Origin of the sequence: Acaryochloris marina MBIC11017 (genome assembly GCF_000018105.1) — a bacterium.
Classification (GTDB): domain Bacteria; phylum Cyanobacteriota; class Cyanobacteriia; order Thermosynechococcales; family Thermosynechococcaceae; genus Acaryochloris; species Acaryochloris marina.
The window spans coordinates 1,499,033-1,729,718 of the sequence record NC_009925.1; the positions used below are offsets into that span (position 1 = coordinate 1,499,033).

Genomic DNA, 230,686 nt, shown 5'->3' on the forward strand with positions numbered 1-230,686 from the left:
TCACAACACTCGTACCGTAGGTCTGCTCAATATAGGAATGGTATGGATTCTTGGGATCAGACCGATAAAAATGCTGATGATCTGACAGGGCCAGGGTACTGCCTGGAATCAGGGTGTAGTCTCCCAGGGTTCGCACATATTCGCGAAGCTGGAGACGAGGTTTGAGCAGATCACAAAGCAGAGGATCATAATGATGGGCTGGGGCAGTCGTATATTCGACATTACGACTGTCAGGTTCTCGAACAAACCCATCTAAATCGGCAACAATTCGGTCGGACAGGCCAACAATCTCACCTGAGGGTTTCCCAGTATACAGTTCTACCTCGAACCCTTTAGAAAGCACCATGCATATCCCTCGCTCTTGTCAAACAGATTATAGACAGCAGATCTGAATAGACCCTTAGAAAGAGTTAGTAAATTTTATGAGGGCAAACCAAGGTTGAGTGCACACCTAAAAATCGAACACGATCAATCAATAGGTGTACTGCTAGCAATGATGTCGCTCACTCGGCAGATCGTTGTTCACATTCTGACATATTTCGGTGCAGGTGTTGGGTAGAGTCCCTACTCCCGCAGGCCTCCAGCCAAGCCAAAACAAGCATGAGGACCACAAATGCCAATCATTGGTCGTGCATCAAAGAAGTGTGGGTTTGTTAAACCGATAGGGAGTCGAGTTGTTTTATTTCCTCATGCAATGTCCTCTATGTGGTCATCCTAAAACCCACAAACATGGCAAGACCAGCAAAGGCAGTCAACGTTACCGTTGCCCCCACTGTCAACAGACCTTTAGTGAGACCTTTGACACCCTGTGTTATCGCCGTCAGATCTCTCCTGAAACGATCCAGACCATCCTTCAAGCTCATGTTGAAGGGAGTAGTCTACGAGGACTCTCTCGCATCACGGGTGTAGCGTATAACACTTGTGTGAGTGTGGTTCGTTCAGCGAGTCATAAATCCCAAATGATTCACAATGGGGAAGTTCAGGCCGTTGCGACCGACGTCATTAATGCAGATGAGTTGTGGTCCTTTGTCAAAAAAAGCAAAAGCACTGTGAGCCGAAGGAGTTGAGGGTAGGCGACTGCTGGATAGCATTGAGTCTTGCGAAAGAGAGTGGTCTCGTGCTCAGTGGCCGTATTGGCAAACATACCGACGAGCTAGCTCAAGAATTGATTGAAAATACTGAGGGCAAAACCGCCTGTCATCATTGGCAAACGGATGGTTGGGAAGGGTACGCACGACAATTACCCGATGAGGTCGTCCATGAAGTGAGTAAAGCCCTGACCCAACGCTTAGAGCGGACCAATGGCATCGTGCGTCAGCAGACCGGGCGTTGGCATCGACGACAGAATAAATTTGGCAAAGTCTGGCAACAGAGTGCGATGACTTTAAGATTGGTGCTGAGCTATTTCAACTGGATTTGGTGCCACTCTCGATTCAAGAACACGGCTGCCCAACGAGCTGGATTGACGGAGCGTCCTTGGAGATGGCAAGACTTAGCTTCCTATCCCACACTTTGTTGATGCACAATCCAATCATTACCGTTTAGAAAAACTAATTATGGAGTGCTTTCCTATAGTCGGTTCTATTCCATGAAAGAGCGAATGGTATCTGAGAGAATATCGAGGATTCCAGATTGCTGAATATAGGGTTGAGCTTGTCTTAAGATCGGACCCGCTTCTTTTAAGAGGGGACCTGCATCTTCTAAGAGAGGAGCGGCTTCTTTTAGCAAGGGGCTAGCGGCTCCGATGGCCGGGGCAAATTGCTTGCCCTTGGCAATGATAGGGCCATATTTTTGATAGGCTTCCAACAACCGCTCACCATCTACTTCCACGGTGCTGGTGGGATAGCTTTCAAGGGTATCTAGGATGGTAATTTTGCCATCTCGGCTAGCGTCTAAAACCAGGGCAGAGCGAATGGCCTGACGACTAGCTCGTTTAGAAGGGGGGGACATGATTTCCCCGGCTTCATCGAGCATGGCATCGCCGAAGGGGGTATTAAGTAACTGATCGAGCTGAGTAGAACTGACGGCAAAGGGGCGAGTGAGAATGTCGCTCACTTTTTCTGGCTCTTGTTCCGCTAACTCTAAATACACTTTTAGATCAGCAGGGGCACGACCTGTATCCGCCAATTGACGTAGAGAACTAACCGGAACCGAGCGAGCGATGGGACCATATTTGAAGACCACCTGTTCTGCAGCCCCAGAAGGTAATGCGCTCAACAGCACAACCGCACAACTTCCTAATACATAATTCCACCAATTGCTGGTCTGTGATGTTGTTGAACTCATAACGCTAGGCTCTATACCTTTCCAATCTTAAGAATACCCAATTACCATGACCAAAATGTGATCCTGGAGTTCCTGAAGTCTAAGAGATCTATAGTTTTAGGTCGAACCCATCGGGAATGGAATAGGATTTTGGCTGGGCGTTGATCTTGTATGGAGTAGGCGAAAACGCTCTCAAACCTGCTTCAATAGAAAGGAACGAAATCGGTTCATCGGCTTTGTAGCACTATATCCGAGGCCCAGCTGAAGCCAGCCGTTCAGGATTTGAAATGGCATGGGGCCTGGACCGATACAGAGTGATTCACGAAAATTTGGCAACTGAAAGGTAAACGGTTTATGGATGTTATCCCTGCTATTGACTTGTTAGAGGGACGATGCGTTCGTCTATATCAAGGGGACTATGACCAATCCCAGGTTTTTTCTGAAAACCCTGTTGAAGTTGCCAAGGCATGGGAGGCTCAGGGTGCCCAATGGCTGCATTTGGTGGATTTAGATGGTGCTAAAACAGGCCAGCCCGTGAATTTAGACACCATTGCTGCGGTGGTGGAGGCTTTAGAGATTCCGGTGCAAGTGGGGGGTGGCTTGCGAGATCGCAACCGCGTTACCCAACTTCTAAATTTAGGTGTAAGAAGAGGTATTTTAGGTACGGTAGCCATCGAAAACCCCGATCTGGTGCAGGAACTATGCCAGGAATTTCCCGATCAGATTGTGGTGGGGATTGATGCAAGGGAAGGCAGAGTAGCCACCCGAGGCTGGTTAGAAACCTCTGAGATTCTGGCGGTAGACTTAGCCAAACGCATGGTGACGGCGGGTGCAGCGGCGATTATTTACACGGATATTCAGCGGGATGGTACATTGCAAGGTCCTAATATTCCGATGCTACGAGAAATGGCTGAGGCGATTACGATTCCGGTGATTGCTTCCGGTGGCGTCAGCTCAATTACAGATCTACTAAACTTGCTGGCATTGGAAGCTATCGGGGTGACGGGCGCCATTGTAGGCAAGGCTTTATATACAGAAGATATCGCGTTGTCTGAAGCGCTCCGGGCCGTTGGTCCTGGTCGCTGGCAGGATGTGCCCCCCGATTTAGGCTCTTCTGCGCTGGCCTGAAAGTGACAACACCATTCTGTAAACTATTTGATCTGAGATATTGAGAAGCTCAATGGCTATTCAAGCTCAAATTCAACATTAAGAAGAGGATGGGAGTGCTGCAGTACCTCGGCAAGGGCTTCAGCGCTCTGTTGGTTCCCTTGCCACAGCAGAAAAGTGCCTGAGGTCACGGCAGTATGTGAGAAGCCATATTGTTTAAGGATAGGGATAGCAGACTTGAGCTGAATCCAAACATCCTGAGTCCAGTTTGGAGCAGACTCGTGTGGCCAAGAAACGATTATATTGCCATCCATATTTGCCATGTACCTATATATCTTGGATGTCTAATGTCAAAGTAGGCGGTGCTGCAAAGTCTCTACAATCAATCGCCTTCTCTGATAAAGCAATATCAGGATGGACCGAGCATTTAAGATGATAATCGTTTGTGAAATATTGGCAGTTACTACAAGGGATTTGATGCATCCGATTTGAGACTCGGATACTGTATGCGATCGCAGATCCAATATTCCAAAGTATTAGCCCTATAATCCCCCAAGCTAAACAAAAGCCAATTCCCACAAATAGAGGATGCAAGAGAGGGGAATAACTAACCCACAGTTGATAAACCATAATGTCTCACTGACTAAGCCATATGCTGATGGGCAATTAAACTACCCATCCTTAAGGTAAAACCTCAAAAACATCGGCTAAGCAAGGGTCATAGCTTCGTCATAAATATTTCAATCTCTTTACCCTTGGTAATTGAGCAACACAATTGAGCCTGACTCATGGCCGACGATTTGGCAGGCAATAGTCAAGAGAATTGAGGCCATTTTTAGCCTGGATTATTCATGCCCCTATGGGATGCGAGTCTAAAGTGAGTGGCATTGGGTCACATAAACGTTGAGCAATTAAGCGAATCTCTTTTTCAAAGGGACAAAATGTTGCAAGCTCTACAAGGACCCGTCGAACAGACACTCTGACCCGAGCAGCCCCTTTAATCAGGGCACATCGTAGGCGTTCCACTTGAGCCGTCGCTAACTCCGTTCCCTGGGCAGCCTATCGTAACGTAATCATTAGCAAATACGCTGCCTGCGCTAACAGCAGACGAAATTGATTCGCCGTAAACCGGTGACAACTGAGTCGGTCTGCTTGAATGCCTCGTTTGAGTTCTTTAATGGGATGCTCACTATCCCCACCACGCTGAACATAAAACGTATCGTAGAGCTGCTGTGGACTGAGCATCATATCGGTCAGGACAAACCGAGGATTGGCCCCTTTGGGAAGATATTCAGCCTTCATCACCAGACGTCGAGGATAGTCCCAGGTGGCAGCTGCGTAGTAGACATCATCAAACAATCGAGCCTTTTGTTGGGTTCGACAATACTGGAGTCGGGCCTGCTCTAGTACATTAGAGATTTTCCGCTTCAGCACAGCATTCGAGCTAAAGCCAATGGCATAGTGAATGCCAGAACGCTCACAGACCCTCAGAATTTCAGGCAGTGAGAATCCAGCATCAGCCCGTAGAACAATGGTCACACCAGGCCAGGCTCGTTTGAGACGCCAAAACAGCCAACGCAGAATCCCGGCCACTGCTTTACCAGGATGAGAGTTGCCTCGACGCAGTTGGCATACCAAGGGAAACCCACTCTGAGCTTCATTGATTAACACGGGGAAATACATATGCTGACCATAGTAGCCATGAAACGCACTCCCTTCCTGGTCACCATGAGTCGGGTCATCCCAACCATCAATGTCTAAAACGATAGTCGATGGCGGGTGAGGATAGCTGGCAATGAACCGGTCAATAAATTGACGACGCATTGCTGCAGTCTGGTCAGTTGTGACCTGATTCTCTAGACGACTGATAGTCAGTTGACTCGCCAATACGTTGGACTCTGGAATAGGCAAGTACTCGCAGGCGATTTTGAAGATGGGGTCATGCCGTAAACTATCGCTATCATTGGCATCCTCGTAGCCTCCGATGAGTTGGTATACCCGTTGAGCCACTAACTGAGGTAGGGAATGGGTGAGTTTGTCAGGATCTCGCCATTCTTCAATACAGTCTGCGATATCTTGGCAAATGTGGATTCGTGACTCGGCTTGAGCAGCGAGTAGAATGCCAACATCTGAACTCAAGTCAAGGTCTGAAAATTGAACACATAACGGATGGTCTTGATAAAAGTCGAGGGTTACATCACTGTCACACGGTGTCATGGCACAATAAAGCTACAAATTTCTTGGAGAGCTTGAGTCTACTATGGTTCAAGCTCTTTTCTCTATGGCACTCAAATACCTCGTGAATAATCCAGGTTAGGCATCATTGCCAAATTGTTTCACCATTGGAATGGAGCTGTCTGGATTGGGATTTCCTAAAACTACGTACCCCAACCTGGAATAGAAGGACACGGCATTCGGACTAGCGTCGAGATGTGCTGAAGATCTTCCCGTTCTTTGAATCTCGGTCTCTGCAAACGCCATGAGAGACGAGCCTATACCTGAGCCAAAAACCGAGGAGTCCACGTAGAGACCCATAATCTTGTCTTCTTTTACCTCGACCCAACCCATAACACTCGACGCTACCTCTACCACCCAAACACTATTTTGGGTAATCGCTCGTGTGGCGCGATCAGGTTTCGCAGATTTTGCCCATCGATGCGTTGCGGCATACCCAAAATCATCGGCAAGACTCATGATGGCATTCCAACGTATTGCCAGTAATTGCTCGGCATCGTGGAGAATTGCGGATCGAATGTGCACAGGTTTAATCATAGAATTCGTCTAACGTCCCGACTCACTGAACCACGATGAACAACAACCACAAGTCTTACAGCCATGGACTGTAGCGTAATTTTTTAGACATCTCCCTCTAGCATGGGAAGGTACTTATCGATTTCATCGTCGGATGCCTTCCAATTGTCACCTCTAACCTCATGAAGTTTGACAAGGCCAAGTAGTGAAAGCGGATCCTCTGCAACATAGTCGTTACCTCTGCCAGAGGCTGTCCAGACCATCTCTTGATTGGCGTTCACGATTTGCGAAGCAAGGGTGAATCCCATAGACTCTAATGCAAGAATTGCCGGAACTTCAACATTGGCCATAGATGCAATTTTCATAGAAAAAATTTTTTTCTTGGTTGTTTTGATGCCTTCTTTCCAAGTGAACGGAACTCGGCGAATAAGGTAAATTTCAAAACCTTCACGTTCCATAGTTTCGGTTTAAGGGGTTGTTAGTCAGAATTTTTGATTCGGGCATCGTCCTTCATAGAGGTCCTGTAGAACTGAGGATCACTTAAAAGATCTTGAACAACACGATCGTCAAGCAAGTCTCGATGCCACCAATGATTACAACTTTCTTCTCGTTCGTCGCTGAAGATGCGACCTTCCGCAGTTCCAAAGAGCGACACAAAGAATCGTAAATGCTGGTGCAACTCTGTTTCCGAAATGGACTCAATCCATTGATAGATTCGAAAGGCTGTCATTCCGTCATCCCGTCGCATTGATTGGATGTGTTTGACCGTTGGATCATCGTCCGACAATTCGGCATGGGTAACGGCGGTCATGAATACGTCATCATCGATACCAGCTTGGTGAGCGAGTTCTGAAAGTGTGTGGATGAGGGTGCGTTGTTCGCTAGCTGAAACTTCTTTAAACCAACGTTCAAAACCGACAAAGTCGATCGTCCCGCGAACGAGTTGATTGAGGCGAATTAGATCGGGAAGTTCCATCTTGTGATGATGCTTGACCTTGCTGTCTAATGTTTCAATATCAACTACCGTCGCATGTTCGTACCATTAGGAAAAACGAGTTGGCAGTCGAGTGTAACGTCTGGTAATCCAACTGTTTTGAGATCAGGATTGGGATAATTCCCACGCATCACGCTTCCGTTTTCCTTTGATTGAGCCCACTGGCACACACACAAGACAACCGCAGTACCATTGCTTGTGAGAATCTGGCTGATACCGCCAACCCACAACTTGCGGCAGTGACTTTACCCGATGAATCTCGTTCTTTTCAATTTTGCGAGGGATATAAACCTGATATCCTTCCGAATTCTCTGCGTGCATGATGATGTCGATTGCTGAATCAGCAGCCACTTCAATATGGCGCTGATTGTAGTGACCAACGAGCACTAATTCATCATCAGGAATCCGAAAGTAAACACCTGAAATTGTGCGCTGCCCGCACCGTTTTAGCTCACGTAGCCATTGATGGGAAATGTAAAACTCTGGTGTCATGGGCATAGCAAAGACACCGCCGGGATACTCATCCGTATTTCGACACGGTTTGATGCCGGTCCGCTTAATCGATGCGATGTCCTTCTCAGGGGCAAGGTGTACGAACATTGCCATGTCACAACTCCTTACACATAAAGGTTACTCATCGGTACGAGAGGGATAAAAAGGATATTCTGGCGTATTTATCAATTTTCAGGTCAATGGCTAAACCATGAATTCCTAAGCGCAGCAATCATAAAGCTAGCTAGGCCATGAATCATTAGAGCCATCTATCCATATTTAAATAGGATTCCCACTCCCCATACGCATCAATATCCCATCTTGGATTATTCCAACCATCATCAATAGCGTAATTTACACTAAGCACATCTAATTTATTCTCATATGAGAAAATTCTCCTTTGGTGAACAAATGGCAGAAAAAATGCATCTATGTAGACAGCCTCGTCATAATTAATCAACAAACAGATAACTCCTCCATATTGCAAATTAGTAGAATTATTCACTTGAGCAATGACATCTAGGGAAACTTCATAAGATGCGCAATCTAGATGTTGATTTTCTATGAAGCTACTTGTGGTAACTAGTGGGCATTCCAGAAATTCAGAAAGCTCTTGTCTCAATGTTGCCAAAGTAGCTCGCCATTGCTCAGGATTTTTTAGATTTCTAGAGCAATCAAACAGTAACTCACGATCCATGATGTATTTATCAATTTCGATGCTGACTGATCTAAGACTGTAGATCATCGCATCGTTATCTGCCGATAGCTAAAAGTCATGAAAGGGGTACGCTGCCCAAGGCACCCGGTTGGCAATACCAAGGGCCATTTGCGATGCTCGCCAGATATCTAGAGTATCTTCACTCAGAGAATTATAAATCTCGTGTGCCTGGTCGAGTTTTCCATGGCGAAAGAGTTCAATTGCAACTACAAAGTTCACATTGGCTTGGCTTTGAGTATTAGAAAGACGTGAAATAGATTGAAGTGCAAGGTGTGTGTCACCGCAAATCGCTTGCATAAGAATGATTTCTTCAATTTGTAGTTGATTTGTAGCGTGAGAAAACGCTGTTGGGTAGTTCCCAGAAAGGCAGGGCAACAGATGTTTCTCCGATGCGTTGATAACCGAGATTATGTAATCATCTGAGAAAATGGGATGTTTCTGGTCAATCTTTTTCAGATCATCAAGCTGTTTAGCGGCAACTGGAACATAACCAATACGTGGAATCTTCGTATTTGCGTGGTGTTCTACTCCAATCTGTAAGAATCGCTCAGCTAAATCATCCATTTGGAGGATTCGAGATGCGTTGCCTGCATAACGTGCTGCCATGTGATTGAAGGTGCCACGCTCACTTTGCATCGTTTCAAGCAGATCAGCAGTCCGCGTTAAGAGCATCCGAGAAAGCCCATTGTTCCTGTTCATAGAAAACTGATCGCAAGTTATCGTCGGATACCCACAGTTACAAAGTTGATTCTCAACACGAAATAGTTTGGTAGCTCGTTTTGCCTTCAGAAATTATTGCGAGAGATCCTGGCATAGTTGCCGAAAATGATCGCCTCGTCTCTCAAAGTTTTGATATTGGTCAAAGCTAGCACAGGCAGGTGATAAGAGCACACTTTTAGCTTGCAGAGAAGGGGCCAATTCAGCGGCTCTAGTCACCGCTTTGTTCATTGTGTCCACGATTTCGTAATCGTCATACCCAATCGCCTTAAGGCGCTGGCTAAAGGCACCGGCAGCACTACCAATCAACAGCACCTTGGCTGCTTGAGCCTGAATGGTTTGCAGCCATGCCTGATCGTCACCCACTTTGGCTTCCCCACCTGCAATCAGAATGGCAGGACTATTGACTGCAGCTAATCCCGTTTGGGCTGCTTCATAGTTCGTGGCCTTGCTGTCATTAATAAAATCTACGCCCTGCCAGGTGCAGATATGTTCCAGGCGATGGGCCACACCGGGGAACGTGGATACGGCAGTTGCGATCGCATCCTTCCCAATCCCCGCCAAATGAGCCACAGCCACTGCCAGTAAAAGATTCTGCTGGTTATGAACCCCCAACATCCGCATGGAGGATACCTGCACAATGGGTTCTCCTTCCACCTTCACCCATCCCTCTTCAATAAAAATATTGGGCACTGGACAGCGTTGACCATTACAGGCATCCGGCAAGCTGGGGCCATGGCTACTCGTCCAATAGGCATCAGCCCATCGCCAAGGCAATCCTTTGATCAAGCCCTGATCATCACCATTGAGAATCTTCTGTTTGGACTGATTGAGAAGTAGGGCCTTAATTTCGCGATAGCACTCAACAGTGCCATGACGCTCCAAGTGGTCGGGAGAGAAGGTCGTCCAGACGCCAATGGTAGGGGCTAGGGTGGGGGAGGATTCAATTTGGTAGCTGCTCACCTCCGCAATCACCCAATCCAGAGGATCTCCTGCTAAGGCCAATTCACAGGCGCTATAGCCAATATTGCCGCAGGCGGGTGCCCGTAACCCTGCCGCCTTAAAGATGGCTTCGACAATGGCAGTCGTGGTGGTTTTGCCGTTAGTGCCCGTAATCCCGACCCAAGGATATTGCTTGAGGGATCGCCAGGCCAGTTCAAGTTCACCAAAGGTCTCAATGCCTTGAGATCGTGCCTCTTCTAATGCAGGCAACTGCCACGGCACTCCAGGACTGACCACAATCCGATCAGGACGGTCCAGACTGAGTTCAGCCAAGGCTGAGAGGGAAAATTTCAGATTTAAATGGACGGGGATGCCTTCTGCCGCCAAGGTTTTCTGCGTCGCCACTAACCCTTCTGAATGACCTGCATCACCCACCGAAACTTGCCACCCCTCACGGCGCAGCAGACGAGCAGCCGCGATACCGGAGCGACCAAGACCAATAATATGAACAGCAGGCATAGAAGGGAGCAACGTGATTCAGCAATCCTGATCGTATCGCTTGGTGGTCCCTTTGCTCCAATTAAATGCTTCTTAGGGATAAATTAAAATCTTGTAGGTCTCAGGTCCGGGAGAAACCGCCTGCTCGACCGCATTCGCTAAGTCTTGAAGCGGATAGCGATCGCTGACTAAGGCATCGACATCAATTCGCTTGTTGAAAATAATGTCCGCCGACTGTTTCTGTAATCGAAAAGAAGAGCTATAGCTGCCAATCAAATCGATTTCGCGACGATACAAGACATTGGGATTAATAGGAATTTCGACTTCATCGGGGAACTCAGCAAAGAACAGAATCTTACCGCCTTTGCGGGTACAGTCGAGGGCTTGGAAAAAGGCTTTATCGCTGGGCACGGCTAGTAAGCTGACATCCACCCCCATACCATTGGTCAAATCTTGAATTTTGGAGGCTAGATCGGGATCGCGAGCGTCAAAGGCCGCCGTCGCTCCCACCTGCTTCGCTTTTTCAATTCGCGTGGGTAAGAGATCCGTGGCGATGGCACGACCGCCCACATAGTTGACGAGCATCACGAACATCAGGCCAATGGGGCCAGCCCCCGTGATCAGGACCGTTTGTCCCGGTTTGATATCGGCTTTGGTGACGGCCTTCAAACAGCAGTTGGTGGGTTCAACAAAGCTCGCTTGCTCAAAAGAAATATCTTCGGGAATAGCAATTAATCCGCCTCGGGTAACGATATGGCCCGGAACCTTTACATATTCGGCAAAGCCGCCGCCGCTCGGGCTAAATCCTGCCGTGGTGGTGATGTTTTTATACACCTCACACATGGAGAAGTTATCATTCAGACAGTAGTCGCAGTGCATACAGGGAATATGGTGCAGCACAACCACCCGTTGCCCCACCTGCCAGCCTTTAACCTCAGAACCCACAGCGGCAATCTCGCCTGCCGTTTCGTGGCCAAATATCCGGGGTGGCTCGTAGAGGGGATAGCGGATTTTTTTAATGTCGGATTGACAAAGACCGACTACTTTGACTTGGACGAGCACCTCATCTGCACCCACTTCAGGCTTTGGTATCTCTTCGTAGCTGAGTTGATTAACCCCGCGAAAGACTTGAGCTTTCATGCTTCCCGACCCCTAACAAACGTCTGTTTTCAGCTTATCGTGTTGCTTCCTGTCCCTCAAGCCATGAAACCCCACCAGCAGGCAGGGTTTCATTAAAAAAATTATGGGAGGTGATGGGGGCTAGGTACCATCATTGGATGCTAGCTGTTGAGCATTCGGCAGGCGGACTTTATCTGCTAAGCCCAGAGATTGGAGTAACTGCACCATCATCCAAGTGGTGTCAATTTCCCACCATTGCAAGCCATGGCGAGCCGATTGAGGAAAAGCATGGTGATTATTATGCCAGCCTTCACCATAGGTGAGTAGGGCAACCCACCAGCAGTTGGTGGATTGATCATCAGACTCATAGGTTTTATAGCCAAACTTATGGGTGGCGCTATTTACAAACCAAGTGCAGTGATACACCAACACCAAGCGGACAAAAATACCCCAAACCACTAGAGGCCAGCCGCCAATGAAGTACAGCAATACCCCAAACACAATTTGCATGGGGAAGAAGTAGTCATCCAAAAACCGATAAAAGGGATCGGTATTGATATCTTTCGTCAGTTTGTCAATGTCTGCTTCCGCTGGGATTTCATGAATCATCCAGCCCATATGACTCCACCAGAAGCCATTACGGGAATTATGCTGATCCAGATCCGTATCAGAATGCATATGGTGATTGCGATGCAAGCCAACCCACCAAATCACGCCGCCCTCACAGGCTAAGGATCCGCAAAAGACGAGAAAATACTCCAACCACTTGGGGGTTTTGAAACTGCGGTGGGTGAGCATCCGATGCCAACCCAGGGTGATACCAAGTCCACCGGTAACCCAGTGAAAAAAGACGGCAAAGCCCACGGCTGCCCAGCTAAAGTTGCTGGGTACGAAGGCAAACAATGCTCCAATATGGATAGCAATTAGGACCACAATAAAGGTCCAATCACGCTTAAGCTGTGATGGCGGTGTTGCGATAGTCATTTAGTCTCTTTATAAATGAATGTTTCGACAAGAAAACAAGGGTAAACCTTATCCAGGATTCTTATACTTGCCTAATCTCCGCCTAAGCTCTGTACGTCCACAACGATAAAAAATCAAACCTTTAGTGGCTGTACGTTGTAAAGAAAAAGTTGCTCTATGAAACCCCTTACACAGCTAGAGGCAGCCGAACAGGCAATGTCTCTCATCTTTTCTAAGATTGACACTCAAGTCAAGAAAAACTTAACACAAATATTAAAATCTTTTCATAATTACCGCTTAGGTCCCCATCATTTTGCTAGTGTATCGGGTTACGGTCATGACGATTTAGGGCGGCAAGTCCTAGATCAGGTGTTTGCCGACGTTATGGGCGCAGAAGCGGCTCTGGTGCGGGTCCAATTTGTATCCGGCACCCATGCGATCGCAGCGGCTCTATTTGGCGTATTGCGTCCCGGAGACCAAATGCTATCCGTAGCCGGGGCACCCTACGACACCTTAGAAGAAGTGATTGGCATTCGAGGCAAAGGCCAAGGATCCCTTAAAGATTTTGGGGTAGCGTATCGGCAACTGGAGTTAACCCCTGCCGGAACCATCGATTGGCAGGCTCTAGAAACTAGCATTCAACCCCAAACCCGTCTCGTCTTGATTCAGCGATCTTGTGGCTATAGCTGGCGGCCCAGCCTGAGTATTGAAGAAATTGGCAAAATTGTGGACCGGATAAAAGCCCAAAACCCCAATACCATTTGCTTTGTCGATAATTGCTACGGGGAATTTATTGAAGACCGCGAACCTCCATCTGTTGGGGCCGATTTGATTGCCGGTTCCCTAATCAAAAACCCTGGCGGTACCATTGTTACCGCCGGAGGGTACATTGCTGGACGTCGTGATCTAGTGGAAGCCGCAGCCTGTCGACTCACCTCACCGGGAATTGGTTCAGCAGGAGGAGCGACTTTGGATCAAACCCGGTTGATGTTTCAAGGCTTATTTTTAGCCCCCCAAATGGTGGGGGAAGCCATGAAGGGCAATCATCTAGTAGCTCATGTGTTTCAGAAGCTAGGCTATCCCGTCAATCCCTTGCCTGAAGCACCGCGTCGGGATGTGATTCAGGCGGTCAAGCTCGGATCTGAAGAAAAGTTGGTGGCCTTTTGTCGGGCCTTTCAACAATATTCACCTGTGGGGTCTTATCTGGATCCGATGCCTGCCCCGATGCCGGGCTATGAAAGTAATTTAGTCATGGCAGGAGGGACTTTTATAGATGGCAGTACCTCAGAACTCTCTGCTGATGGGCCGTTGCGAGAGCCTTATATTGTCTTCTGTCAGGGAGGAACCCACTGGACTCATGTTGCGATCGCACTAGAAGCTGCCATTGAAGCCGTTGGCCCAGCCTCTTAATCATCAAAAAGGGCCTGTTAATGTAACAGGCCCCGGGTCGTTTCAAATTTGCGGTGATTTAAAAGACTTGCTCAACCTCAGCAATTTCAGGAATGGTGTCTCTTAATTTACGCTCAATCCCCATCTTTAACGTCATGGCAGAACTGGGGCAAGATCCACAGGCTCCTTGCAGACGTAGCTTCACTACAGGACCTTCGACTTCAACCAACTCAACATTGCCACCGTCTGCCATTAGGTAGGGGCGCAACTCATCTAATACTGTTTCGACGTTTTCGGGATTAAGTTCTAACGTTTGTGACATGACTAAACCTTGGTGTGCTGATCTATATTGTAGCGATTGCAGTAGAGACATTTACGCCTGAACGATATCCATCTCTAACTGCCTGCAGAGAGTCCCTGCATTAATGAGGGTCTCAAATAGTCAAAAATAAAGGGTGAAGGCTAACCTTCACCCTTATTAAAAATTAGGAGCTTGAACTATCACCTTGCAAGAGACAATTCTTCCGTTTCTACCCTTAAGCTAGGGAATAGAAAATGATTCTCTTCGACATATTGAGCACCGAACAAACCTTTTTCGGCCCAAAAATACCGATCAGTCGTGTGTTCGTTGCGTTTGACGAGAAGTAAAGCGGGTGGAATAACCCCTTCCGTTTTAATATACTTCCGGGCTGCCGTTACTGGCTTATCCTCACCACTCTCGATACTGAACTGAGGAACATTTTCCAAAATTCGACGTCCTTCCTGTCGACGACGACTTTTGCGTTTCCGTCTTCTTGCCAAACCCAAGACCTCCTTAAGCTATACCGCAGTGTAGTCAAAGTTACAAAAGCTTAATGAGTATAACTGGAGACAAATTAGAATTCAACTTTATCTTAAGTTTTGATAAGCGAAAATAGCTTGACAAACGATTTGTTGAACCTTATAAGCTTTTTTGGATGTAAAAAATTGTAAAGTTTTCTCAGGGATTTATGAGATAATTCGGGGTTAGCCTTCGACCTTAGCCTGGTAGTCTGACGCCGACATGGCCTTGTCTAAAGCGGCAGGCCCACTCACCTTAATCTTGAGTAGCCAGCCGTTATTGTAGGGATCTTCTGCGAGTTGTTCAGGGGCATCGGCAATGGCGGTATTGCACTCCAATACTGTTCCATTAATCGGAGCATAAATATCTTCTACGGCTTTGACGGATTCGATATTTCCCATCGTCTCCCCTTGGGATAATTCATCACCCACTTCTGGCAATTCAATAAAGACAATATCCCCTAACTGATCGATGGCAAATGCGGTGATACCAACCGTGGCAACATCTCCCTCCAAACGAACATATTCATGGGAGTCCATATATTTCAAATTGTCGGGATATTCAAAACTCATAATGGGGTGCCTCAGTCAATAAGGAAGTTGAGTAGGATTTCAGGAGAATCATCCAAACCATATTTTGCCTTAAATCTCACGCTTTAGGTCGTCGATAAAAGGGCTTTTTAACAACCGTTGCCAGTTGGGGCTTCTTGCGGATTAATACCGCTACTTCCGTACCGGATTTGGCATAAGCCGTTGGGACATAGGCGAGGGCAATCGATTTACCCAAAGTGGGTGAAAAACTGCCGCTGGTGACAATGCCCACTTCTTGGTCATTGACCCAAACGGGATAATCATGACGAGCAATATGACGCCCCTGCATTTCCAAAGCCACTAACTTACGGGGCGGTCCCTCTGCTTGCTGCTTCTTGAGGGTGTCTTGGCCAATAAACTCACCTTGATCTAGATTAACCAACCATCCCAACCCAGCTTCGTAGGGGGTTGTAGTGTCATTTATATCTTGACCATACAGAGCCATGGCGGCTTCTAGTCTTAAGGTATCGCGGGCTCCCAAACCGCAGGGAGCAACACCAGCCTCCAAAAGGGTCTGCCAGAGTTTCTTACCCGTCTCTGGATCGACCATGACTTCAAACCCGTCTTCGCCAGTGTACCCAGTGCGGGCAAACCAGGCGGGTTGCTCCAGGATGGTGCCAGACTGATGGCGATAGTTGCGAATGGCCGAGAGATCGGTGGGGGTAAAGCGCTGCAGAGTTGAGATCGCATCGGGTCCTTGCACGGCAATTAGCACATGGGAGTCGGAAACATCCTCAAACCCAATCGCTTCAGCGGAAACATTCTCTAATAACCAGGCTTTGTCCTTAGCCGTAGTCGAGGCATTGACAATCAGCTTGCCAATTTCTGCTCCTGAGTCTGAGATCCCCTCAAAGTAAAAGATTAGATCATCAATAATCCCAGCTTGCTCATTCAAAAAGACAGAGTACTTTGCTTGCCCCGGTTCAAGCTGACTGAGATCAGAGGGGACTAAGGGCTGCAGTTTCTGCCGTAAGTTATCTCCCTTGAGCAAGAACTTACCCATATGAGAGATATCAAACATGCCCACTTTTTGACGGACGCTTTGATGCTCAACGGTGATGCCTTCATATTGAACAGGCATATTCCAACCCCCAAAGCCCATCATCCGAGCATTGAGCTGCTGATGTTGCTCTAGTAAAGGAGTCGGTTTCAAGGAGTCTGCCATGGTAATCCACGTTTGCACTAAGCTTCTGGCTGGGCTCGATGTAACACACCATCTGCGAACCAGCCCTCGCATTTATATCATGAACCTAGTGTTCAGATCAGTGTTGTTGCGATATGACCACTGATCTGTTGGGAATATCATTAACAAATGAATGCGTTGATATATCTGGTGCTGGGGCCATTGGATTGAACTCGATGTCTAATTCCTATCGCGAGACTTTTCCCACACGGATACGTGATAGCGACTGGTGTTCGTAAAAGGCTCATTGTTCCAACCGCCCCATCTTGCTTTTAACTTTAAGTGGGCCAGCCTCGCCATCAGATCCAGCTCTGATGGCCAAACATAGCGAAAAGGCGTTGAGGACAGTTCTGTATCTCGATCTCGAACTCGCATGTGGTGCGACTTGAGGGATTGAGATACGACATCATAGTCATCTACGCCCCAATGATCCGCTCCAAACTCAAAAACATGTTTGGTTTCACCAAAGGGGATGCACTGAAGCGCAGGCACCATAACCTCAATCACAAAACTGCCGCCAGGTTCGAGATGTATGGCTGCGTTTTGGAAACATCTAACTTGTTCATCCTGGGTTGTCAGGTTCATGATGGTATTGAAAACCAGATAGACCAGGGAGAACGTTCCATTGCAAGATGTAGTCGCAAAGTCACCTTGAGTCACAGGAATGCGATCTGTTTTTTCAGTAAGTTTAGTGAGCATTGCTTCAGAGAGATCGATGCCATGAACTTCAACACCTGACTGTTCCAGTGGTATAGCAATTCGACCTGTGCCAACGCCAAATTCGAGTGCCCTACCAGATCCAGCAAGTTTTGCCAGAAAATCAACGACAGGTTTCACTAATTCAGCGTTGGAAGCCTCGACGTCTTCATCATAATTTTTAGCGACTTTTTGAGGGAAATAGTCGTTAGTATTCATGATTCAAAGGGAAACAGATGGGTAGATCAATCTCAATCGTTGATACACCTGAGTGAGCTACTTTTGCCAGAGATGAAGACTTGAGATCATCAAAAGACCACCCACCAAGATTAGCAAAGCAAAACTATCACCACACATGTAAAAAGCTCTTTATGCAGATATTGATCGGCCGAGGAAGCCAGTGGTTTTTATAGAGTCTGCCATAACGTCTACTCTAGCGTTGAACTAGTGGCTAGCCTTGATGTAATGGGCATTTGGATCTCTAAACCAAGCACCTATGGCTCAATCGTCTGGTAGTAAATGGTAGCGATAAATTCGTTCGTTCAAGGTGAGGTTCACTTCCGGTAAGGAGCCAGAAGAAATTTCCAGCTTCGTTCACGACGCTGATAGTCTATGGGACATAAGTCAGCCCGCTCCTGAGGGAGATCGCCGCTAGTGACAAAATTCGCAAACTTCTCAGGATTACTGCCATAAATAATGCAAGAAACGGTATAAAAACGCTGTGCCCCTAAACCATGGGATGTCCAAAACGGCAGCTCTTGAAGCTGCTCTTCTTCTTCCGCATCCACATCAAACTGATCGATGCCAGCGATGACTGCATCATCGTCTTGCAGCTCTAACAACATCATCGCAGCAAACTCATCCACTACATTCTCTTCTAGCCCGGTAATGGGAAGTTGGTATTGGTCCACAAAGGCATGACCCAGTTCGTGAAAAAACGTGAACAGAGCGGAGTAGATCACCTCATCTGCATAGGCTTCAGAAGACTGATTATCTTCACCCAAAATGTCGGTATATTGCTTGAGCAGCTCGTAACACATTTCGATTTTGACTTGCTCAGGATCATAAAACGCATTCGCTTCACCACATTCTTGAAAGCTAACTGTGATGTCTCTGGGTAAGGCAAACTTGGTATTGAGCTGGGCAATCAATCCATCTGATTCCTGGGGCACAGAAAATTCCAGGGAATCTTGGAGAGCTGCATAGATAACATTGAAGTTCGCATCCCTCGGCTGTACATAAACGATCCGAATGTCACCTTTGTCGGTAATTTGTTGGCGAGACAGTTGGGCAACTTTGATCGGTTTATTTTGAGGTGAGGCATTGATTAAAGGACTCGTGCATCCCGAAGTGGCCCATAGCAAACTGCCTATTGCAACGCCCCATTGCCAAAATTTAGGTTTCTTGAACTGAATCATAAAGTGGCACTCCTTCACTTCAATCAAACACATGAATGCTTTGCACAATATCTATTTCTAGACACATTCATCGTTCTTGAAATCACTCTAATTCACGGCCAGCCTTCGCCATTATTTTTGTCCCAAAACTTACGATTTTTGATATTTCGGAACAATAGAAAAAGGCTGTTACCAAATTTGCAACCCCTGTCAAACCTAAGGGCAGTTGGGCTAGAGTCGGAATGAACAGCTCTACTTGGAACTCATCCACTATTCGGGAGATCCATCTAAGCCATCCTTGTTGTCGAGATTTTCATATGTTTAAACGATTGCCCGTCATTCAAACCCTCTTCAGTACCCTAGCGGTATCTATGGTGCTGACGTCTTCAGCCCTAGCGACAAAGCCAACCTTGATTGCCGAGGAAGAATCGTTTAATCCCATTGCCCCCAAATCAGAATCTGCGCCGGTGGAGAACAGCGATGTCGTTGAACCCCGCCGCCGCCCATTCTTCGATAATGGCTATCAACGGGTGATTGACCAAACGGTGCAAATGGTCACCAATCCCAAAGCTCAACGGTTGGCCAAACGGTTTGGCTTAAATATCCTCAACGTTACTTGGGAAGATACGGGACGCTACAAAAACTCCTCCTTTGGTCCCAACATTAGCGATATGACGATTCAAGTCCAACATCGCGATCCAAAGACTCGGTCCAATCGCCTGCATCTCATGCCTGTGATTAGACATCCCAACTTTTCGGATAAAACCGCTGATGTTCGCCTCGATCGGTTTTTCCTGAAGGTTGGCAATGAGAAAGGGGCTAAACTACGAAAAGTGGCCCTCAAAGATATTCTGAAAGATCCAAGACGGTATCTGCATCAGCCCAATTCTTGGACAGGCCGCCAAAAGTCACTCTTAGCTCCTCGCGATACCCATGCACTGGTCAGTGCTCAAGCCAGCTTCCTACCCATACCCAAGGGCGGTAAGGCTGAATTCAACCCGGTGCTATTCAATTACCAGTCCTATGCAGATAACCCTGCGGTCCTCACGATTCTGGCGACCCGAGAAGGGACCAGCATGACGGTGATTGATAATAAGCGCGATGCCTTTTCTGCAGGTCAGACTTGGGGACAACGGTTATTCTTTAATCAAAATGGTGAGCGGGCCAGTTTGACAGGGCAGCGGGCCAGCGATTTTGTCAGTAGTGGTCAGTCTTCTTCTTCATCGGCCAGTAGCTCTAAGGAGGTGGAGGACCGAGGCTTAAATATGGTGCTGCTCATTCAAGTCCCTCTCAAACAGAAACGGCCACCCATGCCATTGTTTACACCTGAAGCGATGGAGGATAGCGCAGTCGGTGCGAGTGCCCCCACGGCAAAAGCCCAACGCAGTAATGTTGAGGCTGCAGTGATTGGTCATGGTGAAGTGGAAGGTCCCTTTACCGAAATTGACAACTTGGCGATTGAGCGTGATCCGCGTTTCCCGGTTCGGGTGACGGTCCAATTCTATAAAGCCACCAGCAATGGGGCCGTCTCTCAGGCAGACATGAAGCACATTAACCAACAAATCGCTCGGGTTTATGATGATGCTGACTATGTGGGCAGTTTAGTGGTCGAGGGCGATACGGGACGGCCTACAGAGTATGACGGTTCTAAGCAGGAACCCCCCACTTGGTGGCAGGAATTCTGGAAGCGCCATCGTTCTAATACAGGACAATCGAAGGAAGATGCCTGGGAAATGCTCAATCGTCTGATCGCCCAAGCATGGTCTGAGAATTCTGATTCCTAGGTCATCGACTATTCCAAGCTTTGAAGGGTATCGCTAAATAAATTGAAAAAGCGATACTCTTCCAGCTGTTGTTGATCATTCCAGGTAGCAGAGACACAGTAATTATTGCCCAAGTCATCTTTGAGGGCTGTGGTTAGATTCAAGACGCCCGGTTCTGCGCCTCCTTTAAAGGCCACCTGTTGCCAGTTATCAGCATTGATAATGCCAGTATTGATGTGCATCAGCGGTAAGTCGGCAACCTGGGCAATCAGTTGGCAGAGTTCTTGGGTGGTGAAAAACCATTCAATGTCTGGGGCCAGGGGTTCACTATCCACTAGCTCAACAGGTGGAAGTGGGGCCTTATGGATGCTTGGGAGTAGATCTTTGGGAGCAGTACTTTGTCGATAGGTCTCTAGCAAGTCTTGATTCTCAGGGCTTTTGAGAGTGAAGACTTCTTGGGTTGTCAAGAAGGGCTGGTTCCGGGGAGAGGCTGTGGCTAGGGTGTCTCGCCCCACAACCTGGATTAGAATATCCGCCGCTGTATTGTCACTGACGGAAATCATCAGGCTGGCCAAGGTTTGTAGAGTTAGCGGTGCCTGATCGGGCCAGTCTTGGAGGATACCGCTAGGAATACTTTTCCATTCGGGTTTTAGTTGAATCACCTCATCCCAGGAATGTTGTCCTGCGTTAATTTGCTGCTGGAGTTTGGCTAAGACTTGGAGCTTGAACGCAGATGCGATCGCAAGGGGTTTCTCAGCATTTAGGGAGGCGACTGCTTCATTATCCCTAAGCACCAAAACACTCGTTTCCCCAGGTAAGGCATCAAATTCATCCATAAGTTTGCTAGGAACTGCGACTGCTTCTGAATAAGGCAGTCCCAGGCAAATTAGGAGAAATATCGTTCCCAGGACCGTAATCACCCCTCGCTTCAAAAAGTTTTTATACTCAAAATGGTGATAAAAATCCATAATTAATCAACCCAAAAATTCCCAAAACCTAGAATTATTGATCTGCGTCAGAGAAAAAATGCGTAATTATACGGAAGACTAAAAATATTTGATTTCAAAGTTCCGTATTTCTGACCTGAACACTCCCAATTAATTTGGGGATCATAGAAATATATAAAAATCGATATTCGGGGGATATGATTAAATGCTAATTCCTATTGCTGGATTTGCTGCTTTATCAATGTTATCCATCATCACAAATACTTTAATCCTGATGGATAGCAAGGATGCTCCCATCGAGAACTAAAACGCTAACCCTTTGACTGCAAGCGATACAATCAGAATTAGACATCAACAACAGTATTGTAAAAAAGTGTTTTGAACTGCGTAAATGCAGTCTTGCGATCTGATAACTACAATATAGATTGCCAAACCAAACCTCTAAGCCCTTGTTTTTTGAAACGGGGGTTTTTTATTGCCATCCCCCCTAACAATGGCGACTGGCTATTCTCTTTACCCCAGAAAATTGCACTTACGCCAATACTATCTCTCAAAAAAATATGCCAAGGCCGACTCAACTTGAACAACCTTGACATATTTTCCTTAAATCAACGGATTGAGGTTAAGCACCAACCGCTTCTTTGGCTGCATACAGAACTTCAGCAGTTATCTCAGTAATATTCCGTTCACGAGCAAATTTCTCGGTATTCCGCTTCACTTTGCCGCGAACAAAACCAGGAATTTTGTTGAGTTCGGCTTGCCCATCAGCACTCCAACCCAAATCAGAATCAGCTGAGATTCCCTTCGTGATCACTTCTTTGGTGTCATGGCCACCGAAGATTTCTAACAAGTGGTCTTCCATGCCGAGGGTAAAGGAGTTGTAAACCAAATCAGCAACCTGATTGGTCCCTTCATAGCCCAGGAAAGGCTTGTAGCCGATGGGGAAATCTTGGATATGGATAGGAGCTGCAATCACCCCACAAGGAATATTGAGCCGCTTACCCACGTGACGCTCCATTTGTGTGCCGAAGATAGCAGAGGGTTCGACTCGGGCGATGGCATCGCCGATAGCACCATGATCTTCATTGATCAGTACTTCGTCACAATACTCGCTGACTTCTTTGCGGAACCATTCTTGATCATATTTGCAGTATGTACCGGCCCAAACCACATGAATGCCCATTTCCCGTGCCAAGATTTTGGTCATGGCTGCAGCATGGGTGTTATCGCCATAGACAACTGCTTTTTTACCGGTGAGGTTTTGGCAGTCGATGGAGCGAGAGAACCAAGCCGCCTGGGAAACATGTAATGTCTGGTTTTCGATGTACTCTTCGTAATTAACATCTGCTCCTTGCGCATTCAGTACTTCTTGAATTTTGCGAATGCAACGAGCTGTTTCCACCACACCCATGGGTGTGATATCGACGAAAGGCATGCCAAACTCTTTCTCCAGATAGTGAGCGGACATATGGCCAATCTCACGATAGGGAATCAGGTTAAACCAGGCTTGAGGGAGACGCTTGAGGTTATGGACTGAAGCCCCTTCAGGAATGACTTCGTTGACTTCAATGCCTAAGTCAGCCATGAGCCGCTTTAGTTCGGTGCAGTCATGCTGGTTATGGAACCCTAGGGTTGAAACCCCAATGATATTAACGGAAGGCTTAGCGGTTTTTTCTTCCAGTAAATCGCCATTCTTACGGGCTTTTTGGATATAAAACTGAACAATTTGGTCAAGGGTACGGTCTGCAGCCTGTAGCTCGTTGACCCGATAGTGATTCACATCAGCCAGTAGGACATCCCCTTGAGTGCTAAGGGAGGCCCGCTCTACAAAGTTCTCTAGGTCTTCTTGCAAAATACTGGAGGTACAGGTAGGGGTGAGGACAATCAAATCTGGATTTTCCTCTTCATCCTTGCGAGTAATGTTATCGACTACCTTCTCTTGGGATCCACGAGCCAATACATGACGATCGACAACGCTGGCCGTCACGGGAGTGAAATTCCGCTCTCGTTCTAGCATGGAGCGCATGACGTTGAAGTAGTCATCCCCCAAGGGAGCATGCATAATGCCGTGAACATTTTTGAAAGAACTGGCCACTCTCAACGTGCCAATATGCGCTGGACCAGCGTACATCCAGTAGGCTAATTTCATTCTCTAGAATCTCCCTTGAGTTTCAGCACCTGTAAGCATTATTGACTAGTTTGTAGTGCTTTAGGAAGAATAAATTGCCCTTAAATCTCAAAAAAAAGAATTAAATAAGCTCATAGGAAAAATAAATTATCTATAGTCTCCAAAATTGAATAAATAATAATTATATATATATTTACTGTATTAATTTATAAATATAAGAACAATAAACAATTAAGTCTTTAAGGAAATTCCAGCCTCTAAAGGCCCTACATGTGAGCACAGTTGATCTCAATGGCTAGGGATGAGGGACCAATGTTGTTGAACGATAGGATTGATATCCCTTAAGATCCTTCGGGTTGGCGTAAACCTATCAGCGTTATCCATAAGCAGCTTGTCAGGTATATCGTGCTCTGGCCCTTCATAACAGCATTGCTAATTTGAACAACGGGACATAGAAGGCTGTCCAGAGAAAACGGTTGGCCTTGAAAGAAAAAATGCTGGTGATTAACTGAGCTCCTTCCTTAGATAGATCTGATCACGAGTCATCCATAGGAGTGATCATTAAATTTAGTTACTTTTTTCTATTTGGTGTTTAGACGGGGCCTTAGAGGTTGAAGTAAGAGGCAAATCAACCCAATGGACAGATTTAAACTTGAGAGTTGAGGTTTGAGGCCAAGTCTAACTTTATCGGTGATTCCTTCAAAGGTTTCGATAAGATGGGACAAGTCCGTAAAATTAGCTCAAACATATAGATCCATAATGTCCGCTGAACAGCAACCTGAACAACAGCCTGAAAAGATTCACTTACCCAAGACCAGTGAATCCGAACAACTCAAGAAAATCCGCCACACCACCTCTCATGTGATGGCGATGGCTGTTCAGAAGCTGTTTCCCGATGCCCAAGTTACCATTGGTCCGTGGATTGAGTCCGGTTTTTATTATGACTTTGACAGCCCCACTCCTTTTACAGATAAAGATTTGAAAGCCATCAAAAAAGAGATGGTCAAAATCATTAAAAAGAAGCTGCCCGTAGAACGGGAAGAGGTGAGTCGGGAAGAGGCGAAGAAAAGAATAAAAGCGTTAGGAGAACCTTATAAGCTGGAGATTCTGGAGGATCTAGAGGATCCGATTACCCTCTATCACCTTGGCGATCAGTGGTGGGATTTGTGTGCCGGTCCCCATGTGGAGTCCACTGCCGATTTGAATCCTAAAGCGATTGCCCTAGAAAGCGTGGCGGGGGCCTATTGGCGAGGGGATGAAACCAAAGCCCAATTACAGCGTATCTATGGCACGGCTTGGGAAACCCCTGAACAGTTAGCAGAACATAAACGGCGGAAGGAAGAAGCCCTCCGTCGTGACCACCGAAAGCTCGGGAAAGAGCTGGGACTATTTCTCTTTTCCGATCTGGTGGGACCGGGATTGCCCTTATGGACACCTAAGGGAACCTTGCTGCGATCGCAACTCGAAGACTTCCTCAAACAGGAACAAATCCAGCGAGGATATTTGGGGGTGACCACGCCCCATATTGCTCGGGTTGATCTGTTTAAGACTTCAGGGCACTGGCAAAAATACCAAGAAGATATGTTCCCGCTGATGAGTGAGAACGATGCAGATCGCAGCTCTGAACAAGGCTTTGTGATGAAGCCGATGAACTGTCCGTTTCATATCCAGATCTATAAGAGTGAGTTGCGGTCTTATCGCGACCTACCCATGCGGCTGGCAGAATTTGGCACCGTTTATCGGTATGAGCAATCCGGCGAGCTAGGGGGCCTCACACGAGTCCGCGGCTTTACCGTCGATGACTCCCATTTATTTGTCACGCCTGATCAGCTCGATGATGAATTTCTCAAGGTGGTGGATTTAATTCTCTCCGTCTTTGAGAAGCTGCAGCTCAAGAATTTCAAAGCCCGTCTCAGCTTCCGTGATCCAGATTCAGACAAATATATTGGTTCTGATGAAGCTTGGGAAAAGTCTCAGAATGCCATTCGTCGAGCCGTGGAAACCTTGGGCATGGAGCATTTTGAAGGTATTGGCGAAGCTGCTTTCTATGGTCCGAAGCTGGACTTTATTTTCCAAGATGTCCTGGATCGGGAATGGCAGTTGGGAACGGTACAGGTGGACTACAATCTACCCGAGCGCTTTGACCTGGAATTTATGGGAGAAGACGGTAACCGTCAGCGCCCGATTATGATTCACCGGGCTCCCTTCGGATCTTTAGAACGACTGATTGGTATCTTAATCGAGGAATATGCAGGTGTCTTTCCCCTATGGCTAGCCCCCGAACAGGTGCGGCTGTTGACGGTGAATGATGACCATATGCCCTTTGCCCAAGCGGTAGCCACGGATTTGCAGGCTGCGGGGATTCGAGTCTCCGTGGATCAAAGTGGCGATCGCCTAGGCAAGAAAATTCGCAATGCGGAGAAAGCCAAAATCCCAGTGATGTCAGTGATTGGGGATAAGGAAGTCGAAGCCCATAGCCTCAATATTCGGACGCGGGCGTCAGGTGAGTTAGGGGCGATTCCGGTGGATGAGGTGAAGCAGAAGTTAGGCGATGCGATCTCAACTTTCTCTGCCTTCTAGCCAATACACCCAAAACGTTAAGATCGGAGAAATTACGCTCGAATTTCGTCAACTCTCATCTCATGAAGAGATGAAAAATTGTAATCAATAATTTTTGCAAGTAATACAAATCAGGCTTTTCTTACGAGAGATCAAGCGTGCTAAGGTCTCAAGTGCTTTTAGAATGAGGAATCAGAAAGTGTGACTCAAGAACTACTTCACAATATCGCCACAGAGGTTCGACTCTTCAGAACAGTTGAGCAAAAAGAAGAATTTCTTTTCGTGGGCACTGGTCTATTACCAGGATCTAGCTATAACGCTTCCGACGCACCCTGATGTAGATCAATGGATGTCCAAGCGAGAAGATCCTTAAGCGCGGCTTTGATAGCCTGCAAGATGGGACATTAGTCCAGCGATATCAGTGTAAGGATTGCAATCGTCGTTTCAACGAACGCACGGGTACCCCAATGGCTCGCTTACGCACCGCTAGTTCAGTAGTGAGCTATGCCATCAAAGCTCGCACCGAAGGAATGGGGGTCCGTGCAGCAGGTCGTACCTTTGGTAAATCTCATACCACCATTATGCGTTGGGAAAAACGCCTAGCAGACCAGGCACAGAACTGGTCACCCCCCGCTCCAGCAGGCTCTGATGTGACGGTAGAAGGGGATGAAGTTTACACTCGTGTAGGCCAAAATCTTCCCCCCCATTCAGTCCCAGGGCTGGACGATCCACTTCCTTGAACGCGAAAGCCTGATACATTGGAAATATCACACTACCCAGAGAATCTCAAACTATTGGCACAGCTCAGTCAGTGGATGTGGGAACGTCCCTTTATGTATAGTGTTGGTCTTCGAGGGATGGGGGCAGAATGCTTATGCCAAATTTATTGATCTGCTGCTTATAAGAAACTACGCGCTAATCCAACTATTCACGCGATAGAACAAAGTATAGGTATTGAAAACTAGGAATAATTATTTCTATTCTTTTCAACAAAGAAATTAGATATTTTACTGAAATTCGGATTGGTCTACCTGAGGATAGGACATTCCTAAGCTGTCGATCTTCTAGTGAGGGGAGTTGGGTGAATATATCTCCAAAAGCTATTCACAGGGCTTATTGGTATAAAACAAGCTGCCCTTTTATTTAGGGGTTAAAATTAGGCAAATAGTCATAATTTCCTCAATTATTGAGTTGACTATTTAACTGGCAGAATGTCGGGTGTAACATCGTAATTAAGCATGCCAACAATTTTTATATGTGCTTTTGGTGACTAGATCCATGACTAAGCAAAACACGATGCAAATTACCTTTGGTCAAAGTAATCCTGATTTAGAGGAACATGAGCGGCTACTCTTCTCGAAGAGAGTGCTGTCTGAACTACGCGATCTCGATCAAGTAGAGCATGCAGAACGCACTGAAAAGGAAGCATCTGAATTTGGAGAGAAAGGCTTTTCTACACTGGTGGGTTTTTTAACTGCAGAGGTTACTTTGCCAAACCTGAAAGCATTTATAAACTGGATGGGAGATCGCTTTTCGGATCAACCGATGAAAGTGAAGGTCAAGGTTGGTGAGCAGGAAGTCGAATTCGAAGCCCGGAGTCAACTAGAATTGGCTCAGCTTGAGGAGGTGGCCAACTCTCTATTGGCCAAAATGAGTGCGGGTGGAGCGTAAAATGTCGGAGTCTAAGAAATCCGCACTACTGATCGGGGTTAGTGAATATGGTGAGGGGTTAAACGCCCTCAGTGCTCCTCCAATGGATGTAGTAGCGATGAAGCAGGTGTTGGGAAATTCTGACCTTGGCGGTTTTAGCTCAGCCAATATTAAAGTCCTGATCAACCCTGATCTTGCTGAGATGCGCGAAAACATCGAGGATCTGTTTACACGATCGTCTAAGCAAGATTTAGTGCTGCTCTACTTCTCAGGTCATGGAATTACTGATGATAACAACCGCCTCTACCTCACATCACGGAACACATCTAAAATACGCTATCGTTCCCGGTCAGTACCTGCCAGCTTCATCCAAAATTTATCAGATGATACTCATGCAAAGCGACAGGTGATTATTCTTGACTGTTGTTATAGCGGGGCGTTTGCCGAAGGGTGGCAGAGAAAGGGCAATGCCAAGGTCGAGCTAGAGCGTGAACTAGGCAAAGAGGGGCGCGTGGTGCTGACTTCGTCATCATCCACTCAGGTATCCTTTCAACAAGAAGATGCAGAGCTATCACTTTATACACAATATCTTATAGAAGGTATTGAGGTAGGTGCTGCAGATGAAGACCAAGATGGCATCGTAACGGTGCGAGAATTGCACAACTATGCCAAGAAAAAGGTACAAGCAGTCAAGCCTAATATGAAACCCGACATCATCGTGGCAAATGACGAGGGCTATGACATTTTCTTAAGCAAGGTCAAAATTGACGCCGAATCAAAGTTTAGAACGCTAGTCGAAAACTATATCAACCATGAACTAGGCGAAATCCATAGCCATCGCTCACAAGAAATTTTAGATAAACACGCTAGAGTGCTGGGTCTTGCGGTTGGTCACAGTCAAGCGATTATTGCAAGCGTGTTAGAACCTACTCGTCGCCGCCTCAAAAATCTGGAGCGTTATCGCCAGGAGTATGAAGCTGAAGTTCAAAAGCATTATCCACTCAGCGAGGCAACGCTAACAGAAATGAAAGACTGGCAACAAGAAATCTTAGGCCTAGCAGATGGAGATGTTGCCAAGATTCAAAATGAAGTTAATTCTGCTAAAGAAAGTCAAATTGCAAAACCAAAGCAAGATTTAGAACTTCGGCGTGCTAAAGCAGAGCATCAGCATCAAGCAATTGAGCAACAAGAAGAACAACTGAAACGAGAAAGGCCGGAAACTGAAGCCCAGTTCCAGCAAAAAGAGCCTGAACTAGAACAACAAATGGCACTTGAGCAGCAAAAGCAAACCATGTCAGGCCTAGAAGAGAATGGCCAGGATGACCTAAGTTCAGAACGATTTAGGGGCAAATATCTCGCCAAGCTGCGCGACCTGTTAGTAGCTAAAGACTGGAAAGCTGCTGATCAGGAAACTGCCGAGCGTATGAAAGAAGTAATGGGTGAAACTCTAGACGAAAAAATTATTCGGCGATTTCCCTGTAGGGATTTACTCAACATTGATCGCCTGTGGATGAAATATAGTGGGGGAAAATTTGGTTTTACTGTCCAGCATGCAATTTGGGAGAGTTGTAATAAGGATTGGAACAAATTTGGTACTACAGTAAACTGGAGAGATCCGAATAGCTGGCCCAAAACCTTGAGTTGGTACATTGAAAGCAAATACACTTTTAGTAATAAAGCCGTTAAAGGTCATCTTCCAACGATGCGAGCTTTTTTTGTTTTTGGATTTGCGATTAAACTACAAAGTGTGGGCGAATGCGAGTTAGAATTCGCCGCCCTTATGTCAAGGGTTAAAGACTGTAGCAAATAAGCGCTTCAGTGCAAATAAGTTTCATCTTAAATACAGTTGAAGCCTCGTAGTGAGTTTGACATCACTGTGTAGGTATACTCTAATGCAACTCCTAAATGCATCACCAATTGATTTTTTGGCACACTCTATGTTAGAAGGTCCTGGAAACATTTGAGCTGAATCCTAGCGACGTCATGCTCACCACTAACGAAGATGGCTAGTATAATACAACGATTTTCTCCAGTAGACCTCTTGCAATATTCATTTCACGATGTGCTACCTACTCAATTTATGCCGCAATCTAACTTGATTATTTTGCAATCTACCACATCGATAGCCGAATTGTGCAAGAGGTCTAGTGTTCAGTCAAGAAAAGACTGACAGGTATATTTTCTAGAATGAAATGGACGCATTCTAGGAGAACGTCATGGGTAAACGGTACATCGTCACTCTGAGTGAGCCAGAGCAACAGTATCTCAAGAATTTCACGTTCACGGGAAAACGAGGTGCTCGGCAAATCAATCATGCCCGCATTCTTCTGAAAGCGGATACTAACCAAACTCATGGTGGTTGCTGTGATCGAGAAATTCATGAAGCGATAGGTGTCAGCATACGCACAATTGAGCGGGTGCGTATGCGATTTGTGGAAGAAGGCCTTGAAGCTGCTATCAATCAACGTTCTGGGGCAGGTCGAAAGCGAAAAATACAAGGAGAACAAGAAGCTCATCTGATTGCCTTACGCTGCAGTGAACCCCCCGTTGGTCATGCTCGCTGGACATTACGCTTACTCGCAGACCAGATGGTGGAATTAGGCTACATCGACCACCTCAGTCATGAGAGTGTCCGACAAACTCTAAAAAAAACGAGTTGCAGCCTTGGCGAAAGACCTGTTGGGTCATCCCCCCACAGCAGAATGCAGAATTTGTCTGGCGAATGGAGGAGCTCTTAACGGTTTATGAGCGTCCTTATGACTTGAGGAATCCTTTGATTTGTCTGGATGAAGCCACCAAGCAATTGGTTGAGGAAATCACTCTACCCATCGCGGCTCAACGTGGTCAACCCGAACGTGTTGACTATGAGTATGAACGTAAGGGCACAGCCAATCTCTTTATGTTGTGTGAGCCAATAGTAGGCACGCGATATGTGAAAGTAACTCAACGACGAACTGCCATTGACTATGCTCATCTACTCAAAGAATTAGTGGATGTGTTTTACCCTGAGGCCCACACCCTCACGCTGGTTCAAGACAATCTCAATATTCACTCCCCCTCCTCACTCTACAAAGCTTTTGAACCTGAAGAAGCCAGGAGACTTTTATCTCGGTTCGAATTTTTCTACACCCCCAAACATGGAAGCTGGCTCAATATGGCTGAGATTGAATTAAGTATCCTGTCTCGTCAATGTTTAGATCAACGCATTGCTGATTTTCCAACCTTACAAAAGCATGTGAGGGCTTGGAATGAGCACCGAAACCAAAAGGGAACATGGATTGACTGGCGGTTCACGACGCAAGATGCCAGGGTCAAATTACACAGACTTTACCCATCAATAAATCTTTGACGGAATACTAGTAGGTAATACGCAACTTTAGACTAACCCAACTGTGATGGCATGAGAATCAGTAACAATAAAATATGGGCCAAGGAAGCGATGGCAAACGTTGAAGCCGTGCAGGCGATCTTACGACGTTGGGACCCGATGGACCTGGCCCCCGGTGAATTTGCCCCGGCAGACGAGTACGATAGCTACGCCCCTCAGATTGTGTCGTTGGTTGCACAAGGATGTTCAGTCGAACAGATATTTGACCATCTGCAGAGATTGCGGTCCGGCATGGTTTGTATGAGAGAAAACCCCAAGCATGATAAAGAAATTGCCGGTGAGATAATTGCCACATTGCGGGGAGACCTAGGAATGGACTTCAATCCATCAGTTAGCCAATGACTAAATGGTATGGTGCTGCCCTTAGGTCTTATCCATTCAGCAAACTACGGGGCTCAGTCTCTTATTAATCCAGCACTATAAGAAACACCCTACAGGGGTTTTACATACCGAAGCATCTACCACTAGGTCTAACTGATCCAATAACGCTTGCGAACCTGCTGGTGCGTAGGGCGCTAGCAATCGCTCTAGGGTAAATCCCGTATAGGCCATCGTATTCAAACCTTCTGCTTTCAAACGCTTTGCCAGTAAAGCTAAAGCTGATGCTTGCCAAAAGGGTTCTCCTCCGGCAAAGGTCACCCCCTCATTCTTAGGATTGCGAACAATGGTTCGAAACATGCGATCAATCGATATCAACTCATTGAGTTCAAAGGACCAAGATTGTGGATTTGCACAGTCAGAACAATGACGATGACAGCCTTGTAACCACACTACCGCCCGACAGCCTGGACCATTCTCTTCCGATGCATCCCAATACCCCATAACGTTCAAATAACCGGGTGGCACTGCAATCAGGGATAGTAAAGGATCTATTTTCTGGGTGGTCTTCATGATGTTTACTACCGTTATGACGGGTATCTAGGGTTGCGATCGCACCTATCGTTCCTTGCCTCAATCTCCAAAAGAGGGAAGGGCGACCCATACCAGCCGCCCCAAGCTGTTCATTCAGAGGAGATTGCAGCAACAGGAGTCAAAGTTTTAAGATTCAGCAATCAGAGTGGAACTATGAGGGCTGAGGTTAGCCTGCGCTTCTAGAGACTGGCAGGCCACCATGGTTTTCACATGTTCCATTTCATCGTCCCGAATATTGACAAACACGTCGTATAGGTTATCCACGGCAGGACGACGTTCTTCGGGAACACGAGCGGACTGGAACTCATCAAACATGTAGAGATCGCCATCGCGATAATAGCTAACGGCTATCTGGGGCGCAGGTTGACCTTTGAGTTCCTCGGCATGGTCATGCAGAAAAGAATTGTAGGTCTGAAAGGCTTCCTGCTCGACGAGTTCCATGAAATGATAGGCGGAACGGGGTGACACCACATACAGCGCCACAACAATCCAGTAGTACAGCAACGCCACATGGCGAGCGAGAAACCGATCAATCCACTTTTTATCTCCACCCAACGCTTCCATAATCAGCAGGTGGTGAAGTTCATTCCAAGACTCCGCAAAATGCACCTTCAGCCAATCAGCCCGTCGCCAAAACCCCAGAGTTTCATAGAAATGCAGCACCGATAGATAGGAAAAATAGGGAATTCGAGCCACCGTTTCTAACACATAAAAACGCGGTATAGGACGATCTCGATAGACCGTTTTTAAAACAAAGACGAGCACACCAACCAGTAGTCGAATCATGTCTAAGGGTTCCCTCTAGCTACTGCTTGCATCCTGACTGATCCCTCCTAGAGCGGCAAGATAGTTACCTAAAGGTATACCTAGTTACCTAAAGTAAAAAGCTAGCGTCCGATCTATCCTTGACGGACTTCTGAACGAATTCTTAAATTTTGGATAATCTGTCCCCTATCCCTTGACGTCCCCTCTAGAACCGTCAGGATGGAAGTGTACTGCCCCTGGGGTGAATGATGGACGATACCCAAAACTGTCTCAGCTCCTGCTGTCCGATTGAATATACCTTGGATAGAATTGGCGGCAAGTGGTCTATTCCCATTTTGCGAGAACTGTTTAGCGGTCCCCAACGCACCCATCAACTCCAATCTGCATTACCTGGCATCAGTACCAAAACCCTGATGGTACGTCTACGGGATTTAGAGGATCATGGCCTAGTCGAGCGGCAAGTGTTTGCAGAGGTTCCCTTGCATGTGGAATATTCCATCACCAACAAGGGGCGACAGATTCAACCTGTTTTAGCCGCCCTCTATCAAGTTGGACAGCAATGGCTGCAGCAGGAAGAGTGCCATTGTCCCTTAAACGAAAAGGTAGGCTAGCTCTCTCAAGTCGATGACTGCGGGTAAAGCCTACAAATCGCTCTTGGGAATCTCTTCTTTAAAGTCAACGACTAACTGCATGGCTTCTAACACCAAGGCCCGTAAATCCTGGGTTAGGGGAACCTTTGCCTGGTCTCCAAACCAGCGATCAAACGTCTCCACATAGGATGCTTTACCTTGCAAATACCCTTGCATAAAGCGCACTAACGAATAATTAACTTGATCGGCAAACTTAGAGTTATTCTCAGGCATCATGCAGGCAATCCCTTCTTTGGAAAAATACCCGATAATATTGAATGCGCTAGGATTTTTAGCCGTTTGCAGCCAAGCATCCAATAGAATGCCATCGGCGGCAAAAGCATCCACTTTACCCTGCTGAAGGGCGTCATATCCTTCCCCATGATTTTTTACAATCACGATTTGGGCTTGCGGCTGAGCTCGACGGATGGCCGTTTCATTGGTGGTGGCTGCAAGGGCCGCAATTTTCTTATTTGCTAGGTCAGGGGTTTCCCACGCTGCATTTTCCTGCTTTACGAGCAGGCGAGTACCCGTCAGGCCATAGCTCACAGAGAAGTCAATTTGCTTATCCCGCTCCCAAGTATAGCTACTGGCATCACAAACGATATCCACCTTCCCTTGGACTAGTTTAGGAATCCGGTCTTCGGGATTGATGGCAACCAGCTGTAACTGAACCTCTCGCCCTAGCTCTTTGGTCAACTGATCTTTGATCAATTGCAGCATCTCAATCGAGTAGCCTTGTAATTGCCCTTGCTCATCTGCAAAGGCAAAAGGTTGCGCTTCTTGGCTAGTCCCAGCCGTTAACTGCCCCGTACGCTGCACTTTCTCCAACACTGATTCGGCAGCAGCAAACGGTGCTCCTAAGTAGGTGAACAGAATCGTCAGGATAGCGATTGTTTTTGGCCGCCTGAGCAGGCTCGGTCGGCACGGGGAAGAAGGAGAAGCGTCACTCTCGGAGGGGCTAAGATTGCCTAGTTTCATAGGGGAAGACGGTATTAGTATAGGATTTTCAAAGCTGAGTCAAATCAACAAAGCTAGTGCAGATGCGTTAAAGAGTGCATCCATAAGCGACACATCTGCCAGAGATTCCAATGAACCTTGAACGCTAAACTACCAGCAATACCTGAGCTTGAGAAGGCAAACGTCATGTTCTGTTACGAGGCTGTTGCTGCCTTAGCAATGACTGAGTCAAAAAAAAGCACACTTGAGTTAAGTGTGCTGAATGGAGTTCACGTAAGAGATGTGTTGGTTGGTGCAAGCTCCTTTATTATACATAGATTTATATATATCTTCAATCATGAATAGATTTATTTTAATCTATCAATAATCTAAACGTTTCTTGACTTTGACTGTTGTCGAGATAGACGGCAGTGGCTCCAAATGGCTTCTCTGTCTAGCTTTTGGCCACTCATGGACAAACAGAGCACCACTTCATCCCAGCAAGCAGCTTCGAACAGATGATCTGTCCCTAAAATTTGCTCAGCACCTTGCTGCTTGATACCAATTACGGTTTTGCCGATGCAAACCCCTAAATTGCCAACCCCCGGCAAGATTTCAATGGCGGTTCTAGGGGCTATCAGCTAAGTCGTTTGAGCATCATTTCGATAACCAAAAATCCACAGTTGTTGTGGCGGTCGAGTTTTGGCCAAGCTTTGGTAGAAACTAGCAGGAATGTGGGACTTTATGGTCACAAATAGAAGTATCAAACACAGAAATACAATATTATTTACTGCCAATACAAATTGCCAGCAGAATTCAAAGCAATATGCGGATGCAACAAATCAAGACTTCATTGCAGATCGCAGCAGTGTGCTACTACCCAATTGATAGCAATCCCTATCTAACTCACCTACAACAGGGTGAAATCCAAAAATCTTGACTCAGCTAATTAATAGTCGTTATCAATAATTAGTCTTTTAGGGTCTCCACTTTTTAGACTGTCTTAACGAACTCATGCCAATTCAAACCCCTGAAATACCCTCACCACAATTAATTCATAGGAAGCCTAAGTTGTAGAGGCCCTATGACAATGAATAATATTTTTGATTTAAATCAAAAAATTACTTATTCTATTTGCTTCTAATAGTTGCAGTAAGCCGTATTTATGACTGATGATTGATCTCAATAGCAGTTCTTAAAAAGCAGCCCCAGTAGCCCTATGACCCTCGATAATCGCCAAGATGTGCGCAATGTGCTCGTCACAGTCTTGTTTTTAAATGTGACGGTGATGTTAATTAAGGCCGGACTCGGATGGTGGACTGGGTCCCTTAGCTTATTTGCCGATGCCCTCCATAGCATTACGGATAGTGCCAATAATGTCCTGGGATTGACGATGAATCGGTTGGCATCCCCTGAACCGGATCGAGAACATCCCTATGGACATCAAAAATTTGATGCCATCGGCGCATTAGGTATTGCTGCATTTTTAGGAATTGCCTGCTTTGAAATTTTAGAAGGGGCGGTGGGACACCTCTTCAACCATGAGTCTCCCGTGGAGATGTCTCCCCAAGTCTTAGAGCTATTGCTGGTGGTGTTGGGCATCAATATTGTGGTGGCGGTGTACGAACGCCGCGTGGGTGAGCGGGTTGGCAGCAGTATTCTGCTATCGGATGCCCAACATACAATGAGCGATATTTGGGTGACGGCCATGGTCATGCTTGGCCTGGTTGGCGTGGGGTTGGGCTATCAGTGGGTTGATGTGTTGCTGGCCTTTCCCGTTTGTATTTTGGTGTTTGCCAGTGGCTGGTCAGTACTGCAGCGCAATCTGCCCTGGTTAGTAGATGAAATGGCCATTGCCCCAGAAGCCATCCATGACGCCGTTATTAATGTGCCTGGCGTACTCAACTGCCACGATATTGCTTCTCGGGGGTTGTTGGGACGTCAAGCTTTTATCGAAATGCACTTGGTGGTTGATTCAGATAGTGTTGAAGTGGCCCATAACATCACAGAAGAGGTGGAATCGATTCTGGATGAAAAGTATGCTCCTGTCCGGGCCACCATTCACATTGAGCCCCGGTCTTATTCCTCCGAACAAATTAGTTTTGGTGAAGTACCTGCCACAGAGCAAGGTGTCTAATTGGAAGAGTTTGGGGATTGACTTAAGGCGATCTCAATCCAGTATCGTCACATGGTGATCTGCGATCGCAATTTTCCTCAGCATGGTTGAACGATTTCAATCCCTGACAATTCACGCAATTTGATAATGGATACTATGGCTATGCCTTCCCTTTGAGAGACAAGGCGTTATCAACCAAGTCAGCAATTTGATCGAATTGAAACCCGCTAAATAGCTTCATTAGCTTCTTAGTCAACCTGGGATTGTCAGCAGTAATGTCCGCTATTTTTTGACTCACTAATTCCTCATCCAGTTCCACCGCTGCTTGTTGAAATTGAGTTAGCCATTCTTCAGTCCGTTGCGATAACTGCAATTCTGCTTCTCGATCTCTCATCAACGGTGAATCCCCATCACCAGATGCCGCAACGGTCTGCCCCTGATTACCATACAAGAACTTCAAATTCAGATGTTGGACCAGAAGCTCGTATAACATACTGGGTTGATAAGGTTTGCATAGAAAATCATCACAGCCCACGTCTTCGCATTCAGCTTGAGTATCTTCAAAGACACTAGCAGAGACCGCAATAATGATGGTTCTTTCAGGCAACCGATCCGTAATCTCAACAGCATTTTGTGAAGCAAGATCGCCAGCATCCTGATCTTGAGCTTCTAAGGAGCGAATAGCTTTCGTTGCTTCATATCCATTCAGGATCGGTAGTTGCCAATCCATCCAAATCATATGAGGACGCCAAGTTTGCCAGCACTCTACCGCGGCTTGGCCATTGTCGACGGTTTGCACCTCAAATCCCAACTCCGTCATCAGTCGCTTTAGGATCTGACGGTTTTCTGGATTATCTTCGACGATCAGCATTCGGATCGGTGCTTGGTCAGGAGCAAGACCAATAACATTCGCATAGGCAGAGTCTTCAACAGCCTTCACTTCTGGGATCAATACAGGAATCTGCACAGATACTGTTGTTCCTTGCCCCAGCTGACTCTGGATCTGAATATCGCCTTCCATCAGGTGGATAAAGTGATGACAAATCGCTAGGCCCAACCCCGTTCCTTCATGTGAGCGTCGCCCCGATGAGGTTTGGATAAAGGCTTCAAAAATATGATCGAGTTCATTGTTCGCTATGCCAATTCCCGTATCTTCGACGTCAAAGCATAAAGAGAGACTCGGTTGAAGTGTCTCCTGATTTAGCGAAAAGGGTGCAGGTAAGGGTTGGGTAAAAACTCTCAGAGTAACGGAGCCAACATCTGTAAACTTCAAGGCGTTGGTCAACAGATTAATCAATACTTGCCGAAGCCTGCTTTCATCAACACGGATATGAGACGGTAATTGGCTTGATTTTTGAATGTTCAGCACTAACCCTTTCGACTTGGCCTTTAAAGCAAACATTTCTTGCAAGGAATCTAGCAAGGGGAGCAGGTCACAGTTTTTGGGATTGAGGGCAATTTTTCCTGCTTCTATCTTGGACATGTCCAACACATCATTGATCAAACTCAGTAGATGGGAACCACTCCGATTAATAGTATTGAGAGTTTGTTTTTGTTCAAGAGTTAGGTTTTCATCCCGCGCTAACAGTTGGCTAAACCCCAAAATGGCATTCAGCGGCGTTCTCAACTCATGACTCATATTGGCTAAAAAAGCACTTTTAGCTTTATTTGCTGCTTCTGCTTTATCTCTGGACTCTCGGACCTGCTTTAATAACTCTGCCTGTTGCAATGCCACACCGAGCTGAGCCCCTGCCTGCTTTAAGAGGTAAAGTTCGACTTTATGCCATTGACGTGGGACGTTAAGCTGATAGGCTGCCAGCAATCCCCATAAGGTTTCTCCAATGAAAACAGGAACAACCATATAGGCACGAATCTTGTACCATTCCAAAATCTCTAAATGGCAGTCTCTATAAGATTCTTGGTAAATGTCAGCTACAACTGTAGTAGCATTATCTCGGTACTTTCCCCCTTGGTTTTCTTGCAAATAAGTATCCTGCCAAACCATTGGCACCTCTAATTCTGAGAGGGGCAGGATGTTAGGGGCAGTTGCTTCAACGAGAAATTCTCCAGACCAATCAGGAAAAAATTTGTAGACGACGACGCGATCGCATCCCAAAGACTCCCGCACATCATGGGTCGTCGCCCGAAAAATATCTTGAATATCTAAACTTTGCCGAATACGCAGAATAATCTCAGCAATATTACGCTCATACTTTGCTTTCCAAGCCTCCTGCTCCTTTTGGATCTCAACCTGCTGTAGAGCAAGTTGTAATTGCTGAGACTTTTCCAAGGCATGCTCATATAATTTTGCCTGCTTTAGCGCAATGCTGAGCTGAGTTGCCAGTTGCTGGACAAACTCAATCTCAGTCGGTAACCAGACACGAGGCCCTGAGCACTGATGAATACATAAAAATCCCCATAATGTATCCCCTTGAAGCATCGGAACCACCAATGTTGCCCGTACTTCAAACCGCGCATAAATTTGAATATGAAACTCACTCAATCCCGCTTTATAAACATCTTCAATGGCAAACACCTGTCCTAACTGATACCTAGAAACAGGATTCAGCCCCAAAGACTCTTCACGAACTTGAGCCGAAACGACAGAACAAAAGACGGGTAAAACCCTCTCTGCAACAAATACACCTTCTGTATAGTTAGATTCAGGATCAAGCCGAAATATCGCGACGCGATCTGCTTTTAATATGTTCTGAATTTTATCGACAGCAATCTGAAAGATAGTATTGGTATCAAGGTTCTGTTGAATTTCATTCGTTACCTCTCTCAACAAAGTAGAATGCTGTAGCAGCATTTCGAGCTTTGCATCGCGACTTGGAGTATGGTCTTCTTCTGTAAAACCATTTTGATGGCATGAGCAGGGCGGATGAAAAGGTTTCGGTTCAGTCACTTTAGGTAAAGCTCTAGCAAAGACTTTTACGACTTAAGATAGCTTAAACCCCTCAATCATGATTACACTAATCCTGACTAAAGGGTTCAAAAATCCAGAGTGAATAAACCTATATTGCCCATAATTTTAACCGACAGTTTTAGTTATCAAGTATGGTGTCTAACTCTAGAAAATAAAAAATCTATGATAAAGATTATTATTAAAATTACTACGGTCAATTAAAAAATCTATTTGTGATTTACTCATTAAAATCAGCGAACAATCTATGCATAGCATTAAAATCCAAAGGTTCGCCTGTTCATATAATGCCAGGTAGTTAAAGATTTTATCGAAAGTATTTTCGATGAAATCTTATTCTTATATCTTCAATAAACCAAGTTTCTTGTTCCAGGAATTGAGAACTATATGAGGCTTAGCTATCGGCTGCTTTTTGCTGATAGCTTTGTGCTTTATACAGTTTCTTTAGAGAAAGATAAAACTGAATCATTTCATGAACAAACGTTAGAATAAAAAATTACCAAGCATTACCTCTGTTTTTTTGAGGTTATTTACTATTCAAACATCTAATATCTAGAATATGAAGTGCTTGCAGTAGAAACAAAAAGCGTTTTAATCCCATTCAATTACATCAATAAAGTTCGAGTAAGTTGTAGTGCAGGCCCCATTAGTTCAGATTCTTCGGGTGATAAATGATCTTCCACGACTTTAGGCATTTCTTGCCAAGTGAGCGAGGAAGCTTCCTCGCTCTGAATAGCACGTACGATGGTTCCTTGCCATATTAATAACCCCTCACGCAGTCTATCTACATCATTGAACAACATCGCTGCGGCTGAGTGACGTAGCGTATTTTTCCGATCTCGACGGCATATCTCTGAACAATCTTCAGTTCCCTTCTGAAAGATCTGAGGATCAATCGATTTAAGGTTCTCCTCCACCTGATCCATGATCACCTCTTCAGCATCTCGAACTTTTTCATAGGTACTTATACGTTGACGCACAGAGCCAAGATAGGCTTTTAAGAATGCCAGTTCTTGTTCTGTCGCATAGCGGCCATCTGTTTCAATTCGCAAGTTTTTGAGTTGTGAAAACATGAGATATCTCCTTGATCAATATTGATTTAATTCAGCTGGGAAGTTGCAACTTGAGTGGCAACTTCACTTTGGGTTTCTTTCAGTTGAGTAATCATGGATCGAGTAATCAATTTTCCCGTCTCCACTAGGACTCGGCCATCAAGAGGATGCAAGATATTCTCCTCAGTGCGACGACCAATCAGATTTTCAATCTCACTCATCTCACTGAGATACATGCCAGATGGAAGCTCTACGACCACACCTTCGCCGACGACCTTACTTTGGCAAGCCAGGCGGGACTGATGCTGGCATGTTGCAATTACCCCCAATGTGCGGCGTTCCCGGCGACTCACTGGCGATAAATGCTCCATCCCCTCTTTGATGAAGATATGGCAAGTTGCACACATGCCCCTGCCCCCACATTCCTGTAAGACCTGCAATTCTTGCTTTAGTAACACCGACAGCAAATGATCGTTGGTACTCACAGTTGCTTCTTGGCCAATCGGGTCCAGTCTGACGACCTTTGACATTCAGATATTCTCCAGAATCGCTTTCTGATCAACCTCACCAGTGGCCGCTATCTAGTTAGCAGTGATGACAGATTGCCTAGTGAACTATCTCAATGGCCAGTTCAGTTGACATGTTCTATACGGGTAGGTGAACTTCAGTAAAAACAGTTCATAGCCACCTACATCAAGTGATGGGTTCACAAACCCAACCGGATAGGGTTGGACTTTTCACATTTTTAAAATAAGCAAGGATAGTAAAGAAAAGGCAGAAGAATTCGGGAAGAATTCAGGAAATCTTATTAATACACTTTTCCTATCAAAGCCATTGCTAAGTTAATAGTAGAAATAGCTATAAAACTCTGTCAGTATAGATAAGACTGATTGAAGTATTGTATTTCTGATTGAAAACCACATAATCCCAAAAAAAATATCTGAGCCCATCAGCATCTAGCCACTAGTCCGTATTCCTGCGGTTAGCACGTCAATCCTATGCTTTTAGTGTCTACTAGAAAACTCACTTTTAAAGCTATGAATAGCCATCCTGTAGTGATTCTTCTAGAGTACTGTGGCCCTATGTAGAAAGATATCGAGCAACCCACCCTTGAATGTCTGTCGCCATTAGTAGGCCGGAAACGCTGCACATCAATTTCAACAGAGCTATTTGTGAAGCACAACACTCTCTCCCCAACGGATTACTATAAAGATAGTCCTGCAGTATCCACCCAAAAGGGATGACCAAGTCTGATCCCAATCGAATATTACGTTTACTGCCCTTTGCAGTTGGGGGGCTAGGCGGAACCCTACTCATGCTGAACCGCCTACTGACCCCAAATTTAACGACATCCCAAGCTCGCTCCGATGCAGTTGGCGTCATTATCAGTGCTGTACTGATATTGACAGGGTTACTCTGGCAACGAGTTCAACCGCGATCACCTGAAGCGGTCGAACTGATTGGAGAACAGGGCTTTGAACTCGCACCTCACTTACCAGAATCCATGCAAACGGAGTTGGCTTGGGCCTCTCACATTTTGCTCACCAATACCGTTACCAAATCTGTGGTGATTTGGTATCGCGATCAGGTATTGCTCCGACGAGGAGTCTTAGGACCGACCTCAACGGTGAAACCTGGTGCCATTGTTGAGCGGGTTTTGAATACTGGAAAAGCGGTCTATTTAGTAGCCCTGAAGCTTTATCCAGGCAGGGTTGAGTTCAATTATCTCCCTGAAAATACTCAGGGTGTAATCTGCCAGCCCATTGGTCAGGAAGGCGTTCTTATTTTAGGTGCCAATGTCCCTCGCAGCTACACCAACCAGGATGAAGCATGGGTGAGTGCGATCGCAGATAAATTAGACAATACCCTCAGCCAACAAGAATCAACCCCCATTTCTGGATAATGTCTGTGGACTTTCTAAGCACTCTTCAAGACCAGCAAATCATTCTGTATTGGATCCTTATCGCCGTCATGATCATCGGCGTTATCGGCTCCGTTGTCCCCGCTTTACCAGGCTCTAGCCTTGTACTAATTGCCATCTTGCTCTGGGGCTTAGTGGTCGGCTTCGGCAAAATTGGCGTGGCCTTGGGGGTCGCCATAGCAGTACTCGTCATCAGCACAGCCGTAGATTTTCTAGCCACTTTTTGGGGAGCGAAAAAAGCCGGGGTCAGCCGTTGGGGGCAGATTGGCGCAATGGTCGGATTAGTTGCAGTTCTATTTGGCCTTTTACCCCCTGCACTAGTCGTTGGCGGTCCCATTATTGGTCTGCTGATTGGCCCATTTCTGGGTGCATTTATCGGAGAGTTTTTGTATCGGCGCAACCTCAAGCAGGCATTAAAAGCTGCGGTAGCAGTCGTTGCTAGCTCCTTGATCGGTAATTTAATTCAGGGTATATTGGCGTTGGGGGCCGTGATTGTCTTTCTCATCACAACTTGGTCGAGTGTAATGGGTTGACAAGGCGACTCGAGCAAGCCCAACTATTCCATCATTTTGCACAACAGGTGAATTACACGCCCCATATTGAGCGTAGATCCCCTACTGCAACTAGTAGACACGAATCGATGCAGATTCTAGGTCTGCACGAAATCTAGAGAGTTTTGCAAGCCCCACCCATAGAACCCGCGGTCTTATTAGGTCTCAGAATTTCGAGGTCTAACGAGATCTTGGAATTCTGAGACCATTTCAGCTCATGACTCTAAGGTAAACGCGTTTGACTCTCAAACTTGATCAGGATTTTCAATCACCATAAATACATGGTCTTTGAGTAAGTCTGCACCTACACCTGCAAAGAAAGCCAGATGATCGCCTGTACTTGCAACGCTTACCGCTGAGCTGTGTCCTACAGAGGTAACCCTAAGGTCGTTAAATGAGAGGTGCTCGGCCATCAAGATCACTTTATCAACAGCTACATCAAAATCAAGAATATAATCTCTCTCTTCACCCGGTTCAAGGACAAAAGTATCTGATCCTGCGCCACCAACCAGCAGATCTTTACCGTTTCCACCTCTCAATCGATCATGACCATCACCGCCAAACAGATAATCACGACCATGGCCTCCTAGCAACTCATCATCACCCGATCCTCCCTTGAGAGTATCCTTGCCAGCATTACCCTGAATATGATCATTACCACCCCGTCCAAATAGATGATCGTCACCGCCAAGGCCTCTAATGGTGTCATGTCCATCCATACCGACAAGTTTGTCATGGCCATGAGTCCCATGCAGCACTTTGCCCGAGCTAGTATTTTCTTCGCCATCTCCTGAATCATTCTCATTTCTCTCCTCTCCCTCATCATCCGAATCATTATCTTCATTCGAGAAATCATCGTTCAAGATAGTGGTGGTGGCAGAGTCGGTGCTAATAGTTGCGATGCCGGGGGCAGTTCCATTCGAAAGGGACACCACAATGGTTTCATCAGGCTCTATATGCGTGTCGCCTAATACATCAAGGGTGATGGTTTTGCTAGTTTCATCGACACCAAAATTGATAGTCCCAGTTAAACCAGATGCGCTACTGGTACCGCCAATATTGTTGAAATCTTCCGTATTGGTTGCAGTACCTCCAAACGTAAAGTCAACACTGCTAGCGGTTTGAGTAGAGCCAGTTCGAGTGACTGTGAAGGTGACTTGTTGGGCTCCACTATCTCCCTCAGTCAGCGTGACTGGACTTGTTGTTATAGCGTAGTCAATATCAGCTGGGGGTGGTGGCGGAGGTGGAGCAACATCATCATTCAAGATGGTTGTGGTTGCAGAGCTAGTACTGATAGTCACTGTACCAGGTGCAGTCCCATTGGCAAGGGACACCACAATAGTCTCATCTGGCTCAATATCAGTATCACCTAGAACATCAAGGGTAATCGTTTTGCTAGTTTCATCTGCTCCAAAATTGATAGTTCCGGTTAAACCAGCAGCACCACTAGTTCCGCCAATATTGTTAAAGTCTTCCGTATTAGTAGCTGTACCACCAAACGCAAAGTCAACACTGCTGGCATCTTGAGTGGCCCCTGTTCGAGTCACTGTAAATGTGACTTGCTGTGCTCCACTATCTCCCTCAGTGACATTTACTGCACTCGTCTCGATGACGTAATCAATATCAGCAGGTGGAGGTGGTGCAGCATCATCGTTCAAGATAGTTGTGGTCGCTGAATCGATACTAATAGTTGCGGTGCCAGGAGCAGTTCCATTAGCAAGGGACACAACGATGGTCTCATCTAGCTCAATATCAGTGTCACCCAAGACATCCAACGTGATGGTTTTACTGGTTTCATCTGCTGCAAAATTGATCGTTCCAGTTAAACCAGCAGCACCACTGGTGCCACCAATATTATTGAAATCTTCAGTATTAGTTGCCGTACCATCAAAACTGAAATCGATGCTGCTGGCAACTTGAGTAGCCCCTGTTCGAGTGACTGTGAAAGTGACTTGTTGGGTTCCGCTATCTCCCTCAGTCAACGTGACTGGATTTGTTGCTATGGCGTAGTCAATATCAGCTGGGGGTGGGGGCGGCGGTGGAGCAACATCATCGTTCAAGATAGTTGTGGTCGCAGAGTTAGTGCTGATAGTCGCTGTACCAGGAGCAGTCCCATTGGCAAGGGAAACAACGATAGTCTCATCTAGCTCAATATCAGTGTCACCCAAGACATCCAACGTGATGGTTTTACTGGTTTCATCTGCTCCAAAATTGATAGTTCCAGTTAAACCGGATGCACCACTGGTGCCGCCAATATTGTTGAAATCTTCCGTATTCGTTGCTGTGCCACCAAAACTGAAGTCAACACTGCTAGCGTTTTGAGTCGCTCCTGTTCGAGTAACCGTAAAGGTAACTTGTTGGGCTCCGCTATCTCCTTCTGTGAGTGTGACTGGATTTGTTGCTATAGCGTAGTCAATATCAGCTGGGGGTGGAGGCGGAGGTGGACCAACATCATCGTTCAAGATGGTTGTGGTTGCAGAGCCAGTGCTGATAGTCGCTGTGCCAGGAGAAGTAGGGTTGGCAAGAGACACAACGATGGTTTCATCGGGTTCAATATTGGTGTCGCCCAGAACATCAAGGGTAATCGTCTTACTGGTTTCACCAACACCAAAATTAATAGTGCCCGTTAATCCCGAAGCACCACTGGTGCCACCAATATTAGTGAAATCTTCAGTATTCGTTGCTGTGCCACCAATCGTAAAGTCAATGCTTGTAGCAGCTTGAGCAGCAGCCACTTGAGAGAACGCACTGCTAGTAGATTGAGTCGTACCTGTTCCTGTTTGAATAACTGCAGCGCTAGCAACCTGAGTGATCTCTGTCCGAGTGACGGTGAAGGTGACTTGCTGGGCGCCACTATCCCCCTCAGTGAGCGTTACGGCACTCGTCGCTATAGCGTAATCAATATCAGAAGGTGGGAGTATAGGGGTGATATTACTGCCAAGACTATATCTACCAGTTGTGTCACCAACTCCATCAAATAGAAGGGTATATGTACCACTATTGGCTAACGAGAAACTATCAATTTCAACGTCATCCAACGCAGCATTAGATACATCAGAAGCTAAAACAGTCATGCCATCAGTATCTAACAAGCGAACGCGTATTCTTTGTAAACCAGATGTGGTCAAATTATCTGCAAAAACTGAGAATTGAGTACCAGCCTGAGCATCAAAAGTATAGGCTTCACCATCGCCTGCAAATTCTAAGGTTTCAACTATGTTTGAATTATTACCAATAGTCAAAGCCCCTTGTGTGAAATTGGTTAAGCCAAGGGTGTAATCACTAACACTATCTCCTATTCCATCAACTAGGAGAGTATAGGTTCCACTTGTCTCTATCTTGAAAGGTAAAGGAGTATCTCCAAAATTGAGGGTGCCCTCTCCAATCGCAACATCCCGGTTGCCACCTCGAACACTGGCATCTGAGTCCAGTAATGTCATACCATCCACATCTAGCAGACGGATGCGAAGACCTGGGTTCCCATCTGTCAAATTATCAACAAAGGCTTCAATTAAGTCTCCAGACTGAGCATCAAAGGTGTAAGACTCTCCATCTCCAGCAAATGCAATATTTCCAGATAGGCTTTGATTATCATCAATAGTCAAAGCCCCTTGTGTGAAATTGGTTAAGCCAAGGGTGTAATCACTAACACTATCTCCTATTCCATCAACTAGGAGAGTATAGGTTCCACTTGTCTCTATCTTGAAAGGTAAAGGAGTATCTCCAAAATTGAGGGTGCCCTCTCCAATCGCAACATCCCGGTTGCCACCTCGAACACTGGCATCTGAGTCCAGTAATGTCATACCATCCACATCTAGCAGACGGATGCGAAGACCTGGGTTCCCATCTGTCAAATTATCAACAAAGGCTTCAATTAAGTCTCCAGACTGAGCATCAAAGGTGTAAGACTCTCCATCTCCAGCAAATGCAATATTTCCAGATAGGCTTTGATTATCATCAATAGTCAAAGCCCCTTGTGTGAAATTGGTTAAGCCAAGGGTGTAATCACTAACACTATCTCCTATTCCATCAACTAGGAGAGTATAGGTTCCACTTGTCTCTATCTTGAAAGGTAAAGGAGTATCTCCAAAATTGAGGGTGCCCTCTCCAATCGCAACATCCCGGTTGCCACCTCGAACACTGGCATCTGAGTCCAGTAATGTCATACCATCCACATCTAGCAGACGGATGCGAAGACCTGGGTTCCCATCTGTCAAATTATCAACAAAGGCTTCAATTAAGTCTCCAGACTGAGCATCAAAGGTGTAAGACTCTCCATCTCCAGCAAATGCAATATTTCCAGATAGGCTTTGATTATCATCAATAGTCAAAGCCCCTTGTGTGAAATTGGTTAAGCCAAGGGTGTAATCACTAACACTATCTCCTATTCCATCAACTAGGAGAGTATAGGTTCCACTTGTCTCTATCTTGAAAGGTAAAGGAGTATCTCCAAAATTGAGGGTGCCCTCTCCAATCGCAACATCCCGGTTGCCACCTCGAACACTGGCATCTGAGTCCAGTAATGTCATACCATCCACATCTAGCAGACGGATGCGAAGACCTGGGTTCCCATCTGTCAAATTATCAACAAAGGCTTCAATTAAGTCTCCAGACTGAGCTGTGAAGGTATAACTTTGAGTATCTCCTGGGAAAGCAATACTCGCAGCAAGAATTTGGTCATCATTTATAGGAGGCATTTTTCTACCTAAGATAAGTTTTTATTTATTGCAAAACCTCAAATACAAATGGAATTAGCTTCATCTGTATCCAGCATTCAAAGTACACATACCATTAGACTTATAAGGTCTAAAATCAGCATGTGATAATCGCTGCCCAATGATTATCTGAGATACTCAATTAAGTAGCAGCGCTAAGGTAAAACTTGGTCTTGAATAGCTATGAGATGAGACCAACCTAGGTTCAAGAAGCGCATCTTGAATTTAGATATAAGAACTATCTATCTTTCGACAGGTGGCTGACTACACTTCTAAGATAGAGCACTAAGAACGACATCTTAAGCTTATCTATTGGCCTAGACAGCTACTCTAGAAACATATTAGAAATGTTGAAAGACTATTTTCATAAAATACTTTATTTGAGGCATTAAATATTTAAATTTTCTAAAATATATTTTCTCATAAAACTTCTGAAAAAGAATTTAATAGCAACTTGATTACAATAAGAAATCTACATCTCAATCTCATTTATTTGTCAAAACTTTAATGAAACTTTTTTATATCAATCAACAAAAAATAGAAAAAAGCAAAGAGACAGGAAGTCAATAATAGACTTAAAAACATCTCGTCTTCCTAGATTTTTGGGGGAGTTTGTATTACATATGCAGAACAACAGAGGCTTCAGATATCTTGGAAGGAATAAGCTACCTATCAAAATCTATGGATATCTCTGCTGATTAGATAGGAAAGAGCTGCTTTGTCGTTTGCGATCGCAACTCATCCATCCAAACTTCCTAGCGCCACCTCACATTTTTCCGTTTTCCCCCTTGACTCTCACCCTACGTGAGGTTTCTATCATGGAACCATTCACACATGAGGATTGCTTCCCAATGCCGGAGAGAAACATCAGTCAACGGGTTTCTATGAAAGTGGGCGAATTAGCTCAACAAACTGGCGTCTCCGTGCGTACATTGCACCACTACGACAAGATCGGTTTACTCTCGCCCTCTCGACGCACCGAAGCAGGATATCGACTCTATGGCGATGATGACATTATTCGCTTGCAGCAAATTGTCTCATTACGTCAACTTGGTTTTTCCCTAGCGCAAATCCAAGACTGCTTGAATCAGAATGAATTTTCTCCCCATGACGTGGTGCAACTGCATCTATCCAAACTCAAAGAACACATTGAGCTACAGCAGCTATATGCACGGCTAGAAATCATCGCTTCTCAGCTGCAGTCTACAGAAGCAATCTCAATTCAAGACTTCCTTCAATTAATAGAGGTCACAAACATGATCGAGAAATACTACACCCCAGAACAGCAAGCGCAACTTCAGGCTAGACGGGAAGCTCTAGGTGAAGAGCACATCCATCAAGCCGAGGCAGAATGGCAAACGCTAATTGACCAAGCCCGGACTGAAATGGCAAAAGGCACGAATCCAGCCAGTGAAGCCATGCAAGTCATCGTTCAAAAATGGCAATCACTGATCCAACAGTTCACTGGGGGCGATTCAGGTATTGCCTCATCTTTACAGTCGATGTATCAACAAGAGGGGGCAGAGGTAGCGAGTAGAGGCATGGTGGATCCTGAGCTGATGGAATTTATGGGGAAAGCGATGGCAGCCACCAAAGGCTCGGATCATACTGGCCAGGTTTAATCGACGGGGTGAACAGTATTGCCATTGCCTGAATCGGCCATCGCTAAATGAGGGGGGTTCACCAAGCGATATCCATATCACAGAAATCTTAAGCCATCAGATTGGTATGCTTCTCAATGGCTGCCAGGAAGATTTGGGAGCTGCAATCGTTCATGCATCCCCATTTGTTTTCAACCTAGATCCTAGCTTTTCGACAGATCCTTAACAATGGAAGAGTTATCAGCATTCCACACAAACACCTCACATGATGTGTAACTAGAGTATATTGCACATCATGTGAGGTGGAACGGATAACAATTACGGTCCCCAGATTTAAGCAACCAAAGGTTATTTGCAGCCTCGAAGTGCTGCAAACTTCAACCCAAGAACAGCAACATTAAAACATCATTTGTCTCCACTGATAGGCGGTTCAATGGCCATGGATTTTGCCATCTCAATGACTTCTTCCTTTGAGGCTCCTAATTCAAGGGCACCAATCGAGTAAGTTTGACCATCCTGTTGCCAATACACATAGTTGGCTTTCCCACCCCGGCCTTGGCCAAGAGCGATGTGATACCCCTGAATCCCCTGGGCAAGCTCAACCTGTAAGCGATTCTTGCCGTTAGGTGGCCATGCCTGCTCTTGCGTAAGGATACCTGCTCCTCCGATGGTGCAGGAGGGGACTTGGCAACTCGGTTTGAAAGCCAGATATACCCCGAAACTCTGAGCATCAGTCTTCAAATAGGGATATAGCGTTACGTCTGAATCTGGTAAATAGGCGGGTAGTCGTAGCATTCCTCCTGGGGGAAGTTGCTTACGAATTTCACTGATGACGGGTTGAAAGACGGGGGCTGGCGCTGCGGTAGCGGTGCGGATACATTCAAAGGCTTCAATCCCCACCATCGATAGACTTGATATCAATAGGGTCTGTAGCGATAGTTTCATCACCATTCACTCCTACAAAGGTTTGCTGAGTTCAAAGTAACAACGCTGACATCTCGTGACTGGTCTCAATAGTCAAAAGAATTGATGACTTTGGTCATGTATTATCTTTGGCACAATATTGCAGGATAGAGACAGCCTAAGTGCAGTTTCTACCCTGCAATATGCCTACCAGTTCTGATCCACCGATTCTGTCTCGTCGGACGATACAACGTATTGATTGGCTACTCCTGCTGATGAGCTTACTGTTGGGGTGGATCGGGGGGAGCTACACGTTATCAGCACAAATATCTCAGCAGATATTGTTCTTTCATGGCGTCTTCTTCCTTTTGAGCTGGATAATTCCCCTCAAAGGTCCGTATTGGCACAAATGGACCTTTGTGTGCTTAAACAGCCTTGTATTTACCGTTTTGGCTGGCCTCAGCTTAACTTTACCGCTGCAAATGTATTGGTTTATTGCCAAAACCTGCTTTATATTGGGCTGTCAAAACGCCATTAAAACGGTGGTTGTCTTGGGTTCAACGTATTTAGTTGCTTCACATTGGAGTCGTCCCAGGCTGCTAGCAAGGGTTGCAGAGATTGGGATTGATCGGTGGCTTGATCCCAATTACATCTTTTTCAATCAATTGGCCTTTTACGTGGGGGCAAGCAGCTTTACACTCCTCTTTGCCTTACTGGTCATCGCTGAGCAAAAAAGCCGCCTTAAAGCAGAAGCCTTAACCAAACAGGTAGAAACCTTAGCCGCAACCCTAGAGCGGACCCGAATTGCCCGCAATATCCATGATTCCCTTGGGCACTCACTCACCACATTAGATGTGCATCTGGAGTTAGCTCAACGTCTGTATCATCAAGATTCCATTCAAACAGAACAGTCTTTACAAACCGCTAAGCAACTGGCTCAACAATGTCTAACTGAGGTCCGTCGCTCCGTACAAACAATACGGGAAGAAACTTTGAATCTTAATGAGCAGATTGCAACCCTTACGAACTCGATTGATCCCAACCACTCCTTAACCATTCAGCTTGACCTTGACTTACCGCCTCTGCCATCACAGATCGGCCATCAGCTTTACTGCATCCTTCAAGAAGGATTGACCAATGTACAGAAACACGCGGAAGCATCAAACGTAATTCTTACTGGCAAGTACGACACGGGCAAGATAAGGATTGAGTTACATGATGATGGGATAGGATTTAACCGCCATAACCATCAGTCTGGGTATGGTCATCGGGGTATGTACGAGCGCACTCAAATCCTAGGTGGAGTGTTTACCATTCAAAGTTATCCGGGTGAAGGAACCACCTTACAGATCGTCATTCCATATCCGTCAGAGTCATCATGATTCGGCTACTGCTTGCAGATGATCAGGCTCTATTTCGCCAAGGGCTGGCCTCACTTTTAGAGCTAGAGGAAGATTTATCCGTTGTGGGGCAGGCACAAGATGGACGAGATGCCATCCTATTGACCCAAACCCTACAGCCTGATGTGATTCTTATGGATGTACGGATGCCAATCTGTGATGGTGTGGAGGCTACCCGAGAGATCCATCAACGGTTTCCTTGGATTCGTATTTTGGTCTTGACCACCTTTGATGAAGACGAATATATCTGGACATCATTGCAGGCAGGGGCTTTGGGTTATTTACTGAAGAGTACACCCGCTAGTCAGCTTGCAGCAGCAATACGGATGCTGCACGATGGCCACTTTCAACTCGGACCGACTATTGCCCCAAAGGTGATTGCCCAATTGCGCCCCCCTCCTCTCAAAAATGAGCAAAACCACTTGGAACGGTTGAGTGACCGCGAACTGGATGTCCTTAACTTGATCGGCCAGGGCAAGAGTAATCGGGAAATCTCACAGATTTTGCATTTAACCGAAGGCACCGTTAAAAATTATGTGAGTCAGTTGTTAGGGAGTTTGGGGGTTCGTGATCGCACCCAAGCGGCCCTATGGGCACAGCAATATCTATCCCCACCTCAAACGTAAATGGCTGATGCCAAATAGAAGAAGTGACGAATGTCACCTTTATCTATGACTTTTAGGAGCGGTAGAACCTATCAGCCAACCCCTAAGGTAATCAGGAGATGATCCACCGTAGGTTTATATGATGCTTCAGTTCATTCGTTGTGTTGGTTTTGGCTTACTCGTTACAACACTCAGTTGGGGGCAAGCTGCACAGGCAAGCACCTGTAACTTTACCCAATGGTCAGGGGGGATTGAGTTTGGCCATTGTCCCAATCCTGGATTGCAGATAGGTCGTTCAGCATTTACTGGAATTTCAAAGAGGGAGGAAGAGATTTTTAGAATTAGTATGATTCGTCGGTTTGATGGGGTTGTAGCTAAGTACAATGCAGCATTTCCTGCTGTTTATGCCCATCGGGAAAGACAACAGAGAGTATTGGCTAAGATTTCAAGTAATGAAGGGCCAGGTTTAATGAAATTGTCAGGGGCGGTTAGCCAAGTTGATCAAAATCGCCATATTAACCCCTAAACATTGTTGATAGGCGACAATTGCATAAACCGAATACATGACCGCCTGACAATTACGTAGCCTCTTTAAAAATCAGAATCTAGTTGTTGAATGTCAATATATAAAGGTAGATCACTTAAATCCACTGTCCTGACCTAAACTCATGCGAGTACCTATCGTTTCAAAACCTTGCGATTGATAAAATTTTAAGGCTGATGAGTTGGAAGTGTACATATCAAACCAAATCCATTTCAGGTTTTCGACTTCTTGAGCAAACCGTTTCATGGTAGAAATCAGCTGACTACCGACTCCTTTTCTACGAAATTCCTTCACTACATAGATTTGGTGCAAATAGATATTTTTTCTGGCATGGGAAAAGATCGTTTCTGCCCGTTCACAAACCTCAAAGTGGATATACCCCACCAGTTGGTCATCAGTCACTGCAACATAGATAAATTCTTGCTCAACCCCTATTTTCTCTTCTAAATACTCCCTAGCATGATCCACCCGTAGGGGGCGATGGATATCTGGGTGTGATTGCACCGCTATTTGGCTGAGATCAATCATCAAATTGGCGACAGCACAAATATCAGGCTGCTCTATGGGTCGAATAATGGGGCCAACTACCGCTGTACTCTCCACGGTCCACTCACCTATTTATTTTTATGTTCTATGGTATTTCCAACTTGAGAGATGGCAACCCCTCTCGATTGCCAATTCTCAAAATCTATCCTTCATTCGTAGCTGTTTGCTCTGTAGGAAGTCGGCGAGATACAACGGCAAAAAAGGGATCGCTTCCCCCTAATCCCATCCAAGATAAGAGGGTCGATTGAGGCGTTTGATTCGATACCACCTGGGGTTCACTCAAGCCTTCGACAGATCCCATATAGGATCGCACCAGTTGGACCCGCTGAGCATCCGTTCCGTCTCGCCAAGCCTGGATCGCTTTTTGATAAAACATGCGGTTGGAGAAACTGACAATCACCACACCACCAGGCTTCAGCACTCGATGGATTTCGCTAAAAATGGCTTCAGGATATTGCAAATACTGGACAGAAACGGCGATCAATACCGCATCAAAGGTCTGATCGGCTTGAGGAAGCTGCAGCTCTTGATTGAGATTTTGGACGAAACACTCATCAAAGCGAGGATTCTTGGCCAGCTCTTCAGCATTTAGACCATGGCCCACCACCTGATCAAACTTGATATCCTCTGGCAAATGAGACACCCAGCTACTCATCAAATCTAAGATGGTAAATCCTGGCTGGAGATGCTGCCGATACAGATCCGTGAGTTGTTGAATAAACCCATCATCAACATGGGTGACAAAACGCGGATAATCATAGAAAAACTGATCATCGCCATTGTCTAGCTTGGTTCGTTGATGGGGTTGCAGCAACATAGTCAGGTCAAAATACACTCCAGAGATAGGCCCCAGTCTTCATCACAAAGACTCAGTCAAAGCCCAAGGCTTACCTCAAAGTGTAAAAGAATATGATTCACAGGTGTGTTGCCCTCTATTGGTTAGGCGAGAACACCCCGACAAAGATAAGGAATCAAGCTCTAGCAGCAATAAGCTAGAGACGCTTACAGAGCAGTAGTCGTTTGGGAGAAGCAAACAGAATATTGGGCCAAGACGGTGGGCTGTCTATGAGTTGATATCCCGCTTTCGCATAGAGCCGACGAGCCGGGGTATTGTCATCCATCACATGGAGATAAAGGCGGTGATGTCCCCACTGACGAACCATTTCTTCACAGGCAAATAAGAGCTGCTTGCCCACTCCCTGACAACGACATTGAGGTGCCACTGCCAGATTGGAGATATAGGGCACAGACGGAGCAAAGGGCATCCAAGGCGACAAGGATTTTAGAGACACCTCAACGGTACCCACCAGTTCCGACTCTACGGACGACTCCCGAGCAATTTGAGCACCAATCAAGCTCGTAAACGGCATCAGGCGGACGCTGTAGCGGGACTGCAGATCGTGAAAGATACCCATTTGCATAATGGGGTTAAACCAGGACTGCCAGCCTTCCTGAGGATAGAAACACCGACAGAGGAGGGCCGCCACCTCAGACAAATCTTTTGGTTTTAAAGTACGCAGTCGAAATGAGGCATCCACTCGACTGATATATCGAGCACCGTCAATGGCGGAGTCTTTGGAACGAAAAATACCTAAATCTGCCACGAATCTCTATAGAAACTGCACGAAACAATCTGAGTCTTAAAGCAGGAATGCCAGCCATTATAAGGTGATCTCCCTAGGGAAAGCCTTACAATTTCTTTACGGAGTGTCCAAGCCTTAGGGAGAGGTACTTGCAGACGTTCCGTCATCGGTTTCAACGTCTAGTTCACTCAAGGCAGCCTGAATTTCAGGGGTCGCAAACACCACTTTAGTATCCGCAATCAACTTTTCGCCCCAGAGGTTCTCTTCGAGGAAGGCTACCTTGCCATAGCGTCCATCCAATTTCAGGGCAGACATAGCTAAAGACAGCCCTTCTTCTTTATCGCCTTCGACATAAGTCGCGACAGCAAGGGCCAACTTTGGTTCACCGGATTTCTGATCAATCTCAATCGCCGCTTTCCACTGCTTAATAGCTCGGCTAACCTCACCCTTTTCGTATTGGACTAAGCCAATATTATTGATGGCGGGCCAGAATTTTTCGTTTTGATCTAAGGATTTCTCATACTGTTTGATGGCATCTTTCAATTTACCCATTTTGTAAAAGGTATTGCCTAAATCAAACAGGGCTTCTGGAACGTCCGGCTTAATTTTGAGGCCCATGGTCAACAGTTGGGCCGCTTGTTCATATTTCTCTTGGCCAAAGTAGGCAGCACCTAGACTGAAATGAACCCCTGCATTTTTGGCATTTAAGGTTCTGGATTTTTCTAGCGCAGAAATCCCTTTATCGACTTCTTTTTGGCTGAGGTATAACCCTCCCAACAAGGCCCAGGCATCTGCAGACTTAGGAGCGAGTTGGGTTGCCAATTTGACGCGAGCTAGAGCAGGTTCAACTTGCTGAAATTGGCTCAGGTAAACCGCTTCTTTGAATAAGACCAGCCCCGTTTTCTCGAGTTCTTTGGAATCGAGTTTAAGGGTCCGAGGCACAACTGCCTGTCCTAAGGCAGGTTGGGCAACAGCACCAAGACCTACGGCTAGGAAAAGCGAAAGTAGAGTTGAACGTTGAAGCACAGCAGATGCCCAAATATAACGTATTCATAAGTTAGCTTAGCTCAGATTTTCAGCTCTTGACTGAAACCGTTACAGACTATTGATTGTGAAAAGGGAATCAGCCATTGCATAGGTCCCTTCCTATTCCAGATTCTTCACCCCAACAATTGACGTTTACCGTTATGATTCGGTTGTTAGAATTATTAAGTCTTGTACACATTCAATTGGCAACGAGGGTACCTTGGTGGATAGTCAAACGATGCGCGATCGCATTGCCTTATTGGAATCAAAACGTGGGTTATTGGTGCAGCTACTCGAGCAACCCGATTTAGGCACCCTCCGCATTGACGTCAATCAGGCCCTGGAGGAAATGGATGACCTGATTGATGAATTCAGAAAAACCTTTCCTGCTAATGCCTAGAGACTGCTAGACCTGGATGCCCCTCACCCCCAACATCACAGCCGATATTTGCCCACAACTATATAGCGAAATTATCGATGTACGATCCCCCGCTGAATATGCGGAAGATCACCTCCCCGGTGCCATCAATTTGCCCGTACTCACGGATCAAGAACGAGCTGAGGTGGGGACGCTATATAAGCAAGTGTCGGCATTTGTGGCCCGCAAGAAGGGGGCGGCACTGGTCTCTCAAAATCTCTCTTATCACCTCAAGCACCACTTTGCAGATCACCCCAAGGGGTATCACCCGTTAATTTACTGCTGGCGTGGGGGACAGCGATCCCAAAGTATGGCCCTGGTACTCACCCAGGTGGGATGGCGTACAACCCTTTTGAAAGGGGGATATAAGACCTATCGCACCTATGTCCGAGAACAGCTAGAACAGGTGCCGTATCACTTTTCGTATCGTGTATTGTGCGGACTCACGGGCACTGCCAAAACGGAGATTTTGCAGCGTTTGGCTCAAGCTCAGGTGCAGGTCCTGGATTTAGAAGGATTGGCCAACCATCGGGGCTCGTTATTAGGAGCAGCAGAAACCTCTGCCCAACCCTCTCAAAAGCAATTTGAATCGGATTTACTGTCGGCCCTCCAAACCTTCGATACCGCCCACCCGGTTTGGATCGAGGCAGAAAGCAATAAAATCGGTGAGCGCTTTGTCCCCAAGGCTCTCTGGGACCAAATGCAAGCTGCTCCTTGTGTCGAAGTCCAAGCCCCCATGAGCAGTCGAGTGGACTGGTTGGTGACCCACTACGAGCATTTCACCCATAATTCCGCTTTACTCAAAGACAAGCTCAATTTACTCCGACGCAGTTACAGCAAAGCCCAACTGCAGCACTGGCATAACCTCATCGACGAGCAACAGTGGCCAGCATTCGTTCAGTCTCTGTTGGAAGAGCATTATGATCCGGCCTATCGCCGATCGATGAAGCGCCAATATACCAATATCCAGCAGCAACATCAGCTACCTGATTTATCAGCCACCAGTTTGCAACAGTTGGTGAACCAACTCGCTACAAACTGCAATCAGCCTGCTACGACCGTGTGAGCAAGATCATCTGCTCTTGATGATTGAGATCAACGGTCCCCAGTAATGCACATCCTAGGATTGGACTAACACATAACAAAACCAACGCCTCAACCTAGCGTGACCTAAAGAATAGAGGCATATGGGGGGTACCAATCAAAGCGAAACCCTTAGAGTTTCCCCTGATTTGGTTCAACGCTGATTTACGTAAGGGACTCAATCCAACTGAATCCATTGGGTCGATGACCGTCTCAATTCCGAGAATCATCTGCTGAGTCCCGGGTTTTTATCCAGATTATTTGAATCCATCATGAATTATTCTGCGACCTTTCTCAGTTTGCTGAAAGACCGTCAATCCTTCCTGCAAGAAATTCACGATCGCAAACGGTTACACAGTAAAATTTCGGCCTTATTGCTCTGTAGTTTTTGCTGCTTTGCCATCTACGGCGGCATTGTGGGTTCCTTTCATAGCCCCATGCAGGCCCTGTCATCGGCGGTTAAGTTGCCTGCTCTCTATCTGATTACCCTGGTGGTTTGTTTGCCCGCCCTCTATATTTTTAATGCCCTCTTCGGCTCCCAGAAAACCCTGGCCCAGCATTTTACCTATGTCCTGAGTGCCGCTTCTGTGATCTCTATTCTGCTCTGCGGGTTTGCTCCCGTTACGCTCTTCTTTGTCATTACCATTTCTCCCATCAAAGACTACGCTTTCTACCAGCTTCTAAATGTGGTGATTTTTGCCCTGACAGGAGTGTTTGGGGTGACCTTCCTCTATCAGGCTATGCGGCCAGCCGATGAAGATAGCGCCAACTATAAGCTCCGACTGACAATCTTGAGATTGTGGTTAGGACTCTATGGCATCGTTGGTAGCCAGTTGGGATGGATTCTGCGACCCTTCTTCGGTTCTCCTGGCCAGTTCGAATGGTTTCGAGCCAGAGAAGGCAATTTTCTGACTGGGGTTTGGAATGCCCTAGCGAATCTTCTGGGCAGTGCTGGATAGGGATGATGACCCCAGCATTAGAAGATTTACGCATCTCTACCCTTGAAATTGAACGGCTCAGCGGCCTGGAAGTCAGTGATCATTTTCTCAATGGCTTCCTAATTGGTACCTATCGGTTGCCCTTAAATGCTCCTGGACGTCTCTTGGTGGTCGCCACAACGGAACCCTTAGTTCTGGGACTCTTGCTGATGTTTGCGACCCCCATCGGCCTAGGACTGGCTCGTGGCTCAACGTCTGATCTGATGGTCTTGGGATGGATTGGTGCGATCGCACTGGGTCTCTGGATCGTTCGTCAATTCAGAATGTGGCTCAAAGCCCGGCATCTGCGTAGCTTGATGCGACTGCTCGATGAGGTGGACCATTATCATCAAGTTCTGCAAGCGGTCGATTTATTCGAGCAATTAGGCGGTGCCGAACAGACACAAACCACAATTTTAGAAGCCCTCAATAAAGCCCGCGAAAGTTTAATTGCGGGTCTCATGACGGAGAAAATTCTACGGCAGAATCGGGGCCTGCTGTCTCGTCGCCAAGCCCTGTTGGACAATATCGAGCAAAATCTGATCACCCTGCAGGCGATAGAACTCCAGCATCAGGCCCAAACCTATAGCGATATTTTGAATCAGGCCGTCGATATCAGTATCCGGGTGCAAGATGAGGTCACCCAGCTATCCCATCTCGAATCAAGCCGTTGACCCGCTAGGTGGTCAGAGTCTTAGTTCGCTGCCGATTGCAACCATTGATCTAAGCGGGGAAATTCATCCTCAATGGCCAGCTTGCTTCGTTTGCTCGTAGGGGATTCATCTGTGGAGAATAATCCATACTCAAGACCTGCCATCAGCAAATGTCGAAAGCTGCTTTTATCTGCTGGATTCATATCCTTGAGCAAGCTGAGCACTTGCTCTTCCCCCAGTTGATACGTCACTTTTGCCAAGACTTCGCCATGCCAATAACAGAAGGATGCTCCTCCACAGTCAAACTTGATCAGGGTCTGAAAGGCTTGGGAATCGCCATTGATAGATTGTTGAATCAAGTTTTTATAGGCGTTCTGTTCTTGGCCATCAAAAAAGTTAAACAGCTCTTGCCGAATAGGGATTTCTGAAACTTGTGGGGGACTGCTGGCGAGCCACATACTGGCTACTAACACTCCCAATGCATTCAGAACTTGTCCAAAAAACACAGTATAGACCTCTTGCTTCAAGGACCGTTATAGCAGTGGAATTCAAGATATACCACTGTAATTTCCTCAATAAATTTTGAGGAATTTCATGGCATTAGTCTCTTCATAATGTTGCGGAAGCCTTGCGACAACTTGCATCTACCACGCCGACAAGTGTATTCATCTACTTTCTGAATCACCACTTAGTTTGAGTCTATTAGCAACCATTGATTTAAGCGTGGGAATTCATGCTCAATTTCTAAATTACTAAGTTAGTTGGTTAATGTTCCATCTGTCGTAAATGATCCATATTCCAGGCCAGCTCTAAGCAAGTGGTGGAATCGGCTCTTATCTTTGGGGGTCATATTTTCAACCAGTTCTAGTATTTTCTCCTCACCCATGTGATAGACGATTTTCGCTAATACTTCGCCATGCCAATAGCAAAAGGACACTCCTCCACAGTCAAAGTGGATCAACCGGATAAATGCCCTTGAGTTGCCGTCAATGGATCGGCGCATTAGATCTTTATAGTGATTCTGGTCTAGAAGATGGGAAGAGTCATACAGTTCTTGCCGAATTGGAATTCCCACCATTTCAGGAGGACCACAAGCCGTCAGCAATAAAGCAGTAACCACCACCCACGCCAGTTTCGATGGCCCAATCAACATGATGTCTAACACTAGGCGCTTACTGTAGCTTTTTTAGTAAATCGCGGGTGATTCGATACCGTTTAGTATCGCCTTGTTGCTGAAATAAGTCCTCTGCAATTTTCAGATCCTCAACTGCACCGGCAATATCATTCAGCTTACTTTTGGCACTACCCCGGTTGTAGTAGCTATCGGCAGGGCTATCGCTATTGCCCCAACCCGAATTAATCGTTAAGGCCTGAGTATAGTCTTCGATAGCAGCTTTATACCGTTTGAGAGCATGATGAGCCTTGCCACGGGCGCTGTAGGCAAAGGAACTTTGAGGATCTAAGCGGATGGTTTCGGTGCAGTCTTTGATCGCCCCTTCTGCATCCTTTAACTTCAGCTTAGACTCCCCTCGGTTGCAATAGGCAAACGAATTCTTGGGATTAAGACGTATGGCTTCGGTGAAATCTTTAATGGCTTGACGGCTTTCGCCCAACTTGTAGCGGGCTACCCCCCGACTATTGAATGCATTATCATTGTCGGGGTTGAGGCGAATAGTTTCGGAATAGTCCTCGATGGCCCCCGCATAGTTGGTCAAAGCCGCTTTAGAAACCCCTCGCAGTAGATAGGCAGGCTCATATTGGGGATTGAGTCGAATAGCTTGGCTAAAGTCTTCAATGGCAGCTCGATGTTCCTTAAGGGCAGATTTGACATTGCCGCGATTGTAAAAGGCCAAGGCAAACTGAGGATCGGACTGAATCGCTTGATTATAGTCTTGGATAGCCCCCTCAAAGTCTTTGCGAGCAAATTTGACATTGCCCCGACCATTGAAAGCATAAACATAGTCCGGGTCGTGCTTTAAGGCTTCGTCATAGTCTATCAGGGCCTCTGGATATTCTTCTAAAGCGTACCTGGCATTCCCTCGCCCCAAATAGGCTTGGGCATTGTCTGGACTCAGACGAATCGCTTCGGAATAATCTGCGATCGCATCTTCGTAATTCCGCCGATTATACTTGGCATCTCCCCGACGAATAAAGGCTGTGGCGCTTTCTCCCGAGGTTTCAGAGGACGACATGCGCGTGGCAATCATATAGGTGATACCGGACAAACTGCCAAGGGTTAAGAATGCGATCGCTGTGCCGATCCAAATCTTCCGGGAGGCCCCTATCTGATTGAGCCAAGAAGACGGGCTTGGAGGATTATGGGTTAAGTCAGCCAAAACCTGCTGAGCGGACTGATACCGTTGTGCCGGATCAAGTGAAAGCAACTGGGTCAGGATTGCTTGTAGTTCAGGGGTAGTCCGATCCACATGAGACTGCCAATTCTCGATCCAGGACTGACCTTGGGTTTGTGCTAGCTCTGAAGGAGAAATACCGCTTAGGAGGTGAAAGCAAGTAGCCCCAAGTCCAAACAAATCACTGACAGGGCTAGCCTGTCCTTGTAGTTGCTCAGGAGGCCGATAGCCCAGGGAGCGGCTGCTAGTAGGCCGTTGCGAAGTTTGATTTTCATTAAGGAACTGAGCAATGCCAAAGTCAATCAGAATGTAGTGCCCCTGGGTATCTTGAAGAATATTTTCTGGCTTGAGATCTCGATGCACCACCCCTTGGTTATGCACCACCTGCAACACTGGCAATAAATCCGAGAGAAAATTGCGAACTTGAGGCTCAGTGAACGTCCCTTGCTGGAGCTGATCGAGTAGGGTTTTCCCTTCAATCAACTGGTGCACCAGATAGAGATACTCCCCTTCTTGGAAATAGGCTAATAAGTCCGGGAGTTGGGAATGATGGCCCAAGGCTTGGAGCTGTTTAGCTTCTTCTCGAAAAAGTTGAACGGCATTGGGACTAGCCCCAAATGTTTTCAGGGCTAACTGCTTAACAATGCATGGGGTATTGAGCTGATCAACATCCTCTGCCAGATAGGTCTTCCCCCAGCGTCCAGCTCCAAGGGGTTTGATGATGTTGTAGTGTTTGTGGAGAAATGGGGCGAGGGCCGTGCCACATTGCTGACAATACTTGTGAGTGTCAGGGTTTAGCGGTTTGGTACACTCAGGGTTCAGACAACATGTCATAAAGCTGCAATCTTTCGGGCTTCACAGGCCACAAGCTGTTGTCAAAGCATACTTAGTATCGGATAAAGACCTGGCTGAGAGCAAACTCAATTCTTCAAGAAGTGAAAAATCCCAGCTCTCTCATCGGGCTTGTTGAAAGAGCTCAGTCCAGGGAGCAGTCAAACACAGAATACGGAGATATATCTCCGACGATACATCCATCATTGCGGTAGCATCAGAAGACAACAGCTTCTCCAGGAACCAAAGGAGACAAACCATTCACACTATCCATCATTACCGCCACCCATAACCGAGCAAAGATCCTCCGGTATAACGTTTTAGCCAGTCTGCTCCAGCAATCTAGGCTGGACTTTGAATGGATTGTTATCAACGATGGCAGAGATAAAGCCACCCGACACCTGATTCAATCCACCTCATTACCCTTTCCTCATCAATACCTAGAAATCGATCATCCCGTAGAAGAGTTTGGTCTCTGTATCGCTCGCAACCTAGGGATTGAAGCTGCTTCTAGCAACTATGTCTGCTATCTCGACGATGACAATAGCTTTCGTCCGGCTTTTGTAGCAACCATCCTTAATTGGATTGAGCAGTATCCCCATAGTCGATTTATCTTGCCTCAGCAATGGCGTCGCAGAGATGTGATCAAGGAAGGGAAAATGATCAAACAGGGCAAACCCTTTATATCTCCCAGTGCTGACACAACCCTTGATGATCTGGTCTGTCAGCAAGCCCTCTTTGACAGCAACGGCTTTGTCCATCGTCGACTCAATTCACTGGGCTGGAATCCCCAGTACAGAGTTTTCTGCGATTATGAATTCTTTCTTCAATGTTTAAGTCAATGCAATCCTACTCCAGGAGAAGACTTCCTGTTTAAATCTGAAGTCCTCATCAACTACATCCAAACCACAGATGGCATCATCGGACAATCAGGCTACGGGGACTGGGCCAGGGAGTTGCAACAGCTCTATGAAAACCGATTAGCTTATCCAGAGTTAAGCCAAGAGTGGGCAGACTGGATGCCCCCAGCCATCAAAAAATATCAGCAGAAATTTCAGGTGCCTATTCCAGCTTTTGAACTGTAATCATCATGTTGAGCCAAAAGCAAATAGTAGCCCGCCTCAAGCTCCAAACTAGACCAAACAAATTGATTTCCCAAGGCATGTATGAGTTTTCTATCCATTTAATTTAGTCAACACTTAAGGATGGAACTCATCTTAGTTACTTGCCCAAATGCAGACTATTTCTAATGACATTACTTTAATGGAAACTTTTCTAGAGGCCATTGAGGCTGATGATGTAGGTATAGTCAGGCAATTTATTGTTGAGAATAAAGCAGAAGTCAATACCTTATTGGATGAAAGCTCGATTCTTGGCCACGCAGCGCTTCATGGAAGCCTCATGACTGTTAAATTCTTGGTGGCAGCAGGAGCAGCAGTCAACCTTCCTTTTGAGAAGTACTACGATATTGCTCCCCCCCTTCTGGATGCAATTGAAGATGGGAATCTAGAAATTATCCGATTTTTAGTGGAGTCTGGAGCTGACGTTAATGCTGTTCGAGGCGGGAGATGTGCGCTAGGCATTGCAGCGCATAGTGGATTGGAAGATATTTATGCATTTCTGCTACCGCTCACTCACCCTTCATTGTTGAAGCAAGCGGAAGAATTACTGCCTGAAGGACATGACTTTAAACAGAAAAGAAACACCTTATCAAAGCAAGAGCAAGAACTCTTTGAAAGCGTCAGAAGAACAGATCTTAAAAACCTTGAGCAGCTCATCTTTCAAAAAGTCAATGTCAATATCATTGATGAGCGGGGCTACACGCCCTTAATGTATGCTCTTGAAAAGAGGAAGTACTCCTCTACGGAAATCCTCCTTAATGCTGGTGCAGATCCTAATTTTGTAGCTAGAACAATCATCCTTGCTGTTGGCTCGAATGATCCAGACATCATCCAACTTTTGATTAAAGCTGGTGTAGATCTCAATATCCAATGTAATGGGATGAATGTCTTTACACCGATTGTGGACCTCCCTCACAAATATTGCAAAGAAATAATTGAGTTACTGTTGAAGGCAGGGGCAAATATCGACCAACGCGATGATTATGGCAATAGCCTCTTAATGCTTGCAACTTATAAAGGTAGAGAGGACATCATTCAAATTCTTATGAATAATGGAGCCTCAAAATACCATCTTAAGAATATTGAGTTATTGATGGCTGCAGAAAAGGGCAATCTCGATCAAGTGATTGATTTGCTCCATTCAGAATCCCAACTTGATATCAATGCTCAAGAATTCAGAGGTAGAAGTGTTTTAACCTGTGCTGTAATTGGCAAGCATACAGAAGTTGTAAAAACCCTGATTACGAATGGAGCAGATATCAATCAGATTGATAGCCAAGGCAGAACGCCATTAATGTGGGCTATCTCTACAGGGAATATGACGGTTATTGACTATATTATCCAAGCTGGAGCCGATATATCTATCGAATCAAAAGATGGAGAAACTACACTTGATGGTGTTAAATACAATTGTCCAGTTAAACCAAATGATAGGAAGAAGTTGATTCAAGTCCTATCATTCAGAAATAACTACAAATAAATATATTGACTAATTAGCTATTTATAATGCAACAAAATCGACTCTCTCTAAATAACCCTTTGGGTCGCTAAGAGTGATTTTATCTCCCGGCTTATGCATTGCATAACCAACCCAACGTCTAAAGTTAATGCTAGGTTCAAATATATCTTGTTGACGAAATAACTGATCTACCCACTCTTCTGCCTTTATATCAATTCTGTCATCATGAATGTTTGACTCCCATTCAAGAATTTCATATCCTTCATCTGTTTCAAATTTTTCTAGCAACTCTCCATTCTCATAGATGCGGTAACCCAAAGCTAAGATCGTATCGCTGACACCATAAAAGATAGTACGTGTTTTGAGGTCCATTGAGAGTAAATAAGCATCTTCTTCATTTAAACACAGACTATAAACTTTCTCCATTTCCTGCTTAAGTATTTCCTCATTAATTTGATTTGTCTCTTTGGTAGTCACAAAATCCAATCCACTGGGATCTCTAGCTATAACATTCGTCCAAGAATGTCCCTTAAAACGAAATACAAAAAAACATTGTTCAGTTAATTCAATTTCTTGGCAAATTACATTTTTCTGCCAACAGTTTGCATGCCGTTTATTGCTTAAAGAATGAGAAACAGCCTCAACATGTTCCTTGACAAAAATAGTACTTCCGTTATATTCAAATGACCCTACACCTCGTTTACCTGAAAGTAATGAAGTCATTTTTTTCTTCTTCACATTTTGCCATAATGACACATTAACTAGTCTAGCTCTAGAAATAATTTTAGGCTCACAAGATAGATATTTTTGTTAAAAAATAGTAGGCACTATCATAAAATTTACCGTACCATTCCCAATTGCCCTCAACAATTTTCTCACGAATAAATCCTGCTTTTTCCAAAACACGATAGGACGGTATATTACGCAGTGTTACCCCTGCCTCAATCCGCTCAACATCTGTGTCACGAAATAACCAGTCTCGTACCGCCAATAATACTTCCGTCGCATATCCCTGATTATGGTGCCTAAAGTCGAGAAAATATCCTATTCGACAAACCTTGTCCTCTAAATCAGAGTACTCGGCTTCAAAGCATACTTCAAACAGACCGATGGTTTGCCCTTGTTTTCGGATGACCCAGACGAGCTGGGTCGGTTCATGGTAGCTAGGCTCTAGCCATGCCTTAACATCATCAACACTTCTGGCAACGTATTGAAAGTCTTCGATGCTTTGTCTCTCTTTAGCAATAGTGTAAATGGCTTGCGTATCAGCTAATGTCAGAGGTTCAAGGGTGAGTCTTTGGGTGCAAAGGGTTGTTGGAATCACCATATATACACCTCCTATCTGTCACAACTACTGCACTTGACATGGGGTCACAGAACGTTACCCCACAACCCAAAATAGTCAATTTCGTTAGTTCCTATATCTATAATCTCGTGCACTCTCTAAAATTAATAAAGATGGATAGGCATAAAGATATAGACAAAACTAAAGTCAGCAACAGCAAGGAGCTAGGAACCTATGACTGCTAAGGAAAAGTTGGGTGTCTTTTTAAATGCTTCTAAGAACCAGCCAGAAGAAATACTGTCCTTTTTTGATGAACTAGAGCCTGTCAAATCTCAGTTCATGATATCAAGATGGAAAGGCGCTGAACTCCATACTAATCATCCTCTTAATGGCTTTTTAGAAGCATCCAATTGGTATGGGAAAGAGTTTGTTAATGAGGACCAAGTCCATCCACTCTTATTTCAAGACAGTCAAGATAATATCTTCAAGGTGAAGCCATACTCACTGGTAATGAAGTCTGGCATTCGTTTGCCAATACTTAAACATAAGGCTTTGAATTCGACCGTTAGATTTCTGACTTCTTTACTCAAAACAGAGGCGAGTCAGGCAAGATTACGCATGATGGAATATCGGCAAAAAATCAGTGCAACGATGATTTATGACTCATTACCCATTCACGATACCTTTAGAAAAGTAGATGATGATACGGTTTTGGGACTTATGGACTCCAAAGATATTCCAATCCCCTTCTTTTTTGTGCTTGAGAGAGAACATTAATTCATGCTCTTTTGAATATTTTGTTCGGAGTTTAATTCAGGCATTGAAATGCTAGCTGAGAAATTCCTATGTAGATTTACGCTCGCTGAATTCAGATATTATTCTCGATTGAGAAGCAAATTGGATCAAGGAAAATTTGCGCGTGATGTATTAATTCCCAACTTGTTTAGCTTCAGAGGTTTGGAGCCGTCTCAACTCTCGCAAAGCATCTTTCCGGCGCTGATTGCCCTGGTTTTGATAGAGATCCGCAGCTTTTTGGAAGTCTGCTTTTGCTCCTTCAACATCGTTCTGGACCTCTTTGACAAATCCGCGATTGAAATACGCAACTGCATAGTCCGGCTCTAAACGAATCGCTGTATTGTAGTCCTGAATCGCCTCTCGATAGTTTTTGCGATTATATTTAGCTAGGCCACGGCTGTTATAGGCATCCACAAGCTGGTCATCTAGCTCCAGAGCTTGATCAAAATCCGCTAACTCGCCTTTCCAATCTCCCAGTTTGCCTTTGGCATGGGCGCGGCCATTATAGGCCTTGGCATTCTTTCCATCCAGGCGAATTGCCTCATCAAAGTCTGTTAGAGCAGTGCGATACTGACCTAAGTCATAGTGAATGCGGCCTCGATTCCGTAAGGTATCTTCGCGCTTTGGATCAATGCGTAGGGCTTGATCGTAGTCGGAAAGCGCTCCCTGCAAATCTTTGAGGTTGTACTTGGAGACTCCCCGATTATGATAGACGTAGGCATATTGAGAATTGAGGCGAATCGCCTGATTGTAGTCTTCGACAGCGCCTTTATAGTCCTGCAGGGCATGTTTCGTGAGTCCCCGATTACCGAAAGCATTAGAATGTTGGTCGTCTAGTTTTAGAGCCTGGTCATAGTCAGCCAAGGCAGCCTGATAGTTCTGAAGACCGTATTGAGCTAGCCCTCGCTCGTTAAAGGCATCGGCATTCTGGTCATCTAGGTCAATGGACTCGTCATAATCTGCGATCGCACCCTGATAATCCCCCGCTCGATACTTCTCATACCCACTTCGGAGCAGAGCTTCTGATCGGCTCATGGGCGATACGGATACGGTATTGTTGGCCTGTATCGCGACGTATCCAATCCCGAATACACCTATTAAACCGAGAGATGCGATCGCAGCCCACATTTTCCCAGACAGTTGGGGAATTTTCCCAGGCAACGTAGAGCGAGTGGGTAAGGTAATTTTTGGCGGTGCCAACTCCGGTGTAACCCTCAAATCTTGCAGCACTTCATTGGCCGACTGATAGCGTTGAGCTGGTTCAATTTGCAACAGCTTATCGAGGATTTTTTGGAGTTCAGGACTAAGGGATTGAGCAATATATTGCTGCCAGTCTTCGCTCCAGAGGTAATTGAACTCTAAAGACAGGTGATAGGGAGAGACATGGCTAAGCAAGTGGAAACAGCTCGATCCTAAACCGTACAGATCACCCACAGGCGTCGCTCGTCCCCGCTGAATCTGCTCTGGAGAGGCATAGCCTGGAGAACCGACAATAGTGCCAGCCCCGGCATGGGCCATTGCCGTTTGCTTCAGCAGTTTTGCCACGCCAAAATCAATCAGCACATGCTTGCCATCTCGCCGTTGCATGATGTTGTCGGGCTTTAAGTCACGATGAATCACCCCTTCATCATGCAGACTTTGCAAGACAGGCAATACATCCAGTAGAACCTGGCGAATTTGTTGCTCACTAAAGGCTCCGTCCCGCTCTAGCAGTTCGATCAGATTGTGACCATCCACATACTGCTGAACGAGATATAAATTCTGACCTTCCTGAAAATAGGCCGTCAGTTTGGGAATCTGCGGATGATGCCCTAACTGCTTGAGCTGTCGGGCTTCGCTGGCAAACATCTCAATCGCTTTTTTCTGTTCCCAAGCTTCCGTTGCTTGGTAGGTCAGCTTCTTGACCACACAAGGCTCATTCAGCCGATCCAGATCTTCCGCGAGATAGGTATTACCAAAGCCGCCTCGACCGAGGGGCTTGATCACCTTAAAGCGGTCCCGCAACAAATGAACGATGGGCGTGCCACATTGCTGACAAAACTTGTGGGAATCAGGATTAATTGGCTTTTTGCAGTCAGGATTTAGGCAACAAACCATTTTTCTTCTCTGGGGCTAGAGTTTGCGAGTCTCAGGAGGAACACATTACTCTATCGTTAATTTAACGCTGCCCTATGCATTTTGCAGGATTCAGACTCAAAAAATTGCAGTCTGTATTAAGTCTGGGGAACGTAGTCATGGCTGACAAACCAATCGACGGCCTCTTGCAGCGCCTGACGGACTGGGGTTTGGGGCAGTCCCAATTCTTGAATCGCTTTGGCAGGGTTGTAAAACATCATTTGCTTGGCCATTTGTACCCCGGCTAAGGGCACAGAGGGAGTTTTGCCCATCGCCGCCAAAACCACTTCATCGATCCAGGCCGTGGTCAGGGGAATCCATGCAGGAATCTCGCCTTTGGGAGCGGACAACCCCGTTAATTCAGCCAGCACATCCAGCATTTCTTTTAGGGTCATATTCTGATTGCCCAGAATATAGCGCTCTCCTGTTTTTCCCTTTTCTAGGGCTAGCAAATGGCCAAGAACCACGTCTTGCACATGGATAAGGTTCAACCCCGTATTCAAATAAAAGGGCATCTGCCGCCGCAGAAATCGCAAAATCATATCGCCTGTGGGCGTGGGTTTAATATCCCAAGGGCCAATGGGAGTGCTGGGATTGACAATCACAATATCCTGGCCCATTTGGACGGCTTTGTGGGCTTCCTGCTCCGCCCAATATTTCGATTTTTTATAGTCACCAATCAGTTTCTCCACTGGACTCTGATAGGTTTCATCAGCACTATTCCCGGCTTTCACGCCAATAGCTGCTACTGAGCTGGTGTAAACGGTGCGTTCAATCCCTGCGTCTCGGGCTGCTTGCAAAAGATTGCGTGTGCCTTCTACATTACTCTGCCAAAGCTGTTCGCGGTCCGCCCGCCAGAGGCTGTAATGAGCCGCGACATGAAAGAGTACCTGACACCCTTGTAATTTTTGACTCAAGTCATCATCTGTGAGCTGTCCAGTCACTTGCTCCACGTCTAACCCAGCGAGGTTCGTCAGATCGCTCTGGGGCCTGACTAGGGCTCGGACTTGATGACCTTCCGACAACAGTAAACGAACTAGATTGGCTCCGACAAATCCGGTTGAACCAGTTACAAAAACATTTAATTTGGCCATAACTCAGGCTCTTTGCCACTTTGGGTGGTCTAGTAGGGGTAAACAAGGTTAATGTTTTACCTTACAGGCATCGGCAAAGAAAACAATATTTCTGCAGATTTAACTTTCAAGGCAGGCACTTTATCGCACAGAGCTTGGCAAGCTTAAGATTCACAACCTTAGTTTCCTAAATACGGTGAGCGACTGGAGAATATCCCTGAAGTCAGCTTTATCATGCTTTGTCCATATGATTAATAGCTAGGTAAATGGATGACAAAAGATTCGGATGAATACGGCTACATTATCAACGAGCTTCTAGGCTCAAGGTTTGAGCGAAGTTTGGCAGCGAACTCTTTGAAATTGCACTTTGGCACACATAAAGCTGGCCCCCAAGGAACACACTATATTTGGATTGATCCACCTTGGGAATTCTACGGCCCGAATGGGCTTATCGCCGATTCCAGCTACCCCGGTGATGATCGTTTTAAAGAATGGAGTGCACTGTTTGCTCCAATTAACGAAAGTGTTCTTGAGAGATGGACTGTTCCAGATGAAGGGGGAGCAGAATTTTACTTCTCCGATGGCTATCGATTAACCCTGGATGCAGGATACGAGGCCCGGGGCGATGATGACTGGTATGGCCATTGGTATGCTGCTGTAAGGAATACCTAACCCACTTTTGCTTAACAGATATTCTGTTAGTTCTCTATCCCTTCTAAACCCCAGACTTAGTGGCGAGTTGTAAGTATTCAGATTTTAGGTTGGGGAGAGCAATCTCGCGCAGGGCTTTGCAACCCTAAGATTCTCAACCTCGGTTTTCTTAATATGGTGAGCGTTTGCAAGCTGAGTAGCGCACTGATGCTGAAAAAAAAATAGCTATGAGCGCTATCTTGCACATCCATTCCAGTGCAGGGTTAGATAAAAGCATACCCGAAGGTCGCACTTTCAAAATAGCAGGGGCAAGATGCTCGGAGTTCATTACTCTCGCTCAGAGATTATAAGCTCTTCACCCACAATCTCAAGTCGGATACTAAGGGGTGGCTCGTGGCTGAAACTGATTATCTGCTCAACAAGCTCATCAGTCTCCTCTTTTGAAAGACCATATTCATTAAGGTAGTACATGTATCCTTCGAGGTCATCGTGAGTTAGTGGCTTGCCACCTATCAGACGCAAGTCATCATTACTAACAAGTGCTCTGGCATCAACAGGAGCATGGCCGATAAACGGAGACAACTCAACTAGTTCACTAAGGGTTGGAATGGTGGAGAATTTATCAGTGAACAAAGCTGCATGATAAGCATCACGGTTGAAATCAAGGAGACGGAACATTGAGATCTCACCGCTATCTTCTGGTATGGATGCATAGTAGCCGCCCCAGGCAATGTCTATATCTAGCAACGTGCTTATCATCCTCCACTTCACTAAGCGGCGCATTAATCATAACAGTGATGTGGGGCCTAACAGCTGGATAATACCCCTGAAGCCAAGATTATCCAATGTAGAATTAAATAACGCAATTATTTTGGATTCATCAGGTTTTTGGGAATAATTCCCCCAGAGCCAGAGTTATCATCTGCCATCCGTATCAATAATAGTTAGCCCATCATAGACACCACCACTGATGGCCACATTGCATGACATTATTCGACGTATACGGAATTGCCAGACTAACGAAACAGGTTGGCTCTACATCGCTGGCGCGTCAGTCGATCTCTCACTCACAACCGATGCTGAACTCGGCTGCCCCAACTTCGACGAAGAGATAGAATCGGCAGGTTTCGCGGAAGATAACCTACGCCCAACAATCGACATCAGCACTCTCACAGACTGTATCGAATGGGCTGATCGTCTTTCCGGCTCAAACGATGACAACGCAGTACTGGACATAATCCGTTACTACATCCGATTCGACGCGTGGCCCGAAACACTCAATGCCCCTGGCCCACCGCCACCAGAAGCATCAATTCGTGACCTTGATCGCCAATTCGCCGATCAGCTCGGACCAGAAGATCAATCCAAACCGTGTCGCCATGACGACTGTGATCGCGGCACAGTAACACTCAGTGTATTCTGTCGTCGTCACCATTTTGAAAGCATACAGAATCGTCCATACCCATTCGACGACTGACGCCGAAAAAATGGGTCTTTCATATTGGCTTCACCCAACGAAGACAAAAGCCATCACTTAAGGCTCATAGACAAAAGAAGGGTTGGTAGGTTTCGGTGTGATCAGTCCATCTTCTTCATAGACCACCCGATCGGCGATATCCATAATCCGGGGGTCATGGGTGACCATGAGGACCGTGCAGCCTTCTTCCTTGGCTAATTTTCGCAGCAGTTCCATTATGGTGTGACCCCGCTGAGAGTCCAGGGCAGCCGTGGGTTCGTCTGCCAGAATCAACTTGGGGCTTCCGGCTAACGCTCTTGCGCCTTTAATGCCAAACTCTCCAAGATAAAATGGAAATGGTAATCCCAAAGTGAGGTTAGACTCATGGCCGTTCGCCAACGACGCCACAGTAAAGAAGAGTTAGCCAGACGTGGGCAAGAACTCTACGAGGCTGGCATTCGGCAGCAAGTCGAAGCAGAAAATGAGGGCAAAATCGTGGCGATCGATATTGAAACTGGAGAGTTTGAAGTGGATGAAACGCTCATGGGGGCAACCGATCGGCTTTTTGAACGTCAACCCGATGCTCAGCCTTGGACCCTTCGGATTGGACATAGTGCGGTCTATCATTTTGGAGCGAGGAGTCTGAAAAAAGATTAATGATTCATGGAGTTGTCAATTTTCGCTATGAATTAACGCTTTCCCTCGCAGTTGGCAACTTGAATGGGCGACGAGAGTTCGTCAACACTGTCATTGATACCGGATTTGATGGATTCCTCTCTTTACCCTCTGAAATTATCATTCGTCTGGGATTACCTTGGAGAACCTCCAGCATAGCGACATTGGGTGATGGCAGCAAAACTCTGTTTGACTTTTACACTGGAACCGTCATCTGGGATGGTCAGTATCGCTCAATCGATATTGCTGAATCAGAGACGGAACCCCTGTTAGGATTGGCAATCCTTCGCGGATATCGATTGCAGGTCGATAATGTTGAGGGAGGTATCGTCACAATTGAAATGCTGTGATTGTGTGCAAATGCGATAAGAGGTTTAACCAGAGCTTACCGCTGGTGGCTTCAACACTCTGGTATTAGCTTGAAGACGCTTGCCACGGCTGAAGTCCCAACCGTTATTTGTATATTGGCTCACCCAACGAAGACCAGATCCATCACTAAGGTTCATGGACAAAAGAAGGATTGGCAGGTTTCGGTGTAATTAGTCCATCTTCTACATAGACCACCCGATCGGCGATATCGTCATGAGTCACCATTAGAACCGTGCAGCCTTCTTCCTTTGCTAATTTAGGCAGCGGTTCCATAATCGTAAGGTCCCGCTGAGAGTCCAGAGCGGCCGTGGGTTCATCTGCCAGAATCAGCTTGGGATTTCTGGCTAACGCTCTTGCGATCTCAACTCGCTGTTGCTGCCCACCCGATAGATTGCGGTGGGAACTCCAACATTTATTGGCGAGCCCAACTTGTTTCAGCAGTTTTAGGGAGTCTTGTCTCGCTACACGACTTTGGCTGCTCTTCAAATGGGTTGATTGATAAACCCATTTTTATCACTAAGGCTGAAAAGTCCTTCCCACATGGGCTAGTGAGCCAAGTATTGGTGCTTGCTATCAAAAGACCTAGCAAGCATGGAGCAAAAAAGTGATTCACACAGTTGACAATATATTAAGTTATTGTTACATTTATTTACATAAGGTTACATCACACATGATTTTACGGAGTCCAAGATTATGAATTCATCCAACAACTTTTTTGGTTTCAATCCCTTTGCAGAAGCTTGGAGTGGTCGCCTAGCTATGGTCGGCATTTACATTGCCTTGATCATTGAACTCGTCACCGGCAAGGGTGTCCTACACTTCTGGGGATTGATGTAAGTTCTGAAGTTGCAAAGCTTAGAACTCTCTTCCCGACTGCCGAAGGAAAACTTAAAGAGACGGAGATTTTTCCGTCCAAGCAGCCTCAACATTTCAGCCGTTCAAGCTTAATAAACTCTTCTTAAACCCAGCCAAAAAGGCTGGGTTTTTTATAGATGTTGCCGCTGCCAGTTGGAAGAGGGAAGAGCAGCAATTCACTGCCACCACCATAGAAAGTTTGCGCTTTAGTTGACAAAACTTTACATAAAGTTTACGTTAGTTCATATAAGTCATTTTCTATTACGGAGTCAAACACCATGAGCATCAAAAATCAGACTTGGGGTTTCAACAGCTTTGCAGAGACTTTCAGTGGCCGCTTAGCCATGTGGGGCTTTTTCGTTGCCTTGGTCACCGAGGCCTTAACCGGAAAAGGAATCCTTGGACAACTGACTGCATTTTTCTTCTTTGTTAACTAGTAACGACTTGCGCCTAACTCATCATCCTGAATTACCTCTATCATTTGACCCCAGTTGTGAACTGGGGTTATTTTTTTCTCCATCTCTCCCATCCTTGAATCCTCCCCATGATGAAATCAAGCAACAGCGGACGGAACAACTCGACCAAGAGCCTACAAAATGTCTGTTTCTCAGCTTCAGACAGACCTGAAGCTAGGTCAAACTGCCACCCGAAAAATGGTTGAGTCCAATTTACGATTGGTCGTCTCCGTCGCCAAGAAAGATAACAAAGCTCGAATTTCTCGTTCTGATTCAAGAAGGCACGATTGGCCTGCGACGAAGCGTAGAGAAATTCGACCCTACCAAAGGCTATCGATTTTCTACCTATGCCTATTAGTGGATTCGACAAACCGTAACTCACGCAATTGCCGATTAAGAGCGAACCATTCGTTTGCCAATCCATATTAATGAAAAGTTAAGCAAGTTAAACGCCAGCTCTCCCTCAAGCTCCATCGTGACCCGACTATTGCGGAGTTAGCAGCGGCAATGGACCTTTCCCCGGAGAAAGTTGAAGCCTTCTGGAGTTATGATCGCCATTCGATTTCTTTGGATATACAGATTGGCGATCAGCCATGGGAGAGCGACTTAATGTGAGCCGAGAATGGGTGCGTCGGGTTGAGCGAGAAGCATTCCAACTGCTTCTGTCCCAGAAGGGGATCCTGCAAGAGTATATGGCGTCCTAATCTAGAGCCCCTCAAACATCCTTCTATCTTTCCAGCTGCTCTTCTATGGAAGAGCAGCTTTTTTGTTTTACATACATTTACAAAAATAATCGCCCCAAAAATTTCGTGACTTCATCACACGAATACTTAATCTATAATTTTTTGACTAAATAGACCTTAAATCTCTATAAAATCATTTTTTTATATCTTCAAGTGCTTATAGCTCTTTTTTAACGTTCAATCAATTGATTTACGGTTTAAAGATCAAATATTTCTAAGTCAAATTTATATATCACAAAAAACTAAATATGTAAATCTATTTGACACATCGTTACAAACTAGTTAATATAGTTTACATAACGTTACACAAAGGAGTTCATCATGTTTGCCCCTCTCGTCATCCTAGTCCGCAACATTGTTGGTCAGCCCAAATTTGTAAAGCTAAGAGGTAAAGCCATCGCTATGCACTCTAAAGCAATTACTAATGTCTGCAACCAAATGGGTATTGATCGGAGTCGCCGTCAAGGTTGGATTCGACTAGCTCGTGACAATGGCAAACGCCTTGGACTCCTAGCCTAAAGAGTCAGCGCAGTAGTGGGTGAATGTTATCCCCACCTCAAGATCTGAGCCTTGCTTTTCTTTACTTACATTTAGCTGTTCTGCAATCAAGTAATGCCCTTTCAAAACAGCTCAGTATTTCTTCACTGCTCGACAATTTGGTGATTGGACCTAGGTAGATTAAGGGCGTTTTTCACCAAACGTTGAGCCACACACCACTTTTTAAACAAGGACCTTCTCATGCCTGTTAATGACAAACCACGACGTCCTAATCCCTTTAGAACGATTTTACTGTTACTGCCCTTGGGCCTATTAGTTTTAAATCTAGTTTTGACCTTCGGTAACGGCCCACGAGTTTCCAAAGTGCCCTATAGCTTCTTCCTTGAGCAAGTCCAAGATGGAGAGGTAGCTCGGGTCTCCGTTGGCCAAGATATCATCCGCTATCAACTCAAAGGTATGGAGGGAAATGCAGGTCAGGTGCAAGAAACGACCCCTATTTTTGACTTAGAGTTACCTAAGTTACTTGAAGCCAACGATGTCGAATTCGCCGCCACTCCTCCTGCTGGAAACCGCTGGTTCACCACTCTTTTGAGCTGGGTCATTCCCCCAGTGATCTTCGTGGCCATCTTCCAATTCTTTAGTCGCGGTGGCATCGGTGGTGGGGGTCCCCAAGGTGCCCTCTCCGTCACCAAAAACAAAGCCAAAGTCTATGTCGAAGGCGATGACAACAAAGTCACCTTTGATGATGTTGCAGGTGTGGAAGAATCCAAAACCGAACTCGAAGAAATCGTAGAATTCCTCAAGTCTCCCCAACGCTTTACCGAGATTGGTGCCAAGATTCCCAAAGGTGTTCTCTTAGTTGGACCTCCTGGAACCGGTAAAACCTTAATGGCCAAAGCCGTCGCGGGTGAAGCTGGTGTGCCCTTCTTCAGTATCTCTGGTTCAGAATTTGTCGAACTGTTTGTTGGTACCGGTGCAGCTCGGGTCCGTGACCTGTTTGAACAAGCTAAAAAGAAAGCCCCCTGCATCATCTTTATTGACGAACTTGATGCCATTGGTAAATCGAGAGCTGGTGGAAATGGCTTCGTCGGCGGTAACGACGAACGAGAGCAAACCCTCAACCAGCTCTTAACAGAAATGGATGGCTTTGGGGCTGGAGATGCCACCGTCATCGTCCTCGCTGCCACCAACCGTCCTGAAACTTTGGACCCTGCTCTATTACGTCCTGGTCGATTTGACCGCCAAGTCCTGGTAGACCGTCCTGACCTTACCGGTCGTCTGGCTATCTTGGAAATCTATGCCAAGAAAGTCAAATTGGGTGAGAATGTTGACCTGAAAGCGATGGCAACTAGAACTCCTGGTTTTGCAGGTGCTGACTTAGCAAACCTCGTCAATGAAGCCGCACTTCTAGCTGCTCGTCGAGGCAGTAAGGTAGTTGAGACTCAAGACTTTGCAGAAGCCATTGAGCGAGTGGTGGCTGGTCTAGAGAAGAAGAGCCGAGTGTTGAATGAGAAAGAGAAGAAGATTGTCGCTTATCACGAAGTCGGTCATGCTCTCGTCGGTGCCAAGATGTCTGGGACAGACCAAGTGGAGAAGATTTCCATTGTTCCCAGAGGTATGGCAGCTTTAGGTTACACCCTGCAAGTGCCCACAGAAGATCGGTTCTTGTTGAATGAGTCAGAACTCAAGGGTCAGATTGCTACTCTCCTGGGTGGACGAGCTGCAGAAGAAGTTATCTTTGGCAGCATTACGACTGGAGCTTCTAATGACTTACAGCGAGCCACGGACTTAGCGGAGCAGATGGTGACGTCCTATGGCATGAGTGAGGTGTTAGGACCTCTAGCTTATGACAAGGGTCAGCAGAATAACTTCCTGGGTGGAGGGATGAATGCTCGCCGGGCTGTGAGTGATGAGACAGCCAAGGAAATTGATAAGGAAGTCAAGGGTATTGTCGAAACGGCTCACCAGGAAGCTCTGAGTATTCTTAAGGAGAATAAGGAACTGCTGGAGACGATTTCGGAGCAGTTGCTGGAGAAGGAAGTCATCGAGGGCAATGGTCTTAGAGAAATGCTGGCTAAGGTTCATCCAGAGTTAGAGGGGCAGACTGAACAGCATGTGCAAGAGACTGAAAAGCCTCTAGCTGTCTAATTCGTTGCAGTGATAATTCCTTTAGTTGCCCTCTGCTTTGCAGGGGGCTTTTTTGTACACCTGTCCTCACTTCCATAATATTTCGACTTAGCAAAAACACCTGAACAGACGTCGGATATTATGGTCGCTATCCGCAATGAATTGATAGGTATTCGCAGTCAACCACTCATGAATGACGACGAATCAGCACTTAACTACTATGGTGACGCCTACAATAGGGGCGATTCTCGTTTGTTCGACTGGCACCTATACGCCTCCCAAAATCGTAGATAACGATGCAATGAATCAAAGTCTTGGAACCGAACAGCTTTGAAGTGGAGCATCAATTTCTACAACCCAGTTATCGCAAACGTTATCCTTTTCTCAATAGGATCACCAAACAAGGACTAAATCTAAACTTAAGACTCGTGCACAAAAGAGGGATTGGCTGGCTTAGGTGTGATTAGTCCATCTTCTACATAGACGACCCGGTCGGCGATATCCATAATTCGGGGGTCATGGGTAACCATCAGAACCGTGCAGCCTTCTTCCTTGGCTAATTTACGCAGCAGTTCCATGATCGTATGGCCTCGCTGAGAGTCCAGGGCAGCTGTGGGTTCGTCCGCCAGGATTAACTTGGGGTTTCCGGCTAACGCTCTTGCGATCGCAACCCGTTGCTTTTGCCCCCCAGACAAATCCCGCGGCAGACTTCGGGTCTTATCCGCCAGTCCTACTTGCCGCAGCAGCTTGATCGATTGCTTCTTTGCCGCTCGACCCCGAATCCCCTTTAAATTCAGGGTCGCTTCAATATTCTCCGCTGCCGTTAGGGCAGGAAAGAGGTTAAAGCCCTGAAAAATAAAGCCAATATTCTGCAAGCGAAACTTGGACAGTTTGTGGCGAGGAAGTCCCGTGATGCTTTGGCCGAGTAAGGAAACCTGTCCACTGGTGGGGGTCAAGATTCCCCCTAAGATGGATAGAAGCGTCGTTTTCCCAGACCCTGATGGCCCCATCAGTAATTCGACATCCCCAGTTTTAATTTCTAGATCAATGCCTTTCAAAACCTTGAACTGCTGATCGCCCACTTGGAATGCCATTTCAATACCTTTGGCCTGAATGGCAGGCGTAGCCAGATCACCAGCAGTATCAGGAGTGGAGGTCATCAATGTCATCGGTTGAGGTCGTTGGCGAAAAGCAAGTTGCATCAGGTGTATCTCTCTTGACAGGTTTCCCAGTTGAGTCAGTTTTGTTTCCAAATGAGTTTACGACTTGAAGACGAGGGCTGGATCGAGTCGAGTTACTTTTTGAATGGCAAAGATCGCTGCTCCACTACACATGGCGACGGTGACGACGAAGACTCCGGCTGCCGTTGCTGGACTAATCAAGATCTGAATCGCTTGAGCCTGAATCGTCCAAGCACCTAAGCCTAAGCAAAGTCCCATACCCGGCAAATATCCCAACACCGCCATCCACAGCGCCTGCTCTAAGATGACGCGATAGATATACCAATCAGACGATCCCATGGCCTTCATGGTGCCAAACTCTCGAAGATGGTCCGTGACGGAAGAATAGAGAATTTGGCCCACCACAACGGTTCCGACCACAATGCCCACCACTGCACCTAAACCCAAGATATAGCCAACCCCAGTACTCTGCTGCCAATAGGTTTGGGTTAATTCTGTGAGTTCAGCTTGCGTAAAGGCTTTGGTACCGGGTAATGCCTCTTCTAGGCGGTCTTTCAGAGCGGATAGGTTTTCACCGGATTTCGCTTTGACCAGAATATAGGTAATCCGGTTTTGATCCGTTAAATCAGGCGGGTCGGGTGGAGTCTCATTCGGTGTAGCGATGGGAGAATTCAGATAGGCCGTAGCGTTGGGTAAAGACGTAAAAATATAAGGACTCGCCACAATCGAGCGAGTGCCGGCCGTAATCCCTTTAATCTCTCCTTCATAGGAGCCAATTTCAGCCCGATCACCTACTGCCGAGACATCCAGGAGTTTGAGATCGGCTTGATCCACAAAGATTTTATAGGGCTGCTGGATATCCTTCAGGGTTCCTTCCAGAAGCGTACGTGGTCGAAACAAGGTATCTTCAGGGTCAAAGCCAATAATCCGAATGGGGGCAATCTGATTGGACTTATCCCGCCACACCGTGGATTGGGCAATTAGGGGTTCTGCCCGATCGACTCCTTCTACCTCTTTCGCTTCAGCCAGCTGTTTGTATTCCAAAGGTAGGGTTAAGGCCAAATGGCGTAGTTCTTCGGAAGTCACCCAGATATCTGCATCCGCATTTTCGATTAGGACGGTGGACGAACGGGTAAATCCGTTGAGGATGCCAATTTGAATGGTGACTAACCCAACGGAGAACATGATGCCGGCTTGGGCAACAATAAAGCGAGGCAAGTCCTGGAATAAATTTTTGCGGGCGATAGAAACCATTCGTTTACGTCGGGGGGAGATTTAGGGAGCAATGGCTCACCAGTGGACTTAAATCATCTCAATTAGGTGGAAGCAAACTCTTTTTTCGCACCTAACAGTATAAGCATGATTACCTAAACCTACAGAACTTTGCTGAGAGTAATCTGAAAAGAAGCCGGGTTTACGCTGTAATTTTCATCTACTCATAGCCGAGCCACTGGGGTTTAACACCCATATGGGTGACTAAATCATTAATTGACTTGACGGTATTGAGGTCCTCAACGGTTGATAGGGCAAGAGACCTAAATTTAAAATCAAGATTGAGTTGAACAGTATATTGTCTCAAGGTGTACATTCCAGAATTAAAAGCATCACTTGGCATCTAATTCCCTTGAGGAGGTTGTTCTACGACGCTTGACATCGAATATTCTGCATAGGCGAGTTATACGTCAGTCTGTCGTATAACCATAGTTAGGCTTCGCCTCTCTAAAATCCCGTAGTTAGGCTATGCCGTGTGGATGTGACAGCCTCATATGGATTAAGCAAATTTTGGCTCCTCGAAGATCAAAAGTCACCTTTGTATAGAAATCAACTTGGCTTTTCTTGGAATTTTGCGTCATGAAGACTTTGCGCTGGCTAATAGACTTGCACCCAGAGTTCCCAGCATCGGAGATAGTTGCAGAATATTTAAGACAACATAAGAAGATAGAACCCATCATCATCGATCGGGACGATGTAATGTTAGGTAGATGGCCAGATACTGAAGATTGGATTGTGGGCTACGGGACGATGTTTGCTATGACCCGCTTGCTCAGGCATCAACCTCTCAGTACAGCTATTTTTGACGATTATTTGGGTCTAAGATGCTCTAAATACTATTCTTACATCTATCCTTTTTTAGGGCGTGCTTTCCTATTTGCACCATTTGGGGCGCTACCTAATCTACCCCTTCAAAGGATGTTCGGAGATGATATTTTTGTCCGTTCCGATACCAATTACAAGCTTTTCCCAGCGGAGGTTTTAAAAACCCAAGAGCTTCCACATTGGGTAAAGACCTACTCACATCATCAAAATGAGCTAGCTGTAGTCTCTGAAGTGGTTTCATTTGAGACTGAATACCGTTGCTTTTGCCGAAACGGCATATTCTTCTGCGGCAGCTCGTATCCAGACGAGCCATACTCTGAAGTGCCCCAGGAAATAAGATCCGTTGCAGAGAGTGTTGCACAAGCTTTGGAAGTATAGCAGTCGCCATATTGAGAAGGACTTAAACTAGAGAAGTATTTTATTCCTTCTCCTGTGTGATGCCCAAAATTTATAGTTACGACCTACGTTGCAAAGTGATAGATGCGATTGAGCTAGATGGGATGCGCCCTTCTGAGGCTAGTGAGCTGTTCGATATCAGTCGTAACACCATTAACCAATGGCAACACCTCAAGGCGGAAACGGGTGATTTGCATCCCAAGCCAGTCCATCATCCTGGCCATAGCCATAAAATCACTGACTGGGACAAGTTTCGAGCGTTTGCCCACAAGCATCGTCATAAAACCCAAGCTCAGATGGCTCAACTATGGGATGGAGAGATTAGTGATCGAACCATCTCAAGAGCCCTCCAGAAAATCGGATTTACTCGAAAAAAAAACATATGGGTACCGAGAACGAGATGAGCACAAACGGGCAGAGTTCATCAAACGTCTAAGTACCGTAGATCCAGACGATATCGTCTATGCGGATGAGTCGGGCATGGATCATCGAGACGAGTATGACTATGCTTATGGCCCCAAAGGTGAGCGGGTTTATGCTTTGAAGACTGGGCGTAGAAGCGGCCGAGTCAATATGATTGCGGCGTTGAGAGCCAAGCAATTAATGGCGCCGTTCACGATCGAAGGAGCTTGCAATCGCACCGTATTTGAAATTTGGCTGGAGCGTTGCTTGATACCTATGCTCAAACCTGGGCAGAAGCTGGTGATTGATAATGCCACTTTCCACAAGGGGGGACGAATACAGGAATTAGTGGAAAAAGCAGGATGTGAGGTTTGGTATTTACCGCCTTATTCCCCTGACTTGAATAAGATTGAGCGGTCTTGGTCATGGATTAAAAGTCGCATCCGTCACCAATTAGACCATTTTGGGTCTCTCAGAGAAGCAATGGAACATGTCCTGCATCTGGCGTCCTGAATAGTATGGCGACTGCTATAACTGGTATGAACATGCTGACTATTGACATTGGGATACATGCTGGCGAACCTAAGCTTGTGGAAATTGGCGGGGTCAACAGCTGGGGGATTTATGGATCGAACGTGGCTGATTTTATTGCTGCTATGGAGGAAGAAGCCATAGACCGTTGGGAAGACTTTATCTGAGCACAGGCTACATAGTCCCCGCAGCCATTTCTTGGAGTCCTGCTGTCATTGCGGCAAGTTACGGCTCCGCGATTGCGTGAAGGCCATCCCCAACGGGCGAAAGATTCTGAGATTGCGCATTTTCCGAAAATCCTGCCTCCTTCAATCGTAAATTACGTCTAGAATCCGGAACTGTACTTCCAGGTTTTCCTGGTTGGTTGTGGCCTTCTCGACCAACGTGGCATTGAGCTTTCCCTCGGAGAAAGGATAGGCTTCATGGGCATTGATGATAAAAACGTTCTTCACGGCAGAATTCTCTTTTAAGAATGTTTTTTGGGTTAAGAACAAGATGGCAGCTCCAGATCTTAAAAACGAGAGGCATTTTCCGCCTCAGACGTGGCTTCATCTCCTTTACCGAAGAATGCAGGAAATGGTTTGGGAATAGTGACAGCCTTTTGGGTCGCGGGGCGAGCATCAATGCGATCAAACCAGTTTCTCAAGTTGTCCAACCCCTCTATTGAAACCTTGGCCCAGGGATAAGACCGTGCCCAGGGATACGTCGCAATATCCACAATGGTGAAGTTATCACCTAGCAAATAAGCTTTGCCTGCAAGTTGCTTATCTAGCACCTCTAACAAGCGTCGAGACTCGGTCACATAGCGATCGATAGCATAAGGATCCTCGTTACCCTTAGGAGCTGCGATGCGCTGAAAATACATCGCCTGGCCCATCATTGGTCCAACACCGGACATCTGGAACATCAGCCATTGCAGTGCTTCCGAGCGGGCCTTTTCGCCGATAGGAAGAAACGTCTGGTACTTTTCAGCCAAGTACCAAAGAATCGCTCCTGACTCAAAGACCACAAAATCATCATTACTACGATCGACAATAGTAGGAATACGACCATTGGGGTTGAGCCGCATATACCACTCAGACTTCTGCTCCTTTTTGCCAAAGTCGATATAGGTCAGTTCATACTCGACCTTGGCTTCTTCTAGAAAAATAATTGGTTTCCAGCCATTCATGGTGGAGGCTGTGTAGAGATGGATCTCGGGTGTAGGCATAGAAGGTACCTGGCTGGCGATAACTCAAACAGCATGCACAGCAGCAAACAGCCCAATAAATAATGGGATTCATGACATTTACTACTGACGTGACTTAACATAATCAGGTAATTAACTAGAGTCAACCAGTTTACTTTTAGTAACCATCTCTCCCATGGGCACTTCTTTAGGAATCACTACCGATGCTCAAGGCCGTAAACATGTCTCAGAGCCCTGTCTAGAACCTTGCCCAATTGAACGAGGGATGAGAGTTTTGGGTGGGAAATGGAAGGGGTCGATTCTCTGGCACCTAAAAAATGGTCCGGTGCGCTTTAACGACTTAGCCCGGCAGTTGGGAGGAGCCAGTAAAAAAATGGTGGTGCAACGACTCCGAGAAATGGAGGAAGCAGGTTTGGTTAAGCGAAAGGTGGTGAGTGATCGCCCAATTGCCGTTACTTACGAAATCACCGAGTTTGGTCAGACTGCGTTGAGTTTTCTGGAAGAACTTAAAAATTGGGCAGAAAAGCACCAGATTTAACTACCCTCATCGGGCGATGTGTCGGTTGAGTTGTCGCGATTTTCGAGAGTCACGATTGCTTGGACGATTAGCTTCTGACTCAAGGAACCCTGAAAGTCCGAATTCTTATGATCCCGCAGTGATTTCAACGCTGGTAAGTGTTGTGGCCCACCAATAATCTTTAAGGCATCTGTAATATTCTGGACGAGCGAGACAGCGATGCGGTCACCGACTGAGGAAGCACGATCTGTCGCTCGTTTTTCATCTTTCGTAACCTCGTGTATGAGTGCATCTACAAGAGCGTCCGCCGCATCTGGGTGCGATGGTTTACCTGCCGCACGTAAGCTGAATGCAGCCTTCTCCTGAGTCAGTAAGGAATCACTTTTAAGAGATTGTACATAAAATTCTAGGACGATACTTCGTTGTTCTCCAAGATTGGCCAAATTCAATGCACTAAATGCAAGATGTAAGTCCTGCTCATTCTGAGGTTCCTGCACCTTCGCAATCCATTGTTCCAACGATTTGCCGTTTAAATCTTGTGAGGCTACCTCGGGTTCAGGGCTGGCTACCAACGAAACGGGGCGACCTCCTTTTTGAGAATCTGGAGTTACCGAACAGCCCATGATCGAAAACACAGCTACCAAACTGCAGAGCATCGAAGGGAGGCGGCTTTTCATTGGGGAGTAATTTTCCGTTTGATAATAGTTAACTAATATTAAATAACAGTCTGGCGTGTAGATGCTTTGGCTATACAGGTCACTCAATAAGTGATTTGGTTTAAGCTTGACCGACCTTATAGAAAATCGCGGAAGGTTCTTCGGTTCCATTGTCGAAACTCTTAAGCACAGCCGTGTAGAGGTTCATTTCATACCTCTATCACCGTTACCCATCATGGAGAATCACCCCAGTAATAGCTATGCCGAAAAAGTACATTGAGGTTGTTGGAGAAGGTTCCTACCAAGAATTCCCTGAAAAAGTCGTTCTTGATGTAGAGCTTTCAGTTAGAGCAGCTAAAGAGGAAAGTGCAGGCGAAGAAAATAGGCAACTTGCAAATACTCTCGTTAATGAGCTGCTTGGAAGTGGCTTAACTCAAGAAGAAATTTATTTTGGCGGTCGAGAGTCTGTTGTTCCGTGGTGGAAGCGAAAAAAGGCTGGGCAAGAAACTCGGACGAAGATTACTATCATTTCTTCCAGGCGAGAACTTGTCTATAAAGCAACTGAGCAGATTAATCGCTACATAGAGAGCAAGCGAATTACAGTCGAGATATCCGAGAGACAGCCTGTTTATGAAGCTCATGAGAGTGTTGATTTTGAGGCATTAGAAGCCGCCCTGAAAAATGCGAGGGAAAAAGCTGGACATCTAGCTCAATTGGCTTCTTGTGTTCTGGGAGAAGTCCTAGAAATTGAAGAGTGGAAAAGGAATACCCGTAGTTCCGGTAGCTATGGCGACCCAGATTGGTGGGGTGATTCTGGCGCAATGATGGGTGCGGCAGGTTCTGCTGGTTTTGATGACGAGCCAGCCAGTTATCTAAAAGGCAACAATAGAACGGTATATGTAAAACTGAGGGTTCGCTATGAAATCAAACCAGCAGTGTCATATAAGTCAATCTTCAATAGAGGTCGATGATGTTTAGAAGTGATTTTTGATTATTGAATGGGCTTGCATTTAACCTAGTGTTCAGTCAAGAAAAGACTGACAGGTATATTTTCTAGAATGAAATGGACGCATTCTAGGAGAACGTCATGGGTAAACGGTACATCGTCACTCTGAGTGAGCCAGAGCAACAGTATCTCAAGAATTTCACGTTCACGGGAAAACGAGGTGCTCGGCAAATCAATCATGCCCGCATTCTTCTGAAAGCGGATACTAACCAAACTCATGGTGGTTGCTGTGATCGAGAAATTCATGAAGCGATAGGTGTCAGCATACGCACAATTGAGCGGGTGCGTATGCGATTTGTGGAAGAAGGCCTTGAAGCTGCTATCAATCAACGTTCTGGGGCAGGTCGAAAGCGAAAAATACAAGGAGAACAAGAAGCTCATCTGATTGCCTTACGCTGCAGTGAACCCCCCGTTGGTCATGCTCGCTGGACATTACGCTTACTCGCAGACCAGATGGTGGAATTAGGCTACATCGACCACCTCAGTCATGAGAGTGTCCGACAAACTCTAAAAAAAACGAGTTGCAGCCTTGGCGAAAGACCTGTTGGGTCATCCCCCCACAGCAGAATGCAGAATTTGTCTGGCGAATGGAGGAGCTCTTAACGGTTTATGAGCGTCCTTATGACTTGAGGAATCCTTTGATTTGTCTGGATGAAGCCACCAAGCAATTGGTTGAGGAAATCACTCTACCCATCGCGGCTCAACGTGGTCAACCCGAACGTGTTGACTATGAGTATGAACGTAAGGGCACAGCCAATCTCTTTATGTTGTGTGAGCCAATAGTAGGCACGCGATATGTGAAAGTAACTCAACGACGAACTGCCATTGACTATGCTCATCTACTCAAAGAATTAGTGGATGTGTTTTACCCTGAGGCCCACACCCTCACGCTGGTTCAAGACAATCTCAATATTCACTCCCCCTCCTCACTCTACAAAGCTTTTGAACCTGAAGAAGCCAGGAGACTTTTATCTCGGTTCGAATTTTTCTACACCCCCAAGCATGGAAGCTGGCTCAATATGGCTGAGATTGAATTAAGTATCCTGTCTCGTCAATGTTTAGATCAACGCATTGCTGATTTTCCAACCTTACAAAAGCATGTGAGGGCTTGGAATGAGCACCGAAACCAAAAGGGAACATGGATTGACTGGCGGTTCACGACGCAAGATGCCAGGGTCAAATTACACAGACTTTACCCATCAATAAATCTTTGACGGAATACTAGACCTACAAATGAATGCTCGACGAACAGACTACATTTTTATTAGGTCTTGACTCATTCCAGTAAGGCCATTCGTTAAATTCAAACTGCCATTCAATATAATATTGAGACGTCTATCCTCATGGAATCATTACTCACTTCACTGGACAAAATCATTGATATTTGGCAACAAGATAGAGAAGATTTGATAGAGCTTATACAAGCAGGTCTTAGTGTTCAAGATATTCAAGGATATATAGCTAATCTGCCGTTCCAATTACCTCAAGAAGTTTATCAACTCTATCATTGGCGAAATGGTATTCAGATTCCAGAATTCCACGATATTTCACTTGATTTTATCCCCGGCTTTTGGTTTTTACCATTGGCAGAGACACTCAAGGGATATGAGCATGTAAGGGAATTCAAAAACAACTGCACTTTTTTACAAGACGAAGCCTACCATCGGCCATGGTTTCCTATCTTGAGCAGTGATTTGGGATACTTTCTAGTTCTTGGTGACAAAAATATGTGTATCTCCTCTCCTGTATTCTTTTTAAGCTGGAATAGCGGAGATTTAATCTTTGAAGCGAGATATCCTAGCTTAACTAGGATGATGACTGTAATTGCTGAGTGCTATGAATCCGGTGCTTACTACTTTGAGACAAAGGTGATGGATCAATTTGGCACTATTGTTGAATTTTTAGAAGAGGATCCACAAGAAGTTTCTAGAATTAGGGTCGTGCATCAAAGAAGTGTGGGTTTGTTAAACCGATAGGGAGTCGAGTTGTTTTATTTCCTCATGCAATGTCCTCTATGTGGTCATCCTAAAACCCACAAACATGGCAAGACCAGCAAAGGCAGTCAACGTTACCGTTGCCCCCACTGTCAACAGACCTTTAGTGAGACCTTTGACACCCTGTGTTATCGCCGTCAGATCTCTCCTGAAACGATCCAGACCATCCTTCAAGCTCATGTTGAAGGGAGTAGTCTACGAGGACTCTCTCGCATCACGGGTGTAGCGTATAACACTTGTGTGAGTGTGGTTCGTTCAGCGAGTCATAAATCCCAAATGATTCACAATGGGGAAGTTCAGGCCGTTGCGACCGACGTCATTAATGCAGATGAGTTGTGGTCCTTTGTCAAAAAAAGCAAAAGCACTGTGAGCCGAAGGAGTTGAGGGTAGGCGACTGCTGGATAGCATTGAGTCTTGCGAAAGAGAGTGGTCTCGTGCTCAGTGGCCGTATTGGCAAACATACCGACGAGCTAGCTCAAGAATTGATTGAAAATACTGAGGGCAAAACCGCCTGTCATCATTGGCAAACGGATGGTTGGGAAGGGTACGCACGACAATTACCCGATGAGGTCGTCCATGAAGTGAGTAAAGCCCTGACCCAACGCTTAGAGCGGACCAATGGCATCGTGCGTCAGCAGACCGGGCGTTGGCATCGACGACAGAATAAATTTGGCAAAGTCTGGCAACAGAGTGCGATGACTTTAAGATTGGTGCTGAGCTATTTCAACTGGATTTGGTGCCACTCTCGATTCAAGAACACGGCTGCCCAACGAGCTGGATTGACGGAGCGTCCTTGGAGATGGCAAGACTTAGCTTCCTATCCCACACTTTGTTGATGCACAATCGACGCGACTTGATGCTTCACAAAATTGATTAATAGTTTGTGCTTAGCAGTAGATGTTAATTTTGCTCATTTATGTGGGTTCGCCTTCTCCTCACTAGCGCTCCCAAGGCGGCACTGGCTGGAACCGTTCCAGTAAAAAATCAATCATGGCATAAACTTTCGGAGCAATAATCCGGCGACTGGGGTACAGCAACCAGATAGAAACATCTACCATCAGTAGGAAGTCTGGCAATACCTCAACCAACAGCCCAGACTTCAAACTTTCACTGGCATTCCAGACAGACTTGATGCCAATTCCCAATCCCTGCTCCAGCATTTTACGCAGAGCTTCCCCATCGTTGACCATAAACGAGTGGGGAACGCTTATAGCCTGTCCGTTTTTAAACTTCCATTTCGTTACTTCAGCCAGACTGACACATTGATGGTTCACCAGATCATCAGGCGTTGCAGGCGTACCATGCTGCTCAAGATAGGTGGGAGAAGCAACCAGAATCCGCCGATCAGCGGCTAGCTTTCGCAACATCAGACTGCTATCGGCCAAGGGGGCATTGCGGATAATTAGGTCATAGGCCCCTTCCACCACATCCAAGACTTCATCCGATAGGCGTAAGTCCAAGCTGACCCGAGGATGGCGGGCGTGAAATTCAGCCAAGGCAGGAATGATATACATCCGGCCAAAAGAGCCAGGCATGGTAATTCGCAGAACCCCTTCCGCCTCGGCCCCCTGGCCCTTGACGGCACTCAACCCCGTCTCTAGGGTTTCAATCATCTGCTGGGCATAGGGCAAAAATGCCTCACCATCCGTGGTCAAAGAAACAGCTCGGGTCGTGCGATTGAATAGACGAAAACCCAACGTTTCTTCGAGCTTCACCAGGCGGGCACTGGCACTGGCAGGAGATAGGGAAAGATCCTGCGCCGCCGCCGAGACCCCGCTGCGGGCAGCAATCCTGAGAAATAAACGGAGAGATAATATATCCATTTATCAAAAATATCCGAATTATTATTTCGCTAAAAGCCTGTTTATCTTTCTAATTTAAATAATTATCATGCGGATAACGGTCTAATGATTCGATAGGAGGCGAAATAATGAAAGCCATTGGGTACAAGGATGCGGGGTCAGCAGCAGATGCCCTGATCGAATTTGAAACAGCAACGCCCCAACCAGGTCCAAAAGACTTACTCGTGGAGGTCCGGGGTGTTTCAGTAAATCCAGTGGATGTCAAACTGAGGGCCAGTGCTCAACCCGATGGTGAACCTCGCATTTTGGGGTTTGATGCTGCTGGGGTCGTACAGGAAGTAGGTTCAGCCGTGACTCGGTTTCGTCCTGGTGACGAAGTGTTCTATGCCGGCGACATTACTCGCCCCGGAACCAATGCTCCGTTTCAGGTCGTCGATGAACGAATTGTGGGTCGCAAACCCTCCTCCCTGGGGTTTACAGAAGCTGCTGGCATCCCCCTGACCAGTATTACAGCCTGGGAAATGCTATTTGATAGCTTTGGGCTTAAAGAAGGGGAAGGCAGCGGGGAAGCGCTCCTCGTAATCGGCGGTGCAGGGGGAGTGGGTTCGATTCTGATTCAGCTTGCCAAGAAACTCACAGGGCTGACTGTAGTTGCCACGGCATCTCGCGAGGATACCCATGCTTGGGTCAAGAAAATGGGAGCCGATTATGTGGTTAATCACCGTAACCCCCTAGACGAAGAACTGAAGTTCTTGGGCATTACCCCCCGATATGTAGCAGCCCTAACCCACACGGACAAGCATTTTGCTGCCATCCGAGAGTTGATTAAGCCCCGGGGACATATGGCGCTGATTGATGATCCAGGCGCTCTGGATGTGGCTTCCCTGAAAACCAAGGCGATTTCTTTGAGCTGGGAATTTATGTTTACCCGATCGATGTTTCAAACCGAGGATATTGACGTCCAGCATCAGTTGCTGAATCGAGTTTCAGAGCTACTCGACAATGGCACGCTGATCTCGACGGTCAATCATCATGGTGGCAGTCTCAATATTGAAAATCTGCGTGCTGCTCATGAATTCCAAGAAAGCGGCAAGGCCATTGGCAAGACCGTGTTGGATGGGCTTGCGGCAGCTGGTTAAACCTTATTCCGTTTGCTAAGGAGGGATATCTAGTCCACTGGGGTTGATCGTGACCTCCTGTCAGCCTTGATTTCGTATAGGGATTGTATTGTTTCACACGCTTGGAGAAATCAAAATGCTCAACATCAGGAACATCAAAACAGTTCTCATCCTGGCGCTGGCCTTCTTCATTACCGTCCTGGGTAACACGATGGTTTCATCCCAAAGTCTTGCTCCGAAACCGAAAGCTACCGCTGAGATCCTCCTAATGTCTGATGTTCAGTGGGGACCACTCAACCCCGCCCGTGGCGACAAAAGCCCAAAGGCGGGTCAGCTTTGGGGCGATCGTACTGGCTCAGGACCGTCCGGATTTCTCGTGGAGTTTGTGGACGGCTTCTCGTCGCCCCCTCATATCCACAATGTCACCTATAAGGGCATGGTCATTCAGGGCCTCCTTCATAATGATGATCCGGATGCGAATAAAATGTGGTTGCCAGCAGGGTCTTTCTGGACCCAACCCGCCGGAGAAGTCCACGTTACCGCTGCCGACGATAGTAATAACCTGGCGTATATAGAGATTGAGGAAGGCCCCTATCTGGTCCGCCCACCGGAAGCGGCGTTTGACAATGGTGAACGGCCAGTTAACGTCGACAAATCGAATCTAGTCTGGCTAAACGCATCGAATATCACCTGGGTCGATCAGCCTGAAATGCTGGCCGGAGCCAAGATGGCCTTTCTCTGGGGTAACCCCCAGGATGGCCAGTTAAACGGCACCTTAATTAAACTGCCCACTGGATTTACGGGAGAAATACAAAGCCAATCCTCGACCTTCCGTGCAGTTGTGATTCAGGGGCAACCCAGCCTCCATTCGGGTCAGACCAGCGCCCTAGAGCCAGGCAGCTATTTTGGCTCGCAAGGAGAGACGGTGCATAAAGTCTCCTGCGAAGCCAAAGAGGAGTGCGTTATCTACGTGCGCGCTCAGGGCAAATATAACGTCGTTTCGTCGTAGTCCAAGCAGTAATCGTACCAGTTTTACCCAGACAACCATCAGTCATATTCCTATCGATTCACGACAAGCCTGAAGCCGTGGAGCGGTTACCCATGCCTCCACGAAGGTTTTGGGGCCGATGGCCGGAAGGAATCGCAGGTGCGATCGCAAATCTTACACACCCAAACAAACCATCCCAATTCATCACTCAATAAGGAAATAGCAAATGAGCTACACCACGTTCAACGTTGAAATCAAAAACGCCATCGCTTGGGTCACCTTCGACTACCCACCTGTTAATATTCAGGGCCTGCCAATGCTGGCCGACCTCAATATGCTGGCCCAAAGGCTGGAAACGGATCGCACCATCAAAGTTGTCGTATTTCAATCCGCCCATCCCGAGATTTTCGTGGCCCATGCCGACACGAATTTCCTCAAAGACATGTCTGCGATCGCAGTCTCTCGCGACGAAGTCAAACTCCTGGATTTGCAGGTGGTGCTAGAGCGGATTAGCAAGCTGCCCCAGGCCACCATCGCCAAGATCGAAGGCTTTGCCCGCGGCGGTGGTCATGAATTTGCCCTAGCCTGCGATATGCGATTTGCCGCCCGAGGGAAAGCCAAATTCATGCAGATGGAAGTTGCCATGGGCATTCTTCCGTGTGGCGGAGGCGCATCGCGGATGGCCCGTCAGATCGGGTTAGGGCGAGCTCTGGAAATTATTTTAGGTGCAAAAGACTTTGATGCCGACCAGGCCGAAGCCTATGGCACCATCAACAAAGCCTTCGATCCAGAAGAGATTGGCCCATTTGTGGAAGCCTTGGCGAACCGGATCGCCCTTTGGCCCGCTGAATCGATCAACGCCTGCAAACAAAGCGTCTACGCCTCCATCGACAAACCCATTGATGAAGCCCTGCAGGAAGAAGCCTATTGGCTGTATCAGGCCACGAGCCAGACCCCGGCCTTAAAGCGCTTTACCTGGGCAGATGAGAACGGGGCCCAGTTCGATATGAACAACCAACACAATTGGCAAGAAATGGTCATTAGTGTGCAGGAGATCCAATAATGAACACAGAATGCAAGACCCTCAAGCCTGTGGAAGATACCGGGTTTCAACCCATTAATCGGGCCTACAACACCGTATTCCGTCCCAATCGATTAAGCCTCGGCCTCGTGGTGCCGATCGAGACCTATGCAAAGGGACCCGTGCCCACCCTGGAACGTCATCTTGAACGGGTTCAGCTAGCCGAAGCCCTCGGGTTTGCAGCGGTGTGGTTACGGGATGTGCCCTTCAACGTGCCCTCCTTTGGGGATGCCGGGCAGACCTACGACCCGTTTGTGTATCTAGGGCTATTGGCAGGCCAAACCCAGCGCATCGCCCTCGGGGTGGCCAGTATCATTCTGCCCTTACGACATCCAGCCCATGTGGCTAAAGCCGCCGCAACTATTGATGTGATGTCAGGAGGACGGCTAATTCTGGGGGTGGCTTCGGGAGATCGCCCCGAGGAGTATCCAGCCCTCAACCGCTCTTTTAGTGATCGTGGAGCAACGTTTAGAGAGAGCTTTGACTACATCCGGCAGATGGGTCAAGCATCTCCCACCTTTGATAATGCGTTTGGTCACTTGACGGGTGGGATGGATATGCTGCCCAAACCCACCTCAGGCAAACTGCCCCTCCTGATTACGGGAGGCAGTCAGCAAGCCCCCGATTGGATTGCCCAGAACGGGGACGGCTGGATGACCTATCCCCGCGATACGGTGATGCAAGCACGCGTCATTCGCGATTGGCAGGCTCGGGTGGAGGCGATTGGTGGTGCTAACAAACCGATCATGCAGCCGCTGTATATAGATCTAACCGAAGACCCCGATACCCGGCCCCAACCGATCCATCTGGGATTCCGGCTAGGCGTAAACCATCTGCGGGCCTATCTCAAATCCCTGGAACAAATCGGCATGAACCATGTGGCGCTGAACTTGCGATTTAACCAAGCAGATATCGAGACAACGCTAAAACGTCTAGCCGACGATATCTTGCCAGAATTTACGGTCTGCAGTGATTAAGGAAGCCAAAACCATGACAAAAACGATTTTAATTACTGGTTCTACTGATGGTATCGGTTTAGAAACAGCCAAACTATTGGTTTCAGAAGGTCACAGAGTGCTGCTGCATGGACGCAATCCCACCAAGCTGGAGGCAGCCGCAAAATCCCTCTCCGATCTACCGGGTAGTGTTGCCAGCTATGTTGCCGATTTGTCGCGGATGGCTGATGTGGGGTCACTGGCCCAGGCGGTGGCTAAAAACCACCCTACTTTGGATGTCCTGATTAATAATGCAGGGGTCTTAAAAACACCTAATACAGTTACGCCGGACGGGCTGGATGTCCGCTTTGCGGTAAATGCGATCGCCCCCTATCTACTCACCCAGCAACTCCGTCCTCTGATGACAGCATCAGGACGGATCATCAATGTATCCTCCGCAGCTCAGTCCCCGGTGAATCTAGAAGCTTTGGCTGGACGAGTCCAGCTCACCGAAGACTTTACTGCCTATGCCCAAAGTAAACTGGCCCTGACCATGTGGTCTCGCAGTTTGGCCCTTTCGCCTCTGGGGGATGGCCTCACCATAATCGCGGTTAATCCGGGTTCGATGCTGGGGAGCAAGATGGTAAAAGAGGGCTTTGGAGTAGCTGGGGGTGATCTGCGGATTGGCGCGGACATATTAACTCGCGCAGCCCTAACAGATGAATTTGCGGCTGCCTCAGGTCAATATTTTGACAACGATAAAGGTCAGTTTGCGTCACCTCATCCCGATGCCCTCGATCCACAGAAATGCCAAAAAGTTGTAGAAGCGATTGAGACCTGTTTAGTAGACAGAGGGTCGGACCTCTTTTGGTAAACCATAAATAACTGTAAAAGAATAATTGAAGAAGATTCTAGCTTTTATACGACGCGAATAATCCGATAGTAGAGGATATAACCAGAAAATCTGATTTCATCCTTCTGAAAGGCTCTTTTTATAGCTTGCTCAACTTCTTCAACTGACTTGTAGGGGGTATCTACTTTATTTTGCTCGGCATAATCAAATAGACGCCAAGCATCAAATCCATTTGTCTGCCCTGCATCACCAAGATCTAGATCGGCATAGTGTGATCCATCGTCCATAGCCACTCCGTAACCATGCTTAAAGTACTTCACCCCGTCTTCAGTCTCCCCTCGTTGAGCAATTCCAAGACAAGCCCAATCCCTATTCGAAATTGGTAGCGAGAGTTGAAGATGTGAAGCAACGCGACAAAATAGGGATTCTGCACATTTTACATAAGAAAGGATTAATTCATCTAGGGCTTTATCCATAGAGCCTAACAGCGAAGATAAGCGGCGGCAGATAACATTTGCATCACAACCAAAATCTATCAATCGTCTACTTCATTGGTTGTGATTTAAGGAAGTGTGGGTAATGCTGTAACAATAGCTGCAATCCAATTAAATCAAGGTTCCTAGAAGAATTATAGCTGACGCATAAGCCTAGCTAAATCTAGATTCCACACTTTGATCGCAACCAGCTTAGCAATCAGTTCATGGCCCAAGCTAAACCGGGATGAACTATCAGCAGAACAAGTCAAATTTGCGATCGCAAGTCCCTGCCGTCTAATTTAGGAAGGTGGAATGCTGCCATCCTCTTCTTCAACTTCAGACAGCACAACCACCTCTGTAGTATCCACTGACTTTGCACCCTTAGCTTTTTTGACCAGTTCAATCACCTTATACAAAGCCTCTTGATCTGGAACTTCACCACTCAGCAGTACTTTGTCCCCTTTTTGTTGAATATCCAGCGTTGCCACCAAGGGCTTCAGATCTGGATCAGCAACCATCCCTAAAATCACTCGCTTAGCTAGGCCCTGGTGATCGTATTGACCTTCTGGTCCGCGATGTTCCGGTGCAATATAGGATCGTCGACGGGGAAAGGTTGAGTGATGTAGGTACAGTCTTCGGGAAAAAGGATAGTAGTAGGGAGAATAGTGCCGAAATCGTCGACGGAAATAAGGGTAGTGGCGAAACCGTCGTCCAAACCGGCGACGATGGTGAAAGGATCGGTGGCGGAAAGGTCGATGGCGAAGGCGTCCAGGGAAACGTCGAAACTTGCGATGCCGGAAATTCCGCTTGGGAAATCGTCTAAAACGGCGAGGATAAAATCGGCGTCGGTTTTTAAAACCACCCCGCCGCACACCTTTATGCTTACCTGCCAATAGAACGGTTTCGTTTGTTGGAGATTGCGCCAGATCTTCTGCTTTAACGACTGCCACATCAACAGTGAAGACAGCTAGCAGGGATACCAATACTAGAGATGGGTACTTCATACGGTTACCTCCGTTTGAGTACAGCCGTGGGAGATTGCATCATTCATTCCCCCGTACATTACCCCATGACTGATGATTGAACATCATGTTTAGCTAAGTGAGTTAGCCGTTGGTAATGAACTTCACCCAAGCTCAGTAACTACAGGGTACCGCAAAAATCTGAGAGTCGTCTGAGCAGACCTGTAACTTGTTATTTTTCGGTGCAGATCGATAACAATTGTGCCTGAAATAAGCGATCTATAGCTTCGGGTCATAATAATCGCGAAGCATCGATTAGCATGATTGCTATCGAATCGCCTCACTCTCTTGGCATAAGATTGAATACCTATTACTGGACCTAGTCGATTATTTTATTTTTGATAGAGCTGTATATTTCACTCCATATTGATGACAACTTTATCCGTCCGTATATCGGTGACCTGTTAGTCGTTATTTTGATTTAGACAATCGTTAGAGCATTTTTCAAGGTTTCAATTTTGACTACCGCTATCGGTGTTTGCATAATTGCACTTGCAATTGAAGTTTTACAGTATTTCAAAATCATAGAACTTCTAGGATTAGGATCCTCATCATTGGCGAAAACAGTCATAGGTACCACCTTGAGTTGGGAAGATTTAGTAGCCTATAGGCTGGGTATTTAGGTTCTGCACTACCTTGAGAAATCCATAGGGACCCATACAAAAGAGTGGTATTCCGTTAAGTAATTAGCCCCAACCTTTTTTCAGGTAAACAGCATTGTACGGATAGGTCTATCACGCCTAACCCAGATTTAATTGCTAATGATGCAATGTGTTGTTGTTGCAGCTAAGGCAATCCATAGCAGCGAGGAGGAGATTATCGGTTTCAATAAGTACTGCATATTTGTTTACTGCAAAAAGACTAATATCTTTTGGTAGGTTAAAGATGCTGTTGCTGCAAATACCATGCATAATCGTCAACAATGGATAGTACCCGCTCTGGTCTTATTCATAGGAGGTTGTGCCACAGACGCAAAATTTAACGATGTTTACACTCAAATAACACTCCCACAACTGCAGGCGGGTCAACCCATTCCTTTGCCAAACAGTGAACCAATCCTTAAAGTCACAGGTCGATTGGGAAACACCAATCAAGACGATCACATCATCATGGATCGGCAAACCATCGAATCCCTCGGGTTAGTCGAATATTCTGTTCTAGATTTATTTGAACAGCAAAATCATATATTTCGAGGTGTTTTGATGCGAGACTTGCTCGATCTCTGGCAGGTCGACTCCCAAGCAACAACGTTGAACCTCAAAGCACTGAACGATTACAACATTCAGGTCCCCATCATTTGGCTCAAGCAATATCCTGTTCTTTTTGCCCTACAGCAAGATGGTGAAAATATGCAGTCTGATTACAGGGGACCCGCGATGCTGGTATTTCCATATCAACACTTCCCATCCGTATCGGAATTTGCAGAAGAATCCTACTGGATCTGGCAAATCGCAGAAATTAATGTTCAGTAATAGCAATGCATTATCATTCTGGCATTCGACCAGCGGCCCGACAGTCCTGGATAAAGCAGTGGCAACTCGTTTTATTCCCCGGAATTATGCTGATCCTACTGATCGGAATTGTTGCTGGTGGACAATCATTACGGCAACAAATTGAAACGCAAGACAAGTCCCTAGAACTTAACTTAGTCAGAGGCGTTCATGATTTTAATCAACTCCAGAGGGAAGTGAATCGTCTACGACTTCAGCTGACCCGTAACCCTACTACCAGTACCAAGAACTTAAATCTACAGCTGAAGATTACGCAAAGCCGATTCACGATTATTCAACGGCACTCTCTAGCTCGCAACTTAAATACTCAAGTTGCCACCATTAAAGATCATTTAATTCAATCTTGGTTGTCGTTAAAACCTGAGATCCAACGCTGGCAGCTAGACCCCAGCAATACTAAGCTCAAAACTCAAATTATTGACCAGCTTGACAACCTAGAACTCGATATCAATCAAGTTTCTCTTCTCCACCAACGCCAACAGTGGAAGCAATATCAAAGTCGAATCCGACGTCATTCCCATTCGCTACAGCTATTGAGCATCATCACCATTTTGTTTTGTGGTTTTACCTTGCTGGTTGGTTACCTACTGATGCAATTTGTGCGTGCTCGTCAGCGCTTATTAGAAAAAGTAGAACAGTTGGCCACCATTGATGATGTTACGCAAATTGCCAATCGACGCCATTTTAATGCCGTTTTTGCCCAAGAGTGGCAAAGAATGCTCCGGGAACAATCTTGCTTATCTCTACTCCTGTGTGACGTTGATTGCTTTAAGGCCTACAACGATCATTATGGTCATCAAGCAGGGGATAGTTGCTTGTTTCAAATTGCCCAAACCATTCATAACTGTATGCGCAGACCCAGTGATTTTGCAGCTCGATATGGTGGCGAAGAATTTGTGATTATCCTGCCTCATACCCAGCTGTCTGGGGCTCAAGCTCAAGCTCAGGTTATCCAAGAGAACCTACAAAAGCTAGCCTTGGCCCATGCTGAATCCAGCATCAGTGACTATGTCACTATCAGTATTGGCATTGCCAGTGGGATTCCACAACTAGAGCTGAATGCCCATCAGATCATCGAACAGGCAGATAAAGCACTGTACCAAGCCAAAGCTCAGGGCCGTAACCGTTCCTGCTTCAGTGAGTTCTAAAGAATCTGTGCCTTATCTGTTATTCTTCAGCTCACGGGCATCCCTAAAATATCTTCAATTTTAGGTAACTCCTCCAAAGGAATCACGCGACCTTCATCAATAAAGCCATCAATCTGATCGAAATTGAGATAGCGGTACAGATCATCCGCAAACGGATCAATCTTTTTAGCGACGATATCCTGGTATTCCTCAGGGGTGGGAATACGGCCGAGGAGAGCACAAGCGGCAGCCAATTCTGCTGAACCTAAATAAACCTGCGCCCCTTTACCCATCCGATTATTAAAGTTACGAGTTGAGGTGGAGAACACCGTTACCCCATCTTCCACACGGGCTTGATTTCCCATACAGAGGGAACAACCTGGCATCTCGGTTCGGGCTCCAGCTGCCGCAAAAATACCGTAATAGCCCTCTTCTCGGAGTTGCTTTTCATCCATACGAGTGGGTGGACAGATCCAGAGCCGCGCTTTTGTGGGTCCTGCTCCTTCCAAGACCTTAGCTGCGGCCCGGTAGTGACCAATATTGGTCATGCAGGAACCAATAAACACCTCATGGATGGGGTCATTCACCACTTCAGATAGGGTTTTAATATTGTCAGGATCGTTAGGCGCAGCCACCAGCGGTTCACGAATCTCATTGAGGTTCACGTCCACCACTTCGGCATACTCTGCATCGGCATCTGCTGACATTAAGGTTGGATTTGCCAGCCATGCTTCCATCTTGGCCACACGGCGAAGAATCGTCCGGGCATCCTGATAGCCTCGGGCTGCCATATTCTTAAGTAGGGCAATATTAGAGCGCAAATATTCGGCTACCGTCTCTTCACTCAGCTTAATTGTGCAGCCCGAGGCTGATCGCTCTGCCGATGCATCTGTTAATTCAAAGGCTTGCTCTAGTTTTAGATCCGGCAATCCTTCCATCTCTAGGACTCTGCCAGAGTAGATATTTTTCTTATTCTGTTTTTCAACGGTCAGCAATCCCTTTTGGATAGCGACATAGGGAATAGCATTGACGATATCCCGCAGGGTAATTCCAGGCTGTAGATCACCCGTAAATTTGACCAAGACCGACTCTGGCATATCTAAGGGCATAGCCCCAATCGCTGCCGCAAAGGCCACCAATCCAGAACCAGCAGGGAAGGAAATGCCTAAGGGAAAGCGGGTGTGAGAATCGCCTCCTGTACCCACGGTGTCAGGCAGCAACATCCGATTGAGCCAAGAGTGGATAATGCCATCTCCAGGGCGCAGGGCGACGCCACCCCGAGAAGCGAAGAAGTCAGGCAGATGGGTATGGGTTTCAATATCAACGGGCTTGGGATAGGCCGCTGTATGGCAGAAGCTTTGCATGACCAGATCAGAGCTAAAGCCTAGACATGCTAGCTCTTTCATTTCATCACGGGTCATGGGGCCTGTGGTGTCTTGCGATCCCACAGTGGTCATTAAGGGTTCGCAGGACATGCCGGGGCGAACGCCTGGTAGACCACAAGCCTTGCCCACCATTTTTTGGGCGAGGGTAAAGCCTTTGCCAGAATCAGGGGGTGGAGTGGGTCGGGTAAAGACATCACTTGGCTCCATTCCCAGCTCAATGCGAATTTTGTCCGTTAGAGAGCGACCAATCAGTAAAGGTATCCGACCTCCCGCTTGGACCTCGTCGGTAATCGTTTCAGGTTTGAGGGTAAAAGTGGTGAGGACGGTACCTGCTTCATCTGTGATTTCGCCTTTGAAGGGATAGATAGTAATCACCATCCCAGTATCTAGACCAGAGACATCACATTCAATGGGCAATGCGCCTGAATCTTCCGCCGTGTTGAAGAAAATAGGTGCAATATTGCCCCCTAAGATATAGCCGCCAGCTCGCTTGTTGGGAACAAAGGGAATATCATCGCCAATATGCCAGAGGACCGAGTTAATGGCTGATTTCCGGGATGATCCGGTACCAACCACATCTCCAACATAGGCGACGGGATGACCTTTTTGCTTGAGTTGAGCCAAAGTTTCTAGCCCGTCTGGCATTCGGGTTTCCAACATGGCTAGCGCATGCAGCGGGATATCAGGGCGTGTGGTGGCATGGGGGGCGGGAGACAAATCGTCCGTATTCGTTTCCCCCGGTACTTTAAACACGGTAACGGTAATGGATTCAGGCAACTTGGATTTGCTGGTAAACCATTCTGCTGCCACCCAGGAATCAACCACGGACTGGGCATAAGAATTGGTTTGGGCGAGCTCTATCACATCATGGTAGGCATCGTAGACCAAAACCGTATGCTTGAGGGCCGTGGCGGCAGCGGTGGCGAGTTCAGCATTGTCTGATTTAAGTAAGTCCACTAAAGACTGCACGTTGTAGCCGCCCATCATCGTACCGAGGAGTTCAACCGCAGCGATGGGGGTGATGAGGGGACTGGTGGTTTCGTGGTTTGCGATCGCACTCAAAAACGAAGCCTTCACATAGGCCGCCTGATCGACACCGGGCGGGATGCGATCTCGCAGCAATGCCATCAACGCATCTTCTTCCCCTGCAGGCGGAGACTTGAGCAGCTCACACAGATCAGCCGTCTGCTCAGCCGTCAACGGTAGCGGCGGAATGCCTAAAGCAGCCCGTTCCTGAACATGTTGGCGGTAAGATGTCAGCATTTCCAAACCAGATCCCATGAAGCGTTCTCAATAAATAGCAGAGTCCTATACCTAATATATCGCTGGATTGTCAGAGTCTGATGTGTAGCGTCATACTGCCAGGTCATTTCGTCCATTCCACATCAATAGTCTTGATGGTATTGCGGTTGTAGGCTGTAACGGTTGCCTCCACATATGAACCACTCCAAGCAATAGAAGCCATTCGATAGTTGTAGTTAGGTCCCAGTTGTTGCTTAGCTCGTTGCAAGGCTTCAGCCCCATCAGTACCGTTAAAGGCAACATAAAGGAGGGCATTGAGAATGACAGCGACAGCAGCGCCTCCCACCCATGCACTAATGGGAGGCGCTGCCTTCATCCCAGAGGTCCTCATAGCAGCCAAGATTTGTGGATGGCGGAGTTGAAAGTAAAGCCACGGTAAATAGATAGCTAAGACTCCAGTAAAGACACACGAGATAAAATTCAAGATCGGGGACAGGCGAAATTGAGTCATCCATAGGTCTTGATCCTGAAACACAACTATTCCGATGACAATGAGGAAGACTCGGTACATCCAGTAAAATGCAGAAAACCTAGTCACCCATACGGTTACCTGTAAGTTACCTCTCATCAGAAAAAAACCAGCCACCACCCCAAAAGTCAAAATATTGGACATGGAGTTAAGCCCCGCGTCCCCCCGATAAATCATCATTCCAATCGCAAGCAGCCCAAATAGAATTAGCGACCAACCGGCGCGTTTCAATATCGTTCGATAAGTCTGGAACATCGCGATATAAATCCGCCAATACCTTTTTTCAGTATGTTTTCATTAAGTGCAGTATGGAACTATCAAGCCTGCCTGCAAAAGCAGCTAGATTACATCATCAAAAAACAAAATCTGATAGTTTTGCTATAAAGATTGCCTTTTTCTAGATAAAGCCAAAGGCTAAATGATTACTGCTGTGGGAGGCAAAGATAATGTTCCATCACTCTAATTCAACCTATTTATCAACGCGGCTACTGCTCAGTGTATGCGTCGCTTTAACCACATTACCTGGGTTATATGGTTGTAATAACCAAGCCAATAAAGAAGAGGGTAAGCCCCCAGTATCGTCGGGTTCTGTTGCACCTAGATCCGCAAAACTCCCAACCCTAAACCTTCCTCCCCAAACCAACCTATCGACTCCGACGTCTAATCAGCCCGTTAAAGGAACTCCCAAATCTCAGCCTGCCAATCCCCTCGGGACGAGTCCCGCGACCTCGAAAGTCCCTCCCAGCACCATTGAAATCCCCTCCAGCCTGGCAAAAACGAACTCACCCACTGCAGCGACAATCCCTGCTCAGCCCCCCAATGCAGTGCCAGCTCCCAGTCCGATTCCCTCAGGTATCAGTCAACCTGCTCCCCCCGATATCCCTGCTGCTAATATTCCAACCCAGAATATTCCAACCGCAAAGGCCCCATCTGCCCCACCTGCAGCAGACTCCCCTGCTGGCTTAACGGAAGAAGGCAAGGCCATCCAACAATTCAATCAACCCATTGATCCCAATCTTCGGCTTACATCCCCTTCCGCCTCTACCCCAAAAGCCCCCAAGGCACTCACGTCCTCCTTCGATACCAATCCTTCGTCTGGAACGAATAGCGCTGCCCCTAGCACTCCATCTTCCTCTAGCTCTAATTCCTCTGGCCTCAGTCCATTGGAGTATAAATACAACCCATCCACAGGAACCTACAGTACCGGGACTGCCGAGTAGCGACCCTCTAGATGAAGCCCATGATGCTCCTTGCCAGCCCCATCATTCTGAAAACTAGTGTTCAGTCAAGAAAAGACTGACAGGTATATTTTCTAGAATGAAATGGACGCATTCTAGGAGAACGTCATGGGTAAACGGTACATCGTCACTCTGAGTGAGCCAGAGCAACAGTATCTCAAGAATTTCACGTTCACGGGAAAACGAGGTGCTCGGCAAATCAATCATGCCCGCATTCTTCTGAAAGCGGATACTAACCAAACTCATGGTGGTTGCTGTGATCGAGAAATTCATGAAGCGATAGGTGTCAGCATACGCACAATTGAGCGGGTGCGTATGCGATTTGTGGAAGAAGGCCTTGAAGCTGCTATCAATCAACGTTCTGGGGCAGGTCGAAAGCGAAAAATACAAGGAGAACAAGAAGCTCATCTGATTGCCTTACGCTGCAGTGAACCCCCCGTTGGTCATGCTCGCTGGACATTACGCTTACTCGCAGACCAGATGGTGGAATTAGGCTACATCGACCACCTCAGTCATGAGAGTGTCCGACAAACTCTAAAAAAAACGAGTTGCAGCCTTGGCGAAAGACCTGTTGGGTCATCCCCCCACAGCAGAATGCAGAATTTGTCTGGCGGATGGAGGAGCTCTTAACGGTTTATGAGCGTCCTTATGACTTGAGGAATCCTTTGATTTGTCTGGATGAAGCCACCAAGCAATTGGTTGAGGAAATCACTCTACCCATCGCGGCTCAACGTGGTCAACCCGAACGTGTTGACTATGAGTATGAACGTAAGGGCACAGCCAATCTCTTTATGTTGTGTGAGCCAATAGTAGGCACGCGATATGTGAAAGTAACTCAACGACGAACTGCCATTGACTATGCTCATCTACTCAAAGAATTAGTGGATGTGTTTTACCCTGAGGCCCACACCCTCACGCTGGTTCAAGACAATCTCAATATTCACTCCCCCTCCTCACTCTACAAAGCTTTTGAACCTGAAGAAGCCAGGAGACTTTTATCTCGGTTCGAATTTTTCTACACCCCCAAGCATGGAAGCTGGCTCAATATGGCTGAGATTGAATTAAGTATCCTGTCTCGTCAATGTTTAGATCAACGCATTGCTGATTTTCCAACCTTACAAAAGCATGTGAGGGCTTGGAATGAGCACCGAAACCAAAAGGGAACATGGATTGACTGGCGGTTCACGACGCAAGATGCCAGGGTCAAATTACACAGACTTTACCCATCAATAAATCTTTGACGGAATACTAGCTTGTCTCTTGCAAGGAAAATTGTGGTGCAAAGAGGGCAGGTTGTCCTCCCGTATGCCAAAACAGAACGGTTTGTTGGGGATTAAATTGCCCCTTTCGGATTAAATCTAATAACCCACCCATCGCCCGACCCGAATAAACTGGATCGACAAGAATGCCTTCTGATTGCGCCAGGAGGTTAATCGCCGATCGCTCTAAGTCTCCAACCCTGCCGTACCCAGCTCCCAAATAAGCGGTTTCGACGCGAAAGTCTGCGGAATGAAATTGGCGATCTGATTGGAGCAACTTTGCTGTCGTAGTGGCTAACTCCGCCAATTGATCTTGGTAACTCAACTGCTGATCTTCAGCCTTATCAATACGAATGCCAATCAGCTCTACATCAATCGCCAAGAGCGATTTGCCAACGGTCAGCCCCGCCTGTGTCCCCCCTGAACTGGACGCGAACACAATCGCATCCACGGATACTGACATTGCCTGAAGCTGTTGCTGCAATTCAGCCATCGCCGCCACAAAACCGACTGCCCCCAACGCATTAGACCCACCATAGGGAATGACGTAGGGATGCCGACCTTGGGCTTGTAGCTGGGATGCGATCGCACTCAACTGCTCCCCTTTGCGATTCGTCCCTGTCCAATGAATTTGAGCACCCAAAAGCTCATCCAGCAATAAATTCCCATTAGCTCGATCGGGTGGAGTCCCTCCTAAAACTAGATGGCAGTCCAGTCCAACCATGGCTGCGGCTGCCGCCGTTTGTCGACAATGATTCGATTGAGATGCCCCTGCCGTAAGTACACAATCGCAGTGTTGGTGTAACGCTTCTGCGATTAAGAATTCTAGCTTTCGGGTCTTGTTGCCTCCCAGAGCCAACCCGGTTTGATCATCCCGCTTCATCAAAATTCTGGGTCCATCCAGCACTTGGGACAGTCGAGGTAGCTCAACAATCGGGGTTGGGAAAAATCCTAGGGATCGACGGGGTAAATGGTGAAATGGCATATGTAAAAAGAGATCAGCTATACCCGGATTCTAAAAATGTAGGAGATGAGAGGGATATTGCCATCAAAAATCCCCGCAATCTAGCCTTTTTTAGGGTAAAAAACAGGGAAAGTGACTATTACAAATACAGACTAATACCAAGGAGGGGTTAGAGGGCTCCGGCAGACCGCAGACCTAAAATCATTCCAGCACCAATCCAGTGGGCAAACACCCCAGTCGCCAGCATTTCAGGCACACCAAAGTCTTTCATAGAATCCGGCACACCAATGGGCAAAGCGGGGCCTTGGCCTGGATACTTAATGGCATAACGCCCCAAGAACACCATCAGCAAGTTAATAAACAGCATCAGTATCCCTGTGTTAACGGTCCAGGGATGACTTTCGAAGGTCGTCAAAAGTATGGGATGCATCAAAATTGTTCTCCTAAAAACAGCGAAACGGACTAAATCTAAAAATCTGTAACGTCGCTGACAAAATTATAAAAATTGAACTGGCGCAAAATTTTGTTTTGTTTTAAGAGTTAACATTTCGCCATAAAAGTGATCCCACCTTATGCTGAAAGAAATACATGGGATACGGGGGATTTTATGCGGGTCAAAATTTGTGGCATTACTCAGCCTGATCAAGGGGTTGCGATCGCAACTCTAGGTGCCGATGCCCTCGGATTTATCTGTGTCTCTCAGTCTCCCCGCTACGTTACGCCCCAGCAGATTCAGGTGGTTACCCAAGCGTTACCCACACAAACCCTAAAGGGAGAACCCCTAACCCGGATTGGTGTGTTTGCTAATGCAGCTCTAGACCTGATTCAACAAACTGTAGAAGTCGGCCAGTTAACCGGAGTCCAACTCCACGGGGATGAGTCCCCAGAATTTTGCCAGCAAGTTAAAGCGAAACTACCCAAGGTTGAGTTAATCAAAGCGTTTCGGGTTCGTAGTGCTGAAACCCTTGCTCAGATCACGCCCTATGAAGCGATTGCAAATACCCTGCTCCTCGATGCCTATACACCCCAAGCCTTAGGCGGAACGGGGCATACTTGGGATTGGACGTTGCTCAAGACTTTTACACCAAAGCTTCCTTGGTTCCTAGCAGGTGGTCTCACTCCTGATAATGTGACACCAGCAATAACGACTTTAACTCCATCAGGAATCGATCTTTCAAGTGGAGTGGAACAGTCTCCAGGTAATAAAGATCTGCAAAAAGTAAAGCAGCTCTTTCAGCAGGTTCATACGTTAGTGATATAGGTGATTGTGTCGATTGCTCTGTACCAGAAAACTCATGAAATAACTGAGTAACCCTTTATTCTGCTTCTAACATCTGGAATCACTACATTGCTTTGCACTACAAGCACAGTTATTTTGAGAAGACATCATTTGTGCTCTAACAACACGTACTGCAAGACTCTAAATCCTTTCGCCTCGTGAAGATGACTCAGGACAATTTATTCTCCTTAGCTGACAGAGATATCATGAGTCAGCAATCCATCATCTTAATTGCAGAGCCTGATCAAGAAATCAGTAATCATATAGCCCAACTTCTGGAGAAGGATGGTCATCTAGTGATGACCACATCCAACGGGGAAGAGTGTCTAGAAGCATACAAAAGCATAATGCCGAACCTTGTGATTCTAGACGCCATGATGCCCAAGATAAACGGTTTTGAATGTTGCAGAAAACTTTTGAAATTATCTAGTGGTTCTCCCCCCCTAACCCTAATAATTACAGGGTTAGACGAAGAGGAATCAGTGAATTTAGCTTTTGAGAGTGGCGCATCTGATTTCATTACCAAACCTATTCGCTGGCCTATTCTGAAGCAGCGTGTGCGTATCCATTTTGAGAATAATCGACTTAAGAGACAACTCGAAGAGACAACTCAAAAACTGCTCCAACTCTCCTCTATGGATGAGTTTAAGCAACTGACCAATCGACAGTTTTTTCTAAAACAAATCCAAGTTGAATGGCTTCGGATGGTCAGAGAGGAATCTCATCTATCCCTGATGGTTTGCGAGATTGATGGCTTCGAAACTTACGCTGATACCTACGGCCATATACAAGCCGACCAATGTTTATCCCAAGTCGATGGGGCCATCCATCAGAGTCTCAATCGTCCGGCTGACCTGATTACCCGATATGGTGGCGGGAAAATTGCAGCCCTTCTCCCAAATACATCTTTAGAAGGGTCCCTCCACATCACAGAGAAAATTCGAGGAGCTGTAGCTGCTCTGGCCATTCCCCATCAATCTAATGCTTTCTCAGATATCATCACGATTAGCTTGGGGATTGCTAGTGTGCTTCCTTGTACTCAATTGATGGGGGCTGGAAGCTTTTATCAATCTGCTGATAAAGCCCTGTCTAAAGCCAAATCTGAAGGAGGAGATCGGATAGTAGTGGGTACTCCGATAGATTGATGCCGCTGTATCTTTATGGGGGGCAGGGAAGTGTTGACGTTGGTCTGGTGAAAAAGAACACCTAAATCTTGATATCTACTGAGACGACCCAACCTATTTCTGACCCACGATTTCAGAGAGTTGCTGAATGCCTTCCTCCTGCATTTTTACCAGCAATCCTTCCAAAATTCGGCGCACCATCCACGGCCCTTCATAGACCCAGCCTGTATAGACTTGTAATAAGCTGGCCCCCGCACAGAGTTTTTCCCAGGCATCCTCAGCGGTAAAGATGCCGCCTACGCCGATAATTGGCAGTTGGCCTTGGGTCTGTTTGTGAATAAATCGAATCACGTCTGTGGAACGCGATCGCACCGGGGCACCACTTATCCCACCTGCTTCTTCACTAGGTACATTCCCCGTAGCGGCAATCCGCTCCGTTTTCAGATCCCGCCGAATCGTTGTGTTCGTAGCAATAATGCCCGCCAGCTGATGAACTTGAGCTAAGTCTACAATCGCGGCAATATCCTTCCACTCTAAGTCTGGGGCAATCTTCACTAGCAGAGGTTTGCCTTCCGTATTCTCGGCTTGCAGACCCGCCAAAATGGGGGCCAATTGTTCAACCGCTTGAAGCGATCGCAACCCTGGCGTATTCGGTGAACTCACATTCACCACAAAATAGTCCCCATAGGTTTTCAGTAGCTGAAAACTCCCCACATAATCTGCGACCGCCTGTTCGAGGGGCGTAACTTTTGACTTGCCTAAATTAATCCCTAGAGGATAGGAACGAGCTTGGCGGTCCAGTGAAGCCGCAATCACCTTCGCCATCGCAGCAGCCCCTTGGTTATTGAATCCCATCCGATTCAGCGCTGCTTGATCCTCAGGTAAACGAAACAAGCGAGGTTGAGGGTTACCGGGTTGAGCGTGGAAGGTCACTGTTCCTACTTCTGCAAATCCAAACCCAAAACGAGGCCAAATATTGGTTGCCACACCATCCTTATCAAACCCCGCCGCCAATCCTATGGGGTTGGCAAAGGAGAGGCCCCACAAAGATTGCGAAAGCCGAGGGTCTTCCACCTGTAGAGAAGAGGCCAACCGCCGTTGCAAGCCTTGAGCCAACCCCTGATCCACATTCCGATCCAGCCAGGCACAAGTCCGCATCAATTGACGATGGACCGTTTCTGGGTCAGCTTTCAAAGCCGAAAATAAAAGAGGTTGTAACCCTTGTTGATATAAATCCACAGTTTTCTCAGACCAGCATCGCACTGAGAGTATAGCCCGCTAAGGTTCAGCAGGGGGCGCAGAAGTGTCTGACGATTGTTGCACAGGCCAGCCCAGGCGAGTTGGCTGCTGATAGACCCGTTTCAGGGTATTCATATCCCGTGCAGAAATAGGAGCGGGTGTTCGCACTTGGGAAAAATAGAGGGCATCGGTTTTTAAGCGGCTATGACCCCAAATCCCCAAGGCATGGCCTAACTCGTGGCGAACCGCAGCAGCAATATAGGTCTCTGTTTGATTGGCTCGAACTTGAATGGTGCAGCGATGGGACAACCGCTGCTGGTCATCTACATAGAGCTTAAAGCGCGTCTCTGCTGAGCGAACACGTCCCTGACTTCGTTGAGTGGGATCAACCGCTGAGATAGTGATATCAGCCTGGTTCGGATCAGTTACCACTTCCAGAGGAAAATACGCTTGCCAAGCCTGAATCGCTTGATCAACCGCCTGGGGCCATTTCTCTTGGACTAATGGCAAAGACGCTGGAGCAGGCTGAGTATAGACTCTGACGGGAAATTGGCTCCAGACTAGATACCCCACGCGAGTGACTTTGATCTGATCAAAATAATCTCCTTGTTCCTGGGGATCTTGCCACCGTTCTAAAGCAGCTGGCAACGGATGCACCTGGGCCGCAGGAGCTTGGAGGGCCGCATGATTGGGACGGACCCAGCCGAAATGCACAAGAACAGCGACGACAAGGCCTATGAGCCCTAAGCCCATCACTGCAGGCCACTTTCTCAGATTAGGCCACCCCATTGTGTTAAGCTCATCCGTTAACCGAGCCAGCCAGCGCTGAGAACCACGGTTAAGCCCATAAACATTAGGGTGAGGGTCCAAGTGATGCGATTAAGGGTTTTTTCCGCACTCTTAGCACTCGTGAAGAGCTGGCCTTGACCACCAATACCCCCCAAACCATCCCCTTTGGGGCTGTGCAAGAGTACCAAAGCAATAAGCCCTACGGCAGAGAAGAACCATACGCCTTGAATTACGTTAGTCAGCATCCAACTGAAACCCTAGTAAACGATAAAAAATACTGACGGCAAATCAATAGCCGCACGACGGTCTACCCATCCTATTGGGCAAGACATACTCACAAAGTATAACCTTTAGCGATGAATCCGGACAGGACTCTTGTTCTGACGAACTTCAAATCCTGCAGCCTGAATTAAGGTTGATCCCGTCATTTCTTCTGGTTTGGGAAGCTGCAAAATATCTAAGATAGTCGGGGCAATGTCAGCCAAGCGGCCATCCGCCCGCAATTGCACATCCGTACCATGGGCAGGGATTTTGCGACCTTCCCCCTCTACCAAAATGAAAGGCACAGGGTTCGTCGTATGAGCCGTCCAGGGATTACCGGTCTCATCCCACATCCGTTCGGCATTGCCATGGTCTGCCGTGATTAAAAGCGTGCCTCCCACGTTAATCACTTGGTTTAGGAGTTTACCAAGGCATCCATCGACGGTTTCAACGGCTTGGATCGTGGCATCCATCATGCCCGTATGGCCCACCATATCGGTATTGGCGTAGTTAATCACCATCAAAGAATAGATGCGTTTATCTAAGGCTGCGATCGCTTCTTCTGTCACCTTAGCCGCCGACATGGGTGGGTCCTGGTCATAGGTAGACACCATGGGGCTAGGGACTAAAATTCGGTCCTCTCCGGGCAAGGGATCTTCAATGCCACCGTTGAAAAAATAGGTGACATGGGCATACTTTTCGGTTTCAGCTAATCGCAGTTGCTTCAAACCATGATTGGCGACAATTTCCCCCAAAATATTGTCTAGATTTTGGGGCTTAAAGGCGACATCCGTGGGTAGATCTGAATCATATTGAGTGAAGGTGACAAAGTGAAGAGGCTTCACCTGCTCTCGCTCAAACCCATCGAACTTGGGATCAACAAAAGCTTGAGTCAATTGGCGGGCTCGATCGGGCCGGAAGTTAAAGAAAATCACACCATCCCCGGCCTCGATTGCCCCAGGAGCAATACGAGTGGGGGGAAGAAACTCGTCTGTGGTTTTGTGATCGTAGGCATCGGTGATCGCATCTAGGGGAGACCAATCCCGAGGGACAGCCACCTGATCGTTCACCATGACGTCATAGGCCTGCTGAATCCGATCCCATCGACGATCACGATCCATGGCAAAATAACGGCCACTCAGGGTCACAATCTGACCCACCCCAATATGGGCGATCTGTTTCTGTAATCGCAGAATTTCGTCTTTCGCGCTTTTTGGAGGGGTGTCGCGTCCATCCAAAATGGCATGAATACAGACTTGGGAAATATTATGCTCTTTTGCGAGCTTCAGTAAAGCTAAAAGGTGGTCTGAATGGGCATGAACACCCCCTTTGGAGCACAGGCCAATCAGATGCAATTTGGTGCTGGCTTGAGACACTTGTTTGCAAACCTTATCCAAGGCAGGATTGGTCGCCAAGCTACCATCTTCGATCGCATCCGCAATGCGGACCAGCTCTTGGGGGACGGTGCGGCCAGCGCCTAAGTTAAGATGGCCCACCTCCGAATTACCCATTTGACCTGCAGGCAAGCCTACGGCCTTACCAGAGGTTTGAATGAAAGTACTAGGATAAGCTGTCCAGAGGCTGTCAATAATTGGGGTGTTGGCCGTTGCGATGGCATTACCATCTGAATTTTCTTGGTAGCCCCAACCATCTAATATGACTAGCACCACCGGGGAAACAGGTGTCGACGTCATACAGGGTCGTTTTCCTCAAGGATTTATTTGTGATGCAATCATAACACTCAGAATTCCGCTTAGAACAGACCACAACTTGGATCTAAAGGAAAAAGCAAGATTATCCTGACCTCGACATTAATATCATTTTCAGGTTAAGACTAGGTTGCCCCAGCAATATCGAGATTAACACCCGCTTATGGATGGGAAGGCAGAAAGTCTGCTCCATCCTCTGGCTGAGCCGGCGATACCTCCAAGCAAGATTCATCAGATAGGGGTAGAGGGGTCCATGTGAAGCGAGGCGCAGGCCAGAGTCGATCGAACAGCACCGTTAAGGGGGCTAAGGCAAACAACGCCCAGAAAATTCCGGTGGATAAAAACAGCTTCGTTTGTAGCACAAACGTGACGACCGCGATACTGCTAGACCAGAGCAGACGGGCTCCTCGGGCATCCGGGATCGATCGGGGATCGGTGAGCATAAACAAGGCAAATAAGATCAGAGATCCACTCGACAAACTGTGGTACCACACATCCCAGCTCCACCCTAACCACAGATCCCGCAGGGACAGACAGGCTCCATAGGTGGCTAAAAACATCACAGAGGTGTCCCATCGCCCTACCCGATGCAACACGACCCCACCCGCTCCCGCAAATAAAAGGCCATACCAGCCCACTGCTCCCCATTGCCCAGGGGAGACCCAAGCATCAGAGGTCAAGATAAGGGCGGCAATAATGCCAAAGTTGGCTGGATTAAAGAAATGTTTGCCCTTCCACTTACAGACAAATTTACTCAGGATCGCCAAGGTCGCTGCCAGCATCATGGTGCTCCAATGATCCGTTCGCAGCAGCAAGCTCAACCCTAATGCCGTAATTAGGGCGCTGCGAATCGAGGGATTAAAGGCTCGGTCGTTAGGCTGACGCCGCTGCTGGTACAGATAGGTCCCATAAGAGGCTAATGCTTGGACGAGAATTGTGGTTGCGATCGCAACACCGATCATTTCGGGTCTTAGGGTCCAATCCTTCGTCCCAATACCTAGCACTAAAAATAAGCTGAGAAACAGAATTTGGTAATCTCTCGCATCTTGAAAGGACATAGACCCTCGTCTGGATGGAATGGTCCCAATTTATCCCAAACTTCTAACTTAGGCGTCAGCGGTTACCTAAATGGTTACCAGCCCAGGCTTGTTTATAGGATGCCTAAGGCTTCAGAGTCCTTGAACGAGGTCTTCAAAAATCCTCACAAGTTTCTCAAATTAGCGGGATATAAAGAAGACAAATATTCTGATTCCGATCTTCTCCAGAGAGCGGGACCTAGCCCCCATGCTTCCTATCTCTCCCCAACAACCGCCAACAACCAAACATCAGTCCTTCATTCTTTGGTTTGATCAGGTTGGCATTGCAGACATTCCCCTGGTTGGCGGCAAGAATGCCTCCTTAGGAGAGATGATCCAACAGCTAGGAGCGCAAGGTGTCCAAGTACCCACCGGCTTTGCCACCACAGCCCATGCCTATCGAACCTTTCTGCAACAATCCCAACTAGAAGCCCCCCTTCGTCAGCTCTTACAAGGGTTAGACGTAGAAGATATTCCACAGCTCCGAGCACGGGCACAGCAGGCCCGCGAACTGATCCTGGCCACTCCTTTTTCTCCCGGATTAGAACTAGCCATCAGTGAAGCGTATTCCAGACTCTGTCAGCACTGTGGTGAACAGTCATCCTTATCAGTAGCCGTTCGCTCCAGCGCCACCGCTGAGGATTTACCGGATGCCAGCTTCGCGGGGCAACAAGAAACCTATCTCAATGTCCAAGGCCTTCGCGGGGTCTTAGAAGCCTGTCATAAATGTTTTGCCTCTCTCTTTACCGATCGCGCAATTTCCTATCGCACCTTAAAAGGGTTTGACCACTTCACAGTGGCCTTAGCTGTAGGGGTCCAGCAAATGGTGCGATCTGGCACCGCTGGGGTGATGTTCTCCATCGATACCGAAACTGGGTTTGATCAAGCAGTCCTGATCACGGCAGCCTACGGGCTCGGGGAAACCGTGGTCCAAGGTGCCGTTAACCCAGACGAATATTTGGTGTTTAAACCAACACTCCAACAGGGCTATCAGCCCATTCTATCTAAGCGACTCGGCAGTAAAGAGATCAAAATGGTTTACGACCAAGAGGGCAGTAAACTCACGAAAAATGTGCCCGTATCTGCAGGCGATCGCCAGAAATTTACCCTCACCAACCCAGAAATTCTTACCCTCGCCCAATGGGCTTGCAAAATTGAAGATCATTATTCTGCCGTGCGGGGCACCTACACCCCCATGGATATTGAATGGGCCCAGGATGAGTTCACCGGGGAGCTATACATCGTCCAAGCCCGACCGGAGACCGTACAGTCGCAAAAATCAGACACCCTGCTAAGAACGTACCAGTTAGATACGACCGGGTCAGTCCTGAGCACCGGTCGGGCCGTAGGGGAATTGATTGGCCAGGGGCGAGGGCAAATCATTCAACATGTCAGCCAAATCAGTGCGTTTCAGCCTGGGGACGTCTTAATCACCCATAAAACGGATCCCGATTGGGAACCGATTATGAAGCAGGCCGCAGCCATCGTTACCAACCAAGGAGGGCGCACCTGCCATGCCGCGATTATTGCTCGGGAATTGGGCATCCCTGCCATTGTCGGGTGTGGTAATGCCACCCACCAGATCCCCAACGGTCGGCTGGTCACGGTTGCCTGCTGTGAAGGGGAAGTCGGCCATGTTTACGATGGGCTACTGTCCTTTACCGTTCAAGAAACCCAACTAGAACAGCTCCCCACCACCCAAACTAAAATCCTGCTCAATGTGGGGAATCCTGACCAAGCCTTTAGACTGGCAGCCCTGCCCTGTGATGGCGTGGGCATCGCCCGCTTAGAATTTATTATTGCCAACCATATCAAAGCCCATCCCCTGGCCTTAATCCATTTCGATCAACTGGACGATCCGTTAGCTCAACAAGAAATTACCCACCTGACTCGCCACTATCCCTACAAACCGGACTTCTTTGTGGATCAGCTCACCCATGGGGTAGGCATTATTGCCGCAGCGTTTTATCCCAAACCTGTCATTGTCAGACTGTCTGATTTCAAGAGTAATGAATATGCAAACTTACTCGGCGGTCAGCAATTTGAACCTCAGGAAGAAAATCCCATGCTGGGATGGCGGGGGGCATCTCGTTACTACGACGATAAGTTTCGAGAAGCATTTGGTTTGGAGTGTAAAGCCCTCAAGATCGTCCGAGACGAGATGGGCTTAACCAACGTGATCCCCATGGTGCCCTTCTGCCGAACACCAGAAGAAGGTCGCAAAGTTATTGCAGAAATGGAGAATGCTGGATTAGTCCAGGGGGAAAATGGCCTCCAGGTTTATGTGATGTGTGAAGTACCCAGCAACGTCATTCTGGCGGATCAATTCAGCCAAATCTTTGATGGGTTTTCCATCGGCTCCAACGATCTCACCCAATTAGCCCTAGGGATTGATCGAGACTCAGCCTTAGTCGCCCACCTCTTTGATGAACGTCATGAAGGTGTGCAATCCCTGATTCGTCAAGTGATTGACCAGGCCAAACGCCATCACTGCAAAGTCGGCATCTGTGGCCAAGCCCCTAGCGACTACCCAGAATTTGCCCAATTCCTCGTTGAACAAGGAATTGACTCCATCAGCCTCAATCCTGATTCAGTGCTCAAAACAAGGTTCACTATTGCCCAAGTTGAAACACACCTGTCATCGTCTCAACCGTCCTAGTCTTATATCGTTTTCCACGCCCCTCGGAGGTACTCATCATGTTCCGCAAGATATTAGTTGCCCTTGACCATTCAGAAACAGCTCTGGATGTCTTTGATCAAGCCCTTGATTTAGCTGCCACCACCCAGGCGAATTTGATGTTGTTACATGTATTATCCATGGATGACCAGGATGCCCCTGATGCCCCCACATCCTTCCCTAGCATGTATTACTATCCAGGGTTATCAGCCACCTCGATTAAGGTCTATCAGCAACAGTGGGAGCAATATACCCATGCAGCCCAAGATATTCTAGAGGCCCAATCTGAAGAAGCAAGGTTAGCAGGAGTGTCTGTCAGAACCACCCAAAAACAAGGCGCTCCTGGTGAAACCATTTGCGAAGTGGCGAAGGAATGGCAGGCCGACTTAATTTTGCTCGGAAGTCGAGGACGAGCTGGTCTGAGTGAATGGTTGTTAGGCAGTGTCAGCAATTACGTCATGCATCATGCCCCCTGTTCAGTGCTGATTTGTAGAGAACCTGAGACGCCTCCCCCAAACTCCATTCCAGATCATCTCAACCGACAGCTCATGTCTAACTTAGGGGGATGGCAATAATCTGGCCAAGCTAACTGGATTTCTGGGAGGCTACTTTAGGCTGCATCCAGTCTACTTGCAAAGGCTTGAGTAATCCCGACTCCGTAACTTGAACCGTCATTAAGAAGATGTCTTCTTCAAAGGTTTTGACTGCCAATTGCGGTGGGTCACTGGCCTGAATCCGGTAGGTCCGATCAGGAATAAACTGGCTAATGATGGCTCGTTGCCCCACCTGCTTAGGCCCCGTATGACGCAAATAAATCATCTGCTTCAATCTGAGGGCCACATCCCCCGGCGTTTTACCATAGAAGAGGGGGAGAAAGTCTTCCAAGACTTGTCCAGACTTCGCTTGGGAAAAGCCAGATATTTCCTTCTCCAAATCCCTAATGTTTAGAGATTCTTTGACCTGGTAATCGGATAAGATTTGAACGTCTAAAACTGTCATCTGCTGCAAATCAAACAAAGCTTTTTGCTTCATAAGCTGTGGGTGAGCCCCATACACTTTCTTCGCAGCGTTCAAAGCAATATCAGACAATTCCGTAAAGCTATAGTCATCAAGATTTTTTTGAGCAAGCTGCATTTTCATTTCTTGCTCAAATTCAGTTTGTAATGCTGTAATTTTGCTCTGATCCGGCGGTTGCGTGGCGGAAGGAAGTTCGCTGGCTTGCAGTTGACAAGCCGTAAGGCATAAACCCACTAGCAAGAATTGAAACCATAGACGCTGCATAGCACCCTCACCCATCACTGTGGTTCCAGTCTACTTACCCTCGTAGACAATGACGATCAGAGAGTTTGAGACGCGCACTGAAAAGGAACTTGCGTGGTAATAAGCCCTGTTGGGCGATTGCACTAATGGTTGTGATGCAGCGATTACTGTGCACAGTAACTCTTGAACACTACATCTGGGATACGGCTGCGCCTTCAGCCGACAGTTTTTGTACCAAGGCTAATAGTTCTTGAGGATTAAATGGCTTGGTCAAATAGGCCGTACAACCAGACATCCGGGCTCTCATCCGGTCAATCAGACCTTCTCGACCTGTCAACATCACAACAGGAATTTCCTTGAGCATATCGACTTGGCGAACCATGCGACACAGCTCATACCCATCCATCTTCGGCATTTCAATGTCCATAAGGATGACGTTGGGTTGTTGCTCAATTAAGACCGTTAATGCCTGTTTCGGATCCATCAATTGCAGGACTTCAAAGCCTTCTGCCTCTAGGGACAGTTTCACAAATTGTTGAATGGTTTGACTATCATCTACACAAGCAACCACGGGGCGAACTTGCTCTTCGATGACTCGATAAGGGTTCAGACTGATGGCTCCAGCCTGAACCATCGGCGCTAAATCAGTCACCAGAGTCAAGACATCCAAATCTGCCTGGGTGGCTAACTCATAGAAGCAAAGGTCTTGTTCTAATAGATTGACAATATTTTGTAAGTGTCGTCCTTGGCCATTTTCCTTCCAAGCTAATTTCAAGAATTGATCGGGATCCTCTAAATGAGGCTTTTGGAAGGGAGAGCCAATCACAGCCTGCAGCTGTGCCCATTGATTAATTTGATCTCGGACCGGTAAAACGAGCTGGCGAAACGGAGCAGAAAGCAATAGTGGATCCAACCCCACATTGGGCTCAAATTCTAAGTAGCCTTGGGGGAGGGCTAAGAACTGCATTAATGCTTCTTGGGTCAGAATCGCGAGCAGTTTTCGGAAGAAATTTAGGGGTAAATTATTGGCCTGCCAGTACTTGCACAGATAGGAATACTCTGACGTATTATTCGGTAGAGGCTCAGACAAATTAAAGTCGGGTAGCTGCTTTTTGAGCACGTAGGGTAATCGCTCGGCATGTCCCATTGTGCTCTCTGCAAAATGCATTTGCCCACCGCCTAGATACACCCGCCAGCTAATCGACGGATCACGAGAATCAGTGATAGTGATGCGGCCAGACCGTTGCTCAGAGATCACTTTCTGTAGCACTTTGGCAGGTGCGACCTGTGGTTTGTCCTGTTGGGTGGGTGTTGGAAGACTGGAGGTATAGGTCATAAACTAACTGATTTGGTAGTTAATAGTCAGAGCATTGGCAGTTACCAGCTCAGCAAGATGGCAAGTGGCAGATTTGATCTAGAACAACTTTTTCAGGTACATGCCTTCATTCTTAGGATGGACCGTTTAACCCTGAGAACATATGCGTAAAATCACGTATTTTTGCTCTAGGAGCGAATTCTTGGTAACAAATAGCAGCAATATACGGATGATTCTTAGTATTAGTATGGACTAAAAACCCATCAGAATTTACTTTTGAGTAAAACTTCAAAGAGTAGTCAAAACAAAGTTATTTTGTAGCCTCATTGTCAATTCATTTCAGGTGTGCGAACCTACTGCGACCTCAGTTTTTCCCTGAGGGCTTGAAATCTTAGATGAACGTCACTCAAGTCATAGGGTTGATGGCCATATCGCCAACTTACATAAATCTGAGAAATCTCAGTTACGAGGTCAGCGATTGCCCCTTCCCCTTTTTGATGTAACCGATGGGTATATTCAAATGGCGTTTCATGGGGGCGTTTAGGTACACCTCGATTCGCTAATACATGCAGCATTCGCTGGTATAGCTTTTCCATGGGTGGTAGCGTCGCCAGGCGTCGCCGATAGCGCCACCATTGCCAGCCTTGAGGAGCCAACCAGCCGAGTACCGCGATACCACTCAGCACCAGTAGTCCTGCCATCCAGCCTTGCCAACCCCCTGTAAAAAATCCTAAGGCTTGGGCCAACCCTGCACCGATCATGGCGAATATTGCCGTCAATCCATTCATCATCGGTGAGGGTAACCAACCCGCCACCCAGTTCCATAAGGTCTTCAATACCGAGAAGGTGTAGTCGTCATCTACGGAAGGGGGAACCAAGTCATGGCCGGGAATAGGATCAAAGGTAAACCAACCAAATTGGGGAATGTAGACCTCCGCCATCGCAAAGGCATCCACATTTTTCACTTCATATAGCCCCGTGAACGCATTAAATTCCCCAGGGGCAAATCCCATGACTAGGCGTGCGGGGATGCCGATGGAGCGTAACATCATGGTTAAAGCAGTGGAAAAATGGTCAGGATAGCCCCCTTGATACTTAAATAAGAAGGCACTCACCAAATCTTCTTCTGCCTCAAGCACCGGCAGATCAGGCTGCAGTGAATAGGTTTGTTTGAGGCTTTGCGCTAAATACAGGGCTTTCTCATAAGCGGAAATGGGAGGACGATTGGCTTTTTCCAAGAGGGCTTCGGTCTGCTCTTTAATCTGAGACGCAATGCCATCTGGAATTTGAAGATAATGCTGGCGAATAAATTGAGGATACTGGCGGGAGGCTTTTCGTAACTGCTTGCGATCTCGATACGGAACATCTGAAATCACCGAGTAGGTTAGCCCATCCTGGAGCTGCACAGGCGACCGAAATCCCCCTTCTGGATCTCGAGCAATTTCACGAGTCGGGAAATAGATTTCACGGGCTTGACTAAGGGCTGGAATCAGGTTGGGGAAGCGAGAAACGATGGAATAGGTTTGAATCACTTCTTTGGTGCGACCCCGCTGGCCGAGTTGAGGCACCACAAACCGATAGGACCACGCTGGTCGGTTCAAGGTTTCGGATTTATCATTGCGAGACATTTGCCAGCCCTGGCCGGTATATTCGTCAAAGGCTAAGACCCGCCAAAATCCAGGGGCTTGGGACCTCACTCGCATCACAATTTCCGGTTTGAGGACACCTCTCAAATTTTGATTAATGCGTTGACTGAACCCGTAATAAAACTGATCATCAAAGATAATCTCTCCCTCCAGATCTTCGCCGTCTTGCCCTGTGCCATCCCAAGTGGCACTATCTCCCTGACCATAACCAGGATTAACAATTTGCTGGGCATCAAACTTACCCGGAATATCAATCGCCGCACTCACGGGTAACGTTCTCAACTGGTATCCAGGTAAGCGGGGCAGCAGGGCAAAAATGACCAATCCCACGGTCACCACGGCGACTAGCATCCTGCCAATCTGGGCGGGGGGCAAGCTCACCGAACGACGTTTGAGCAGCTTCAAACCTAGACGGGATCGATAATCGAGGATAAGAACGGGTAAGGCGCAAGCAAGAAACAGTAAGAGCCATCCCCCAAACACCATCGTTTCGCTGACGGTGGCTGCGACTCCAACTAAAATGATGCCAATCACCGCTGAGTACCCCAAATCTTTGCGTCGGGGAAGATCAAAAGCGTGCAGGATTTGAACCTGAATCAGTAACTCCGTCAACAAGATACGCGAGTCACCTGCTTGGCCCGCTAAACGGTTAAGAAAGACGACCAAAACGAGAATCATGCCAATGGCAATCCCACATTTGGCAGCAATATTTCGACGATGCCGTTGTCGCCAACTCCAGGCGGCCCCCATCAAACTCAATGGAATCGCCCATAAACTGTGCCAGCTCCCTGTCGCCGAATCGGTCGCCAGGATTCCCACACAGACCAGGATTTGCACTCCTAAACGCAGCGCTCTGGAGTCTTCAGGAGGGAGCGACCGAGGCTGTAACCGTTGACGCCAAGATTGAGATAAGACAGAACGCTGCATCAATTGTTCTCAAGGTAACGGCATCACCCTATGGGGCAGCCTTAGTTTACCCAGCGACCCCTAACATATTCCCTAAACAGAACCTCTCCAATCTAGAAGCCAGGGATGGTGGGTGACCTTAGGAGTACGACCCAGACTGTATTATCAGGCCAAAGATGGGAGCTGCTCAGGGCGTCCACGTTTCCAAAAGGCCCAAGCCCTACAGTGAACTTCGTTGACAAAGTTTCAACATACTCGTCTCTGACGGGAAACTACACAGCGGCAAAATCTAAGAGTTCATCTTCTTGCCTAACTAAAATCGTGCAGTTGGAGCGGGCATAAGCACAGCAGGTCAGCATGAAACCGGCTTCTTCTTCTGCATCGCTCAAAATAGAGCGATCATGCTCGACTTCACCATCAACAACTTTGCCAACACACGTAATACAAGATCCAGACCGACAAGAGGCGGGAAGTTCTAGGCCTTCTAACTCCGCTGCATCGTAAATATACTCATCCGCTGGGACACAAATAGTATTCTCTTCTCCAGTGGTTTCATCTCGAAACGTGACATCGTAAATCATTGCTAGTGCTTATCTCCGCATTAAAATGAATAAGTGCTCTTATTTGGGGAAGACACCACCTCCCCCCTGCCCTGAAGATCGGTAGAAGGCAGGCAACATCTATCAATTACTTATTAATTATTCATAAATCTTTACAAATATCCTCAGGAAAAATACTGAACGCCGGAGACTGGAAGAATAGCAGCCTATTGATTGGCTTTGGTATGGCGGCAATTTGGACGATCCTTGGCTGTTATTCTTCGCTATCGAGGTGACTCAACATCGGACTGAGCCATTCCCGCGGATTCCCATCGCTGAATTGATGGGGAAGAAGTGAACAGAAACCCTGGATTTCGTGTAAGTTTAGGGTAAGTATTTATGCGTCCATCCACACTCAGGGTAAATTTCTTCTTATGCCACTGCTTGCGACCGGGAAAAAATTCATTCGCACCATTGAACAATCGGGCGCCGTTGGCATTTATGTTCCGTCTGAAGGCGGATTTGAAGGTCGCTACAAGCGCCGACTCCGGGCAACAGGGTATCTGACATTATTTGTATCAGCCCCAGGCATGGGAGATTTAGCCTCTTACTTCACCGATGTCCATGGGGTGCGCCCTCCTCATTTAGGCAAAAATCAAATTCGCACTTATTTCTTGCCTCCTTTTGTGACGTACCAATTAGAGAATTTGCCGCCCCAAGCCAAGGGCTTAGCCCTATGGCTTTATGATGGGAAGCGGTTAGCAAAGCAAGAGCTGGCTTATCTAAGCGCCATTACAGCCTCGGAGCCTCGATTAAAAGTGGTGGTTGAGTTAGGCGGTGCCCGGAGCTTTGAATGGCAGCCCCTCTCCGATATTGTCGCTGCGGCTTAGATACCTGAATATCCTGACTCCCTTAAGACAAGGCAAAATGTTAACCCAGGGCTAATCAATTCAGATTAGGCTGTTAGAGTGATTGATTTTGCCTTTCCTCTCCAGTCCCTCCCTCAAGGCAACTGGTTCAAGTTAATTTGTGGAGCCAGTTATCAGCATTTGCCCGCTGTCCGTAACCTGGTGTTGGCCTATACTCTGGCAGGAGCCGATTGTATTGATGTCGCGGCTGATCCAGCTGTCATTGCTGTCGCGGAAGATGCGATCGCAACCGCGCTTCAGCTTTCCCTCACCCATCCTCGTCCCCTGTTGATGGTGAGCCTCAATGCGGGTGAGGATCCGCATTTTCGCAAAGCGACCCTCCAGCCTGAACAATGTCCTGCTTACTGTCCTCAACCCTGTGTGCAGGTTTGTCCTGCAGATGCGATCGCATTTCCTAGTCCCGGCGTCATGAGCGATCGATGTTATGGCTGTGGCCGCTGCTTACCCGTTTGCCCCATTGAGCAAATCGCCACGGTGTCCCACACCGCTAAACCCGACATCGTCGGCCCCTTTATTCAGGCTGGTGTTGTGCAAGCCTTGGAAATTCACACCCAAGTGGGGCATTTGGCCGAGTTTGAGCAGTTATGGCACACTCTCAAGCCCTTTGTGCCCCATTTACAGGTCTTAGCAGTGAGCTGTCCTGATAGCGAGGGTCTCCTGGATTATCTGGCGAGTCTCTACCAACTCATGGAGCCGTTACCCTGTCCTCTCATCTGGCAGACCGATGGCCGACCCATGAGTGGAGACATTGGAGACGGCACCACCCGAGCAACGGTTCTCTTGGCTGAAAAAGTTTTAAAAGCACAATTACCCGGTTATGTCCAACTGGCTGGCGGCACAAATCGGCATACTATTGCTAAACTCAAAGCCAAAGGGTTACTGCATCCTCGGTTGATGAGTTCATCCATGACCATTCATGCATCCTATATCGCGGGTGTCGCCTACGGCAGTTTTGCCCGAAACCTCCTCGCCCCCCTTCAAACCAAATTGGAAACCTTATCAACCCATCAGATCGAACATCATGCTCAATTACTACAAGAGGCCGTCTCTCTAGCCTCTTCATTGGTGGCCCAGCTCAAACCTGGTTTGAATCAACCTCAGACTAGGAGCACACTCGGCCAAGATTTACCGCTAGTCCCATCGATGAGCCGGGGGAGCTCATCTCGGATCTGCTAGCTCACGGCTAGCCCTTTGTTATTTCATTTACTGCAAATTCATGGTTGAACAAGCATCAGGAGAAAACCAGCAAATCACCGATAATCTTGAACAATTGCTCGATATTTTGCCCGAGACATTGCGATCTCACCTGCAACACCATCCCCAACGCAGTGTGATGATTGAAGTGGTGATGGATCTGGGGCGCCAACCGGAAGCTCGCTTCCCTGGTCAAGCCGAATATTTATCCACAGAACCCATTAGTCGAGATGATTTAGACTACTGCATCCAGCGGGTCAGCCACTTCAGTGGCGATAACCGGGCCGGTATTGAGCGGACCCTGCATCGGATTAGCGCCATGCGCAACCGCCAAGGGGAGATTATTGGTCTCACCTGCCGCGTCGGTCGGGCGGTGTTAGGCACCACCGAAATTATTCGTGACTTGGTGGAAAGTGGTCGTTCCATTCTGATGCTGGGGCGGCCTGGCGTCGGTAAAACCACCGCCCTGCGGGAAATTGCCCGGGTTCTAGCCGATGATCTCCTCAAGCGGGTCGTGATTATTGACACCTCCAACGAGATTGCTGGGGATGGCGATATTCCTCACCCCGCCATTGGTCGGGCTCGGCGGATGCAGGTGGCCCGTCCCGAGCTGCAACATCAGGTGATGATTGAGGCGGTAGAGAACCACACCCCAGAAGTGATCGTGATTGATGAAATTGGCACTGAACTGGAAGCGGCAGCGGCCCGCACCATTGCCGAACGGGGGGTGCAGCTGATCGGTACTGCCCACGGCAACCGGATTGAAAACCTGCTGAAAAACCCAACCTTGTCTGACCTGGTCGGGGGTATTCAGTCCGTCACCCTCGGAGATGATGAAGCCCGTCGCCGAGGTAGCCAGAAAAGTGTGCTGGAACGGAAGGCTCCTCCGACCTTCGATATTGCCGTCGAAATGCTAGAGCGGTCCCGATGGATTGTCCATGAAGAGGTAGCCAACACGATTGACAACCTCCTGCGCGGTCGGATGCCGAATCCTCAAGTCCGGACGGTCAGCGAGAGCGGCAAGGTCACTATTACCCATGAACTATCGACCACGCCTATCCCTGAGCCGACGCCCATTGAGTCTGCTCCCAGTGGCTGGCGATCCTCAGGTCGGATGAAACCCGTCCCGAATCAGGTGGCCCCAGCTAAAACAGATTTCAATGAGTTTCAAACGCTACTGGATGCTTCCTTGCAGCAGCAAGATCAGTATGGCAATACCCTCCATTTTGCTGCTGGCCCCAATGGCGAGGATCTGCCCCTCCATGTCTATCCCTATGCCGTGAGTCGGTCTCAACTCGATCAGGTGATTACCACCCTGAATCTGCCAATTGTGCTGACCAAGGATATGGATCATGCAGATGTGATATTTGCCTTGCGATCGCACCTTAAGCATCATTCCAAATTGCGCAATCTAGCCAAAACCCGCCATGTTCCCATCCACACCGTTAAGTCGAGCACTATTCCTCAAATTGCCAGAGGTTTACGCCGACTAGTGAATATGGATGATCCAGGTACCCCAGAACTGGTGGATCTCAAGCTATTTTCCGGCAGTAATGATGACGATGAGATCGAAGCTCTGGAAGAAGCCAGGTTGGCGGTTGAACAAATCGTTATTCCCAAAAAGCAGCCAGTGGAGTTACTTCCCCGATCTGCGAGCATTCGCAAAATGCAGCATGAATTGATTGAGCATTACCGTTTACAGTCTCGTAGTTTTGGTGAAGATCCGAACCGCCGACTACGGATTTATCCAGCTTAGTTCAGGTGGCATTTACACAGATCCAAAAACGAATGGGATAGCCCCCCACTTCGGGTAAGATTCTCTGGCAAGGGTTACTCGGGATTGGCTTTATGTACCTATTTTTAGATACCGCAGATATCAAGGCCTGGGATTTTTGGTTGAGTAAGGGCTTATTCTATGGCGTTACAACCAACCCGACCTTATTGGAGAGAGCCCATATTCCTTGCACCCTTGACCAACTCCAAGGGCTAGCCACAGCTGCCTTTCAAAGAGGTGCTCAAGAAATTCATTTACAGACCTGGGGGGCTGAAGTTGAAGATTTAGTTCGTCGGGGAACTGCGATCGCAGCTATTGATTCCCGCGTAGTCGTCAAAGTACCTATAACGTTGACAGGCACAGAAGCTGCAGCCCAATTAATCCAACAAGGAATACGGGTAACTTTAACTGGAGTTTATGCAGTTCACCAGGCATTGATTTCTGCCGCCTTGAAGGCTGACTATGCCGCCCCTTACTTAGGACGCATGACAGATCTGGGACAAGACGGTAGGCAAGGTATCATTTCGATGCAAAGAGGTCTGACCGGAGTCAAGAGTTCAACCAAGATTTTAGTTGCCAGTATTCGCAGCATTGAAGACATTACTGCTCTTACTCAACAATCCCTCGATACGTTTACGGTATCACCTGCGATCGCAGAACAACTCTTCCAAGTCGATGCAACCATAGATGCAGCGTTAGCCTTTGAAAAAGCAGCACAAGGCTAATGGGATTCAATGCCTAATGCTTCTGCAGTAATCGGCAGCTTGACAATAAAAGTTGTGCCTTGATCTGCAATACTCTCAAAATCGATCGTCCCCCGATGCAGCTCGACGGACTTTTTAACAATTGCGAGACCTAGTCCTGTACCTTGAATTTGTCCAACATTTGTAGCGCGATGAAATGATTCAAACAGATGCTGCTGATCAGCTTCAGGAATCCCAATTCCTTGATCTTTTATGAAAAAGGTTGCTTCTTCTTCATTTACATTGACCTGAAATCGAACACTAGTACTTTCAGGAGAATATTTAATGGCATTGGACAATAAGTTACTGAGGATTTGTCTCAAAATTTTCTCGTCTGAATAGACCTCATGTTGATTCCAAAAAAATTCAAACTCAATCTGTTGATCGCGTTTAGTATTGAGCTGAAATTCTTCGACAAGACTACTGCAGAAAACTTCAAGGTTAATTAGTTTAGGATTAAACTCAACTTTATTGACATCAGCTTTACTCAAAACTAAGACATCATCTAGAAGTCCAGTCATATGCTTAACATTCTTTTGGATACGATCTAGATAAGTATGTTGCTTATTAGTATCCCACCCTTGTCCATAATGCTTGATTAACTCTGTTGTCCCTAAAATAGCTGTTAAAGGTGTTCGGAATTCATGGGAAGTCATCGAGATAAAGCGAGATTTCAATTCATTAATTTCTCGCTCAGCTTGTTCTCTAGCTTGAGATTGCTGTAAATCTTCATATAAATAGGCATTCTCAAGGGAAATAGCAGCTTGGGCACAAAGAATTCTAATGGTCTCGAGATGATTTTCCTTAAAGGCATCGTATACTAAATCATTCTCTAAATATACAATCCCTATTAATTTGCCTTGACTAATGATAGGCATTCCTAGTAAAGACTTTGGAAGATTAAAGTATATTTCCAAATTATAGTTTTCTTTATGCTCCTCTCTTGTGTCATTAATAACGACATTTTCTTTAGTCCTAAAGATATAGTTTAAAATGCTATGAGGGATATCATTCCTATTCTTAATCAATTCTGTTTTGATTTTAACGATAGGTGAACTATTCATTGAAGCCGTTGCCTCTATATATAAATTTTCATCTCTATATAATATTAAATAAGCTTGAGTTGCGCCAGCCAATTCAATGAGATACTCCAAGATTTTATTTAATAGTTTATCTCGTATAATTTCCTCGGAAATTGCCTGAGAAGTTTCTATGACAGTTCTTAAATCAATATTCCCCAGAGTTTCTGAAGATGATAGTTTTACGTTGTTTCCATCTTTCTGATATGAAGTAAAAATTTGCTTAAATTCCTCACTAATATTTGAATATCTATATTTGATATCTTCAATTTTTGATAACGCACCCCAATTAAAATAGGCATAACAAGATTCCTTGAAATATAAAGCAGAAATCTTAAAATTCTTATTGCTGAAATAAAATTCAGCTGCTAATTCATTGGCAAGAGCTTCCTCTTGTAAGAAAAGATTAGATTTTGAAGATTCGATAGCTTTATCGTAATATTTAGAAGAAGAACTAAAATTATTTATAACTCTATAATACTCAGCTTTAATCAGAAAATACTTATTGCTAAAATTCTCAGGGCAAGCTTTAGCCCATTTTTTAAATCTATGAATAATGCGATTAACTATAATTAAATACTTGCGACGGACAATAATTTTTTGCGTACTACACAAAGCCAATAAAGTTAAACAATAGTAAAAATAATAAATTGCTATGTAAATTATTCCGTTTACACCATCAATATGATCATTCAGAAGATTAGATAAATGCAAAGCCTCATCAAATTTTTTATAGTAAAAAGATAAAATCATCTTTGCCAAATAAAAAGGAAAAATTATTAAATCGTTTGATGAATGAAGAATGTCAGAGCTTTGCTCTTCTTCATTAAAAAAACTACCTTCAAGTAAGCTCACATCTAGTTTAGTATCTACATAATTCTCAGATACTTGTGCCCAAATGCTTAAATGGGTACACTGAAAGTATTGCTTATAACTCGACAAAATATCGATATACTTAAAATTCTCGTCAATAACTTCGGAAAGAGGTTTCCCGCTAAAAAAAGATAAAATGCAATAAAAAGCAGAGCAATGACCTAGATTTTCAACATCACCAATTTCTAACGCGTAATTAGAAGCATTAGATAGATGGGTTAATAAACTTCTAATTTGATACTTCCATGGTTTATTAAAAGCATAGCCTACTAAATAAATAGCTGGTTTTATCTCATAGCTAGAAAACTTTTCAAGCAACTGCAATGATAAATCGCTATAACTACAACATTTTTCTATATCATTAAAAACAACATTATAAATTGTTCCATAACTATTATAAGCAAAGCCAGAAACTGGAGAATTACCATAGGATATAGATAGATTTACCATTTTTAATATAGCTAATGGAAAAAGATTAGGCCTAGCAACAAAAGCTGCGGGTACAACAGTCATAAGTACCCGCATTGCAGCAAGACTTTTTTCATCACTCATCACTGGTAACTCTGTTAAGCTCTCTATTGTAAGATTTCGATGTGATATTTTTGCTCTTAATACATTAAATAGTAGCTCTATTTTGTTAGGGTTATTCGGAAGTTTTACATTTAAAAGATTTAATGCTTCAATTGCTTTATCTATTGATTGCAAAGGTTGATTCTGAGTAAAACAGAAAGCAATTTGCAACTCATAGACAGAAATTTTAATCGACAAAGATTTTGCATTATGAATTAATTTTATAGCTAATGAATCAGCTTGATTTCTTTCTGAGCTTATATATAAGCACTCTAAAAGTGAAAGATATAATTCTGTACTAGAGTTATTAAAATTTTCTAAGCAATATTTTTTTGATAATACTGATGCTGTTTTATAATATTCACAAGCTGATTCATAAGCTGCTGCTAATTTAGATTTATTACCTGCTATAAAATTTAATTCAGCAAGCTCATTTTTCTTAATTAAATCATCAACAAGATGAATTCCTTTATTGAAATGCTTTATAATTTCAAATAGCTTTTTATCAAAAGCTGAATCTCTGTATTTTCTCAACAAAAAATCTCCAATCAATAAATGCAGAGAGCTTTTTTCAGACTCAGGTATACTGAGATAAATAGCTTGTTGAATATAATCATGTACAAATCTAAAATATATATTAAAATGAGGTTTAATGTCATCTTCAAGAAGTAAGTTAGACTCATAAGAATCTTGTGTAGAGACAATCAATCCAGAATCAATAGCAGCGAACATAGTCTCTGTTAATTCTGATTTAGTCTTATGGCTAATACCCGCAAGAGTAATCAGATCAAACTGACTACCTATACATGAACAATATTGAATTAAATCTTGTGTTTGTTTAGGTAATTTCTGTATATTCCTAGATAGTAGTTCTAAAACACTAAAGTCCGTAATACTACTTTTCAATATTCGTTCTATATTCCAATTCCATTTTTCTACAGCATAATCAAAATATATATACTTATCTTGATATAAAGTTTTTAATAGCTGAATAAGAAAAAACGGATTACCACCAGACTTTTGAAATATAAGGTTTGCTAAAAAATCAATATATTCAAGGTCGCAATTAAGAGTATCTGCGACAAGATCTTTTGCAGAAGATAAAGATAATGGCTGCAATTCAATACTATGATTAATAAGATCTTTCTTATTTAAATCACTCAGTACTCTATTGAAAGGGTGTAATTTACTTATTTCAACATGACGGTACGCTAGTATAAATAAAATATACTTACTCTGCTTACTATTAGCTAGGCTAGTAAGCAACTCTAGAGAAGCAAAATCAGCCCACTGCAAATCATCCAAGAATAAAACTATAGGATGCTTCTTGCTACCAAAAGATTGTATAAATGTCTCTAGTGTCTGAATAAATATGGCTTGTGATTCTGGAATAACTTGTCTAATCTCAATCTGATCAATTTGTAAGACTATATTAAGTTCAGGAATAATATTAACTAATAGATTAATATTCTTTCCTAAAGAACTGATAAATCTTTCTCTCCAGTAATTTATATCATTACTATTACTTCGCAATATTTTTCTAATAGCAATAGTCAAGCCTTGAACAAAGCCATAATAAGGAATATTCTTATGGCTTTGTTCAAATTTACCGCTAATTTCTATACCACAATGATCTGAATTACTTTTATTGATACTCTTTATAAGAGATGTTTTACCAACGCCAGCATTTCCTTTCACAAGGATTATTCTTTTTTGACCAATAAAAGTACTTTTAAAGGCATTATTTAGGAGCTTAATTTCATTTTCTCTGCCATATAATTTATTAGGGATACTAAATTGACTAATAGCTATACTTTGTCTCGTTTTAAGAATAAAATCAGTATTATTAATAGATAAGTTTTTTACACATTGCTCTAGATCTACTAATAGTTCTAATGCATTCTGATATCTGTCCTCAGCATTTTTCTGTAATAACCTCATAATTATTTGAGAAATCTGTTCAGGGATAAAATCATAAATATTGTGAGGAGTATCAGGAATAACAGATAAGTGCATATGAATAACCTCAGAGACTTTATGAGAATAAAATGGTAATCGACCAGTTAAAATCTCATAAAAAGTAATTCCTAATGAATATAAGTCAGTGCGATAATCAATTGTTCGATCTATTCTTCCAGTTTGTTCAGGAGATAAATAAAGTGGAGTCCCATTAATAATCTCTTCATCATCAATACTTATTTTCTCTTGCGTATTTTCTGCGGCTATACTAAAGTCGGTCAACTTAACTTCATTAGTTTTTGGATTATAAATAATATTCGAAGGATTAATATCTTTATGAATAATACCTTGCAAATGAACTTCATTTAAAGTTTTAGAAATCTGGCAAGCTATCTCCAAAAAAGTCCTTATATTTACGCGATTTTTAGATATATATTCCTTCAGTGTACATCCTTCAAAATACTCTTTTATAAACGCATAATTATTGTTGTTTGCTATAAAAGAGTGTGCTTGTATAACTCCATTTGAATTTAATTTATTAGTGATTTCAAATTCATTTTTAAGGCTAGAAATATCAGAAAATGATGGATATTTTTCACTTAGTCTCTTGGCAATAAATAATTTACCACTAGAGGTATTTTTACTATATAAATAGTAATATTTTCTTTAGAGTAAAGTATTCTTTGAAACTCAAAGTTATTTATTTCAATCACTTTTAAATCCTCTATCAGAATCTTCCTAAAATTATGATTATTTTTAAAAAAATTATTTGTTTTTATATAAACACCATTGTGATAGATGGCGATCGAGTTTTTCTTATAAATTGTAGTGAAATCATATTATTATTTTATTGTATATTAAGACCAGAAAATGCTAATATTTGCATTAAAAAAGTTGCTTAAGGTATTTTTATTAGAATTAAAAATACTAGCTAATATTCTAGCAAATTAAGTTTTTTATTTATCTATCTCAACCCCGAATGAATAGCAGATTTCAACATGGCTTGAAAGATACTTCGAAATATTGAAAACCTTAACGATTAAGGTATGCCCTAGACCTCACAGGACGTTTTGCCATGAAATGATTCAAACGATGCCAAGCGCAACTAGAAGCGCGAAACGATTGTTGGTCGTGCATCAAAAAAGAGTGGATATGCTTAACCTATAGGAAGTTGAGTTGTCCTTTTCACTAATGCAATGCCTTCTATGTTGTTATCCTAGGACCCAAACAAGGCAAGATCAATAAAAGCAGATAACACTATTGTTGCTTGAACTTTTTAAAATACCCTCAGTGAGACCTTAGCAACCCTCGATTATCGTAATAAGATTCCAGGTGCTTCCTTAAACCTTGCTAGAGGGATTAGTCAGCGAGGGTTGTCTCGTATTACAGGTTAAGCTTTTAGGCCCTGGGTGAGCGTGGTCTGTTCTATTGGCCATAAAACCCAAAAGAAACACAACCAAGAAGTGCAGGATGTTGTGACTGGCGGCACTAATACTGATGAGTTATGGCCCTTGGATATAAAAAGCAAAAGCACGTTTAATCGTAGGAGTTGCGTATAGGCAACTGTTGGGTAACACTGAGTCTTGCTAAAGATAATGGTTTGATGCACAGGGGTAGCGTTAGTAAATATACCAACGAGCTAACTCAAGCGTTGATTGAGAATACTGAAGGCAAAACTGCCTGTCGTTAAGAACACCACATCTTGGGCTTTTGGGGCTTAGAGGCTGTTTGAGAAGTGAGTAAAGCTCTCAAGGTACTAATCTGTCAATACACAAACATTGGACAGGACTTTGAGAGCAATGCCTACAGCATATGATAGCGACCTCACCACCCTCCAATGGGAATTACTTGAACCTTTGATTCCTGCTGCTAAACCTGGAGGTAGACCTCGCACCACTGATATGCGCAGTGTTCTCAATGCCATTTTGTATCTCGTGGTTACGGGTTGTCAATGGAGACAGCTACCTCATGATTTTCCCTGTTGGTCAACGGTCTATAGCTATTTTCGAAGGTGGCGTGATGATGGGACTTGGGTCCACATCAATGAACATCTACGCATGCAAGAGCGGGTGAGTGAAGACCGTCATCCGAGTCCCCGTGCTGCTATCTGTGATGCTCAATCAGTCAAAGTTGGTAATCCTCGGTGTCACTCGATTGGGTTTGATGGTGGAAAACAGATTAAGGGGCGTAAACGTCATGTGCTCGTTGATACTTTAGGACTGGTTCTGATGGTGATAGTCACTGCTGCCAATATCTCTGACCAACGAGGGGCCAAAATACTGTTTTGGAAAGCTCGACGCCAAGGTGCGAGTTTGTCCCGTCTAGTTCGGATATGGGCCGATGCTGGCTATCAAGGACAAGCTTTTATGAAGTGGGTAATGGACCGTTTTCAATATGTCTTGGAAGTGATCAAACGCTCAGATAATCTAGCGGGGTTTCAGGTTATTCCCAAACGATGGATTGTAGAACGGACGTTTGGGTGGTTACTGTGGTCTCGACGTCTTAATAAAGATTATGAGGTGCTGACCAGAACAGCTGAAGCGCTCGTATATGTAGCGATGATTCGACTCATGGTTCGAAGGCTGACTGAAGAAGCTTGAAACTTCTCAAACAGCCTCTTAGGAGAGATTGGCACTTAAAACATAAATATCCTTTTTTCAAGGAGTGTTGGTTTGACGATAGGACGAAACGGCTAGATGCTCTGCTTGCTGAGTCGTCAGAGAGCTAGCTCACCCAAGGCATTTTTCAGTTGTTGGTTGTGGTCTGAAGCCATACCAGTCACTTTGTGGAAAAAGAATGACCGAATTCTGAGTTGACATAAGTCTGAATTTGCTGACGTTCAGTCATCTCAACCCCTTCCAGCGTCTACAAGCTTGCTGTGTCGCTTTCCTCATAAAGTAATTGTGAAGATGGGTGTCCTAGTTTTTGAGTTGAACTGCTGTTTGGGAATGGATGGAGACTGTTAGGCAACACATGTATCCTGAACTTTTTCACATCAATCTGCAAAGGTGACATATTCCATAATCCACAGATAACTTCTGTATTTTCAGTGCAGAATCGTTAAGCCTTCACTTGGAAGAAAGAAAGTATATCCCTTATGGCACCATGTTAGAAAAATTCAAAGCTCTAGATTTGCGAATCTAAAACTTTTTTGGTGTCAATCTTTTTAATGATATAGATAAAAATCTTACTGATAAGAGAAAATTTTTGATTTCATATAGCAATCAACTAAATATCACCCCCTAATATTTAGAGATTGAGTATTTTGTAGCAATTAATACGAATTTACTAGCATTAATATGCTTTTTAAGCAAAAAAATACATATTTCTTAACATATATATTATTTTTATCAGTATATATGCGGATATGTGTCGATATAGATATACGTGAATTAGGTGAATTTGCGGATGATAGCTAATAGTAAAACACATAAATTATTTCTTATAGAAAACATATACTATCATATGTTTTCTATAAGCTAATTTTTCTATCAATATTGATAGTTTCCTAAAACTAAATCAGTCAGATAATCTGCAATATCAAAATAACTGAGAGATTTCATGAAAGAGATTCTTGAGCTAATTGAAAATAATCGTTCAAATTTTAGTGAATTAAACTTATTCCGTTTCTTACGTAATCAAAGTATTAATCCAGTTAAAAGACTAGCATTTGCTCCATGTATATCTCCTTTTGTGATGAGCTTTGGAGATTTAAATAAGTATGTACTGCAGCAGCATCCTACCTCAGACAAAATACAAGAAATTATTAATCAACACACTGCAGAAGAACATAATCATTGGAATTGGTTTTTAGAAGATATTCAGGCTTTAGGTTATGATTTTAATATAAATTTCAATAGTACTTTAAAGTTTCTTTGGAGTGAAGAAACAAAATCAGCACGCTGGATCTCATATCAGTTATATCGATTTATTTATGATGCTGATTCTATTCAGAAACTTGTTGTTCTTGAAGCTATGGAAGCAACTTCTAGTGTTTTCTTCTCAGAAATAAGTAAAGTTGCAGAAGAATTATATAAAACTAAAAGTATTAAGTGTAGATATTTTGGAGAACATCATCTAAAGGCTGAAGAGAGTCATAGTGCTTTTATGCCTGAAACTGATGATTATATAAATAAAATATTTATTCCACAAAAAAGAAAAGAAGAGCTAGCGACTATTGTCAATCAGATTTTTAATCTTTTTTCTGATTTAACAGAATCTTTCTTTCAATATGCTATAAAATATCAAGATAATTCTTTTCCTCTAAACTCATATTGTTCACAGAGCTATGACTATGAGTATATAATTATTGGTGCTGGACCAGCTGGATTGCAATTAGGCTATTTTTTAGAAAATTCTAACCGAGACTATACTATTCTAGAATCCGGAGACTCCCCTGGTACTTTCTTTAAAGATTATCCCAGGCATAGAAAACTAATTTCAATTAATAAAAGAAACACTGGCTATAGTGATCCAGAAATCAATCTTCGGTGGGATTGGAATTCACTTCTTACTCAAGATTATTCCAAGAATTTCACAGATTATAGCAAAAAATACTTCCCTTCAGCTGATAATTTAGTTGAATATTTCAACGATTATGCCAAAGAATTCTCGTTGAATATTAAGTATGGAGTGACAGTTGAGAAAATATCCAAAAATCAAGGCTTTGTTCTATTGGATTCTTATGGTAATACTTACTCTTGCAAATACTTAGTTATTGCTACTGGATGTCCTAAGTTATATATTCCAGAAATCAGTGGTATTGAACTAGCTGAGAAATATACTGATGTATCAGTTAATCCAGAGGATTTTGAAAATCAGCGAGTTTTGATTATTGGCAAAGGTAATTCTGCCTTTGAGACAGCCGATAATTTGATTGATACAGCTGTTACTATACATATTTGTAGTCCAAGTCCAGTAACTATGGCATGGAAGACAAAGTATGTGGGCCATTTGCGAGCTGTAAACAATAATTTCCTCGACACATATCAACTTAAATCACAGAATGCCATCCTTGATGCTGAAATTCTGGGTATTAGGAAGAATAGAAATGAATATGTTGTGAATGTCAAATATTCTCATGCGAATGGAGAAAGTGAAGAGCTAGTTTATGATCGAATCATTCTTTGTACAGGTTTCCGTTTTGATGATTCAATCTTTGATGTAACATGTAAGCCAGCTCTAACAATTAATAATCGTTATCCAGCTCAGACTAGTGAATGGGAATCAACTAACATTCAAGATCTCTACTTTGCTGGCATTTTGATGCACATGAGAGATTTTAAGAAGAAACAGTCTGGTTTTATTCATGGTTTTCGCTATAACATCCGTACACTCCATCGAATATTTGAACACAAGCACCACCATGCACCTCTGCCATCTCGTAAAATTCCTCTATCTCCACAAGCAATAACAGATTTTATTATCGATCGCGTCAACACCAGTTCCAGCTTATGGCAGCAAACGGACTTCATGTGCGACTTAATTACGGTTTCTGATGATAGTCAAGAAGTTCAATATTTTGACGAATTAACCAAAGATTACATTCATGAGGGTTACCTAGGTAGACATGAACACTACTATACAGTTTCCCTAGAGTTTGGCCAGAATGTTGCTGATATTACAGATCCATTTGCTATTGATCGAGTCCATAAAGAGGATGCTTTTAATTCTTCTCAAAGTGAGTTCATCCATCCTGTTATTCGTCGATTTCACAAAAATACACTCATAGCAGAACATCATGTTATCGAAGATTTAGCGAGTGAATGGAAAGAAGACGTTCATATCCAACCGCTGTTGAAATTTATGACTGAGCAACTAACACACTCTCAAGGCATCGGAGCACATCTCCTTGAAGCGGGACTGCTAACTTCAGAACAGCTAGAAGTAGCCTTAGAAGACCAAGAAAGGCAAGCAACCGCTCGTTTAGGTGAGGTTATTCAAAAGCGCGGTTGGGTGAAAGAGCGGACCATCCAGTTCTTACTCAACCAAGTCAACAACACGCTAGTCGATCATCCTGCGTTAAACGCCTGTACTCAGCTGGGGAACAATCTAGTTGAAGCAGGATTACTAACCTCAGCACAAGTTGATGAAGCCATACAAGAGCAGAAAATCTCTAACAAGCGATTAGGAGAAATTCTAGTGAATCATGGCTGGGTCAATTCACAAACCATTGAATACATGATGAAACATCTCTCCAAAGCAAATGCTACAGCTCAACCAGAAGTTGCTGTGATGAACTAAGTTAATTCGTTCTTTCTTTGGAATAATGACCTCTCCTCCATATGTCTGTGGAGGAGAGTTTTTTTGTAGTTGAGTCCCTATTACCAACTCAAGCAAAGACAAAATACTCATCATCAAGTGTAGGAATTATTGTCAGGATTTGAGGTAGGTATAGCTTCTGAGACTACGCTCATAATTTTTGAGGAGCAGCTGGGCTTCTGGTAATGTGATGTGCTGTTCTTGCAATGCCACCTCAGACTGTTTGCGAATTTCTTCTATCAGATCATCGGCGTCATATTGGACATATTCCAGCACCTCGGTAATTGTGTCCCCCTTAACCACATGGGCAATGTGATACCCCATCGGAGTCAAATCAATATGGACGACATTGGTATCGCCAAATAAATTATGCAGATTACCCATGACTTCTTGATAGGCACCGTTCAGAAACATCCCCAAATAATAGGGTTCGTTGGGCTTTAAGGTATGTAGCTCCAGAATAGGTTTGGTATCACGAGAATAGATAAATTGATCGATTTTGCCATCACTATCGCAGGTGAGATCGACGAGGGTTCCCCTTTGGGTGGGTTCTTCTTCTAAGCGGTGAATCGGCATAATCGGGAACAGCTGATCAATGGCCCAGGTATCAGGGGCAGATTGAAACACCGACAGATTCGTGTAATAAAGCGACGCCATTCGGCGTTCAAGATCTTCTAAGTCGACAGCCACATCATCGTCTTTTCGTGCGATCGCAAGTATTCTCTGACAACAGGCCCCACAGAGTCGCTCGACCCTAGCCCGCCCTTCCAGGCTCAGATAGCCAAACCCAAACAGGCTAACCGCTTCTTCCTTGAACTGGAGAGCATCATGATAGGCTTCTTGATAGTTCTCGGTATCAATAGTTTGATAGGTTTCCCAGAGATTCCGAATAATCAGATGTTCGTCGGCCTGAGCGGGTTCTGGGGTGAGGTTGAGGGTGTCGCTACTGCCCAGTACATTCATAATCAGGACAGACTGGTGAGAAGCAATCGCCCGTCCACTTTCACTCACTAGGGTAGGCACAGGGATATCTGCTTCCGCGCAAGCTTCCTTCACCTCAGCCACGACATCATTGGCGTAATTCTGCATATTGTAGTTTTTAGACGCCGCCGAGTTACTTTTAGACCCGTCGTAATCAACCCCCAAGCCACCACCCACATCTAAGAACTTCATATTGGCCCCCAATCGGGCCAGCTCTACATAGATTTGACTGGCTTCTCGCAGGGCATCTTTGATGACGCTAATGGCTGAGATTTGAGAACCAATATGGAAATGAAGCAGCTGCAAAGAGTTCAGTAGATTCGCGGCCCGCAGATGCTCGACAGCGGCTACAACTTCTGGAATGTTGAGGCCAAATTTAGCGCGGTCCCCCGCACTCGTCCCCCATCGGCCAATCCCTTTGGCGCTGAGCTTGGCACGAACACCCAAAATCGGCTGAATCTGGAGCCGACGGCTAGCTTCGATCACCAGCTCCACTTCTTCGAGTTGTTCAATCACAATAATCGCCTGATGGCCCAAACGCTGGGCCAGCATAGCGGTTTCGACATATTCCAAATCTTTATAGCCATTGCAGATCAGCAACGCACCAGAGGTTTTGAGGGAGGCAATGGCAATCAGTAATTCTGGTTTGGAACCCGCCTCTAATCCAAACTGGTGGGGCTGCCCAAAACGGACCAAGTCTTCTACAAGATGACGCTGTTGATTACATTTAACGGGAAAAACGCCTCGGTAGCGGCCGGGATAGCTGTAGCGTGCGATCGCTTTGGCGAAACAAGCGTTTAATCGCTCAATTCGATCCGCCAAAATGTCTGAAAATCGGATCAGCAAAGGGGCATGGATATCTCGCTGCTGCAGGGACTGGACCAGCTCATAGAGGTCTAAAGAGCCCCCTCGATCAGCCTTGGGCGATACGGTTACATGGCCCGCTGCATTAACGGAAAAATAGGGTTCTCCCCAGCCCCGAATGCGGTAGAGCTTTTCGCTTTCCTCAATCGACCATGCCGCATCTGTCTGTTCAGGGTTTGGGTCTGATGTCAGCGGTCGTTCTCGCATCGGCGCTGAATGACCATTCTCCAACTCTGCCGCTAGAGTTTGGGAAATTTTGGTAGCCCTATCTTCACGGTTTCGACCGTTTTCCATGCTTTTTGCCTATGCGCGACCCGACACTTCAGACATCTTAGCTGAGTTTCAGGGCGCAGGCAGGCACATCATCCCAGGACTCCACAGTTCTCAACCGGGCCACCCATCCGGCTTGCTTTTGATGCTCCGTCAAATTGTCTTGAAAAGAGGTGTGACAGTCTTGGGCATGTTGGGCATCGCAACAGGCAATACAGGCATACATTAATCCAGCCGGATCGAGCTGTTCATTTACCCAAATCGTCTTTGATTGGCTCATATCATCCGCCGTCAAATCCATAGCTAAAACACGAAAAGAGGAAGCCAAGGCTCCCTCTTTTTAAAAATGCAACACAGCAAAATTGACTCAAGATTTACGATGAAAGCGAAGACGCTTAGTAAGCCAAGCCCATGCTGCGCGTTGTTTCTGCACCTAAATAAACCCGAATGCTCAGGAAGTCGGTGGGGCAAGCCGTTTCGCAACGCTTACAGCCCACACAGTCTTCTGTGCGGGGAGATGAGGCAATTTGACCCGCCTTACATCCATCCCAAGGGACCATTTCGAGAACATCGGTTGGGCAGGCACGGACACATTGGGTGCATCCGATGCAAGTGTCATAAATTTTGACTGTGTGAGACATTGAATAAGAGCTCCAAAAAATAAATGGCGTCTGTTAGCGCCGGGTGCTTTTCAAAGACAACTGTATAGTCAAGGATCCTATAACGTGTTTTAGTTTACAGCAGCGCATTTGCCACTTCGACAAAAATGAGAGGAAACTTCAAACAATGTTACTTAATAGAAGCCTCTCAAAGCCTGATATCTAGACTCTTTTAATCATTTAAGGTTGGCGAATAAAGACCTGTGTAAAGAAATATTCCTCCCCCTGGCGGATAACGCCTACCCCCGTTTCTGTGACTTCCGCCCGTAGCATATTCCGTCGATGGCCAGGGCTATCCCACCATCCCATAATCGCCTGGGCCACTGGATCTGGCGCATTTTCATTCAAAGCCAAATTTTCGGCCACCAGATTGAACCGAACCCCGGCATTCAATAAGCGTTCCAATGCCGTATTGCCTTGGGGATCAGCATGGCTAAAGAAGTTGTTGGCTGCCATATTTTGGCTATGTCTGCGAGCCACTTTAGCAACATCTCCATTCCACTGGAGGGGCTGTAGACCATAGGACTGGCGAATATCATTCACTTCTGTATAAATCAGCTGGGATAAATTGCTTTGAGCAACAGCTGTTGAATCGCGCCTCGTTTTCTGAGAAGGAATCGGCTCAGGCGCTTCTAAGACAGGTTCTGGGGCAGGACGAGGGACTGACTTTCGCCGTCGGGGCTGTCGACGAATGGTCGGCGTTTGTCGGGGCGTTTTACATTCAAAAGGGACCGGAAACGGCAATTTAATGGGGAGAGCGATACACCCCACCAATAACCAAGACAATGACTTTTGAGCACCTAGCCGGGTGCGTTGTCCCTTGTTCCCAACCTCATCCTGTTCCAACGCCGTCAACGACACCCGAGATAAGCTGGACTTAGCCATAGGAATGGGTCGCGCACGTAATGAATTGGGAATTATTTTACCCAATAAACCGTGAACCCACCTGAGATATTGCTGAGTATTACGCTTAGGCAGACGTCAACATCTTTTCCGTCGCCCCTTCGCTGACTTCTGCCCGCTCTGCCTCTGAAGGGGGAACCACCTGCCAGAACTGCAGCAGATATTCTGACCAGTGATCTAAGATGTCTTGACCTTTGGGACTACCTGTATGGTCTACATGGGTTTGGATTAAAGCCTTTAACTGTTGGGCACCCGCTTCCGTATTGACTCGCTGAATTTGAACAATCTCTGGGTTGACCTTAGTGGGAAAACTGCCATCTTCATCTAAGAAGTAGGCCAGTCCGCCTGTCATACCCGCACCCACATTACGCCCTGTCTCTCCAAGGACAACCACGACACCACCCGTCATATATTCACAGCAGTGATCGCCTGCCCCTTCAATCACGGCTTGACCTTGGGAATTGCGCACGGCAAATCGTTCGCCCGCTTTACCGTTGGCGTAGAGGGTGCCTCCGGTGGCGCCATAGAGACAGGTGTTACCAATAATCACGTTGTCCGCCGCAGCATAGGTGGCTTCTGGTGAAGGTTTGATGGTAATTTCACCGCCATGCATGCCCTTGCCCACATAGTCATTGGCTTCTCCCACTAGGTTGAGGATCATGTTAGGTAAGGTAAAGGCCCCAAAGCTTTGGCCCGCACTGCCTTCAAAGGTGAGGTTAAGTTGCCCGGTAAATCCGGTATTGCCGTATTGTTTTGAGATCGCACCCGCAATCCGCGCCCCCACACTTCGATCTGTATTCACAACCCTCACGGTTTTGGCCACAGTCGTTTGATTTTGAATCGCCTCCTGAATCTCAGCATTCTGAAGCAACTCATCATCTAAGACCGGACCATTGCTATGAACTGGGCCATGATCCAACCAGCTCCGATCCGTGCGGGTGTCGGGAAGGTGGGTCAGACAATCGAGATTAAGCTGCGAGGTTTTGGTGAGTTGAGCATCCTCTCGCACCTGCAACAGATCGGCTCGACCAATCACTTCATTGAGGGAGTGATATCCCAGGTGAGCCAGCAGAGAGCGCACTTCTTCGGCAATAAAGTAGAAAAAGTTAACCACATGCTCGGGGATACCCGTAAATCGCTGGCGCAGCTTTTCTTGCTGGGTGGCAACCCCTACGGGACAGTTATTGGTATGGCAGATGCGGGCCATAATACAGCCTTCAGCAATCATGGCAATGGAGCCAAAGCCGTATTCCTCAGCCCCCATTAGGGCCGCCATCAGCACGTCCCATCCGGTTTTTAGGCCACCATCGGCCCGGAGAATAACGCGATCTCGCAGTTGATTCACCATCAAAGCTCGATGCACTTCCGTTAGCCCCAGTTCCCAGGGGCTGCCTGCATGTTTAATCGAACTCAAAGGGGAGGCTCCGGTGCCACCATCATGACCAGAAATTTGAATCACATCGGCATTGGCTTTCGCCACTCCAGCGGCAATTGTGCCAATACCAATTTCTGCCACTAGTTTGACAGAGACTTTGGCTTGGGGATTGATCTGATGCAGATCGAAAATCAGCTGAGCCAGATCTTCAATGGAGTAAATATCGTGGTGAGGTGGAGGAGAAATCAGCGTAACTCCAGGCTTGGAGCGGCGCAGCATGGCAATATAGGGGCTGACTTTTTTACCTGGCAACTGTCCCCCTTCACCAGGTTTTGCGCCTTGGGCCAACTTAATTTCAATTTGCTGAGCATTCATCAGGTATTCCGGGGTGACCCCAAACCGTCCCGATGCCACCTGTTTAATCCCGGAGCTAGCCGTATCGCCATTGCGAAGTCCTTGTAAATGGGGCAGTACGGCCGACTTACCGTTGGCATCTACATCAGAGAGCACCTTAAACCGCACCGTATCCTCGCCGCCTTCGCCAGAATTGGATTTGGCTCCCATTCGGTTCATGGCAATCGCCAAGACTTCATGGGCTTCCCGAGACAAGGCCCCTAGGGACATGCCGCCTGTGCAGAAACGCTTGACGATGGCTTCCACCGACTCCACTTCCGTAAGGGGTATGGCGGTGCGATCGCTCTTAAAATCCAGTAAATCCCGTAGGGCCGTCACGGGCCGACTCAGGAGCTGCTGCTTATAAACCTGGTAGTGGTCATGGTCTTTATCAGCCACGGCTTTATGCAAGGCCTTGGACATATCCGGGTTGTTCATATGGTATTCACCCCCCGGACGAAACTGGATAAAGCCAAAGTTTTCTAGCTTTTTCAGATCCAATTCGGGGAAGGCTTTCTGGTGAAAAGCCATCGTCTCTTGAGCCAGTTCAGCAATGGTCAGTCCTCCCACCCGAGAGGTGGTGCCTGCGAACCCCAGCTCTAGAAGTTCTGGGCCAATGCCAATGCCCTCAAAAATCTGAGCGCCCTGATAGCTAGAAATCAGGGAAATCCCCATCTTAGAGAGAATCTTGAGTAAGCCTGCTTCCACGGCTTTGCGATAGTTACTTTGGGCACCGCCAATGGTCATGGCTGGAATTTTGCCCCGCGTCATCAGCTTTTGGGTGCGCTCATCGGACCACCAGTGACGCACGGATTCTAGGGCCAAGTAGGGACAAATAGCCGCTGCCCCAAACCCAATCAAACAGGCAAAGTGATGGGTACTCCAGCACTGAGCCGTTTCCACAACCAGTGAAGCCTGCAGGCGAATTTCTTGTTTGACCAAATGCTGGTGGATGGCCCCCACCGCTAGCAATGGCGGGATATAGCTATAGTCGGCATTGAGCCAGGTGGTCTCTCCCGTGGGCGTCTGGCGATCGCTAATCACTAATATCTGCTGCCCCGATTGGACGGCAGCGGTGGCCTGTTTACAGAGGGACTGGACGGCAGTGGCTAAGCCTTCTGGGCCATTACTGAGGGGGAATAAGGTGGAGAGGGTTTGCACCCCAAAGTCTGAGCCTCGAATCGCCCCCAGCTCTGTTTCATTGATCACCGGAGAATTGAGCTTAATCAAGCGGGCGGCTTCTGGATCATGGTCTAGCAAATTGCGGCGACGCCCCAGCAGCGTCACCAGAGACATCACCAGTTTTTCCCGTAGGGGGTCAATGGCAGGGTTAGTGACTTGGGCAAAGCGCTGCTTAAAGTAGTCGTAGAGCACATGGGGCCGGGACGACAAAATCGACAGGGGAATATCATCCCCCATACAGAAGGTGGGTTCCTTGCCATCCTTGGCCATGGCCTGCACCACCATTTCCACATCTTCGAGGGAAAAACCATAGGCCATCTGCTGCTGAAAGCAGGTCTGAGGCTCGGACTGGGGGCCCTCAGGAAAAGGCTGTTCTGTCAGGGGTTGACGGTGCGATCGCAACCAGTCTCCATAGGGATGTTCGGCGGCAATTTGAGCCTTAATCTCCCAATTGGTTTGCACCTGGTGGGTGGCTAAATCCACCGCAATCATATGTCCCGGTCCTAAACGTCCTTTGGTGACAATCTCGGATTCTGGAATCGGAATCGCTCCCGCTTCAGAGGAAACGTAAACGGTGCCATCCTGGGTGGTACAGTAGCGAGCGGGCCGCAATCCATTGCGATCTAAGGCGGCTCCCACCACTTTGCCATCGCTAAAGGCCAATAGAGCTGGACCATCCCAGGCTTCCTGAAGGCCACTATAGTACTCATAGAAATCAACGATTTCCGGGTGATCTGCCAGGGCAGGCTGGTTACGATAGGCTTCTGGCACCAGCATCATCAGCGCTTCCTGGGGGCTGCGCCCGGACTGTACCAGTAGCTCCAAAGTTTTATCTAAATTGGCTGAATCGCTGGCATTCGGATTGACCAGGGGACGCAACTCTTCAAAACGGTCTTGCCAATGGGGGTGACTCAGGGCCGATTGCCGAGCCGCCATCCATTTGATATTGCCGAGCAACGTATTAATTTCGCCGTTGTGGCCCAAAAAACGCATGGGCTGAGCCAGGGGCCACTTCGGTAAGGTATTGGTGCTAAATCGACGATGGTAAATGGCGAAGGAACTCAGATAGTCGGGGTTTTGCAAATCCTCATAGAAGGCTCCCAAGATTTCGGAGCGCACCATCCCTTTATAAATAATGGTGCGATGGGACAGAGAACAGAAGTAAAACTCGGGTGCCCAGTCTGCCCCTGTTTCAGATACGGCTTTTTCGATCTGCTTACGGACTAAATAGAGCTGACGTTCTAGTTCATCCCCTCTTAGGTTGGGCGAGGCTAGAAAGACTTGCTCAATGTCAGGCTGGTTGGCTCGGGCTTGTTCTCCCAACAGGTCGGGCTTGATGGGTACAGGTCGCCATCCGAGGACCTGGAATTGGGCTGAGATCGCAACTTCTTCCACAATCTGTTTACATTGGGCCAATGCCTCTGCATCCGTGGGCAAGAACACCATCCCAACCCCCACCTGTTCTGCATCTGGTAGGGACTGATCTTGGGTAGACCACCATTGCTGAAAGAGCTGCCAAGGAACGGCCGTTAGAATTCCGGCTCCATCCCCCGAATCTCGGTCGGCACTACATCCACCCCGATGCTCCAGACAGGTCAGCCCGGTTAAGGCTTGCTGAATCAGATCATGATTGGCTTGGGGACTAGCAATAAATCCCACCCCACAGGCATCCCGTTCCTCTACGAGCCAAGGCTGCCCAGGAAAAATGGAAGCGGAGGAGGAATTAAGCGCATTCATGGTGTGAGTCATGATCGGGTTCAGAATATAGGGGTGAAAAAATGGCTGCGCTATCTCAAGATGCAGCCCAAAAAGTTCAGCGGATCGCCTTCAATCCCAGTAGTGCACAAAGCAATCGGGAGAAAATGTATCTTATGTAACCAAAGGATAATCCGCCTAACGCAGATGTATCGGATAATGCCGGAATCCTTGGAATACTTAAGGTTCCCTCTCTACAGTCAATGAAGGCAGGTGTCTGTGAAGAAGGAGAGGGGCAATCAGATGTTGTGCTCTGCGTATTAAATCTTAACGCAAAACATCCCGAATCTACCGTTGCCTTTGCCAGCCTCATCTAAAGGGCTCTTGTACATTTCAGGATAATTTTTGGTCTTTCAGAATTAATGTCAAATAACAATTCGGGGAACTGAGTTGGGACTGGTTATATTCGATGTGCCAGAGCAACCACAAAACGGACTGCAGTTCATCCATGCGTTATCTGCCATTTGGGTCGGTGTAATCAGGTGCAATATGGCGAATGTAGTCAAGTTCTAATTCCAGCATCGGTATTTTTTCGTTCAGCTTGAACCAAATCACGTTTTCGATCCAAAACCGATATATAAATTCGTCAAAAGATTTGGCTGCGATTGAAGTCGATTCCATACAGTTCTGAACTAATTTTGGAGAAGCCTCAAAGTCAATTGAGTCTAGAAACGGTTCATCATAATCAGCCGAAGAAGAAATAACGAAATGTGGTGCATTCGTTGGGAGATAGATATACCAACAGACGCAAACTTGCTGATCATTTAAAAATCTAAGAATGAAGTCTCCTTGCCGAAAGGGACTTTCAATAATTCTTTCTGGTAAGTCAAAGTAACAAGCTGTGCAAGAAGGAATACGCTCTTGAAATTCAAATGACCGAGCCAAAGTGAGAAATGTACTAGGCAATTCGATCCCAAGGGAAATAGCCTCCCTTTCTATTGTTTTTAGTTGCCTAGCGTATTCGTATTTCGCTTTCTCATCTAAGCGATAATCCTCCATCTCTGCGTCAATAGTTGGATGGAGTGGAGGTAGCCAAGCGCAGTCTGGAGCAAGTTTAGGAATCGGAGGCAGCAGATCATAGGCAGACGATGAGTACGTTGGTTTTGTTGGACGAATGTCGCCCAGGCCAAAGGTAACCCAGTCATATTCAAATAGCGATTCAGCTCTCATACTGCTGACATCCCGAATCATTTCCCCTAGTCATTTATTCCCGTTGAACTGGAGTTTCACACCTTCTTAAGACCATACATAAACTCTCCAGCAATCAGAGAACCTTGAGCAGACTTGAACTCTGTCTTATATCGAACAGGAAAGAGACTTGTTGATGTACCTATGACTGATTGGAGCTGTTCTGCTGTTCGCTGATTCTCTAGTTCAAAAAGTGGGTTTCGGCTAAAAATAAACTCTTCTTCTCGGTAAAAGAGGGTTAAACAGAATGCGTCCTCATTCATAATAAAACCCTTAAGCTCTAAGCCATTATTGGTTGTAATGGTTGCTCGGATGAAGATTCTCATACGGTCTGGGAAAGGGTTGTACTCAAGTAACGTGTACACGCAGTGTTCATTTCCAGGCGAATTTTTTTCCAATAAATGAAGCACTTTTTCTCGATCCAGTCCCCAGCGCTCCAAGTCTGCAATTTCCTCCCAGTCATAATGTTCTGACCATACCGGGTAATCATCAAAGTCTTGCTCCGAGAGTTGACTTTGAGGAAGTACTCGAAACTTAGCTATGTTTGACATGCCTGCTTGCAACATTAACTCTTATGCCGCCCATCTTGGCTTATAACGAAAGCTCTCTGCCTGCTCCATCCTTAGGCGAACGGTTACAGCTTGCAGCTGAACAGCATCTCGCTTTAGAGATTGCCAACCACGGCAACTTAGATCTGGCCCCTTATCTTAAAAGAAATATCCCGATCGCAGCCGTCCAAGCCTATGCCATGCATGACGTTCATCCTCTCCATACAAATGCCCGGCATCGGCAGCAAGCCCTTCATCATGTCTACCAGACATTGGAAGTTGCAGCTCAACTCCAAGCCCCCCGAATCGTGACCGTTTGTGGATTTGGCACTGCTGTGGTTGATTCCCCCTTTGAGCACTGCTTAGACTTTTTCAGTCGTTGTGCCGCTCAAGCCAAAACCCTCGGCATCAAAATTATGATTGAGCCATTAAGTCCGCGACGGTGTACAGCGATGACCGAACCCTACCGAATCGGTCAGCTCGTGGAAACCTTAGCAGAACCCGAGGTATTCACCACTCTGCTGGATACCGGACATCTCCTGGATAGTGGCTACGACCTGGAAGCCTTCTTATCCAACTGGCCTTTTCCCACAGAAGAGCTTCAACTGAAAGGCCCCAATTCAAGCCCGCCTAATTTCTCCTTGGGACAATGGCTAAGGCAACTGCCGTTTCAACCTGCTGTCTTATGTGTGGAGCACCGCCAACCTATTACACTCTCTGGTTTTAATCAGTTGATCTCAGCAATACGCTTGGTGTTTTCCCCTCAATAACGACTGACTTTACAAGCCCAATCATCTTGAAAAATCAGCGGTAACCCATCCTGAAAGACAAGCAGTTCACCGGGTTGGATGGTAGTCCAGGTTTCGTTATCCGTTAGACAAGTGGTGGCGATAATGGCGACGCGATCGCAAGGTGTTGCCAACTCCTGAAAATCAACCGTCAAATCTTCATCAATTAGGTGTGCTGCCGCAAAGGGAGACTGACGAACGATATAGCAAAGTTTGGTGGAACAGTGCACAAACAGGTGTTTTCCATCTGAGAGCAAATAGTTGAAAATCCCATGACTGGCAATGGCCTGGGTCATCTCTTGCAGCACAGGGAACAGCTCCTCCATGGGCGGTTGTTGCTGGGGAAATTTATCTCTGAGCTGATTCATAATCAAGCAGAAGGCTCGTTCACTATCCGTTTGGCCCACGGAGCGATAGGTGCCTAAACTTCCAGATTTCAGAGTGGGTAGGTCCCCATTATGAGCAAATACCCAATGTCGCCCCCACAGTTCCCGCGTAAAAGGATGACAATTTTCTAAGCCCACTGGACCAATGGTGGCTTTGCGAATATGAGCGACAACATTGGTGGACTTAATCGGGTATTCCCGAATCAGTTTTGCAATGGCAGAGGTGGCAGAAGGCTTGTCATCTAGAAAAACTCGACAGGCTGCTCCTTCAAAAAAGGCAATTCCCCACCCATCTTTATGATCGTCCGTTTTGCCACCTCGGGCGCAGAACCCTTCAAAGGAGAAACAAATATCCGTTGGCCCATTACAGTTCATCCCCAATAACTGACACATGAGCGATCGCAAGCAGTTCTACGCCGTCGATTGTAGGTGGAAAGGGAAAGAGGCCGCAACAAAATACCATGCCAATTCCCACAATCTTGCGCGCAAGAAATTGAGCGTTTGCACCTATCTAATGGAGGTGTCCTGTACTGTGTTGAGTATTCGGCAGGTAGAGAGCATCATGCTTTACGACACCATTGGGAAAAGCTACGCCCAAACCAGACAGAGTGATCCACGCATAGTAATAAAGCTGTGAAAAATTTTAGAGCCTTTTCAGGCTTCTCCTGGTTTTCTCACCAGCCAATTCCAATGAACTGAATGAGTGAGCAAAATCGATTAATTTAATCGCTAATCGGTAGCCGTTTTTGACTCACCTACTCAATCTGTTCTATTATTTTCCTCGATCTTTCTTCAGTAAGTTGTCGAAATTGGGGTAGAAATGAGGTTTTTATGAGGCAGAGTGTCTAATAACTCGTTATTTCGATTTATTATCTGACAAATAGCATATAATCCACTGAAATAGGGTGTTATGGGACAGGTGGTATCTAATATTATTTATGGGTGTGTTATGCGATAGTCTGACGTATAACATAGTTAGCTCTCCTGTCTTATCGATAAATTCATAATTTGCAGTCATCTAGAAGTAGCCAGCTCATCTTCTTTTGGCTGAAGTTTGAACACACTTTTAACCAAACGTAACAACAAGACAACACAAAAGAGCACAAAAAAGCATTTTTATTGCGATCCTTTGTTTTTAGACTTTAATTCAGTTACCTCTTCAGGCGTTTCACTGGCGTTTGGAGTTGCTATAGCAATCCTACGTGAATCGTGAGAGGGAGGATCAAGCCAGACAAGGATTCTGTTGCACTCTGTTCTCACAAACGGAATCAGATTGCTATATGGCTATACTTTGAGAGTGCTTTTGGCTATTTTTGGGATGTATTTATGGCTTTCAGTTTCTATACTTCATGGTTCCAGTCTAACCAAGCAATACAGCGAGATGTTCATTGCAGCCTAGAGTTTGAGTTTTTGCAATTATTGCTTACACCTCTGATTGCGTTCCGTTAGACGACTCTATCTTTTGTACTCCCCATATTACTCTTCTAGTGATGGCTAGAAAGCTTGTAGCGTTAGGTCGCGATTGCTCTTGAGTTATCTGTAATTTAGTTATTGGGGAACCAAAATGGCTAGTTGCTGCAGAAGCAGATTAGTCATAGAGATATACGATGTTGTCAGCAAAAGTAAACACTTGACTATGAGCAGTATAGGAGCTACGTCCAATCATCCTGCAAGCCTTGCCTGACATGAATTGCAGCCAAAGAGTGAGAAGCCTCTCATACTCTGACTGAGCAAGAGTTCTAGTTAACTTTTCATACAGTCTCTCAGTCTGATTGTTAATGTTGTTCTGTTTTTGGGGGGCATTTCTAAAGTAAATCCTAAACTAAACTAAACACCTTCAGGCAAAGGTTTTGGGGCATGAATGACAACCCTAAGCATGCTTAACGATGAAAATAGATAGTTCAATTACTCAGTAAAGATTCCAGGATGTCTTTACCTTTACTTTAGAAACAACCTCTTATCTATTTGTTTAATGAGGTTCTTGAACTATGTTCCCAAAATTTGAATGTGTCAGGACATACCGCAATTTTTTAAATCAAAGTATTGAAGTGACTGGTAAACCATCTGAGAGTTCACTATTTATTTTCAGAAAGTCTCATCTAAGGTCCTATTTAAACTATGAACAAGCGCAGTTTTTCGATTACTAATAAAGCTTCTGTCTCTTTATCTTCAATTTTAGATAGTCAGCGTCAACATCAAAGACCTACACCAGCGGCCAGATCGACTGGCTTTTTGAGTGATGCTGAAACACCAACATTACCTCAGGATATTGTGGCGGTCAGTATTAAGGTTAGTGATAAAACAGCCTTTGATGCTAGTTACCCAACATTAGCGCCAGAAGAACAGCTTGTTCCTATTGGGGATGAATTCTACTCAGGTAAATTAAGTGTCTCCCACCTCCAAGGATTACTTAGTCATGCGAATGTAGAGCGCATCGAAACCAAAAAGACTCATAGTCTGACTTTGGATAGAGCCTCTACGGATATTGAGCTGTTAACAGCGGGAGGAAGTCGATCTATTCCCCAGACAGGAAAAGATGTTTTGGTGGGAATCGTAGATTCGGGATTCGATCTGTCTCATCCTATGTTCCGAGACGTTAGTGGTAATCTCCGAGTCGTGGCCTTATTGGATCAGACCAATGGTAATCAAGAATACAATACAAGCCAGTTGCAAACGCAATGGGGGGCCGGTGGCTCTAGACCTGGCGAAGATAAGGATGGCCATGGTACTCATGTTGCATCTATCGCTGGAGGGAGTAAGTTAGACCAATATGAGGGAATCGCGCCTGATGCTAAATTCTTGCTGGTTAAAACAGATTTTACCAATGTGGATTTAGCCGTATCTTGGATTTACGATCAAGCAGATGGCAATCCATGTGTCGTCAATCTCAGCCTTGGGTATCATTTCGGCGCACATGATGGAACGAGTAATGAAGAACGTTTGTACGATACCTTGGTCGGTCCTGGAAAAATCTTGGTTGTGTCCGCCGGGAATGAGCGGAATGACTCGATTCATCTGAATGGCATGTTTGTCCCCAACCAATTGGAAGAAGTTGTCTTTGATATTTTGCCTCGCAATTCCGCCGGCGTTCCTCCCTTTGTGGCTACGACTTTCTGGTATCCGGATAATGATGACTACGAACTAGATTTAATCACACCATCTGGTCAGGCACTTCCAACCCCGACTCTGGGTAATACGGATAGCTATAGCGCTGGAAATCTGAGTATAGAGATTAGCCGAACAGCTTACACCATCAGCGATCTAACACAAATTCAGATCTCTATTAGCTTTAGTAACTTTAGTATTCCTCCTGGTAGCTTGCAGAATTGGCGTTTTCGTATTCGTTGTGTGTCGGCAACTACAGGCAGATTTGATGCCTGGTTTCATAATTCAGGCTTTGCACGATTCCGATCTCATCCTTTAGTACAGGCTCAAGGGACTATTGGTATCGCCGCAACTGCCCGTGGTTGTATCGCTGTTGCTAGCCATGTTTCCAAGAATAGTTGGGATAGTGATGATGGTCCGCAACAAGATCTTATGGCAGTGATGGGTCGCTCTAGTAGTTTTAGTAGTCTGGGTCCCACTCGCGATGGACGATTGAAACCTGAAATTTCTGCTCCGGGCCAATATATTACTGCGGCACTGGCTGAGAACTCAGACTTATCAGATGTTAGTGTCCGAGCTGATGAGACCAATAGTTTGCTGACGATTGAAGGCACAAGCATGTCAGCTCCAGTTGTGACTGGAGCAATTGCATTGATGCTGCAAAAAAATCCTAGTCTAACGCCGGAACAAGTGAAAGAGATTTTGAAAGAGTCTGCTAAAAAAGATGCACATACGCAAGATACAGCTTGGACGCCTGCCTACGGTTATGGAAAGTTGGACATTGCCGCAGCAGTAAGCAGAGTTTAATCCCAACATAATCTCCCCAAGAGAATTTATTTAACATCTTTTTGGGGAGCTTGATACATTTGATGAGCTTGCTTGATCTCGACTATCGCGAGATCTTCTAATGCCTTCACAGCTTCAGGATTTATTTCGGCCGAAATAAATCCTGAAGCAGGGATTTTTAAATTTTCTGCGCCAGATTGCTGTAACTTATTGACTATTTCTTCTTGGGTATGTTCACCACGCGGCGAAATCAGTGCAGGAAGCTTACATGATGATGTATTAGATGGAGAAGTATGGGCAGGTTGTAACCACATGGGCTAAAGATTTAGACTTTACCTCTTAATACTAGCCTCTTGCTGATGAGTTGTTGTGACCTCACTAACAAAGCTGAGTGCCACATGATACCAAAGTAAATAAGCTGTCATTTGTGGGTTGCCCCCAGGGAGAGGTGGGGCGGATAAATCGGCTACATAGATTATTTTCACTTCCCTAGTCTCTTTTGGTGTCGTTTCGCCTAATTCAACCGCTTTGCCAAAAACCCCCCGATAAATGTTGCTTGCTTAATGTGATTATGTCGATAATAGAACTCTTGCACAATTCGTTTCATGATGCTGTTACTCACTTAATTTCTGTCGCGATCTGACTTGAATTTTTAGTCCTCTACCATATCGGTAACTGGATTATGGAAGAGGTCTAATGATGTAGACGATACCATAGGGAAATCTTCTCAGGAACAACGGCGTATCTGCCTATCGAGTACTTTCTAAGCTCTTGGATTCTGAACGACTCGCTGGACAGTCGCATCTACTGCTTCACAAAACTCTCGCCCTAGCTCAGAACGGTTAACCTCATAGAAGTTGGCGGCAGCTTCAACTTCAAGAAGCTGGAGTAAGAAAACGATATTTCTTCAACGAGATAACTTTCCTTTCAGTTCTGAAAGGACACATTCACCATCCACAGCCTCAATTTCACCACGCTGGTAGGAATTTAAGCGATCGTTCGATCTTTCAGCCATGCCTGTAATGAGCTGGATAAAGGCTCTGCCACAGCGTATCAATTAGCTGCGATCTCTCGAATGGTGAAAGCTTCAGAGCTGCTTCCCTGAGGAGAACGCTATCCATAGATTCCTACGCCCCTATTCGTTTTGGTTTATTGAATCAATGACATCTTCGCTACCCCACATTACAGCGATCGCCCTCTTCACCAAACGCGATCTCATGGAAATTTGAAGATATCAGCACATTAGTAAAGCAGATTCCTAGATCTTCAGCCAAGCGAACAAGTTCTCAACTGATAATTGCAGACCACTTGCAAAATCAGGCCCTAGCAATACTTCACTCGCTGCATCGTAAATTTCTATTTCTTGCTTAGGACGATACACAAATACCGTTTTTTCATCAGGGTCAATCAACCAGCCCATCAATGTTCCATGCTGAAGGCAATGCATAATATTCTTCGTTACACGAGTATGGCTTTGGTCAGGCGATAAAATTTCGATCGTCCAATCAGGTGCAAGCGGGAAAGCATTCGCCACTTCTCCACTGTCATCGCAAGGGATTCGATTCCATGTAAACACCGCAATATCAGGAACCGTTGATCGATCTCCAAAAGTGCAGCGTAACTCAGGGAAAGCACAAGCAACTCGTTCTGGCTTAACCACCGCATTAATCGCAGCTAATAGCTCACCTTGGATACGGCTATGTTTTCCTTGAGGCATTGGCTTTTGCAGGATCTGCCCTTCAATATACTCACTAGCCGGTTTGGTCTCCGGTAATCTCAGAAATTCTCCCAGAGTCAGGGATTTAGAGGGAACTTGAACCATATCGCAAAGTTCTAACAGTGCTAGTTACAGAATAGCGTTAGGTTGAAAACTGGACCTGCCCTGCTTTTACCGTCAAGATTTGCGCAGAGTCTAGCCATTTAGCATCAAAAGCACCTAGATGGGTTGTCGTAATCAGGGTTTGAAAGCGAGTCTGAATCGCATCTAAAAGCTGGTTTTGCCGATTCAGATCCAGCTCCGCTAGCACATCATCTAGGAGCAGTAGGGGGGCTTCACCCACCACTTCCTCAATCAGCTTCAGCTCCGCTAACTTCAGAGCCAAAACTAATGTGCGCTGCTGGCCTTGCGACCCATACTGACGGGCTGGAGTGCCATTAATAAGTAACGTCACTTCATCTCGATGGGGACCAACCAGGGATAGACCTTGCAATTGCTCCAGCATCGACTTTTCCTCCAGTTGGCTAAGGAACTGCGGATAGAGCTGCTCAGGAAATTGGGGGTCATAGCTAACGTTAGGAGTGTAGAGAATTTCTAGCTGTTCTTGATGGCCACTAATGGTTTGGTGCCAGTGGCCTGCTAGGGGGACTAACCGCATCAACATCCGCTGACGCCTCTGAATCACCCGTGAACCACTCGCTGCCAGCTGCTGATTCCACAAAACAAGTTGCTGGGGGTCAAGCTGAGGAGCATCATCAGCACGATGGTGCTTCAGATAAGCATTACGCTGCTTAAGGACCTGCTGATATTGCTGCAGCAAATGGGCATAGACAGGTTCCAACTGCACCAGCACTGCATCTAGCCAATTCCGTCGCTCTCCGGGGCCACCCCGCACCAAATCCATGTCGAGACTGGAAAACTGGACAATATTGAGGTGTCCAAGGAAATCGAGCTGGCGACGAATCGTTTCACTGTTCACGGAAACCGTGCGACGGCCATTAGCCCGCAAGGTCAAACTCAAATCGAGAGGGCCACTTTCCCGTTGGAGGGTCGCCGTTACCTGGCTGAGGGATTCGCCGTCTTTAACCAAGTCGCGATCGCGGCTGACTCGATGAGATTTTAAGGTTGAAAGCAGCTCCACCGCTTCTAAGAGGTTGGACTTTCCCTGGGCATTCGGCCCCACCAAAATCGTTTTGGGAGCAGAGAACTCCACCTGCTGGGCGACATAGTTGCGAAATTGGATCAGGTGGAGCTGCTGGAGATACACAAGGGCTTAATGCTCAAAAATATTGTCAAAATGCATCAGGTCAAGGGTGACGATGGTGGGTAGGCACTGGAAGCAAGCCATGGCTAGTTCTAGACGCTCTTCCCGCTCTAACATCTTCACAAGGGTAGCCTGGGCCGATAGCAAATAGCGGACATCATTCGAGGCATAGTTCAACTGCTCTTCCGAGAGGTTTTCTGCATTTCCCCAGTCAGAACTTTGGGCTGACTTGTCGAGTTCTTCACCCACCAACTCTCTGACTAGCTCCTTCAGACCATGACGAGGGCTGTAGGTTCGCACCAATTTACTGGCTATTTTGGTGCAGAAGATCGGCATGGTTTCAATATCAAGGTGATGCAGCAGCGTGGCGATATCAAAGCGGGCAAAGTGAAAGACCTTTAAGACTGTGTCCGACTCCATCAGTTGCTTGAGGTTGGGCGCATCCATTTGTCCCTGGGCAATTCGCACCACGGTGACTTGGCCTTCAGGATTGCAAATCTGTACCAGACAGAGGCGATCACGATGGGGCTTCAATCCCATAGTTTCGGTATCCACCGCAATCCGATCTGCCTGGAGATAGTCCTGGAGAAAGGCGTCGCTAAGATCGCGATCGCAAACCTGAAACTCACTAAGTGCCATTCAATGCCCCCATACGTTCTGATGGGCATTGTACAGAAATTAGGGAAGGTTCAACCAAAATAGCCTCAGAAAAAGCCAGCCTGACCGCTATAATCACCACAGAGTTTTAGGGAAGCGCAAATGCCGAAGTACGTCATGTGGGGTAGCTACTGCGATGGAGTGCTAGAAAAGCGAGCCCCCTATCGCCAAGCTCACTTAGATGGCCTCAATGCCCAAAAAGAAGCGGGAACGCTGATTACGATTGGCCCGACTAAAGATATCAAAATGGTCTTTGGTATCTACGACGCTGAAGATGAAGATACTGTACGCAAGTTGGTGGAATCTGATCCCTATTGGCAAAACGGCATTTGGACCGAGTACGAAATTCGAGAATGGATTCAAGCCCTTTAGGCCATTGCTCCATCGCTGTGAAACTGCTTTTAGATGAAAACCTATCCGACCGCATCATTCACAGAATTAGCGATCTGTATCTAGATTCTGAGCAGGTCAAAGCGCTAGGACTGAAGCATGCAGCGGAAAACGCAATATTTGAATACTGACCTTGAACTTCGATCCCATGAACCCCTAACAACGCTATGCCATGAGTTCGAGAAAACCTGCTGTATTTTGAATCATACCCAAGCTGATAATGGGCACTGGCACGCCATAATAGAAAGTAACCTGAGTGAAGACTCCGGCGCGAATCTTGCGATTCAGGCCATGCTGGCAGTCCTGCCTCAGTTATCCGCTCAGGCTAAACGACAATGGGATAATTGTTACCTTCGAGAATTCGATCTGGGATTTGAATGTGGAGATACATGGGCCTATCCTTATGCCCTAACTGCTGAATCCGTTCGCTTAATTGCAGAGGCTAATTGCTCACTCTCTGTGACCTTGTATCCATTCCGTACCAGTGATGCTGGAGGTAATAAGAGTCTGTCATTCAACTGACTGGAAGAGAAGGAACACTCACTCGCTACAACAATTCCAGGGCTAGATCAGTCTTATAGTCTTACTAAGAAAAATCAAACAGTGATGACGTGCTTCTCTGTCTGAGATGAAGAATGTGAATTGACACCAGAGAATAGTCATCCCAACGAATAAGCCTTTTATTTATCTCATGCTTGCCAACCTAGCGCTTCATACTGCGGCTCGTCATTACTGCCAAACGCAATCAAACTATTGGTATCAACACACAACTGAAATACGGCAAACCATACCTCGTGATCAGGGCAACTATCAGCAGATGTTGTTAGAGAGCTATGCCCGCTCCGATGTGCTCACGATCATCTGCACAGAACTTGAGCGACTCGACCCCGATCACCTCGATGATATTGATATAACTCGCGATGGTCTCCGACCGGCCTTCGGCCATCGCATCGTGCAAATCGGTAGAGATGCTCAGAAAACGCCGTCACATCCCAATATGGGGCAACCGCCACCCCAAATTTCTCAGGCCACAATTGGCGTTAACGTGGACGATGCAATCACAAACGAACGAGAAGCCTTCTGCACCTACATTCAAGAACTCTCAGAGTCCCAACTTCACGCTGTTCAGCCCTTACCTTATCAGCGGGTCTTGTCCCCAGCCGAGCCCAGAACCCTGTGGCAGGGACTCCGCAACCGTTGGAAAATTATCAGCCCCTATTGGCATCCACTCCATCCACGCAACTTGTCAGATATCACAGCCTTTAACACAGATGCATTTGAAGCATTTTGCGAATCTTTCAGCCTGATCGATCGGTTGTCCAATCGCGGCATTACCCGCATTTGGGAACTGCGGGACTATGGAATTGAATACGAGCAGGACATTTCTCTATTTGACCCTGCGTACAATGGCAATGAGGGCTACTGGACATCGAATCGTTTAGACTGGATTGTCTATGCCTCCCATGAAGACTCTACAACCGTTGGGGGATGGTTACTAGAAGAGATTAAAGAGCAATGGCTAGACTGGGAAAAACACACCTGGTAACCCCGAATGTGTAGAGGCAAGAACTTGAGATGTCTATTCGGTGGAGGGCTTTTGCAGCTTAAGCGTCCTTAAAAAGGATGTAGCTTCAGATGCATAATCAGGCATGAAAAAATGGCAAATTATCTATCACCCACAGCGACGATTCAGTCCCGTCAGTTGGTGGGTGCATAAAGCGGTTCATGAAACGCCTCTGACTTCAGAATGGAGGGACGCAGATCAGTATGCCCCCGCCTTTCCGCCCTGTGTCTTTGGAGAAGGATTTCCCTGCCTGCTAGTAACAGTCGATGGGTTTGCTTTAGAGTTTGCCTCATCCTATGAAGTCAGGCACTGCATTGAGATACTGCAGCAAAAACATTTACCGGCAACGAAAAACTTAGTTTGCGAAAACAGTACAACCTATCAAGGGTTTAATCACTGGTTAGCCATTTATCCTGCATCCCTCAAGTCATGGAAACAGCGCCAAAGAACAGTGAAGATCCTTACCAAGACATTAATGGAGTTGGCACAAGCAGGTATTCATTTTTAACTCACGCTTGCAGAAATTTTTCAAGATTGGGCTATAACCCGTCAACTGAAGATTGGGTGTGATATCTATCAATGCATCAGCTAGAGTGAGATGAGATTATACCCAGAATGCTAGGTATAGGATAAAAATTTTCGGCATGATCAAGCCATCTATAATGCCTAAAAACTGGTCGTTAGTATTATTAGTGTTGATCAGCACTCCTCTATTCTGGGCCTGTAATCGGATCCCCATCGTTAGGGAATTCTCAAACGATCAAGCTCAAGCAACCGATCCAAAGCCCGACAAAGTCCTACAAGCCTTTGAATCCATTCCTGGTACTCCTTATCTAGTCGCCAATATCGCACAAGTGAAAGCGGGAAAATCTCGCGTATCTTCTTCTGAATTCTATTCACGCAAGGGGGGCGGTATTGCCAACCTTGTCTTTCTTGATTCTGGTTCTCTAGAATCTCATAGCCTGTTCGACACGAATCAATACACGATTGTTGAAGCCAAACAATATTCTCTCGACGAACCAGCCTCTAATCCAGAAGCAAAGAAGATCAAGAAAACGGCTCGCTTTGTCTATCAGGTGCTAAAGCAGGATACCAATGGAGATAAGTATTTAGACAGCAGAGATCACCGGACTATCGCAATTTCAGATGCGTTTGGTAAGCAATATGTTGAAGTCTTGACGGATATCAGTCAGCTTTTCAACTTACAGCCTTTAACTGGCAATCGCTTACTGGTGGTGTATGTCAAAAATGGAACGAAAATGGCGAGTCTTCTGGATCTCAATCAAAGAAAAATCGTCCAGACCAAGGACCTGACCAAACTAGGGGATGATGTCGAGTAGTTGAACAGTAAAGCCTTTCCGAAGTTACACCTAAAAATTCAACTCAGCGGAGATTCCCCGATCGCAAGATACTAACCGCTAACCACAGTCCCAAAAAGCTTGCCACGGCAAACAGGGTATTGCTCAACCAATACAAGGCCGTCTGTTTCTCTGCCGAAATCATCGCTGCCCCCATAATCAGCGACCCCACCAAAATACTGAACGACAGGCGATTGGCCGCGTTATCGACGGTAATCCGTAAGCCATTCAGACCCAACAGATTTAAGTTCCACTGCAAGGATTCCGACGTCACTTGGTCTAGAAGTTGCTCTAATTGCCGGGGCGATCTCAAGGACAAATTCTTCACATCTAATGCCGTCCTTAGCAGCGTCGGCAAGGGATCTTCCCCGACAAACTGGCGTCGAAATAAATCGCTCATCAACGGCTTAATTTCATCCAGCACATTAAACTTGGGGTCAAAGGTCCGAGCCGCTCCTTCTAAATTGGCTAACGCCTTGACGTATAGCCCCACATTTCCCGGTAGCTTCAGCTTATTGGTACGGGCCACTTGCAGTACTTCGTACAGCACTTCTCCCAGATTAATTTCCGCCAGATTGCGATTATAGTACTTGCGCAGCAGGGCTTCAAAATCACTTTCGAGCTGGGCCAGGTTCTCTGCCCGTCGAGTTTTCGCTAGCTGTAAGGTCAAACGGCTACAGCGTTGGGCATCCAGATCCACAATGGCTAACAGCATCTCCGTCAAAATCTGCTGGGTATTGGGATCTAGGCGTCCGACCATACCGCAGTCTAAGATCGCGGCTCGGCCATCGTTTAGATAGTACAAATTGCCGGGATGAGGGTCGGCATGGAAGAAGCCATCCACATAGATTTGCTGCAAAAAGGCCCGAAATAACAGCGTTGTCACTTGCCGACGGGCACTATCAATTCTGGGCTCCTGTTGAGAAAAAGGCAGGTTTGCCGACAACAAGGGCTCTCCGTCTAGCCACTGCATCACCAGCACTTTCTGGGTGGTCAAGGCCAGATTGATTTTGGGGACCACGAGCTGCTGCGGATCAAACCAGCGGCTGGTGGAGAGATTTTGGCGAAGCTGCTCCGTATGGCTGGCTTCAACAGTAAAATCCAGTTCATCTAAAAGGGCATTGGCAAACTCTGCCGCCAAGGACTTAAGGTCGTAATCTTTACCAATATCCGTTCGGGATGCCAAATCCGCGAGGGTATTGATCAGTGCAATATCTTGATTGACGATGACATCAATCCCTGGTCGCTGCACCTTAATCGCCACTTGCTGTCCGTTTGCCAGGATCGCTCGATGAACTTGGGCAATGGATCCTGAGGCCACGGGAGTCGGGTCAATTTCTTTGAACTGAGACCGCAGTTCCTGGGCAATCTGCTGCTGAATCACCGCCTTGATTTCCGGCCAGGCCACAGGTGGCACTTTGCTCTGAAGGGTAGACAGAGCGTCAATATAGGGGGCAGGCAAAATATCCGGTCGCGTACTCAAAAGCTGGCCTAGCTTGACATAGACTGGCCCTAAATCCACCAAAATATTGCGCAGCACCGCAGGCGTCGGCAAAGCAGGCTGATCCGCTTTGCCGCCCGTTAACAGCTGCTGCATATAGTCCCAGCCATTCCGGAGGACCACTTCAATAATGTCGCGTTGCCGGGAGGCTGTTTGCGTTAACCCTGAGAACACAATGCCTCCTTTGAGGTTAGTTGAACCGTTCGAACATCTTGCTGTTGCGATCCTAGCTCAAAACTCCCTGGGGTCATTGCATTGGACTCAACAGTCTGGGAAGTGGGCGATCGCAGCCCAACATCACACCTATTAATTCAAACGCTTTAATAGGTGCAATATCGCGAATTGAAAAAATTGAGCCGCCTAGGAAACAGAGGCTTGATTCGACGGAGCCGACTGAATCGCCTTGAACTTCTGCAGCAGATGATTCGCCCAATAATCAACGTCGTACTTCGTGACCGTCTCAAACATTTTGGTCATAGCCGCTTGGCTCTCTTCCTCAGACATGGCCAAGGCTTTATCAATGGACTCATCCATCCGATCAATCGAATAGGGATTGGTGAGAATGGCTTCTGGCAATTCCACCGCCGCGCCTACAAATTCTGACAGAATCAAGACACCAGGCTGCTTATCCTTGGCAATAATATATTCCTTCGCCACCAAGTTGAGGCCGTCTCTCAGAGGCGTGGTCCAGCAAATATCCGCGACTCGATAGTAGCTGAGCAGCTCCTCCAAAGACAGGGGCTGAGTATAGAGTAAAATCGGCGTCCAGCCAAGCTGGGCAAAGCGGCCATTAATCTTACCCACCTGCTGTTCAATTTCGCTTTGGGCTTTTTTGTACACCCGCATCCCCGTAGCTGGGGTCACACAGGTCATCACAAAGTTAATTTTGCCGTGGAGATCGGGGCGACGCTCCAGCAAGCGACCAAAAGCTTGCAGCTTCTCGCGATTGCCCTTGACATAGTCCACCCGGCCCGCTGCGATAATTAACTTGCGATCGCCCAGGTCTGCTTTAATTTCGGCCAGCCGTTTCTGGGCCGTGGGTTGACTGAGGGTGCTCAAGATATGTTTGGGATTCGTACCCACCGGGAAGGCATCGATATTCACTAACTGGCCTTTATAGCGCAGGTAGGTGGTCATATTAGGTTCAGCCAAAGCCGTCCCCACCGGGGTAATATGCTCCGGGATGGGGCCTTGCTCTACAATCTCCACGGGCCGCAGACTGCGGGCCACATTGACAAAGTTTTCCGAGTAGCGGGGAATATGGAAACCGACGATATCGCAACACAGCAGGCTATCTACAATTTCTTCTCGCCAGGGCAAGATATTGAAAACATCCACCGAAGGGAAGGGCGTATGGTGGAAAAAGGCAATCTTGGCATTAGGCTTGAGCTGGCGGATGTAATGAGGGGCCATCCACAAGTTATAGTCATGAATCCAAATTAAGGCGTCATCTGCCGCTTGTTCACAGGCGGCCTCCGCAAACAGGCGATTAATAGTGTGAAAGTTTTCCCAATCCGAAGACTCATAGGTGAAGTGGTAGGGGAAAGAGTGGAGAATCGGCCAAAAGGCTTCTTTAGATGTGATGTGGTAGAAGTGCTTGACTTGATCAGCACTCAGGGGAATCCGACAGACATTGTAATTGCCCTCACCTTCCACCGTGACCAGGGTTTCAAAGTTACTGCGCTGCTTGGCCGTCACCTGTTTCCAGGCAATCCAAGTCCCCTGATTCACACTAGCAAAAAAGCTTTTTAAGGTCGGCAAGATACCGTTAGGACTTTTCTTGGGCCGGTAGTGAACTTTACCGTTTTCAATCACCTCATCATAGGGTTCACGGTGGTAAAGAATCACCAGGGAAGATTTCATTAGATGGCCTCCTATTTGTCACGGTCATCCAGAGCAATGGGGATATAAAAGTTCGAGCAGCCACAGCATCGCTATATCTGATTTAATGCTGTTGGCATGGACGAGTTGAGGTTTACCCCATACTGTCCCAAAATCCTTTGCAATCAAAGATGACCCCAAGATTACCCTATGCCAACATGCCCCACTCTGCAAATTAAGAACCGCTAAATTCTGGCTGCTTTCTGTTAGGCTGGACAACAGCAAAAATGTCATTCACGTCGCAAAAATTGTGGTTGATTCTGCTTTCCCCGAGCCCGTTCTGGATGACCAGGAAACGCAAGTCTTACTAGACTGGGCCGCCAATATTGATCAGTCGGACGCTACTTATTTTCAAACGGGTCAACTTCTCGCCACCCGATTAGGGGCTCATTACCGAGAAGATGGCCTCACGGAAATCGGCTTCTGGACCCCTGGACTCGCCGCTGAAGTGATTCAGTCCGAGCGCAGTATCTATTTAGAAGTCTTTACCCCCCTTGACCCCATTGACTTCCAGGCGACCGAACAAGAAATTACCTGGCAACGCGATCGCATCCCCCTCATCCTCCAGGGCGAATATATTTGGGGTGTCATTAAAGGACTTCGGGCCGGCACCCGCGAGCAAGCGGGCAGCTTTTACTGGCTGCGCTATATCGATAATCAAGGGCACGTCAAAACCACTCGCGATCCCTTAGCCTATTCCCTTCCCTACGGGGTCTTTGCCCCCGCCGAACTCTATGACAGCGATCGGCTCCAGCGCCAGCGAGCGGATTTGGGCTATTTCAAAACCACAGGGGCCCAAACCAAATCTCGCAAAGGCTTCTTAGCCTCAGACCTCAAGAACCCGCCCCCTCGACTCCCCGCTCCAGTCTGTATCCTGCAACTTCATATTCATACCGCGTCTCCTGAAGGGACCCTAGCAGGTCTAACACGCATCTACCAGCGCATCTCGGACAAACTCTCTCAGGGAGAAGATCTCACCCCTATAGAACAGAACTATGTGGGCTACGACGCCATTGAGCTACTGCCCATAGAGCCCACCATTGAATATCGCCTGGACCAAGACAACCACCACCATGAGTTCTTTGCCCGTCCCCCTGAACCCACCAGTCTCACGGACGAACATACCCAGACCATCCAAATTACCCTCCGCAAACCCAATACCCAAAATTGGGGCTATGACGTCCCCATTATTGGCTCTGCAGCGACCAATCCAGCCGTCTTAGAAACGCTACGCCCCGACGAAACCATCGACTTTATCGCCACCCTTCATAATTTTTCCACGGGGCCAATTCAAGTGATCTATGACCTGGTTTATGGCCATGCTGACAATCAATGCGAGAAGCTGATTAGCCGCCAATACTTAAAAGGTCCTAACATGTACGGCCAGGACTTAAACCACCAGCTCCCTGCAGTCCGGGCTGTGCTATTAGAAATGCAGCGGCGCAAAAACAATACCGGGGCAGATGGCATTCGCGTGGATGGGGGACAGGATTTTCGATTCTTCAATCCCCTCACCAACTTAGTGGAACAGGACGACGGCTATCTGCGAGCTATGGGCAATATTGTCCAAGAAATAGAAGGCAACGAGCGCCTGATGTTTACCATCTTTGAAGATGGCCGCCCTTGGCCCCAAGAAGGCTGGGAAGAGACCTCTCGCTATCTAGAGTTGGTTGAACTCGAACCCCATTCCTACCAGTGGGGCCCCCTGGTATTTGCCCACAACACCCCAGCACTCCAGCATTTTTGGGATCAGAAATGGCGGCGAGTCTGCGAGGTCATGTTCCAAGGCTCCCACTGGATCACCGGCTGCGCCAACCATGACACGGTTCGCCGGGGCAATCAAATTGACCCCAATGGTCCCATTAACTGGCACTTGGGCGACACCCTGGTCGAGGTGACCAAAACCGCCTACGATAACCCCGCCATCAAGCTGTGGGTGTTAGGGTTTTGCCCAGGCTTACCCATGGAATTTCTCAATGCCAACTTCCGAGGCGCTTGGGGCTTTTTCCGCAATACAGATGAGCTATATGGCGTTAAAGTGGTGTCCGAAGAGATTGGATTCCTAGACTGGCAGCTGACCCCAGAATTATTTCAGCCGCCTGAGGTGTTTCCCCAGCTCAAAGCCCTTGGTTTTACCGACCTAGAAATGCTCCGCCAGTTTGCAGCCGCCCTACAAACCACTATGTTGGAGTCGGACTATAACCTAGAGATCGTCGCTGATTTATGTCGGCGGTGTTTCAACGGTGATTCAGGGGTCTGTGCCAACCTCAATTTAGAATCCCTGAAATATTCGGATCGTCCAGCCTTTCTCAATGATTTGGACGTCCCCAAACTCAAGCAATTTGCCCGGGCCTTTATGGAAGATGGCTATGACTTTTCCAATGTGAAGCATTGGGGAGATAGCTTAGATCCGGACCAGGTGGCCTTTAATTTAGCAGCTCGTCAATATCGATTTACCCACCCTTGGCTAGGGGAGAATTTGACAGAACGCGATCGCTTCAACCGGATCACGGAAGATGCCTACACCCTGTTCTATGGTCACCGAACCCAGCATGATCCTGACATTGAACAGCCGGAAGACATCGTCATGGTCAGCCATATGGGGGGTGAGCCGGCCATGGTCACCTTAGGAGACTGGTTACAGCTGGAATTAAGCGAATGGCGGGTGGCATTGACCTCTCCCGGCTTAGCAATCGGGAATGATGTCGAAAGCTTAAGATCTTTTGAACTAAAGGACACACAAGGGGTACTCCTAGAGAAGATTGTGTAAACCCTTCGAGGAAGATCATGACTTCAGCTACCTACATCATGGCCTTGGATTTGGGGACCACTGGCAATCGTGCCATTCTCTTCGACCAAGACGGCCAGATTGTCGATCAAGCCTATAAAGAACTTCCTCAGTATTATCCTCAGCCGGGATGGGTGGAACATGATGCCTTAGAAATCTGGCGCGATACCCGTTGGGCCATGGAAACGGTGGTCACCCAAGCCCACATTGATCCCGCTCAGATCGCAGCCATCGGCCTCACTGTGCAGCGAGAAACCTGCCTGCTCTGGGATAAAACCACGGGCCAGCCCTTGCACAAAGCCATTGTTTGGCAAGACCGACGCACGGCAGCCTACTGTAACCAACTGGCTGAGCAAGGCCATACCCAGGATATTTATGATCGCACTGGTTTAGTCCTGGATGCCTATTTTTCCGGGAGCAAGTTAGCCTGGCTGCTTACAGAAGTGAAGAGGCAAAACCCCAATCTCAATCTAGACAATGTTATTGCTGGCACCATCGATACCTGGGCCTTGTGGAATCTTACAGGCGGCAAGGTTCACGCCACGGATCACAGTAATGCCAGTCGGACCCTACTGCTGAATTTAAGCCAAGGCACCTGGGATGACCATCTTCTCGATCTATTTGGCATTCCCAAGTCATTTATGCCCGCCATTCAGCCCAGCTTAGGTATCTTTGGCAAAACCGATACCAAGTTCCTGGGTCAAGAAATTCCCATTGCCGCCATCTTTGGGGACCAGCAGGCCGCCTTATTTGCCCATGGCTGCGATCGCCCTGGTGCCCTCAAATGCACCTATGGCACCGGGTCTTTTCTAGTCGCCCATACGGGGAGTAACATTGCTCGCTCCAAGAACCGTCTGCTGTCCACCGTGGCTTGGACCCAAACCGATAAGGGACAGACCCAAACTGGCTATGCCATCGAAGGCAGTATGTTTACCTCCGGGGCTTGTATCCAGTGGCTGCGAGATGGCCTTAAGCTGATTGCCAATGCTGCTGAAACAGAAGGATTAGCCCAAGCAGTCGAAGATAACGGTGGCGTTTATTTTGTCCCTGCCCTAAGCGGTCTCGGTGCTCCCCACTGGGATATGAGCGCTCGGGGGGCCTTTTTGGGAATTACGCGCGGGGCTCAACGAGAGCACATGGTACGGGCTGTCTTAGAAGCGATCGCTTTCCAAACCAAGGAAGTGGTTGATGCGGTCAATCAAGATTGTGGCTCTCCTATTCAGCAACTCAAAGTCGATGGTGGCGCTTGCCAGAACAATTTCTTGATGCAGTACCAAGCTGATGTTTTGGGCATTCCGGTTGAACGTCCTGCGGTTTTGGATGCCACTGCCCAAGGAGCAGCGTTCGGGGCAGGGTTAGCCATAGGGGTGTGGAAAGACTATGCAGGGTTAGTCGCTGCTCGCAAAATCGATCAAGTCTTTAAACCAGGTGCGAATGCCCAAACCGCTCAAGCCAATTTTAAAACCTGGCAAAAAGCAGTGGAACGCGCTAAAAATTGGGCCGACTAGTATCAATCGCGACATTTTTTCTCGTCTGTAACTCGTTAACATAAGGGTCGTCCAAATTTCCCCAACGAGAATCAAAATCGCCATGGTAGAACTATTAAAAATAGCCTCTTAAATGAGATTTGTATCTCATCAATTTATCTACGGCAAAAATTAATCAATATACAACCATTTATCTTTAAAAAAATCTATTAATAGCTAATATAAACTCAGTTAATAATAGGGTTTCTCAGGAGAGAAACCCTATTATCTACATTAGTGAATCATCACATCCGTTGAGGAATCAATATCCATTCATCGAGATGGCGTTGGTTGATCTGATGTAGAACAGTTCTTTCCCCTAATTTAGGACGATTTCAGGTGTTGTAGGGAGTTCTCCTTGCAATCGTTTTTATTTGGAGCTTCTTGAAGGATAGAAGCCCCAAAAAGTCCTATGCAAATTTTCACACAGCGTCCCCAAAAAGATACCTTCATATATCTGGAGCGAGAGAACAGCGCTGAGGTTTATATCTTGTTTTTCTTATCTTAAATCCATCACAATGAACCACACTTCATCTGGCCTGGGGCAACCGATCTTATCCGTTGCTTTTATTGATGCTGAGCTATCACAAACAGATATTTTAATTCAAGAGTTAGACGTTGATCGCGTCTTTTTACTCAATGATCCTACAGATACCATCGAAGATATTACCCAGACCCTATCTCAATTTCAAGACTTAGACAATATTCATATCATTTCCCATGGCAGCCAGGGAAGCGTCCAACTGGGCAACACAGACTTAACTCAACACAACCTCAATACTTACACTCATGACCTGGAAAGCTGGGGAGAAGCATTAGCAGACCATGGCGATTTGTTGTTCTATGGCTGCAATATTAGCGCTGGCGATGACCTCACCTTCCTGCAGACAATCAGTGATGTTACCAACGCAGATGTTGCGGCTTCTAATGACTTAACGGGGTATGGGGGCGATTGGTTCTTAGAAACCAGGGTAGGACAGGTGGAAACCGCGATCGCTTTAAGCAGTGCTGGCCAAACCACTTATCAAGGCACATTAGCAACGATTGGTGAACGTGGCAGAATAGACACGCTCAATGACCAATGGACTCGCATTACCCTCCAAGAAACCTATGCCAATCCTGTGGTCATCGCTGGACCGCCCTCCTTCAATGGGCCTAATCCATCAACGGTTCGGGTTCGAAATGTCACTAGCAACAGTTTTGAAGTCCGCATTGATGAGTGGGAATATCTCGATGAACAACACACCCTCGAGTCCCTAGGCTATCTGGTCGTTGAGGAAGGCATACATACCCTTGCAGATGGGACGGTCCTTCAGGCTGGGAGCAGTCAGAGTGATAATGACTGGGCTTCGATTGATTTCACATCTGCATTCAACGACACGCCGTTGCTATTTGCTCAAACTACGAGCGAAAATGAAGCAGCGGCTGTGGCAGAGCACCTCAGAAATATCTCTAACACTGGGTTTGACTTGAGGTTGCAAGAGGAAGAAGCCGCAGATCAAACCCATGCAGTGGAAGACGTGGATTGGATTGCGATCGCACCCGGTAGCGGTACCTTTGGCCCAGTCTCCTTTATTGCCAATCAAATCTCCAGTAATCATCAGGACTCCACTGCCAGCTTTGGCAGTGCCTTTAGCGGTGACATACCTGTATTTCTAGCTCAAGCCAACACCAGTAATGGCGGTGATCCGTTTGCCATTCGTTATCGAACCCTGGCCCCGACCGGCACTACCCTCTTTTTGGAAGAGGAGCAATCTAGGGACAGCGAGACCTGGCATATCTTTGAAGATGTTGCTTATTTAGCCCTGGGCACCGGATTGTTAGAGGTCCCAGATCCCGTTGTGGAGACCTTTGCCTTAGGGGATATGAATCCCATTTTGGTGAATGAATCCGCTGGTGTTGTCACCATCACAGCCGTACGTTCAGGGCCAGCCCTGGCTCCAGCGACCCTTGAGTACACCACCAATGAGGTAGGCAGTTCTGACACCGCCTTAGCCGATATCGATTTCATCACGCCCACCTTAAACGGGCGCAGCAATACCGGTGAAATTACCTTCAGCATTGGTGAAATGGTGAAAACCTTTACGATTCCCATCATTGATGACACCTTATTGGAAGGTAACGAAACCTTCTCTGTTGGTATTCAAAATCCCAGTACAGGTAGCTTGGGTGCCCCCCGCACCACCCTGGTGACGATTATTGATGATGACGCAGCGTCTACCTTATCCGTCACAGATACTGCCATTAATGTGGAAGAAGGCACGGCAACTGCCTCGATCACGGTTCAGCGGAGCGGCAATAGTGCGAGCGCTGCATCCGTTGATTTCAGCACCCGTGACGGCACAGCCATTGCTGGACAAGACTATCGGGCAACCTCTGGTACCCTGACCTTTGCCGCGGGTCAAACGTCCCAAACCCTTACGGTTCCTATCCTCAACGATATCGTTGTTGAAGGGGACGAAATATTTTCTGTGACCTTAAGCAATCCCATGGGTGGAACCCTCGGCAATAGCATCACCAATATCACCATTATTGATAATGATTTGGCTTTGGGTAACCTCAATCGCACAACAGCAGTGTCAGGGCTAACACAACCCACTACCCTCGACTGGACACCGGATGGTCGTTATCTGTTGGTTGCCCAGAAGAACGGGGTTGTTCGGGTTATTGATAATGGCGTACTCCAAACCACCCCCTTAGTCGATCTATCGAGCCAGGTGAATGACACCCGAGACCGCGGCTTACTGGGGCTAGCCATTCATCCAGATTTTCCCAATTTACCCTATGTCTATTTGCTCTATACCTATGATCCACCCGATACGATTGGCAATACAGGCTTAGCGGCTCCAGATGCTAATGGCAATCGCCCGTCGCGGATGGTGCGGCTCACGGTCGATCCCACCACCATGGTTGCGGATCCCAGTAGTTTAGTCGTCTTAGCAGGGACCAACAGCACCTGGGCCAATACCAGTCAACCTGGTAGCAATAGTACGGGCGATCTCTCTATCCTCCCCTCTGGCATTGTCAATGGCACCACCATTACAGCTCCCTCTGGCCAAATTGATACTGGCACCCAAGATAATGACCCCAATCGCCCCGGAATTCAGAACCAAAATATTCGAGACTATCTAGCCACTGATAGTGAATCCCATTCCATTGGTGACTTAGAATTTGGACCCGATGGATATCTGTATCTCAGTAATGGTGATGGCACCTCCTACAACTTTGTTGATCCTCGCGGCGTTCGGGTGCAGGATATCAACAATCTGTCTGGAAAAGTTCTTCGCATTGATCCTCTTACGGGGCAAGGAATTTCTACCAATCCCTTCTTTAATGGTGATCCCAATAGCAATCAATCCAAGGTATTTTACTCAGGACTTCGCAACCCCTACCGCTTTACCTTTGATCCAGTGACCAATTTACCTGTGATTGGTGATGTGGGTTGGACAGAATGGGAAGAAATTAATACCGGACTCCCTGGCTCTAATTTTGGTTGGCCTTACCTCGAAGGCCCCAACCCAACGGGGGGTATCAGGATTTGTCCTCAGCCATTTCCTTCTACAACAATGGCAACCGAAATAATCCCGGAGACACAGCCGCCATTTTTCCGCTCCTATCCCGTACCCATGGAGCACCGGATAATGCCAGAGCCATTACCGTAGGCGATTTTTACAATAGCAACACATTGGTGTTTGGAGATGTGAACAATGGCACCCTTTATGCCGCGACATTCGATAGTAATCGCCAAATTTCGAACGTCCAAGTCTTTGACTCCAATATTCCGTTTGTGGTGGATATGAAGACGGGACCGGACGGCCGACTCTATGGGGTCGATCTGGTCTCTGGGGAAATCCTGAAATGGGAGCCGGTGACGCTTCTTCCATCCCCACAACCCAATTTATCGGCATCCTTCAATAATTTTGCTGACCTATCTTCTTTAAATCTCAATGGCAGTGCATCAGGAGCCAATAGTCGACTCCGATTAACACCTGCCAGTGGCAACCGAGCGGGGAGTGCCTTTTTCAATCAGGCTTTTCAAGTGGGTGGGAATACCAGCTTCTCCACCCAATTTCAGTTTCAAATTACGGGTAGCCAGGGAACCAATGGTGCCGATGGTTTTAGCTTGGTTCTGCAAAATAGCCCTGCAGGAAGCAATGCTGTGGGCCGCTTTGGTGGAGACATCGGCTATGGAGGTATCACCAGGAGTATCGCCATTGAGTTTGATACCTTCAATAATGGCCCGATGGACCTCAATAGCAACCATTTATCAATCTTGAGCAATGGTATTACCGATGCTCCGTTGGCCTCGGTTAATGCTCCCTTTGATCTGAATAATGGCGATACCCTGACTGCTTGGGTGGACTATAACGGTACAACCAATCTTCTGCAGGTATACCTGGCAAACAGTACCATTCAACCCAGTACTGCAGTATTATCTGCCAATGTGGATTTGGCCGGACTTTTAGGCAACCAGGCGTTTATCGGATTTACGGCTGGGACAGGGGGCCTCGTGAACAACCATGAGATTCTGACCTGGTCCTTTAGCAGTACGGTCTAGCACTACCCTCTAGATTCCTACTGATGACGGCCTTGGGCAATTGCCTGAAAACACTGAATATATTGGGTATGCCCTTCTGGGAACACCACATTCAGCGTTAGAGGATCGTCTGTATCCCGATCATCCCCAGGTCCCGTCACCACTCGATGGGATACCTGGGACCCTGCGGGAGAATCAAGTATGTGCTCTAGCTGCAAGGGTTTACGGTTTTTGACCTCACCACCACTGCTATCAACATAAACGACAACGTTATTCGTCTTAAATTCTTGCCCCAAGGATTGAATTAGGTGTAAAAAGTTGCGATCGCTTCCTCCCCGCTGAAACCGCAATTCTCCCTGCTCCTCGATTGCCTTACTGGTGACCGTATCACCCACCCCAATGAGAGTTGGCATTTGCCCTGAATCAAATTTTTCTTTGACTAAATCCACCAGCTCGGCATGGGACGGTGGGGCCTGACGGGCATTGAAGTCTGCCCCCAAAGGGTATTGTCCCGTTCGTTGATGATAATAGCGATTTAAAATCGCCAGCACTCCCGCTTCTTTGATGCCGCCCTGCAACATAAATTGGAAATCCGTGGTCCCTGCTTCTTCAGGAGTCGCTGGCTGCAAAATTTCATTTCCCTGGGAATCTTTCCCGAGGTTGGGCGCGTAATGCACAAAAAAGGATTGTCCTAATCCTTGATCTTGGGCTTGGGTCAATAGCTCCGCCGTCAGCGTTTGCATCTCTTGCTGCAGCCGAGCATATACCTCAGTTCTGTCTGCCAGCAGATCGTAGAAGACATTTAAATTGGCCGTGGGAGAGACGGGATTGTCTAATACAGCAGCCTGGATACAGGGCTGAATTTGGGAACTATCTTCAGCCAGGGTTTGAAAAAACTGTTGCAACCGCTGACTAATTTGCTCAGGCACTGCTGCCAAAAACGCTAACTCCTGGTCGCTCACCCCCGGATGGGAGACTGAGCCAAATCGATCTTGCCATTGCACCCCTCCCGCTGCGAGGCCGGGTAAATATAGACCTTCTTGAACAACGGTTTCGGCATCAAATGTTTTCTCAACAATGCGATTGACCCCGCGATTACCGATATGCTCACCATTGGTGAGGACATAAAAATGTCCATCTAGCTGGCGTGCCGCTCGGACATAGGCTGGATCAAGGGTACGGGTCAGGGGATCTTTCACTAACCCCATACACACCCCATCTAAATCTTGAATGATTAATAGATTGTTTTGCCGCTGGCCAAGGTCAATCAAAGCACCATGGTCTAAGGACCAGGCTTGCTCAGACAAAGATACGTTAGACATGGTGGGTAGATGAAATCACAACCGCTAGAAATGCTTTAGCTGCTGTCATTAAGCCGTTTTAGCTGGAATTTGTTCTGGCTGAGACGACTCTTCTACCGGTTTGACCACCACCCGAGGATGATTAGCCAAATGTACGGCTAACTGCGACTCAATTTCCTCCCGGACAATTTGCCGGTATTCCATAAAGTGTTCAATAAACGCAGAAGCAGACAGATACCGAGTCAGAACCTGCGGATTCTTTTGGATGATCCGGAACAAGTTAATCCAAAATTTCCAGCGCGTCTTTCGCACTACGCCTTGGCGCCAAGCCAAGGTAGATAAGGCTCGAATATCAACCCAGCTCACCTTAACGGAGCTCTTACCCGACCCCCCATACTTGGGACGAATATTCATACTCATAAAGTGACGGAAGGTGCGATCCAGATATTTCACCGGATCGTAAATATTACAGAAGGCCTCGACATATTCATTGGCAATTTCATCGATGGGACGAGTCGGCACATAGTTCATCAATGAGGTTTGATTACCCGTGCCTTCTTGACCTTGGATAAGACGACCTTCTTTTTCTAGGCGATGCCAAAGCGCTGTATTGGGCAAGGCTTGCAACATGCTAAACAGGGCAATGGGAATGTTCGTCTTTTCGACGAAACGGGTAATGCGATCGCCTGCTCCCTTCTTTTCTCCATCAAACCCAATAATGAACCCAGCCATGATCCGCAGCCCTTTCTCAGACATGGTATCGATGGATTCGCTAAGGGAGTCACGGGTATTCTGGAACTTTTTGGTTACCTTTAAGCTGTCTTCATCCGGGGTTTCAATCCCCAAAAACACGCTGTTAAAGTTGCACTCGATCATCAGATCCATCAATTCCTCATCCTGAGCCAAATCGACGGAAGCCTCTGTAGCAAAGGTAAAGGGGTAATTTTTCTCCGCAATCCATTCCCGCAACTCAGCTAGCAATAGCTTCACATTCCGCTTATTGCCAATAAAGTTGTCATCGACCATAAACACAGAGCCACGCCACCCTAGCTCACACAACCGATCGAGCTCAGCAATGAGCTGCTGGGGGGTTTTAGTCCTAGGCTTACGCCCATAGAGGACGATAATGTCGCAAAATTCACATTGAAAGGGACATCCCCGGGAAAACTGCACCGACATATTGTCGTAAGCCGGAAATTTCAGCAGGTCAAAGCGAGGAATGGGGGTCTCAGTCACCGCAGGTTTCTCGGTCGCACGATAGACACCGCTTTCATCGCCCCGCTCTATCGCTTCGATAAACATGGGCAGGGTGATTTCCCCTTCGTCCAAGATCAAGTAGTCTGCACCAACCGCCTGCAAATCTTCAGGAACAGATGTAGCAAAGGGTCCACCCACCGCAACTTTCTTCCCGCGGCGATGGGATTCTCCCACAAGGTTCAGCATGTCTTCTTTCTGAACAATCATGCCGGATAGAATCACCATCTCAGCCCAGTCCCAATCTGACTCAGGCACGGCTTCAACATTGCGGTCAATTAGCCGAAACTCCCACTCCTGGGGCAAAATTGCGGCTACCGTCACTAACCCCAAAGGCGGCAATAATGCTTTTTTGTCAACTAAGGACAAGGTTTTCTCAAATGACCAAAAACTTTTTGGAAAGAGGGGGTAAATTAGTAAAACTCGCATAGAGAAGCCACATCTCCTAATCCAAATACCTCAAATCTTACCGCTAATTCACTTTTCTTGCTGAGAGTAGATTTAACCTTAGACATTGACTCAATTTAATCTTAATTTCTCAGATTTGTTAGGTGCATTGTCAATTTTGTCAACTAGGGTTATGCCTTTAAACCCAACTGTCTACGCACCCATGTCGCCCCCATAAATAGTAGCGGTGTCACAATTGCTCCTGTTAGGACCAAATGCAGGGGAAAGTGAAAATAGAAAAACCATAGGATCAGCACCCCATAGGTGGAATCCATATGATCAATTACATAGAAAACTTTGTTGTTTTCATCTCCAGGGGGAATCTCCAACCGTCGTTTTATAAAGGAATTAGGCAACTCGGATAGATTAAAAATAAACCCAACTAACAAGCCATATTCGATAAAATTGAATTGAGAGAGTTGAATCTGCAGACCTGAGTTTGTCAAAAATTGCGCCTCTAAGACTTGCAGAAAAAAGGTACTAACCACACAGGTTAATGGTAAGCTAATCAATCCTCTCCAGCGTTTATTAGCGCCGAACCATTGTGTCTGGATCGGTATATTTACCAGCTCAAAAGGTTTCGTCTTCCAAAGAAACGCCTCTAAAACTCCGGCAATGAATAGCCCCACCCCAAGCCATAGAATATTTAAAGTGTCTTGGGCAAAATGAGTCCAGAAAAGCATTGTTTTCGCAATAGATTGAACTTGGATATTGTCTTCGAGGAACAACTTTTTTTCGTCAGCGACGCCGAGCCCATCGCTGTCGATATGCGGGCTAGAGGTTGGTTGACGACCTCCAGTTTGTCCTGGTTCCACGCAGGTCTAAGGCACACATTAGCCTTTGATGACGTGGTCGGCGTCAAGCCGACTGATCAGCAATATCCCCAAGGACTCGTTGGGTTTATTCTGTGTGCCTATCCTGCTCCTAGGACTTTACCCCACCGCCGACAGTTACGGGAATATGAGTTTGTCTGTGCCACGGAGCAGATGCGCTCCCAGTGGATGAACGCCATTCGCCAAGCGTTACAGGGCCACCCCATCCAACCCCAGCAGGCCGTCAGGCCCCGCCATCTCCAAGTCTTAGTCAATCCCAAGGGAGGACGGCGACAAGCCAAACAAGTCTTTCAATCCATTCAGCCCATTTTAGAAGATGCCCATTGCCAGGTGAGCATTTTGGAAACCCAGGGGGGCGAAGGAACGATCCAGGCCGTGCGAGATTTCGACTTATCAGCGATAGATGGATTTGTCGTTGTCGGTGGCGATGGAACGGTTTATGAGCTGATTAACGGGCTGATGACCCATGGGGATGCGGAGGTTGCGATCGCAAAACCCATCGGCATCATCCCAGCCGGTACCGGCAACGGTCTGGGAAAAACCATTCTCGACCTATCCCAAGAAACCTACGATCCGAGTAATGCCGCGTTTATCATCGCCAAAGGCCAGTACCAGCCTATTAATTTAGGCGTCGTCAAACAGGATGGCAAAGAATATTACAGCATTCTCTCCTTAGCTTGGGCTTTGATTAGCGATATCGATATTAAGTCCAACAAGCTTCGTTTTCTCAAGTTCCTAGGCTCCTTACGTAGTGATCTCTATGCTTTTCTCAGCATCTTGGCCCTCCGCAGTTATCGAGGTCGGATTTCCTTTCTACCTGCCCCAGACTGGCCACCTAGCCCCGATACCCCTCAGCCAGACCTCCTAGCCGAACCGCAGCCAGCAGACATCGAGACCTCTACAGCTTCAGCTTGGCAAGTGCTTGAGGGTGAGTTTATTGCCCTTTGGGTGATGAACGTCGCTTGGGCCACCCATAGCGTTTTGGCAGCCCCACACGCTCGATTAGCCGATGGCTACATGGATGTCTTAATCATTCGTAAAGGAATTACCCGCTGGCGTTTATTAACCGCATTTCTGAAAATTGCCACAGGCGAACATCTCCTGATTCCAGAGATGGAATACTACAAGGTGCGCTGTCTCCACTTAGAACCTCTAAGTTCTGAAGGCTTACTGGCTGTTGACGGAGAACAAATCAAATACCGCTCCGTTGAAATGAATGTTTTGGCAAACCATGCCCAAGTTTTTTGCCGTTAATCTGCAGGCTAACCAGCCGATGTATACTCTTCCCCAACTGCCCGAGCTGAGCTAGGGCTGAGAACATCCCTGTACGACGTATTAGGGATTCAGTGGAGTCATTATCCTCAATATGAAGTCAATTTCCCTATCGACTGGAGTTTTCGTGGCCATCATGGGTTTGAGCCTGCCAACCCATGCCGAAACCGCCCCATTCTCAGATTCACTCCTCACCCCTACTTCATGTGACACATGCCATCTCAGCCCATCTGAGCTAAGAACTGCCGACTTTAGTTTTAGCCCCAAGCCAATCGTTCAGATTAAGCAAAACTCCAGCAGTTTGCATCTTTCGAGTCCCAAGGAAGCTGCTCCCGCCGTAAATGGGCAAACCACTGCGGCTCAACCCAAAGATCTGGCCCCCTCTAGTGCCGCAAAGGCAGGCTCAGAAAAGACAACAGACGGCACACTGCTCTCATCCCAGACACCATTACCATCCCGCTCAACCGCCTTAATCCCGCAGCAAACTCTCATTTCTCAAGCCACAGCTCCGCAGGATGTTACGTCTCCCCTCCCCATCTCGACGAGTGCCGCAGATCTAGCCCAAGTCGACTCTGTCCCTCCAGCCGAAGCGGATAGTGATGCTGAAGACAGCACCGAAGAAAGCGAAGAAGCTCCAGCGACTCGTTTTAGCCCCTTAGCCAACCAACAATTTCAGCAACCTACCGCAATTCACCTGCCCAAAGGAACAGTGGCCCTGAGCCTCTACAATCGACTGTTCTTTTTGCCCGGTACTGAAGCAGCTAGTGGTACGGCAGCCTATCCAAATTTTGGCGTTACCTGGGGATTAACAGACAGTACCGAACTGGACCTCACCCTACAGGTGGTAGATACGGGTACCCCCGACCGATTGGGGCCTTTCGGCGTTGTTAGACGGGTTAATAACCGAGATTTAACCCTATCCGTTAAGCAAAGGCTATGGGATAACACCGACGATACGTTGGCCTTTAGTGGTTCTTTTTCCCTAGCGGTTCCCCTAACAAATCGTACGTTTGAATTTACCCCCGGCGGGATTGAGCAAGAAGACAACAGTTTAATCCCAGCTCTACAATTTCCGTTCACGGCTACCGTTAGCGATCGCTGGCAGTTTACCCTTTCCCCCACCATTGCCTTCTTCCCCGATAGCAATGCTGTCTTTATCCCCCGTCCCCCCCTCGCCAATCCAGGCTCGTTTGGCACCACCTTGGGACTCAGTGGGGCGATTTCCTACCAAGTCCATCCTCGGATCACCCTCTGGGGCGATGCCTTTGTACCCTTTACGGGCAACAACAGTTTCAACCGGGATACAGGGCTACCCGCTAAATCCATTGCCTATAATGCGGGTCTGCGATATTTTCTTAATCCCAGTCTGGGACTCGATATCTTTGCCTCTAATACCTTTGGCAGCAAGGGACCGTTGGCCTTAACGGCGGATCGAGACTTAACTGCGTTGGGATTGAGAGTTATATCTTTACCGAGTCTCTTTGCCTCCAACCGCCGGATTGCGGACAGTTTTAACCGTGATCAGGACGGTCAAGATTCACCCAATACAACTGATGGCTTGGCCTTTTTTGATGGCGGGACCGTTCCTAGTCAACGGTTTTTGTTCCATTTACAGGGGGGTGGACAGGGCATTCAAACTGCCCTGCGCTACGGAATTGTCAAAGATTTTGAGCTATTTGCCTATTTGGACTATATCTCGGGTGAGGTGGACGAATCAGAGCAAGGCTTTGGTGTAAAACTGCGATTGCTAAACCAAGATGAAGCAGCACCATTGACTGCCAGTGCCGCTGTGACCGTGGGACTCACCAACAATATCTTCGACAACTTTGATAACAACAATCGCAATGGCTTGTTCCGACAAGGAGCGCCTAAAGACTTTCCGCTAATTTTTAGAACGGACAGTCCCGAAGGCAGGCGGTTTGTGGTCACCCTATCCCTACCCTTGCATTACAAAGTCAATGATCAACTGGCCTTTTGGTTTACCCCCATTGCAGGATTTGTGCAGCGAGATGGTTTAGAGCTAGGCGGCTTTAACGTCGGCGGCTCCGTTGAGGTTATTCAAGACCTGAGTCTAGTCGGCGAATTGGGAGCCAATTTCTTGGGTGAAGGGAATGCTTTTATCGGCGACACCTTAGCGGATCGGATTCCCTGGTCTGTGGCCGTCCGTTGGAATCCCCGCAGTATTATTGGCGGGGATGAATCCAACCCGAATCAACCCAATGTTGAATTCTTTGTCACGAATCGTGTGGGCTCATCCACCTGGCACCAACTAAGAGTCAGAGATCAAAACGAAATTACCGTTGGCGCTGGCATTTCGATTCCGTTTTAAGGGGTGGGAAAGGGCTACATCGATGCTTTTGATTTTTCGCCAGAGGACATGTTAGGGTCGCTGTTGCCTGAGTTTACGGGGAACAGCCATGCCCAACGAGTCCACACCTGTTCAGGATTCTATTGAAAGCCCAGAAGAGACAACGATTACGGTGCCTCTGTCTTTGCTGGACCGGATTGTGCAGTTTTTCACCATTAAACTGGCCAAGTCTCTTGCTCACTTCACCTGGATTACCCCCAATCGAGTCACCTGGGTGTCTGCAGGGATTGGCGGTCCTCTGACGGGATGGCTGATTATTCAGGAGCAGTTCTGGCTGGCAACGGCATTAGTGGTGGTCAGTGGCTTGATGGACGGATTGGATGGGGACATCGCCCGAGAACGCAATCTGACTTCGATTGAAGGGGGTATTTTAGACAGCGTTTTAGATCGTTATGTCGATTTCTTCTTGATTGCAGCACTTATTTTGGTCAACCCCACTGAACATTTACTCGTGGGCCTATTTGCCCTAATGGGAACCACAATGGTGCCTTACATTCGGGCTAGAAGTGAGGTCGCCGGTAAAAGTTCGATTGCCAGTATTGGCAGCCGAGCGACCCGCATCGTCTTGATTATTTTGGGATTGCTCACCCAACAGCTGTTTATTTTGCTGATTGCATTAGCCGTTATTTCCAATATTGCTGCAGTTCACCGATTTTGGTTTGCGCTGATTCCTGCCGAAGATTAGCCCACTCCTTCTCCATGCCTGTTCTTCAGAGAGACAAACTCGTTATAGTGATTACCTAATGCATGCGTTTCTTCCATGCTCTCAGGTAGTCAGAAGGCAGACCCCATGGCGAATACAGAAATAAGAGAACGCTTGCCAGAGTGGCTACGCCGCCCGATTGGCAAGGCCAGTGAGCTATCCACCGTCCAGCAAATCGTCAAACGCCATAATATCCACACTATTTGTGAAGAAGGCCGATGTCCTAATCGGGGCGAATGCTATGCCCAAAAAACGGCCACGTTTTTACTCATGGGACCTGTCTGCACCCGGGCCTGTTCGTTTTGCCAGGTTGATAAGGGCCATACCCCCCAACCCTTGAATGAACAAGAACCTCAGAAGGTCGCTGATTCTGTACGGTTACTGGGTTTGAAATATGTAGTACTCACTTCAGTGGCTCGAGATGATTTACCCGATCAAGGGGCGGGATGGTTTGCCGCAACCATGGCCGCCATTCGAACCGTCAGCCCCCATACCGATATTGAAGTGCTAACCCCTGATTTTCGAGGCGATCTCAACTTGATTGCCACCGTTGTTGCTGCCCGACCCGTTTGCTACAACCACAACCTGGAAACGGTTCGACGCCTTCAAGGACCAGTACGACGAGGAGCAAAATATGAGCGTTCGCTCCAGGTACTAGCCACCGTTAAGGAACTTGCACCTAAAAATGATGTCATACCTAGTATTGCTACCAAATCTGGTCTAATGCTGGGATTGGGAGAAACGGAAACTGAAATCATCGAAACGATGGAGGACCTAAGGTCAGTGGGATGCGACCGCATCACCTTAGGTCAATATATGCGCCCGTCCCTCAACCATCTCCCGGTCCAGAAATACTGGCATCCCGAGGAGTTTGATCGCCTAGGTGAGATTGCTCGCTCTCTCGGATTTAGCCACGTCCGGTCTGGCCCTTTAGTCAGAAGTTCATACCACGCTGGAGAGTAAGCTCCCGACTATCGCTGGAAGCATAGATGAAGGATGTTACCGCTCAAACTAACGCCATTGCTGATTGTCTCAAAACCTTGGAGCAAGTCTCCGCAATGGTTCACGGCCTAACCGAACAGGCTAATCCTCTGACCGAGGCGCTGGATATGGCCCAATTTAATCGTGGTGTCGGAAAAGCCCTGACTCATCTGTTTGAGTTAGAAGCAGATCTATACGATTTAGAACCTGACTATACCCCCGAACATCGACGCCCCTCTTTAGCGCCAATCAATTTAGGAGCTGTTTTAAATTACTTATCCACCCCCAATAAACCCGCACAATATTCTGCACAACGACAGCTTGCTAGCCATATGACAGATGTCGTTGCGGCTGAATTCACGGAAGCCTGTGCCCAGGGGCAAGGGTTAGAATTCGCTCAGAAATGGTGGGAATCACAGAATAAGCCTTTTATTCCAGTCATTCAGACCTACCGGGATCTCCACCACGCCAGGAAATATGTGCGTTATCACAGTGCAGCACTGCTAGGGGATATCTTCAACATCACCCTATGGGATGACGGCTCACAAGAGGTATTACTGAACGACGCTCAAGACTGGTTTACTCAATGGTTACAAACACAAGCCTAAATATGCACTCCAGCAAAGGTTAGACGGTATTGGTTTAAATTATTGCGAGTCTTCAAATTTCCAAGCTTTCGGTTACAGGGAAATCCCACCCCTATTGCATCATTAAACGATATTAATCATGCTTGTGAAAAATCTCTTTAACTCCATCCGTACTGGCCTCATATTGAGCACTACCCTCTTGATGTTCAGTTGTGACGCAAACTCAGGTAAATCTCCACCCACCTTTCAATCCGTCCCCATCTTAGGGAAATTATCAGTCGGGAAAACGTTACCGAGTTATGCAGGCAGTTCAGAATCCGGTCAACAGGCGGGAAATACGCCCAAAGATCGGAAGTATCTGATTCATCTGTTACATACAGACCTACCTCCCCTTTGTGTCAATGAAGAATGCGGTGCATTTGGTTCCATCGCCAATATCAAAGGCGCGGATCTCTATGGCGGTTCTGATCTGAAACTAGCCGATCAAGTCTTTGGTATTTTCCCCACGGACTATAAAAGCTTTCAACAACAATCGCAAAATTATGGGGTTTTGATTATTTCCGATCAGCAAGCCAAAATTCGAGCCATTTACCAACATGTCTATTTACCAGACGTGGAAACTATCCTGCAAGACTCGGAGGCCATCTTCGCCCAAGCTGACTGAATTTCAGATCATGAGATAGGATCACGAAGTATTCTTTCTCAAAATTGATCTACTCTGCATGGCCAATCAGCCCTCCGTCGCCGTTGCTCATCTCGGCTGTGAAAAAAATCGTGTTGACACTGAACATATGCTGGGATTGCTGGTGGAAGCAGGCTATCCCGTCGACAGCGATGAAGCCTTTGCCGACTACGTGATCGTTAACACCTGCAGCTTTATCCAAGCAGCCCGGGAAGAGTCTGTACGCACCCTAGTCGAACTAGCCGAAGCCAACAAAAAAATTGTGATTACAGGCTGCATGGCTCAGCATTTCCAAGAGGAATTGCTAGAAGAACTCCCCGAAGCCGTTGCCCTCGTCGGTACCGGAGACTATCACAAAATCGTAGATGTGATTCAGCGCGCCGAAGCGGGAGAGCGGGTGAAAGAAGTCTCACCTGAACCGACCTATATCGCCGATGAAACCGTTCCTCGGTATCGCACCACCACCGAAGGCACTGCCTATGTCCGCATTGCTGAAGGCTGTGACTATGGCTGTGCCTTTTGCATCATTCCCCATTTGCGTGGCAAACAGCGGTCGCGCTCGATCGAGTCCATCGTGGCGGAAGCCCAACAATTAGCCGCCGAAGGCGTGCAGGAGCTAATTTTAATTTCCCAAATTACCACTAACTACGGCATTGACCTCTACGGCAAACCCCAGCTCGCTGAACTACTTCGGGCTCTAGGCGAAGTTGATGTCCCTTGGATTCGCATGCATTACGCCTATCCCACGGGCTTAACCCCAGAAGTAATGGCGGCCATTCAAGAAACGGATAACGTTCTGCCCTACTTAGATTTGCCTTTGCAACATTCCCACCCAGAAGTCTTGCGGGCTATGAATCGACCTTGGCAAGGTCAAGTGAACGATCAAATTATTGAGAAAATCAAAACTGCCTTGCCGGATGCGGTTCTCCGCACCACATTTATTGTGGGATTCCCCGGAGAAACAGACGAGCATTTTGAGCATCTCTGTGAGTTTGTCCAGCGGCATGAATTCGATCACGTAGGCGTGTTTACCTTCTCGCCAGAAGAAGGCACCCCCGCGTTTGATTTGCCCAATCAATTGCCTCAAGACGTGATGGATGCACGACGCGATCGCTTGATGGCATTGCAACAACCCATCTCCTGGCAACAAAACCAGCAAGAAGTTGGCAAAACGGTACAAGTCTTAATCGAGCAAGAACATCCTGGCTCTGGTCAGCTCATCGGTCGCTCGCCTCGGTTCTCTGCCGATGTGGACGGTCTCGTCTATATCGATCCTGGTGAGGCTCCATCACCTCGTTTAGGCAGCTTAACCCCTGTCCAGATTACAGATGCAGATGCCTACGACCTCCAGGGACAACTGGTGAGCCAATAATCATTGCCCTTGGCATTGGAATGTTTTTTTAGACAGTTGGAGTCGCTCATCTGTCTAACCAAATGTCATGATTACTTGACTTATAATGCATTTTGTTACACTTTGTTGCAGAATAGAAACAATAGAGAGAACATAGTTCTGTTTATTATCGCCAACTCATACCTGTTGGCACCCTACTGCCCTCTTTTAATCAACCACTCCCTACAGAGTGGTGTTAGACCGCCTAACTTCATATTTGACGAGCAGACACTGATAGTCATGATTCAGATGCTGCGGTGATTGCTCGGTAGATGTTTATCTGCACGAGCGGCAGTAGCCCGTATTAACCTCTAGGAGAGTTCATGACCCTTACGTTTAGTCAACTTGGTCTTTCACAAACTCGTGTTGATTGTTTAGAAGCGCTTGGTTTTACCACCCCTACTCAAATTCAAGCAGAAGCCATTCCCCACTTGCTAGCTGGCCGCGACATTATCGGCCAAGCCCAAACGGGAACCGGTAAAACAGCCGCTTTCTCACTTCCCATCCTAGAGCAGCTGGATCCAACGGTTAAAACCCCTCAAGCTCTGATTTTGACACCGACTCGGGAGTTAGCCGTTCAAGTCAGCGAAGCCGTTTACCAATTCAAAGCAGATGGTGCCCTGCGGGTCGTCGCGATTTATGGCGGTCAATCCATCGATCGACAAATTTCTCAACTCCGTCGTGGCGCACAGCTAATTGTCGGTACCCCTGGCCGAGTTTTAGATTTACTCAGTCGTGGCGAAATCATCCTGGACCAGCTCAGCTGGTTTGTCCTCGACGAAGCGGACGAAATGCTGAACATGGGCTTTATCCCCGATGTCAGAAAGATTTTAGAGCGGGTTCCTGGCGATCGCAAAACAGCCTTTTTCTCTGCCACCATGGCCCCAGAGATTTACAAGCTATCAAAACAGTTTCTGAATGATCCCGTTACTGTTACTGTTGAGCAACCGAAAGCCGCCCCGACTCGAATTAATCAAGTGGCCTATCGGATTCCTCGAACATGGGCGCGTTCTACGGTCTTACAGGCAGTTCTAGAATTGGAAGATCCTGAATCAGCTATTATTTTCGTCCGCACTCGCCGGGAAGCCGCTACCCTCACTCAGCAGCTACAAACCGCAGGCTACAGCGCCGATGAATATCACGGTGACCTCAGCCAAAGCCAACGAGAGCGATTGTTAGATCGATTCCGCCAACGACGCATCCGCTGGGTGGTGGCAACAGATATTGCCGCCCGTGGATTACACGTTGACGATCTGAGCCACGTGATCAACTATGAGCCACCCGATAGTGTCGAAAGTTACGTTCACCGCATTGGTCGGACCGGACGTGCAGGCAACGAAGGGACCGCCATTTCCTTGGTTCATGCCCTCGATCGCTGGAAACTGCATGAAATTGAGAAGCATATTCGGCAAGAAATTCCGACATTGCCCACTCCAACCCGCTCAGCCATTGAAGGACGGCGGTTAGAAAAACTAACCGAAGAGCTACACAGTATCCTAACGGGAGAGCGTTTGGCTTCTTTCTTGCCCACTGTTTCTCAACTGGGTGAAGACTACGATACTCAAACCATCGCTGCAGCTGCGCTGCAAATGGCCTTCGATCGCTATCCTGCCATTACGGCCAACCTTGATGACTGGTCTTCTAAGAATAAGAATGGTGGCCGCAGTAGCCGGAAAGCCAAGCCAGTACTGAACAAGCGGCGTAGCTCTAACCGTTCTGAGATCTCTGCCTCTACTTAATACCAGATCGGGTGCGAAATACATCGCGCCCGATTGAAACAGGCAATGGGGATAGGTTTAGTCTAAAGTCTCGCGCTCGGCTGGCTCTGTCGCAGGCTCTTCCTGCTGGGGCATGGGTAAATTCCTGATCCGTTTCGGCTTAACAGACTTAGGTTTAATGCTGCCCTTGCGTCCTGCCAATTTTGGCAAGGCGGGGAAAGACTGAGCAGGAATATCTTTGACTGTCTGCTTCATAAAGTTTCCCCAAGTGGCCGCAGCAGTTGCACTACTCCCAGTGGTGGGGTAGTTATCGTCATTCCCCAACCAGACCCCAGTTACCAGCTGCGGAATATACCCAACAAACCATAAATCCCGGTTATGTTCAGAGGTGCCTGTCTTGCCGGCAACGGGACGACCAATTTGGGCCGGCTTGCCCGTTCCGGTCGTGACAACCTGTTGCAACATCCAAGTCATAATGGCCGATGAGGATGAATCAAGGACGCGCTGCTTAGCCGTTTTATGTTGGAACAGGACTTTACCTTGACGATTGCGAATGGAGCGAATCCCATAGGGCTGGGTTCGATAGCCTTGGGCAGCAAGGGTACCGTAGGCTCGGGTCAATTCCAATAAGCTGACTTCATTCGCCCCTAACGCTGTGGAGTAATAGGGCTTTAAGGGAGATTGAATGCCCAATTCTCGGGCCAGCTTAATGGTGGGTTCAAAGCCAACGGCCATAAAGACTCGTACTGCGGGGATATTCGCAGACTTGGTCAGTGCCTGGTTCATAGACATCCAGCCCTTATAGACATGGCCATAATTATTGGGTTGGTAGCCATCCACAATAAAGGGAGCATCTGGAAAACCATCATGAGGAGAAAATCCTGATGCGATCGCAGCCGTGTATACAAGCGCTTTAAAGGTCGATCCAGGCTGCCGCCGGGATTGCGTCACCCGGTTAAATTGAGATTGTTCAAACGCATTGCCGCCCACCATTGTCTTGATTTCACCATTGCGGGGATCAAGGGAGACCAAAGCCGCCTGATCAAACCGTTGGGCATAGCCATCGTGGTACACCGCATCTTTGATGGTTGAGGCAGCCGCTTTTTGCCACTTTAAGTTTAGGGTCGTTTCAATTTCTAATCCCCCCTGTGCCAGCACGTCCTTCGATAACAGTTCTGGCAACTGCTGCTGGAGATACGCCGTAAAGTATGGGCTGTGGTCTTGGGCATTGGGGGGCACTTTCGGATTTAAAGCAATGGGACTTTTCTTTGCTTTCGCAGCCATGTCAGGCGTAATCGCCTCAGCTCGGACCATCCGCTCAAGCACTAAGTTCCGTCGTTCCTTGGCCACTTTGGGATTACTTAATGGCGAGTACAAACTTGGCGCGGCGGGCAATCCTGCCAGGGTCGCACTTTCCTGCAAATTAAGCTGATCTAACGACTTGCCAAAATAAACCCAAGCGGCATCGGCCACCCCATAAGCCCCACTTCCGAGATACACCTGATTCAGGTATCGTTCCAGGATCTGGGTCTTAGAGAGTTTATCTTCAATTTTTTGGGATAAACGGGCTTCCTTCAGCTTCCGCAGAATCGACCGTTCTTGATTGAGATAAGTCATCCGTGCCAGCTGTTGGGTAATCGTACTTCCCCCCTCCGCTAGCTCCCCGGACAACACATTAGTGACCATGGCCCGTAAAATACCCTGGCCATCAATCCCATCATGCTCAAAAAACCGTCGATCTTCCGTGGCAATAAAGGCCTGCTGCAATTGCCGAGGGATTTGATCGATCTTGACCTTTTTATGACTCGCCGGTCCATCTTGAAACAGGATAGAACCATCTGCAGACTTTAGGGTGAGCGTCCCGGCACGGACCTGGGTTTCAGTTTCCATATGGGTCGTATCTGGCAGATTCAGTTCAAGGGCAACCCATCCCCCTGCACAAGCCACACCAGTTACCCCTAGCAAAATTCCTAGGCGTTTTAACGGCCGCCATCGGGACGAGGTTGAGCGACGAACCACCCTTTTAGGACGCTGACGAACCGGTACTGTCTCGACGGAGACCGGAACAGCTAAGGCCTTCACTAGCTCTTTTTCTGAGGGCTTAGAATCTGGATTAGAGGCAGCAATCCGTCGAGGACTAGTTTTACGGCGTTTTGATTTGTGCCGGAGTGCCTGTTTTCGTTGCTTTTCTTGTTGCTTCTGCTGGCGTCGTTTATCCTTTAATTTTTTACGGAGACTATCCGTCGACTCCGGTATCGGGTCCAGCTTGAGGGATCGATCTTTAGCTTTGCCCAGCTTGGAAGGAAGGACTTGAGACGATCGTGAATCAACAGAAGGACGAATTTCTGAAATTTGTTTGGCCACGCAACGCCCCTCTTGCTGTAATCAATACCGATTGGCTCTGCTCTATGCTCACCAGATCCTTGCAACTTGGGACTTAATTTAACGCAATGTCTCTAAATAATCTATGTTCTGGATAAAAATTCAACAAAAATCTTTGTTTTGGAACCACATTAGTAGGAGTAAACCCCACTTTCAAACTCCACCCATCCCCTCTCTCAACCGCAAAAATGACTGACCTAGCTATCCTTTACCACTATCAGCTGCTGACTAAATGCAAGGGGATAGCATCATGATTCATCGCTCTTTCTTTCTTTTTCCTTGGCACAAATGAAACATATTTTGCAGCAAATCGGAGGTGCGATCGCATTTTACAGCTGTATTCCCCTCCCCTCTAGCTGGCCCTTAGAATTTGAGCGCATTGCCCGCTGGGCTCCTTGGATTGGTTTTCTCTTAGGAATGGGAATTGGCACTCTCGACTATGGTCTTGCCCTAGGGCATATGCCTGATCTAACTCGTAGTGCTTTAGTCGTCGCCCTATGGATCGGTCTGACCGGGGGGCTCCATCTGGATGGCGTTATGGATACCGCCGATGGCCTGGCCGTGATGGAGCCCGAACGGCGTCTTACGGTCATGTCTGATAGTCGAACCGGAGCCTTTGGGGTCATGGCTGGCACCCTGGTGCTTCTTCTCAAGGTCTGCGCATTAAGTAACCTCTCGATTGCTCACCTGCCTGCCCTAGTAACTGCCCTAGTCTGGGGACGAATCGCTCAAGTGATGGCCATTGCCATCTTTCCTTATCTCAAACCTGAGGGAAATAATGCCTTTCACGCCAACGCTTTTCAGGGGCTAGGGGATCTATGGCCTAGTGTCATTGGTGTATTTGCGATCGCAGTTTGCCAATATTACGGGTTTCCCTTAGCATGGCCATCCGTTTTGGGGGGTATCCTAATGGCAAGCAGCCTATCCCTTGGCATCAGCTACTGGTTTTATTACCAATTTAAAGGAATGACTGGTGATGTTTACGGTGCCATCGTAGAATGGACAGAAGCATTAATCCTATGCTGCTTGACACTGGTTTAATCAGTCCCCCTTGTCAAAATCCCATAGGCCAGCGTGAGCATAACCGAGACTCCACGCTATAATGCTTCTCAACAGGAGCTATCTCGACTTCGGTACGGCTAGATTTACCATGTTCAAGCTTTTTTAAGAAGTGATGCATGGTTAATCTACCAGGCTGTAAACCTACCGTTGATGCGAGGATACCCCCGGTCAGTATTTACACCAATTTAAGGTTCAATCCTGTCGGTCTCGCCAGGCTCTTTGTAAAGATTCTCGCCACTTTATTCCTGAAATAGCCAGAATCACCCTACCCTTGCGAGAAGATCTAAAATCTTCTCAAAAAATCTTTCCATTTTTAGGTAACAAATCTACGATTAGTTTCCAATATCAATTCAGTTTCCCTTCCACAACTCTTGAACGTCCAAGCCCCACAATCCCTTTTGTTATTACGAGTTAAGCCCAGACATGAAACGTGTTGTCTGCTGGCTCAGTTTCTTTGAGGAATTTGAATGCCCAAGCAAATTATCATTGCCGAGCAGCATCGGATCGCTGCTGTATTTTCAGAAGATCAAATCCAAGAACTCATCGTTGCCACTGGCAGTCATCAGGTAGGAGACATCTATCTAGGTATCGTTGAGAATGTATTACCTGGCATTGATGCTGCCTTTGTTAACATTGGCGATGCTGAACGCAATGGATTTATTCACGTCAGCGACTTAGGTCCGGTGCGATTAAAGCGCAATTCCGGTGCCATTACCGAGCTGTTAGCCCCCCAACAAAAAGTATTAGTCCAAATTATGAAGGAGCCTACAGGGACTAAAGGTCCACGGCTCACAGGAAATATCTCTTTACCCGGTCGCTACCTAGTCCTTATGCCTTCAGGGCGAGGGGTCAACCTTTCTCGTCGCATCCGTGCAGAAGACGAACGAAGTCGTTTACGTGCCCTCGGTATTTTAATTAAGCCTGCGGGTATGGGCCTGTTGGTTCGCACGGAAGCCGAAGGGGTCGCCGAAGAAGCCATCATTGAAGATTTGGAACTCCTGCAACGGCAATGGGAAAGTGTCCAGCAGCAAGCCGCTTCGACTCGAGCTCCTGCCCTACTCGATCGGGATACAGACTTTATCCAAAGAGTTCTCCGGGACGTCTATAGCAGTAACGTCAATCGGATTGTAGTGGACTCTACTCCAGGGCTCAAACGGGTCAAACAGCACCTGGTGAACTGGAACAATACCAACAAATTACCCCAGGGGGTGCTGGTGGATCAGCATCGTGAATCCACTTCCATCCTGGAATATTTCCGCGTTAATGCGGCCATCCGAGAAGCCTTAAAGCCCAGGGTTGATCTACCGTCTGGTGGATATATCATTATCGAGAAAACGGAAGCCCTCACCGTTGTTGACGTCAACTCTGGCTCTTTCACTCGCTCCGCTACCGCCCGAGAGACTGTTTTGTGGACCAACTGCGAGGCTGCTGCAGAAATCGCTCGTCAACTGCGATTACGGAATATCGCTGGTGTGATTATTATCGACTTCATCGATATGGACTCTCGCCGCGATCAGCTACAAGTCTTAGAACATTTTAATAAAGCCCTCAAAGCGGACAAAGCTCGCCCTCAAATTGCCCAACTAACCGAATTAGGCTTAGTCGAGCTGACTCGCAAACGACAGGGACAAAATATTTACGAGCTATTTGGCACGCCTTGCCCGGCCTGCAGTGGTCTTGGGCATCTGGTCCATCTGCCTGGTGAAGCTGCGCCGACGGTCGGTGAAGTGGAATGGTCTGAGCCCTCCAAACCTTCACCCACCAGTACATCCGGTGTTCCTCTACCCGGCATCTCGGCCAACTTAAATGATCAGATCCATCTCGATCCATCGGATGACCTACAAGAGCTTGATTTAACGAACCATCCCAGCTACCAAGAACGAGGCAATCGTCGACGCCGGCGCCGGTCTCGATTAGGGGATAATTTGTCCCGTGAATCCCTTAGTCCTCGTTTAGTTCGTAATGGGTCTGCCTCAGATTCTAAACCCGTCAAAAGCACGAATGATACCAATGGCTCAACCTCTAGCAAGAGCGGAGGAAATGAACGATCTCGGGGTCGCTCCAGCACTCGTCAACGTCAAGATACGCCTCCAGAAGTCATCTCGGTGACCATGACTCCTGAAGAACAAGATATCTACGCTTTTATGGGCATTTCGCCGACGGTCTTGTTCCCAGGAGAGATTAAAAAGCCTAAATCAGCCATTGTGGAAATCCTCGCACCAGGGGAGACCTCATCTACGCCTAATACAACAGCAACCAAAGTTATCACCAAAGAACTCGTTGTCGCCAAAGACACCAAAGCCGATGCGGATGATATTGACGCAACCAAACCGGAAGAGGCTCAAGCTGAACCCGTCTTGGTTGCCACACCTGAACCGACCGAAGAAAAACCAGCTGAACCCGCTCGGACGTCCACTCGTCGCCGCCGTCGCCGCTCTTCGGCCTCATCGGCCAAGCAGCTTTCCTTAGACCCGAATGAAAGTTCTGAATAACGGTTTGGACACAGTCTTATAAATACTGCTTGAAAAGCTGTTGAACCTGAAGCCAACTCTGGGCTGCCGCTTCAGGCTGATAGCTGGCCCGCTGATCACAGAAAAAACCATGGGCGGCAGGGTACATAAACACTTGATGACGGATCTGGTGTGCTTGCAACTCAGCCTGAATTTGCGCCACATCCGTAGGTGGAATCAAAGGGTCCTCAGTGCCAAAAAAAGCATAGAGTACCCCTGAAATTTGAGGGGTTAGGGATAGCGTCGGTGCTCCCCCTCCTGGTGTCATCGTGGCGATACCCGCTCCATAGAAGGACGCGGTCGCCTGAATCTCTGGCAAAGTCGCTGCTAAATAGGCGACATGTCCACCAAAACAGAATCCAATGGTGCCAAAAGATGATTGAACCGGTTCTTGTTGCTGGAGATAAGCCAACGTAGCTCGGGTATCACTTAACAAGTCAGCAGCGGTCGTTTGATTTTTATAAGTTCTTCCTAGTTCTAAATCAGCAGGACTATACCCCACTTCAAATCTTGGAGCTTGGCGTTGGTAAAGGGCAGGGGCAATCGCTACATATCCCAGCTGAGCGATCCGATCCGTAACAGATCGGATGTGCTCATTGACCCCAAATACTTCTTGAAAGACAACAATACCTGGCCAGGTCCCCGCACCGATCGGTTTGGCAACATAGGCTTCTATGGGGATATCTCCAGTATGGAGGGTCACTGATTTGGCTTGAGTTTCTACCACAACACTTCTTTTATCTCGGATTACGCCATGTCTAGTGTCTCGAAACATCTAGGGTTTGGAAAGGGATTTGACGACGGGAATTGATAGACTTGGCAACTGAACTATTGCAGAAAGAACTGATTTAAGTCTGTCAATCCTTCTCTTCAGCTCATATGATAGAGGGATTGCTGCTTTCACATTGCCCTTGGCCTATGATGGTCCAGTTTAAAATTCAGCCGGATAGCGAGATCCCGGCCTCGACGCAGTTATTTAACCAAGTCTGCTTTGCGATCGCATCTCGGCAGTTCGCCCCTGGCTACCGACTCCCCAGTACGCGACAGCTGGCCATGCAAACGGGGCTTCATCGCAATACGATCAGCAAAGTCTATGAACGCCTTGAAAATGCGGGCTTTGTAGAAGCCCAAGTGGGGTCTGGGATTTATGTTCGAGCCTTAGGCCAGGAATCCTTACCGATCACAGAAGAAGAAACGGCCACTCCCGTTCCTGAACTGATTGAGCAAAGTTTAGACGGTTTTCTTCAACGAGGCTACACCCTCAAACAGGTAGAAGAACTATTTCTCAATGCCATCACCGAGCGTCTGCGGGCCAGCACCCGCGTTATCGTCACCGTCCCTAAACATGACTGGGGAGCAGGTGAAATTATGGTGCAGGAGCTTCAGCAAGCCTTATCGATCACCATTCAGTTAGTGGCCCTAGAAGAGCTATCTACGGACTTAAAATCCCGAAAAGCAGCGACGGTGCTGACAGTTCGCTATTTTGCCACCCAAGCTGAAGAAATTTTGGCCGACGTGCAGGCCAAACATAAAGACCCCAAAGCCTTTCGCATTATCCCCATCGACATTTATGACTACTCGGAGGAACTTGAGCTGATTAAAGCCTTACCCGAAGGCAGTCGTCTGGGGTTAGTCAGTCTCAGCCCTGGCACCTTAGGGGTGGCTGAAGTCATGATTTATAGCCTTCGGGGGGAAGATATTTACGTCATGAGTGCTGAGTGTAAGGACACCTACAAACTCAATGCCGTTATCCGCCATGCTCAAACCATTATTTGCGATCAAGCCAGTTTCGATCCCTTAAAAGCCGCAGTTATTGCAGCAGAACCAGATCTAATTCGTCTCCCTAAGCTGGTGTGCTGCCGCAATTACATCGATCCACAGTCCATCGAATTGTTACAGCGAGAATTAGGTATAGAAGATCTATCTAACGCTTAAATCCGTGTTCAGTATCCTTTCTCTACTGCGGCTTATATTTTTCCGGGGCAAGGGATAAACCCTGTCATCAAAGTCTGTTCGCCTAGATACTTGAGCATCACCAGTTCGAGTTGCAAAGACTTAGGATAAAGATGTAAAGGGTTCATGTAGTACTGAGTTAGAGTTGGCAAAAATCGCTAGACTAAACCCAATTCCAAGAAGCAACCCACATTCTGCATTACGAGAAACCAACCATGAACGTCAGCCTCAGTCTGGCCCTAAACGATGACCAACTTGATGCATCCCAAGGAACGCAACAACGGCAATTATCCATTGCTGTGTCTGCCATTCACGACACGGGATTGAACAATGGCACTCGCAACGCGCCCTTGAACCTCTGTCTGATATTGGATCACAGTGGCTCAATGACGGGCCGTCCGTTAACAACGGTTAAAGAAGCGGCCCAAAGCCTGATCGATCGGCTCAATCCTGGCGATCGCATTGCTGTCGTGGCCTTTGATCACCACGCCAAAGTCCTGGTGCCCAATCAACTCGTGGAAGACCCCGAGCAAATTAAAGCCCTGATCCAAAGGCTTGAGCCTAAAGGGGGCACTGCCATTGATGATGGTATGAAGCTAGGGATTGAAGAGTTAGCGGTCGGTAAACAAGGCACGATTTCCCAAGCTTTTCTGCTCACAGATGGTGAAAATGAACATGGCGATAATCAGCGCTGTCAACAGTTTGCTGAGCTAGCAGCGGGGTATAACATAACACTCAATACCCTGGGCTTTGGCAGTCATTGGAATGAAGATGTACTGGAAGGCATCGCGGATTCTGGAGGGGGAAGCCTCTCCTTTATCGAGAAGCCAGAAAATGCCGTGGATGTCTTCAATAGCCTGTTTACCCGCATTGAAACCGTCAGCTTAACGAATGCCCATTTCTTAATTTCCCTAAGCCCCGGGGTCCGGCTGGCTAATCTCAAACCTGTGGCTCAAGTCACCCCTGAGACCGTAGAGCTACCGATTACAGAGGAAGGCGAGTTAGCCATTATTCGAATCGGAGATCTGATGACCCAGATGCAACGAACGGTACTCGCCAATCTTTATATTGATCAGCTCCCACCAGGTCGACAGACCATTGCTACCCTTCAGGTCCGCTATGACAATCCTGCGTTGGAACAAACGGATCTGCTTTCCGAAAAAATCCCGGTTGAGATTGAGGTGACGGAAAGTTATCAACCCTCCTCGAACCCAGATGTTCAGAAAAATATTTTGGCGTTAGCCAAATATCGTCAGACGCAAATTGCAGAAACAAAGCTGCAGGAAGGAGATCGTGCGGGTGCAGCAACCATGCTGCAAATGGCCGCAACTACTGCCTTGCAAATGGGGGATGAAAATGCTGCCACAATCTTACAAGGCAGCGCCACTCGTCTACAGGCAGGAGAAGAGCTGTCGGATAGCGATCGCAAAAGAACCCGCATCGTGTCCAAAACGACATTACAAGCTCCTTCCTAACCCGTAGAGCAATGTTCAATCCAACTGCCACGCTGCTCACATCATTCACCCAACAGCACCTATGACTGGCTTACTTTTTTTGGCCGCTTTTATAATTCTCGGAGTCGGCTATCAACGCGCCCGTCCCATGGGGAAAATTGGCGTTTTAGCCTGGCTACAATCCCTTGTTCTTATGGGCCCCTGGCTGCTCATGTTTGGTCTGCTCAGTTTAGGGATTACCCTCAACCTAGCGAGCGTTCTTTTGATGGTCGTCTTGTCTGTTAGCCTCTATATCATCCTAGGCCGACGGTTACGCTCTTTAGCCAATCAAGACTCCCAGCAGATCCGCCCCCCAAACACTCCAGATCGCTCTTCCACAGAATCAGCTGCCGCCCCTAGCCCAGATCCCCTTATTGCAAATAGCAAAGATCCCGATTCCAAGCCCCCTGAAGTTCCCCCAACAACAATTGCCCCGCCTCCCATTTCAGCAGACGATCTCAAATCAATTCAGGGCATCTTTGGCATTGACACTTTTTTTGCTACAGAAACTATTCCCTATCAAGATGGGGTGATTATTCAGGGTAATTTGAGAGGAGATGCCCCCACCGTTCATTCCGAGTTAACCCAACAACTCGAATCAAGATTGCCAGAGCAGTATCGTTTATTTCTGGTCGAGAATACGGACGAAAAACCCATCGTCATTGTCTTACCACGACGCAACGATCCAAAAGTCGGTGGGTGGACCCAAAAGCTGTTTGCAACCATTCTTAGTCTAGCTACCATTGGATCCTGCCTTATTACAGGTGCCTTTTTATTGTCTTTCAACCTCGTTGAACAACCCGAGCGGTTATCAGAAGCACTCCCTATCGGCTTAGGATTAGTGGGCGTGTTAGTCGCCCATGAAGTCGGCCATCAGATTAGTGCCCAACGCTATCAGGTGCGTTTAAGTTGGCCCTTCCCTTTTCCAGCCCTGCAAATTGGTTCTTTTGGTGTCTTTAATCGGTTTGAATCTCTACTGCCAAATCGCCAAAGCTTATTTGATATCGCCTTTTCCGGCCCAGCTGCTGGGGGATTATTTTCACTCACATTGCTTATTTTGGGATTAATTTTGTCCCCGTCCAGCCCTATCTTACCGCTTGATATTTCGTTTCTGAGAGGGTCGATTTTAGTGGGGATGTTAGCGCGTCTGTTCTTGGGAGATACTTTGCAAGTCTCCAGCGTCTTGGTTCATCCCTTAGTCGGTGTAGGCTGGATTGGCCTGGTGATCACAGCCCTGAATTTAATGCCTGCCGGTTCTCTAGATGGCGGACGGATTATTCAAGCCATCTATGGACGAAAAATTGCGCGTTTAAGTACCTGGATTACCCTCGTGGTATTGGCTCTGATTGCCATTGCTAACCCCATTGCCTTGTATTGGGCCATCATTATTTTGCTTCTGCAGCGAGATTTAGAACGTCCCAGCCTTAATGAGCTTACAGAACCGGATGATACCCGAGCAGCGTTAGGATTAGCGGCTTTATTTATCATGGTGGCCATTCTGATGCCGCTTTCTCCAAGTTTAGCGACTCGTATTGGTATTGGTACGTAGTATATGCATGCCTAACCATAAGGCCTAGCAATGAAGATTAATTGGGTGAGCAAGGCAAATGGATGTCGAGGCTTATCTGATTCTCATCAGAGTTGGTCTGAGCTGAGAGATGTGGAGAGTGATGAATGGCTAATCTAGCATCGAGCATTCCCCTGCCATACACTAGTCTCAGGTGAATTCATGCAACGATCTCATGCCAATTCGGTCATTCTCTTTTTGCTAATCAGCAGTTTATGGCTCATCCCTGGGTTAGGACAGAGTCAGGCCACACAGATCTCGCTAGAGCAAGCCAAGCAGGAACTCAAAGCAGGGCAATATAATCAAGCTGAAATTCATCTACGTCAGATTGTGCAAGATCAACCTCAGTCGGCCGAAGCCTACTTCAATTTAGGGCTAAGCCTACATCTACAGCTCGAATTAGACGAAGCGATAAAAACCTATGAACAGGCGATCCAACTTGACCCCACTTACGACCGCCCTTATACCAATATGGGGTTAGCGTTGATTGAAGCCAATCAACTGGATGAAGCCAGTACTGTATTCAAACAGGTCTTATCTTTACCAGAACGCCCCGAGCAACCCGCTAGCATCCACACCTTGGCCCACTACAATTTAGCCATTATCCTCAAACGGCAAGGCAAGCTAGATGCTGCGCAGCAGGAGGTCCAGGCAGCTCTAGCCATCACACCTGGTTTTACGCAAGCTCAAACACTCCAACAAATGCTGAACTGAAACGCTCGCTTTTATTGCCCCTTGGACAAGATATAGCCCACAGTGCGATTTTCAGACGTAAAGGTCGCTTTTGCAATGCGCTGAACATCTTCTGGAGTAACCGATTCAATCTTTTCAAGTTCACTAAATAGATTGCGCCAATCTCCAGTTTTGACTTCATACTCTGTCAGTAGCCTTGCCATACCACTATTCGAATCTAGCGATCGCAATAGGCTAGCCCGCGCCTGGGTTTTCAGGCGATCCAAGTCTTGAATATCCACCAATTCCGTCTTGAGTTTTGCCAACTCGGCATTCAAAGCAGTAGCCACTTCATCCACCGTATGTCCAGGTGCTGTTAACGCATAGAACAACATCAGGTTCGGGTATTTATCCCCAGGAAAGCCACTAAAGCCTTCGGCACTTAAGGCAATTTTCTGAGATTCCACTAAAGACTTATAAAGCCGAGATGTACGGCCATCACTCAGCAAGCTAGCAATTAGTTCATAGATGACATGATCTGGATCGCTAATGGCAGGACGATGATAGCCTTCCAGATACCAAGGTTGGGATTTTAGCTCCAGAGTCACAGACTTTGTTTTCTGCTGTGGGGGTTCTACCTCCGTGACTTGAGGCGGCTGCGATCGCGACTTGAAGCGCCCAAAATAGGTTTTCGCAAGCTTCTTCACTTCTTTGGGATTCACATCTCCAACAATGGCAATGGTTAAATTACCTGGACCATAATAGGTATCAAAAAAGTCTTGGACATTCTGGCGAGTTAAATTACGAAGATCTTTTTCATAGCCAATTACTGGCTGCAGATAAGGGTGGACATCAAAGGCTTCACCTAAGAAGACTTCCACCATTTTGCCGATGGGCGAATTATCTGTGCGTAACCGCCGTTCTTCTAAGATGACTTGTTTTTCCTTATAGAATTCCCGAAAAACAGGCTCTAAGAAGCGCTCTGACTCCAAAGACATCCAGAGTTCCAGCTTATTGGCAGGCAAACTGTAGAAATAGCGAGTTGCATCGGAAGAGGTCGTGGCATTGAGGCCCACTCCCCCCTCTTGATTGATAATTTGGCCCATCTCGTTTTGCTTGACCAGTTCCCCTGCTTGCTTGGAAACTTCAGCAAACTCTTGGGTTAGGGCTTGAACTGCCTGCTCATCTTTTTTTGACTTGGCCACTTGGATTTGGTCAAAGAGCTTGTCTTGCTGCTCTAAAAGCGGTTTTTCAGCTTCATAGTCTGTCGCACCAATCCGGCGAGTCCCTTTGAATGCTAAATGTTCTAGATAATGGGCAACTCCAGTTTGTCCCATCGGTTCATCAGAACCACCCACATCTGCATAGGTATGCAACGCAACAACGGGTGCCTGATGTCTTTCTAGAACAATAAACTTCAGGCCATTTTTAAGCCGGAATGTCGTCACCTTATCCTTAACACGGTCCAGATAGGGTTGGATAGATTGACCCGCTTCTGCTGGAGGGGGTTTCGGGGTTTCTGCCCAAACCGGTTGACCATAAAGAGCGAGGCTAACAAAGGCAGCCAGCAGCAACAAAGCAATTTTGTGTAATCTAGACAACCGCATTCTCCTTGTAATGGTGTCGGAGTTACTGAGTTTTCTCCAGAATCGGATTCATCCCATGGCGTTGGATCAGTTGCATTCTATCTTGTGCTTCTCGCACAGAGGCAAATGACCCCACTTGCATCACGGATCGTCCACGATAAGAAGACCGAAACGCACCAGGAACCAACCCTTTCAGTTTACTTTTTTGACGGGAGTTAAAGGCTGATACCACCACACGATATCGAGGTCCTAAAGCAATCGATGAAGAAGGGGGAGCAGGGGGTAAACCAGCCCGAAGATTATAGATATCGGAGCCTTTATCTGCCCGCCCAATAGGAATCCTCGAACCCGGCACCGGAAGTACACCCACCTGAGCAGGCACGGTTCGCAGGGCGAGGCGGCGCCGACTATCTTTGATAACCTCAGGCCTCAAACCATTTCGTTTCATCAGCTTGACCATCCGATCCAGTTTGGAACGACTGTCAAATAACCCCACTTGCATTACGGACCGCCCTTTGTAGGAAGATCGAAAGGCATCAGGGACCAGAGACTTAATTTTAGATTTTTGTTTGGTATTTCGAGGTCTAACAACCACCCGATACAGGGTATTCGAACGGCGAGCAGCCGATTTAAACCGACGCCCACGATCGGCGGATGGGGAAGGAACCGGGATATCTACACCCCGGCTGGCAATCGAAGAAGGAGGGACCGCAGCAATTCGAGACCGCTCATTTTCAATCACCTCTGGTCTCAAGTCATTTCGCTTCAACAACTTGACGATGTTATCGACTTTGGAGCGGCTATTGAACAAGCCGACCTGCATCACCGAACGGCCTTGGTAGTTGGATCGAAATGCATCTGGCACTAATGATTTGATGCGAGACTTTTGCCTGCTATTGCGGGGCTCCACTACAACGCGATAGAGAAACCCTGACCGAGGCACTGCTGCAGTTCGAGAAAGCACAGGGATATCGACGGCTTTTGCAGGGGAAGGGGGCACAATAGGCTCTCTCCTCGCGGATGATCGTGGGGGAGGAGATAAGCGCCGTCCCGCAAAAACAGCCGGCTGTGCTTGCTCAGTATTGAGATAAATATGGCCTAGGGTTTTGCCATTGTAGGTCCGTTTGGCAAACTGCCAACCCGAATTTAAGTGAATTTTGAGCAGGCCAGAACTCATCCCTCGGGTCCTGCCGATGACCATGGGGTCTCCTAACCGGCGCGAACTAGGCATGCCTAGTAACAGCAGCTCATCCCCTTGCTTTTGCAACGTCAGCTGGTAATTTAACCCCAGATCTTTGCCTGCCTGGCGGATAGAGTAGCCATTGCTATCGGTGCTGCGTCCACAAATTCCCGTAAAGTCGAACTGGAGCAACAGGGGTTCAATTTCGGTTGGACTCGATCCATGCTCTTTCCAACATTTTTTGCTGCTAGAAATTTGCTCTAGAATCAGCAAATTGTAGTAGCCCCGATCTCGAGGTACTGCAACCGCAATAAATTTATTTTGGGGAACCGCTGTTTTCCCAAAGGTAGCGGCTAATAGGGTTTGAGGGCTGCGTTTACTCTTTACTAGGTCTGAGTTTGTAGCGGGTATTCCAACTGCGATCGCAGGTAAAGTCGTCGCAAATGGAATGGCAGCAGCGGCCAATGCCGTCAACCTATGAAGAGATAAGTAATGCATGGGGTTGTCTCCAGCGCCCTGATTGATGACGATGAATGCTCTTTAAGTATTATTCCCAAACTAAAAAAAAGAAATCAGTCAGATCTAGGTTGAAGCTTGAGTTTTACAAGATTAACTTAAACCTTTGGATTTTGAAGTGGATTTTTTGTTCTCGGTTATAAAACAGAACATTTATCAGTTTGAGTCGGTTTCTAACTCTGGATAGAGTATCAGAACCCGCTCCAGATGGATAGTACCCAAAAAACCTTTATCACCTACCTGTCGAAGCAACAGCAACTGAAGTTCCCAACGATAAGCAATTGGGGCAATCCCAAGGACAAGTAGCTTAGAACCACTCCATTAAATCTTTTCGAACAAAAAATCTTTGATCAGCCTTCCTCTTCTTCCTGAATCCAAGTTTCTTTGGGATCTGGCGTTTGAGACATTTGGGGATTCATCCCTTCAGGAAAGTCCTCATCTTGAATCCAAGTTTGCCTCGGATCTGGCGTTTGAGGCGTATCCATCGCGGGGGATAGCTGATCATCTTGAATCCAAGTTTGTTTTGGATCTTGAAGTTGGGTCGGCGGCGAATCGATGCCAAACGGATTATCGACCCCGTCCATCCAAGCCTGTTGAGGCTCCTGAAGCTGGGTTGGGCTGGAGTCTTGGAGCTGGGTTGAACTGGAATCTTGAAGTTGAGTCGGATTCGGTTCTTGTAATGGGGTAGCACTGAGATCCTGTAGCTGCGTCGGACTAGTGTCTTGGAGCTGAGTTGGGTTAGGCTCTTGCAGTTGAGTTGTGCTGAGATCTTGGAGCTGCGTCGGACTAGAATCTTGTAACTGAGTCGTCGTTGGGTCTTGGAGTTGTGTCGGGCTCGAATCCAATGGATCGTATAACTGGGTTGGACTGGAATCAAGGTCTTGGGCGGCTGCCGAATCTTCACTGTCAGGGACTTGAAGTTGAGTCGCCGTCGGATCTTGAATCTGGGTCTTTGGGCCTCTCTGGGATGGCGGCGTATCCTGCAGTTCAGTTTTAGGATTTTGAATGCGAGTTTGTGCCTGTAACTCCCGAGACGTAATATCCACCCACTCATCCGGGGCTTCTGGTTCCATTTCAGGAATCTGCAGCTCAGTTTCTGATCCTTGCAGCTTCGTTTCAGCTGGCATAGCCATCTCGTTAACTGCCGCCGCCCCCAACACCACATTTTCAGGGGAAAGCGGACTACTGCCTTCCTCACCGACTGGCCCTGAAGGAGACGGATTTGGAGGTTCTTGCAACGCAGTTTCAGGCGCTTGAATCCGAGTCGGTCTTATCTTCTCGGCATAATTGGGGGCCGGTCGCGGTGCTGGTTTTGGCTTAGATTTTGCCAGCAATGTTTTCAATACACCACCCACTAGCCCCCCCAACACCAAAACCACCAGAGCAATAGGTAACCACCCTAGTCCGCCAGATGTATCTTGAGCGTCTCCTGCCGTCTCTGGGTTCGCAGATGATGGGCCCGTACCATCTGAACTAGAACCATCCGATGATGCCGACGGGGGATTGTCTGATTGATCATTATCTGACGGGGAGTTATCCGACTGAGCCTTGTCCGTAGAGCCAGCATTGGCATCTGTTGTTCCGTCTTGGGCAGAATCCTTCGTCGATGAACCATTGGTGCTAGCGTCATCGGATATTGCAGGTTGAGTCTTCGCTTCAGCAATCGCATCTTGTCCCGGAGCAGAGGCCACAAAGTCGAGAAACGTCTTAGTCGAAGCAGTGGGCGTACCTTGATAGACATAGGTAAAAGGCTGAGAAAAGGGATAGCGTGGATCATCCGGCAAAGTGTTGTACATGGAGATGGGACGAATCGCTTCAGCTTCACCAATCTGGCTGGCAAGGGCATAGCTAATACCATCCTTACCCAATTCATCCATCAGGGCCGAAACGTCATCTTGATCTAGTTGCACAATCTGGCCACCCGCTTCAAAGTTAGCGGCTCGGAATAATTCATAGGTTTGTAGCGTACTTTGAAGATTGCTGGCAATCGGACGATGAATCACCCGGATAGGGGCAGAGGGGCCTCCCAGCTGGGACCAGTTCGTAATTTCTCCCCGAAAAATCTTTACCACTTGGTCAATGGTTAATCCCTCGGCAAAGGGATTATCTTGGCCCACCACAATTGCAATTTTTTCCCGGGTGACGGGGACTTGGACTAAACCTTGTGCTTTCTCTTCTTCCGTTAGGAGACGGCTAATGGCAGCTAAATCAGCCTGTTGACCTTCGACCTGGAGCGGAGCATCCGCCTGCTGACGCTTAATCTCAACCGTCGCATTCGGGGTTTGGGTTTCATAGCGCTGCTTCAGCGCCTGATTAATCGGAGCCATGCGGGTCAGATTATCGATGCGAATAGTTGCCGCCCCTTCCTGAGCTTGCACCCTTTGCTCAACCGATTCAGGCAAAAGGATTGCCGAGGAGACCCCCAACGTGACCGCCATCGCTAGCTTGGGAATAGAAGTAGATCGTTTGGGTCTCATGTACTCAGCCTCCAACAAAATATATTGGCGTTAGTAACCAGTCGCATTTAAATCGATATTGACCGTCGTTTTTTGATCCTGCTGCCAGCATGTCTTGAGCACTATCTCTGGGGATACTGGCAAGCATTAAAATATGCACCTACCAAGAAGCCTTGGCTCCTACTCCAGGGAATAATTTGGCCATGACAAAGCAGTTGGATATTAACAGTCACCTAGGAAAACTCCAAGAGCGAAGAGCATACCGAACTGCTGATCGAGTTTGCACAGACCAATTATCACAACTCTAAGGGCAGTCTCGTAAAATCACTTTTATTTTTAAGGTTTTCTCAAGCGCATGTTCAAGGTTGCTCAAATCGTTGATCGTTAGCTGTGTTAAACCTTGGGGGGCTAACCCGTCCAGATAGATGGGCATATATCTATGTAGACTAGGTAAAAGATGGGAAGAGTAGGAGTAGGTGGTTGCGGACTTGAGATCGCAAGTCTGAGGAAAGTCCGGGCTCTCGAAAGGCCAGACTTGCTGGGTAACGCCCAGTGCGGGTGACCGTGAGGAGAGTGCCACAGAAACATACCGCCGATGGCTTGTTTCGCTACAGGATAGCCAAACATTCACAGGTAAGGGTGCAAGGGTGCGGTAAGAGCGCACCAGCAACGTCGAGAGGCGTTGGCTCGGTAAACCCCGGTGGAGAGCAAGGCAGAGGGCAACGGTTGGTCTTTTCCCCGCTCTCGTTTGTAGCGCCGCTTGAGGCGTCTGGTAACAGGCGTCCCAGATAGATAACTACCCTCTTTCGACCAATCCTGGGCCAATGTCCGGGTGGAGAAAGAGAACAGAACCCGGCTTACCGCCTGCTCTTCCCTCTATCTTTAGGGGATACTCCCCTAGCTTTAAACGTCATCTTTACTTCCCTCATCAATGGCTAGTTGCCCCCCTCAACGACAACGACAGCTCGAAAAATTGATCCAGCGACTGGGGCTACCAGGGAATGCCCCCATTCGTTGGGACCTACTCGATCTGGCTCTGACCCATCCGTCTGCCTCTGGGCGGGCCAATTATGAACAATTAGAATTTGTGGGCGACTCCGTTGTCCGTCTCTTAGCCGCCGTCCTTTTACAGGCAGAGAATGCTCAAGGATCCGTGGGAGAATGGTCGGCGATTCGTTCCGTATTGGTCAGCGATCGTCACCTGGCGACCCTAGCCGCTAACTATGGTCTGGATCGATTTCTACTGCTAGGTCCCAGTACCCTGAAAGATCGCCGAGGTCAAGACTCTCGATTAGCCGATGCTTTTGAAGCCGTCTTGGGGGCCCTTTATCTCAGCACCGGTGACCTCTCGCTAATTCAGCCCTGGCTCCAAGATCCTTTGCGAAACAAGGCAGAGCAGGTCAGGATCGATCCCGCGTATCAGAACTATAAAGCTGCCCTCCAGCAATGGACTCAGGCCGTTTATCAACAATTACCCGAATATCGAGTCCAAGAGACTTCACCTCCATCCCAGGATCCTAGTGACGTGATGGCTGACCGCTTTACTGCCGAAGTCTGGCTCCAAGAGGAACTACTGGGGGTGGGCAAAGGGCACTCTATCAAAGCCGCAGAGAAAGCCGCAGCCCAAATAGCCTTTTTAAAAGTCCAGTCGCCGTTGGCCGAGACTGAGTTTTAGGTTTCAACAGTCCCTTTTCCATCATTCGATAGGATAATGGATATATATCTACGGCTCAAAGATTCATAGAAAAGGATAAAAATGATGGATCTGGTCCTACTCCAGAATAAGCTTGATAATCTTTCCTTCGCAGTCTTGTTTGTAACCATGTTGGTCTATTGGGGAGGACTTGCCTTTCCCAACATTCCATTTTTCCCCACCTTGGGAACCGCCGGAATGGCCATCGCGAATCTATGTATGGCTTGCTTACTCGGCGCTCGTTGGATGGAAGGGGGCTATTTCCCCATTAGCAACCTGTATGAATCTTTATTCTTCTTAGCCTGGGGCGTCACCACCATTCATCTCCTGGCAGAATGGCTCAGCCGTAGCCGATTGGTTGGAGCCGCCACTGCTCCTGTGGCCATGGGAATTGCTGCCTTTGCGGCTCTGTCCTTACCCGATGAGATGCAATCTTCAGCGCCCTTGGTGCCTGCCCTTAAATCGAATTGGCTGATGATGCATGTCAGCGTCATGATGCTGAGCTACTCGGCTTTAATCGTGGGATCCTTATTAGCCATCGCCTTTTTAATCGTAACCTTTGGTCAACCAGTGGAACTGAAAGGCAGCTCCATTGGCACCGGCAGCTTCCGCAAGCGAGAACCTCAAGCCCCCGCCGCTTCTACTGCCAGCAACTTGGATGAAGGCTTATCGATGGGTTCAGCTCAAGCCACTGCTGTACTCACTCCCGTCTCTACTCCTCAAGCGCCTTCTTTTTCTCTGAACCGCATGAGTCTGGCAGAATCCTTAGATAACCTGAGTTACCGCATGATTGGTTTGGGATTTCCCCTGCTAACAGTGGGGATTATTGCTGGTGCCGTATGGGCCAATGAAGCCTGGGGCGCACCCTGGAGCTGGGACCCCAAAGAAACTTGGGCTTTAATTACTTGGCTCGTATTTGCCGCCTATCTCCATGCCCGGATCACTCGGGGGTGGCAAGGACGACGCCCAGCCTATTTAGCCACAGGCGGATTTTTTGTCGTCTGGGTATGTTATCTAGGAGTCAACCTGTTGGGCAAAGGGCTACATTCCTATGGTTGGTTCTTTTAGTCGTTCCAGTGGATCGGTCAGGATAACCTCAAACTTAGACCAATTGCAGCATCAACGCTCGATACAGCAAGGCAGTCACGCCATAGCTAATCATCACAATTGTGGGGACTGCCAGGGCTGCAATGGGTTCCGCAATTTGACCAATCTTGGTGTAGCCACTATATAAGCCAAGTATGGTAAAGCTGGAGGCAAACAGACTTAGGGCAATCAGCTCAATTTGGCCGAGCTGCATCGCTAGGCCACTTAAAAACGCCCAGACGCCCACGGGCAGCATTGCCGACCCAGCTACCAGCAAATCTCCAGACCAGCTCCCTCCTTTCCCTACCATCCGCCGAATCAGACTACCTGCCAACACTAAACTAGAAAAAGCCACCAAGCTGAGCAGCATCACTTGAGAATCCGAAACGGTCCAGGGCTTGGGCGCAAAGAGATGGGCACCCCCCACCACGCAACCCATGGCCAGACCTGCACAAATCAAGCTTATACCGATGGATTGATATGGCAGCTGACTTTGCCAAACCTGTAAGGCAGCACCACTGGGATTAACCAGCAGGCGAGGTAAGGTCGTCAAAGCAGTAGTTGCCAAAGTTGCCCCATTTCGAGGCAGATTCAAGAGGATATTGGCGGGCTTGCGATTAAGATCCTTGAGGGTTGCGATGGCCCGTTGGTAATGACCAATATGTCCCTGTTGTCGGAACAAACTCGCAGCCGCTTGCAAATCACGAATCGCCAAGCGCTCTTTCACCTTGATATAAGCAATACCTCGATGATAAAACGCTTGAGCATAGTCTTTTTCGAGGGCAATAGCTTGGGAATAGGATTCAATAGATAGATCTAAATGACCTAACCGATAGCAAGATCGTCCCCGAAAAAAGAAGGCTTGAGCTGATTGGGGCTGAATGCTCAAAATATGATCACAATCTTGCAAAACTTCCCGATTATGGCCGAGGGCAAACCGAGCTTGACATCGCCCCATATAGGCTTCTAAATAATTCTTGTCGAGGTGAATCGCCTGGGTAAAATCAGCAATCGCAGTGGCATAATTTCGTCTATTTGCCTTTTGTACCCCTTGCATAAAATATTGTTGAGCATCTTGGAGAACAACAGAACCGGGTTCTTCTACAAACGGAGATCGAGGGCCATCGTTATGATCATAAATAACTCGCCGATCACGATTACTCAGAACTTCATAGGCTGTACATATTTTTTGAAAAGCCTCTGCAGCTCTAGGGTTATTGGGGTTTAAGTCGGGATGATACTGTCGAACCAGTCGACGAAAAGCCGTTTTGATATCTGCTGGAGTCGCCTGTGGAGACACCTGCAGCACACTGTAATGATCTTGTGAGTCCACCATGAAAGTTTTGGAAGCTAAACCGTTCGACAACTGATTGAGGGTTTAAGATGTGATCTTGCTTACACGCTCTTCTTCCCAAGTATGGCATTTCGGTTAAAAGATGTATCTATCAACCTGAAATTCTTATTTTTCTTAGTATTTGTTTCCATTCCCAAAAATTGTTGTGAATAGACTTTACTCTAGTCTTAGAAAAATGCTTTCAACCCTTAGGTTTATCTTCAATAAATTGGGTCTTCCCCAAGATTAAGCCTCCTCCCATAGACCTGTCGTGATTAATTCTCCTCCTTGGACTCCACTCCATGCTCATCTGCACCACATCCTGAAAGTACGGCAACTCTTGCCCATACAACAGCGAATTTTAATTGCTCTTTCGGGTGGGCAAGATTCATTTTGCCTCTTGCAGCTTTTAGTCGACCTACAGCCCAAATGGGGTTGGCAACTAGCCATTGCCCATGGTGATCATCGCTGGCCTCTAGATTCTGATGCTAACGCCCACCATGTTACTCAAATTGCCCGCCAATATCAGTTGCCCTACTTCTTACGCCAAGCCACCACGGAACTCAGAAGCGAAGCCGCTGGACGCCAATGGCGATATCAGATCCTGACAGAGATTGCCGAACAGGAAGCATATCCCCTGGTAGTCTCCGCCCATACCGCCAGCGATCGCGCCGAGACCTTACTCTATAACTTAATACGAGGTAGCGGCACAGATGGCTTACAAGCTTTAAGTTGGCAGCGTCCTCTCTCAGATCGGGTGCAGCTTGTACGGCCATTGCTCGACGTGGCACGAGCCCAAACGGGAGACTTTTGTCGGCACAGAAATCTGCCGATCTGGCAAGATGCCATGAATCAAAACCTCGTCTATCGTCGTAACCGCATTCGGCTAGAAGTTCTCCCTCATCTGAAGACCCATTTCAATCCTCAAGTGGAAACCACCCTGGCCCATACTGCAGAAATCTTGCAAGGTGATGTTGATTTTCTAGAAGCAGAAACCCAGAAACTATTGGCGATTGCCCTGCCTAGTCCCCCTCCGGTCTTATCTGAAACAGAACAATATTGGGGGTATATTAATCGGGATGCCCTCCAATCTGCTCCCCTGGCGTTACAACGCCGAGCCCTACGTCATTTTTTGCGGCAGGCTATCGATGTATCTGCTAATTTCCAACAAATCGAAAAATTGATGGCTTTAGTGAAAGCACCGAATCATTCCCGCACCGATCCGTTCAAAAAACAATGGGTAGCAGAAGTTATTAAACCCTGGATAGTGATTCGGTCTCTTTCATAACGGCAGTTTCCCTAAGAAATGGTGCAGAAGAAACGTTTACATCCAGTGCAGGCGACAGGGACAATTAATGGGCTAGACCTTTTACTGTCTGCAATACAAGAAGATTAAACTGAGATTAATTCCACTAGAAATCGTTCGGGAACCAAAGTCAGGCAATAACAGGAGAAGGGGAGCTGTTAACATCCCATGACTTCCATCTACCGTAAAAATCTAACCTCAATAATTCATCATTTAAGCCACTTCATTTCCAATCAGTGGCCATCGTCAAAGCCTTAAGGATAGAGGCCTATACCCATGGTAGATCCCCCTTCTTTCCTATGTGTAAAACGGACCAGATTAGCGCGATCTGCTATAGGTTAGAAAAGTGAGGTGACACTCCAAAAAGTGTCACTTTTATGTCATTAAGCGACATTCTTCAAGATATTCTAAGACCAGTGAGGAGTGATTCAGATGAAAAGCTCTTGAGGTCGAAACACGGCAAGACTCTCAAGAGCTTTTTTATTTTTAAATATCCTTTATTCCATCACCACAAATATTACGGTTCAGCCTCTACCTTGGCCCCAAACCAATATCCTTTGCCATAGATCGTATGAATGAGCGGCGGAGAGTTTTTGGCGGCAATTTTTCGACGCAGCAGCCGAATTTGGGCGGCTAAGACATTGCTACTCGGTTGATCTCCACTTGGCCATAGATGTTGGTAAATCTGGTCATGGGTAAGCAGCTGGTGGGGATGCTGCATCAGATAGGTCAGCAGCTGACTTTCTTTTTCTGACAAGGTGATCGCCTGTCCTTGACAGTAGGCAATTTGGCTTTCCAAATCCAGTTCTAAGCCTTCCATCTGGATGCGCTGGAATAAGGCTTCCGGCGATGTTTGCGAGAACTGCTCACTCCGACGCAGAAGAGCCCGAACTCGTGCCAGTAGCTCTCTTAATTCAAAGGGCTTGACTAGGTAGTCATCTGCACCGGCATCCAAGCCTTGTACCCGATCGTCTAGGGTATCTTTGGCGGTCAGGAATAAAACGGGGGTGAGTTGGGATTGCGATCGCAACTCCTGACACACTTCAATCCCCGACAATTTGGGCAACATCCAATCCAGGATAAGTAAGTCATATAGCTGTCCCTGGTCTATTTTTTGTTGCACAGCAAGTAGGGCCGCTTCGCCATCATTCGCCACATCAACGCTATACCCTTCCCGTTTAAGCAAACGGCCCAGAGCATCGGTTAATTCAACCTCATCATCAACTAGCAGAATTTGACTCATTGGTCACCACAGCAGGTCACAAAGCAGGGCTTACGGTACTGTTAAGGGGATATCCCCAAAAAGCATTGCCCCAGGCCAGCAGGATCAAACTGGATTATGCCACAACCCGAAAACTCTCCCTCTCCAAGCAGCCTTGGCTTCCTTCTGAAAGTCTTGGGTCTTTCCACTATCCTATCGGCTGCCATCAAATATTTAGGCCCGCTCCTGCCGATTTCTGGCTCTAATGCCTTGGCGTTAGGCGTAGTGCTGACCCCCTCTCTAGTGCTGGGGGGTCTATTACTACTGCGGGGTCAACGCCAAGCGGGATAAATCCGAGATTTCTGTATGGGTCGGTCCAGGTGGAGATTTGCCGGAACGATTCAACCACACGCCTCGGAGTCCTGCCTGTTCAGCCCCCTGATAATCATCCTGCCAACTATCGCCAATATGCCAAGCGCCATCAGCAGCAATCTGATGTTTGGCCAACGCGGCTAAGAACACCTGGCTCTCTGGTTTGGCTGCACCCACTTCAGTAGAACTGGTGACCGTTTCAAAATAATCCCTGAGTTCTAAGGCTGCCAAAACAGGATGTAAGCGACTATCAAAGTTAGAAACCACCCCTAATCGAATGCCTTGCTGTTGCCATTCTTGAAGGACTTGCGGCACTTCAGGATAAACAAACCAAGGCTCTGGGGTTGCAAAGTGATCAAACAAAATTTGGAAAAAGGCATCAAAGTCGGTAAAGGCAGAGAATGCTCCCACGTCTTGGAAGGCGCGAGCAGCCACTGCTTTCCACCAAAGCAACTCCTGTTTATACAAATCGGGGGGGACAACACCTGGAAACGCAGCTTTAGGGGCGGCAAAGAAACTCTCTATAAATGCCTGATTTAAGCGTTGGGCATCAACCGTTACGCCTGCCTGAGCGGCAAAACGGCCATAAATCTCCCCGACGGTTCCCCGCACCCCAAATAAGGTGCCCACGGCATCCAGGAAAATTACAGAAGGCGTCATAGGTTACCTTGGGGGTTACAGTATCGGCTGGGTAGATCATCGATTATGGTACCAGTGCAAAACACCGATGAGTAATCCTTACCAGTCTCTGATGAAAGCGGGGTGGGTCACGTTAGGATTGCTAACCGGCCTGGCACTGCTGGTCATCGTCTTACATGAATTACAGATCGTCAATGCTTGGCAACTCCCGCTGCAGCCAGTTTTAGCCTTTCTAAGCTGTGGCAGTATGGCCTGCTTTATCACTGCAGGAATGATGAAGCGGACGCCAGTAACTGTATCTTCAAGTCCTCGCCCTTACCGTTGGCGGCGGCGGTTGCTCTACTTCAGCATTTTTTTGCTGATTAGTATCAACGCCAGTACTTACCTGGCCGCCTATGCATTAACCCATGTTCGAGGGCCGGGACAATGGGGAATTGGCTTGCCTAAGCCCACCCATATTCGCACTCCTGAGGAACGAGGCTTATCCTACACCACCCACCGTTTGCCGATTGATTCATCCGGTTGGCTAGAAGTCTGGCATATACCAGCAGATGAGGCTTCTTCAAAAGGGACAGTGGTGCTATTTCCGGGCAATCGCAGTACGAAGGACAGGCAGTTGATCGGTCCCGCTCAATCATTTTCCAAGTTAGGTTATGACTCGTTATTGGTGGATTATCAAGGGGTAGGAGGTTCTAGCGGCTACACCACCACCGTCGGTATGCGAGAAGCAAAAGACGTGGTTGTGGCAGTCGACGCATTGCCCTCCCTCAAACTCCCGCCTCCAGTCATTGTCTATGGAGTATCAATGGGGAGTGCGGCAATACTGAATGCGATCGCAACTCAAAACCTCCAGCCCGATGCCGTCATTATTGAGCTTCCTTTTGCCCGGTTTATTGATGCCGTCCGTAGCCGCCTACGGCATCACCAGATCCCTCCATTTCCTTTAGCAGAATTACTGGTCTTTTGGGGAGGTGTACAGCATGGTGTCAATGGATTTAGCCATAATCCCGTTGAATTTGCCCGTGCTATCCAATGCCCCACCTTAGTGATGCAGGGTCAGCAAGACCCTTGGACCACCGTGGCAGAAGTCAAAACCCTCTTTCAGCAAATCACTGCCCCCAAACAATTGGTGATCGCATCAGATGGAGGACATCACCAACTGATTGGGATTGATCGAGCTTTATGGGAAACCAACCTGAGTCACTTCTTACAATCGATCAACGCTGATAGGGAGTCATAGAATTCCCCCTCAAGCCTCCCTTGAACCATCGCTTGAATAAGTCACAGCAGTAGGAGGACATTGCTTGCCCTCTGGTCAAGTTCTAGACCTTAGGCCGAGACCACAGTGCTAGTCTCCAATGGTTGTACAAACACCCTGTGAGACTGCATCAGCGCTTTTTGCATTTGAGCCGCTGAAAGGGGCTTAGATAATAAGTAGCCCTGAACACAATCACAATGATGTTGCTGGAGCCATTGCAGCTGTGCTTGGGTTTCTACTCCCTCAGCAATTGCAGTCATCCCTAAGTTGTGCGCCAAGGTAATCATTGTTCGCACAATTTCTGACTTTTCTGTATCAGTCACCAACCCTTCAATAAAAGAACGATCGATTTTCAGGGTGTCTAAGGGGAAGTTATGTAAAAAGCTCAGAGATGAATAACCAGTCCCAAAGTCGTCGATTTGGAGTTGAAGCCCCAAAGCGCGCAGTTGACTAATGAGTTCAGAAACCATCACCTCATTTTCCATAATCATGGTTTCTGTAATTTCTAGCTTGAGGTGACGAGCACTGACTCCCGTCTCCGATAGAATCGATTGGATTTGTTTGCCTAAACTGGCCTGAGAAAACTGCTTACGGGACAAATTAACGCTAATACTCAAGGGTGGAATCTCAGTCAGGGTCTGATGCCACTGCCATAGCTGTTGACAGGATTCTTCCAGGACCCACTGACCAATCGCTAGGATCAATCCCGTTTCCTCCGCCACAGGAATAAATTCCTGGGGCGAAATTAAGCCTCGCTGAGGATGTTGCCAGCGGATCAGCGCTTCTAGGCTAACGATTTCATGGGTTTTGAGGGAAATAATCGGTTGATAATAGAGCTGAAATTCCTGGTTGGCAATGGCAGCTCGCAGGTCGGTTTCTACCCGAAGCAATGCCTGAACGCGATCGCGCATGGCTGCTTCGAAGACGACATATCGAGACTTGCCCAGGGCTTTGGCTCGATACATGGCATTATCCGCATCCCGCAATAAATTTTCTGCCTGGGGCGAATGGTCTGAATTCAGAGCAATCCCGATGCTGGCCGAAATATAAACTGTATGCCCCTGAAGTTCAAAGGCTTTCTCTAACTCTCGATTGAGACGGCTGGCCACTTGTTCCGCTTGATCTTGCCCAGCAATATTCTCCAAAAGGATGGCAAACTCATCACCGCCCAACCGAGCAATCACATCACCGGGGCGTAACGCTGTTGTCAGCCGTTGAGCCACTTCAATCAGCAGCTGATCCCCAATGGCATGGCCCAAACTATCATTAATAACCTTAAACCGATCGCAGTCCAGAAACAGCACGGCAAATAGATAGTTGGTCTGGCGATTGACGCGCGTCAGAGTCCGATGAAGCTGGTCCAAAAATAACGCCCGACTGGGTAGCCCTGTGAGATGATCGTAAAGCGCCACATGGTTAGTGAGATCCGTGTGCGACCCTGCCATCCGTACCACGCGATTTTTGGGGCCAAACACCGCCATGCCGCGGCTACTGACCCAGCGATAGGACTGGTCCCGGTGAAGCATGCGATATTGACATTCAAAGGCGGTTGTTTCCCGTCGCAAATGCCGCCGTAAATCGATGCGGAATCGTTCCTTATCTTCCGGGTGAATGCGATCAAACCATTCTTGAATAGAAGGCTGTAGCGTCACTTCTGCTTGGCCAATAATCGCGGCCCAACGGGGAGAATAATAAACTTGATGGGTTTGTAAGTTCCAATCCCAAAGCCCATCATTTGAGGCTTGGGCCACCAAATTATATTGTTCCTCTCGCTCCTGCAACGCCACTAATGTCCGAGTATGGTTAATGGCATAGCGAATCGACCGCTCCAGTAAAGCGGATGTAATCATCCCTTTCACCAAATAATCCGTCGCCCCTGCCGTCATCGCAGCTAAGTCGATCTCGCGATCTTCCTGGCCCGTCAACAAGATAATCGGAATCCGATGGCCTAAAGCAACCACTTCTTCTAGCAAGTCCAAGCCTGTTCGACTGCCTAAGCGAAAATCGAACACATAAATATCATGCTGGTGACGCTGAACCGCCTCTAGTCCTTTGTCATAGGTATCCGCCCAGTCCAGATCAAACTGGATGCTTTGAAAATCGTCTAGGAGATCTTCAAAAAAGAAATAGTCATCTTCATCATCTTCCACCAGCAATAGTTTGATATGCAGTGGATCAAGATGCCTCACAACATTGCTCCGGGGGTAATGCCACAACGGTAAACCAGTACTGGCCTAGGGTTTGCATCACCTCAACTAATGCGTCAAAGGTCACAGGTTTGGTGATGTAGGTATTGGCCCCCAAGTCATAACTGCGGTAAATATCAATATCCGTATTAGAGGTGGTTAAGACCACAATTGGAATACGGCGGAGTTCAGGATTCGCTTTAATCTCCTGTAATGCCTCTCGTCCGTCTTTCTTCGGCATATTGAGATCCAGCAAGATTAGACCGGGGCGGGGCGACGTTTTCGGGTCGGCATATTGACCTCGGCGAAATAAGTAATCCATCAATTCTTCGCCATCTTTGACAAAGCGAAGGTCATTACTCAGTCGGCTCTCCTCTAAAGCTTCGGCCGTGAGCATCCGATCATCTTCATCATCGTCAGCCATCAAAATCGTAATCGGGGCAGCATTGACTGAGGTCATGATTGGGGCTCCATGGAGGTTTGGGTAAGCGGTAAGGTGATGAAAAATGTTGCGCCTTGGCCCGGTGAACTTTCAGCGGTGATGGTGCCACCATGATGCTCGGCTATTTTGGCACAGACCGCTAGGCCAATGCCCGTGCCATCATATTCATTGCGACTATGTAAACGCTGAAACACTCGAAAAATACGGTCCGTATACTTTTGCTCAAAGCCAATGCCATTATCTTCAACGCTGATTTGGTACAGGCTCTCGGTCTCAGTACTTTCATTAACCGACTGCCCGCCAATCGTGATGCAGAGGGGCTGATCCGGCTGACGAAACTTGAGAGCATTGCTAATCAGGTTTTGAAACAGTTGGCGAATTTGCATCGGTTCCGCATCAATCGTAGGTAACGCAGTCACCTCAACCTGGGCCTCCGTTTCCTGAATCCGAATTTCCAGATCATCTAAAACGCTGCCCACCACTTCATTGAGATCGACTTCAGTAAAGGGTTGTGACTTTGACGTCACTCGAGAAAAAGCTAATAGGTTCTGCACCAGTTGCCGCATGCGACCCGCCGCTTTTTGCATACGGTCCACATAATCTTTCCCCCGATCGCTCAGATCATCTCTACATTTCGTTTGTAATCGATCACCAAAGGCCTCAATTTTGCGGAGGGGCTCTTGTAAATCATGGGAGGCTACATAGGCAAATTGTTCTAATTCCTTATTGGAGCGGAGTAAGGCTTCATTCGAACGAGCTAGCGCCTCAGACTCTTCTGCTAGTTTGGCTTCAGCTTCCTGCTTGGCTTTTTCCTGCCGTATCAGAACGGCTTGAGCATAGCCAACGATAATGACGAGCACCCCATATAGCCCGACAAAGATAACGATAACGGCGATCAGCCCTTCTTGCTGAGCATCTTCTACCTGTTGTACGAGCGGTGTGACATTGCTATAGACCTCGATAACACCTTCAATCTCTGAATCAGCACCCTGAGGCCGAAGGGGTAAATAGCTGGAAATCAGTTTTTTCTCTGTCAGGAGTCCCTGTACACCCCGAAATTTCTTTTTATGGGACAGCTTAGTAATGGTTTCACCAGAACGCGCTGTCAGGAATCCAGAATATTTCGATTTATCCTGACCAATTTGTTTGGCGTTGGTCGAAAACACCACTCGACCGTTTAAATCGAAAATTTTGAGTTTGGCGATGGACGTTCCTTGAATCAGACGACGAACGGTGTCATCGATATCTTCAATCTGAGGATGATTTTGTAAGTCTTTCCTAGATAAGGACTCCGTAGAACTCAAGAGAGATTTGTGCTGAGGCCATACCGAATTAGCAAAAACTTGGGTAATTTCAACATTCTTTTGCTCACTCGCACTAATCAGTTGGGCCGTTGTCGTTTGCTGATTATAGTGCCGCAAGAAGAGGGTGGCGCTCCCACAGGCAACTAAACTCGCAATCGAAAAATATCGCAGTAACTTAAACAAAAGCTAAATTCCAAAGGCAATACATCCTGGTGTCCTGATCCAGTTGTCAGGATCCCTTTGGTTAGAATTCCCAGAATTTCCTACCTTTGGAACAAATCATTGATGGACATCACAACAAACGCGATATGTGAAGTTTTAAAAAGTATTTAAATTAAGACTTATTTGCCAATACAAAAGCGACTAAATATGCGGTCGAGCACTGATTCTGTGATGTCTTCTCCCGTGATTTCGCCTAAGGCCTGAATTGCCCCTCTCAGGTCTATGGTCCAAAAATCAAGGGGGAGCTGATCTGCGATCGCACCTTGGACATGCTCTAAAGCGGCTTGAGCTTTTTGGAGAGCAGCAGCCTGTCGCTGATTAATTGCCCAATCTAAATTAGCCGCTTTCAGAGACTGGGTTTGCACCGTTTCCAATATTGCCGTTTCCAATTCAGAGATGCCCTGGTTTTGGGCGGCAATGGTAGATACAACCTGAGCAATGGCTTCAGGGTAAACCACCTGCTCTTGGGGAACTAAATCCACTTTATTCACAATCAAAATCAGCGGTAGATCTTGAAACGCCTGATAGAGCTGCTGATCGTCAGAGGTCCATCCAACAGAGGCATCGATGGTGAGCAAAACCAAGTCAGCGGATTGAGCTGCTTGATGCGATCGCGTGACGCCAATTTGTTCAACCTGATCCTCAGTCTCTCGAATTCCAGCGGTATCTAAAACTTGAATGGGAATGCCTCCCACCACTAACTGGGATTCCACCACATCCCGAGTGGTGCCAGGGAGGTCCGTAACGATGGCGCGATCGCATCGACACCACGCATTTAACAAGCTCGACTTGCCCACATTCGGACGACCTATAATCGCCACTGTCAGACCATTTCGCAATAATTCGCCTTGGTCTGCCGTTGCTAAAATCGCTTGAAGAGTGGCATGAATGTCTTGCAATTCCGCTTGGACACCCGCTTCATCCAACGGTGGTAAATCATCCTCAAAATCGACCCTAGCCTCCACTTCTGCCAAGGTATCCAGACAGCGCTGCCGCAGTTCCCGAATTGGGGATGCCAGCTTTCCCTGCACGCCCGCTAAGGCGGCTTGCGCCGCTTGGGGGGAACGAGCTCCCACCAGATCGGCTACCCCTTCCGCCTGGGTTAAGTCCAAACGGCCATTCAAAAAAGCTCTGAGGGTAAATTCTCCAGGCTGTGCAAGCTCAGCACCTGCTTGCAAGCAGGCCTCTAGCACCTGCTGCACAGCAATCATGCCCCCATGGCAATGAAATTCCACCACATCTTCACGGGTATAGGAGCGAGGCGCCAGCATCAGCAGTAACAAACCTTCATCAATAATCTGCTGCGTTAAAGGCTGTTGAATATAACCATAAAGAACCCGATGACTCTCCCACTGCTGCTTTCCCGGCGTCTGAAAGAGCTGCTTGGCAATCGATACTGCTTCTACACCCGATAGGCGAACGATACCAATACTGCCTTGTTGGGGAACAATAGCGGTTGCGATCGCTGCGATCGTAGTTTGCTTCATAAGCGGTCCGGGAGATGTCTGTTTATATGAGCAATGTCAACCAGTTTATGGTGAGACCTTTGGCATTGTCCCGTCTCTATCGATCCTCCGTCCCCAAACCGATGAATGCCGACTCTTAAGGTCTTCGTCAAATTGTTAGTCTTCTAGCCAAGCTATACTGGCCTGCAAGTCCACCGTCCTGAAGCAAACCGAGCCTCTTACTGTTACCCGTCATCCATACCCATGCCCAGTCAAGTTGAATATAAAACAACACGCCGGTTTATGAATATTTGGGTCTACTTGGCCCTCGGCGCCGTTGGCATGATCATTTTGGCAGGATTGAGTTCCATTTTTTTCGTCAAACCGTTAGCCTCCAAAACCCTGCAGGCTCGGGAAGGTCAACCTGCACGATTACAGCCGTTTAAAGTTAAACCTCAAGCCATTGGAGCGGTCAGAGTAGATGTCACGGCCCGAATCCCCACCAATCGCTACCTCGCCTATGAGGTGCAAATTCGAGACCAACAAGACAAAATCTTGGCAGCCGGCCTCAAAAATGCCTGGAATGAGTCAGGGATTTGGCGAGAAGAAGGGCAAACAGGCACCTGGCAAGAAGATGATTTAGACGCAGGTTTAGATGTCAGTAGTGCCAAAGCGGAACCCCTAACTGTTGTGGTCGAGGTGCTGGAGTATGGCACCTCTCGTAACCAGACCCTCACCGAGTCCGTTTCCTTCCGCATTAAAGTCAATCAAGGCATTATCGACACCCGCTATTTATGGCCTGGTTTTTGGGGTGGCTTACTGATGGCAGGTTTAACCTGTCTATTTTCCAAGTCGGCTGGAGCCACCTTAAGCGATAAAAGCATTGGGGATAGTGACTTAGGGGACCGAGTCAATGCCGGGGGGCCAAACAAACTCATCAAAGTCATCGTCAAAACTGTGGCCGACGAAACCTCTCCTCCTTCTCTCAACTGCCGACTAATGGTCAGGGACGGCAATGGTGACGAGCTGTTTAATGCCTCGGAAGTGATGCCCCTCAAATTCAAGCGAGATGAAGACGGCGATATCGACAGTACCCACGGTCAAGCCACCTTTTTTATGGTGCTGGAAAAACCCAGTTCCTACGGGTTTTATGTTGAAGTCACCCCCGATGCTCCTGTCGATTCAACTCGGCTGATTATCAAGCAAGGTGCTGTGACTTTAGGGGCCGTCAAAGTCGCTCATATTGGCGCAGCCTAAATCCAGCTCCCTTCCCAAAGATGCAACTCGATTTTTTCTCATTTAGGATGGCAGTAGAAACCTTTTAAACTATGCTGACAAAACTTTTTTCAGTCGCAACAGTCGCTATTGTAGTCGCTTCTATCTTGGCTGCATACACCCAACGCTCCGCCTTTCAGCTTCGGCAAGAGAACCAGCCCCATTATTGGACCCGTCGCGGCACCCGAACCTCTGGGCGCTATCGCGGTGGTGTTTGGATCGTCTCTCCGGCCCGGTCTTCCTACAGCGGATTCCGCGGTGGCAGTCTGGGTGTAGGTAAATAAGTTGCGGTATGGCCGAGTCAGAATCAACCTCTGGGGGAGTCCAGAGGCCTGAATCTATTCCCCTCAGCTCTAGTCAGCAACGCTGGTTACTGGCAGCCGCTGCCATCTCTTCCAGTGTGGGCCTCGCCGCAGAATTACTCTTAGGAACCCTAGCCAGTTATTTAGTCGGCAATACTGCATTAGCTTACGGTGTAGCCGTAGGAGGCTTTCTAGCTGCCATGGGATTGGGAGCCTATATCAGTCAATTTATTGCCGTAGACAATCAACAAAGCCAGTTAATCAAAGTTTTCTTACAAATTGAGTTGTGGGTTGCCCCATTAACAGCTGGCTTACCCATTGGACTGTTTGTCGTTTTTGTCGCCGATGGACCGATTTGGCTAGGGCTCTTTCTTGTAACCCTTATTTTGGGTATTCTATCGGGCCTAGAAGTCCCCATTTTGACTCGCATTATCGAACAAGATCGGGACGTCAAGTTCGCCCTTGCTGGAGTCTTGGCCTTAGATTATGTTGGCGCTTTAATCGGTTCCTTGGCGTTTCCGGTCCTACTTCTGCCCCTGTTGGGATTATTTCCCACCGCCGTGCTGATCGGGTCTTTACCTGCCTTTATGGTCTTTCGGTTAGGACGCTTATTTCGAGGCATGCGATCCTGGAGTTATTGGGGCCTCTGCATTGGCGTTGGCTTATGTGTGTTTGCTCCGTTCGTGATACCGTTTAGCGATCGCTTAGAAAATACCCTGTACCGAGCCCCCATTGTTAGTCGTATTCAGTCCACCTACCAGCGCATCGTCCTCACCCGCTCTGGCAACGACACCCGGCTCTATCTCGATGGCGACCTCCAGCTATCCACCGTCGATGAATACCGCTATCACGAAGCCCTGGTCCATCCAGCCCTGAGCACCCATCCCCAGCGACGCCAAGTGCTGGTGCTCGGAGCTGGAGACGGCATGGCCGTAAGGGAAATCCTTAAATGGCCGGAAGTTGAAAAAGTGGTGCTTGTTGAGCTGGATCCTGCCGTCGTGAAACTCGCCCGTCAGTATCCTGTGCTCGTCGATCGCAACGCCCATGCCCTAGACGATCCTCGGGTAGCCGTGGTGTATGGAGATGCCTTTAAGCTCGCCCCTCAGCTGCCGGATACCTTTGACGTCATCATTGCCGATTTCCCAGATCCCGATCGCCCTGCCCTCGCCAAGCTCTACTCCCAAGGATTCTATCGACAACTGTTCGCTCGCCTTGCCCCCAACGGCATCTTCGTCACCCAGGCATCCAGTCCTTTTTTCGCCCCAAAGGTTATGGACTGTATCGCCACAACCCTAACAGCTACTGATTTACAGGTTTATCCCTACACCGTCAATGTGCCGAGCTTTGGTCCCTGGGGGTTTGTCTTGGCGTCGCCGAAGCCAGTCCAGTTTTCATCCCAAAGCCTAACGGTTCCCACTCGGTTCCTGACCCCAGCCCTCCTCCCTGAACTCTTTCAACTTCCCAAAGATATTTCTATCGGTAACGCCAAGATCAATCGGCTCACCGATCCAGTTATAGTTCAGTACCAAGCCGATCCACGCTGGTCGGCCTATTATTGAAACACTCTAGAGGCAGACTATGGCTTACCTTTGGCTATTTATCATCATCATGGGCGTATTGGGTGTTGTCATCTATATGAGACAACAGTCTGGTAAATCCCTCCCCTTCGCCTCCCAACCCCAAGCGTTACCATCCCTCGAACGCACTGTTTTTACTCTAGAAGTGGGTGATATTGTTCAACATATGGGAACAGACTGGATCGTTGAAGGCAAACTCGTCTATGACGATCAAGGCTACTCCTGGTTAGAGTATCTATTGCAAGACGGCAATCGTCGTCAATGGCTCTCTGTTGAAGAAGATGATGTCGTGGAAGTAGCGCTTTTAGAGGTCACCACAGCCTTGGAAGTTGGCACCAATCCACCCCCAGAACTGACCTTCGCCAATGAGACCTACCGCCATAAGGGATCTGGTATGGCTCAAATGACCCGCAAAGGGACTACTCTCAATCGCAATGCTGAACGGTGTCAATATTTTGACTATCAGGGACCAAATGACAAAATTCTCTCCATTGAAAATTGGGATGGCGATATTGAAGTGACAATCGGCCAAAAAATTCATCCCTCTATGCTGACCTTACTCCCTGGGGATGGTCGTCGTATTTACGGGGCTTAATGTTGCGCAACGTTTGGTTCAGACCGGATACGCAATAGGATATTCTGACTAAGTTACACCGTTAGGGAAATCAGAGGTCAAGTATGGGCAGCGATTTCAGTAAGTGGGTCAGAATCGCCTTGTCAGAAGAGACTTTCCCCCAAGCTTCAGCCTTAACCCTATTATCGGACCCCAATATCGACCTGCTGTCCTTGGTTGCGGCAGCCGGAGAGGTGCGCATGACCTATTTTGGTCGGCAAGTAATGCTACACCGCATCAATGACATTCAAAACGGCCTCTGCCCAGAAGATTGTGGCTATTGCGCCCAGTCTAAAATTTCCGATGCCCCGATCAAAAAATATCCTCTCAAAAGCGAAGAGGACATTATCCAAGAGGCCTATGAAGCCAAAGCGAAGGGGGTATATCGCTACTGCATGGTGTCGAGCGGTCGAGGGCCAACTGCCGAACGGACCGAGCATTTAGCCCATATTATTCGCCGCATCAAAAATGAAGTGGGGATCCAAACCTGTCTTTCTGCCGGTTTAATGGACCACGAACAGGCTGCTGTCCTCAAGGAAGCAGGACTAGACCGTCTCAATCACAATCTCAATACCAGCGAGTCACACACGCCTGATATTGTCACCACCCATACGTTCCAAGATCGGATTAACACCTTAAAAGCAGCTCGGTCAGCTGGACTAGATTTGTGTAGCGGCATGATTGCAGGTATGGGCGAAACGGACCAGGATATCGTTGACATAGCCTATCAACTGCATGAGTACCAGGTCCCCTCGATTCCCATTAACTTCCTGATACCGATTTCTGGGAATCCCATTTATGACTGTAACCAGCTCACGCCTCAACGCTGCTTACGGATTCTGTGTCTATTTCGATTCGTGAACCCCAAAGCTGAGATTCGCATTGGAGGTGGCAGAGAAGGGCACTTAAGGAGCTTGCAAGCTCTGGCACTTTACCCCGCCAACTCTCTTTTTGTGGAAGGATATCTAGCCACAAGAGGCCATAGTGTCGACCAAGTCTACCAGCTCATTCATGATGCAGGTTTCGAGGTTGCCGGAGAGACTTCGTTGACGGGCGATCTGAGTGCAACATCCCAATTTCAGTTGGATGACAATCCCAACATTTTGAATCCACAAACCACCATCAGTTTCTCAAACTCATAAGGGAAAAACATTAATCAACAGAAATGCCTTGAAGACTTTTTCTTCAAGGCATTTATTAAGGATCGAATTTTGATCCACAACCTGAATGGTCGAATATAATCACCCAGGCTATGCGAGTCTGCAGTCTGAGAATATTAGCGAGAACGGTTCATCTTCCGTTTAGCCAACACACCAACAACTCCCAAGCAGGCAAATAAACCAGCGGTAGCCGCTTCAGCAGGCTCAGGAACGCTAGGAGGAGCTGGATCAGGAGGGTCAATTACTGGAGGTGCAGGGTCAGCGGGATCATCATCGCCTCCAACCACAAAAGGAATCGCTGCTGCTGCTGCGCCTGCTGGAATCAATGCAGCTGCCAAAGGGAAACCTGCGGCAGCGGGAAGACCCCCTTCAGGGGCGACACCGCCAATTCCACAATCAATCAACCCATTCTCTGCAATGAGGGTCTGAGAGGACAGCAATCCGGTTGACACATCCGAGGTGGTCGCATTAGCCAGCAAGTTGGGTCCCGAAGATTGGCTCAATGGCCCCGAGGATTCTTGTAAAGCTTCAGGGGAAATAATGGGCTCTTCTTCACAAACATCGCTTTGAGCGGTCTCTGTATTGAGCTTTGAGTCAGCCTCAATCGAATCCCCAAGACCAAGCTGAGCAGCATGGCTGAAGGGAGTATTGATAGCGTTATACAAAACGACCAACGATAAGGCAGTCAATGAGCCACATGTCTTTAACAATTTCATAGTTGAGATTCGATCCTTAGATAGTTTTCCCCGCTTGATATTCGAAGACGAAGCTACCATAAATCTGCGAAATAGGCGGTGTAAGCCAATACTTATGCAAATTTTCAGGTACTCGCTACATTATGCCAAACAACTCCGAAAAAGCAACTAGAGTCAGTTGAGGTTAGGATTGAAAATTATTCCCTGGACAAATTTTAGAGCCCTCACTCCTTTGGATTGGAAAAATTCAGCAAACCTTAATCTCTTGAAACAGAATCCAAATTTTTCCCAGAGGGGAACCGTAATACCTGTGAGAGCAACACATCCACAGCAATGGAAATTCCTTCGCCTTAAACGTTTAAGGTTTGCGAACAATCTCTTCTGGTGCCCTCTCAATCCAGAGATCATTTGCGTAGTTCCGATAAATGAAGCCTAGTCAAGAATTTAGAACATTCTTTCATGGCTATGCCGTTTTAATCCTAATGATTCAAAATTCTCTGAACTTAAGCGAATCGATTAAAACGCTTTAAAGCAGCAATGCCCTCTGCAAAAGATATTGCAGAGGGCATCCACTGAGATTAAGGAAAGTCCCTTCGACACTAGCAGCATCCATACCCCGTAATGCTTGGATTTTAGGCCTGCTAATTTGCGCCTTACCCTTTCGGTGCAAGTTGCCATTTCGGGGACTTGAACTGGGCTTATGCGGGGGGTATGACAGCCCAATGAACCTAACATAGCTGGAAACACCCGATAGGCTAAACCGCAGAACTACTGAACTTGAGGAATATTTTTGGGGAAAATTTTCCGTACTATTTCGGATTTTTTTGAAGGAATCGCTAAAATCCTCTGAGCGCAAGATAATCAAACTTTGACCGCCCCACTGATCTCTTTAGAACAATATCCGTGCTTATACGGATGCATCAATATCAATATTGAGTTCTATAAAAACCTCAAGAGCGAGCAGACAGAAGCTATGTCACACTAGATCACTGTGCAGATTGCATTGTGATCAACGATTCAAACATTTAAAGCATGGGTAAGCAACGTGTTCTTTCAGGTGTCCAACCCACTGGCACCCTTCACTTAGGTAATTACTTGGGAGCCATTCGGAATTGGGTCGAAGGACAGAGTAACTATGAAAACTATTTTTTTATTGCGGATCTCCATGCCATCACTGTTCCCCATGATCCTCAACAACTAGCCGATAATACCTATTCCCTTGCTGCCCTGTATTTGGCCTGCGGCTTAGATCCTGAACACACTACAATCTTTGTTCAGTCCCATATCTCTGCCCATGCAGAACTGGCCTGGCTATTTAACTGCATTACACCGCTTAATTGGCTCGAGCGCATGATCCAGTTCAAAGAGAAGGCCCTTAAGCAAGGAGAGAACGTCAGCATTGGCTTACTCGACTATCCCGTTTTACAAGCTGCCGACATCCTGCTGTATCAAGCGGATCTAGTGCCCGTGGGAGAAGACCAAAAGCAGCATCTAGAGCTCACCAGAGATATTGCAGCCCGTCTAAACTTTCAGTATGGAACCGAAGAGAATCCTATTCTCAAGGTGCCAGAGCCTCTTATTCGGCCAGAGGGGGCCCGGATCATGAGCCTGACAGACGGCACTAATAAAATGTCAAAGTCAGATCCCTCGGAACAAAGTCGAATTACCTTACTAGACACTCCCGATCAAATTCGCAATAAAATTAAGCGCTGCAAAACTGATCCCGTCCGAGGACTGAGTTTTGATGATCCAGACCGCCCAGAATGCCAAAATCTGCTGACCTTATATCAGTTAATGTCAGGGCAAGCTAAAACGGCAGTCGCAGAGGAATGTGCAGAGATGGGCTGGGGACAGTTCAAGCCCCTGCTGACTGAGGTAATGATTGAGGGCCTGCGCCCCATCCAAGACCGCTATACAGCGTTAATGACGAATAAACAAGATTTGGAGGGGGTTCTCCAACAGGGCAAAGACCAAGCCAGTGAGATTGCCAACAAGACCTTAACGAAGGTCAAGGATGCTTTGGGTTATTCTCGGCCCCTCTAAGGGTGACTGGTTTGGGTAACCGGCATTAGATCTTGGGAGTCACTAGGCGCCTCTAAGGGCAGCGTGAAATGAAATGCGCTGCCTTGATCGCGTCCGGCAGATTCCGCCCAGATTCTGCCATTCATCCCTTGAATCACTTGTCGGCAAATGGCTAATCCCAAGCCCGTACCGCCTTTACTACGCCGCAGAAAGTCTTCTTCTTGATAGAAAGAATCAAAGATAGATTCCAATCGGCTCGGCTCAATGCCTCTCCCAGTATCGGCGACAATGACTTCCAAACAGTCATCGTCTGGGGCAATATGAGCTTGAATGGTCACTTCTCCATCCACCCCTGTGAACTTACAAGCATTATCCAGAATCCGATTAAGCACTTCTTCTAGGCCTTCCGCATCGACCTGAATGGTGGGTAGATGCGGATCAACCTCCACACTGATGGTGGGTAAATCTTTACTGTTATTGCTCGATCGCATGGAACTCAAGGCCAGCTCTAGGGTTTCTTGAAATTCAATGGACTCAATTTGGTTATAGATTTGTCCCCCCTCTAACCGAGAGAGAATTAGAATATCTTGAATCAAATCCCGCAAACGACCTAAGTCTTCTAGGGCCGTGCTCAGGAGAGCTTGGCGAAAGACTGGCGAAATATCCGGTTCACTATCCAAACTTTCTAAACAAACCTGGATAGTAGACAGGGGAGTCCGCAGTTCATGGCCAACAATGGCAATCAAATTACTCCGGGTTTGTTCGAGAGCAGCCAAGTTGCGGTTAAGGGATTCAGAATCTGAATAGGCTTGAGCTTGGGTGAGGGCAACCCCGGCTTGGGCAGCAATGGCTTCGACTAGGGCAATATCATTTTCATGCCACTGATAAATCAGGGGTCCACCATGGTGCAACTCTAAGACCCCCAACAATTCTCCCTGATGTCGAATCGGGGCAATCAACCAGGAATGAATTTGCCATTGTTCTAACTTGGCTGCAAATTTTTTATCTTGGCGCAGGTGTTGAACTTCAAAGACATCGGCAATGGCAATGGCCCGTTCTTGGGCTAGAGCAACAGATAAGAGAGGGTTGGTGCTAATGGGCCAGGGGGTTCCTTGTAAGGAGGGCAAGCCTGGGGCCACAAATTCATATTCAATTTCAACGGCTTCATCGGTGCGATCGCAACAGTAGAGAATACACCGACAATGCTCGAATACTTTACCTAACTCATTGACGGCAACCGCCAACACTTCTTTCGGGTCAAGGGATTGGCGGATCGCAGCCGTCATGGCATTGGCAAACCGCTCTTTTCGTTCTTTAGCCGATAGGGCTCGATAGGCTTTGAGTAATTTGTATTGACTCGCCTGTAAATAAGTCACCAATCGCTGGCCAAACACCCGAGATTGCAAGACAGGCAAGGGGGGAATGGAAGAAGTCGAAGTTAAACAGTATTGCTTCTTGGCCTTTTTGACTTTAGACGCCAGCTCAGGACGATATTGGGCAATCCGATCCAACAGAAGGCTGGCGGCATGCAGGCACACGTCTCGTTCAAAGGTCCAAATGCCTTCGTACCGTTGAGACTGTTCGACGGACGTGAGTACTTTCTTCTGTTCTTGGCAGGCCAAGCAGGCCGTGTAGTCTTGACCCACGATAATCAAATGTTTTTCGTTGGCCAGACTATCCTCAAGATCGAGGGGAATGGTTTCGTATTGATCGGATGCGATCGCAAAACTGGATTCCGGTTCAGGGGCTGCCAGAACATAGACATGGTCTGTCTTTTGAGCAATACGCTGATATCGACGGGTTTCTTGGCGATAAAAGCGCTCCTGTTGAAAACTAGCAATGACGAGGGGGGCTTCATTTCCCGCCAGCACAACATCTTCAATGGCCCGACAGAGAGCATTGAGAGACGACTTAAAATACATCTGTGGATGCAGATCTGGTAAGTCCGTTAACAGAGTCTGCAACAAAGAGTCTAAATTACTCACACCAACAGCTTGCTGAATCTTGCTTAGATTAGGGACAACGGCCTGACACTAGTAGGGAAAGTTAACAGCAGAAAAAAGCGAACTGAGGCTCGTTTTGGCGTGAAACCAAGGATCGCCCCCCCTTATGGCTAACAAGGTTCGGATAACCAACAAAATATAAATTCAGAAATATGAATTTATGATTGACCCAGTACTAGCCAGCATAGCGCAGGACGGTGCCCTTAATGCTGTACTTCACTAGACTTAGCCAAGTTCTACCCATCGACAATTGGGGCTCATTTTTATCCTAGATCGACCGTTAATCTATGCAGCAGCGAATGAGGTATCGGAACAAAGTCACGAGAAAAGGATTCGGATCAGCGTAAACTGTTACTCAATATTTTCTGACAAGCGATCGCATAACCCATGATTCAACGAAAAACTTGGCAACGCTTTGGCCTCTTAACCTTACTCGGGATATTCCTGAGTTGGTTAATTAGCTGCACACCAGCCTCCCAAAGTAATGGCAATACCCTGGATTTTTGGACGATGCAGCTCTCGCCCAAATTCGACACCTATTTTGAGCAGGTTATTGACCAGTTTGAAAAAGAGAATCCAGAGATCAAGGTGAAGTGGACGGATGTGCCCTGGTCGGCCATGCAGAGTAAAATTCTTGCGGCTGTCGCTGCGAAAACGGCTCCTGATGTCGTCAATCTCAATCCTGACTTTGCCTCTCAGCTAGCCAGTAAAGGGAGTTGGTTGGACTTAGATGAAGCCATCGGCCAAGCCGATCGCGATCGCTATCTCTCTAATATTTGGGATGCCAGTTCCTTGAACGGCAAAACCTTTGGCATCCCCTGGTACTTAACGGCCCGGATCGCCATTTACAACAAAGGAATTTTTGATGAAGCTGGCATCTCAGAGCCTCCTAAGACCTATGCAGAATTGGCAGCTGCAGCTAAGAAAATCAAAGATAAAACGGGGAAATATGCCTTCTTTGTAACCACAGTGCCCACGGATTCTGGAGAGTTAATGGAATCCTTTGTCCAAATGGGGGTCAAGCTAGTGGATCCCGCAGGTAAGGCCGCCTTTAACTCCCCGGAGGGGAAAGCCGCCTTCCAATATTGGGTGGATCTCTACAAGCAAAAATTAATCCCCCCCGCAGTACTGACCGAAGGACACAAGCGAGCCGTTGATTTATATCAATCAGGGGAAGTGGCCTTGCTATCTTCCAGCCCTCAATTTTTGAATAGTGTTAAAACCAATGCCCCTGACATTGCCAAAAACTCTGTTGCGGCCCCTCAAATTACAGGCCCCACGGGCAAAAAAAATGTGGCGGTCATGAACCTGATCATCCCTAAAGATACGGATAAAGCAGAAGCAGCCCTTAAATTCGCCCTGTTTGTCACCAACCCTGAGAATCAGCTCACCTTTGCTAAAGAAGCTGATGTTCTGCCTTCTACCACAGAGTCTCTAGCAAATCCCTATTTCAGCGAAGTCAAAGACGGCGATGATATCTCCCAAGCTCGGGTCGTCAGCGCCCAACAAATGGAAGATGCTGAGATATTGATTCCGGCCATGAAGGACATCAAAAAACTGCAGAAAATCCTCTATGAGAATCTGCAGCAGGCCATGCTCGATAAGAAGTCGGTGGATCAAGCCATCACCGATGCCGAGAAAGCTTGGAATCAAACCGTGGGGGCATAGGTCTGAAGATAGTGACCTACGAGATATAACGAACCACATAACACATGCATAGAGGATGTCTGAGACTCAGGTCGAAAGGCATCCTTCAATGCTTTTTCTAGGCTGGTAAAGCACTGACAACGCGCCAGCCCAGGACAAACCGTCTTCGCTAGTTCTGCTAAGGCTTGGGGTTCAGCGCTACTGTGGCCGGGAACTGGAACGAGAGATAGGGTATCCCCTGGCTGTAGAAGAATCTCCAGAATATCTTGGTGATCCTTAGTGGATAACATACCCATGAGCCAATGGACCTGAGACGGTTGCTGGCTGTCCACATACTGTCGTAAGCCTCGGGCTGCTGCAACATTATGGGCACCATCAATCAGTAATGGATGTTGTTGCCAGTTAACCCACTGCAGCCGTCCCGGCCAACGGGTATTCGCCATCCCGGTGATAATGGCTTCATCTGAAATTTGCCAGCCTTGGAGTTGAAGTTGTTTGAGGGTTGCGATCGCAACCGCCGTATTCGTCAATTGAATCTCCCCCGGCAAGCTGAGAGGGAATCTCACACCCGCCGATTCTGCCCAAGGCAACGTATCAGGAGTGGCATGGGGAGCTTCAACTCGCCGAGCCGGTTGAGGCCAGATCGCCGGACAATTGAGTTTTTGAATTTTGGCTTGGACTACTGCTGCAGCTTCGGGGGGTAGGAGACCCACTACAGCAGGCCGCTGAGGCTTCAAAACCCCTGCCTTTTCCCCAGCGATATCGGCCAGAGTCGGTCCCAAGCGCTGCCAATGTTCGCGACTTAATGAGGTAATCACGCTGACTAAGGGCTGCTCACAAACATTCGTCGCATCTAACCGTCCCCCCAGGCCCACTTCAATCACCGCCAGATCCACCTGCTGCTGAGCAAAATACTGCCAAGCCAGGGCAGTAATCACCTCAAATTGGGTGAGAGGGGACGGCAAGGCAATCGAGGCCAGCTCCGCCTCTAAATCCACTAGAAGCTGCGTCAGAGCTGAAGTCTCAATGGGCTGATTATTAATACAAATTCGTTCAGTCCAGTCCACCAAATGGGGAGAGGTATAGCGGCCGACTCGATACCCAGCCGCTGTTAAGACGGACGACAGATAGGCACAAACAGACCCCTTGCCATTCGTACCTGCCACATGAATGATCGGCACCTGCAGGTGAGGTTGGCCAATTTGATCAAGCAGATACTGAATCCGCTCTAAGCCCAGATGGATACCAAATCGCTCGTAACGACTAATTAAAGATGAAAACAATGAGAGCAGCCATTAGAAACGAACGGAAGGACTCAGAGACCTGGCCCCGACTCATCCAAGGAAATTGGACGAGGTTTGCGTCCTGCTTTTTTGGGTACCACCCGTTTAGTATAGGTAGCCGGAATTTGGGAGCCGAGAATATTCACCTGCTGATATTTCCGATCGGCTTCTAGCTGCTGCAGCTGCGTATAATCGACCCAATGAATACAATCTACAGGGCAAGTATCAATCGCTTCTTGGACAATCTCAAACGCATCGCCATCCTGTCGAAACACCCGTGACCGCCCATACCCTGGCTCGATATAAAACGTGTTTCGAGCGACATGGGCACAATGCTTACAGCCAATACAGGTGGGTTCATCAACATAAACCCCTTTCTGGCGAATCACACCGCCCAGCTCAGGTTCTAGACCAGTACGCTCATTTTCAGTACGAAACCCACCCCCCAGTTCAGGCTCTAGGCCTGAGCGTGAGGAAGCAGGTTGAGTAGATTTTGGCGTCCCGTCGGGGACGCCAGCATTTTTTAAATCAGTCATCACGCATTCCAGCGCTGAACCACTAGACGAATGGAGCCATCTTCATTATTGACTTGCTCGGCGACCTGGAAGCCTTGCTGAGCAGTGGTATTAATCACAGTGTGGTATGCATAGCGCTGAGTCACTTGCTCTAAGAAGCGATCAACGGACCAAGCCTGCTGCCAAAAGTCCATGTCAGCAACAAGCTCATACGCTTCGTCTGATTTGCTGAAGCCAATGTCATAACCGTTGTCTTGTTCAATCACCAACTCAGCAGATTGGGTCTTGCCTTTGTAGCCTCTAATGGGCTGAGGGCCAGCTTTCCAGTCTAAACCGAGATCGTTTAAAGCTGACTGCAATGCAGGCAGATTACGAATTTGAGTTTTGATTTGGCTGAAATGAGACATAGTGACTTAATTTTTGTGAGTGATATGAACAATTGGGAGAGGAAACTTGAGCCTAAAACCCAGGATTTACCATTGGCTATGGCCAACTTGATTGACAGCAGTCTGCTGCAAGGTATCTGGTTGAGTAAAAAATTCTGAGGTGGGTTGATGGCTCACCACTTTGCCAAGTTGGGCTTCGATAGCGGCAGTCACTTCTGCACAGGACGCACCAACAATACCGGTCACCATTTCTTGCACCCGACCATCTGGGTAAATGACAAACTCAAGGGTTTCCATGCTTTATAAACCACCGAAGACTAGAGGAGCTGGGGAAGATCCAATGCACTCCAGCATCGAACCTATATAAGTTGTCTTAATGAACCGTTATCAATTTAGGACAAATTATAACAAAAGTTCTTGATCGAGAGAGTAACTACTTGAAATTAGTTTCTAAGAAGACTCAAAAGGCGTCAAGTCTTGATATGTAAAATTTTGTAGAGGCATCAAGGGGCCTGCAGCCTAAAGGATTAACGCTAGTTTCGAAGAACTAACATCCAACCCCTTTTCTATTCCAGCCCTGAACTAAGCCCTTCTTTAAATCTTGGTAAAAGGCGTAGTAGTAAAGACTTAACCGCAATATTGGGCAAGGAATACCGCCGCTCCGTTAAGACGGTAACGTAGTTATGCGAAGAAAGTCATTCATTTCTCCATTCTCTTAATAAGAAAGATAAAGAAACGTATCTCTCTTTACAAAACAGACACAAAAAGACTGCGCCGACCTGCCTCTCCATCTGAACGGAGGGGACTAAAATGCTTTCTGCCAACCCAGGGTTAACACCCAATCTGTTTCTAATTGGGGGCCATCCAGGGACTGATAAACCGGCAGGGCAAACTCTACGGCTAACCGATGGCCTGCCAAGACTCCCTGATTGACGAGAAAG

Annotated in this window: 197 protein-coding genes, 1 other RNA gene, 8 pseudogenes and 1 riboswitch (2 of these 207 cut by a window edge); of the genes and pseudogenes, 102 read left to right on the forward strand and 104 right to left on the reverse strand. The window is 47.1% G+C overall.

Annotation, left to right across the window (positions count from 1 at the left end; translation table 11 throughout):
- Positions 1-346: the 5' end (the start) of a glutamate--cysteine ligase gene (gshA, locus tag AM1_RS06740; protein ID WP_012162061.1), read on the reverse strand. 800 nt of this gene lie to the left of the window's left edge; 346 of the gene's 1,146 nt are visible here — the first part of the coding sequence; it begins with the start codon at positions 344-346; its stop codon lies off the left edge, out of view.
- A gap of 328 nt (positions 347-674) precedes the next feature.
- Here gshA and AM1_RS39685 point away from each other — a divergent pair.
- Positions 675-1,519, forward strand: a protein-coding gene (locus AM1_RS39685) for an IS1-like element ISAcma3 family transposase (protein WP_076611323.1) whose coding sequence is annotated in 2 segments (ribosomal slippage) — positions 675-1,031 and positions 1,034-1,519 — 843 coding nt in all. Because the reading frame shifts where the segments join, the coding sequence is not laid out codon by codon here.
- Positions 1,520-1,581: 62 nt separating this feature from the next.
- Here AM1_RS39685 and AM1_RS06755 read toward each other — a convergent pair.
- The gene (locus AM1_RS06755) at positions 1,582-2,286 is read right to left on the reverse strand and encodes an alpha/beta hydrolase (RefSeq protein ID WP_012162063.1); all 705 of its coding nucleotides are present in this window, start codon (positions 2,284-2,286) and stop codon (positions 1,582-1,584) included.
- Positions 2,287-2,619: 333 nt separating this feature from the next.
- On the opposite strand from AM1_RS06755, the gene hisA reads away from it, so the two are divergent.
- Positions 2,620-3,393, forward strand: coding sequence for a 1-(5-phosphoribosyl)-5-[(5-phosphoribosylamino)methylideneamino]imidazole-4-carboxamide isomerase (gene hisA, locus AM1_RS06760; protein WP_012162064.1), 774 nt, complete (start codon positions 2,620-2,622; stop codon positions 3,391-3,393).
- A gap of 828 nt (positions 3,394-4,221) precedes the next feature.
- On the opposite strand, the pseudogene AM1_RS06770 reads toward hisA, so the two are convergent.
- The 10 genes and pseudogenes from AM1_RS06770 to AM1_RS06815 all read right to left on the reverse strand — a co-directional run bounded on the left by AM1_RS06770 (position 4,222) and on the right by AM1_RS06815 (position 12,587).
- Positions 4,222-5,589 (reverse strand): annotated as a pseudogene (locus AM1_RS06770) (IS1380 family transposase).
- A gap of 96 nt (positions 5,590-5,685) precedes the next feature.
- Positions 5,686-6,144 carry a GNAT family N-acetyltransferase gene (locus tag AM1_RS06775; protein ID WP_041659296.1) on the reverse strand — a complete coding sequence of 153 codons (459 nt, stop codon included), beginning with the start codon at positions 6,142-6,144 and terminating at the stop codon, positions 5,686-5,688.
- 83 nt (positions 6,145-6,227) lie between these two features.
- On the reverse strand, positions 6,228-6,581 hold the full coding sequence (locus tag AM1_RS06780; protein WP_238549183.1) for a hypothetical protein: 354 nt from the start codon (positions 6,579-6,581) through the stop codon (positions 6,228-6,230).
- A 20-nt stretch (positions 6,582-6,601) separates the two neighbouring features.
- The gene (locus AM1_RS06785; RefSeq protein WP_012162071.1) at positions 6,602-7,099 is read right to left on the reverse strand and encodes a DUF5958 family protein; all 498 of its coding nucleotides are present in this window, start codon (positions 7,097-7,099) and stop codon (positions 6,602-6,604) included.
- Positions 7,100-7,222: 123 nt separating this feature from the next.
- A complete protein-coding gene (locus tag AM1_RS06790; RefSeq protein ID WP_012162072.1) occupies positions 7,223-7,723 on the reverse strand; it encodes a hypothetical protein in 501 nt (166 codons plus the stop codon).
- Between the two features lie 145 nt (positions 7,724-7,868).
- The gene (locus AM1_RS06795; RefSeq protein WP_148215687.1) at positions 7,869-8,306 is read right to left on the reverse strand and encodes a hypothetical protein; all 438 of its coding nucleotides are present in this window, start codon (positions 8,304-8,306) and stop codon (positions 7,869-7,871) included.
- 69 nt (positions 8,307-8,375) lie between these two features.
- A complete protein-coding gene (locus AM1_RS06800; protein ID WP_187152924.1) occupies positions 8,376-8,963 on the reverse strand; it encodes a hypothetical protein in 588 nt (195 codons plus the stop codon).
- A gap of 156 nt (positions 8,964-9,119) precedes the next feature.
- Positions 9,120-10,505, reverse strand: a complete 1,386-nt coding sequence (gene murD, locus AM1_RS06805) for a UDP-N-acetylmuramoyl-L-alanine--D-glutamate ligase (RefSeq protein WP_012162075.1) — start codon at positions 10,503-10,505, stop codon at positions 9,120-9,122.
- A 72-nt stretch (positions 10,506-10,577) separates the two neighbouring features.
- Complete coding sequence (locus AM1_RS06810; protein WP_012162076.1) at positions 10,578-11,624, reverse strand: zinc-dependent dehydrogenase; 1,047 nt, start codon at positions 11,622-11,624, stop codon at positions 10,578-10,580.
- Between the two features lie 120 nt (positions 11,625-11,744).
- Entirely contained in the window at positions 11,745-12,587 is an 843-nt protein-coding gene (locus AM1_RS06815; protein ID WP_012162077.1) for an acyl-CoA desaturase, read from the reverse strand.
- Positions 12,588-12,743: 156 nt separating this feature from the next.
- Between AM1_RS06815 and AM1_RS06820 the strand changes: the two genes are divergently transcribed.
- Positions 12,744-13,976, forward strand: a complete 1,233-nt coding sequence (locus tag AM1_RS06820; protein WP_012162078.1) for a methionine gamma-lyase family protein — start codon at positions 12,744-12,746, stop codon at positions 13,974-13,976.
- Between the two features lie 58 nt (positions 13,977-14,034).
- Here the strand turns inward: AM1_RS06820 and AM1_RS06825 are convergent, their stop codons facing one another.
- The 6 genes from AM1_RS06825 to AM1_RS06850 form a co-directional block, all read right to left on the reverse strand.
- On the reverse strand, positions 14,035-14,277 hold the full coding sequence (locus AM1_RS06825; protein WP_010479941.1) for a NifU family protein: 243 nt from the start codon (positions 14,275-14,277) through the stop codon (positions 14,035-14,037).
- Between the two features lie 179 nt (positions 14,278-14,456).
- Entirely contained in the window at positions 14,457-14,756 is a 300-nt protein-coding gene (locus AM1_RS06830; protein WP_012162079.1) for a DUF3155 domain-containing protein, read from the reverse strand.
- A 204-nt stretch (positions 14,757-14,960) separates the two neighbouring features.
- Complete coding sequence (gene gcvH, locus AM1_RS06835; RefSeq protein ID WP_012162080.1) at positions 14,961-15,347, reverse strand: glycine cleavage system protein GcvH; 387 nt, start codon at positions 15,345-15,347, stop codon at positions 14,961-14,963.
- Positions 15,348-15,423: 76 nt separating this feature from the next.
- Positions 15,424-16,530 (reverse strand): glycine cleavage system aminomethyltransferase GcvT, encoded by a 1,107-nt coding sequence (gene gcvT, locus AM1_RS06840; RefSeq protein ID WP_049783693.1) that lies wholly within the window; start codon positions 16,528-16,530, stop codon positions 15,424-15,426.
- A 198-nt stretch (positions 16,531-16,728) separates the two neighbouring features.
- Complete coding sequence (locus AM1_RS06845) at positions 16,729-17,463, reverse strand: class I SAM-dependent DNA methyltransferase (protein WP_012162082.1); 735 nt, start codon at positions 17,461-17,463, stop codon at positions 16,729-16,731.
- Positions 17,464-17,798: 335 nt separating this feature from the next.
- A complete protein-coding gene (locus tag AM1_RS06850) occupies positions 17,799-18,662 on the reverse strand; it encodes a DUF4344 domain-containing metallopeptidase (RefSeq protein ID WP_012162083.1) in 864 nt (287 codons plus the stop codon).
- A 296-nt stretch (positions 18,663-18,958) separates the two neighbouring features.
- Here AM1_RS06850 and AM1_RS06855 point away from each other — a divergent pair, with 296 nt between their 5' ends.
- Positions 18,959-20,425 carry a hypothetical protein gene (locus tag AM1_RS06855; protein WP_012162085.1) on the forward strand — a complete coding sequence of 489 codons (1,467 nt, stop codon included), beginning with the start codon at positions 18,959-18,961 and terminating at the stop codon, positions 20,423-20,425.
- 8 nt (positions 20,426-20,433) lie between these two features.
- On the opposite strand, the gene AM1_RS06860 is transcribed toward AM1_RS06855, so the two are convergent.
- Positions 20,434-21,372: a serine hydrolase gene (locus tag AM1_RS06860; RefSeq protein WP_012162086.1), complete on the reverse strand. Its 939-nt coding sequence runs from the start codon at positions 21,370-21,372 to the stop codon at positions 20,434-20,436.
- 601 nt (positions 21,373-21,973) lie between these two features.
- Positions 21,974-23,500 (reverse strand): ferredoxin:protochlorophyllide reductase (ATP-dependent) subunit B, encoded by a 1,527-nt coding sequence (bchB, locus tag AM1_RS06865; RefSeq protein WP_012162088.1) that lies wholly within the window; start codon positions 23,498-23,500, stop codon positions 21,974-21,976.
- Between the two features lie 738 nt (positions 23,501-24,238).
- Here bchB and thrS point away from each other — a divergent pair.
- The 6 genes and pseudogenes from thrS to AM1_RS06900 all read left to right on the forward strand — a co-directional run bounded on the left by thrS (position 24,239) and on the right by AM1_RS06900 (position 31,418).
- Positions 24,239-26,059 carry a threonine--tRNA ligase gene (thrS, locus tag AM1_RS06870; protein ID WP_012162089.1) on the forward strand — a complete coding sequence of 607 codons (1,821 nt, stop codon included), beginning with the start codon at positions 24,239-24,241 and terminating at the stop codon, positions 26,057-26,059.
- Positions 26,060-26,379: 320 nt separating this feature from the next.
- Positions 26,380-26,785, forward strand: a pseudogene (locus tag AM1_RS06875) (transposase); the annotation flags it as partial.
- Between the two features lie 531 nt (positions 26,786-27,316).
- Positions 27,317-27,709: a hypothetical protein gene (locus AM1_RS06880; protein WP_041659300.1), complete on the forward strand. Its 393-nt coding sequence runs from the start codon at positions 27,317-27,319 to the stop codon at positions 27,707-27,709.
- 1 nt (position 27,710) lies between these two features.
- Positions 27,711-29,498: a caspase, EACC1-associated type gene (locus AM1_RS43080; protein ID WP_012162095.1), complete on the forward strand. Its 1,788-nt coding sequence runs from the start codon at positions 27,711-27,713 to the stop codon at positions 29,496-29,498.
- 406 nt (positions 29,499-29,904) lie between these two features.
- Positions 29,905-31,037, forward strand: a protein-coding gene (locus tag AM1_RS39690) for an IS630-like element ISAcma29 family transposase (RefSeq protein ID WP_148215688.1) whose coding sequence is annotated in 2 segments (ribosomal slippage) — positions 29,905-30,331 and positions 30,331-31,037 — 1,134 coding nt in all. Because the reading frame shifts where the segments join, the coding sequence is not laid out codon by codon here.
- Between the two features lie 90 nt (positions 31,038-31,127).
- Complete coding sequence (locus AM1_RS06900; protein WP_012162097.1) at positions 31,128-31,418, forward strand: hypothetical protein; 291 nt, start codon at positions 31,128-31,130, stop codon at positions 31,416-31,418.
- 75 nt (positions 31,419-31,493) lie between these two features.
- On the opposite strand, the gene AM1_RS06905 is transcribed toward AM1_RS06900, so the two are convergent.
- Together AM1_RS06905 and AM1_RS06910 are read right to left on the reverse strand one after the other, a co-directional pair.
- On the reverse strand, positions 31,494-31,967 hold the full coding sequence (locus AM1_RS06905; protein WP_012162098.1) for a 4Fe-4S single cluster domain-containing protein: 474 nt from the start codon (positions 31,965-31,967) through the stop codon (positions 31,494-31,496).
- A gap of 147 nt (positions 31,968-32,114) precedes the next feature.
- Entirely contained in the window at positions 32,115-32,774 is a 660-nt protein-coding gene (locus tag AM1_RS06910; protein ID WP_012162099.1) for an alternative oxidase, read from the reverse strand.
- Between the two features lie 227 nt (positions 32,775-33,001).
- Between AM1_RS06910 and AM1_RS06915 the strand changes: the two genes are divergently transcribed.
- A complete protein-coding gene (locus AM1_RS06915; RefSeq protein ID WP_041659303.1) occupies positions 33,002-33,364 on the forward strand; it encodes a winged helix-turn-helix transcriptional regulator in 363 nt (120 codons plus the stop codon).
- A 30-nt stretch (positions 33,365-33,394) separates the two neighbouring features.
- Here AM1_RS06915 and AM1_RS06920 read toward each other — a convergent pair whose 3' ends face one another.
- Both AM1_RS06920 and AM1_RS06925 read right to left on the reverse strand, forming a co-directional pair.
- The gene (locus tag AM1_RS06920) at positions 33,395-34,363 is read right to left on the reverse strand and encodes an amino acid ABC transporter substrate-binding protein (RefSeq protein WP_012162101.1); all 969 of its coding nucleotides are present in this window, start codon (positions 34,361-34,363) and stop codon (positions 33,395-33,397) included.
- Positions 34,364-34,710: 347 nt separating this feature from the next.
- The gene (locus AM1_RS06925) at positions 34,711-34,932 is read right to left on the reverse strand and encodes a hypothetical protein (RefSeq protein WP_012162102.1); all 222 of its coding nucleotides are present in this window, start codon (positions 34,930-34,932) and stop codon (positions 34,711-34,713) included.
- Between the two features lie 608 nt (positions 34,933-35,540).
- Here AM1_RS06925 and AM1_RS06930 point away from each other — a divergent pair.
- Complete coding sequence (locus AM1_RS06930; protein WP_012162104.1) at positions 35,541-36,458, forward strand: cation diffusion facilitator family transporter; 918 nt, start codon at positions 35,541-35,543, stop codon at positions 36,456-36,458.
- Between the two features lie 139 nt (positions 36,459-36,597).
- Here AM1_RS06930 and AM1_RS06935 read toward each other — a convergent pair whose 3' ends face one another.
- From AM1_RS06935 to AM1_RS06945, 3 genes are all read right to left on the reverse strand, one after another.
- Complete coding sequence (locus tag AM1_RS06935; RefSeq protein ID WP_041659306.1) at positions 36,598-39,345, reverse strand: GAF domain-containing protein; 2,748 nt, start codon at positions 39,343-39,345, stop codon at positions 36,598-36,600.
- A 623-nt stretch (positions 39,346-39,968) separates the two neighbouring features.
- Positions 39,969-40,436 carry a globin family protein gene (locus tag AM1_RS06940; RefSeq protein ID WP_012162106.1) on the reverse strand — a complete coding sequence of 156 codons (468 nt, stop codon included), beginning with the start codon at positions 40,434-40,436 and terminating at the stop codon, positions 39,969-39,971.
- Positions 40,437-40,462: 26 nt separating this feature from the next.
- Complete coding sequence (locus AM1_RS06945) at positions 40,463-40,945, reverse strand: 2Fe-2S iron-sulfur cluster-binding protein (RefSeq protein WP_012162107.1); 483 nt, start codon at positions 40,943-40,945, stop codon at positions 40,463-40,465.
- Between the two features lie 710 nt (positions 40,946-41,655).
- Between AM1_RS06945 and AM1_RS06950 the strand changes: the two genes are divergently transcribed.
- A complete protein-coding gene (locus AM1_RS06950) occupies positions 41,656-42,318 on the forward strand; it encodes a cofactor assembly of complex C subunit B (RefSeq protein WP_012162108.1) in 663 nt (220 codons plus the stop codon).
- Positions 42,318-42,869, forward strand: a complete 552-nt coding sequence (locus AM1_RS06955) for a DUF456 domain-containing protein (protein WP_049783694.1) — start codon at positions 42,318-42,320, stop codon at positions 42,867-42,869. The genes AM1_RS06950 and AM1_RS06955 overlap by 1 nt, the downstream gene beginning before the upstream one ends.
- Positions 42,870-43,132: 263 nt before the next feature.
- Here AM1_RS06955 and AM1_RS06960 read toward each other — a convergent pair whose 3' ends face one another.
- A complete protein-coding gene (locus tag AM1_RS06960) occupies positions 43,133-47,584 on the reverse strand; it encodes a beta strand repeat-containing protein (protein ID WP_012162110.1) in 4,452 nt (1,483 codons plus the stop codon).
- Positions 47,585-48,453: 869 nt separating this feature from the next.
- On the opposite strand from AM1_RS06960, the gene AM1_RS06965 reads away from it, so the two are divergent.
- Positions 48,454-49,224: a MerR family transcriptional regulator gene (locus AM1_RS06965; RefSeq protein ID WP_012162111.1), complete on the forward strand. Its 771-nt coding sequence runs from the start codon at positions 48,454-48,456 to the stop codon at positions 49,222-49,224.
- Between the two features lie 384 nt (positions 49,225-49,608).
- On the opposite strand, the gene AM1_RS06970 is transcribed toward AM1_RS06965, so the two are convergent.
- Entirely contained in the window at positions 49,609-50,148 is a 540-nt protein-coding gene (locus AM1_RS06970) for a hypothetical protein (RefSeq protein WP_012162112.1), read from the reverse strand.
- A gap of 161 nt (positions 50,149-50,309) precedes the next feature.
- Here AM1_RS06970 and AM1_RS06975 point away from each other — a divergent pair, with 161 nt between their 5' ends.
- The 3 genes from AM1_RS06975 (at position 50,310) to AM1_RS06985 (ending at position 52,637) form a co-directional block, all read left to right on the forward strand.
- Positions 50,310-51,488, forward strand: a complete 1,179-nt coding sequence (locus tag AM1_RS06975) for a sensor histidine kinase (protein ID WP_041659308.1) — start codon at positions 50,310-50,312, stop codon at positions 51,486-51,488.
- Positions 51,485-52,132 (forward strand): response regulator, encoded by a 648-nt coding sequence (locus AM1_RS06980; protein WP_012162114.1) that lies wholly within the window; start codon positions 51,485-51,487, stop codon positions 52,130-52,132. Before AM1_RS06975 ends, AM1_RS06980 begins: the two co-directional genes overlap by 4 nt.
- Positions 52,133-52,250: 118 nt before the next feature.
- On the forward strand, positions 52,251-52,637 hold the full coding sequence (locus AM1_RS06985; RefSeq protein WP_041659311.1) for a hypothetical protein: 387 nt from the start codon (positions 52,251-52,253) through the stop codon (positions 52,635-52,637).
- 111 nt (positions 52,638-52,748) lie between these two features.
- Here AM1_RS06985 and AM1_RS06990 read toward each other — a convergent pair whose 3' ends face one another.
- The 4 genes from AM1_RS06990 to AM1_RS07005 all read right to left on the reverse strand — a co-directional run bounded on the left by AM1_RS06990 (position 52,749) and on the right by AM1_RS07005 (position 55,810).
- Positions 52,749-53,258, reverse strand: coding sequence for a GNAT family N-acetyltransferase (locus tag AM1_RS06990; RefSeq protein WP_012162116.1), 510 nt, complete (start codon positions 53,256-53,258; stop codon positions 52,749-52,751).
- A gap of 85 nt (positions 53,259-53,343) precedes the next feature.
- Positions 53,344-54,018 carry a class I SAM-dependent methyltransferase gene (locus AM1_RS06995; RefSeq protein WP_012162117.1) on the reverse strand — a complete coding sequence of 225 codons (675 nt, stop codon included), beginning with the start codon at positions 54,016-54,018 and terminating at the stop codon, positions 53,344-53,346.
- Between the two features lie 175 nt (positions 54,019-54,193).
- The gene (locus AM1_RS07000; protein WP_041659312.1) at positions 54,194-54,805 is read right to left on the reverse strand and encodes a GNAT family N-acetyltransferase; all 612 of its coding nucleotides are present in this window, start codon (positions 54,803-54,805) and stop codon (positions 54,194-54,196) included.
- Between the two features lie 114 nt (positions 54,806-54,919).
- A complete protein-coding gene (locus AM1_RS07005) occupies positions 54,920-55,810 on the reverse strand; it encodes a tetratricopeptide repeat protein (RefSeq protein WP_012162119.1) in 891 nt (296 codons plus the stop codon).
- Positions 55,811-56,033: 223 nt separating this feature from the next.
- Here AM1_RS07005 and AM1_RS42060 point away from each other — a divergent pair, with 223 nt between their 5' ends.
- From AM1_RS42060 to AM1_RS07020, 4 genes are all read left to right on the forward strand, one after another.
- Entirely contained in the window at positions 56,034-56,210 is a 177-nt protein-coding gene (locus AM1_RS42060) for a hypothetical protein (RefSeq protein WP_187152925.1), read from the forward strand.
- A gap of 16 nt (positions 56,211-56,226) precedes the next feature.
- Positions 56,227-57,294: a tRNA 2-selenouridine(34) synthase MnmH gene (mnmH, locus tag AM1_RS07010; RefSeq protein WP_012162121.1), complete on the forward strand. Its 1,068-nt coding sequence runs from the start codon at positions 56,227-56,229 to the stop codon at positions 57,292-57,294.
- A gap of 289 nt (positions 57,295-57,583) precedes the next feature.
- Positions 57,584-58,270: a hypothetical protein gene (locus tag AM1_RS07015; protein ID WP_012162122.1), complete on the forward strand. Its 687-nt coding sequence runs from the start codon at positions 57,584-57,586 to the stop codon at positions 58,268-58,270.
- A 2-nt stretch (positions 58,271-58,272) separates the two neighbouring features.
- Positions 58,273-58,962, forward strand: coding sequence for a hypothetical protein (locus tag AM1_RS07020; protein WP_238549185.1), 690 nt, complete (start codon positions 58,273-58,275; stop codon positions 58,960-58,962).
- A 20-nt stretch (positions 58,963-58,982) separates the two neighbouring features.
- Here the strand turns inward: AM1_RS07020 and AM1_RS07025 are convergent, their stop codons facing one another.
- The 3 genes from AM1_RS07025 to AM1_RS07035 all read right to left on the reverse strand — a co-directional run bounded on the left by AM1_RS07025 (position 58,983) and on the right by AM1_RS07035 (position 62,126).
- Positions 58,983-59,447 (reverse strand): hypothetical protein, encoded by a 465-nt coding sequence (locus tag AM1_RS07025; protein ID WP_012162124.1) that lies wholly within the window; start codon positions 59,445-59,447, stop codon positions 58,983-58,985.
- A gap of 251 nt (positions 59,448-59,698) precedes the next feature.
- On the reverse strand, positions 59,699-60,094 hold the full coding sequence (locus AM1_RS07030; RefSeq protein ID WP_148215690.1) for a hypothetical protein: 396 nt from the start codon (positions 60,092-60,094) through the stop codon (positions 59,699-59,701).
- 19 nt (positions 60,095-60,113) lie between these two features.
- Complete coding sequence (locus AM1_RS07035) at positions 60,114-62,126, reverse strand: serine/threonine-protein kinase (protein WP_012162126.1); 2,013 nt, start codon at positions 62,124-62,126, stop codon at positions 60,114-60,116.
- A 272-nt stretch (positions 62,127-62,398) separates the two neighbouring features.
- On the opposite strand from AM1_RS07035, the gene AM1_RS44400 reads away from it, so the two are divergent.
- Together AM1_RS44400 and AM1_RS07045 are read left to right on the forward strand one after the other, a co-directional pair.
- Positions 62,399-63,208: a glycosyltransferase family 2 protein gene (locus AM1_RS44400; protein ID WP_083776702.1), complete on the forward strand. Its 810-nt coding sequence runs from the start codon at positions 62,399-62,401 to the stop codon at positions 63,206-63,208.
- Between the two features lie 148 nt (positions 63,209-63,356).
- Positions 63,357-64,724, forward strand: coding sequence for an ankyrin repeat domain-containing protein (locus tag AM1_RS07045; RefSeq protein WP_041659314.1), 1,368 nt, complete (start codon positions 63,357-63,359; stop codon positions 64,722-64,724).
- Positions 64,725-64,745: 21 nt separating this feature from the next.
- Here the strand turns inward: AM1_RS07045 and AM1_RS07050 are convergent, their stop codons facing one another.
- Both AM1_RS07050 and AM1_RS37510 read right to left on the reverse strand, forming a co-directional pair.
- A complete protein-coding gene (locus tag AM1_RS07050; RefSeq protein ID WP_187152926.1) occupies positions 64,746-65,459 on the reverse strand; it encodes a hypothetical protein in 714 nt (237 codons plus the stop codon).
- A gap of 34 nt (positions 65,460-65,493) precedes the next feature.
- Positions 65,494-66,030, reverse strand: coding sequence for a GNAT family N-acetyltransferase (locus AM1_RS37510; protein ID WP_012162130.1), 537 nt, complete (start codon positions 66,028-66,030; stop codon positions 65,494-65,496).
- Positions 66,031-66,222: 192 nt separating this feature from the next.
- On the opposite strand from AM1_RS37510, the gene AM1_RS07060 reads away from it, so the two are divergent.
- Complete coding sequence (locus tag AM1_RS07060; RefSeq protein ID WP_012162131.1) at positions 66,223-66,765, forward strand: DUF4334 domain-containing protein; 543 nt, start codon at positions 66,223-66,225, stop codon at positions 66,763-66,765.
- 150 nt (positions 66,766-66,915) lie between these two features.
- Here AM1_RS07060 and AM1_RS07065 read toward each other — a convergent pair whose 3' ends face one another.
- Positions 66,916-68,880 (reverse strand): serine/threonine-protein kinase, encoded by a 1,965-nt coding sequence (locus AM1_RS07065; protein WP_012162132.1) that lies wholly within the window; start codon positions 68,878-68,880, stop codon positions 66,916-66,918.
- A gap of 116 nt (positions 68,881-68,996) precedes the next feature.
- Entirely contained in the window at positions 68,997-69,992 is a 996-nt protein-coding gene (gene hpnA, locus AM1_RS07070; protein ID WP_012162133.1) for a hopanoid-associated sugar epimerase, read from the reverse strand.
- Positions 69,993-70,241: 249 nt separating this feature from the next.
- Here hpnA and AM1_RS07075 point away from each other — a divergent pair, with 249 nt between their 5' ends.
- The gene (locus tag AM1_RS07075; RefSeq protein ID WP_041659317.1) at positions 70,242-70,643 is read left to right on the forward strand and encodes a hypothetical protein; all 402 of its coding nucleotides are present in this window, start codon (positions 70,242-70,244) and stop codon (positions 70,641-70,643) included.
- Between the two features lie 306 nt (positions 70,644-70,949).
- Here the strand turns inward: AM1_RS07075 and AM1_RS07080 are convergent, their stop codons facing one another.
- Positions 70,950-71,405, reverse strand: a complete 456-nt coding sequence (locus AM1_RS07080; protein ID WP_148215691.1) for a hypothetical protein — start codon at positions 71,403-71,405, stop codon at positions 70,950-70,952.
- Positions 71,406-71,592: 187 nt separating this feature from the next.
- On the opposite strand from AM1_RS07080, the pseudogene AM1_RS44660 reads away from it, so the two are divergent.
- Positions 71,593-71,877, forward strand: a pseudogene (locus tag AM1_RS44660) (hypothetical protein); the annotation flags it as partial.
- Positions 71,878-71,899: 22 nt separating this feature from the next.
- On the opposite strand, the gene AM1_RS43905 reads toward AM1_RS44660, so the two are convergent.
- The gene (locus AM1_RS43905; protein WP_269150222.1) at positions 71,900-72,031 is read right to left on the reverse strand and encodes a hypothetical protein; all 132 of its coding nucleotides are present in this window, start codon (positions 72,029-72,031) and stop codon (positions 71,900-71,902) included.
- Positions 72,032-72,156: 125 nt separating this feature from the next.
- Positions 72,157-72,399, reverse strand: a pseudogene (locus AM1_RS07090) (ABC transporter ATP-binding protein); the annotation flags it as partial.
- A 63-nt stretch (positions 72,400-72,462) separates the two neighbouring features.
- Here AM1_RS07090 and AM1_RS07095 point away from each other — a divergent pair.
- Together AM1_RS07095 and AM1_RS07100 are read left to right on the forward strand one after the other, a co-directional pair.
- On the forward strand, positions 72,463-72,735 hold the full coding sequence (locus AM1_RS07095) for a hypothetical protein (RefSeq protein WP_012162138.1): 273 nt from the start codon (positions 72,463-72,465) through the stop codon (positions 72,733-72,735).
- Positions 72,735-73,103, forward strand: a complete 369-nt coding sequence (locus AM1_RS07100) for a hypothetical protein (RefSeq protein ID WP_012162139.1) — start codon at positions 72,735-72,737, stop codon at positions 73,101-73,103. The genes AM1_RS07095 and AM1_RS07100 overlap by 1 nt, the downstream gene beginning before the upstream one ends.
- A gap of 145 nt (positions 73,104-73,248) precedes the next feature.
- Here the strand turns inward: AM1_RS07100 and AM1_RS07105 are convergent, their stop codons facing one another.
- Positions 73,249-73,608 (reverse strand): ATP-binding cassette domain-containing protein, encoded by a 360-nt coding sequence (locus tag AM1_RS07105; RefSeq protein ID WP_012162140.1) that lies wholly within the window; start codon positions 73,606-73,608, stop codon positions 73,249-73,251.
- Between the two features lie 207 nt (positions 73,609-73,815).
- On the opposite strand from AM1_RS07105, the gene AM1_RS07110 reads away from it, so the two are divergent.
- The 5 genes and pseudogenes from AM1_RS07110 to ftsH4 all read left to right on the forward strand — a co-directional run bounded on the left by AM1_RS07110 (position 73,816) and on the right by ftsH4 (position 77,821).
- Entirely contained in the window at positions 73,816-73,959 is a 144-nt protein-coding gene (locus AM1_RS07110) for a hypothetical protein (RefSeq protein ID WP_012162141.1), read from the forward strand.
- Positions 73,960-74,255: 296 nt separating this feature from the next.
- Positions 74,256-74,414 carry a high light inducible protein gene (locus tag AM1_RS07115; RefSeq protein WP_012162142.1) on the forward strand — a complete coding sequence of 53 codons (159 nt, stop codon included), beginning with the start codon at positions 74,256-74,258 and terminating at the stop codon, positions 74,412-74,414.
- A gap of 112 nt (positions 74,415-74,526) precedes the next feature.
- Positions 74,527-75,136, forward strand: a pseudogene (locus AM1_RS44225) (sigma-70 family RNA polymerase sigma factor); the annotation flags it as partial.
- A 360-nt stretch (positions 75,137-75,496) separates the two neighbouring features.
- Complete coding sequence (pgr5, locus tag AM1_RS07125) at positions 75,497-75,694, forward strand: cyclic electron transport protein PGR5 (protein ID WP_012162145.1); 198 nt, start codon at positions 75,497-75,499, stop codon at positions 75,692-75,694.
- A gap of 219 nt (positions 75,695-75,913) precedes the next feature.
- A complete protein-coding gene (ftsH4, locus tag AM1_RS07130; RefSeq protein ID WP_012162147.1) occupies positions 75,914-77,821 on the forward strand; it encodes an ATP-dependent zinc metalloprotease FtsH in 1,908 nt (635 codons plus the stop codon).
- Positions 77,822-78,219: 398 nt separating this feature from the next.
- On the opposite strand, the gene AM1_RS07135 is transcribed toward ftsH4, so the two are convergent.
- Both AM1_RS07135 and AM1_RS07140 read right to left on the reverse strand, forming a co-directional pair.
- A complete protein-coding gene (locus AM1_RS07135) occupies positions 78,220-78,969 on the reverse strand; it encodes an ABC transporter ATP-binding protein (RefSeq protein WP_049783822.1) in 750 nt (249 codons plus the stop codon).
- A 90-nt stretch (positions 78,970-79,059) separates the two neighbouring features.
- Complete coding sequence (locus AM1_RS07140; RefSeq protein ID WP_012162150.1) at positions 79,060-80,235, reverse strand: FtsX-like permease family protein; 1,176 nt, start codon at positions 80,233-80,235, stop codon at positions 79,060-79,062.
- A 597-nt stretch (positions 80,236-80,832) separates the two neighbouring features.
- Between AM1_RS07140 and AM1_RS07150 the strand changes: the two genes are divergently transcribed.
- From AM1_RS07150 to AM1_RS07165, 3 genes are all read left to right on the forward strand, one after another.
- Complete coding sequence (locus AM1_RS07150; protein ID WP_012162152.1) at positions 80,833-81,456, forward strand: ATP-grasp domain-containing protein; 624 nt, start codon at positions 80,833-80,835, stop codon at positions 81,454-81,456.
- Between the two features lie 59 nt (positions 81,457-81,515).
- Positions 81,516-82,389 (forward strand): IS630 family transposase gene (locus tag AM1_RS07160; RefSeq protein ID WP_148215692.1). Its coding sequence is split into 2 segments (ribosomal slippage): positions 81,516-81,845 and positions 81,847-82,389, totalling 873 coding nucleotides; the frame shifts between segments, so codons are not numbered across the junction.
- A gap of 32 nt (positions 82,390-82,421) precedes the next feature.
- On the forward strand, positions 82,422-82,574 hold the full coding sequence (locus AM1_RS07165) for an ATP-grasp domain-containing protein (RefSeq protein ID WP_238549186.1): 153 nt from the start codon (positions 82,422-82,424) through the stop codon (positions 82,572-82,574).
- Positions 82,575-82,757: 183 nt separating this feature from the next.
- Here the strand turns inward: AM1_RS07165 and AM1_RS42835 are convergent.
- Positions 82,758-82,859: pseudogene (locus AM1_RS42835) on the reverse strand (NAD(P)H-dependent oxidoreductase); the annotation flags it as partial.
- A 59-nt stretch (positions 82,860-82,918) separates the two neighbouring features.
- The gene (locus AM1_RS07175) at positions 82,919-83,617 is read right to left on the reverse strand and encodes a glutathione S-transferase family protein (RefSeq protein ID WP_012162156.1); all 699 of its coding nucleotides are present in this window, start codon (positions 83,615-83,617) and stop codon (positions 82,919-82,921) included.
- A gap of 154 nt (positions 83,618-83,771) precedes the next feature.
- On the opposite strand from AM1_RS07175, the gene AM1_RS07180 reads away from it, so the two are divergent.
- Positions 83,772-84,134 (forward strand): winged helix-turn-helix transcriptional regulator, encoded by a 363-nt coding sequence (locus AM1_RS07180; protein ID WP_041659330.1) that lies wholly within the window; start codon positions 83,772-83,774, stop codon positions 84,132-84,134.
- On the opposite strand, the gene AM1_RS07185 is transcribed toward AM1_RS07180, so the two are convergent.
- Complete coding sequence (locus AM1_RS07185; protein WP_012162158.1) at positions 84,131-84,940, reverse strand: hypothetical protein; 810 nt, start codon at positions 84,938-84,940, stop codon at positions 84,131-84,133. The two genes, AM1_RS07180 and AM1_RS07185, sit on opposite strands and share 4 nt — an antisense overlap.
- Positions 84,941-85,029: 89 nt before the next feature.
- Here AM1_RS07185 and AM1_RS07190 point away from each other — a divergent pair, with 89 nt between their 5' ends.
- The 4 genes from AM1_RS07190 (at position 85,030) to AM1_RS39710 (ending at position 88,605) form a co-directional block, all read left to right on the forward strand.
- Entirely contained in the window at positions 85,030-85,740 is a 711-nt protein-coding gene (locus AM1_RS07190; protein ID WP_012162159.1) for an SIMPL domain-containing protein, read from the forward strand.
- Positions 85,741-85,856: 116 nt separating this feature from the next.
- A protein-coding gene (locus AM1_RS39705; protein WP_148215688.1) for an IS630-like element ISAcma29 family transposase occupies positions 85,857-86,989 on the forward strand; the annotation gives its coding sequence in 2 pieces (ribosomal slippage) (positions 85,857-86,283 and positions 86,283-86,989; 1,134 coding nt in all).
- Positions 86,990-87,118: 129 nt separating this feature from the next.
- Positions 87,119-87,751: an SMI1/KNR4 family protein gene (locus AM1_RS07205; RefSeq protein ID WP_012162160.1), complete on the forward strand. Its 633-nt coding sequence runs from the start codon at positions 87,119-87,121 to the stop codon at positions 87,749-87,751.
- Positions 87,752-87,760: 9 nt separating this feature from the next.
- Positions 87,761-88,605 (forward strand): IS1-like element ISAcma3 family transposase gene (locus tag AM1_RS39710; RefSeq protein ID WP_076611323.1). Its coding sequence is split into 2 segments (ribosomal slippage): positions 87,761-88,117 and positions 88,120-88,605, totalling 843 coding nucleotides; the frame shifts between segments, so codons are not numbered across the junction.
- A gap of 102 nt (positions 88,606-88,707) precedes the next feature.
- Here the strand turns inward: AM1_RS39710 and AM1_RS07220 are convergent.
- Complete coding sequence (locus AM1_RS07220; RefSeq protein ID WP_012162161.1) at positions 88,708-89,592, reverse strand: LysR family transcriptional regulator; 885 nt, start codon at positions 89,590-89,592, stop codon at positions 88,708-88,710.
- A 107-nt stretch (positions 89,593-89,699) separates the two neighbouring features.
- Between AM1_RS07220 and AM1_RS07225 the strand changes: the two genes are divergently transcribed.
- On the forward strand, positions 89,700-90,710 hold the full coding sequence (locus AM1_RS07225) for a zinc-binding alcohol dehydrogenase family protein (protein ID WP_012162162.1): 1,011 nt from the start codon (positions 89,700-89,702) through the stop codon (positions 90,708-90,710).
- Positions 90,711-90,825: 115 nt separating this feature from the next.
- Positions 90,826-91,698: a DUF4437 domain-containing protein gene (locus AM1_RS07230; protein ID WP_012162163.1), complete on the forward strand. Its 873-nt coding sequence runs from the start codon at positions 90,826-90,828 to the stop codon at positions 91,696-91,698.
- 58 nt (positions 91,699-91,756) lie between these two features.
- Here AM1_RS07230 and AM1_RS43920 read toward each other — a convergent pair whose 3' ends face one another.
- Entirely contained in the window at positions 91,757-91,882 is a 126-nt protein-coding gene (locus AM1_RS43920; protein ID WP_012162164.1) for a hypothetical protein, read from the reverse strand.
- 21 nt (positions 91,883-91,903) lie between these two features.
- Here AM1_RS43920 and AM1_RS07235 point away from each other — a divergent pair, with 21 nt between their 5' ends.
- Genes AM1_RS07235 through AM1_RS07245 form a run of 3 tightly spaced genes read left to right on the forward strand, consistent with a single transcriptional unit; the run spans position 91,904 to position 94,567 of the window.
- Positions 91,904-92,740 carry an enoyl-CoA hydratase/isomerase family protein gene (locus tag AM1_RS07235; RefSeq protein WP_012162165.1) on the forward strand — a complete coding sequence of 279 codons (837 nt, stop codon included), beginning with the start codon at positions 91,904-91,906 and terminating at the stop codon, positions 92,738-92,740.
- A complete protein-coding gene (locus AM1_RS07240; RefSeq protein WP_012162166.1) occupies positions 92,740-93,735 on the forward strand; it encodes an LLM class oxidoreductase in 996 nt (331 codons plus the stop codon). Before AM1_RS07235 ends, AM1_RS07240 begins: the two co-directional genes overlap by 1 nt.
- A 13-nt stretch (positions 93,736-93,748) precedes the next feature.
- A complete protein-coding gene (locus AM1_RS07245) occupies positions 93,749-94,567 on the forward strand; it encodes an SDR family NAD(P)-dependent oxidoreductase (protein WP_012162167.1) in 819 nt (272 codons plus the stop codon).
- 44 nt (positions 94,568-94,611) lie between these two features.
- Here the strand turns inward: AM1_RS07245 and AM1_RS07250 are convergent, their stop codons facing one another.
- Both AM1_RS07250 and AM1_RS40890 read right to left on the reverse strand, forming a co-directional pair.
- Positions 94,612-95,022 carry a DUF6896 domain-containing protein gene (locus AM1_RS07250; RefSeq protein WP_041659332.1) on the reverse strand — a complete coding sequence of 137 codons (411 nt, stop codon included), beginning with the start codon at positions 95,020-95,022 and terminating at the stop codon, positions 94,612-94,614.
- 299 nt (positions 95,023-95,321) lie between these two features.
- Complete coding sequence (locus tag AM1_RS40890) at positions 95,322-96,026, reverse strand: BON domain-containing protein (protein WP_012162170.1); 705 nt, start codon at positions 96,024-96,026, stop codon at positions 95,322-95,324.
- A gap of 476 nt (positions 96,027-96,502) precedes the next feature.
- Here AM1_RS40890 and AM1_RS44230 point away from each other — a divergent pair, with 476 nt between their 5' ends.
- The 3 genes from AM1_RS44230 (at position 96,503) to AM1_RS07265 (ending at position 98,703) form a co-directional block, all read left to right on the forward strand.
- Positions 96,503-96,667 (forward strand): ribosomal maturation YjgA family protein, encoded by a 165-nt coding sequence (locus tag AM1_RS44230; RefSeq protein ID WP_202947651.1) that lies wholly within the window; start codon positions 96,503-96,505, stop codon positions 96,665-96,667.
- A gap of 282 nt (positions 96,668-96,949) precedes the next feature.
- Positions 96,950-97,516, forward strand: coding sequence for a molybdopterin-dependent oxidoreductase (locus AM1_RS07260; RefSeq protein WP_041659333.1), 567 nt, complete (start codon positions 96,950-96,952; stop codon positions 97,514-97,516).
- 5 nt (positions 97,517-97,521) lie between these two features.
- Positions 97,522-98,703 carry a GGDEF domain-containing protein gene (locus AM1_RS07265; protein WP_012162173.1) on the forward strand — a complete coding sequence of 394 codons (1,182 nt, stop codon included), beginning with the start codon at positions 97,522-97,524 and terminating at the stop codon, positions 98,701-98,703.
- Between the two features lie 26 nt (positions 98,704-98,729).
- On the opposite strand, the gene acnB is transcribed toward AM1_RS07265, so the two are convergent.
- Together acnB and AM1_RS07275 are read right to left on the reverse strand one after the other, a co-directional pair.
- Positions 98,730-101,330, reverse strand: a complete 2,601-nt coding sequence (gene acnB, locus AM1_RS07270; RefSeq protein ID WP_041660812.1) for a bifunctional aconitate hydratase 2/2-methylisocitrate dehydratase — start codon at positions 101,328-101,330, stop codon at positions 98,730-98,732.
- Positions 101,331-101,433: 103 nt separating this feature from the next.
- Positions 101,434-102,093 (reverse strand): hypothetical protein, encoded by a 660-nt coding sequence (locus tag AM1_RS07275; RefSeq protein WP_041659335.1) that lies wholly within the window; start codon positions 102,091-102,093, stop codon positions 101,434-101,436.
- Between the two features lie 191 nt (positions 102,094-102,284).
- Here AM1_RS07275 and AM1_RS07280 point away from each other — a divergent pair, with 191 nt between their 5' ends.
- Complete coding sequence (locus tag AM1_RS07280; protein ID WP_012162177.1) at positions 102,285-103,058, forward strand: hypothetical protein; 774 nt, start codon at positions 102,285-102,287, stop codon at positions 103,056-103,058.
- A gap of 126 nt (positions 103,059-103,184) precedes the next feature.
- A protein-coding gene (locus AM1_RS39715) for an IS630-like element ISAcma29 family transposase (protein WP_148215688.1) occupies positions 103,185-104,317 on the forward strand; the annotation gives its coding sequence in 2 pieces (ribosomal slippage) (positions 103,185-103,611 and positions 103,611-104,317; 1,134 coding nt in all).
- Positions 104,318-104,324: 7 nt separating this feature from the next.
- Here the strand turns inward: AM1_RS39715 and AM1_RS07295 are convergent.
- On the reverse strand, positions 104,325-105,320 hold the full coding sequence (locus AM1_RS07295) for a D-cysteine desulfhydrase family protein (protein WP_012162178.1): 996 nt from the start codon (positions 105,318-105,320) through the stop codon (positions 104,325-104,327).
- A 148-nt stretch (positions 105,321-105,468) separates the two neighbouring features.
- Entirely contained in the window at positions 105,469-105,729 is a 261-nt protein-coding gene (gene psaK, locus AM1_RS07300) for a photosystem I reaction center subunit PsaK (RefSeq protein ID WP_010475892.1), read from the reverse strand.
- Between the two features lie 177 nt (positions 105,730-105,906).
- Here psaK and AM1_RS07305 point away from each other — a divergent pair, with 177 nt between their 5' ends.
- Both AM1_RS07305 and AM1_RS07310 read left to right on the forward strand, forming a co-directional pair.
- The gene (locus tag AM1_RS07305; RefSeq protein WP_012162179.1) at positions 105,907-106,560 is read left to right on the forward strand and encodes a phosphoribosylanthranilate isomerase; all 654 of its coding nucleotides are present in this window, start codon (positions 105,907-105,909) and stop codon (positions 106,558-106,560) included.
- Between the two features lie 224 nt (positions 106,561-106,784).
- Positions 106,785-107,723: a GGDEF domain-containing response regulator gene (locus AM1_RS07310; RefSeq protein WP_012162180.1), complete on the forward strand. Its 939-nt coding sequence runs from the start codon at positions 106,785-106,787 to the stop codon at positions 107,721-107,723.
- Between the two features lie 93 nt (positions 107,724-107,816).
- On the opposite strand, the gene AM1_RS07315 is transcribed toward AM1_RS07310, so the two are convergent.
- From AM1_RS07315 to AM1_RS07335, 5 genes are all read right to left on the reverse strand, one after another.
- Positions 107,817-108,941: a quinone-dependent dihydroorotate dehydrogenase gene (locus tag AM1_RS07315; RefSeq protein WP_012162181.1), complete on the reverse strand. Its 1,125-nt coding sequence runs from the start codon at positions 108,939-108,941 to the stop codon at positions 107,817-107,819.
- A gap of 39 nt (positions 108,942-108,980) precedes the next feature.
- On the reverse strand, positions 108,981-109,730 hold the full coding sequence (locus tag AM1_RS07320; RefSeq protein WP_012162182.1) for a hypothetical protein: 750 nt from the start codon (positions 109,728-109,730) through the stop codon (positions 108,981-108,983).
- Positions 109,731-109,747: 17 nt separating this feature from the next.
- A complete protein-coding gene (secG, locus tag AM1_RS07325) occupies positions 109,748-109,975 on the reverse strand; it encodes a preprotein translocase subunit SecG (RefSeq protein WP_010475901.1) in 228 nt (75 codons plus the stop codon).
- A 105-nt stretch (positions 109,976-110,080) separates the two neighbouring features.
- On the reverse strand, positions 110,081-111,685 hold the full coding sequence (gpmI, locus tag AM1_RS07330) for a 2,3-bisphosphoglycerate-independent phosphoglycerate mutase (RefSeq protein WP_012162183.1): 1,605 nt from the start codon (positions 111,683-111,685) through the stop codon (positions 110,081-110,083).
- Positions 111,686-111,861: 176 nt separating this feature from the next.
- Positions 111,862-112,758: an RnfABCDGE type electron transport complex subunit D gene (locus AM1_RS07335; RefSeq protein ID WP_012162184.1), complete on the reverse strand. Its 897-nt coding sequence runs from the start codon at positions 112,756-112,758 to the stop codon at positions 111,862-111,864.
- Between the two features lie 226 nt (positions 112,759-112,984).
- On the opposite strand from AM1_RS07335, the gene ppsA reads away from it, so the two are divergent.
- Together ppsA and AM1_RS07345 are read left to right on the forward strand one after the other, a co-directional pair.
- A complete protein-coding gene (gene ppsA / locus AM1_RS07340; protein WP_012162185.1) occupies positions 112,985-115,435 on the forward strand; it encodes a phosphoenolpyruvate synthase in 2,451 nt (816 codons plus the stop codon).
- Between the two features lie 38 nt (positions 115,436-115,473).
- Positions 115,474-116,028, forward strand: coding sequence for a universal stress protein (locus AM1_RS07345; RefSeq protein ID WP_012162186.1), 555 nt, complete (start codon positions 115,474-115,476; stop codon positions 116,026-116,028).
- 10 nt (positions 116,029-116,038) lie between these two features.
- Here the strand turns inward: AM1_RS07345 and AM1_RS07350 are convergent, their stop codons facing one another.
- The 4 genes from AM1_RS07350 to AM1_RS07365 form a co-directional block, all read right to left on the reverse strand.
- Positions 116,039-116,749, reverse strand: coding sequence for a hypothetical protein (locus AM1_RS07350; RefSeq protein WP_012162187.1), 711 nt, complete (start codon positions 116,747-116,749; stop codon positions 116,039-116,041).
- Positions 116,750-116,903: 154 nt separating this feature from the next.
- The gene (locus AM1_RS07355) at positions 116,904-118,049 is read right to left on the reverse strand and encodes a response regulator (protein WP_012162188.1); all 1,146 of its coding nucleotides are present in this window, start codon (positions 118,047-118,049) and stop codon (positions 116,904-116,906) included.
- Between the two features lie 332 nt (positions 118,050-118,381).
- Positions 118,382-120,601 (reverse strand): transglutaminase TgpA family protein, encoded by a 2,220-nt coding sequence (locus tag AM1_RS07360; RefSeq protein ID WP_012162189.1) that lies wholly within the window; start codon positions 120,599-120,601, stop codon positions 118,382-118,384.
- 251 nt (positions 120,602-120,852) lie between these two features.
- Complete coding sequence (locus AM1_RS07365) at positions 120,853-121,161, reverse strand: 2Fe-2S iron-sulfur cluster-binding protein (protein WP_012162190.1); 309 nt, start codon at positions 121,159-121,161, stop codon at positions 120,853-120,855.
- Between the two features lie 392 nt (positions 121,162-121,553).
- Between AM1_RS07365 and AM1_RS07370 the strand changes: the two genes are divergently transcribed.
- From AM1_RS07370 to AM1_RS07385, 4 genes are all read left to right on the forward strand, one after another.
- The gene (locus AM1_RS07370) at positions 121,554-122,009 is read left to right on the forward strand and encodes an NAD(P)H-quinone oxidoreductase subunit N (protein ID WP_012162191.1); all 456 of its coding nucleotides are present in this window, start codon (positions 121,554-121,556) and stop codon (positions 122,007-122,009) included.
- 78 nt (positions 122,010-122,087) lie between these two features.
- Positions 122,088-123,224 carry a circadian clock protein LdpA gene (ldpA, locus tag AM1_RS07375; protein WP_012162192.1) on the forward strand — a complete coding sequence of 379 codons (1,137 nt, stop codon included), beginning with the start codon at positions 122,088-122,090 and terminating at the stop codon, positions 123,222-123,224.
- A 40-nt stretch (positions 123,225-123,264) separates the two neighbouring features.
- Positions 123,265-124,998, forward strand: a complete 1,734-nt coding sequence (locus AM1_RS07380; protein ID WP_012162193.1) for a R3H domain-containing nucleic acid-binding protein — start codon at positions 123,265-123,267, stop codon at positions 124,996-124,998.
- Positions 124,999-125,090: 92 nt separating this feature from the next.
- Entirely contained in the window at positions 125,091-125,741 is a 651-nt protein-coding gene (locus AM1_RS07385; protein ID WP_012162194.1) for a transaldolase family protein, read from the forward strand.
- On the opposite strand, the gene AM1_RS07390 is transcribed toward AM1_RS07385, so the two are convergent.
- Together AM1_RS07390 and AM1_RS43925 are read right to left on the reverse strand one after the other, a co-directional pair.
- Positions 125,738-130,222: an AAA family ATPase gene (locus AM1_RS07390; protein ID WP_269150236.1), complete on the reverse strand. Its 4,485-nt coding sequence runs from the start codon at positions 130,220-130,222 to the stop codon at positions 125,738-125,740. The genes AM1_RS07385 and AM1_RS07390 overlap by 4 nt on opposite strands.
- Positions 130,196-130,870 (reverse strand): annotated as a pseudogene (locus tag AM1_RS43925) (serine/threonine protein kinase); the annotation flags it as partial. The gene AM1_RS07390 and the pseudogene AM1_RS43925, both read right to left, overlap by 27 nt.
- A 1,169-nt stretch (positions 130,871-132,039) precedes the next feature.
- On the opposite strand from AM1_RS43925, the gene AM1_RS07395 reads away from it, so the two are divergent.
- Together AM1_RS07395 and AM1_RS07400 are read left to right on the forward strand one after the other, a co-directional pair.
- Positions 132,040-132,840, forward strand: a complete 801-nt coding sequence (locus AM1_RS07395) for an IS5 family transposase (RefSeq protein WP_012162196.1) — start codon at positions 132,040-132,042, stop codon at positions 132,838-132,840.
- A gap of 961 nt (positions 132,841-133,801) precedes the next feature.
- Entirely contained in the window at positions 133,802-136,483 is a 2,682-nt protein-coding gene (locus tag AM1_RS07400) for an NAD(P)-binding domain-containing protein (protein WP_012162197.1), read from the forward strand.
- A gap of 132 nt (positions 136,484-136,615) precedes the next feature.
- On the opposite strand, the gene speA is transcribed toward AM1_RS07400, so the two are convergent.
- From speA to AM1_RS07435, 7 genes are all read right to left on the reverse strand, one after another.
- The gene (speA, locus tag AM1_RS07405) at positions 136,616-138,553 is read right to left on the reverse strand and encodes a biosynthetic arginine decarboxylase (RefSeq protein WP_238549268.1); all 1,938 of its coding nucleotides are present in this window, start codon (positions 138,551-138,553) and stop codon (positions 136,616-136,618) included.
- A 124-nt stretch (positions 138,554-138,677) separates the two neighbouring features.
- Entirely contained in the window at positions 138,678-138,896 is a 219-nt protein-coding gene (locus AM1_RS07410) for a hypothetical protein (protein WP_012162199.1), read from the reverse strand.
- 115 nt (positions 138,897-139,011) lie between these two features.
- A complete protein-coding gene (gene psaC, locus AM1_RS07415; RefSeq protein ID WP_009556083.1) occupies positions 139,012-139,257 on the reverse strand; it encodes a photosystem I iron-sulfur center protein PsaC in 246 nt (81 codons plus the stop codon).
- 198 nt (positions 139,258-139,455) lie between these two features.
- Positions 139,456-140,160 (reverse strand): CAP domain-containing protein, encoded by a 705-nt coding sequence (locus AM1_RS07420; protein WP_012162200.1) that lies wholly within the window; start codon positions 140,158-140,160, stop codon positions 139,456-139,458.
- Between the two features lie 85 nt (positions 140,161-140,245).
- Entirely contained in the window at positions 140,246-144,877 is a 4,632-nt protein-coding gene (gene gltB, locus AM1_RS07425) for a glutamate synthase large subunit (protein WP_012162201.1), read from the reverse strand.
- Between the two features lie 459 nt (positions 144,878-145,336).
- Positions 145,337-146,074: a hypothetical protein gene (locus AM1_RS07430; protein WP_010475938.1), complete on the reverse strand. Its 738-nt coding sequence runs from the start codon at positions 146,072-146,074 to the stop codon at positions 145,337-145,339.
- Positions 146,075-146,109: 35 nt separating this feature from the next.
- Positions 146,110-146,622, reverse strand: a complete 513-nt coding sequence (locus AM1_RS07435; protein ID WP_148215693.1) for a hypothetical protein — start codon at positions 146,620-146,622, stop codon at positions 146,110-146,112.
- 23 nt (positions 146,623-146,645) lie between these two features.
- Between AM1_RS07435 and AM1_RS07440 the strand changes: the two genes are divergently transcribed.
- The gene (locus AM1_RS07440) at positions 146,646-147,389 is read left to right on the forward strand and encodes a sugar phosphate isomerase/epimerase family protein (RefSeq protein ID WP_012162205.1); all 744 of its coding nucleotides are present in this window, start codon (positions 146,646-146,648) and stop codon (positions 147,387-147,389) included.
- Here AM1_RS07440 and AM1_RS07445 read toward each other — a convergent pair.
- Positions 147,383-148,186 (reverse strand): class II glutamine amidotransferase, encoded by an 804-nt coding sequence (locus tag AM1_RS07445; RefSeq protein ID WP_012162206.1) that lies wholly within the window; start codon positions 148,184-148,186, stop codon positions 147,383-147,385. The two genes, AM1_RS07440 and AM1_RS07445, sit on opposite strands and share 7 nt — an antisense overlap.
- 1,725 nt (positions 148,187-149,911) lie before the next feature.
- On the opposite strand from AM1_RS07445, the gene AM1_RS07460 reads away from it, so the two are divergent.
- Entirely contained in the window at positions 149,912-151,705 is a 1,794-nt protein-coding gene (locus AM1_RS07460) for a S8 family peptidase (protein WP_041659340.1), read from the forward strand.
- A gap of 26 nt (positions 151,706-151,731) precedes the next feature.
- Here AM1_RS07460 and AM1_RS07465 read toward each other — a convergent pair whose 3' ends face one another.
- The 4 genes from AM1_RS07465 to AM1_RS07480 all read right to left on the reverse strand — a co-directional run bounded on the left by AM1_RS07465 (position 151,732) and on the right by AM1_RS07480 (position 155,304).
- Entirely contained in the window at positions 151,732-151,998 is a 267-nt protein-coding gene (locus tag AM1_RS07465; RefSeq protein WP_012162209.1) for a hypothetical protein, read from the reverse strand.
- Between the two features lie 944 nt (positions 151,999-152,942).
- The gene (locus tag AM1_RS07470) at positions 152,943-153,506 is read right to left on the reverse strand and encodes a Uma2 family endonuclease (RefSeq protein WP_012162212.1); all 564 of its coding nucleotides are present in this window, start codon (positions 153,504-153,506) and stop codon (positions 152,943-152,945) included.
- A 37-nt stretch (positions 153,507-153,543) separates the two neighbouring features.
- The gene (gene recF / locus AM1_RS07475; RefSeq protein ID WP_012162213.1) at positions 153,544-154,668 is read right to left on the reverse strand and encodes a DNA replication/repair protein RecF; all 1,125 of its coding nucleotides are present in this window, start codon (positions 154,666-154,668) and stop codon (positions 153,544-153,546) included.
- Between the two features lie 6 nt (positions 154,669-154,674).
- Entirely contained in the window at positions 154,675-155,304 is a 630-nt protein-coding gene (locus tag AM1_RS07480; protein WP_012162214.1) for a ribonuclease D, read from the reverse strand.
- Positions 155,305-155,424: 120 nt separating this feature from the next.
- On the opposite strand from AM1_RS07480, the gene AM1_RS07485 reads away from it, so the two are divergent.
- The 6 genes and pseudogenes from AM1_RS07485 to AM1_RS07505 all read left to right on the forward strand — a co-directional run bounded on the left by AM1_RS07485 (position 155,425) and on the right by AM1_RS07505 (position 158,616).
- Positions 155,425-155,694, forward strand: coding sequence for a YciI family protein (locus AM1_RS07485; RefSeq protein WP_010482184.1), 270 nt, complete (start codon positions 155,425-155,427; stop codon positions 155,692-155,694).
- A gap of 17 nt (positions 155,695-155,711) precedes the next feature.
- A pseudogene (locus AM1_RS42065) lies at positions 155,712-155,840 on the forward strand (DUF5615 family PIN-like protein); the annotation flags it as partial.
- Positions 155,812-156,234: a hypothetical protein gene (locus AM1_RS07490; protein WP_012162217.1), complete on the forward strand. Its 423-nt coding sequence runs from the start codon at positions 155,812-155,814 to the stop codon at positions 156,232-156,234. The pseudogene AM1_RS42065 and the gene AM1_RS07490, both read left to right, overlap by 29 nt.
- Positions 156,235-156,403: 169 nt before the next feature.
- Positions 156,404-157,258 carry a hypothetical protein gene (locus AM1_RS07495; protein WP_012162218.1) on the forward strand — a complete coding sequence of 285 codons (855 nt, stop codon included), beginning with the start codon at positions 156,404-156,406 and terminating at the stop codon, positions 157,256-157,258.
- A 103-nt stretch (positions 157,259-157,361) separates the two neighbouring features.
- Positions 157,362-157,784, forward strand: a complete 423-nt coding sequence (locus AM1_RS07500) for a hypothetical protein (protein ID WP_012162219.1) — start codon at positions 157,362-157,364, stop codon at positions 157,782-157,784.
- 184 nt (positions 157,785-157,968) lie between these two features.
- On the forward strand, positions 157,969-158,616 hold the full coding sequence (locus AM1_RS07505) for a hypothetical protein (RefSeq protein ID WP_238549269.1): 648 nt from the start codon (positions 157,969-157,971) through the stop codon (positions 158,614-158,616).
- A gap of 43 nt (positions 158,617-158,659) precedes the next feature.
- Here AM1_RS07505 and AM1_RS07510 read toward each other — a convergent pair whose 3' ends face one another.
- Positions 158,660-160,309, reverse strand: coding sequence for an ABC1 kinase family protein (locus AM1_RS07510; RefSeq protein WP_012162221.1), 1,650 nt, complete (start codon positions 160,307-160,309; stop codon positions 158,660-158,662).
- A 1-nt stretch (position 160,310) separates the two neighbouring features.
- On the opposite strand from AM1_RS07510, the gene AM1_RS43930 reads away from it, so the two are divergent.
- On the forward strand, positions 160,311-160,445 hold the full coding sequence (locus AM1_RS43930) for a hypothetical protein (protein WP_012162222.1): 135 nt from the start codon (positions 160,311-160,313) through the stop codon (positions 160,443-160,445).
- A 50-nt stretch (positions 160,446-160,495) separates the two neighbouring features.
- On the opposite strand, the gene ggpS is transcribed toward AM1_RS43930, so the two are convergent.
- Positions 160,496-161,998 carry a glucosylglycerol-phosphate synthase gene (ggpS, locus tag AM1_RS07515; RefSeq protein WP_012162223.1) on the reverse strand — a complete coding sequence of 501 codons (1,503 nt, stop codon included), beginning with the start codon at positions 161,996-161,998 and terminating at the stop codon, positions 160,496-160,498.
- A gap of 268 nt (positions 161,999-162,266) precedes the next feature.
- Here ggpS and gghA point away from each other — a divergent pair, with 268 nt between their 5' ends.
- The 4 genes from gghA to AM1_RS43100 all read left to right on the forward strand — a co-directional run bounded on the left by gghA (position 162,267) and on the right by AM1_RS43100 (position 170,888).
- Entirely contained in the window at positions 162,267-164,786 is a 2,520-nt protein-coding gene (gene gghA / locus AM1_RS07520) for a glucosylglycerol hydrolase (protein WP_012162225.1), read from the forward strand.
- Positions 164,787-164,803: 17 nt separating this feature from the next.
- Complete coding sequence (gene glpK, locus AM1_RS07525) at positions 164,804-166,312, forward strand: glycerol kinase GlpK (RefSeq protein ID WP_012162226.1); 1,509 nt, start codon at positions 164,804-164,806, stop codon at positions 166,310-166,312.
- 536 nt (positions 166,313-166,848) lie between these two features.
- A complete protein-coding gene (locus tag AM1_RS07530; protein WP_012162227.1) occupies positions 166,849-169,992 on the forward strand; it encodes a DUF4347 domain-containing protein in 3,144 nt (1,047 codons plus the stop codon).
- Positions 169,993-170,126: 134 nt separating this feature from the next.
- Entirely contained in the window at positions 170,127-170,888 is a 762-nt protein-coding gene (locus tag AM1_RS43100; RefSeq protein WP_238549270.1) for an L-type lectin-domain containing protein, read from the forward strand.
- Between the two features lie 17 nt (positions 170,889-170,905).
- Here the strand turns inward: AM1_RS43100 and stpA are convergent, their stop codons facing one another.
- The 3 genes from stpA to AM1_RS07545 form a co-directional block, all read right to left on the reverse strand.
- Positions 170,906-172,189, reverse strand: coding sequence for a glucosylglycerol 3-phosphatase (gene stpA / locus AM1_RS07535; RefSeq protein WP_012162229.1), 1,284 nt, complete (start codon positions 172,187-172,189; stop codon positions 170,906-170,908).
- 48 nt (positions 172,190-172,237) lie between these two features.
- Positions 172,238-173,851: a B12-binding domain-containing radical SAM protein gene (locus AM1_RS07540; protein ID WP_012162230.1), complete on the reverse strand. Its 1,614-nt coding sequence runs from the start codon at positions 173,849-173,851 to the stop codon at positions 172,238-172,240.
- A 149-nt stretch (positions 173,852-174,000) separates the two neighbouring features.
- Positions 174,001-174,684, reverse strand: a complete 684-nt coding sequence (locus AM1_RS07545) for a CDP-archaeol synthase (protein WP_012162231.1) — start codon at positions 174,682-174,684, stop codon at positions 174,001-174,003.
- On the opposite strand from AM1_RS07545, the gene AM1_RS07550 reads away from it, so the two are divergent.
- The 8 genes from AM1_RS07550 (at position 174,670) to AM1_RS07585 (ending at position 184,424) form a co-directional block, all read left to right on the forward strand.
- On the forward strand, positions 174,670-175,956 hold the full coding sequence (locus tag AM1_RS07550) for a diacylglycerol kinase family protein (protein ID WP_238549189.1): 1,287 nt from the start codon (positions 174,670-174,672) through the stop codon (positions 175,954-175,956). The two genes, AM1_RS07545 and AM1_RS07550, sit on opposite strands and share 15 nt — an antisense overlap.
- 112 nt (positions 175,957-176,068) lie before the next feature.
- The gene (locus AM1_RS07555) at positions 176,069-178,303 is read left to right on the forward strand and encodes a transporter family protein (RefSeq protein ID WP_041659343.1); all 2,235 of its coding nucleotides are present in this window, start codon (positions 176,069-176,071) and stop codon (positions 178,301-178,303) included.
- Positions 178,304-178,391: 88 nt separating this feature from the next.
- Positions 178,392-179,027 (forward strand): CDP-alcohol phosphatidyltransferase family protein, encoded by a 636-nt coding sequence (locus AM1_RS07560; protein WP_012162235.1) that lies wholly within the window; start codon positions 178,392-178,394, stop codon positions 179,025-179,027.
- Between the two features lie 105 nt (positions 179,028-179,132).
- Positions 179,133-180,008: a lipoyl synthase gene (gene lipA / locus AM1_RS07565; RefSeq protein ID WP_041659344.1), complete on the forward strand. Its 876-nt coding sequence runs from the start codon at positions 179,133-179,135 to the stop codon at positions 180,006-180,008.
- A 26-nt stretch (positions 180,009-180,034) separates the two neighbouring features.
- On the forward strand, positions 180,035-180,634 hold the full coding sequence (locus AM1_RS07570; RefSeq protein WP_012162237.1) for a hypothetical protein: 600 nt from the start codon (positions 180,035-180,037) through the stop codon (positions 180,632-180,634).
- A gap of 181 nt (positions 180,635-180,815) precedes the next feature.
- Positions 180,816-181,277: a hypothetical protein gene (locus AM1_RS07575; protein ID WP_012162238.1), complete on the forward strand. Its 462-nt coding sequence runs from the start codon at positions 180,816-180,818 to the stop codon at positions 181,275-181,277.
- Positions 181,278-181,335: 58 nt separating this feature from the next.
- Entirely contained in the window at positions 181,336-182,667 is a 1,332-nt protein-coding gene (gene rimO / locus AM1_RS07580; protein WP_012162239.1) for a 30S ribosomal protein S12 methylthiotransferase RimO, read from the forward strand.
- 341 nt (positions 182,668-183,008) lie between these two features.
- On the forward strand, positions 183,009-184,424 hold the full coding sequence (locus AM1_RS07585; protein ID WP_012162240.1) for a DEAD/DEAH box helicase: 1,416 nt from the start codon (positions 183,009-183,011) through the stop codon (positions 184,422-184,424).
- Positions 184,425-184,481: 57 nt separating this feature from the next.
- Here the strand turns inward: AM1_RS07585 and AM1_RS07590 are convergent, their stop codons facing one another.
- Positions 184,482-186,767, reverse strand: a complete 2,286-nt coding sequence (locus tag AM1_RS07590; protein ID WP_012162241.1) for a transglycosylase domain-containing protein — start codon at positions 186,765-186,767, stop codon at positions 184,482-184,484.
- A gap of 306 nt (positions 186,768-187,073) precedes the next feature.
- Between AM1_RS07590 and cobS the strand changes: the two genes are divergently transcribed.
- Complete coding sequence (cobS, locus tag AM1_RS07595; protein ID WP_012162242.1) at positions 187,074-187,826, forward strand: adenosylcobinamide-GDP ribazoletransferase; 753 nt, start codon at positions 187,074-187,076, stop codon at positions 187,824-187,826.
- 488 nt (positions 187,827-188,314) lie between these two features.
- The gene (locus AM1_RS07600) at positions 188,315-190,339 is read left to right on the forward strand and encodes an Rne/Rng family ribonuclease (protein ID WP_012162243.1); all 2,025 of its coding nucleotides are present in this window, start codon (positions 188,315-188,317) and stop codon (positions 190,337-190,339) included.
- Between the two features lie 16 nt (positions 190,340-190,355).
- Here AM1_RS07600 and AM1_RS07605 read toward each other — a convergent pair whose 3' ends face one another.
- Complete coding sequence (locus tag AM1_RS07605) at positions 190,356-191,132, reverse strand: dienelactone hydrolase family protein (RefSeq protein ID WP_390610027.1); 777 nt, start codon at positions 191,130-191,132, stop codon at positions 190,356-190,358.
- A 143-nt stretch (positions 191,133-191,275) separates the two neighbouring features.
- Here AM1_RS07605 and AM1_RS07610 point away from each other — a divergent pair, with 143 nt between their 5' ends.
- The 4 genes from AM1_RS07610 (at position 191,276) to AM1_RS07625 (ending at position 196,084) form a co-directional block, all read left to right on the forward strand.
- The gene (locus AM1_RS07610) at positions 191,276-192,292 is read left to right on the forward strand and encodes a GntR family transcriptional regulator (RefSeq protein WP_012162245.1); all 1,017 of its coding nucleotides are present in this window, start codon (positions 191,276-191,278) and stop codon (positions 192,290-192,292) included.
- 233 nt (positions 192,293-192,525) lie between these two features.
- Positions 192,526-193,785, forward strand: a complete 1,260-nt coding sequence (locus AM1_RS07615) for a vWA domain-containing protein (protein WP_012162247.1) — start codon at positions 192,526-192,528, stop codon at positions 193,783-193,785.
- Positions 193,786-193,846: 61 nt separating this feature from the next.
- The gene (locus tag AM1_RS07620; RefSeq protein ID WP_012162248.1) at positions 193,847-195,352 is read left to right on the forward strand and encodes a site-2 protease family protein; all 1,506 of its coding nucleotides are present in this window, start codon (positions 193,847-193,849) and stop codon (positions 195,350-195,352) included.
- Between the two features lie 180 nt (positions 195,353-195,532).
- A complete protein-coding gene (locus AM1_RS07625; RefSeq protein ID WP_012162249.1) occupies positions 195,533-196,084 on the forward strand; it encodes a tetratricopeptide repeat protein in 552 nt (183 codons plus the stop codon).
- Between the two features lie 11 nt (positions 196,085-196,095).
- On the opposite strand, the gene AM1_RS07630 is transcribed toward AM1_RS07625, so the two are convergent.
- The 3 genes from AM1_RS07630 to AM1_RS07640 all read right to left on the reverse strand — a co-directional run bounded on the left by AM1_RS07630 (position 196,096) and on the right by AM1_RS07640 (position 201,801).
- Positions 196,096-197,649 (reverse strand): M16 family metallopeptidase, encoded by a 1,554-nt coding sequence (locus AM1_RS07630; RefSeq protein ID WP_049783701.1) that lies wholly within the window; start codon positions 197,647-197,649, stop codon positions 196,096-196,098.
- Positions 197,650-197,671: 22 nt separating this feature from the next.
- The gene (locus AM1_RS07635; protein ID WP_012162251.1) at positions 197,672-199,306 is read right to left on the reverse strand and encodes a DUF3747 domain-containing protein; all 1,635 of its coding nucleotides are present in this window, start codon (positions 199,304-199,306) and stop codon (positions 197,672-197,674) included.
- Between the two features lie 368 nt (positions 199,307-199,674).
- Positions 199,675-201,801, reverse strand: a complete 2,127-nt coding sequence (locus AM1_RS07640) for a substrate-binding domain-containing protein (protein WP_012162252.1) — start codon at positions 201,799-201,801, stop codon at positions 199,675-199,677.
- A gap of 441 nt (positions 201,802-202,242) precedes the next feature.
- Here AM1_RS07640 and rnpB point away from each other — a divergent pair.
- The 3 genes from rnpB to ccsB all read left to right on the forward strand — a co-directional run bounded on the left by rnpB (position 202,243) and on the right by ccsB (position 204,541).
- Positions 202,243-202,656: RNase P RNA component class A (gene rnpB / locus AM1_RS37890), an RNA gene on the forward strand.
- 55 nt (positions 202,657-202,711) lie between these two features.
- Positions 202,712-203,455, forward strand: a complete 744-nt coding sequence (locus tag AM1_RS07645) for a ribonuclease III family protein (protein WP_012162255.1) — start codon at positions 202,712-202,714, stop codon at positions 203,453-203,455.
- A gap of 84 nt (positions 203,456-203,539) precedes the next feature.
- The gene (ccsB, locus tag AM1_RS07650) at positions 203,540-204,541 is read left to right on the forward strand and encodes a c-type cytochrome biogenesis protein CcsB (protein WP_012162256.1); all 1,002 of its coding nucleotides are present in this window, start codon (positions 203,540-203,542) and stop codon (positions 204,539-204,541) included.
- Between the two features lie 34 nt (positions 204,542-204,575).
- Here the strand turns inward: ccsB and AM1_RS07655 are convergent, their stop codons facing one another.
- Entirely contained in the window at positions 204,576-205,895 is a 1,320-nt protein-coding gene (locus AM1_RS07655; RefSeq protein WP_012162257.1) for a DnaJ domain-containing protein, read from the reverse strand.
- A gap of 268 nt (positions 205,896-206,163) precedes the next feature.
- Here AM1_RS07655 and tilS point away from each other — a divergent pair, with 268 nt between their 5' ends.
- The gene (tilS, locus tag AM1_RS07660) at positions 206,164-207,180 is read left to right on the forward strand and encodes a tRNA lysidine(34) synthetase TilS (RefSeq protein ID WP_012162258.1); all 1,017 of its coding nucleotides are present in this window, start codon (positions 206,164-206,166) and stop codon (positions 207,178-207,180) included.
- Between the two features lie 535 nt (positions 207,181-207,715).
- On the opposite strand, the gene rppA is transcribed toward tilS, so the two are convergent.
- On the reverse strand, positions 207,716-208,441 hold the full coding sequence (gene rppA, locus AM1_RS07665) for a two-component system response regulator RppA (RefSeq protein ID WP_012162259.1): 726 nt from the start codon (positions 208,439-208,441) through the stop codon (positions 207,716-207,718).
- Between the two features lie 96 nt (positions 208,442-208,537).
- On the opposite strand from rppA, the gene AM1_RS07670 reads away from it, so the two are divergent.
- On the forward strand, positions 208,538-208,750 hold the full coding sequence (locus tag AM1_RS07670) for a hypothetical protein (protein WP_012162260.1): 213 nt from the start codon (positions 208,538-208,540) through the stop codon (positions 208,748-208,750).
- Here the strand turns inward: AM1_RS07670 and AM1_RS07675 are convergent.
- Complete coding sequence (locus AM1_RS07675) at positions 208,721-209,431, reverse strand: HAD-IA family hydrolase (protein ID WP_012162261.1); 711 nt, start codon at positions 209,429-209,431, stop codon at positions 208,721-208,723. The genes AM1_RS07670 and AM1_RS07675 overlap by 30 nt on opposite strands.
- A gap of 67 nt (positions 209,432-209,498) precedes the next feature.
- Between AM1_RS07675 and AM1_RS07680 the strand changes: the two genes are divergently transcribed.
- Complete coding sequence (locus tag AM1_RS07680; RefSeq protein ID WP_012162262.1) at positions 209,499-210,650, forward strand: alpha/beta hydrolase; 1,152 nt, start codon at positions 209,499-209,501, stop codon at positions 210,648-210,650.
- A gap of 89 nt (positions 210,651-210,739) precedes the next feature.
- On the opposite strand, the gene AM1_RS07685 is transcribed toward AM1_RS07680, so the two are convergent.
- From AM1_RS07685 to mnmE, 4 genes are all read right to left on the reverse strand, one after another.
- Complete coding sequence (locus AM1_RS07685) at positions 210,740-212,857, reverse strand: putative bifunctional diguanylate cyclase/phosphodiesterase (RefSeq protein WP_012162263.1); 2,118 nt, start codon at positions 212,855-212,857, stop codon at positions 210,740-210,742.
- On the reverse strand, positions 212,844-213,314 hold the full coding sequence (locus tag AM1_RS07690) for a response regulator (protein ID WP_012162264.1): 471 nt from the start codon (positions 213,312-213,314) through the stop codon (positions 212,844-212,846). The genes AM1_RS07685 and AM1_RS07690 overlap by 14 nt, the downstream gene beginning before the upstream one ends.
- On the reverse strand, positions 213,311-214,783 hold the full coding sequence (locus AM1_RS07695) for a sensor histidine kinase (protein WP_049783702.1): 1,473 nt from the start codon (positions 214,781-214,783) through the stop codon (positions 213,311-213,313). Before AM1_RS07695 ends, AM1_RS07690 begins: the two co-directional genes overlap by 4 nt.
- A 158-nt stretch (positions 214,784-214,941) precedes the next feature.
- Positions 214,942-216,309: a tRNA uridine-5-carboxymethylaminomethyl(34) synthesis GTPase MnmE gene (gene mnmE, locus AM1_RS07700; RefSeq protein WP_012162266.1), complete on the reverse strand. Its 1,368-nt coding sequence runs from the start codon at positions 216,307-216,309 to the stop codon at positions 214,942-214,944.
- Between the two features lie 222 nt (positions 216,310-216,531).
- Between mnmE and AM1_RS07705 the strand changes: the two genes are divergently transcribed.
- From AM1_RS07705 to bioB, 5 genes are all read left to right on the forward strand, one after another.
- Positions 216,532-217,524 carry a hypothetical protein gene (locus tag AM1_RS07705; protein ID WP_012162267.1) on the forward strand — a complete coding sequence of 331 codons (993 nt, stop codon included), beginning with the start codon at positions 216,532-216,534 and terminating at the stop codon, positions 217,522-217,524.
- A gap of 71 nt (positions 217,525-217,595) precedes the next feature.
- Positions 217,596-217,826, forward strand: a complete 231-nt coding sequence (locus AM1_RS07710; protein ID WP_012162268.1) for a hypothetical protein — start codon at positions 217,596-217,598, stop codon at positions 217,824-217,826.
- An 8-nt stretch (positions 217,827-217,834) separates the two neighbouring features.
- Positions 217,835-219,403, forward strand: coding sequence for a polyamine aminopropyltransferase (locus tag AM1_RS07715; RefSeq protein ID WP_012162269.1), 1,569 nt, complete (start codon positions 217,835-217,837; stop codon positions 219,401-219,403).
- A gap of 19 nt (positions 219,404-219,422) precedes the next feature.
- Positions 219,423-220,016, forward strand: coding sequence for a DUF4178 domain-containing protein (locus tag AM1_RS07720; protein WP_012162270.1), 594 nt, complete (start codon positions 219,423-219,425; stop codon positions 220,014-220,016).
- Positions 220,017-220,099: 83 nt separating this feature from the next.
- Positions 220,100-221,176, forward strand: a complete 1,077-nt coding sequence (gene bioB / locus AM1_RS07725; protein WP_049783703.1) for a biotin synthase BioB — start codon at positions 220,100-220,102, stop codon at positions 221,174-221,176.
- 134 nt (positions 221,177-221,310) lie between these two features.
- Here the strand turns inward: bioB and AM1_RS07730 are convergent, their stop codons facing one another.
- Positions 221,311-221,910, reverse strand: coding sequence for a hypothetical protein (locus tag AM1_RS07730; RefSeq protein ID WP_041659346.1), 600 nt, complete (start codon positions 221,908-221,910; stop codon positions 221,311-221,313).
- A gap of 571 nt (positions 221,911-222,481) precedes the next feature.
- Positions 222,482-222,575: riboswitch (cyclic di-GMP riboswitch) on the reverse strand.
- A gap of 346 nt (positions 222,576-222,921) precedes the next feature.
- On the opposite strand from AM1_RS07730, the gene trpS reads away from it, so the two are divergent.
- A complete protein-coding gene (gene trpS, locus AM1_RS07735) occupies positions 222,922-223,932 on the forward strand; it encodes a tryptophan--tRNA ligase (protein ID WP_010477865.1) in 1,011 nt (336 codons plus the stop codon).
- Here trpS and AM1_RS07740 read toward each other — a convergent pair.
- Positions 223,929-225,896, reverse strand: a complete 1,968-nt coding sequence (locus AM1_RS07740; protein WP_012162273.1) for a DICT sensory domain-containing protein — start codon at positions 225,894-225,896, stop codon at positions 223,929-223,931. The genes trpS and AM1_RS07740 overlap by 4 nt on opposite strands.
- Positions 225,897-226,301: 405 nt before the next feature.
- Here AM1_RS07740 and AM1_RS07745 point away from each other — a divergent pair, with 405 nt between their 5' ends.
- Positions 226,302-227,582, forward strand: coding sequence for an ABC transporter substrate-binding protein (locus AM1_RS07745; protein WP_012162274.1), 1,281 nt, complete (start codon positions 226,302-226,304; stop codon positions 227,580-227,582).
- Here the strand turns inward: AM1_RS07745 and AM1_RS07750 are convergent.
- The 5 genes from AM1_RS07750 to AM1_RS07770 all read right to left on the reverse strand — a co-directional run.
- Positions 227,564-228,844 carry a bifunctional folylpolyglutamate synthase/dihydrofolate synthase gene (locus tag AM1_RS07750; RefSeq protein ID WP_012162275.1) on the reverse strand — a complete coding sequence of 427 codons (1,281 nt, stop codon included), beginning with the start codon at positions 228,842-228,844 and terminating at the stop codon, positions 227,564-227,566. The two genes, AM1_RS07745 and AM1_RS07750, sit on opposite strands and share 19 nt — an antisense overlap.
- Positions 228,845-228,876: 32 nt before the next feature.
- Positions 228,877-229,380, reverse strand: a complete 504-nt coding sequence (locus AM1_RS07755) for a ferredoxin (RefSeq protein ID WP_012162276.1) — start codon at positions 229,378-229,380, stop codon at positions 228,877-228,879.
- Positions 229,380-229,766, reverse strand: coding sequence for a DUF1257 domain-containing protein (locus tag AM1_RS07760; protein ID WP_012162277.1), 387 nt, complete (start codon positions 229,764-229,766; stop codon positions 229,380-229,382). The genes AM1_RS07755 and AM1_RS07760 overlap by 1 nt, the downstream gene beginning before the upstream one ends.
- 66 nt (positions 229,767-229,832) lie before the next feature.
- Entirely contained in the window at positions 229,833-230,042 is a 210-nt protein-coding gene (locus tag AM1_RS07765; protein ID WP_010477853.1) for a DUF2997 domain-containing protein, read from the reverse strand.
- Between the two features lie 508 nt (positions 230,043-230,550).
- Positions 230,551-230,686, reverse strand: the end of a protein-coding gene (locus tag AM1_RS07770) for a transporter family protein (RefSeq protein ID WP_012162278.1). Its footprint extends 1,127 nt past the window's final position; the window shows 136 of its 1,263 coding nt (coding positions 1,128-1,263); its start codon lies off the right edge, out of view; it ends in the stop codon at positions 230,551-230,553.

Excerpts from the sequence above, each read along its gene's own strand:
- AM1_RS06755 (WP_012162063.1), bottom strand. The coding sequence starts at position 2,286 with ATGAGTTCAACAACATCACAGACCAGCAATTGGTGGAATTATGTATTA.
- hisA (WP_012162064.1), top strand. The coding sequence starts at position 2,620 with ATGGATGTTATCCCTGCTATTGACTTGTTAGAGGGACGATGCGTTCGT.
- AM1_RS06775 (WP_041659296.1), bottom strand. The coding sequence starts at position 6,144 with ATGATTAAACCTGTGCACATTCGATCCGCAATTCTCCACGATGCCGAG.
- AM1_RS06780 (WP_238549183.1), bottom strand. The coding sequence starts at position 6,581 with ATGGAACGTGAAGGTTTTGAAATTTACCTTATTCGCCGAGTTCCGTTC.
- AM1_RS06785 (WP_012162071.1), bottom strand. The coding sequence starts at position 7,099 with ATGGAACTTCCCGATCTAATTCGCCTCAATCAACTCGTTCGCGGGACG.
- AM1_RS06790 (WP_012162072.1), bottom strand. The coding sequence starts at position 7,723 with ATGGCAATGTTCGTACACCTTGCCCCTGAGAAGGACATCGCATCGATT.
- AM1_RS06795 (WP_148215687.1), bottom strand. The coding sequence starts at position 8,306 with ATGGATCGTGAGTTACTGTTTGATTGCTCTAGAAATCTAAAAAATCCT.
- AM1_RS06800 (WP_187152924.1), bottom strand. The coding sequence starts at position 8,963 with ATGCAAAGTGAGCGTGGCACCTTCAATCACATGGCAGCACGTTATGCA.
- murD (WP_012162075.1), bottom strand. The coding sequence starts at position 10,505 with ATGCCTGCTGTTCATATTATTGGTCTTGGTCGCTCCGGTATCGCGGCT.
- AM1_RS06810 (WP_012162076.1), bottom strand. The coding sequence starts at position 11,624 with ATGAAAGCTCAAGTCTTTCGCGGGGTTAATCAACTCAGCTACGAAGAG.
- AM1_RS06815 (WP_012162077.1), bottom strand. The coding sequence starts at position 12,587 with ATGACTATCGCAACACCGCCATCACAGCTTAAGCGTGATTGGACCTTT.
- AM1_RS06820 (WP_012162078.1), top strand. The coding sequence starts at position 12,744 with ATGAAACCCCTTACACAGCTAGAGGCAGCCGAACAGGCAATGTCTCTC.
- AM1_RS06825 (WP_010479941.1), bottom strand. The coding sequence starts at position 14,277 with ATGTCACAAACGTTAGAACTTAATCCCGAAAACGTCGAAACAGTATTA.
- gcvH (WP_012162080.1), bottom strand. The coding sequence starts at position 15,347 with ATGAGTTTTGAATATCCCGACAATTTGAAATATATGGACTCCCATGAA.
- gcvT (WP_049783693.1), bottom strand. The coding sequence starts at position 16,530 with ATGGCAGACTCCTTGAAACCGACTCCTTTACTAGAGCAACATCAGCAG.
- AM1_RS06845 (WP_012162082.1), bottom strand. The coding sequence starts at position 17,463 with ATGAATACTAACGACTATTTCCCTCAAAAAGTCGCTAAAAATTATGAT.
- AM1_RS06850 (WP_012162083.1), bottom strand. The coding sequence starts at position 18,662 with ATGATTCAGTTCAAGAAACCTAAATTTTGGCAATGGGGCGTTGCAATA.
- AM1_RS06855 (WP_012162085.1), top strand. The coding sequence starts at position 18,959 with ATGTTTAAACGATTGCCCGTCATTCAAACCCTCTTCAGTACCCTAGCG.
- AM1_RS06860 (WP_012162086.1), bottom strand. The coding sequence starts at position 21,372 with ATGGATTTTTATCACCATTTTGAGTATAAAAACTTTTTGAAGCGAGGG.
- bchB (WP_012162088.1), bottom strand. The coding sequence starts at position 23,500 with ATGAAATTAGCCTACTGGATGTACGCTGGTCCAGCGCATATTGGCACG.
- thrS (WP_012162089.1), top strand. The coding sequence starts at position 24,239 with ATGTCCGCTGAACAGCAACCTGAACAACAGCCTGAAAAGATTCACTTA.
- AM1_RS06880 (WP_041659300.1), top strand. The coding sequence starts at position 27,317 with ATGACTAAGCAAAACACGATGCAAATTACCTTTGGTCAAAGTAATCCT.
- AM1_RS43080 (WP_012162095.1), top strand. The coding sequence starts at position 27,711 with ATGTCGGAGTCTAAGAAATCCGCACTACTGATCGGGGTTAGTGAATAT.
- AM1_RS06900 (WP_012162097.1), top strand. The coding sequence starts at position 31,128 with ATGGCAAACGTTGAAGCCGTGCAGGCGATCTTACGACGTTGGGACCCG.
- AM1_RS06905 (WP_012162098.1), bottom strand. The coding sequence starts at position 31,967 with ATGAAGACCACCCAGAAAATAGATCCTTTACTATCCCTGATTGCAGTG.
- AM1_RS06910 (WP_012162099.1), bottom strand. The coding sequence starts at position 32,774 with ATGATTCGACTACTGGTTGGTGTGCTCGTCTTTGTTTTAAAAACGGTC.
- AM1_RS06915 (WP_041659303.1), top strand. The coding sequence starts at position 33,002 with ATGGACGATACCCAAAACTGTCTCAGCTCCTGCTGTCCGATTGAATAT.
- AM1_RS06920 (WP_012162101.1), bottom strand. The coding sequence starts at position 34,363 with ATGAAACTAGGCAATCTTAGCCCCTCCGAGAGTGACGCTTCTCCTTCT.
- AM1_RS06930 (WP_012162104.1), top strand. The coding sequence starts at position 35,541 with ATGACCCTCGATAATCGCCAAGATGTGCGCAATGTGCTCGTCACAGTC.
- AM1_RS06940 (WP_012162106.1), bottom strand. The coding sequence starts at position 40,436 with ATGTTTTCACAACTCAAAAACTTGCGAATTGAAACAGATGGCCGCTAT.
- AM1_RS06945 (WP_012162107.1), bottom strand. The coding sequence starts at position 40,945 with ATGTCAAAGGTCGTCAGACTGGACCCGATTGGCCAAGAAGCAACTGTG.
- AM1_RS06950 (WP_012162108.1), top strand. The coding sequence starts at position 41,656 with ATGACCAAGTCTGATCCCAATCGAATATTACGTTTACTGCCCTTTGCA.
- AM1_RS06955 (WP_049783694.1), top strand. The coding sequence starts at position 42,318 with ATGTCTGTGGACTTTCTAAGCACTCTTCAAGACCAGCAAATCATTCTG.
- AM1_RS06960 (WP_012162110.1), bottom strand. The coding sequence starts at position 47,584 with ATGCCTCCTATAAATGATGACCAAATTCTTGCTGCGAGTATTGCTTTC.
- AM1_RS06965 (WP_012162111.1), top strand. The coding sequence starts at position 48,454 with ATGCCGGAGAGAAACATCAGTCAACGGGTTTCTATGAAAGTGGGCGAA.
- AM1_RS06970 (WP_012162112.1), bottom strand. The coding sequence starts at position 50,148 with ATGAAACTATCGCTACAGACCCTATTGATATCAAGTCTATCGATGGTG.
- AM1_RS06975 (WP_041659308.1), top strand. The coding sequence starts at position 50,310 with ATGCCTACCAGTTCTGATCCACCGATTCTGTCTCGTCGGACGATACAA.
- AM1_RS06980 (WP_012162114.1), top strand. The coding sequence starts at position 51,485 with ATGATTCGGCTACTGCTTGCAGATGATCAGGCTCTATTTCGCCAAGGG.
- AM1_RS06985 (WP_041659311.1), top strand. The coding sequence starts at position 52,251 with ATGATGCTTCAGTTCATTCGTTGTGTTGGTTTTGGCTTACTCGTTACA.
- AM1_RS06995 (WP_012162117.1), bottom strand. The coding sequence starts at position 54,018 with ATGTTGCTGCAACCCCATCAACGAACCAAGCTAGACAATGGCGATGAT.
- mnmH (WP_012162121.1), top strand. The coding sequence starts at position 56,227 with ATGCCCCTCACCCCCAACATCACAGCCGATATTTGCCCACAACTATAT.
- AM1_RS07015 (WP_012162122.1), top strand. The coding sequence starts at position 57,584 with ATGAATTATTCTGCGACCTTTCTCAGTTTGCTGAAAGACCGTCAATCC.
- AM1_RS07020 (WP_238549185.1), top strand. The coding sequence starts at position 58,273 with ATGATGACCCCAGCATTAGAAGATTTACGCATCTCTACCCTTGAAATT.
- AM1_RS07030 (WP_148215690.1), bottom strand. The coding sequence starts at position 60,094 with ATGTTGATTGGGCCATCGAAACTGGCGTGGGTGGTGGTTACTGCTTTA.
- AM1_RS07035 (WP_012162126.1), bottom strand. The coding sequence starts at position 62,126 with ATGACATGTTGTCTGAACCCTGAGTGTACCAAACCGCTAAACCCTGAC.
- AM1_RS07045 (WP_041659314.1), top strand. The coding sequence starts at position 63,357 with ATGCAGACTATTTCTAATGACATTACTTTAATGGAAACTTTTCTAGAG.
- AM1_RS37510 (WP_012162130.1), bottom strand. The coding sequence starts at position 66,030 with ATGGTGATTCCAACAACCCTTTGCACCCAAAGACTCACCCTTGAACCT.
- AM1_RS07060 (WP_012162131.1), top strand. The coding sequence starts at position 66,223 with ATGACTGCTAAGGAAAAGTTGGGTGTCTTTTTAAATGCTTCTAAGAAC.
- AM1_RS07065 (WP_012162132.1), bottom strand. The coding sequence starts at position 68,880 with ATGGTTTGTTGCCTAAATCCTGACTGCAAAAAGCCAATTAATCCTGAT.
- hpnA (WP_012162133.1), bottom strand. The coding sequence starts at position 69,992 with ATGGCCAAATTAAATGTTTTTGTAACTGGTTCAACCGGATTTGTCGGA.
- AM1_RS07075 (WP_041659317.1), top strand. The coding sequence starts at position 70,242 with ATGACAAAAGATTCGGATGAATACGGCTACATTATCAACGAGCTTCTA.
- AM1_RS07080 (WP_148215691.1), bottom strand. The coding sequence starts at position 71,405 with ATGCGCCGCTTAGTGAAGTGGAGGATGATAAGCACGTTGCTAGATATA.
- AM1_RS07095 (WP_012162138.1), top strand. The coding sequence starts at position 72,463 with ATGGCCGTTCGCCAACGACGCCACAGTAAAGAAGAGTTAGCCAGACGT.
- AM1_RS07100 (WP_012162139.1), top strand. The coding sequence starts at position 72,735 with ATGATTCATGGAGTTGTCAATTTTCGCTATGAATTAACGCTTTCCCTC.
- AM1_RS07110 (WP_012162141.1), top strand. The coding sequence starts at position 73,816 with ATGAATTCATCCAACAACTTTTTTGGTTTCAATCCCTTTGCAGAAGCT.
- AM1_RS07115 (WP_012162142.1), top strand. The coding sequence starts at position 74,256 with ATGAGCATCAAAAATCAGACTTGGGGTTTCAACAGCTTTGCAGAGACT.
- pgr5 (WP_012162145.1), top strand. The coding sequence starts at position 75,497 with ATGTTTGCCCCTCTCGTCATCCTAGTCCGCAACATTGTTGGTCAGCCC.
- ftsH4 (WP_012162147.1), top strand. The coding sequence starts at position 75,914 with ATGCCTGTTAATGACAAACCACGACGTCCTAATCCCTTTAGAACGATT.
- AM1_RS07135 (WP_049783822.1), bottom strand. The coding sequence starts at position 78,969 with ATGACATTGATGACCTCCACTCCTGATACTGCTGGTGATCTGGCTACG.
- AM1_RS07140 (WP_012162150.1), bottom strand. The coding sequence starts at position 80,235 with ATGGTTTCTATCGCCCGCAAAAATTTATTCCAGGACTTGCCTCGCTTT.
- AM1_RS07150 (WP_012162152.1), top strand. The coding sequence starts at position 80,833 with ATGAAGACTTTGCGCTGGCTAATAGACTTGCACCCAGAGTTCCCAGCA.
- AM1_RS07165 (WP_238549186.1), top strand. The coding sequence starts at position 82,422 with ATGCTGACTATTGACATTGGGATACATGCTGGCGAACCTAAGCTTGTG.
- AM1_RS07175 (WP_012162156.1), bottom strand. The coding sequence starts at position 83,617 with ATGCCTACACCCGAGATCCATCTCTACACAGCCTCCACCATGAATGGC.
- AM1_RS07180 (WP_041659330.1), top strand. The coding sequence starts at position 83,772 with ATGGGCACTTCTTTAGGAATCACTACCGATGCTCAAGGCCGTAAACAT.
- AM1_RS07185 (WP_012162158.1), bottom strand. The coding sequence starts at position 84,940 with ATGGAACCGAAGAACCTTCCGCGATTTTCTATAAGGTCGGTCAAGCTT.
- AM1_RS07190 (WP_012162159.1), top strand. The coding sequence starts at position 85,030 with ATGCCGAAAAAGTACATTGAGGTTGTTGGAGAAGGTTCCTACCAAGAA.
- AM1_RS07205 (WP_012162160.1), top strand. The coding sequence starts at position 87,119 with ATGGAATCATTACTCACTTCACTGGACAAAATCATTGATATTTGGCAA.
- AM1_RS07220 (WP_012162161.1), bottom strand. The coding sequence starts at position 89,592 with ATGGATATATTATCTCTCCGTTTATTTCTCAGGATTGCTGCCCGCAGC.
- AM1_RS07225 (WP_012162162.1), top strand. The coding sequence starts at position 89,700 with ATGAAAGCCATTGGGTACAAGGATGCGGGGTCAGCAGCAGATGCCCTG.
- AM1_RS07230 (WP_012162163.1), top strand. The coding sequence starts at position 90,826 with ATGCTCAACATCAGGAACATCAAAACAGTTCTCATCCTGGCGCTGGCC.
- AM1_RS43920 (WP_012162164.1), bottom strand. The coding sequence starts at position 91,882 with ATGAATTGGGATGGTTTGTTTGGGTGTGTAAGATTTGCGATCGCACCT.
- AM1_RS07235 (WP_012162165.1), top strand. The coding sequence starts at position 91,904 with ATGAGCTACACCACGTTCAACGTTGAAATCAAAAACGCCATCGCTTGG.
- AM1_RS07240 (WP_012162166.1), top strand. The coding sequence starts at position 92,740 with ATGAACACAGAATGCAAGACCCTCAAGCCTGTGGAAGATACCGGGTTT.
- AM1_RS07245 (WP_012162167.1), top strand. The coding sequence starts at position 93,749 with ATGACAAAAACGATTTTAATTACTGGTTCTACTGATGGTATCGGTTTA.
- AM1_RS07250 (WP_041659332.1), bottom strand. The coding sequence starts at position 95,022 with ATGGATAAAGCCCTAGATGAATTAATCCTTTCTTATGTAAAATGTGCA.
- AM1_RS40890 (WP_012162170.1), bottom strand. The coding sequence starts at position 96,026 with ATGAAGTACCCATCTCTAGTATTGGTATCCCTGCTAGCTGTCTTCACT.
- AM1_RS07260 (WP_041659333.1), top strand. The coding sequence starts at position 96,950 with ATGCATAATCGTCAACAATGGATAGTACCCGCTCTGGTCTTATTCATA.
- AM1_RS07265 (WP_012162173.1), top strand. The coding sequence starts at position 97,522 with ATGCATTATCATTCTGGCATTCGACCAGCGGCCCGACAGTCCTGGATA.
- acnB (WP_041660812.1), bottom strand. The coding sequence starts at position 101,330 with ATGCTGACATCTTACCGCCAACATGTTCAGGAACGGGCTGCTTTAGGC.
- AM1_RS07275 (WP_041659335.1), bottom strand. The coding sequence starts at position 102,093 with ATGTTCCAGACTTATCGAACGATATTGAAACGCGCCGGTTGGTCGCTA.
- AM1_RS07280 (WP_012162177.1), top strand. The coding sequence starts at position 102,285 with ATGTTCCATCACTCTAATTCAACCTATTTATCAACGCGGCTACTGCTC.
- AM1_RS07295 (WP_012162178.1), bottom strand. The coding sequence starts at position 105,320 with ATGCCATTTCACCATTTACCCCGTCGATCCCTAGGATTTTTCCCAACC.
- psaK (WP_010475892.1), bottom strand. The coding sequence starts at position 105,729 with ATGCATCCCATACTTTTGACGACCTTCGAAAGTCATCCCTGGACCGTT.
- AM1_RS07305 (WP_012162179.1), top strand. The coding sequence starts at position 105,907 with ATGCGGGTCAAAATTTGTGGCATTACTCAGCCTGATCAAGGGGTTGCG.
- AM1_RS07310 (WP_012162180.1), top strand. The coding sequence starts at position 106,785 with ATGAGTCAGCAATCCATCATCTTAATTGCAGAGCCTGATCAAGAAATC.
- AM1_RS07320 (WP_012162182.1), bottom strand. The coding sequence starts at position 109,730 with ATGGGGTGGCCTAATCTGAGAAAGTGGCCTGCAGTGATGGGCTTAGGG.
- secG (WP_010475901.1), bottom strand. The coding sequence starts at position 109,975 with ATGCTGACTAACGTAATTCAAGGCGTATGGTTCTTCTCTGCCGTAGGG.
- gpmI (WP_012162183.1), bottom strand. The coding sequence starts at position 111,685 with ATGACGTCGACACCTGTTTCCCCGGTGGTGCTAGTCATATTAGATGGT.
- AM1_RS07335 (WP_012162184.1), bottom strand. The coding sequence starts at position 112,758 with ATGTCCTTTCAAGATGCGAGAGATTACCAAATTCTGTTTCTCAGCTTA.
- ppsA (WP_012162185.1), top strand. The coding sequence starts at position 112,985 with ATGCTTCCTATCTCTCCCCAACAACCGCCAACAACCAAACATCAGTCC.
- AM1_RS07345 (WP_012162186.1), top strand. The coding sequence starts at position 115,474 with ATGTTCCGCAAGATATTAGTTGCCCTTGACCATTCAGAAACAGCTCTG.
- AM1_RS07350 (WP_012162187.1), bottom strand. The coding sequence starts at position 116,749 with ATGGGTGAGGGTGCTATGCAGCGTCTATGGTTTCAATTCTTGCTAGTG.
- AM1_RS07355 (WP_012162188.1), bottom strand. The coding sequence starts at position 118,049 with ATGACCTATACCTCCAGTCTTCCAACACCCACCCAACAGGACAAACCA.
- AM1_RS07360 (WP_012162189.1), bottom strand. The coding sequence starts at position 120,601 with ATGCAGCGTTCTGTCTTATCTCAATCTTGGCGTCAACGGTTACAGCCT.
- AM1_RS07365 (WP_012162190.1), bottom strand. The coding sequence starts at position 121,161 with ATGATTTACGATGTCACGTTTCGAGATGAAACCACTGGAGAAGAGAAT.
- AM1_RS07370 (WP_012162191.1), top strand. The coding sequence starts at position 121,554 with ATGCCACTGCTTGCGACCGGGAAAAAATTCATTCGCACCATTGAACAA.
- AM1_RS07380 (WP_012162193.1), top strand. The coding sequence starts at position 123,265 with ATGGTTGAACAAGCATCAGGAGAAAACCAGCAAATCACCGATAATCTT.
- AM1_RS07385 (WP_012162194.1), top strand. The coding sequence starts at position 125,091 with ATGTACCTATTTTTAGATACCGCAGATATCAAGGCCTGGGATTTTTGG.
- AM1_RS07390 (WP_269150236.1), bottom strand. The coding sequence starts at position 130,222 with ATGAGGTTATTACAGAAAAATGCTGAGGACAGATATCAGAATGCATTA.
- AM1_RS07395 (WP_012162196.1), top strand. The coding sequence starts at position 132,040 with ATGCCTACAGCATATGATAGCGACCTCACCACCCTCCAATGGGAATTA.
- AM1_RS07400 (WP_012162197.1), top strand. The coding sequence starts at position 133,802 with ATGAAAGAGATTCTTGAGCTAATTGAAAATAATCGTTCAAATTTTAGT.
- speA (WP_238549268.1), bottom strand. The coding sequence starts at position 138,553 with ATGCGAGAACGACCGCTGACATCAGACCCAAACCCTGAACAGACAGAT.
- AM1_RS07410 (WP_012162199.1), bottom strand. The coding sequence starts at position 138,896 with ATGAGCCAATCAAAGACGATTTGGGTAAATGAACAGCTCGATCCGGCT.
- psaC (WP_009556083.1), bottom strand. The coding sequence starts at position 139,257 with ATGTCTCACACAGTCAAAATTTATGACACTTGCATCGGATGCACCCAA.
- AM1_RS07420 (WP_012162200.1), bottom strand. The coding sequence starts at position 140,160 with ATGGCTAAGTCCAGCTTATCTCGGGTGTCGTTGACGGCGTTGGAACAG.
- gltB (WP_012162201.1), bottom strand. The coding sequence starts at position 144,877 with ATGACTCACACCATGAATGCGCTTAATTCCTCCTCCGCTTCCATTTTT.
- AM1_RS07430 (WP_010475938.1), bottom strand. The coding sequence starts at position 146,074 with ATGATTCGGGATGTCAGCAGTATGAGAGCTGAATCGCTATTTGAATAT.
- AM1_RS07435 (WP_148215693.1), bottom strand. The coding sequence starts at position 146,622 with ATGTCAAACATAGCTAAGTTTCGAGTACTTCCTCAAAGTCAACTCTCG.
- AM1_RS07440 (WP_012162205.1), top strand. The coding sequence starts at position 146,646 with ATGCCGCCCATCTTGGCTTATAACGAAAGCTCTCTGCCTGCTCCATCC.
- AM1_RS07445 (WP_012162206.1), bottom strand. The coding sequence starts at position 148,186 with ATGTGTCAGTTATTGGGGATGAACTGTAATGGGCCAACGGATATTTGT.
- AM1_RS07460 (WP_041659340.1), top strand. The coding sequence starts at position 149,912 with ATGAACAAGCGCAGTTTTTCGATTACTAATAAAGCTTCTGTCTCTTTA.
- AM1_RS07465 (WP_012162209.1), bottom strand. The coding sequence starts at position 151,998 with ATGTGGTTACAACCTGCCCATACTTCTCCATCTAATACATCATCATGT.
- AM1_RS07470 (WP_012162212.1), bottom strand. The coding sequence starts at position 153,506 with ATGGTTCAAGTTCCCTCTAAATCCCTGACTCTGGGAGAATTTCTGAGA.
- AM1_RS07480 (WP_012162214.1), bottom strand. The coding sequence starts at position 155,304 with ATGGCACTTAGTGAGTTTCAGGTTTGCGATCGCGATCTTAGCGACGCC.
- AM1_RS07485 (WP_010482184.1), top strand. The coding sequence starts at position 155,425 with ATGCCGAAGTACGTCATGTGGGGTAGCTACTGCGATGGAGTGCTAGAA.
- AM1_RS07490 (WP_012162217.1), top strand. The coding sequence starts at position 155,812 with ATGCAGCGGAAAACGCAATATTTGAATACTGACCTTGAACTTCGATCC.
- AM1_RS07495 (WP_012162218.1), top strand. The coding sequence starts at position 156,404 with ATGCTTGCCAACCTAGCGCTTCATACTGCGGCTCGTCATTACTGCCAA.
- AM1_RS07500 (WP_012162219.1), top strand. The coding sequence starts at position 157,362 with ATGAAAAAATGGCAAATTATCTATCACCCACAGCGACGATTCAGTCCC.
- AM1_RS43930 (WP_012162222.1), top strand. The coding sequence starts at position 160,311 with ATGCCTCCTTTGAGGTTAGTTGAACCGTTCGAACATCTTGCTGTTGCG.
- ggpS (WP_012162223.1), bottom strand. The coding sequence starts at position 161,998 with ATGAAATCTTCCCTGGTGATTCTTTACCACCGTGAACCCTATGATGAG.
- glpK (WP_012162226.1), top strand. The coding sequence starts at position 164,804 with ATGACTTCAGCTACCTACATCATGGCCTTGGATTTGGGGACCACTGGC.
- AM1_RS07530 (WP_012162227.1), top strand. The coding sequence starts at position 166,849 with ATGAACCACACTTCATCTGGCCTGGGGCAACCGATCTTATCCGTTGCT.
- AM1_RS43100 (WP_238549270.1), top strand. The coding sequence starts at position 170,127 with ATGAAGACGGGACCGGACGGCCGACTCTATGGGGTCGATCTGGTCTCT.
- stpA (WP_012162229.1), bottom strand. The coding sequence starts at position 172,189 with ATGTCTAACGTATCTTTGTCTGAGCAAGCCTGGTCCTTAGACCATGGT.
- AM1_RS07540 (WP_012162230.1), bottom strand. The coding sequence starts at position 173,851 with ATGCGAGTTTTACTAATTTACCCCCTCTTTCCAAAAAGTTTTTGGTCA.
- AM1_RS07555 (WP_041659343.1), top strand. The coding sequence starts at position 176,069 with ATGAAGTCAATTTCCCTATCGACTGGAGTTTTCGTGGCCATCATGGGT.
- AM1_RS07560 (WP_012162235.1), top strand. The coding sequence starts at position 178,392 with ATGCCCAACGAGTCCACACCTGTTCAGGATTCTATTGAAAGCCCAGAA.
- lipA (WP_041659344.1), top strand. The coding sequence starts at position 179,133 with ATGGCGAATACAGAAATAAGAGAACGCTTGCCAGAGTGGCTACGCCGC.
- AM1_RS07570 (WP_012162237.1), top strand. The coding sequence starts at position 180,035 with ATGAAGGATGTTACCGCTCAAACTAACGCCATTGCTGATTGTCTCAAA.
- AM1_RS07575 (WP_012162238.1), top strand. The coding sequence starts at position 180,816 with ATGTTCAGTTGTGACGCAAACTCAGGTAAATCTCCACCCACCTTTCAA.
- rimO (WP_012162239.1), top strand. The coding sequence starts at position 181,336 with ATGGCCAATCAGCCCTCCGTCGCCGTTGCTCATCTCGGCTGTGAAAAA.
- AM1_RS07585 (WP_012162240.1), top strand. The coding sequence starts at position 183,009 with ATGACCCTTACGTTTAGTCAACTTGGTCTTTCACAAACTCGTGTTGAT.
- cobS (WP_012162242.1), top strand. The coding sequence starts at position 187,074 with ATGAAACATATTTTGCAGCAAATCGGAGGTGCGATCGCATTTTACAGC.
- AM1_RS07600 (WP_012162243.1), top strand. The coding sequence starts at position 188,315 with ATGCCCAAGCAAATTATCATTGCCGAGCAGCATCGGATCGCTGCTGTA.
- AM1_RS07605 (WP_390610027.1), bottom strand. The coding sequence starts at position 191,132 with ATGTTTCGAGACACTAGACATGGCGTAATCCGAGATAAAAGAAGTGTT.
- AM1_RS07610 (WP_012162245.1), top strand. The coding sequence starts at position 191,276 with ATGATGGTCCAGTTTAAAATTCAGCCGGATAGCGAGATCCCGGCCTCG.
- AM1_RS07615 (WP_012162247.1), top strand. The coding sequence starts at position 192,526 with ATGAACGTCAGCCTCAGTCTGGCCCTAAACGATGACCAACTTGATGCA.
- AM1_RS07620 (WP_012162248.1), top strand. The coding sequence starts at position 193,847 with ATGACTGGCTTACTTTTTTTGGCCGCTTTTATAATTCTCGGAGTCGGC.
- AM1_RS07625 (WP_012162249.1), top strand. The coding sequence starts at position 195,533 with ATGCAACGATCTCATGCCAATTCGGTCATTCTCTTTTTGCTAATCAGC.
- AM1_RS07630 (WP_049783701.1), bottom strand. The coding sequence starts at position 197,649 with ATGCGGTTGTCTAGATTACACAAAATTGCTTTGTTGCTGCTGGCTGCC.
- AM1_RS07635 (WP_012162251.1), bottom strand. The coding sequence starts at position 199,306 with ATGCATTACTTATCTCTTCATAGGTTGACGGCATTGGCCGCTGCTGCC.
- AM1_RS07640 (WP_012162252.1), bottom strand. The coding sequence starts at position 201,801 with ATGAGACCCAAACGATCTACTTCTATTCCCAAGCTAGCGATGGCGGTC.
- AM1_RS07645 (WP_012162255.1), top strand. The coding sequence starts at position 202,712 with ATGGCTAGTTGCCCCCCTCAACGACAACGACAGCTCGAAAAATTGATC.
- ccsB (WP_012162256.1), top strand. The coding sequence starts at position 203,540 with ATGGATCTGGTCCTACTCCAGAATAAGCTTGATAATCTTTCCTTCGCA.
- AM1_RS07655 (WP_012162257.1), bottom strand. The coding sequence starts at position 205,895 with ATGGTGGACTCACAAGATCATTACAGTGTGCTGCAGGTGTCTCCACAG.
- rppA (WP_012162259.1), bottom strand. The coding sequence starts at position 208,441 with ATGAGTCAAATTCTGCTAGTTGATGATGAGGTTGAATTAACCGATGCT.
- AM1_RS07670 (WP_012162260.1), top strand. The coding sequence starts at position 208,538 with ATGCCACAACCCGAAAACTCTCCCTCTCCAAGCAGCCTTGGCTTCCTT.
- AM1_RS07675 (WP_012162261.1), bottom strand. The coding sequence starts at position 209,431 with ATGACGCCTTCTGTAATTTTCCTGGATGCCGTGGGCACCTTATTTGGG.
- AM1_RS07680 (WP_012162262.1), top strand. The coding sequence starts at position 209,499 with ATGAGTAATCCTTACCAGTCTCTGATGAAAGCGGGGTGGGTCACGTTA.
- AM1_RS07690 (WP_012162264.1), bottom strand. The coding sequence starts at position 213,314 with ATGACCTCAGTCAATGCTGCCCCGATTACGATTTTGATGGCTGACGAT.
- mnmE (WP_012162266.1), bottom strand. The coding sequence starts at position 216,309 with ATGAAGCAAACTACGATCGCAGCGATCGCAACCGCTATTGTTCCCCAA.
- AM1_RS07705 (WP_012162267.1), top strand. The coding sequence starts at position 216,532 with ATGCCCAGTCAAGTTGAATATAAAACAACACGCCGGTTTATGAATATT.
- AM1_RS07710 (WP_012162268.1), top strand. The coding sequence starts at position 217,596 with ATGCTGACAAAACTTTTTTCAGTCGCAACAGTCGCTATTGTAGTCGCT.
- AM1_RS07715 (WP_012162269.1), top strand. The coding sequence starts at position 217,835 with ATGGCCGAGTCAGAATCAACCTCTGGGGGAGTCCAGAGGCCTGAATCT.
- AM1_RS07720 (WP_012162270.1), top strand. The coding sequence starts at position 219,423 with ATGGCTTACCTTTGGCTATTTATCATCATCATGGGCGTATTGGGTGTT.
- bioB (WP_049783703.1), top strand. The coding sequence starts at position 220,100 with ATGGGCAGCGATTTCAGTAAGTGGGTCAGAATCGCCTTGTCAGAAGAG.
- AM1_RS07730 (WP_041659346.1), bottom strand. The coding sequence starts at position 221,910 with ATGAAATTGTTAAAGACATGTGGCTCATTGACTGCCTTATCGTTGGTC.
- trpS (WP_010477865.1), top strand. The coding sequence starts at position 222,922 with ATGGGTAAGCAACGTGTTCTTTCAGGTGTCCAACCCACTGGCACCCTT.
- AM1_RS07745 (WP_012162274.1), top strand. The coding sequence starts at position 226,302 with ATGATTCAACGAAAAACTTGGCAACGCTTTGGCCTCTTAACCTTACTC.
- AM1_RS07755 (WP_012162276.1), bottom strand. The coding sequence starts at position 229,380 with ATGACTGATTTAAAAAATGCTGGCGTCCCCGACGGGACGCCAAAATCT.
- AM1_RS07760 (WP_012162277.1), bottom strand. The coding sequence starts at position 229,766 with ATGTCTCATTTCAGCCAAATCAAAACTCAAATTCGTAATCTGCCTGCA.
- AM1_RS07765 (WP_010477853.1), bottom strand. The coding sequence starts at position 230,042 with ATGGAAACCCTTGAGTTTGTCATTTACCCAGATGGTCGGGTGCAAGAA.